The following is a 230,686-nucleotide window of genomic DNA, read 5'->3' as shown; positions in this document are numbered from 1 at the left end:
CTTCAGCAAGACATTCGTTCAATAGGACTTTATCGGAACAAAGCAAAAAATATTCGAAAGCTGTGTGAGCTTTTAATTCATGAGTACAACGGTGAAGTACCACAAGACAGAGATGAGCTTACTAAGCTTCCTGGAGTGGGCCGAAAGACAGCTAATGTCGTCGTTTCCGTTGCTTTTGGTATTCCTGCTATTGCCGTTGATACGCACGTGGAGCGAGTTAGTAAAAGACTTGGTATTTGTCGCTGGAAGGATTCAGTATTAGAAGTAGAAAAAACGTTGATGCGAAAGGTGCCAAAAGAAGAGTGGGGAGTTACTCATCACCGCTTAATTTTCTTTGGACGCTATCACTGTAAAGCGCAGGCTCCTCAATGTCCCACTTGTCCATTGCTGGAGCTGTGTCGAGAAGGAAAAAAACGAATGAAGGCGAGAGGTGAGCATGCTAGCAAAGGTTAAAGTGCCGCCTGAATTTAAGCGTGATCCATTTTTTTTCGCACAAGATGTTATTGTGTTTCAGTCGCCGTTGCTGAGGGGGGAGACACATCAGCAACCAGCCTTTATCTATGACATAGTAGCGAAAGAAGAAGAGCTTCCAGAAGCTCCATGGAATTCATTAGAAGATTGTATCCCATCGTTATTTATAGAATGGAAGAACCAAGAGAAAATACTACACGAACAATTTTCTATACGTAAAGTGACAAATGCAAAAGAGGTAATTACGGAATGGAGTGGGAGATTTTTAAGTGCGCTGTTTTGGATTAATGGGAGGTCTATTCAAGGTCTTACAGCACTGGAAGCTGATATTCAAAAGCTTACATACAAGCCAGTGAACACGTCTGAGCGTCTACTATTTCTGTTGAAAAAGCCTGGAATGTATCACTCATTCGTTCAGCTTAGTGAACTATATAAGGAATTACAAAAGCAGTATGCCATTAAGCGTATACGCTTAAAAAAATAAACCGCTCACGATGAGCGGTTTATTTTTATTCATTTTCAGTTTGTTGATCTGGAGTAGCAGGAGGCTGTTGGTTGTTTCCTTGGCCGTTACCGTTGCCGTTATTTCCATTATTGTCATTATTGCCGTTCCCATTACCATTCCCGTTGTTTCCATTATTACCGTTTCCAGGTTGGCTAGGTGGTTGACTTGGATTTTCAGTTTCTGGCTGCTCACCTTGATCAGGGTTTTGTGAATTGTCATTGTCTGGCTGATCGGTGTCTTCACCATCATTTTCATCTTCAGGACGCGTTCCCTCATCAGGGTTTTGCCCTTCATCACCAGGCTGAGATTCGTCATTCTCTTCAGGCTCTTCTTCAGCAGATTGTGGTACCTTTACGGAAGCACTTGCACTGCCTGCATTATTTGTACTTAAACTGAAGCTATAGGTCGCACCTGGAGTAGGTGATGGGATAGATGTACTGCCAGCACTTCCTTTATCAGCTAATGTTTGGCTTGCACCATCAGAAGAAGTCATATTGACGGTAAACTCTGTTTCATCATCTCCACCTGACCAGTTAACGTTAATTGCATTAGAACCTTCGCTGAAGGAAGCCGAAAGTTTTGCTTTTTCTTCCTTCGCTTCTTTTTCTTTCTTTTCTTTCTCTTTTTCTACAAAGATTTGAGAAACTTTCGTTGGCTCTGTGCCTCGTACAAAGTATTCATACGTAATTGAATCTTTTGGAGTTGCACCACTTGGTTTCTTCACATCTTTACTTGAGACTTTTTCGACAGCACGTTTTACAACACTATCAGGCTGTTTAAAGCTACCTTTTTCTTCACCTTGAGATACGTGTGTAATAACCTGCTTGAAAATATTCTTTGCCATAGCTTTTTCATTTTCACTATAAATATAGCCGTCGGAATTCTTTTCGTATCCTGTCCAAACTGAAACCGTGTACTTTGGAGTAAAGCCTGAGAACCAAACGTCTTTTACGCCGCCTTCAGGAATATTAAAGCTTGCTTTTTCCTTTGCATCAAAGTTAGATGTTCCAGTTTTACCTGCGATTTCTAAGCCAGGTACACGAGCTGCGCGTGCCGTTCCGTACGGTGCTTCGACAACAGATTTCATCATGTCTGTTACCATAAACGCCGTGTAGTCTTGCATTGCACGTTTAGGCTTTGGTGATAGATCTAATTCTGTACCATCAGAGAACTTCACTTTTGTTACCGTATAAGGTTTTGTGAACATTCCTTCGTTAGCAAATGCACTGTAAGCACCTGCTAGTTCCATTGGCGTAACACCTTCAGTAAATCCACCGATAGAAAACGCTTCGGCAAACTTCTCACCGCTAGATTCGCCAAGCTCAAGTCCTAGGCCTTCTCCAAATTCTTGTGCTTTATCAGCTCCCACGGCTTGGAAGGCTTTTAAAGCAGGGATATTTAAAGAACGTCCTAGCGCTTCACGAGCAGATACCCAACCTTTATAGTTGCGGCTGAAGTTTCGAATTTGTGTACCGTTTGAGTATTGATGCGGTTCATCTTTAATTGGCTCTGCAGTAGACCATTTTAAATACTCAACGGCGGGTCCGTAGTCAAGAACCGGTTTAATTGTTGAACCTGGTTGACGCTCGATGTCAGTAGCAAAGTTTAAACCTCCAGCTACACGATTACGACCTCCACCGATTGCTTCAACTGCACCTGTCTCATTGTCTAACACGACAAGACCGGCTTGGAACTTATCGTTAGGGAAGGTGACAATTTGGTTATTCATTAATTGATCAACATAATCTTGTGCATCCACGTCAAGCGTTGTGTAGATTTCTAATCCGGAAGAAGAGACGTTAGCATCTGTTTTTTCTTGTACTTCTTCAATGACCTGGTCGATAAACACATCATATTTTGACGTTTTTTCATTTTGTTCAACTAAATTTGCCTGCACATCAACTTGCTTTGCTTGATCTGCTTCAGCTTGCGTAATAAATCCGTTTTTAGCCATTAAATTTAATACTGTGTTACGGCGTTTTGTAGCATTCTCTGGGTTTTTATACGGATTATACGTTGACGGTGCTTTTGGCAATCCAGCGAGCATAGCGGCTTGATCAACTGTTAAATCGTTTAAATCAGTCACGCCGTAGAACGTTTCTGCTGCTTTTGCGATACCGTATACTTCTCCAGTCGAGAAGTAAATTTTGTTTAAATACATTTCAAGAATTTGCTGTTTTGAATATTTGCGCTCTAGCTGATAAGAAAGCCACATTTCTTGCACTTTACGCTTTACAGTTTTTTCAGGTGATAAGAATGAATTTTTAACAACCTGCTGCGTAATGGTACTTGCGCCTTCTGAACCAAAGCCTTCTTTAAAGTTGGCTACTACAGCGCCACCAATTCGATAAAAGTCAATTCCATGGTGTTTATAAAAGCGAACATCTTCGGTTGCAATGAACGCATTTTTAACAGTCTGAGGAATTTCATCATATTGTACGTATGTACGCTTTTCGCCTCCGACTTCTTTAATGACTGTTTTTCCATCGTTTGCGTAAATCTTAGATGAAAACGAGTCTTTTAAAACAGAGTCGTCAACTTTAGGTGCATCGCTTATTAAAGCGAAAAATGTTCCAACACCAGCTATCAGTCCAATAATACCTAAAATGAAGACTGCAGCAACAATCTTGCGGAAAATGCCGCCTTTTTTCTTTTCCTTTTTCTTGTTTCCTTGTGGTTTGTTCGTTTGTTTGTTGTCATTCATTGCTCGTCTTCGTTCTTCACGCGAGCGATAATTATCTGACATAAAAGCTCCTACCTTTCAAACAATTGTAAGAGAATGATTTCCGTAAACATATATATCATACTCTTAAAAATACAATTTATCTATAGTTTTTATGTAATCGATTCTGGGATGGTAACCAAGTTCGATTAAATGTCCTTTTTTTTCAATATCGGCTTTTGGAATGGATTTTCGTCCATCTTTTTTCATATCTTGCCAATAGGGAAAAAGGGACGGTGCTTCAAAAAGGTATATTTCTTCCAAAGAAGTAAACATTAATATAACGAATGAGATTCCATCTTGTTTCACGATTTGATGCATATGCTGAATTTGGTGTTCGTGAAAATTTCGTAAGGGAAAAGACGTTTTATTTTTTGTTTCCTTTGCTTCGAAATCAATATATTTACCTTTGTATACCCCGTTATAATCTGTTGTAGAAGCTTGTTTAAAATAAGCCTCTTTAATAACTGCAGCACTTCGCTTAGGATAGTCAACGTTCACAATCTGAATTGGCGTGGGTTTCTTGTGAATCACTGCTATTCCTTGTGCCAAATAATAATCATTTGTTTCATTTAAATCCTCTTCCAAAGTCATACCTCGATTACTGTATACGGGCTCACCTTTGCCCCGGGAAGGACTGTTGGGATGTTTAGCAGGGGTATATGCTTTTCCGTTAGGGTAACGAATCACACACCATCACTCCTTTGCTTAATTTCACACACGCACACTCTATTATACCAAATTTCACTTGAGATAGAATGAAAACATACTTAGTGTTCATACCAAATGTAAAGGAAGAAAGCAGCATGTTGACAAGCTTTGAACAGCAAGTAGTTGATATAATTAAGCGTAAAACAAAACAGCTGAACATTGATAATATATCAAGAACAGAAGCTTACGCAACTTTTTACAATAATCACCCTGAAATAAAGTGGTCGTTTCTAGCTAGCATGGTCTCACGAAACGCAGGCTGGAATATGTGTGATTTGCAGGGAAAGTGGTTTCCGGAGCTTCTATCTACGGAAACGCGAGATTTATTATTCTTAACGTACGAGCGAGCAAATTGGCTGATCTTTCAAGACGCTTTTCCGCAGCTTTTGTTATACGAAGTGTCAAAACAACACGAGAAGTCTTATTTTCATCTTCTCCAATATTTTTATGTATCTCCATTTATGTACGAAAAATGGACTGCCTTTTGGGGAGAGAAAAGAGAAATTGAGCTCATGCATGCTCTCATTATTAATGAACAGCATATTATTGAGCCGGCAGTAGTAGAACATCCTTTCTATCAAAAGAAAGTGTTTCACCGCTTACTATTTCATTTTCAGGATTCTCTACATTTCAGCTCTGTTTTATTTCCTACAATAGAAGGTGAAATCTATGGGTGTTCTGTACATAGTTTCACCAAAGTAGATGAGCGAATTAAGCTTGGTAAAAAGCTTGGTGAACTGCTGTTTTCACAAGCTTTGTATCCAAAATTTCTTCAGTTTTCAATGTCCACTGTTCATACGGGATCACGTGTTGACTATGAACAGTACATATTTCATTCAAAAAAAAGAGATACACCTTATTTACGAACAACGTTTCCAATTGTTTCACATCATGAGAAAAAAAGAGCACAGTGGGAAATTTCAAAGCGTAAAGAGAAGAAACTGATGAAGGAGCTTAATTTATCTTTACCTACACCAATTACGGAGTGGTACCAAAATAAACAGAAGCAGCTGCATGTCTTGGTAGGAATAAAGAAGTTTTTTAGGTAGAAAAAGCTGTTTTGTATAAACAGCTTTTTCTATCTAGGTGGACATATTACGTAGACGGACGGTTTGGTCCGTTTAATTTTTTAGGGTCACCAAATGTTTTTGTTTCAGGTTTGTTTTTTGGTTGTTTTTGTTCATGCTTATTTGCCACTTCTTACACCTCCAACTGAATGTTGTAACAAAGTTGACTGCACATACAATACGTATTTCTTGCACAATCTAGTCATAGTGTTTTCACTCCTCTGTGTTTCAATTCGTGCAAATTAAAACATTTTCTGCGTAAAACATCTTTCTTTGCCGAATGGAAACTAGTTTTGTCATGTATGAAGGTAGATTAAAAATAAAAAGAGAATAGGTAGTTAAACAAAAAGTTGGAGGGATGGCTATGAAGCTGAAAATGGTAAATACGAACGAAGTGTTAAGTTTATTCGATAATGTATTAGAGCAAATAGATGTTGTAGAAGATACATTATCTTCACAAGTTAATGAAGCGTTTACTGCTTGTGAAGAAGCGTATAGCAATCACGTTCAGCGTATTGACCAGTCGTTACGAGAAATTGAAGCTGCAGCCTATGAAATCCCACCTCAATCAGAATGGCGGAGAAGAGAAGTACTACTACGTACAGTGTAACGATAATTTATGGTACAATGTCATCGTTGAGGTGACAAATATGAATTCAATGATTGAAGCAACAAAAGTACTACATCACTATAATGAGTTAGCTCTTACTCGTTTATCTAATATTAAAAGTAAGTCAGAGTATGAGGTGAATTTCTTTGGAGAAGTCAAACCATATGTTGATCAGTTTTTTAATGAGTTAGACATGTGGACGGATCTTGTTACCAAGTGGCTTAAAGAAACAAAGCCTAAATATATTCACATTAATCAAGTGGATACTCTTCGTGAAAACTTGCAAAACGTAGTGCTCCAGTCTTTTTATCAAGAGACGCGAGACAAGCGCTTTAAGCAAATGTATCAGTCAAATAAGTACGTATTAGAGTCCATTCTAATGAATGATTAAACAGTAAAAGCCTAAAAGTGTATTTACACTTTTAGGCTTTTACTGTTTTGTAATTAAATTAATCGTTGTCTTTTTGCACGTGGATGCTAACGGCAGGATCGTCTTCCGTACCGACTGTATTAATTACATAATCCACTTTTTGAGTATGTTTTGGTGCAACGTGCTGTCCTGATTGCGAAACGGTTGGTTCATGGCCTTGCTTTTTATGATTAAAGTGTTTTCCTCGACTCATGTAAATTCCTCCTTGAAATGAAATGGACGATCTTTTTTAATATGCGTCACAGTAGCGAGGAGTATAAGTAGCTAAATATAGAAAAGCCCTCAGTCAATCGGCTGAGGGCAATGTAGTACAGTTAATTCTCGTGTGCAAATTCGGGTTTTGAAGCTCCGATTTGTTCCAGCTCACGAACGGCGATTTTATAATCGGATAGTGTTAAACAACCTTTTAAATACTGCTGCTGCGCGAAGTCTAGCAGCTCATTACTTGAAGTTGGCTCATATTGTTTTTTAGCCATAAAAGCTTGTTGAAGCTCGTTCACATACATGTAAATTCACTCCTTATCCCCATTTTGTGTGCTCGTCTTGTTAGCATCACTTATAGTTATCGTAACATAGATTGAAATTATCTCGTTTTTTTGAAAAATTTAAACTTTCGACAGAAACTAACATTTTTCACAACTTTCTTCTAAATATAAAGTGAAAAATAAAAGGCGTAGTGCGTCACCACAGATTGAGTACCCACATACCATATAATAAAATTTTTAAAAGGGGGCAGCGAGCCAGTATGTATAATCAACAGAATCCTTATCCATATTACATGCAGAATCAATGGGAAGAAGAACGGTTTGATTTAAGTCAGGTGTACCCATTTCCAGAATACCATCAGCAACCATGGCATCATACACAGTTGCCGCAACAGCCTTATGCTCAAGTTCCACCTCAAATGCAATATGTAAACAATCAACAGCAATATCCTTTTTATCAAAATGGAATGCCTTTTCCAAATCCTTATCCAAAAGGTAATCAGCAAATGAAGCAGCAGCCTAACCAATTTCAGTCGTTAATGTCTCAATTTAAATCTTCAGACGGGAATTACGACGTCAATAAAATGATGAATACCGCGGGGCAAATGATGGGAGCAATGAATCAATTAACAACTTTAGTAAAAGGGTTTACTGGTATCTTTAAAATATAAAAAGTTGTACAGCATGTAAAAGGAATAAAAGAGCTCTACAAGAAGCGATAATGCCTTGTAGAGCATGTAATAGTTTATCTAAAGAAGCGGTTAAATGGGTGATTACAGAAGCAAGGAGAATGGTGACATTTTTTAACTGGTTTTTTGCCTGTGATTGGATGTTTCGTTAAGTTAGGTAAGTGTAAATGACCAGTTTTTTTCTTATGACCTGATTTTTTTGAAGAATGGTTATCTTTTTTATGAGAACGTTTAAATGTTTGAGTAGAACGGTGCTTTTTATGAGAGTACTTTGTGGAGTGAGAATGTTTTTTATAAGAACGGTGCTTTTTATGAGAGTGCTTTGTGGAGTGAGAATGTTTTTTACAAGAACGGTGCTTTTTATGAGAGTGCTTTGTGGAGTGAGAATGTTTTTTACAAGAACGGTGCTTTTTATGAGAGTGCTTTGTGGAGTGAGAATGTTTTTTACAAGAACGGTACTTTTTATGAGAGTGCTTTGTGGAGTGAGAGTGTTTTTTACAAGAACGGTGCTTTTTATGAGAGTGCTTTGTGGAGTGAGAATGTTTTTTGCAAGAACGCTTAGATGTGTGGGAGTGCTTTTCTTTACAGAAGCACGTTACTTTTCTGTAAGCACGTGATCTTTTTGTACAGTACTTGTTTTCCGTTCTTTTATTTGTTTTCTTTTCTGTTTTTTTCTCCGTCTTTTTATGAGAATGAGCTGTTTTTTTAGATGAACGTTTAGAGCAGTGACCTTTTGGTTCTTGATACATAAATTTGCCTAGATCTGATTTTTGTAAAGATTCAGCAGCTTTACGAATACGCTTAGATTGAATATACAATCTAAAAACCTCCTTATAGAAACTATTTTTTGCTTTCACCATAAGATACGCTTAAAGCACAGTACTTGCTATGAGGTAAACGTGGAATTTTAAGAAATAAGCAAGGAGTTTCTAGCATCTCATTAGGAGAGGAGCTCATATAATTTAAAATGTATCTAAAAGGAGGGAACGAGATGGGAATTGTCACCTATTCTGTTTTTGCTAATGTTCGGGATTTTAAAGAGTTAAAAGCTGATATTTGGTCTGAAGATGCGATACCTGCAGTGATGAAAGTCCATAAAAAAAGGTATGAAATCGGTTTAACCTTAAGGGGATCACACATTCGAGAAATGAGAAAGAAATCGTACTATGTGGAGTTTTATTCACCAAAGAAATTTGGGCAAACCAACGAAATTCATCTCAATGCAGAATACAAAGATCCCTCGTTAGTTCGAAATAAGCTATCGCTGGATTTCTTTTCAGATCTTGGCGTACTATCACCTAAATCACAGTTTGTTCATCTTACCATTAACGGGAAAAATGAAGGCGTGTATTTACAGTTAGAATCGGTAAATGAGTATTTCTTAACAAAGCGTAATTTGCCAAAAGGCTCTATTTTTTATGCTGTAGACGGAGATGCAAACTTCTCGTTAATGAGTGATTTGGATGAGAAGCCAAAAGAATCACTTCAATCAGGGTACGAAACAAAAGTAGCATATGGAGCAGATGAAGAAGCATTAGAATATTTTATTTACAATTTAAACACATGGACAAATCAAGAATTTGAAGATAACATTGAAAAGCACTTAGAAGTAGATCGCTATTTGGCTTGGTTAGTGGGAGTAATTTGCCTTCAAAATTTTGATGGTTTTGTTCATAACTATGCTTTGTACCGAAACAGTGATACAAAGTGCTTTGAACTTCTTCCTTGGGATTATGATGCTACATGGGGACGCGATGTTAATGGAGATGAAATGGAAAGTAACTATGTAAGAATGGAAGGGTTTAATACGTTAACAGCACGTTTATTGGCTATATCAAAATTTAAGAATCAGTATATTAAAAAAATGAATTCTGTGTTAGATCATCAGTTCACCGTTAATTATATGAAACCAAGAGTTGAAGACCTTCATCAATTAATTTTACCTTATGTAGAAAAAGATCCGTATCTACAGCACAAGTTAGCAACCTTTTATCAAGAGCCTGCGTTTATTTGTAATTTTATTAAAGAAAGAGAAGCCTATTTAAGAAAATCCATGAAGTCTTTTTGAATAAATAAGATAATTGAAATTGTTTTGAAAATTCTATTGACATTCTTTGTTATTTTTATTAAAGTATACACAATGAATAATTAACTTAATAAAACTCTTATCCAGAGTGGCGGAGGGACTGGCCCTGCGAAGCCCAGCAACCATCAAATCATACGTTATTCAGTAAGTTTGAACGGTGCTAATTCCTGTGGAATACGATTGTATTTTAACAGATGAGAGAAGTCGTGATTAAGCGAACGCTCTTCCATCTGTGAAGAGTTTTTTTTATTTACTGCAAAGAGGAGAGGACATTATGCATATTGAAACACTACTTGTTCGTTCAGGTGTCAATCGAGACCCTGCTACAGGCTCTATTACTACACCTATTTATCAAGCATCCACGTTTGCACATCCCCGTTTAGGAGAAAGCACAGGATATGACTATGCTCGAACGGCTAATCCAACAAGGACAGCGTTAGAAGAAGCGATTACAGCGTTAGAAGCAGGAGAAGTTGGAGCGGCATTTGCTTCAGGAATGGCAGGAGTTATGGCTGTACTTGCTTTGTTTAAAAACGGTGATCATTTAATCGTCTCTGAAGATTTATATGGTGGTACATACAGAGTTTTAAATGATATTTTTGCTGAGCAAGGTATAGAAGTAACGTATGTGAATACTGCTCACTTAGACCAAGTTAAGGCAGCAGTAAAGCAGAATACGAAAGCATTGTTCATTGAAACACCAACAAACCCAATGATGCACGTAACGGATTTAAAAGGAATAATTCAACTTGCTAAAGAAAGTAATTTGTTAACAATTGTTGATAATACGTTTATGTCACCTTACTATCAAAGACCACTTACTCTCGGAGCTGATATTGTAATTCATAGTGCTAGTAAATACATTGGTGGTCACAATGACGTAGTAGCTGGCTTAGTCGTTACGCGATGTTGCGAGCTAGGTGAAAAAATTCGCTTTTATCAAAATGCAGCTGGTGCAATCTTAGGTCCGCAAGATAGCTGGTTATTGTTACGAGGTATTAAAACACTTGCTTTACGCATGGAGAAACATAACGAAAATGCACTGAAAATTGCGAATTGGCTGACTAAAAATGAGTTAGTTGAGAAAGTTTATTACCCAGGTCTTGAATCACACCCAGGCTATCATGTAATGAAGCAACAAGCAGGAGGCTTTGGGGGGATGATTTCCTTTGCTGTAACGGACCCGAAAATTGTGCCAGTTTTACTTGAGAACATAAAAGTTATTACCTTTGCTGAAAGTCTAGGTGGTGTAGAGAGCTTAATGACGTTTCCGGCACGTCAAACTCATGCAGACATCCCAGAAGAAATACGAAATCGAGTTGGCGTAACGAATTGTTTATTGCGCTTATCTGTTGGAATCGAACACGCAGATGATTTAATTCAGGACTTAAAGGAGGCATTTGATGCATACAAACAATAAACATTCATTCGGCACAAAGTTAATTCACGCAAAAACGGGTATTGATGGACATTTTGGAGCGGTAAATGTTCCGATTTATCAAGTGTCTACTTTTAATCTAGAAGACGAAACCAACGGTGGGCGTTATGATTATTCACGTTCAGGTAATCCAACACGAGAAGCTTTAGAAAATACGATTGCGCAGCTTGAAAACGGAGCTGCAGGATTTGCATTTTCATCAGGCATGGCCGCTGTATCATCTGTTCTTTGTTTATTTGAAGCAGGAGATGAAATTATCGTTTCAAATGATATTTATGGTGGCACGTATCGCGTGTTAACAAGATTGTTTTCCAAGTTTGGCATTAAAACGACTTTTGTTAACATGGCAAATGTAGATGAAGTAGAGAAAGTCATTTCAGGCCAAACAAAAGCAATTTACATTGAAAGTCCATCAAATCCTTTCCTACAAGTAACGGATATTAAAAGTGTTGCAGCGCTAGCTAAACGTTATGGCCTGCTAACAATTGTTGACAATACGTTTATGACACCTTACTTGCAGCAACCAATTAATTTAGGAGCAAATATTGTGATTCATAGTGCAACAAAGTATATTAGTGGTCATAGTGATGTGATTGGTGGATTAGTTGTTGTAAGTGATGAAAGACTTGCTGACGAAGTGAAGTTTGTTCAAAATGCATTTGGAGCTATTTTGGGGCCACAGGATTGCTTTTTATTTCTACGAGGTATTAAAACATTAAAAGTGAGATTAGATCAACAGCAACAAACAGCTTTAGAATTAGCTAAATGGCTTGAAAAAAAAGATGACATTGAAGCGGTTTATTATCCAGGGCTGAAGACACATCCTGATTATGAATTGATTACTGAACAAGCAAACGGATACGGAGCAATTATTTCATTTAAATTGAAAAGTAATGAACTCGCTCAGCATATATTAAAAAACGTGCGTTTATCTTCAATTGGTGTAAGCCTGGGCGCAGTTGAATCGATCTTAACACACCCAGCGACAATGTCTCACGCTAGCATTCCACAGGAAGTGAGAGAGCAAAAAGGCATCACAGAATCACTTTTACGCTTATCAGTTGGACTTGAAGAGTATGAAGATTTAAGGGAAGACTTTAACAATGCGCTAATTTCTTTTCAAGAAAAAGTCGTAACTAAATAATAATAGAAGAAAAGAGGTTGTTTCTATTTCTGAATAGAAACAACCTCTTTTTTAGCAATTCTTGAGTAGTTTTGTATAGAGATCAATTAAAGCCAGCTGTTCACTATGAATAAGGTTACTATTTTGAATACGCTGAACGGCAAGTTCATATTTTACTTCAGGTGATTTTCGAACTCGAGGGTGCGTCATTTCATCTTGTAAATCTTTTTGAATGGCCTGGGTTAGCTTTTCTTTAATAGAAAGATGATCTTGATTGGAAAAAGAACGATTTATCCAAAGCTTTTGATAGGCGCTAAACAATTGTTCATCTGATAGCATGATGTATAAACTCCTTTGGTTAATATACGTATTAGTTTAGCACACATCTTCTAATATCTGTATGTCACTTCCACAGCTGATACAACTGTCAAAGACTGCGTTTGAATCGGAGGAGCAGACCCAAGTGTCTTAGCTGCCACTATGTAGCCACCAGGAGGCTGTTGCGTCCGCTCAGTGACTTCCAGCGGAATAGGGTTTAGGGGAACACCTAGTGTATCTGCAATAGCTGTTGCTTTTTCTCCAGCGTGCTGAACGGCTTGAGAGAGAGCTTGCTTTTCATAGGGTGTTGGATCTTTCACAAAAAAGCGAATATCTTCTGCTACGTTTCCACCGCTTGCAACAGAGATAGCATACACTTCACCAGCTTGTTTAATATCTTCAACATGGACTTCAAATAAATGCTGTACCTCGTATCCAACTAATGTCGTTTTGCCATCAGTGTAGTCATATTTCGGATTAATAGTAAACGATGCTGTTTCAATATCACTTTGTTCAATTCCAGCATTTTGAAAGCCATCAATCATTGTATTTGAAACGGTAGTATTTTCTTTTAACGCTTGCTGTACGCTTAAGTTTTCTGTACGAACACCAATAATAATTGAAATTCCATCAGGGACAGCAGTAATTCGGCCTTCTCCTATTACTTTTAACTCACGCTCGTTTTCTTCACGTGATGGTGGGGGCTGGTGATTATATGGAAACATGGATGGATGCATATTATTAACCTCCTTATAGGCTCTTATCTATATACGTATGAAGAGAAAGCTTGGGCTACGTATAGAAAATAAAAAGCTCGCAAAAAGATATTTGCGAGCTTTCGTTTGAGATTATTTCGTTTCTTCTTCTAACGTTTCTTCCATTTCAACAAAAGTCCCTTGAACTCTCTTCGAAGGATCTTTCGTTAATAAGCTAACAACAATAACAGCTAAAAAGCTTAGTACGAAACCAGGAATCATTTCATAAAGCGCCTCGCTTAATCCAGGTACGTTTACCCAAATTAAGACCGTAGCAGCACCAACAATCATACCGGCAAGAGCACCCCAACGAGTCATCTTCTTCCAGTATAGGCTTAGTAAAACTGCAGGCCCAAATGCTGAACCGAACCCAGCCCATGCATAACCTACAAGACCTAAAATCGTATCATTTGGATTTAACGATAAGAGAATACCGATAATCGCAACACCGAGTACAGCCAGACGTCCTACTAATACAAGTTCTTTATCTGTCGCTTCACGACGGAAAAATGCTTTATAAAAGTCTTCCGTAATAGCACTTGATGTTACAAGTAGCTGAGATGAAATTGTACTCATAATTGCAGCAAGAATCGCTGCAAGTAAAAATCCGGTAATAAACGGGTGGAACAATACTTGGGCAAATTTAATAAAAATTGTTTCTGGATCTGCTAATGTTGTGGCAGTTTGGTTAACATAAGCGATACCAACTAAACCAGTAAACATTGCACCGATAATAGAAATAATCATCCAACCCATACCAATTCGACGAGCTGGTTTTAGCTCTTTAATAGACGAAATAGCCATGAATCGAACAATAATATGAGGTTGCCCAAAATAACCAAGACCCCAAGCTAAGAATGAGATAATTCCAACAACGGTTGTGCCTCTAAAAAAGTCTAAATAGGCTGGGTTAATGTCACGAACCACGTCAAATGTTGTACCAACGCCACCTAGTTCAGTAAACGCTACAATTGGCACAAGAACAAGAGCCACAAACATAATAATACCCTGTACAAAGTCGGTTAAGCTTACCGCTAAGAATCCGCCGAATAGTGTATAAGCAATAACAACACCTGCTGTTACAAATAGACCAATTCGATAGTCTAATCCAAATGCAGACTCGAATAATGTACCACCGGATACCATACCAGCTGAAGTATAAAGAGTGAAGAAGACAAAAATAACGATGGCTGATACTGTTCTAAGAATTTTAGATGTATCATTGAAGCGGTTTTCAAAATAATCTGGGATTGTAATGGAGTCGTTTGCTACTTCTGTATACGTGCGAAGACGTGGAGCAACAATTAAGTAATTTAGATATGCTCCGATTGTTAAACCAACAGCAATCCATAAACTAGATACTCCTGTAGCATACATAGCACCTGGTAAACCCATTAACATCCAACCACTCATGTCAGATGCACCAGCTGATAGGGCTGTTACAGCAGGACCAAGTCCACGACCGCCTAGCATGTAGCCTGAAATGTCATCAGTAGATTTTTTATAAGCATACCAACCGATAGCTAGCATCCCTATAAAATAAATGGCTAGTGAAATAAATAAACTAATATCCACAATATCTCTCCTTTTTCTGTTTCTCTATATGACGTGTGGAAAATCGTGTCATATAAACAGCTTACGGTTTTTTAAGCTAACAAACTTTTCCCAGAGTATCAAGTTGTTAAACATGAAATTTTTTCAATGAAACCTGCTTCATTGCATAAACAAAGCTGAAGAAAGCGCTTACCTAATAAAAATAAAGTAAAACTATTCGGAATATTTAAACATGTAAATGATCTTTGTTTATTGGAATAAATCACCTTATAAATTAATGCTTTCTACTATTTAATATGGGATCTTTTAATTGAAAATATGTACGTGTTCTAAAACAAAAAAGGCCGTATGAGAACGACCTTTTTTAATTTAACGATTGTTTGGAAATACTCGGCGTACTACTTCATTAAATTCATCAATAATGCCTGTAATTGGGCGTCCATCTTCTAACTTATTTACATAACCATTCATGCGATCAACAAAATCTGGGTTTGTTGAAACATATACTTCTTGCACATTGTTGTTTGCTTTCTTAACTTCATCAGCAATTTTTGCTTCCATTTCTTTTGTTAGCTTGCCTTCTTTTTTATCTTCTAAAACCGCTGCAACATATGCATTACGATTCATCACAATAACGTTTGCATTTTTCACTTCGCTTAACGCATTTACGCGATCAGCTGCACCGTTTGCTACTTCCATGCGTGATTCAGCATATTGATCACGCTTCTTCTCTTGCGTTACGTCATTCGTGTTATTATCCATGTCATTTTCATATGAAACGTTGCGAACCGTATCATCATTAATAAGCCCATCTTTTCCTTGATCTGTAGTGTTACATCCAAATAATGATAGGGTTGTGGCAAAGCTAGCTGCTACAAAAAGTGATTTTTTTATCATGTCCCATTCCTCCTTGCGAAAATAACTTTCGTTGGTTAGCTTTCGTTAAGCGAGGTAAAAACATACATAGAAATTTGGAATAGGCTTATACTAAGACAAAAAGGAGTGGTATGAATGAATCATGGAATTGAAGAAAGCTTATTAATCATACGGAGCGAAACAGGGGATGAACATAAGAAAACAACATTTGCTTTAACAGAAACAGAAGCACGATTGTTATTCGAAACGCTACAAAATCAACGTAAAGAAATTATCGATGAAAATTTAGATAATATGCTTACATAATAGATAACAGCCGAACCTGTTGCTTCGGCTTTTCATTCTTTGCTGAATCAATCAGAGAAAGAATGTAAAAAACTACCGTTAGCGCTTGCATTTTAAAGGAAGCTATTGTAGAATGAAAACGTAAACATTTTTAATTTTTAAATAAAAGATTAAGTGCTCTCACTCATTTTAGAATGAGAGGATTTATTACGAACTAGATGGTTGATACACAATTCACGTGTTATAAAGGAAGTCTACTTCGTAGTAGAAAGTCTTTATAATATGTGAATTTTTTATTTACGGTGTAAATATAGAGTAACATATTAAATTTTTTACATTTTTTTGGAGGTTTTTATGGCTACTAAAGGTACAGTAAAATGGTTTAATAGTGAAAAAGGATTTGGATTCATCGAAGTTCCAGGAGAAAATGACGTATTCGTTCATTTCTCAGCTATCCAAACAGACGGATTTAAAACATTAGAAGAAGGCCAAAGCGTAGAGTTTGAAATCGTTGAAGGTCAACGTGGTCCTCAAGCTGAAAACGTTGTAAAACTTTAATTTTAATTGTTAAAAGCTACCTTATTTCAGGTAGCTTTTTCTATTTTACAAAAATGTATTGACAGCTTCCCAATAAACAAGTACCTTATTTAAGCATGTGTATTTTAGGAGGTAAAAAATGAGTCAAGTTAAAGCACAAGAAGTAAAGATTACAACTGCTGATCCATCAGCTATTGGATTATTCGGTTTAGCAATGGTGACGCTAGTAGCATCATCGCAAAAGTTAGGCTTAACAGATGGACTAGCTTTTATTTTGCCGTGGGCTATTTTTTTAGGTGGTCTTGCGCAACTTTTCGCAGCTATTCAAGATGGCAAGCATAACAATACATTTGGTATGACTGCATTTGGGGCTTTTGGATTGTTTTGGTTCGGTGTAGCTGCTTCATGGTTAATGCAGCTAGGTGTTTTTGGGGAAGAACTCGCAGTAGTTGATGGGCGACAATTAGGTATGGCTTTTATCGGTTATTTAATTTTTAGCTTGTTTATGACAGTAGGGGCAATGGAAACGAATAAAGTTCTTTTCATTATTTTTGTTCTTATCGATTTCTTATTTGTTGGATTATCATTGAGCTCATTTAATGTTATGTACCATTTCACACACTTATTAGCTGCTTTTTCAGAGCTTTTAATTGCAATTATGTCATTCTATGGATCAGCGGCAGCAGTATTAAATACGCATTTTGGAAGAGAAGTGCTTCCAATTGGAAAGCCGTTCGGGATTTTTAAAAAATGAACAAAAAGAGGAACTGTTATAACAGTTCCTCTTTTTGTTTAGACTACAACGCTCAATACAATCGGAAGAGTAATAAGACTCAAACAGGTGCTAATAAGCGTAGATGATGAGACAAACTCAGTGTCAGTGTTATACTCGAGCGCATACATTGTGGTATTAGCTGCCGTTGGCATTGCAGCCATAATAATGAGTATTTGCTTTGTCATTTGATCGATGGGTAAAAATTGAACAATGATAAAAGCAAGGATTGGTGAGACTAATAGTTTCAATGATAATGAAAAAGACAGTTTGCGAAACGCAATGTTTTTTAATTTGATATTAGCAAGCTGCATTCCTAGAACAATCATAACTGTTGGAATTGTCGCGCTTGCTACTAAGCTAACTGCTTCTTCAACAGGTGGACTTAACGTAATATGTAGAAGTTGAAAAGTCAGCCCTAAGATGGATCCGTATACAATCGGCATCGTTGCAACAGCACGCAAAGCAGATTTGATTCCATTAGCTTCAGGACTTCCTTTTGCAGCATAGTACACACCAACGGTACACATAATGAGCTGTTGAAGAACCATTAGTACAATTGCTATATCTAATCCCATTGCTCCGAATACTAATAAGACTACAGGAGTACCGTAGTTACCATTATTCATAAATGCAGAAGCGAGAATCATGCCACATGTCTCCGTTGTTGAATAGCTTCGAATAAATCCAATTAGTCTGACAACTGCAATGATTGACAAACAAAGGATGAGTAAAAAGGCGCCTAGATACAAATATGTAACGGATAGTTGATTCGTATAAAATGTTTGAAAGACAAGAATCGGAGACATTAAATACAAAGACATTTTGGAGATGTTTTTTGTATCAAAACCAATGGTCTTTTGGCCGATAAATCCAAGAGTGAAAATCCCAAAAATAGGAAGTAGCACTTGTAAAAATTCCATGAAATTCTCCTTTCTATAAGAGGTAATCTAAGTATAAGGTGAGAAATTTTTGCAATCATGCTCTTAGAATCATATGTTAAAGAAAAGTAAAGTGATAGTATAATATACTTATTATACAAGAAAATATAAAAAGAAGGGGGAAGAACCGTGCGGAATTTCCACTGTTGTGCAACCTGTCAGCACTTTAAAAGTATCAAACTTGAAAGTGGGATGAGTTACTTTTGTTCCAGACTGGGGTACGAAACGAAGCCTGCGTATCAGTTTAACTGCTGGAAGCCTACAGAGATAGTAAAAAAGCTAATGGAACATGAAGGAAAAAAGAAATAAAAAGAGGCTGGAACATACCAAAACCTTTTCTTACTTTTTATATTGTCAGAATACGTTAGGGCTATTCCGCTACGCTCCACTTCACCATGTTTTCAAAATTATTTTCATAATCAAAATAACCTGAACGATTAAAAGTGAGAAACTCTCAATCGTTCAGGTTTATCATTGGCTGAATTACTTATGTCCCAGCTTCTTTTACCTTACTCTTCTGTACTTTCAGCTTCTAGGTGCTTGCTACAAAATGTTTGAACTTCATCGGCTTCATCATCTTCTAGCTCAAAATCTAACACCTTATTAGTAGAAATTTCATAAAAATAAGGTTGAGAAATAGAAGATTCGCCATCTTTAATAATATAAAGTGTTCGAAGGCCTAAGTCACTGCCTGTATATAACTCATCCTCTTCATCTACATCGATATAAAGATGAAATTCATAGCGTTCACCTGATAACATTCCAAATGGATCTTGCAATTTTTCTACTGTGTATTCACGAATTGAAAACATATGTTTTATCCTTTCTGTTTGAAACAAAAATTGCCCCTGGCTTAATAATATGTAAGAGAAAAGCAACTAAAGAGCTTCTTTATTATAGCCTAAATAATAAAAGAGAACAAAGGATGATTGTTTGCTTAAGGATTTACAAGTTTTAATAAATGAACTGTCCGATTTAAAACGAGAGCTTCTGTTTGCTTTCGGTAATCCTTGTAGTGGGAACTTGATAAATGTTCATCTAAAGCATGTTTATCCCGCCATTGTTCGTAGAAAACAAAAGTGGAAGGGACTTCGATGGAGCGATGCAAATCATATTGAATACATCCGCTTTCACTCTTTGACGGTGCCAATACGCTTAGCAAGGCATCGTATAGTTTTTCCTCGGAACCTGGCTTTGCCTCGAGGATGGCGGTTACTATTATAACGGACATAAAAAATCTCCTTTGACTAATGAAATTTTATTATTATTCTTTCGAAATAAAGGGAGGAATATACATTTTGGTATATTGTACATGGACATATGGATGAAGGTGCGATAAACTGAAACAAAAGGAGTGCACGGAAGTATGAACAAAGAAAGCTATAAATTAGATGATTCGCTAGGATATCGATTGTTTCACGCCTCACGCTTAATGATGAACCGTTTAAATCATCATTTTAAAAATAATGATTATCCTCTTACATACGAACAGTGGCAGATTATGAGTAGGTTATATGAAAAAGATGGCCAAACTCAAAATCAGCTAGCCATTCAAAATGAACGCGATCAAGCAAGCGTATCACGTTTAATTGATAATATGATTAAGCGTGAGTTAGTAAAGAGAGTTCCACATATAACGGATCGTCGAATTAACTTGATTTATTTGACAGAATACGGAAAAAGCATTCAGGTAGAATTAGAAAAGCTGGCACAGCAAACAATTAGCGATGCATCAGAAGGTTTAACAGAAGAAGAGTTAGCAATCTGTTTGTCAACACTAAATAAAATCCGCTATAATTTAAGATAACAGGTAATCTCCGTTTGTCAGGTAAGTACAAATGGAGGCTATTTTTGAACAAAAACTTGTTTAAACAAGTTTTTATGTGGAAATGAAGAAAAAATAGGGAAATCCTATTGACATATGATAATGATTTTCATTATCATATAGTAAGTGGTAAGATAACAAGACAAGTGATGGAGACATCATTTTATTTTTTTATCAATCATTGATAATGATTATCGTTATTGTTGTTTTAAATTATACATAGTAAGGAAGAATAGCAGCGTGAAAATTAGGTATCTTATTATTCTACTATTTTTATTATCGCTTATTTCGTTATTTATCGGCGTATCACCAGTAAACATTCACGGAATTTTATCCTTTGATCAAGAGCAAATTCAAGTGCTATTAATCAGTCGTTTTCCACGATTAATTAGCATCATTATTGCTGGAGTAAGCTTAAGTATATGCGGGTTGATTATGCAGCAGCTTACAAGAAATAAATTTGTTTCTCCGACGACTGCTGGAACCATGGATTCTGCACGCTTAGGTGTTTTAGTAGCACTGATGTTATTCACATCGGCTAGTCCAATTCAAAAAATGTTGGTTGCATTTGTTTTCGCTTTAATCGGAACTTTCATTTTTATGAAGATTTTAGATTCTATCAAAGTAAAAGACCGAATCTTTATTCCTCTTGTTGGTTTAATGTTTGGGAATGTTATCGGTTCAATTACCACCTTTTTTGCGTATAAAAATGATTTAATTCAAAGCATTGGTTCTTGGCTACAAGGTGATTTCTCTACCATTATTTCAGGGCAATATGAGTTGATCTACTTAAGTGTCCCACTGATGGTTATTGCCTACTTGTATGCTAATAAATTTACGATTGCAGGAATGGGAGAAGACTTTGCTACAAATTTGGGCTTACCATTTAAGCAAATTGTGAACATTGGGTTAGTCATTGTAGCACTTGTGTCATCCATTGTACTGTTAACCGTTGGGATGATTCCTTTTTTAGGACTAATCATTCCGAATATTGTGTCAATTTATGCTGGAGATCATTTAAAAAACAGTCTCCCGCAAACAGCTTTGCTTGGAGCAGTTTTTGTACTAGTTTGTGATATTTTAGGACGAGTTATCATTTATCCATACGAAATCTCAATTGGTATGATGGTAGGCGTCATTGGTAGTGGTATATTCTTGTACATGTTGATTAGGAGAAAGGTTTATGAATAATCGATTAAAATTAATAGTTTTAGCAACCTTGACAGTAGGCGTAACTTTATTGTTTGTATTTTATCAATCAAATGGTAATTGGGACTATATTCTGCCAAGGCGTTTAGAGAAATTAGCAGCAGTTTTTCTAACTGGATTTTCAATTGCGGTTTCGACCGTCGTGTTTCAAACCATCACGAACAATCGGATTTTAACACCGAGTATTATCGGCTTAGATTCTTTATATATGCTTATTCAGACCCTTCTCATTTTCTTATTTGGCTCAATGAATATTTTGACGATGAATAAAAATATAAACTTTATGCTTTCAATTGTAGGAATGGTTCTGTTTGCTATGCTTCTCTATAAAATGTTGTTTAAGAAAGAAGGAAAAAGTAATATCTATTTTTTACTGTTAGTTGGATTAATTTTCGGAACGTTTTTCCAAAGTATTTCTTCCTTCATGCAAGTATTAATTGATCCGAATGAATTTTTAATTGTACAAGATCGAATGTTTGCAAGCTTTAATAATGTCCAAACGGAACTACTTTTTCTATCTTTCTTGCTAGTTATCATACTGAGCGTATACGGATTTCGGTATGTTAAGTATTTAGACGTTTTATCACTGGGAAGAGAAGAAGCGATTAACCTTGGAATTGACTATGATGCAGTGACAAAGAAGCTTCTTGTGCTAATTGCCATCTTTATTTCTATCGCAACAGCATTGGTTGGACCCATTACGTTTTTAGGCTTGCTGGTTGTTAACGTAGCGCATGAAGTGTTTAAAACATATCGTCACACGTATCTTCTAGGTGGTTCTATTATCATTAGTGTTTTCTCTTTAGTAGGCGGTTTATTGGTAGTTGAACGTGTCTTCACATTTTCAACAACGCTCAGCGTCATTATTAACTTTATTGGCGGCGCGTATTTTCTTTATCTTTTATTGAAGGGGAGTAGAACATGATTGCTGTTAATGGCGTAACAAAAAGGTATGGAAACAAAAAAGTAATAGATGATGTATCTGTCCAAATTCACAAGGGGAAAATTACATCATTCATCGGACCGAATGGAGCAGGGAAAAGTACGCTCCTATCTATGATTAGTCGCATCTTAAAAAGAGATGAAGGCGAAATTTTACTAGAAGGTCACGATGTAATGAATTCCAAAAGTAATGAGTTAGCAAAGAAAATTTCAATCTTGAAACAAACAAATCACTTAACAATGCGGCTTACAATTCGAGAGCTGGTATCATTTGGTAGATTCCCATATTCACAGGGAAAGCTGAAAAAAGAAGATATAGCATATATAGACGAAGCGATTGCATATATGGAGCTTGAAGAAATGCAGCATAAGTACATTGATGAACTAAGTGGTGGACAGCGTCAACGAGCATACATTGCAATGGTTTTAGCTCAAAATACGGATTATATCTTGCTTGATGAACCTTTAAATAACTTAGATATGAAGCACTCTGTTCAAATCATGAAGGTTTTAAGAAGACTTGTGGATGAGTTAGGCAAAACGATTATTATCGTTATTCACGACATTAACTTTGCCTCATGCTATTCAGATTACATTGTTGCTTTAAAGAATGGACAACTTATTAAGCATGGAGTAACTGCTGAAATTATTAAAGAAGATGTGCTCTTAGACGTCTATGATATGCATATTCCTATTCAAACCATTAATGGAAACAAGATAGGCGTTTATTTTTCAGCTTAAAGGTAAGGTGATTATTGCTTTAATTAAGAGGTTATTTAGCACTGGGCCCTTTACATGAAGTGCGAAAATAGCACCCGGTGATTAGAGTAATTCACATATATTTTAAATACAATAAAAAAGGTGGAAGTTAGATGAAGAAGCTATATATGGTATTTCTAGCAGCATTGCTTGCAGTTGTAGTTGCAGCTTGCGGATCAAATGAAGCGAGTACGACTGCTGATAGTGAAAAGAAAGAAGCAAAAAAGGAAGAAACAATTACAGTTCAGCATGAATTAGGAGAAACAAAAGTAGAAAAAAATCCAGAAAAGGTAGTAGTCTTTGATTTTGGTACGTTAGATTCCATGGATAAATTGGGAATTAACGTAACGGGTGTGCCCCAAGACAGCATGCCTTCTTATCTATCAAAATATGAAGATAAGAAGTATGAAAATGTAGGGGGATTAAAAGAACCTGATTTTGAGAAAATCAGCGAAATTAACCCGGATTTAATCGTTATCTCAGGGCGTCAAGCTGAGCAATACGAAGAGTTTACTAAAATTGCACCAACAATTTATATGGGCTTAGATACAGAAAACTATATGGATTCATTTAAGAAAAATGCACAAACGCTAGGCGAAATCTTTGATAAAGAAGCAGAGGTAGAAAAAGAGGTAGCAGCTGTTGAAAAAACAATGGCAAATGTGAAAGAAGAAGCTGAAGCTTCAAAGAAAAATGGTTTAATTGTTCTTGTTAACGAAGGAAAAGTAAGCGCATATGGACCAGGTTCACGTTTTGGTATTATTCATGATGAGCTAGGAGTTACGCCAGTTGATGCTGGTATTGAAGCTTCTACGCATGGTCAAGGAGTGTCGTTTGAATACATTGTAGAAAAGAATCCTGATTACTTGTTTGTAGTGGACCGTAGCGCAGTTGTAGGTGGGGAATCTTCTGCTAAGCAAGCACTGGAAAACGAATTAATTAAAAAAACAAAAGCATATAAAGAAGGAAACATTGTTTATTTAAATCCGAACTACTGGTACTTATCAGGTGGGGGACTACTTTCAGTAGCTGAGATGGCGAACGAAATTGAAAAAGCAGTACAATGACGAAAAAGCGATGCGGTTTAAGCCGCATCGCTTTTTTATTCTTGATCTCTTATTTCAGCCATTTTATGAAGAGCTTCATGCATTTTAAATACAACAATCAAGGTTTCGCAGTAAATGCGCGTAAATAGTGGCCCTACCACAATTAATGCTAGGCCTAAAAAGACAAGGGAACCACCACCATACATGCTATTAATTCCACTTACAATAAATCCAAACCCTAATAAAATTGTTAAGACAGAGACAATAATGAAGACAATTTTAATGATAGAAGGTGTTAACATCTTGTCGAAGTTGAAAAAGCTACTATTCATTTAATTTCTCCCCTTTGGTGTGTAGACTAGTTGTGTTGTCCTTTTATACATATAAGCAAGCTTCACTATTTAGAACACAATCAACATATTTTTAATGTTACCAATCAAGTATATAATGATAGAAAAGTAGAAAATGCGAATAGAGGGAGAAACTAATGATTAAAGAAAATGATGTTCTAAATAATCAACAAGCAAAAATTATTTTAGCTTTACAAAAACGGTCATACGAAGTCGAAGCATCAATTATTCATAATCGCGAAATTCCACCTTTACAAGAAACGCTCCTGCAACTACAACAATCCAAAGAAATATTTTTAGGTTACTACATAGAAGAAACGTTAGCTGGCGTTATTTCGTTTAAAGTGTTAGGAAAAGAGTTGGATATTTACCGACTGTTTATTGATCCTGTACACTTTAAAAAAGGAATTGCTCAAAAATTACTAGCCTTTGTAGAAATGAATTATTCAGTTACTAAGCTAGTTGTGTCTACAGCATCAAAGAATATACCAGCTATTCGCCTTTATCAAAAGGAAGGTTTTGTTGAGGTAAGAACCACAAAAATAAATGATGAGCTAACTCTAGTTCATTTGGAGAAAGTAATAGAAGACGGTACACTACCATTATAGAAAGAAGGGATAAAGATGAAAAAACATACTAACGCACTGATTCATGAGAAATCTCCTTACCTGCTCCAGCACGCACATAACCCAGTCAATTGGTATCCATGGGGAGATGAAGCCTTTGAAAAAGCTAAGCGTGAAAATAAACCTGTATTTGTATCAATTGGATATAGTACTTGTCATTGGTGTCACGTGATGGAAAAAGAAAGCTTTGAAGATGAAGAAGTCGCAGATTTATTAAATAGACACTTTATTGCCATTAAGGTAGACCGAGAAGAGCGTCCAGATATTGATTCTATTTACATGCGCGTGTGCCAAATGATGACCAATCATGGAGGTTGGCCTTTAAACGTCTTTTTAACACCTGACCAAAAACCGTTTTATGCGGGTACCTATTTTCCAAAGAATAGCGCTTACAATAGACCAGGTATGATGGATGCGCTGCCGCAGCTCGCTGAAAAGTTTCTGCATGAGCGGTCTTTTGTTGAAAAGGTAGGAGAGCAGGTTGTAAAAGGTTTAAAAGCTTCTGTACATATTCCTTCAGACAGCACAATTGATGAAGGTACTCTTCATCAAGCATTTCAGCAGCTCGTTGGTCAATTTGATCCAGTGTACGGAGGATTTGGGCAATCACCGAAATTTCCGATGCCGCATACGCTGACATTTTTGCTTCGCTATCATCGATTAACAAATAATGATACAGCGTTATTAATGGTTGAAAAAACGCTCGATTCGTTAGCTTCAAGCGGTCTCTATGATCAAATTGGTGGTGGGTTTGCGAGGTACTCAACAGATCAGCAATGGATGATCCCACACTTTGAAAAAATGCTCTATGATCAAGGGCTTTTGCTACATGCTTATATTGAAGCTTACCAAATGACAAAAAAGAAGCGCTATCGTGAAATAATTGAAGAGAGTATTGCATTTTTAATTCGTGAAATGAGAGATAGTCAAACAGGTGCATTCTATTCCGCAATTGATGCGGACTCAGAAGGAGCAGAAGGGACCTATTATGTATGGTCAAAAGAAGAAATAACAAACCTTTTTACTGAAGAGGAAGCGGAGTTTGTTTGTAGTGCATATAGCATTACGGAAGAAGGGAATTTTGAAGGCAAGAACCACCTTCATTTAATACCAACGGAAATAGAGGAGCTAGCTAAGCTCAGTAAACAATCCATTAAAGAAACGGAAGCTAAGCTGAAAAAATGCAATGAAAAGCTGTTAAAAGAGCGTCAGAAACGCATATACCCTCATGTTGATGATAAAATCTTAACATCTTGGAACGGCTTGATTATAAGCGCATTAGCAAAGGCTGGGCGGGCATTGCAAAATGAAACATTTACAGAGCTAGCTGAGCAGGCTGCGCTTTTTATTCACGAAAATATGTACAAAAAGGAGCGCTTAATGGTTCGCTATCGTGAAGGAGAAGTAAAAGAAAAAGGTTTAATTGATGATTATGCGTTTTTATTGTGGGCTTATAACGATCTTTATGATGCAACGCTCAAAGTAGATTATCTGACAAAAGCAAAAGCAATTGCTGAGAATATGACTTCATTATTTTGGGATAAAGACAAAGGTGGTTTTTTCTTTACTGGGAGTGATGCAGAGCAACTGCTTGTGCGTGAAAAAGAAGTGTACGATGGTGCTCTTCCTTCCGGTAATAGCGTCGCTGTTTGTCAGCTTTTGCGTTTAGGTCATCGAACAGGAAACGAGAAGTTATTACAAATGGTTGAAAAGATGGAGGGAACGTTTTATTCACTTATTCGAATGCAAGCCAGTAGCCACACGCAGTTTTTGCAAGCGAGGCTTGAACAGGCAATCGGGATAAAAGAAGTCATTGTGTTAGCTAAAGAGACATTAGAAGAAATACAGCTTTTGAAGACTTCATTTATACCAGAAGTTGTATGGTTAGTTGGAAATAAAAAGGAACTGATGCCACATGCTCATTTCATAGAGAGCTATGACCAAAGAAATGAGTCAATCATTTATGTGTGTAAAGATTTTGCGTGCGAGCGCCCGTCTATGGAAATAAAAAAGGCTATCGAAGCAGTTTTATAAAAGCAATAAAATACCGCCATTCCTCTATGGCGGTATTTTTTAAGATAGTTGCTTGCTTTCAGCGTGTTTTACAAATGTATATTCATCTTCAATTAAACCACATGCTGCGCACTGAATGCGACGTTCTGGGCCACGGTATGGGGCATGGAAAGCATCTAGTGAATCATTGGTATATTCTGTTACAACATCACCAGAGCGAGGATCTAATTTGACCGCCGTCGCTTTTTGCTCAATGATATTAAAGCGCGTTCGATTTGTTTTACAGCTTGGACATAAATACGGATTTCCCATGTTGTCCACCTCCTAGTTGTTACGATGTCCCTTTTTTGAAAAAACATACAAAAACTAATGATTTGAAACAGGCCTTAGATTCGTTAAAATAAAGCTAGGTGATGAAGATGAAAATACGTAAAAATTTACAAGAAGTAATGAACGTGTTGCAAACGAATAAACAGTTTAAATCCAACATCGTTCATTGGCATACAATTGAAGAAAAAGAAGCCCAAACAAACCCATTTCCTTCACAAATTCATGAGAAAATACGTGAGGGATTAGAAAAGCGAGGAATTCTATCTCTTTATACGCATCAAGCTACTGCTTTTACATATGCGTATGAGAAGAAAAATGTAGTTGCCGTTACGCCTACTGCTTCAGGAAAGACGCTTTGTTACAACCTTCCTGTCCTTCAAAGTATTATGGAAAATGAGCAGTCACGTGCGCTATATTTGTTCCCAACAAAAGCTCTTTCACAAGATCAAAAGACGGAGCTAAATGAGTTGATTGAAGAAATGGACACTTCAATTAATAGCTACACATATGATGGAGACACGCCTGCTAATATTCGTCAAAAAGTGCGAAAAGCAGGTCATGTTGTCATTACAAACCCTGATATGCTTCACTCTGCTGTTTTACCTCATCATACAAAATGGGTATCATTGTTCGAGAATTTAAAGTATATCGTTATTGATGAGCTTCATACGTATCGAGGCGTATTTGGAAGTCATGTAGCAAACGTTATTCGGCGCTTGAAACGAATTTGTCGCTACTATGGAAGTAAGCCGGTATTTATATGTACTTCAGCTACCATTGCCAATCCGAAAGAGCTAGCTGAGCATCTTTTAGGAGAGCAGGTGGAGCTTGTCGATAATAACGGAGCACCGAGTGGAAAGAAACACTTTATCTTTTACAATCCACCTGTTGTAAACAAACCGTTAAATATTAGAAGAAGCGCTACTCTTGAGGTGCGTAACATTGCAGGAGAGTTTCTGAAGAATAAAATTCAAACAATTGTTTTTGCTCGAAGTCGTGTTCGGGTTGAGATTATCCTTACGTACTTACAAGAGCTTGTGAAAAATCAGCTGAAAGGTAAAGCGATTCAAGGATACAGAGGAGGCTATTTACCTAAGCAGAGACGTGAAATTGAAAAGGGGCTGCGCAGTGGGGAGATTTATGGGGTAGTTAGCACAAATGCACTGGAGCTAGGGGTAGACATTGGACAGCTGCAAGTATGTGTGATGACAGGTTATCCTGGAACGGTTGCAAGTGCTTGGCAACAAGCTGGACGCGCAGGACGCAGGCACGGAGAAGCTGTTATTGTAATGGTTGCTAGTTCGAGTCCGCTGGATCAGTATATGATTCAAAATCCGGAATATTTCTTTAGTCGCAACCCTGAAACAGCACGCATTAATCCTGATAATTTAGTTATCTTAGTAGATCATTTAAAGTGTGCTTCGTATGAGCTTCCTTTTAAGCAAGGAGAAACATTTGACGGTGTAGATATTGAAGACGTATTGGAGTTTTTAGGAGAAGAGCGCGTAATTCACCTAAGCGGTGATAAGTGGTATTGGATGAATGATTCGTTTCCAGCTCACAATATCAGTTTACGATCTGCTTCTCAAGAAAATGTCGTTATTATTGATCAGTCAGATATCGCTAACGTAAAGGTCATCGGAGAGATGGATCGTTTCAGTGCAATGACGCTTTTACATGATGAAGCCATTTATTTGCATCAGGGTATTCAATATCAAGTTGAGTATTTAGATTGGGATGAGAAAAAAGCGTATGTACGTGAGGTCACCGCTGATTATTTCACAGATGCTAATTTGGCTGTTAACTTAAAAGTGTTGGAAGCCGATAAAGAAACGAAAGCATCTTCTTATACGATGGGGTACGGCGATGTAATGGTAAGCGCGATGGCTACCATATTTAAAAAGATTAAATTTGAGACGCATGAAAATATTGGATCAGGTCCAATTCATTTACCTGAGGAAGAACTGCATACAAATGCTGTTTGGCTTAGTTTTTCAAAAGAAGTATTTCAAGAGTCAGAAGAAAGGTTAGAGCAAGCTCTATTATCGGTTGCTACCACCATTCAGTCAATTGCACCGTTAATGGTTATGTGTGATCCTTCTGATTTACATGTTGTTCCGCAAGTGAAAGCCGTTCATAATGAAGAACCAACCATCTTTTTATATGATCGCTACCCCGGAGGCATTGGACTTAGTGATAAAGTGTATGAACAAATGAAAGAAGTGTTGGAAGAAGCGCAGCAACTTATTGCTACTTGTCACTGTGAAAGTGGCTGCCCATCCTGTATCGGATTAGAAGGACAAGGTGAACATGCTAAACAGGACGCGCTCTCATTGCTTCAGCTATTACTAGCAAGGTAGGTGCAAGAAATGTCGTTAAAAAATAAGCTTAATCGAATGAAAAAGCATTTACATGTGGAAGAAAAAGTGCCCGTTTTAAAAAGTGAGCCGCGTGATCATCAGCAAATAGCCTATGAACAGCAGTGGAATGAAAGGTTTGCTAAACCTTATTTTAGCGAGAATAACTACTGTATGATTCGGGAAGTACGCTATCCGATTGACCACAAGCACGGACATTATGCATTTTCAGAACTAAAAAAAGTGGTAGAAGCATGGAATAAGTCTCCGCTGTCACATCCACTTTCTGCAAAAGGGCATACAATGTCGGATTTATTTTTCTTTGATACAGAAACGACCGGGCTGAGTACGGGAACAGGCACAACCATCTTTTTACTGGGCTATGCACAGGTGTTAGAAAATGAAGTGGTATTTAGGCAGCATGTGTTAACGGAGCCAAGCGGTGAAGTTGCGTTTTACGAAAGTTTTTTAAGAGCCGTGGATTATACAACTCTTGTCACCTACAACGGGAAGTCTTTTGATTGGCCTCATGTAAAAACAAGGCACACCTTGTTGAGAGACCATTTACCGAACCTTCCTAAGTTTGGGCATTTTGATTTACTACACGCTTCAAGAAGGCTATGGAAACATAAAATGGATTCCGTTAAGCTTGCAAATGTTGAAAAAGAAGTACTAGGCGTTGACCGCGTTAACGATGTTCCAGGTTTTTTAGCACCAATGATCTATTTTGATTTCATAGAAAGCAAAAATCCTCAAGGGTTATTTGAAGTAATGGATCATAATGAGTCAGATATTCTTTCTTTAATTACGCTCTATATTCACCTTTCAAAGCAGCTTCTCTCTGAACATCAAGCTACTTTGAAAGAAAAGTTCGAAGTCGCTCGTTGGTACGAGCAGCTCGGTGAGAAGAAAGAAGCTCTCTCTTTGTATGAAGACGTAGCTAGTGCAAAAAGTGATGAAGAATACAAAGCGATTCGAGCTATTGCTTTTGAGCATAAGCGTAACAAGCAATTTGAAAAGGCAGAAGAGCTGTTTTTATATGTTGCGTCAAATGCGCCAGTGCTTCTTCAAATAGAAGCAGCTGTTGAGCTTGCTAAATTATATGAACATAAGTTTAAAAACTATGAGCGTGGGGTATTTTATGCAGAAAAGGCCTTAAAGCTGACAGAAGAAAAAGCGTTCATTGAAAATGATAAAATACAAGCCCTGTATAAGCGAGTTAATCGGGTTAAAGATAAGTATACTAAATATATTTCTAACTTATAATGATTGTCAATTTATTACTGAAAATTCCAAATTATTAAATTTTCGTTTTCTCTATTTTAAATATTGTTCTATTTTTCAGACGTTGATAAAATAAGACGTTGTATTGTTTTTTTAGCAATTTATATCAGAAATATAGACCTTTGGTGAGATGGAGAGAAGTAATATGAAAAATGTCATTTTAGTATCATTTTTCGCAGTTGTTTGTTTGACGGTAATTATTTTTAGTAGCATGAAAAACACGTACTTTTCTTTGATGTAGTTTTCGAAAAATAGGTGTTTACATTAGTACATGTACACCCCTTATCACATACTGTAGTAATGTAATAACTAAACAGTGAAAGGGGAAAACAGCATGTATCCAAGACCAGTAAAGTGCATGCCACCAATCGTGCATCCAACAAAATGTTGTACACAGTTTAACAATCAGGAGGTAGTTGTACCTCATATTCATCCAAGCCATAATACGCTAGTGAATCAAACGAACTTTAAACATGTACACTATTTTCCACAAACACAATCTGTTGTAAATCAACAAACAAGCCAACAGTTCTTTGGTGGTGCGCAACAATTTCCTACACAAGTAGGTGGGGCAATGTCTCCGGGAATGCCGAATCAAGTAGCTGGTGCTCAAATGCCAGGCATGATGCCAGGTATGATGCCAGGTCAAGGCAATCAAGTAGCTGGAGCAATGGAAAACGGCATGATGCCAGGATATCCAGGTGCAAAAAGAAGATTTTAATAAGAAATAAATGAATTGATAGGAACTGAACATTTCAGTTCCTATTCTTATGTTTAAAGGAGTGCTTACACGATGAAAGTGCTAACGATTTCAGGTTATAAACCATTTGAATTAGGGATTTTTAATGATCAGCACCCTGGTATTTCATACATAAAAAAAGCAATCATGAAGCGCTTGGTACCTCTTATTGAAGAAGGACTTGAATGGGTGTTAATCAGCGGTCAGCTCGGTGTAGAATTGTGGGCTGCGGAAGTAGTATTTGATTTACAGCTCGAATACCCTCAGTTACAGCTTGGTGTATTAACCCCTTTTTTAGATCAGGAAGAAAAGTGGAACGAAGCGAATAAAGAACTTTATGAATTTATTCTGAGTCAGGCTGATTTTGTGGATAGTATCACAAAAAAGAAGTATGAAAGTCCTAATCAGTTCCGCTTGAAAAATCAATTTTTAATTGAAAAAAGTGATGGCATTTGCATTGTATATGATGAAGAGCATGAGGGTAGTCCGAAATTCATGTTAAAGGTAGCACAAGATAAGGCTGAAAAGAGCGATTATCCAATCATCACAATTACATCCTATGATTTACAAGATATAGTTGAAGAGGAGAAGTTTTCATCTTTTTAAACAATATTGAAAAACATTTTACAAGATAAATTGACAAGTTGAGCTATTTCTGAAAAAATGGTTTATAATAAACAAGAGGTTTATTGTATTCGAGGTGATTGAAATGTTAGCTGATAAGATTCGTTTAACAGCAAAAGAAATTTTGGAAAAAGAGTTTAAAACAGGAATGAGAGGCTATAATCAAGAGGAAGTCGATAAATATTTAGACTCCATTATTAAAGATTATGAAGCGTTTCATGAAGAAATTGAGTTATTACAAGCAGAAAATTTACGCTTGAAAAAGCAAGTGGAAGAGTTATCAAAACGTCCACAATCCACAACGGCATCTTCGTACACGCCGCCACCAGCACAGCAGCAAGCTGGTACGACAAACTTTGATATTTTAAAACGTTTGTCTAATCTTGAGAAGCACGTATTTGGTAGCAAGTTATACGAATGATGAATAATAAAAATAGGAGTTGCAATTAACTCCTATTTTTATTATAATTAGAAAGGTCGTAATCAATAGCGTTTGGGTAATTGCTGCATCTCTTTGAAGATGTAGAGGAAAGTCCATGCTCGCACAGGCTGAGATGCTTGTAGTGTTCGTGCCTAGTGAAGTCATAAGCTAGGGTAGCGTAACTGCTAACGGCGAGGAAAAAGCCTAAGTCTTTATAAGATATGGCTTGAATACTCTGAAAGTGCCACAGTGACGAAGTCTCATTAGAAATAATGAGAGTGGAACGAGGTAAACCCCACGAGCGAGAAACCCAAATAATGGTAGGGGAACTTTCCTGAAGGAATTGAACAGAGGGAAGGACAAAATGCATGCATTTTGTAGATAGATAATTACCACCGGAGTACGAGGTAGCTAGCCGCTTGTAGTACAAAGGAACAAAACATGGCTTACAGAACGCTATTGAACAGCAGTCGACACTAGTTGTTAACCAAATATATTCGCACCAGCTCTTCATATCATGAAGAGCTTTTTTGTGTTCTTTTTTCTGTTCTAAGCCTCAGGTCTTAGATGAAAATCCAGCTTAAGCTCGTTTTGGAAAGAAAGAATTGTAGGTAAGATGAGAATAGAAAAAGAAAGGAGGCAACACGGTGAAAAAATTTGGATTATTTATTTTGGGCCTAACAGCAGCGGTTGTATTTATTGCTAACTTAGGACCGATGATGCTAATGCTGCTAGGGCTTGTTATTTTATATGGTGTATGGAAGCAGGTAGTAAAGGCAACATCTTCATTTAAGAAAGCAGCTTTTGCAGTGCTTGGTGTGATTGTTATCTTGAGCATGATTGCTAACGTGCCAGCATTTTTTGGTATATTAGCAGCGATTGCGCTTTACTTTGTATACACCAAGTGGAACGACAGTGAAGTAACAATAACTAAAACAGAGGATCCATTTCAAAACTTTGAAAACCAATGGACAGAGTTAAATAAACAATCTTATTAAGGAGTGAACACTATGAAAAATATTTTTACACGCATGAAAGAATCAATCTCATCAGACTTACACAATATGCTTGATCAAAAACAGCAAAAAAACCCGATTGCAGCTTTGAATTATTATTTGCGTCAGTCCGAAGAAGAAACAGAGCGAGTTAGAAAGCTAGTAGAGCGTCAGCATCTATTAAAAGAGCAGCTTGTGCGTGAATATAAACTAGCAGAGTCAATGAAAGAAAAGCGCCAACAGCAAGCGGAAGTAGCTCTGCAAGCTCAAGAAAATGACCTGTATGAATTTGTTCAAAAAGAGCATGCTCAATATGAAGAGCGTACAGAACGTTTAAACGTATCCATTCAGCATGTGACTAAGCAGCTTGATGAACTAGAGCGTAAATACGAAGAGATGAAGCATAAACTGAAGGATATGCATATTCGTAGAATGGAACTGATGGGGCGCGAAAACGTTGCGCGAGCAAATCATCGAATGAACACAATTTTAAACAACGATGAACTAGCATCGGATGAATATTCTAAGTTTTCGGATATCGAACGCTATATTGATCAATTAGAAAATCAAATTAATACTGATTATTATCGTCAAACAATTGATAGCAAAATTGCAGCTTTACAAAAAGAAGCAAAATAAGTGTAATTAGGATAAAAAAATGTAATCTCATAGACAAAACGTGATATTCTAAAAAGGGCGTAGTAGTAGCTGCGCCTTTTTCATCAAAAGGAAACGCACTGCGAAGCGAAAGGAGGAGAACGGCATGAAAAGAATTGTAGACAATGGATACTTCAATCTCATAATCATTACAGCGATCTTTATTTTATTTGTTGAAGTTGTCTTTTTTCATAGCGGGTTTATTTTTGCACTCCTTGTTGCTGGTGCTTTTATCTATATAGGCCGAAAGCGTCTGCCAAGGCGGTCAGGTAAAATCTTATTTTGGATAGGAATTATTGGTGCTATTTTAAACTTAATTAATACAGTCGCATTTCAGTTCTTGGTTATTGCAATCTTTTTCTATTATTTATTTCATTTTGTTAAATCTAAAAAAGAACCAGTATATATTACGCCTTTAACGGAAAGTCGAGAATCGCTGCGAACACAAAGGCAGCTGTTGAAGAATTCATTTGTATCACGACAGCGCACAGACGAAAACGTTTATGAATGGAGCGACATTAATATTCAAAACGTATGGAGCGATGTGATAATTGACCTTAGCTTTACTGTACTTCCAAAAGGAGAATCGGTTATTTTTATCCGACAGTTAGCTGGGAATGTAACCATCTTCGTTCCATATGAAACAGAAATTTCAGTTAATCACTCTTCTATGGCTGGAGCAGTTGCCATTTTTGATCATGTCCAACCCTTCGCTCCACTTCAAAACGTATATATGAAAACCCCAGAATTTGATAAGGCATCACAAAAAATCAAAGTGATGGTTTCAATGGGGGTTGGAAGTTTAGAGGTGAAGCGGATATGAGCGTTATTCAGCGCCAGTTACTATGGGGAATCACAGTCGCTTTCACAACGTTTATTACAATAATGATTAGCGTATTTATGGCATTTCCAATCCAACAGTTTACAGAGCTATGGGAACGAGAAGTATTTGACGTTCCGTTTATTCTTTTTTCCATAACGAGTAGCCTAACAGTGGGAGCAGTTTTCGGTGGCGTTTCTGGCTTGTTTTGGAGACAGCAGCTTGAAGTGGTTGAGAATCGATTACGTGAGATGAAAAATCGGCAATATCAAGACCGGAATGATAAAACAACGGTTCAAGAGGTAGAAAGTATTTTATCTAATGCAAAAGAAATTCAGCGCTTAATGAGTGAACAGGTGGAACAGTCGCAAAAAATGGCTAATGAAAAAGTTGAAGATCAGCAAAAGCGAGTTCAAGAAGTCATTATGCAAGAACGAAATCGATTAGCTCGTGAGCTTCATGATTCTGTGAGTCAACAGCTTTTTGCCGCATCTATGCTCATGTCAGCTTTAACAGAATCAACGAATGAAGATTCTCCCCAGAGCAAGCAGTTGAAAATGGTAGAAGAAATGATCAATCAGTCTCAGCTAGAAATGAGGGCACTACTATTACATTTGCGGCCGGCTGCATTGAAAGGCAAGTCGTTACAAGAAGGAATTGCAGAGCTTTTATTAGAATTAGCCCAAAAAGTTCCGATGGAGCTGAAGTGGAATGTGGAAGAATTTTTGTTAGATAAAGGAGTAGAAGACCATCTATTTCGAATTGCTCAAGAATCTGTCTCCAATGCGTTGAGGCATTCTAAAGCATCAATGTTGAAGGTATTGCTCGTTCAGCGTGATAGCTTGGTTATTCTACGCATTGAAGACGATGGGATTGGCTTTGATGTGGAAATGGAAAAGGTAGGCTCTTATGGATTGCAAAATATGCATGAACGAGCCGTTGAAGTAGGGGCTACCTTGAAAATTGTTAGTTTACCAAATCAAGGAACGAAATTAGAAGTAAAGGTTCCGCTTATCCAAAACGAATAGACAAAAGAAAGGAGAGCTGTTTTTGATTAACGTATTGTTAGTTGATGATCATGAAATGGTACGAATAGGCGTCTCAGCGTATTTGTCTGCTCAGACAGATATTCACGTTGTCGACGAAGCTGCTAACGGTGAGCAAGCGGTAGAGAAAGCACTAAAGCATCGTCCAGATATCATTTTAATGGATTTGGTGATGGATGGTATGGATGGCATTGAAGCAACAAAGCTCATTGTTGATCAGTGGAGTGAAGCTAAAATCATCATTGTAACGAGCTTTTTAGATGATGAGAAAGTGTATCCAGCACTTGAAGCAGGGGCATCTAGTTACTTGTTAAAAACGTCTAAAGCGAGCAAAATTGCGGAAGCTATTCGCGCTACATATGCAGGAGAGACTGTGCTTGAGCCAGAGGTAACCGGAAAAATGATGACGAGAATGCGTCGTCCTTCTTCTCCGCACGAGTTGTTAACTGGACGTGAAATGGAAATCTTGTTGCTTATGGCACAGGGGAAAACAAATCAAGAAATTGCCGATGAGCTATTTATTGCGTTAAAAACGGTCAAAACTCATGTGAGCAATTTACTAAGTAAGCTCGATGTACAAGATCGCACGCAAGCGGTTATCTATGCTTTTCAACATAAGTTAATTAAATAAAAGCGAAGGTCTCCTTGAAACCTTCGCTTCTTTTTTTTATAAAATAGCTGTTTTTTTATTGCATTTCAGTATAAAATGATGGTAGCGCTTTATATGCTAGCGCTTACTTGTAGGGAATGTTGTGAGGAGTTGAACAAATGGAAAAGAAATGGTGGAAGGAAGCCGTAGCGTATCAAATCTATCCACGTAGCTTTAAAGATTCAAACGGAGATGGAATTGGTGATATTCAGGGCGTCATTTCAAAGCTTGATTATTTAAAAGATCTCGGGATTGATGTTATTTGGATTTGTCCGATTTATCAATCACCAAATGACGATAATGGTTATGATATTAGTGACTATCAAGATATTATGAGTGATTTTGGTACCATGGCAGATTTTGATGAACTGTTAGAGGAAGTTCATAAACGAGATATGAAATTAATTATGGACTTAGTTATTAATCATACATCTGATGAGCATCCTTGGTTTGTTGAAGCGCGTTCTTCAAAAGATAATCCTTATCGTGACTATTACATTTGGCATGAAGGTAATGATGGCAATGAACCAAACAATTGGGAGTCCATTTTCAATGGTTCTGCTTGGGAGTTTGATGACGAGACGAAAGAATATTATCTGCACGTATTTTCAAAGAAACAGCCCGACCTAAATTGGGAAAACAAAGCGGTTCGACAAGAGCTATATAATATGGTGAATTGGTGGTTGGATAAAGGAATTGATGGGTTCCGAGTAGATGCTATTTCCCACATTAAAAAAGTACCTGGTTTTCCAGACTTACCAAATCCAGAAGGTTTAGATTATGTACCTTCGTTTGAAGGCCACATGAATCGTCCTGGTATTCAAGAACATTTATCAGAATTAAAAGAAGAGACATTTGCTAAGTATGATATTATGACAGTTGGTGAAGCAAATGGCGTTACGTGGGACGATGCTGACGAATGGGTAGGCGCTGAGAGCGGTAAGTTTGATATGATTTTTCAATTTGAACACATGGGACTTTGGGATAAAGGAGAAAGTGAACCTTTAGATTTAGTTCAGTTCAAAACAATCTTAACAAATTGGCAAAAAGGTTTAGCACAAATTGGTGGTTGGAATGCACTTTATCTTGAGAATCACGATCACATTCGTTCAATCAATAAGTTCGGTAGCATGAAATACCGTGAAGAAAGTGCAAAATGCTTAGCTGCACTCTATTTCTTAATGCAGGGTACACCTTTTATCTATCAAGGCCAAGAGTTAGGAATGACAAACGTAAAGTTTGATCGCATCGAAGATTATAATGATGTAGGCATGATAAATTACTATCGTATTCAACGTGCAAAAGGTCAGGATCATGAAGAAATCATGAAAGTGATTTGGGAAACAGGTCGTGATAATTCACGTACACCAATGCAGTGGGATCGTACGAAAAATGCTGGTTTTTCAACAGGAACACCTTGGATGAAAGTAAATCCAAACTATGTTGATATTAATGTAGAGAAGCAGATTTCAGACGAAGAATCGATTTTAAATTTCTATAAAAAGCTTGTGGCGTTACGTAAACAGCATGAAGTATTTGTCTACGGAACGTATGATTTATTGCTAGAAAATCATCCTGCAATTTATGCATATACGCGTACGCTAGATGAAAAAAAAGCAATTGTTATATGTAACGTATCTTCTAAGCAGCAAGAATTTAAGTTGCCAAAAGAAGTGAAGGTTAAAGAAGAAGAACTGCTTATTCACAATTATCAAGTAGCAACCGATGAGATGGTTCAAGAGTTTACATTACAACCATACGAAACGCGTGTTTATTTTGTATAATAATAAAGGTTAGTGCAAACGATTGCGCTTATTTTGAGGCTCACATATGTGGGCCTTTTCTAATTAGTTTAAGCATTTTCTTTTTGAAAGCTTTTGACTACCGCAAGTGGATATGGTACTTTTACACGTAGTATTCATTATTAGAGAGTAAAATGAGGTTGAAAAATGACAAAGTATAAAATTATTGCAACCGCTGCAATGGGAATTGAATCACTTGTAGCAAAAGAAGTTCGTGCATTAGGCTACGAATGTGAAGTAGATAATGGAAAAGTCATCTTTGAAGGTGATGAATTAGCCATTGCGAGAGCAAATTTATGGCTGCGCACGGCAGATCGTGTGAAAATTGAAGTTGGTCAATTTAAAGCACGTACGTTTGATGAATTATTTGAAAAAACAAAAGCCCTTGATTGGGGCCGTTACTTACCGGTGGATGCGGAGTTTCCGGTGTCGGGTAAATCGGTAAAGTCAAAGCTTTTTAGCGTGTCTGATTGCCAAAGTATCGTAAAAAAAGCAATCGTTGATAAAATGAAAAAGCATTATAACATCACAACAGGTTGGCTTGAAGAAAAAGGGGCTACGTTTAAAATTGAAGTAGCACTGCTAAAAGACATTGCAACAATCACAATTGATACAAGTGGAGCAGGTTTGCACAAGCGTGGCTATCGCGTTGGACAAGGTGATGCACCGTTAAAAGAGACGCTAGCTGCAGCATTGGTTATGCTGACGCCTTGGAATCCCGATCGTCCATTTGTTGACGCATTCTGTGGTTCGGGAACGATTGCGATAGAGGCAGCGTTAATTGGTCAAAACATTGCACCTGGCTTTAATCGTGACTTTATTTCAGAAGAGTGGCCTTGGATGTCTCAAGAAATTTGGGATAAAGCACGCGATGAGGCAGAAGAATTAGCAAACTATGATCAAGAGCTAGATATTGCTGGGCATGATATTGATCATCGTATGATAAAAGTAGCGCAGCAAAACGCATTTGAAGCTGGCCTAGGAGACTTAATTCAATTTAAGCAAATGCAGGTGCGTGACTTCACGACTCCAAAAGAATATGGAATTATTGTTGGAAACCCACCTTACGGGGAGCGTCTAAGCGATCGCCCTTCTGTCGAAACGATGTACGCAGAGATGGGTGATGCGTTTGCAAAACTTGATACATGGTCTGTTTTCATGCTGACGTCTCATGAGCAGTTTGAACAGTATTACGGCAAGCCCGCGACTAAAAAACGTAAACTTTTTAACGGATTTATTAAAACTGACTATTACCAGTATTGGGGACCTCGTCCACCTCGTAAAACAAATTAATCTAACTGGAATACACATGCTTACTTCTTAGCATGTGTATTTTTTATGGGAAATCTTCAATAATCCAAATTATTCTGTACATACTACTAAAAGAGGTGGGAGCAGTTGAAGATATTTAAAGAAGCAAAAATATTCTTTGGTAGTATGATTGTTTTATCTTGGTTAACAGTTCCTTTTTTAGGTGCAAAATACATTAAAAAATATAAATACGCAGTTGGATTCATTTCTGTATTTATTTTTATAGAAAGCTTCGTGGCTAAAAAATTTAAATGGTGGTCGTTTCCAAGGCCTCCTTTACGCTATCTTACGGGAGAAATGGCGCTGGTTTTGGGACCTTTCATTCCAGGATCTTTGTGGATTATGAGACTTACATATGGAAGATTTGGCCTATATATGCTGTTGAACTTAATCGCTGATTGGCTTTTTATTTATCCATTTCAGGCCATGACGAAGAAACTTAAGATGTTTCAATTTGGAACGGTTGAAAAGCCGCAACTTCTTGGCATTTTTCTTTTTAAAGCTGTATTGATGTATGGATTTCAGTATTTTATCGTTGAAAAGTCTAATAAAGAGGGTCCATCATGATGATGGACCCTCTTTACTTTACTGCACCAGCCGTCATGCCAGCGATGAACAAGCGCTGCAAGAATAAGTACGCAATAATTAAAGGAATAGATGATAGCACTACCGCTGTAAAGAGCATGGGATAGTTTGTCAAGAATTCCCCTTGGAAGTCTAGCAGTGCTATTGGTAAGGTTTTTACTTCTTTTGATTTCAATAATAGAAGAGGGAAGAGTAAATCGTTCCAAACAATAACAAAAGAAAAAATTCCTACCGTTGCGAGAGACGGAATAGAAAGCGGTATGGCAACCTTGCTATAAATTTTCCATTCCGAAGCTCCGTCTATACGAGCGGCTTCAAACAGTTCTTTCGGAAGAGTCTTCATAAAGCCCGTTATGATAAAAACACCAATTGGTAATAAAAAGCTAATCGACACTAGAATGACCCCTGTTAACGTATTTAACAAATTTAGCATGTTCATTAGCAAAAAGACAGGGATCATAATTACTTGTGTTGGAACAATCATGCCAACAATAAAGAAACTATAAACAATCCATCCAGATTTTTTAGGAAGTTGCACAATAGCGTAAGCAATTAGACTCGCCAGTAGCAAGATAAAAAATGTACTAATTACAGTAACAATTGTACTGTTTTTCATATAGCCAAATAGAGGTTCTGAAATAAGCAGATGTTTATAGTTCTCAAGCTTCCAACTAGTTGGAAGACCGATGGGACTATTGTATAACTCTGGCGTCGTTTTAAAGGTTGTAAAAAGAACAAGCGTTAATGGAATAATAATGATAACGCTATAAGCTAAGAGCGTGAGTTGTTTAAATACTTTAGAAAACATAAAAATCTCCTTTTATATTTTTGTCAGCTTCAAAATTTTAAACTGTAAAAACGTTAATAGCCCGATAATCAGCATGAAAATAACTGATACCGCTGAAGCATAGCCAAATCTGAAATTAATAAAGGCTTCGTGATATAAAAAGGTAGATAGAATTTCAGTTGCGTTTGAAGGTCCACCGTTGGTCATAGCCAAGATTAAATCAAACGCTTTAAAACTTTGAATAGTTGTATAAGCCACAACCATAATGGTCGCTGGTGCTAGAAGTGGCCACGTAATACGTTTAAAAACCTGCCATTTTGAAGCACCATCAATACTCGCTGCTTCAAATAACTCTTTAGGAATAGCTTGAATCCCTGCCACAAAGATGATGAGCATTTGCCCGGTATGTGCCCAAAACTGTACAAATGCCAAGCTGAAAATGGCTATTTTTCCGTTACCTAACCATGACTGTGTTAAATTTGCTAAGCCAATTTTAGTCAAGAATAAATTAAGGCCACCTATGTTGGGGTCGTACATAAAATTCCATGTGAATGCGATTGAAACAGACGAAATAATAGTAGGTACAAAAAATAGAGCACGATAGAATGTGTTTAAGCGTGACTTTTTATAAAGAAGTAAAGCTAGACATAAGCTTAAAGCTGTTTGGAAAATAAGCACAGTAAGCGTGAATTTCAGGTTTGTTGAAATAGATTGTTTAAAAATAGCATCCCGCGAAAATAGTTCAATGAAATGATCAATTCCTATAAATGAAAAAGAAGTAGACAAGCCGTTCCAGTCCGTTGTACTTAAGAACAAAGCGGCTATTGTTGGAAAAACAAAAAATATGCTATAAAGAGCGGCACCTGGAAGAATGAATAACCAAATACCTAGTTTTGAAATACGAAGATAAGAAAGAACAGAAGCAGAGAAAGAGGGTGCTTTCTCTGTTTCTGTCGCCAATGATATGTTATTGTGCAATGACACGATCAACCTCTCCTTGTGCTTTTTTAGCTGCTTCTGTAGGGCTAACTCCCGATAAAACATCCTGTACAGACGTTTCTACAGCCTTAGTAACTCGTTCATTTAAAATGGTAAAGCGAGGCTGGAATACAGTTTTCTTTTCAGTCCACTTTGCGCTTTCTTCTAGCTCAGGAGACTCATAGCTTACATCCTTTGTAGTTAAAAGCTGTCCAGTTGCGTTAGCATATTCCGATGCAATCTCAGGTTCAGCTAGAAAAGCTAGAAATGTTTCTGCAGCTTCTTTGTGTTTTGATTTTTCAGCAATTCCAAGCAAAAATGTAGTGGTATGAACACCTTCATAAACTGCATCTTTTTCATCAACAGTAATTGGAGCGAGTAATCCTTGATTAATTTTAGGGTTTTGCTGTTTGACAGTGGCCATCATGTAAGATCCTTGTGCAAGCATCGCACCTTTTTCTTGAGCAAAAAGCGCCGCAGCACTTTCTTTTTTTGTACCTAGAGCATCTTTTTGGAAATACCCTTTATCATTTAGTTCTTTAATCTGAGAAAGTGTTTTTACGTACCAATCATCCGTTAGCTTGCGCTTACCTAGTTCAACTTCATGAAGCGCATTTTCAGTCGGTTGGTTGTTCATAATCATTGGATTAATAAATTGAGATGGACTCACATCACCAGAGAATAAAATCGGCGTGTAGCCATTTTTCTTTAGCGTTTCTGAAACCGTTAAAAATTCATCCCAGTTTTTAGGGACCTCTAAGTTTAATTTGTTGAAAATATCTTTATTGTACACAGGAATATTGTAAACAAGTTGATAAGGAAGGGCATATTGGTCGTTTTCTACTTTTCCAACTTGAATTAACTTTTCATCAAAAGATGACAATAGCTTTTCATCTGTTAGCTTTGCAAACCCTGAAGCTTTTTGGATGGTATTAAACTGGCTACCTGGAAAGCTTGCGAAAACATCAATTCCTTCTCCAGATAATAAAGAGCCCTGAATTTGTGACTGATAAGAGTCAGAAGGAAATATAGTCATATCTACTTTTATAGTTGGATTTTCCTTTTCAAACTTTGCAATAATTTCATTAAACGCTTTTGTATCTTCTCCACGCCAGTGAGTAAAGTTAATAGTAACTTGATCGGCTTTTCCTGATGATTCACTGCTTTTACTGCACCCTGCAATTAAGATAGAGAGTGTTAAAAATAGCATTAATAGTTTTTTCATAAAATAAGTCTCCTTTTTGTAAGGTTAATTTTCAGTTATCTCAATTCGGACACTTGAGTCTGAATCAAAAAAGTGCGCGTGAGTAAGTAATAAGGTAATGTGAATATCTTGGCCTGTCTGCAGCGTATAATCTGCAGGAACTTTCACAGTTAATTGCTGCTCATTTACCTCGGTATATACAATGTAATCAGCTCCTAAAAGCTCAGCTACTGCAATCTGTGTACGGATAGAATGAGCTTCTGCTTTCATGCTGATTGTTACATGTTCAGGACGGATACCGAGGATTACTGTTTGATTGTTGTAGCCTTGCTTATGTAGCTGAGCAGCTTGATAAGGTAAAAGTGGGAGAACATATTCACCAAACACAAACTGTTCATTTTTTATAATTCCTTTAATAAAGTTCATGCCAGGAGCTCCAATGAAGCTTGCTACAAATAGGTTAGCTGGTTGTGTATAGACTTGCTTAGGCGTACCCACTTGCTGGATTTTTCCATCTTTCATTACGACTAGACGAGTTCCCATTGTCATGGCTTCTGTTTGGTCGTGAGTGACGTAAATAACGGTTGCCTTTAGGGCCTTGTGAAGCTTGGTTATTTCCGCTCTCATTTGTACACGAAGCTTAGCATCCAAGTTTGATAATGGTTCGTCCATCAAAAATAACTGAGGCTGACGAACAATCGCTCTGCCTAGAGCGACACGTTGGCGTTGACCACCAGACAGCGCTCGAGGTTTTCGATCTAAATAATCTTCTAAGCCTAATATTTTAGCTGCGTGCACCACCCGCTCATGAATGTCACCTTTTGGAAACTTTCTAATTTGCAGGCTGAACGCGATGTTATCATATACTGTCATATGCGGATATAAAGCATAGTTTTGAAACACCATTGCAATATCCCGTTCTTTTGAAGGCAGGTCATTTGCTTGCTTGCCACCAATGAAAAGAGCGCCTTCAGATATGGATTCAAGGCCAGCAATCATACGAAGGGTTGTCGATTTTCCACAGCCTGAGGGTCCGACAAACACGATAAACTCTTCATCTTCCACTTTAAGATTAAAATCTTCAACAGCATTTAATGATGGAGAATAGCGTTTGTAAATATGTTCGAGTTGTAAAGTAGTCATCTGCATCTCCTTTTCAGAAGCTTTTATTTTGAAAAAAATAAAAGCTTCTAACAGTCCATTAAGAAAAAGGTTTCCTAAGGACTATTAGAAGCTTTCGGTTGACCGGTAAGCATTCTTAATAAGTTTTAATTTTCAAATTTATATGTATTTTAAAGTCTATTATTCTTATCTGTCAAGTGTGTTTTTTAAAATAACCTTTTTCTATGAATAAACGAACAGAGTTCTGTATACAATAATCTTATAACTGTTTTTATAGAGAGAAGGAGAGTGTTTGAGATGGTCCGACCAAACGAGCATTTTTTAATAATTCGTCAAGCATTAGAAAATAGCTATCAGCATATGCAGCAAGGAGGAGAACTTTCTCCAGACCTTATGAATCAATTTGAACAGGCTAAAGCTGAATATGAAGCTGCTTTAAACTTTATTTCATCCACGGACTCGTGTTTTCGCCCACTTTCTTAATGCAAGTAGCTCTTATATATGATATTAATACCTTAAGCTCTGCTTTTGCAGAGCTTTTTATTGTTTACGTTCCTATAATAATAGATATTGACAATCCTTTCTCAATACTAGATAATTAAGTTTTGCTTGAGTTAGTTATTTACGGTTGAAAAATGAATAAATTTACCTTTTGAAAGGTTTATATTTACATAGTTAAAGGAGTCATTAATCAATGATGAGAGAGCGATTGCCTTTTACAATTGGACGAGATGAGAATTTTTTTGATAAGTTGAATGAATGGATTGGAGACGTGTTTTACGATCACCTTCCAGATGCAGGTCTAGAGCTTCGAGATGAGCAAATCTTTATGGCCTTTCAAATTGAACGGGCGCTTAAAGAAAAAAATGTTATCTTTGCAGAAGCTGGGGTAGGTACGGGGAAGACGATTGTTTATCTTTTATATGCAATTTGCTATGCGCGCTATGTTGGCAAGCCTGCTATCATTGCCTGTGCAGATGAAACATTAATTGAACAGCTTGTAAAGGCAGAGGGAGATATTGCAAAGCTATCAAAGATCCTGGATATTAACATGGATGTTCGCCTTGCAAAATCGCAAGATCAGTACCTGTGCTTAAAGAAGCTAGATGCAGTTACAAGCCGAACAGATAATGAAAACATTGAAGAAATCTATGACACATTACCTGATTTTGTACATGACCATAGCGGCATGCAGTCGTTTTATCATTATGGAGATCGTAAAGAGTATCCGCACCTAACGGATGAAGAATGGCAGCAGATTAACTGGGATTCTTTCCAAGATTGTTCATCCTGTGATCAGCGCCACCGATGTGGTTTAACTTTATCACGTGAACACTATCGCAAAGCGACGGATTTAATTATTTGCTCTCATGACTTTTATATGGAGCATATTTGGACAGTTGAAGCTCGTAAACGTGAAGGCCAGCTACCACTCTTACCAGAAAGTAGCTGCGTTGTGTTTGATGAAGGACACTTGCTTGAATTTGCAGCGCAAAAAGCTTTAACGTACCGAATTAAAGAAGATACGCTTGAGAACTTGTTAACGCGTTTATTAGAAAATGATGTGCGTGAAGAATTAGCACTGAAAATTGAGCATACGATTGATGTGTATTCACTATTTTTCGATGCGCTTAGTGAGGCAAGTCAAGATATTGTTGGATCTAATCGTAAGCAAATTGAGCGTACAAGCCGTGTGCAAAAGGTTGGAAAAGAACTACTTGGCCTTTTAGAACATATTGGAAACGAACTTGTTTTTGAAAGTGAAACTTATACGGTTGATGAATATACGCTCCGCATTGTCGATGAGTATTTAGATCAAATTGACTATTCAATGCGTCTATTTATGGAGAATGAAAATGCAATTTACTGGCTTGAAGAAAAAGATTGGCAGCTAACGCTTGTTATTATGCCACAGGCTGTTAAAGACGTATTAAAAGAGCGCGTGTTCTCTAAGAAGATTCCATATATCTTTACGTCAGCCACGCTTTCAGATAACTCATCATTTGACTATTTGGCATATAGTTTAGGAATCGGAAAACCTTTATCATTTTCAGTAGAGTCTCCGTTTGATTATGAAGAAAAGATGGAGATTACCTGTAAAACGGTAGCAGCCGGAAGCGAAGCGTTTGCTGAAAAATATGCTTATGCATTGAAACAGCTTAAAAGAACAAATGGACGAGCGCTGCTACTATTTAATACACGTGAAGAGTTAGCACTATTTAAAGAAGCATCTAAAGAGCTAAGCGAATATACGTTTTTATTTGAAGGAGATCAAGAAATTAGTAAGTTAGTTTCTCAATTTCAGCGTGAAGAAGAAACAATCTTATGTGCGGTTCATCTTTGGGAAGGTCTTGATATTCCAGGTCCGTCACTTTCAAATGTTATTTTATGGTCACTTCCATATCCGCCAAATGATCCGGTATTTGAAGCTAAGCGAAAACAGGTTGCTGATGCGTTTTGGGATGCGGATATGCCTTATATGCTGCTTCGTTTAAAGCAAGGTGTGGGACGATTAATTCGTTCGCATGAAGATGAAGGCTTGATTACTATTTTCATGCCGGAGAATACGGATGATAAAGTGCAAGCGATTATTGAAAAGAATTTACCTACAGCGATAAAAGTTCGCGCTTAATGATATGAGGATAGTTTGTCTTATACAGACGGCTATCCTTTTTTGTTTAAAACCTTTAAACTAAAAGCAGAGAATCAAATGATTCTCGACTATATGAAACAAGTGTATAGTAGGTTAGTAAGTAAAAAGGGGAGGGTTTTTGATGAACGAAAATATTCAGCTTGTAGAGCAAGATTTTCATGAATTCATGAAAAAAATTAAAAGTTATCATGAAGCGATGGGTGTGATGTATTGGGATCTACGTACAGGTGCACCGAAAAAAGGAGTGGAGCAGCGTTCTGAAGTAATTGGCATGCTGTCTTCAGAAGCGTTTAAGCTATCTGTTTCTAATGAAATGGCTTCATTCATTCAACAGTTGACTGCTGATACCGCTCAACATTACATATCTGATACGACAAAGAAAGCGGTAAAAGAGTGTCAAAAAGAATACGAGCTTAATAAAAAAATTCCCGCTGACGAGTATAAAGAATACGTTGTTTTAACTTCTAAAGCTGAATCTGTGTGGGAAGAAGCAAAAAATAAAGCAGATTTTCAAATGTTTCAACCGTATTTAGAGAAAATCGTAGCGTTTAACCAAAAATTTGTAGAATATTGGGGATACGAAGGTAATAAATATAACCGCTTATTGGACCTTTTTGAACCAGGGATGACGGTGGAAATCTTAGATGATGTGTTTGGTCAGCTCCGCAATCGAATTGTTCCACTTGTCCAAAAGATTGCAGATTCATCTAATAAGCCAGAAACAGCCTTTTTATATAAGTCTTTTCCAAAAGATAAGCAGCGTGAATTCAGCTTAGCGATTTTAAAAGAGCTTGGCTATGATTTTGAAGCTGGTCGTTTAGACGAAACGGTTCATCCATTTGCAACGGGCTTAAATCCAGGAGATGTAAGAATTACAACTAAATATGACGAAAAGGACTTTCGAACAGCAATCTTTGGTACCATTCATGAATGCGGCCATGCTTTATACGAACAAAACATTTCAGAAGATCTAATTGGCACAGTGCTTTGTGAAGGTACATCAATGGGCATTCATGAGTCCCAATCGCTCTTTTATGAGAAGTTTGTGGGCAAAAACTTTTCATTTTGGAAGCGCAACTACGATGTAATTAAAAAGTATTCAAGCGGTCAGTTTGAGAACGTATCATTAGAAGATTTCTATCGAGCAATTAATCAGTCACAGCCTTCATTGATTCGTATTGAAGCGGACGAATTAACGTACCCACTTCACATTATGATTCGCTATGAAATTGAAAAAGGCTTAATAAACGGTGACATTGAAGTAAAGGACCTTCCTGAGATTTGGAATGATAAATATGAAGAATACTTAGGTGTTCGCCCAAATCACGATGGAGAAGGTGTGCTTCAAGATGTACACTGGGCAGGTGGAAGCTTTGGGTATTTCCCTTCTTATGCGCTTGGTTATATGTATGCCGCTCAGTTTAAAAACGCTATGCTAAAAGACTTACCAGATTATGATGAGCTGTTAGAGACCGGTGATGTTAAAGCAATTACAAACTGGTTAACGTATCACATTCATCAGTATGGAAAAGCGAAAAAGCCGTTAGAAATCTTGCATGATGTAACGGGAGAAGGTTTAAACGTCAATTATTTAATTGATTATTTAGAAAAAAAATACACAAAAGTATACTCTCTTTAATAGAAAAGACGAAGAAGATAAGAGTGATCTTATCTTCTTTTGTGATTTTTACGAACGTTTTTAGAAATTTTAATATAAAATGTTCGATAAAAGGTTTTCAAACATGCAGAATATTGGTATACTAAACACAACTCAATAACGCACTCATATAATGACGAGAATATGGCTCGTAAGTTTCTACCAAACCACCGTAAATGGTTTGACTATGAGTGAGCGGTGAAACTTTTGGCTTTCGTCTGATAGGTTAGCTCAAAAACATTGCTCTACTCATACGTGGGTGTAGCTTTGTTTTTGAGCTTTTTATTGTGAAAAAGAAGTTGGAGGAATTATAAGATGAAAGCATTACAAGAAAAGATTTTAACAGACGGTATCGTATTATCAGATACGGTTTTAAAAGTTGATACGTTTTTAAATCACCAGATGGATCCAATTCTTATGAAAGAAATTGGAGAAGAGTTTGGACAGCGATTTGAACAAGAAGGTATTACAAAGATTTTAACCATTGAATCATCTGGTATTGCTCCAGCAATTATGGCAGCACTGAAGCTTAATGTAGAAATGGTATTTGCTCGCAAGCGTAAATCACTGACGCTACAAGAAGGGTTAATTACATCAAAAGTATATTCCTTTACTAAAAAAGAAGAAAACGAAATTTCCGTTGCTGAAAAGTTTATTTTACCAACTGATCGCGTATTAATTATTGACGATTTTTTGGCAAATGGACAGGCTGCACTTGGCTTAATGGATATTGTTAAAAAAGCTGGTGCTGATGTAGGAGGCGTAGGGATCGTTATTGAAAAAGCTTTTCAAGATGGCGGTCGCTTAGTTCGTGAAACAGGTGTGAAGGTTGAGTCACTGGCACGCATCGAATCACTAAAAGGCGGACAGGTTACGTTTGTTCCTACGAAGCAAGGAGTGACATCTTAAAATGAAAAATGGAAAAGTTTTGTCATTAGGGTTACAGCATGTTCTAGCGATGTATGGTGGAGCAATTGTCGTGCCTTTAATCGTGGGCGGTGCAATTGGATTAACGCAGCAGCAGCTGACTTATTTGGTCGCAATTGACTTGTTCATGTGTGGGATTGCTACGCTTCTACAGGTTTGGAAAAATCGCTTCTTCGGTATTGGTTTGCCCGTTGTACTGGGATGTACATTTACTGCTGTGGGTCCAATGATTCAAATAGGAAGTTCATATGGCGTTTCGAGCATATATGGTTCAATAATTGTTGCAGGACTTATGGTTGTTATTTTATCAAAATACCTTGGCAAGCTTGTCCGTTTTTTCCCGCCGCTTGTCACTGGTTCCGTTGTTACGATTATTGGAATTACGCTTATTCCTGTAGCCATGAAGGACTTGGCTGGCGGAGAAGGAAGCGCGGATTTTGGAAGCTTAAGTAACTTAACACTTGGGTTTGGGGTACTCTTACTTATTATTTTATTATATCGCTTTACAAAAGGGTTTATGAGATCAGTGTCTGTATTGGCAGGTTTGATTGCTGGAACCATTGCGGCATCGTTTATGGGGAAAGTAGACTTTTCAGGCGTTCGTGATGAAGCATGGGTTCACGTTCCGCACTTTTTTTATTTTGGAATGCCTACGTTTGACGTGACGGCTATTTTAACAATGTTTTTAGTGCTGTTAGTGGGGATTGTTGAATCGACAGGTGTATACTTCGCCGTTAGTGATATTTGTAAAGAAGAAGTAACAGAAAAAGATTTAGCTGGCGGATATCGTGCAGAAGGATTAGCTATCACCCTTGGCGGCTTATTTAATGCATTTCCTTATACGGCTTATTCTCAAAATGTAGGGTTACTTCAGCTTTCCGGTGTTCGCACTAAAAACGTAGTGTTTGCAGCAAGCGGAATCCTAATTGTTCTTGGGCTTATTCCAAAAATTGCTGCGATTACAACCGTAATCCCAAGCCCTGTATTAGGGGGGGCAATGGTGGCGATGTTCGGAATGGTTATCTCATCGGGTATTAAAATTTTAAGCGAAGTGGATTTACAAAAGCAAGAAAATCTGCTGATTATTGCATGCTCTATTGGAATGGGCCTCGGTGTAACAGTCGTACCAGACTTATTTGCACAGCTTCCAGAAGGGATTCAAATCTTAACTGGAAATGGAATTGTAGCAGGTAGCTTTACGGCTATTATTTTAAATATTGTCTTCAACGTACTGGCGGTTTCAAAAGTAAGAAATCGAGAAGTATCCGTACAAAAAGAAATGCTAACAAAATAAAAGTAGAAAGCTCTTAATGCTTGTATTAGACAAGCATTAAGAGCTTTTTTATTTAATAATTTGAATATTTCTATTTATTTTACTTTATGTAAACCATTTGCAAAGTACAAAAGGATATGCAAAAATAAATTTTCCTAAAAGGGTTTACAGGTATAAACGCTCTGGGTATAACAGAAATGCAGTGGTCTGCTTATTAGACAACATGCAAAAATAAACATTTCCAATGGTAAAGTAGAAAATTAAACAAACAATAAGAAAAAGTGATTATTGAATGGTTAGAGGAGCTGATATAGATGATTACAGCAGAAAAAGATACGGTAAAATTTGTAGCAAAGGATGGGCGTGAAGTCACAATACGTCCAGCAGAACCCCGTGATGCAAGAGAGATTACAACAGCTGTAGAAGAAATTATTAAAGCAGGAGAGTTTATTCAAAAAGACGCGCCAAATACAGTAGAAGAAGAACAGAAGTTTATTGAGAGCGTACCAAAGCAAGGGCATATGTACGTTGTCGCGGAAGTAGAAGGTGAAGTTGTTGGGATTGCGCGCGTTCTTCGCGGTGAAATTCGAATGAAGCGTCATAGTGGACTTTTCCGTACGTGGTTAGTTTCAAAAGTACAAGGTATGGGAATTGGTAAACAGTTAATGGACTATACGTTAAAATGGTGCAAAGAAAATGACATGCACAAGCTATCGTTAACGGTATTTGCCTCTAATGAAGTGGCCTATAAATTGTACGAAAAAGTTGGCTTTAAGACAGAAGGAGTTATGAAAGAGCAAGCTTATATTAATGAGGAGTACGTGGACGAAATATATATGTCTGTATTCTTTTAAATAAATAAAAAAACCAAAAATTTCATGTTCAATACTAAGGAAAATACGTTATACTAAACGTGTGCGCAACAAATAAAACTTCTTCAAAACGAGGCTTTTCCATATCTTATGGAAAAGCTTTTTTATTTTTTATCGAGAATAAATTTCTAAAAAATTACAGATGGTATACATAACGAATTAAAGAGGTGAGAACGATGCCTAAAATTATGTCAACTGGATTTTGTATACCTCCATATGAGCTGAAGCAATCCGATACTGCACAGTTTGCAAAGGATCTATTTGCCGAAGCGTTTCGAGACATTAATCGCTTGTTAACGGTATTTGAAAATGGTCAAATTGAAACAAGGCACTTTGCTAAAGGGATGAAGTGGTTTCAAGAAGACCACACGTTTGAAGAGAAAAATAATGCATTTATTGAGTGTGCAATTGAACTTGGCGTAAAAGCTGTTGAAAATTGCTTGACGAATTCAGCTTACCTTTCTGGGAATGTCCCCTATGAAGAAATTGATGCAATCTTTTACATTTCTACTAGCGGGCTTGCAACACCGAGTATTGAAGCCAGGATTATGAACGAGCTTCCCTTTTCACCTCACACGAAGCGTATTCCAATTTGGGGCCTTGGCTGTGCAGGAGGAGCTTCAGGTGTATCAAGAGCACATGAGTATTGCTTAGCGTTTCCAAAAGCAAAGGTAATTGTGCTTTCAATTGAGCTTTGTAGCCTGACGTTTCAGCGTAATGATCGTTCAAAAAGCAATCTGATTGGTACATCTCTATTTGCTGACGGAGTAGCAGCTGCTTTAATTGCAGGAGATGAATCGGATATGACCGCTTCAAAATTAGACACGCTGCCAGCAACATTACATACTCAGTCTACTCTAATGCCAGATTCTAAGGATGTTATGGGCTGGGATATTCGAAACGACGGTTTATATGTTATTTTTTCAAAAGACATTCCAACGATTATTGATTCTTGGCTGGGGGATCAAGTCCAAACATTTCTAGCGAGTCATAATTTAACGACGCAAGACTTGCGACATTTCGTAGCACATCCTGGTGGGAAGAAGGTATTAGAAGCTTATCTATCTACGCTTTCACTTGAAGACTCAATGATTGACCACTCTCTTCATGTGTTAAAACATCATGGGAACATGTCATCAGCAACCGTTTTGTACGTATTGGATCGATTCATGAAAGAAAAAATTCCAAGCGGAGAATACGGCGTCTTAACAGCGCTTGGACCAGGTTTTAGCTCGGAGCTCGTTTTACTTCAGTGGAGGGAATAACATGTTTATTTATACCATTTTTGCATTGATTATTTTACAACGTTTAGGAGAACTTATAATTGCAAAGCGTAACGAGGCCTGGATGAAGCAAAATGGTGGATATGAAGCAGGAAGCAACCATTATAAATGGATGGTATCCATGCATGCTGCTTTTTTTGTAGCGTTGCTTGTAGAAATGCAGCTTGTAGACTATTCTTTTTCATCTTCTTTTTGGGTATTTGCGACTTTATTTCTAATGGTGCAACTGGGAAGAGTATGGGCTATCGCCTCATTAGGGAAGTATTGGAATACTAAAATTATTGTAATGCCCAAAGCTCCCGTTGTATTAAAGGGACCTTACAGATACATCAAGCATCCAAACTATACGATTGTCACGCTGGAATTTCTTTTAATTCCGCTTTTATTTCAAGCGTATCTAACGCTTATTGTATTTAGTTTATTAAACATGTGGATGCTTTCGGTTCGTATTCCAAAAGAAGAAGAAGCGCTGAAGCTCTATACAGACTACGAGGTAGCCATGGATGGAAAGCTACGTTTTATGCCACAGTTAAAAAAATCAGAAAACTAATTGAAAATGATTATCTTTCGTGATAGACTGTAAGTAGCTGATAAAGATTATCAATTTCATCAATAAGAAACGGTGGTGGACATAATGGTTAGTCTTTTTGTAATTGGAACGTTCGTAACGTGTACGGGTATGGCAACGTATGTCATGAAAAATATTGAAAAAGCACAGCGTGTATAAAATTGCTGTTGTGCAAGCATAGATAAAAACTGCCAAGTATTTGGCAGTTTTTTTGGTTTGAAAAAACGAAAAATAAATTCCTACTTGACATATAGGGTAACTGCAAATAATATATAATATAAATTGTTTCAAAATTCAAACTAGTATCTATCAGTCTACTGAAGAAACTTGTCTGCTGCACGAGTACATTCAATTGTGGTGATATAAATAGCTTAGAGTGCGTGTGCGATCTATCTTTTACATGCGAATAGGTCTACAAAATTTGTGTGCCGATCAGACACCTGAAGGCTGCTTTCCTTTTTAGTTTAAAAAGGGAGCAGTCTTTTTGTATTTTTTAAAAAAGGGGAGTAAAACATGAGAAAAAAATTTTTGAAATCTTTAATGGCGGTAACAGCACTTTCGGTGATGCTAGCAGGGTGTGGAAATCAGACTTCTAGTAATTCGGAAGAAAGAGATAAGAAAACTGGAAGCAATGAGTCAAAGCAACCTGTGGAACTGTTAAACGTTTCGTATGACCCAACACGTGAGTTATATCAAGAGTTCAATGAAAAATTCGCTTCTCACTGGAAGAATAAAACAGGTCAAGACGTAACGATTCAGCAATCACATGGTGGATCAGGTAAGCAAGGTAGAGCAGTTATTGATGGCTTAGAAGCTGATGTTGTGACGCTTGCACTTGCATACGATATTGACGAAATTGCTGCTGCTCGTCAGCTGTTAAACGATGATTGGGAAAAGGAATTAGATGACAATTCTACACCATACACTTCAACTATTGTTTTCTTAGTTCGTAAAGGAAATCCAAAAGGAATTAAGGACTGGAGTGACTTAACGAAAAAAGGTACCTCTGTTATTACACCAAATCCCAAAACATCTGGGGGGGCAAGATGGAACTACCTCGCAGCTTGGGCGTATGCTAAGGAAAAATACAATGGCGATGAAAAGAAAATTGAATCATTTATGAGCGATTTGTACAAAAACGTTGAAGTATTAGATTCAGGTGCTCGAGGAGCTACTACAACCTTTGTTGAACGAGGTATAGGAGATGTTCTAATCGCGTGGGAAAATGAGGCTTATCTATCATTAAATGAACTTGGAGAAGATGAGTTTGAAATTGTTACGCCGTCTTTAAGTATTTTAGCAGAACCACCAGTAGCAGTTGTAGACAAAATTGCTGAGAAAAAAGGAACAACAGAAGTCGCAACGGAGTATTTAAATTATTTATATAGTGATGAAGGTCAAGAGATTGCAGCGAAGAATTATTATCGTCCAAGAAATGAAAAAGTACTAAAAAAACATAAAGATCAATTTCCGTCCTTAAACCTTGTGACAATTCAAGACTTTGGCGGGTGGAAGAAAGCACAAGAAACACATTTTAATGATGGAGGAACGTTTGATAAAATTTATCAACCAAAATAATAAATCGTAGCTGAGAAGATACATGTTTATTTGTATCTTCTCTCTATTTCTAAGAGCAGTTTCAGCAGAGAAAGCAGAGGTGTAGAGGGTGTTACAGGTTCAAAAAAAGAAAAATGTTATACCAGGATTCGGAATATCGCTAGGGTTCACAATGTTGTATGCCAGTATTTTGGTGTTATTTCCACTAGCGATGGTTTTTTTTAATACAGCTTCAATGGGGTGGGACGATTTTGTTCAAACAGTGACGGAAGCAAGAGTAGTAGCTTCGTATAAGCTTAGTTTCGGTGCTGCTCTGATAGCAGGGATTATCAATGTTATTTTTGGAACTATCATTGCATGGGTATTAGTGCGCTATCAGTTCCCAGGAAAACGAATAGTTGATGGATTAGTAGATTTGCCATTCGCATTACCAACGGCAGTAGCCGGCATAGCATTAACGACTCTTTATGTGCCAAGTGGTTTCATAGGACAGCTGTTTGACTTCAAAATTGCATTTACACCACTTGGGATTATCATTGCATTAACATTTATCGGTTTACCGTTTGTTGTTCGAATGGTCCAGCCTGTTTTAGAAAACTTTAATGGAGAAGTGGAAGAGGCTTCAGCTAGCTTAGGAGCAAGTCGTTTACACACATTTTCTAAAGTTATTTTCCCTGAACTCGTTCCAGCTATTTTAACAGGCTTTTCACTATCATTTGCAAGAGCGCTAGGAGAATATGGGTCGGTTGTTTTTATTGCTGGTAACATGCCAATGAAAACAGAAATTACACCTTTAATCATTATGACAAAGCTTGAGCAGTATGATTATGCAGGTGCGACGGCTATTGCAAGCGTAATGCTTGTTAGTTCATTTTTAATTTTATTCAGCATAAACGTTATTCAATGGATTACTCATCGGAAATTTTTGCATAACTAGGAGGTAGTAAAGGTGGGAGGACAGGTTTCAATTCAAATATCTAAAGGGATAGCTAATCAATCACAAACAAGCTTGCAAGAGCCTAAAGCGGTTCGGTGGATACTAATATGTCTTGCTTTAACGTTTCTAGCATTGTTTTTAATACTACCGCTTATTACAATTTTTATCACAGCATTTCAAAAAGGGTGGCAGGTCTATGTAGCCGCTATTACACATCCAGATGCATTAGCTGCAATTAAATTGACGCTCATTGTTGTACTTATTACGGTCCCAATTAACGCAGTCTTTGGGGTGATAGCAGCATGGGCTATTACAAAGTTTAATTTTCGAGGAAAAAATATCTTAATTACAATCATTGATTTACCTTTTGCCGTATCTCCAGTTATTGCTGGACTCATCTTTATTTTATTATTTGGTGCGCAGGGGTTATTTGGTGAATGGTTATTTTATCATGACATAAAGGTTGTATTTGCGCTTCCAGGTATCATTTTAGCTACTCTATTTGTTACGTTCCCGTTTATCGCTAAAGAGCTAATTCCGCTTATGCAAGCACAAGGAACAGCGGAAGAAGAAGCATCTTTAACTTTGGGAGCGGGTGGGTTTAAGACATTTTATCTTGTTACGTTACCCAACATTAAATGGGGATTACTGTATGGCATTATTTTATGTAATGCTCGAGCGATTGGAGAGTTTGGAGCGGTGTCGGTTGTATCTGGTCATATCAGGGGGATGACAAACACAATGCCTCTTCATATTGAAATTCTATACAATGAATATCAATTTTCAGCTGCATTTGCAGTAGCATCGCTCATGTCTATACTCGCAATTATTACACTAGTTGTGAAAAATATTATTGAATGGAAAGCAAGTCATGCCTAATAACAAAAGGAGTTTAGATAATGGGAATTGAGATTAAAAATGTATCTAAATCATTTGGGACATTTAAAGCCCTTGAAGATATCAGTATCAACATCAAAACAGGAGAACTAATTGCACTGCTCGGACCATCAGGTTCTGGAAAGACCTCGTTACTTCGTATCATAGCGGGCCTTGAAAACTTAGATGAAGGAGCAATTTTATTTGATGGAAATCATATTACGCATATTAATCCTAAAGAGCGAAATGTTGGATTTGTATTTCAACACTATGCGTTATTTCGACACATGACAGTTGCTGAAAATGTGGCATACGGCTTAAAGGTACGCCCTAAAAAAGTAAGACCTTCAAAGCAAATAATTAACGAAAAGGTAAGAGAACTTTTGCAACTTGTCAAATTAGAAGGTTTTGGAGACAGGTATCCATCTCAACTATCAGGCGGGCAGAGGCAGCGTGTAGCATTAGCTCGTGCTTTGGCAGTAGAACCAAAAGTTCTGCTTCTTGACGAACCTTTTGGAGCATTGGATGCTAAAGTACGAAAAGACTTAAGGCGATGGCTCCGCAAGCTGCACGATAACTTCCATGTAACGAGTATTTTTGTTACTCACGACCAAGAGGAGGCTCTAGATGTAGCGGATCGCGTGGTGGTGATGAATAACGGGAAAATCGAGCAAATTGGCAGCCCCGAAGAAGTTTATGATTATCCAAACAGTCCGTTTGTTTATAACTTTTTAGGCAGCGTTAACTTGTTTAGAGGACGTATTAATAGAGGTAAATTAATACAAGGTGATTTCGAATTGGAAGTCCCAGAATATATGAACTGTGATGCAAAGCAAGCGGTAGGATATGTACGTCCTCATGATCTTGAAATTGAAAACGAAAAGGTCAGTGAAGATACGGTTTTAGCAACTATTAGTCATATTCACATGGTAGGGCCGATTGTTCAAGTTGAATTAAAGCGTGAAGGGTTTGACGAATTTTTAGAAGCTGAAATTTCGAAAGAACGCTTTAGGTTCTTACAACTTAGTATAGGTAAACAGGTTTATATTCGTCCCAAACAGCTCAAAGTCTTTATACCAGAAGATTATTCAATTTGAGTTATAGTTTATTTGTCACTAGCCATCTTTCAAGTTTAATTTGAGAGGTGGCTAGTGTTCTTTTAGTCGCATAGTACGTAGCTTACTAATGAGCAAGCGGAAAATTCAGTTTTTTATAGGAAAACGCTTTAAAATCAAGTAAAATGAAAAGAGGAATAAGTAGCAGAAATGGAGTATGTGCACGATTGTAAGTGCCTAACAAAAGGAGTCGAAAGGGATGTCTCAAGTAAGCGTTCAGCATCAAAAGTATAAAACTCTACAATCCTCTCTTTATTATTTACATGAGGCTTTTATAAATGCTGGAGATGAAAAGCAAGCAGAAAAAATTATTCAGTTGTTAAGAAAACAAGAAAAAGAAGAATTTGTTATTGCATTTTGCGGTCATTTTTCAGCAGGGAAGTCGAGTATGATTAATGAGCTCATGGGGCAAACAATTTTGCCTGCAAGCCCAATTCCGACAAGTGCTAACTTGGTGTCTGTTAAGGCTGGTGAAGAGCATGCAACCGTTTATTACCGAAAAGAAAAGCCAGTACGTTATGAAGCACCATACGAGTATGAACAAATTAAATCATTTTGTGTTGATGGTGACGAAGTAGAGTCTATCCATCTCTCGATTGAAACGAAAGCAATTCCAAAAGGAATCGTTGTTATGGATACACCTGGAATTGATTCGACCGATGATGCTCATCGTGTATCAACCGAGTCTGCTCTTCATCTTGCGGACGTTATTTTTTACGTAATGGATTATAACCACGTACAGGCAGAGCTCAATTTCCACTTTACAAAAGAGTTACAGGATGCCAATAAAGATTTGTTCTTAATTATTAACCAAGTTGATAAGCACCGAGACGATCAGCTTACTTTCCAAGAATTTAAAGAGTCTGTAGAAGAGGCGTTTTTAAAATGGAATGTACGACCAAAAGGGATTTTCTATACGTCTTTAAAAGATAAGCAATCCTCTTATAATGAATTAGCTGTTTTAAAGAAGCATCTGCACACAATGATGGAGAAAAAAGAAAATCGAGATCAACATATTATGGATTCCATGAAAATGGTAGTAGAAGATCACATGCAGTTTGCAGAAAGCAGTGAAGAAGAAAGTCTTCTTGAATATGATGATATTCGTTCACAGCTTCGTCCAAATGAATATCAAATTGCAAAGGAAGAAGCAACCGAGCTTATAGCGAAGAAAGAACTGATCTTACATAAACGCACAGCTTTTTATACGACGTATCAAAATGAAACAGCTAAAATTATGAACAATGCGAATTTAGCTCCTTATGAGATGCGAGAGAAAGCAAAGGCATTTTTAGAAACAACCAAGCCAGACTTTAAAGTAGGGGTATGGTTTACAAAAAAGAAAACAGAAGAAGAAAAAAAAGAACGGCTAACAGCTTTTTATGAAGATGTGAAAGAGCGTGTTCAAACAGAGCTGCAGTGGCACTTGCAGCAGTATATGCAGCAGCTCATTCAAGATGAAGAGCTCGTAGATTCTTCTCTATTGGCTAGCATTCAACAGTTTGAAGTACCGTTTGAGCCACATGACTTAGTGGATGCTGTGAAGACAGGGGCAACTATTAACGGTGAGTACGTCCTTACTTATACAAAAGATGTAGTAGATGCGATTAAGAAAAATACCAATCGTATTCTGTCTGAACTGTATACAGAAATTGAACAAGTAAAGAAAGAAGAAGAAGAACGACTTCTGCAAAATATTGAACAGTCGTTAGTGAAAGAACAACGAATTATTGAGGGCTATGAGCAAGTTCAAAGATCTGCGCAGCATCTTCAAGCCTTGCGACAAGATTTAACACACAAGCTAAATATCTTAAGACCTCTTGAACCATTGGAAATGGTAAAACTGTTAGACTTATTACAAGAAGAAATCGAAGTAGGAACAATGGTTGAGGTAAAAGCACCTCCAGCTACAGGTAAATCAGAACAAGTTGTTGCTGTAGAGGAAGACATTCAGTCAAAAACCAAAGTCGATGCAGTTATTCGAGATATTGATGAGTCGACAAAGGTGCTTTCTACATTCAAACAGCTTGAAAAGTTTATTGGCCGCTTAAAGGAAAAACGTCATAAGCTTGCAAACCAAACGTTCACAGTAGCACTATTTGGAGCTTTTAGCGCTGGAAAGTCGTCTTTTGCTAATGCGTTAATTGGTGAAAAAGTATTGCCTGTGTCACCGAACCCTACAACGGCAACAATTAACAAAATTATGCCTCCTACAAAGGACTATCCTCATCGGACAGTGGTAGTTCTTATGAAAACGATGGATCAACTGTTAGCTGATATTAACAGTTCTCTAGAGTTGTTTAAACATACTATTTCAGACGTAGAAGAGCTAAGTGAATTATTGCCAAAATTAACTGTGAAAGAAGAAAACCAGCTGCATTTCTCATTTCTACAAGCGGTGATAAAAGGCTATGAGGATGTTAAGAACGTAATGGGTTCTGAAGTGACGGTTACGATTAAAGAATTTGAGGCATACGTAGCTAAAGAAGAGAAAGCTTGTTTCGTACAGCATATTAACCTGTACTATGATTGTGAGCTGACGCAGCTGGGAATTACGCTTGTTGATACACCAGGTGCTGATTCCATTAATGCTCGCCATACGGGCGTTGCGTTTGAATATATTAAAAATGCTGATGCTATCTTGTTCGTTACGTACTATAACCATGCGTTTTCAAAAGCAGACCGCGAATTTTTAATTCAGCTTGGTCGTGTAAAAGATGTATTTACACTAGATAAGATGTTCTTTTTACTCAATGCAGCAGATCTAGCTCAGTCTGATGAAGAGCTAACCCTTGTACAAAATTATGTAAAAACACAGCTTGAAGAGTATGGTATTCGCTTTCCACGTCTCTATCCAATTTCAAGCTTACAGGCGTTAACAAATCGTAATGATACGATGTTTAAAGCTTTTCAAAAGCCATTTTATCATTTCATTACAGATGAGCTAACTCAGCTAGCAGTTGCATCCGTTTATGAAGAATTCAATCAAGCACTTGCCGTGATGAATGAAATTAAAGGTGTTCAAACAAAATCTGCGGTTGAAAAACAGCGCTATTTGCAATCTCTTCACATTAAAGATCAACAAATTTCTGCCAAGGTTTCAGAAATGACATTTACGTATGAAGAACAGCAGCTAGAAAGGGAAAGGGATGAGCTTCTCTTCTATGTCAAGAAGCGTGTTTTACAGCGCTATGATGATTTCTTTAAGGAGTCGTTTAACCCAGCAACGCTTAGAGACGATAAAGGAAATAAGAAAGAACAGTTGGCGGCATGTCTTAATCAGCTTTTACAAGCAGTTGCATTTGATGTTACCCAAGAAATTCAAGCGACAACGCTACGTTTAGAAACGTATATCCAACGCTTAACAAAAGAGTGGAATCAAACGAATATGAGGCAGCTACAACGCTATGAACCAACGTTTCACCCTGCCCTTCCAGATATTCATGTAGAAAGTGGCAGTACGATGGTTAGTCGCTGTTTGTTTGAAAATCTCGAACTATTTCAGAAGGACTTAGCTCTTTATAAAAACAGCAAAAGCTTTTTTGAAAAAAATGAAAAAGCTAAAATGCATGAAGCTTTAAAAGCTAAAATTGAGCCGCTGCTTGATGATTATGTGCGCAGCGAACAAGTAAAGCTCCAAAATCATTACAGTGAACAAATTCATGCATTTGTTTTAATGTATAAGCCGGCGCTTTTAGAAGAATGGTATGATTATTATAAACAGCTTCAAACAGCGGTTAATGCAGATTTTCCAATTGAAGCGCTAAATCATACAATTGGTACACTCAATGATATCGTGGTAGCTCATCAAACTGAAAGGACATAAGATGAACGATCATATAGAAGAGATACTGAATTCAATTGAAAAACAACATAATGTCACGATTTTGTTTGCGTGTGAAGCAGGGAGCAGGGCGTATGAGCTACATACGCCTTCTAGTGATTATGATGTACGATTTATTTATAAATATGAATACCCACGCTACCTTGAGCTATATCGACCTAAAGACGTCATTACAAGCATAGATAAACATTATGATATTCAAGGGTGGGACGTGTATAAAGCACTGCATCTTTTTACAAAATCAAATCCTTCTCTTTATGAATGGATACATTCATCAATTTACTATCGCAATGTGAAAGAGTTTCGCGAAAAGGTATGTCTTATGATGGAGAAACAGTATTCGCTAAAAGCGCTTGGATTTCATTATTTTAAACTTTTGCATCAAAATAGTAAAAGAAATCTGAAATCTTCTGTTACAATAGAGGATATAAAAGTTGTTCTTCATATGGCTAGAGCATATATGGCACTAACGCTTTTAATTCAAGATAAGAAATTACCGCCTACGTCGTTTTTTGAGCTTGTTAACGGCTTCAAAGATGATTCTTTAGTGTCGATAATGACAAAGCTTAGCGATGCTAAAAAACAGCTTGTACACTTAACAAGTAGTGAGGTAAAAGGAATAAAAGCCTTGCTTGAAACAAAGCTCCCTCATTTTAAAAGGGAGCTAAGTAACTTGCCCGATAAAGACCCTAGCCTCGAAGATATTAACTTATTCTTAGCACAACAGCTTACTACATAATGGAGGAACAAAAATGAGCGTACACAAAGCAATATCAGAGCATTCAAAGAAACAGCATGAACTTGTTAAAGCATTTGTCAGACTAGATACAATGCGTGAGCAAGCAATCGAAGCAGCGGTGCTTCTCTGTAAAGAAGGCAAAGAATTTTCAACGGATACAATTAATGCGGTGACGGCTCAAATTAATGAGCTTGCAAAAAATAATGGAATCGTACCAACACGTCAGTCTGTAACAAAAGAAATGGTTGCAGAATACGTTCAGCGTTTAAATAATTAAAAAAATGAGAGCTGCTTTCTAATGGCAGCTCTCATTTTTTATTGAATTGAAACAAGAGGGAAATTGCCCATTAGCTCCCGGTGTTACCTTATTTTTCGAAGTATTTGATTTCAAAACAGATCCATACTAATGAATGTACCAACAAGGTACAAACAAAGGAGGAGATTGTAATGGGACGTACAAAATCAGGTAATGCAAATGCGCAGCGTAATAACAATGCAAAACAAAAGCATAACACAGAATTTGCTTCTGAGTTTAAATCAAACCAAGCTCAAAAAGCGAAAGCTGCAAAGAAAGCAAACAGTGCACATGCTGAAGAATTTGCATCTGAATTCAATGTACAACAAAATCAAAACAATTCTTCTAACCAAAAGCTTAAAGCTTCTAAAAGTGCTAAAAACAACCAATATAACCAAGAATTTGGTTCTTATGCTGAGGTAGAATCAGCAAAGATGAATAATAAAGCACAAAAGAAAGCTTCTAAAAAAGCTTCTAAGAAAAACAATCACTAAGTCATAGTGAGCGTCGAAAATGCCAGAAACATTCATGATGCGAGTGAATGTTTCCGGCATTTTCTTTTTTACACAATAGTAAAAGAGGTGAGAATGTTGAACAAAGGTATTGGCTTGTCACTTTCTTCAATATTGTTAGCACAGGCATTAAAAATTCCTATTAAGAAATATCAAACAGGTGTATGGGACATATCCATGATAGGGGCATCGGGTGGAATGCCAAGTTCTCACTCTGCAGGGGTTTCTTCTCTGGCTACCTACGTCGGGTTAACCAAAGGTATTTCTAGCATTGAATTCGGAATTGCGACTGTGTTTGGAATTATTGTTATGTATGATGCACAAGGGATTCGAAGGCAAACTGGTGAAATTACCATTAAGGTAAATACGTTAGATGAAGAAATTGAAAAATTAGCCGGTCTTCCCGATAAAGGCTTTCATGACTTAACTGAACAGAAGCTTAAAGAGATGCTTGGACATCAGCCGGCAGAAGTGCTTGCAGGTGCCCTCCTAGGTGTCACTATAGGATTAGTTGGCTATTTGCTTGGTGAAAAGTAATGGTCAAATTTTTATAAATACGCTAAGATAAAGAGGGAACCTTTATAAAGGATGGGATCGGATCGTGACAAAATTGGTAAACTCCTTAGAAGAATACCTTCTTTATCTTGAGGAAAAAGGCTTTTCTTTAAAAGAAGATGCAAAGGGTTTTATTGCGTTTGGTCAGCAATATACAAAAATGCCGGACGAAATGGTTATTTTCTCGATTGAATGGACCTTAAAAATGCAAAAAGAATTCGATGGTAGTTTTTTTGTTGCGCTGCTAGAGCAACTTGCAGCACAAAAGGTAAAGACGAGAAAACAGGCGATGCAAGTGCTAAAACAGACCGGAATGATTTGAAGCAGGAGCTTATAGTCCTGCTTCTTTTTGATGAATAGCTTCTCTAGCAAGCTGGTCAGCTCCGCTATTTTCGCTGCTTGGAACCCACTTAATAAAAAATAAATCAATTTGTTTGGAGAGAGTTAACGCTTTTTCGAGGAGAGGAAGAAAAGCTTTATTTTTTACATATTCTCTGTTCATAGCTGTATCTACAATCTGCGAATCGGTTCGGAAAGAAACCATCGTATACTGCTTTTCTAAACAAAGCTCTAATGCTTTTATTAAAGCATGAAATTCAGCTTCATGATTATTCATCGCTTGCAAGGGAATAGAGTAACGGTGGTGTTCCCCGTTACCTTTTATAATAATTCCCGCGCCAGATGGACCGGGATTTCCCGCAGAGGCACCGTCAATGTATACTTCTATCATAGTGATCACTCCAATATAGCTTAGTTAATCAGATAAGTTGCAATTAAATCAACTCTATTGTACCATAAAAAAATTTAGTGCTAACTACAGTAAAATCGCGATAATAATTGTCATGAAAAGACAAGATGAGTGATAAAATACAAAAAAGTAGAAAAGTTTACGTGCGGTATTCAAAAATTGCCCATGAAAGGAACTGGAAAGATGAAATTTCAAATTGAATGGCACTACAAATCATCCAAACAAAAGCAACTGACGTTTTACTCTGATTTCACAGATGCAAACGAAGCGTTTATTATCATAGGCGACTTGGAAAGAACTGGGCGTACAAAGGAAATTTATTTGATTAGTGAAGATGGACAACGTTGGACTGTAAAAGAAGCCAAGAAGCTGTTTGAAGAAGTTCAAACGGAGCCTCATGATATCACAGTGTATTTTGATGGGGGCTTTCATCATGACCTGCAAGTCGCAGGTCTCGGTGCTGTTATTTACTTTACGCAAAACGGTTTCTCACAGCGCATTCGAGTTAATACGCAGCTTGAGCAAATTGAATCAAATAATGAATCGGAATATGCGGCTTTTTATTTTGCAGTACAGCAGCTAGAAGAAATGGGAGTTCATCATATTCAAGTGACCTTTAAAGGAGATTCACAAGTTGTGTTAAACCAGTTAGCAGGTGAATGGCCTTGCTTTGAAGAAACCTTTAATAAATATTTAGACCGCATTGAAGATAAGCTACAAGAATTAGGGATTAAACCAATTTATGAACCGATTTCACGTAAGGATAATGAAGAAGCCGACCAGCTTGCAACACAAGCCTTACAAGGAATTGCCATATCTAGTCGAAAACGAATATAGGTATTAATTGAAATGGAGAGATGTAGCATGGAAAGAAAGCAAGTGTTAGAAGAAGTAACAGAGCTTCTAGATTACTATTGCAATGACTGCTTTGTAAAAAAAACGTTTAATAAAGAGCGGGGCAAAACCTATGCGCAATCGTTTTGTATTAATGAGTGTACGGTAGGAGAGAAAATTAAAAAGTACGGAGAACTATTAACGAAAAAGTAGTTCTGTATAATTTTTTTCGTCTTGTTTTATCCTATCCATAGGAGGTGTTTTCTGAATGGATAACTTTTTAAATCAAGACGTAACGACAGGTTATAATGATTTACAACAAGCTCAAGTTTCTATTCAATCAGCGCAAAAAATGATTGGAACTGCAACAATGAGCATGAGTCCGCAACAGCTTAGTGAAGCAACAGAAGCTCTAGCGAACGCACGCACAGAGTTAGAAGCAGCACAAGCAAATGCAACAGGTGTAGATGAGGAGTTTCTTCAAAAGTGCATGGCGGATTTAAAAGCTTGTGAACAGCAGTTAACTGAGGCAAAGCAATAAGGTTGTAACAGGAGAAGAGCACTCTTTTCATCGCAAAGTAAACGCGATACAAAGAGTGCTTTTTTACTAATATACATAAGGGTTTTAGGTTTCTGTAATATTATGGATGTATTTACTAATCTTTGTTTTAGAGGTATAATGAAAATAGATATCGAAAAATTCTGTTTATTATTAAGTAGATTGTCGATAAGGAGTGAGAGCTGTGTACCGTACACAAGTGAGAGGAAATGAAATTATCGTCTTGTTTTCAACGACAGAAGCATCCAAAAAGAGGACTGATATTGAAAGAGAAAAAATCTATAAGCGCGTTCTTCATCTCGATGAAAAACTGCTTACATTTCATAATGGTACGAGCTTTACAATTGGAGATCCGTTAGGTTTGATTGTTGCTCATGTTAAGAAAAGTGACTTAACGACAATTTACATTGAACATATTATTGATAAACAATTTATGTATCATGATGATGTAATTTAAGGTTGGAAAATAAAAAAGTAGTTTTTTCTCTAAAGAAGAATTACGACGTTACTACGCTCTAACTGTTTTAGTAAGTTCGTTCCATTCCGTTATTTTTTTGAAAATTATTTTCCAAATCAACAAAAAATATCCGAATTATCGAAGTATCTCACTTGCGATAGCTCGGATATTTTATTGACTAAAATAGTATGTCTTAGCTTCTTTTTTATTAAATAAACATACCTGCAATTGCTGCGCTTAATAGGTTAGCTAACGTTCCGGCAAGAATAGCACGGAAACCTAAACGTGCTATTTCTGGACGACGGCTTGGCGCCATATTGCCTAATCCACCTAATAAAATAGCAAGTGAAGATAAGTTAGCAAATCCACATAGTGCGAAGCTGATAACAGCAACTGTTTTATCAGAAAGCTGATCAATTTGTGGAGCGAAAGAAGAGTAAGCTACAAACTCGTTTAATACAAACTTTTGTCCAATGAAACCAGCTGCTTGTACTGCTTCGCTCCAAGGAACACCAATGACAAACGCAATCGGTGCAAAAACAAATCCTAAAATCGTGTCAAGTGTAAAGTTTTCAAGGTTGAAAAGGCTTCCAATTCCAGACAAAATTCCATTTAACAATGCAATTAGTGCGATGAATGCAAGTAGCATTGCTCCTACGTTTAGTGCAAGCTTTAACCCGTCAGATGCTCCGCGAGCTGCTGCATCAATTACGTTAACTGTATCTTTATCTTTCTCCATCGCAACGCCTTCAGCTGTTGACGTCTTTTCCGTCTCTGGAATAATCATTTTAGCCATAATTAATCCGGCTGGAGCGGCCATAAAGCTTGCTGCTAATAAATATTCGATTGGTACACCTAAAGCTGCATACCCAAATAGTACTGAACCAGCTACAGATGCTAATCCACCTGTCATAACAGCAAAAAGCTCTGATCTTGTCATTTTCGGTAAGTATGGTCGAATAACTAACGGTGCTTCGGTTTGACCAACAAAAATATTTGCTGCAGCAGATAATGATTCTGTTTGGCTTGTTCCAAGTAATTTTGATAATCCGCCACCAAGGAACTTAATGATAATCTGCATAATTCCTAAATGGTATAGAACCGCAATTAAAGAAGAGAAGAAAATAATTAATGTTAGTACATTAAATGCAAAGATAAACCCAGTAGGCTGAGTTGCATCCGATAGTGCACCAAATAAGAAAGAAATCCCTTCATTTGCGTAATTTACAACATTTTGTACAGCAGTTGTTACTTTTTCTAAAGCTGCTCGACCAACGTTCCATTTTAAGACGATAAATCCAAATAGAACTTGAATGGCTAAGCCGACTAATATAGTACGAGGTTTGATTGCTTTTTTATTACTAGATAATAAAAACGCTACCAAAAAGATAAACGCAATACCTAATAGACCCCAAAGGAAATTCATAGTCTCCACCTTTTCTTTATGTTTTTAGCGAAACGTCGTCAGACTTCTAACGTCTTACGACAACTTAAATATAATAGTTTTTGTCGAAAATTGAAAGAGGTTTTTGAGTTTTTCCTCTTTTATCTTGTCCCAACTTTAATAATTTATGAATAAAAAATGAGTGACTAATCTTTTAGAAAGGTTTGATACACAAGGGATGGTTAAATCATAGGATTGTGATTTATGCATGAATAGGAAATGATAAAATAGCAAAAAAATATAGATATGCATTGCTTGTAAAATGCTTAAATTGTTTAGCATTACGCTATCTGGAGGCTGCTATGGAAAGTAGAAAAAAAATGGACTTGCTTGCGCTTGCATCCGTTCCGCTTATTATGACATTGGGGAACTCCATGCTAATACCTGTTTTACCAGTCATTGAAAAGCAATTGAAAATTAGCTCTATGCAGGTCTCGATGATTATTACTGTGTACTCGATATTTGCTATTTTTTTAATTCCCATTGCTGGCTATTTATCAGATCGCTTTGGACGAAAAAAAGTCATCATTCCCAGTCTGATTTTAGCTGGAATAGGTGGAGCAATTACGGGATGGGCTTCATGGCAAATGAGTAGCCCGTTTTGGATTATTTTAATTGGAAGGGCCATTCAGGGAATTGGTTCTGCCGGTGCTATGCCAGTGGTTATTCCATGTGTAGGAGACATGTTTGAAGATGAACAGGAAGTAACGAAAGGGTTAGGGTTAATTGAAACTGCTAATACGTTTGGTAAAGTATTAAGCCCAATTTTAGGTGCATTTTTAGCCTCTTTTATTTGGTTTTTGCCGTTTTGGTTTATTCCGATTCTTTGTCTGTTGTCCATTTTACTTGTTCTCTTTTTGGTGAAAACCCCTAAATCAGGGTCATCTGATACAAAGAAACAAGACATTAAAGATTTCATTAAAAATGTGAAGAGCACTCTTCATAAAAATATTCGCTGGTTGTTAGCCATTTTCATTTTAGGTGCTATTATTATGCTTGTTTTATTTGGAATGCTCTTTTATTTATCAACAATTCTAGAAGAGAGATATGACATTATCAATACAAAAAAAGGCTTTGTAATGGCCATTCCATTGCTTGCACTATCCATTGCCTCGTATGTTGCTGGGAAGAAAATTGGTAAGAATAAAGTGGTGATGAAATGGTGTTCATTCTTTGGTTTTCTTCTATTAGCCTGTTCTTTTCCTATCTTATTTTTTAATACTTCAATTGTCATGATTATCATCACGCTTGTAATTGGCGGTATCGGAATAGGTGTTGCACTTCCAAGTCTTGATGCTTTAATTACCGAAGGCATTGAGAAAGAAGAGCGAGGGACAATTACGTCAATTTACAGTTCCATGCGCTTCGTCGGAGTCGCTGCCGGTCCCCCATTGTATACTTTGCTAATGAAATGGTCTGATATGGCTGTTTTCCAAACGTCTTTATTTGTTAGTGCAATCGGGGCTATTATCGTTCTTAAAGCAATCAAACCAACAGATGAAGCCATGAAGGTTAAAAAAGCTGAGGTTTAATTTTATTTCTTAGAGATAGATGTTTGTCCCTCACAACTTGTACCACTGTGCCATACACTATGAGTGAAAAGATGAATGAGTGAAATGAGGGACAAAGAAGATGGCATTGCAAATTATGAAAATTTTAGCTTCCGCTACAACGGTTACAACCATAAGCCCTGTTAATACAAAATTATTTTATGTTACGACTGCACAAACGAATGGAGGAGCTACGCTAACCATCGATGCAGCTGACTTTTTTTTAGATGATGGCTCAGCAGCAACGACACTTCCTGTACTAGAAAGTAGCAATAGCTATTACCAAGTGTATATCAATGGTTTATTGCAGATGGAAGGGTTATCGACTTACACACCTGGTGCTACGGGCGTAGGCTCAGTGGCAGTTGATGTACCAGTAGGCGGCTCTATCTTAGCAGGAACTCCTATTATTGTAGAGGTTGTTAACTTTACACCAGCTTCGGCAACAACTGTTACAACATAATGAAGTGATAAGAAAGAAGCAAAGCTACATGTTTGCTTCTTTTTATTATTGAATTTAAACTAAATAAATTGTAATAAACTGCAGTAAAATTAATGTATTCTCGGAAGGAACATCTGTGGATAAAAGCTCAAGTTTACCTTCATCCACTTTATAAATTGCAGGAGGCTGAAGCATGCCATTTACAAATAAATTAGTGTAGGAAACTGAATCAGGATTTAATATGCCGCTGTTTCCGTATCCTGTTAGCTGGTCTTTGTTTGTGAAAATGCGCTGTTGCCCATCTGCTCTAGCATAGTAGTAAGCAATATTTGTTTTGGCAATTTTTAAGGGTGGCAAAGAAAGTTTGGTTGAAATCTGTATTGAACGCTTGGTCCAGTCCGTAACTTGTTTAGCTCGTATTGAATGAGAGTTTTTATTGCACTTTTTCACATTGATACACCTCGATTTTTCCTCTTTCTTCTTACTAATCTAAATCTTCTTTTTATACAATATTAATTTTTCAATAAAAAGTCCCTAATGTTGGGTATAGTATGGAATTAATTACCTTATTAATAAATAATTGTCTAACATTAAAAACGTTGATATGATAAGAGTTAAGTGACCATTAGAGCGGTTAAAAGATTTGGTTACGGAATAGATGAGGTGGCTAGAATGATGGAGATTACGGTAAAAGAGTTGAAAAATTATATAGAAGAGCATCGGATTATTGATGGACTTCAATCTGTGCGCTTAGAATTAGAACAGCTTGAAAAGGCACCCTCACATCATACCTTAAAGCAAAAACTTGCTAAGTTTCAATCGAGTGATGATTTATATGAGCTTATTCGCCTATTGGACGATAGCTTAATGTATCGATATAGTACCGTAGTTACTCGATACGGTTATCGCCGTTTTGGCACATTTCAAATGGCTATCTTTTTATATGATGAACTTGTTCGTGAAGGAAAGACGTTACAAGCAAAGCGAGAACTGGATTTATTGTTAAAAACTACAGATTTAAATACAGTCACATCAAAACAAATTGAAACGGCTTACTTCCTAATGGTACGTATTTTGTTAGAAATTAAGCGGGTTGATGAAGCGAAAGAATGGATGCAGAAAGTTGAGCAATACAATAAAACTGGAATGTTTGATAAATGGGGCTATTTTTACATTCAAACTGGCGAATGGGAAAAAGCAGAATACTATTTAAGTGAAGGCATTAGTAAAAATGAAAAAACGGACATGTGTTTTTTATTTTTAGCTGATTTATATGCTGCGAAAGGTGAACATGAAAAAGCTTTACATACCATTGATGAAGCTTTAGGCATGTATCCCCAGCTCCCTGCGTTATATATGGAGAAAGTTAGAAAGCTAAAAGACTTACATTACTATGAGGAGCTTCTTGAGGCTGTTAGTGAATTAGAACAAATACTTATTACAAAAGAGTATCATTCTTATTTTACACAGCTTAAAGCAGAAGCCTTTTTTTATTTAAAAAATGCAAGCCAACTACAAGCATTAGTGGAACAAGAAGAGAGCTTAAAAAATACACCGTACGCAAAATTAATGAGTGATGGACAAGCTGTGAAGTTACCAATTAAGCCTATTATTCAAAAAGATAACTACTGTGTTCCAGCAAGTCTAAGCATGATTCTTAGCTTATTTAACCAACCTAAGACACAAGATGAAATTGCGGAACATATTTATAGCCAGCTGGGGTCAAAACTCTCAAGCGCGGTGGAATATACGGAAAGTCTTGGCTATAGCTGTCGTTTTTTTACAGGGACTATAGATATTTATAAACAACTGCTTCAAAGCGGTATACCGATACTTGTTAGTGTAGAATTTGAGCATGCTTCTCATGTTCAAGTGGTCTATGGTTATAATGATCAGCTACAGGCTTTCTATGTGCAGGATCCTAATTTTCTAAATCCCCAGTTGGTTGAGTATAGTGAGTTCGACCGACTTTACGTAAACTCAGGTTATTTATCCATTGCTATTTGTAAAGAAGAAGCAAGACTTACGTTTCTTTCAGAGCGTGAGCACTACTTTTTCAAGGAATTATATCGCATAACAGATCTAGTCGAGCAAGATGAAGAGCGCTATATTCAGCAGTTAATAGCGCTTCTAGAGTCGAATGGAGATATTCCATTTTCTCCGTTGTTTGGTATTAAACACATCTTTCGAGAGGATAGTCGTCAAGTTACGTTGGAGTGGTTACATAAACTACTTACTACGTATCCAAATAATGATTACATTAGGTTGCATGCAGCTTATGCGTTTTTTCGAACAGATGAAAAGCAAAAAGCAGCCGAGCTCTTACAACAGGTTAAAGAAAAACGAACGAGCTCACTTTATTATTATTTAAAAGGCAGGCTTTATTTTGAAGATGATCAGTATACACAGGCGATTACGTATTTTCATCGATCATTGCAGCTAGATATTGAGCAGCATCTTGTACTTAGCTATTTAGCACTTGCTTATTTCTATAAAGATGATGTTGATTACGCTTATGAATTGTCTCATACTTCACTAAGCTTTTATGATGAAGAACCATTTTCAAAAGTCAATCATGCACTAATTTTAAATGATCTTGGAAAGACTCAAGAAGCTCGAACTATTTTCGATGATTTATTGCGCCATGATCGCACAGACGCATTTCTATGGTATGAACGTGCTAAGTGTGATCAACGCTTAGAGAAAGGACAAAAAGCGTATCGAGGTTTTATGGTAGCAAAGCACCTGCAGTCTGATATGCCATATCCTTACATTTCCTTAGCAGACTGGTATCAGCATGAAAAAGAAGATTCATTAAAAGCTGAAGCTATTTTATGTGAAGGAATTAAGCAAGTTGAAAGTAACGAAACGCTTTCCCGCTTGCTTGGAGACCTTTATATTGAAAACAAAGAATATGAAAAAGCAATTCAACTCTTTGCAAATGCGCGTGTACCAATGCTTCAAAATGGCCTTGCTTATGCTTATTTGCAAGCTGATCGCTTATCAGAAGCATTGAATCTGTACGAAAAAGCTTTAATAGCTGAAGAGTATAATCAAGATGCTTGGTTAGACGCAGGGAATGCGCTGTTGTATTTTTGCAAAGAACGTGACCTTCAAGAAGGAATAGAAGTTGGAATCTCTCTCATCGAAAAAGGCCTTTCTGGTCTAGAGTCAGACTTAGATCAAGCTTTAGAATCTTATGTAGGGTTTATAAATGACTTTGGTCGCCAGGAACAAGGGGTTTCTTTCTTGAAACAAGAATGGAAAAGCCGTCCAAAAGAAATTCTTTATGGATGCTATGCCGGTGTACTGTTAGAGGAAGAGAAGCGGTATGATGAAGCGATGGCTCTTTATGAAGAGGCACTGAGAGTTGAACCAAATGCTTTTTCATATTATCGCTTAGGCGAAGTTTACAAAGAGATGGATTTAGTTGAAAAAGCTAAAGAAGCCTATGAGCTATGCGTGTATTATGATCACCGAAACAGCGGGGCATATGAGAACTTAGCGCTAATTGCTCGAATGGAAGAAGATGAAGAATCAGAAAAAAAATACTTATATACCATGCTACAATTCGATCCATTGGATGTAAATATAGAGCGTTTATCACAATTGTGTAAGACAGAATCTGATTATACAGAACTCATTCATTATTTAGAGACCATGGAAACATCGTCTCTTCAAGGGTGGATCATGGATAGCTTAGCTTATGTGTACGGTGCCAAAGGTGATGAGAATCAAGAAGAAAAGTACTTGTTAAAAGCCTTAGAGATGAATCCTGATCAACAAGCCGTACAGCATCACTATGCAAATTGGTTCATACAAAAAGGAAATCTTAAAGAAGCAAAGTCAATTATGCTAAAGCTTATTAAAGAAAATGTAGAAGAAGAGCTCTTTTATGCAACATGGTTGGAGTGTTTCCCATCTCGAAAAGACCTTTTGACCCTTTCTACGCATTTAAAGAAACTAAATGTAACAAATGAAGAAAAAGCATTTATCTATACGAATACGGCAGTTGCACTTCAAGCAGTAGTCGAAGAGTTCAGTGAAGTAGAAGAAGAAAGGACTTTTCTAAAGCGTACGTTTAAAAAGTTTAAAGAAAAAGCAACAATGATTGCGCTTTTTGGTATGATTATTGAGCTACATGAAACAGCTATGAAATTAGATCGCACAAATGTACAAGCCGTGCATGCGTTAGCGAGTTTTTATGAGGAAAGGCAGATGGAAGATGAAGCTATTTCTTTGCTGGAGAGGAAGCTAAAAGAAACGGAAGATGTTAGTATTGGCCATCATTTAATGCATATTATCATTAATGTTGATCATGATGATGAGAGTATTAAAAAGGGCTTATCTTTTGTAGAGTTTTTATTAAGTATAGACCCTCACAACTTTGAGTTCTTATTATACGAAGCGATTTTACTTGGTGAGCAAGGAAGTGTAGTAGAGGCAGAACAAAAGTTTAAAATGCTCTTAAAGCAGCAAAAATATGACCCAAACGTTTATGCTGGATTAGGAAAGCTGTATAATCGAATGGAACGATATGATGAAGCTATTGGCATCTTCAATGCAGGAATTGAAAGTGGTCAATCGAACACCTTGCTGTATATAGAGCTTGGTATTGCCTATCATTTAACTGGGCAAACACAGGTTGCAGCGGAGCTTATGGCAAAGCGGTTAGAAGAAGAGGATGACTTGTTTATTCGTTATAATTTAGCTTGTTACCTAGCGAGTATAGGAGATATAAAACAAGCAGAACAAGAGCTTCACCTTGTATTGGAACAGGATGAAAGCGGCCAGTTTTATGAGATGGCAAAAGAAGACGAAGATCTTCGTTTACTACGCATTCAGTAAATAAAAAAGTGCTTTGCAGTTATAACTGCAAAGCACTTTTTTATTTGCTACTTTCCTTGGCAAAGCGGCGTTCTTGGAAAGATGAGTATACTTCGATAATAAGAATAATGAGCGTACCTAACACCAAACCGTTGCTTAAGAATGTTGTTACCAACGGGGGAAGTGTAGAAAAAGCATCCGTTGGTAAGAACATAACTCCAATTCCTGCGAATAAAGGAATTCCAGCTTTTTTCATAGCCTGATAAGGGGCAGGTGTATTGGAAAACTCATGTATACCTAATGCAATCATGCTCGCAAAGACAGGGAAAATAGCAGCATAGCCTACGGCTGTGGGTAAGCTAGACATAATGGAAGTGAGCGGAGTAAAAATGCTCACAAACAATAATAAACAAGACGCTACAATAAACGGTAAGCGACTGTATATGCCAGTTGCTGAAATAAAGCCTCCAGATCCTGAGATCGGAACTGCACCGACACCAGAGAAGACACCTCCAAGCAGTTGACTAATTCCGGAAGCAATGCCTGATTGTTTAATATAGCTCCTTTTTGCTTTCGTACCGTTGCGTTCATAAACGGATTCCACAACGCGTATGGAAGCGAGCATGTTTGTAATTAAGATAAGCGTGACAAAAAAAGCAGTTGTTACCATGCTCCATTCCAATCTAGGAGCTCCGAAAGCAAATAGTTCAGGGATATAAAAAAGATTCGATTGAAACGTAATTTGATCTGTTAAGTTTAAAATAGCGAACAGTCCCCAACCAATACCAATGCTTACAATAATACTGAACTTATTAAATACAGGATGTGAGAGCATATAAAAAGCTAATAGTAAAATAGCAGCTGAAGCTAACGCGACTGGAAGTTTGATAGCAGGGTTATCGCTTGTTACCCCAAGCATACCTTTTAAGAATGAACCGCTTAGCTGTGCTACTAGTAAAATTAAATAAGTACCGGTTACAGTTGGGGTGAAATATTTTGCTAGCTTATCGATAAGGCCAAAGGCACTCATCAATAAAGCAATAATTCCACTTGTAATCATTGTGAATTGTAAAACCTGAAGCGTTTCCGTTCCTGAACCAAATAAAACCGTTCCTAAGCCGGCATAGAGGGAAAATACGCCCCACCAAACACCAGCTGGGCCTTCCATAATCGGTAATCGATGTCCAATGAAGATTTGAAGTAAGCCGGATGCTCCAAGAATGAAAAGGGTACGCTGTAAAAATTCAATGGATTCTGTTGGTGAAAGGCTGAATTGAGAAGCGATAACAATTGGAACGATAATGCTATTAGAAATCATAAATAAAAACCATTGTAACGAAGCAATGGACGTACGAATCATAGTATGCACCTCATGTTTAATCTGTCTAATCTAGTTTGTTTTATCTAGTAACTTTTTACATTTTACCATGAAATCGAGGTTTTGAAAGCGATATCTCTTATATTAATCTAGAAAAGAAATATTGCAGGTATATCCATTCAGAAGAAGAGCTGTCGCAAAAATTGACGAAATATGTAGGAATGATGGTGAGGTAGACAAGAATAAACATTTTATGCCAAAAATAATTAATATTATATTGAAAAAATGGAGTAAATATTTTATAATTTTCTTAATATTTAATACAATTAACCTCTTAAACTTAAAGAAGGGAGTGGAAAAATGAAGCTATACGTATCTATCGATATGGAAGGAATTACTGGCCTTGTAGATCAAAGTAACGTCTTTTTACAAGAAGCAAACTATGAGCGCAGCAGGCGAATTATGACACAAGAAGCCAATGCTGTAATTGAAGCTGCGTTAAAGAACCGCTGTACAGAAGTAGTTGTAAATGATAGCCATTCAAGTATGAATAACCTGTTAGTTGAAGATTTGCACTCTGAAGCCGTTTTAATTTCAGGTAGCGTTAAGCCATATTCAATGGTTCAAGGCCTGGATAGTTCATTTGCTGGGGCAATGTTTATTGGATACCATTCACGTGCTGGAATGCCTGGCGTTATGTCACACGCTATGACTTTCGGAGTGCGAAATATGTATATAAACGACGTAGCCGTTGGTGAGCTAGGGTTTAATGCTTATGTCGCAGGGCATTATGAAGTGCCTGTTTTACTTGTCGCAGGGGATGATTATACAGCCATCGAAGCGACATCACTCATTCCAAACGTCACGACAGCAATTGTTAAAAAATCCATTTCTCGTTCTGCAGCACAAACACTAACTCCTAAGAAAGCAGAACAATTACTTCAAGAAAAAGTTGAAATTGCCATTCAAAACAAACACTTAATAAATCCCTTATTACCACCAAACCAACCAACTTTAAGAATCGAATTTAATAATTACGGTCAAGCAGAATGGGCTAATTTAATGCCAGGTACAAAAATTGAACCTAATTCAACAATCGTTAGCTTTCAAGCGAAAGATATTTTAGAAGCATATCAAGCAATGCTTGTTATGACAGAACTTGCGATGCGAACTACATTTTGTTAGAAAGTGTGATTAAAAATGAAGACATACATATTGAAGCGCTTTATTTCAATGATTATCACATTGTGGGTCATTGTAACATTAACATTCTTTTTAATGAATGCTATACCAGGTTCACCTTTTAATGAAGAGCGAGCTACGAGTGAAGCTGTACAAGAAAATTTAGAGTCGTACTATCACTTAAATGAGCCATTAATTGTTCAGTACTTTATGTACATAAAATCAATTGTTACGTTTGATTTTGGACCATCAATTAAGCAGCCTTCTCAAACAGTAAATGATTTGCTGGGACGAGGCTTTCCAGTTTCTTTTGAGCTTGGGATGGTTACTTTACTTGTCGCTGTGTTTTCAGGTATCGCACTTGGAATTGTAGCCGCACTACGCCGCAACGGAATTGTAGATTATTTAGCGATGACAATTGCTGTTATCGGAATTTCTATTCCTAACTTTGTTATGGCAACGCTGCTTATTCAAAAGCTAGCCGTTGATTGGGCGATTTTACCAGCAGCTACATGGACAAGTCCAAAGCATATGATTTTACCAACGCTTGCTCTTGCGACGGGGCCGATGGCTATCATTGCGCGCTTAACCCGTGCAAGTATGATTGAAGTGTTAACTCAAGACTATATTCGAACGGCAAGAGCTAAAGGGCTTTCTCCTTATAAGATTGTATTTAAGCATGCCTTGCGAAACGCGCTGCTTCCAGTGGTAACGGTGTTGGGAACAATTGCTGCTAGCGTACTGACTGGGACGTTTGTTATTGAACAGATTTTTGCTATACCTGGTATGGGAAAATACTTTGTTGACAGTATAAACACGCGTGATTATCCGGTTATTATGGGAACCACAGTATTTTATAGTGCCATTTTAATCTTTATGCTGTTTTTAGTAGACATTGCTTATGGTATTTTGGATCCAAGAATTAAACTACATCGAAAGGAAGGATGAGCATGAGTGATCTGAAATCAGAAAAGTCAGTAAGCATTCCTGATGAATGGTTTGTACCAAAGCAAAAAGATCGCACCGAGGCGGAAGCTGTTGTGCGTCCCAGCTTGTCTTATTGGCATGATGCATGGCTACGGTTATTGAAAAACAAGCTGGCAATGCTAGGATTAATCTTTTTGGTTTTGCTAGTCATCATGGCTATCGTGGGACCGATGATTTCTCCCCACAGCGTTACGCAAACGTCATTTGCGAATCAAAATCAGCCACCTTCAAAAGAACACTGGTTTGGAACGGATGATTTAGGAAGGGATGTATTTACTCGAACGTGGTATGGAGCAAGAATTTCACTATTCGTTGGGGTCATGGCTGCTTTAATTGATTTTATAATCGGAGTTATTTATGGAGGCGTTGCCGGCTATAAAGGCGGTCGCACAGATAACGTGATGATGCGTATTGTTGAAGTTCTATATGGCCTTCCTTATCTATTGGTTGTCATCCTGTTAATGGTGGTAATGGGACCTGGTTTATCAACGATTATCCTCGCACTTTCCGTGACAGGCTGGATTGGAATGGCCCGAATTGTCCGAGGACAAGTTCTACAAATAAAAAACTATGAATTTGTGCTTGCATCCAAAACATTTGGGACCAAAACAGCAAGGATTATTAAGAAAAATTTATTGCCTAACACAATGGGGCCGATTATTGTTCAAATGACGTTAACGGTTCCGACAGCTATATTTGCCGAAGCGTTTTTAAGCTTTTTAGGATTAGGTGTTCAAGCACCATTTGCCAGCTGGGGTGTAATGGCAAATGACGGTTTATCTTCGATTCTATCTGGCTATTGGTGGCGCTTATTTTTCCCGGCTTTCTTTATTTCTATCACCATGTTTGCATTTAACGTGCTAGGGGACGGTTTACAAGATGCCCTTGATCCAAAGTTAAGGAGGTAGAAGCGCAGTGGAAAAAGTTTTAGAAGTTCAAGATTTAACGGTGAAATTTGCTACATATGGCGGTGAGGTGCAAGCGGTTAGAGGCGTATCGTTTGATTTATATAAAGGTGAAACACTTGCGATTGTAGGGGAGTCGGGATGTGGGAAAAGCGTAACTTCTCAAAGCATTATGAGATTAATTCCAAATCCTCCAGGAAAGATTACAAAAGGGTCAATTTTATTTAAGGGAAAGGATTTAGCAAAGCTCTCTGAAAAAGCCATGAGAAAGATACGCGGCGCAGATATCTCAATGATTTTCCAAGATCCAATGACTGCATTGAATCCAACAATTACGGTAGGACAGCAAATTGCAGAGAGCATGATGCAACATGAAAACATTACGAAAGATGTAGCGAACAAAAAAGCACTAGACATGCTCAATTTGGTTGGAATTCCAAATCCGAAAGAGCGCTTGAAACAGTACCCTCATGAATTTAGCGGGGGGATGAGGCAGCGGATTGTCATTGCTATGGCTCTTGTATGTGAACCGGAAGTGCTCATTGCCGACGAGCCGACGACGGCTTTAGACGTAACGATCCAAGCTCAGATTTTAGAGCTTTTTAAAGAAATTCAAGCAAAAACAGGCGTATCCATTATTTTGATTACGCATGATTTAGGAGTCGTCGCCCAAGTGGCAGACCGAATAGCCGTCATGTATGCAGGTAAAATCGTTGAAGCAGGAAAGCGAAGAGATATTTTTTATCAACCACAGCATCCATATACAAAGGGGCTCTTACAGTCTGTTCCGCGTCTTGATTTGGATGGTGGAGACCTTGTGCCAATTGCAGGTTCGCCTCCAGACTTATTTGCACCTCCTATCGGGTGTTCCTTTGCTGCTCGGTGTCCTTATGCGATGGAAGTGTGTGATCGCGTGTATCCTGGTGAAATTTTGTTTCGAAATGAGCATTCAGTCAGCTGTTGGCTCCAAGATGAAAGAGCTAAAAAACTAGTATCTACTATAAGCTAGCCTTATAGATACATAAATAGGTAAAGGAAAAGGGGGAACAGAATGAAGCGAATTATGTCTGTAGTAATGATGTCTATTTTAGTATTTACCCTTGCTGCCTGTACGGCGACAAGTGACTCAGGTGCAGAACCTGAAGGTGGTAGCAAGAAGGAAGATGGTAAAGTATTGTATATGAATAACGGTGCAGAGCCAACTTCTTTTGATCCACCAATTGGTTTTGATTCGTACTCTTGGCAAATGTTAAACAACTTAATGGAAGGCTTAACAAGATTAGGACAAGAACATGAACCAGAAGCAGCAATTGCTGAGAAATGGGACGTATCACAAGATGGCAAAGTTTATACATTTCATATTCGTGAAGATGCAAAATGGTCGAATGGGGATGACGTAACCGCAGGAGACTTTGAATTTGCTTGGAAACGGTTGTTAAACCCTGAAACAGGATCTCCAGCTGCTTTCTTAGGTTATTTTATTGAAGGTGGAGAGGAATTTAATACAGGAAAAGGAAAAGCGGAGGACGTAAAAGTAAAAGCGGTAGACGATAAGACGTTTGAAGTAACGTTGAATAGTCCACAAGCTTACTTCCTAAGCGTCATTGCAAATCCTGCATTTTTCCCAATTAATGAAAAAGTAGCAACTGAAAACCCTAAGTGGTTTGCTGAAGCGAAAAGTTTTGTTGGAAATGGTCCATTTAAGCTAACGAAGTGGAAGCATAACAGCAATATTGTTATGGAGCGCAACGATCAGTATTGGGATGCAAAAAATGTAAAGCTAGATAAAGTTAACTGGGCAATGGTGGAAAATACAAATACAGAATATCAAATGTACCAAAACGGCGAGCTTGATGTATCTGAGATCCCAGCTGATTTAAGCGACCAGTTATTAAAAGACGATAGCCTAGATATTAAAGATCAAGCAGGAGTTTATTTCTATCGTCTTAATTTAGATCAAGAACCGTTCCAAAATGTCAATATTCGTAAAGCGTTTGCTTTATCTGTAGACCAAGATCAAATTGTTAACTATGTAACGAAGAACAAAGAAGAGCCGGCATATGGCTTTGTATCAAAAGGGTTTAAGGATGCCAACGGTTCTGATTTCCGAGAAAAGAGTGGAGATCTTGTCAAAACAGATGTGAAACAAGCAAAAGAGCTTTTAGAAAAGGGAATGAAAGAAGAGGGCTATGAGAAGCTACCCCAAGTTACGTTAACGTATAGCACAGATGATACGCATAAGAAGATTGCAGAAGCACTGCAACAGATGTTTAAAGAAAACCTAGGCGTTGATGTGAAGCTGGCGAACATGGAGTGGAACGTATTCCAAGAAGAGCAAAAAGCGCTGAAATTCCAGTTATCTCGTAGTTCGTTCTTAGCTGATTACGCCGATCCAATCAATTTCTTAGAAAACTTCCAAACGGGGCATTCAATGAACCGTACGGCTTGGAGTAATGAAAAATATGATCAATTAATTCAGGAAGCAAAGAATGAAGCGGATGAAAAGAAACGATTTGAGTTAATGTATGAAGCTGAAAAACTATTATTTGATGAAATGCCAATTATCCCAATTCACTTCTATAACTACGTATTTTTGACAAATGAAAACGTATCTGGAATTGTTCGTCACCCGGTTGGTTACTTAGAGTTAAAATGGGCGGATAAAAAATAAACATCGTTCATAAAGTAGTGAATAAGCAGGCTGTGCAAAATGGGAGCAACTTTTCTATTTCGCACAGCCTCTTCATTACATAAAGGGAAAGGGTGTTTCTAAATGATAAAACCTTCTGCTTTGAAAAAAGGAGATATCGTGGGCGTTGTATCACCAGCTAGCCCGCCAAAAGAACAGCAGCTAAAAAAGGGAATTGCATATCTAGAAAGCTTAGGCCTTCAGGTCCAAGTTGGAAAATCAGTTTATGAAAAAAACGGCTACCTTGCAGGAACAGATGAACAGCGCGCAGAGGATATTAATGCTTTTTTTGCTAATCCAAGCGTCAAGGGAATTATTTGTGCTTGCGGTGGTTACGGAACGGCTAGAATGGCGAATTTACTAGATTATGAGCTCATTAAAGATAATCCAAAGATATTCTGGGGCTATAGCGATATTACATTTTTACATACGGCTATTTCTCAAAAAACAGGACTTATTACGTTTCACGGGCCAATGCTGTCATCGGATATTGGAAAAGATGATGTCAAAGAACAAACAAAGCAGTCTTTTCAACAACTTTTTACTCCTCAGTCAACATATTATACTGATCAAATTACTCCCCTTCAAATTATCGAACAGGGAGAGGTCAGCGGACAGCTAATTGGTGGTAACCTCACATTATTAGCAAGTTCGCTTGGTACAGATTTTGAAGTGGAGACAAAGGGGAAGATTTTATTTATTGAAGATATTGAAGAAGAACCCTACAGCATTGATAGAATGATGACACAGTTAAAGCTGGCTGGGAAATTTGAAGATGCAGCAGGCATTATGCTTTGTGATTTTCATAAGTGTGAACCGTTAAAAAGAGAGAATTCTTTATCATTAGAAGAAGCTTTATTACAGCCGTTAAAAGGGTTAAAAAAGCCAATTATGAAAGGGTTTTTAATTGGACACTGCTCGCCACAAGTCGCAGTGCCTGTTGGGGCGTATGCAACCATGTCAACCTATGAACGAATGGTAGAGTTAGAAGCCGGAGTGAAAGTAGATTAATAGAGGGAGAAGATAAAATGAATGCTAAGAGATACGTTGTCACAGTGTCAGTTGCAACGGTGTGGACATCTGCAGAATCACCTCGTAGCCTCGATCAGGTGGCACTAGAATCACCTGTTGATATAAAAGAGTGGCTCCGTCGTTTAACGTATGAAAACCGACTCGCTTTATGCAACGAAAACCTCGTTCAAACCCAACTTTTATTTGGTGAAGAAGTCGAGATGATTAAGCAGGAAGGAAATTGGTGCTACGTTCTTATTCCAAGTCAGCCTTCTAAAAAAAATAATGTCGGATATCCCGGTTGGGTTCCAGCAAGTCAGTTAAAGGCAGTAGAGCTGCAAAAACAAGATGCATCTGCCCAAGTAATCGCCCGAAAAACGCTTTTAGTAATTGATAACCAAACGGAGCTGATGCTTAGCTATCGAACGACTTTACCTGTAGTTCAATACCTAAACGAACATGTTGAAGTGGAAACACCGCTTGGAAGAGGCCTAATGTTGGCTAAAGATGTGAATGTAGTTCAATCTGATGCAGAACTACATCCAAAAACAGGAGCTCATCTCGTGTCGGAAGGAAAGCGATTTCTAGATCTTCCTTACTTATGGGGAGGAATGAGCTCATATGGCTTTGACTGTTCAGGTTTTACCTACTCACTTCATAAAGCAAATGGATATACGATTCCTCGCGATGCAAGCGACCAAGCTACAAGCGGTAAAGTGGTTTCATATGAAGAAATGGAGCCAGGAGATTTATTATTCTTTGCTTACGAACAAGGTAAGGGTTTTGTACACCACGTCGCTATGTACTATGGAAATGGTCAAATCATTCATTCGCCGAAAACGGGTAAGGCAGTTGAGGTTATTCCCATCAAAGGAATGGAGTACGAAGATGAAATTTGCGCAATACGTCGCTACTGGACATAAGGAGGAAATGACATGACAAAGAAACAGCCTATTCTCGAAGTGAAAAATATGACGAAATACTTCCCTGTTGCTAAAAATAAAGAATTAAAGGCTGTAGATAATGTTTCATTTTCCATTTACAAAGGTGAAACGTTTGGATTAGTAGGAGAGTCTGGGTGTGGAAAGTCAACGACGGGACGAACCATTATTGGTCTGTACCAGAGAACGAGCGGTAAAGTACTTTATAAAGGGAAAGATGTCCACAAACTATCTGAAAAAGAGAAATTTACGTTTCAGCGTAATATGCAAATGATTTTTCAAGATCCGTATGCGTCCTTAAACCCAAGGTCTACAGTAAGGGAAATCATTTCGGAGCCAATGGAAGTTCACGGGTTATATCCCAACAAAAAAGAACGCTTAGAACGCGTTTATGAGCTGTTAGAAGATGTTGGTTTGAATCGTGAACATGCCAATCGTTACCCTCATGAATTTAGCGGGGGGCAACGTCAAAGGATTGGGATTGCGCGCGCCTTAGCGTTAAATCCCGAATGTATTATTGCGGACGAGCCTATTTCTGCTTTGGACGTATCGGTTCAGGCTCAGGTTGTTAATTTGCTAAAAAAATTGCAGGAAGAAAAAGGCCTTACGTATTTGTTTATTGCTCATGACTTGTCAATGGTCAAGCATATTAGCAGCCGTATTGGAGTTATGTATCTAGGACACCTTGTTGAGCTGACAACAAGCGATTCATTATATACCAAGCCACTGCACCCTTATACAAAAGCCCTTTTATCAGCAATTCCAATACCAGACCCTGATATTGAAGATGCACGCGAACGTATTGTCTTACAAGGAGAGCTACCAAGCCCGATTGACCCACCGTCGGGATGCGTATTTAGAACACGATGTCAGTTTGCGATGGACGCATGTGCAAGCGTGAAACCCGAGTGGCAGGAAGTTGAAGAAAATCATTTTGTTGCGTGTCACCTTTATAACGAAGGGATTGTAAATTCAACCTCTGAAATTGCGGCAAGTAAACTATGAGTATAGTAGAAGAAAAAGTTCGCTTGATTGTTCAGCAATGGTCGTCCATGTACAGAGGGAGAGTAAGCTATCTCTTTGAAACTCCTGAAGAAACAATTGAACAAGGAGCTACAAATGTGTATCCATCTGCTAGTACTATCAAGCTGCTTGTTGCAATTGAAGCGTGTCGTCAGATTGATTCCGGCGTTATTTTAGCGCACCAGACCATTGCTGTTAAACAATCAGATATTGTGGGGGGAGATGGACTATTAAGCGTTTATCCGTATTCTCCTACTGCTACGGTTAAAGAACTACTTATTTTAATGCTCATTCTTTCTGATAATACGGCTACAAACCTGTTAATTAAACTTCTAGGACAAGAGTGCATACAGGGGTGTATCAAGGATTTAGGGTTAAAAAATACCCAGCTCAATCGTCAGATGATGGATATTCAAGCTTCCGCGGAAGGAAGAGATAACGTCACAACAGCAGCAGACTTACTTACATGCCTGAAAGTGCTTTATAGAAAAGATGTTCTCTCGGAACCTTCACGTAAGCTTTTAAAAGAAAGCTTATTTAATCAGCGACTGCGGGATAAACTACCTTCTATGCTGAATGAAAAGTGTTTTATTTTAAATAAACCTGGACATTTGCACGGAATAACGCACGATTGCGGTGTGCTGTTTACACATCATAAAAGGTGCTATGCTGTGGTATTAATTGATGGGCTTAAACATAATGAGTATGGACGGAGGCTAATTGCAGACCTCGGTCAGGTTATTAGCGAAGCGCTTACTCAACAAATTGTATAATCAATCATTCATCCTATACAAACTTTCACATATTTTTTATATAATAGATTTGTATAATTAATTTTTGGTTGAATTTACTAACAAAAGTATTTAACCATAATGGTGGTGTAGGTATGACAAACGAGTCGGCAATGGTTGACATTATAAAAGCGTTTAAGCGCAATTCAACAGAGTCAATTGCAATGGATTTAATAAAAGAAGTAAGGGGAACGTTTTGTCCGCTTCCAAAGTATGTGGCGGACTTAATTGATGAATTAAGAAAGCTAAAATTAAAAGATGAAGTGATTAGCGTCATCTTATATCAATCTGTATATGTGAACAATCATCAGTTTAATATTAAAGATACGCCTACTAATCGGCAATTTGTTCAGGACACTGTTTTTATGGGGCGCAAGTGGGTGCAGCAGTATGGGAAAATTGAAAATGTCGAACAAGCTATTCAAATTGCTGAACATGCGTCCTTAGATGCAGAAGAGCCAGAAGTGCCAAATCATTTTGATTCAAAGAAGGTTACGCTTGAAGTGAACTTAGATCCACAAACGTATGAAATGTTAAAAAATATTGCTGTCTATTATGATCATGTGGGATATGATGACTCCATTTCAACTGCAGTACAGCACTTATACACGCAGCTGCTCGAAGCTCAGCAAAAAAGTCGATAAGAAAAAATCACGTAACATAGAAAACGTTACGTGATTTTTTTATCATTGATTGTTTCGATAAACGTAAGGATCATCAGGTTCCTGTTCTTTCTTAACGTTCGTGACTTTAATCATTGGTAATGTTTTTTTAAACGGCTGATAATACATCGTATCAATTTTACCTGTTACTGTTACCCAATCATCATTTTGAAACGATACGTCATCTGGAAATTCAATAAGCATTCCGAAGGCTCCAGAGTCAGCAATGCAATGAATAATTCCAAAGCGAAAAAGAAAATATTGATTTTTTGGCAGCTCATCATTATGGTATAAAAATCCTTTTAAGCGAATGGTTTTACCCGTAAATTCACCAGGGTAATTATAAATGGTTTCCATTGCGTTTAAAAACTCAGTATCTTCTAAATTAAGCTTTTCACTCTTTCCAAACTGCTTCAAATCTTTGCGTATCATTTTGTCATAAGCTTCCTCTCCGTAAAAGCTACTTGTATCGGGCTCTAGGAATTGGTGCTGATCATAGGGGCTATTTTTTTCGTAGATTGGAAAATTGAACCCCTTCGCTTCAACAATTTTAGAATCTAATTTGGAAATTGGTAAAAATAAAGCAGTGATAATAGGTACGATATAGATGAGATAAAGGAATTTATCTCGCTTGCGCGGAGCGTGTGAATGACTGTGGCAATCACAGCCATCTTCATGATTATGGTCATGCTCATCGCCTTTCATATAAAAAATAAAAGCAGCGATGGTAATAAACCATAGGAGAAAAATTGTACTGTATGAAATCCATGCATATTTCATATTAATGTACTTTGAAATATCTCCTGTAGCATGCAGATGCATGAAGACAAACGTAAAGCCAATCAAAATTAAAATTCGAATCATCGCGCTTCCTCCTTATCTGACCAGTAGCATTGAAAAAACAAAGACAGCTATAAAGGTATAAATAAATAAAATGCCCACAAATTTGGCTTTAAATTGACTCAACATCATTAACGTATTTTTAATATCAAACATTGGTCCAAAAACTAAAAAGGCAACGATGGCGCTATCTTGAAATGTGCTTTGAAAGGATGCTCCAATAAACGCATCGGCTGACGAACAAAGGGATAAAAGGTAGGCTAGTCCCATCATTACGAAATGAGCTGACCAATCCTGCTGCCCAAGATCTAACAGGATGGATGTTTTCATAAACGTTTGCATACTTGCTGCAATAAGCGCTCCAATGATTAAATATTTACCGACTGAAAAAAACTCATCGATAGAATGCTGGATAGTGCCTACTAGCTTTTGGCCAAATGTCTTTTTCTGAACGTTAACGCACACGCTATGTTTTGTTTGATCTGTTTTAAACTGAAACGTCAACAGCATGCCAACTGAAATTGCTACGACGAGCGCTACAGAGCTACGTTCCCATACAACGGCCCAGTCATTTCCAAACGCTACATATGTAGAAAACAAAACAACTGGGTTAATGATAGGACCTGTAAACATAAAGGGAATAGCAGCGTATAGCGGTACGCCTTTTGCCATTAATCGCCTTGTAATAGGTACAATTCCACATTCACAAGCTGGAAATAAAGCGCCTATAAAAGTTGCTAAAAAAACAGCGCCTACTTTATTTTTTGGTATGGCTTTTGCCATCATTTCTTCTGTAATAAACATTTGAATAATTCCAGAAATAAATACACCCAATAACACAAAAGGAAGGGCTTCAATTAGGATACTGATAAAAATTGTGTTTAGCTGCAACAAGGATGAACTCATACTACCACTCCAATTTTGTCTTAAGAAAATAAATTTGCGTGCATTCAACTTTTACAGAAAATAGTTTAATATAAAAATAGTTAAATGTAAAAGAATTTATAAATTTCCATTTCATTGTCTAGTTTGAATAGTTAAGGTAGCTATATAACGGGTAGTATTGTAAGAAGTAGAAAGCTTTGCTAAGATACGATTTCAGGAGAAGAATGGGAGGAACGAAACATGTACATTGTGGACTATCATCATCATACGAATCATTCATTCGATTCAAAAGCGGTTATGAACGAGGTATGCACAGAAGCTATCCATCGTAATATTAACGAAATTTGCTTTACAGAACATTACTCACTTAATCCACTTGCTCCTACATATGGACATATTAATTTAAAACATTATATAGAAGATATTGAAGAGTGTCGTGCGCAGTTTGACGGAAAGTTAGTTATCAAAGCAGGGATTGAAATTTGTGAGCCGCATTTATTAAAAAGTGAGTATCAAAAGGTATTAGAGCCGCTTCAATTAGATTTTATCCTAGGATCTGTTCATAACATCAATGACAAAAAGCTCCGCTTATATTTACAACATAAAACAGTAGAAGAAGTATACGGTGGTTATTTTGAAGAACTCTACAATCTAGTGAAGCATGCTGATATCGATGTGCTTGCTCATATTGATTTAATGAAGCGCTATGCAATAAAAGTGCACGGAAATTATGATTTTGACCAGTTTAAGCCGCAGCTAACAGAAATTTTAACAAAAGCAATTGAGCGCAATATCGGCATTGAAATTAACACCTCAGGAATGCGAAGCAGCTTAGGTGAACCGCTACCTTCTCAAGCGGTATTAAAATTATATAAAGAGCTTGGAGGAGAACTGCTAACGGTAGGTTCTGACTCTCATAAAGTTGAAACGGTTGGCGACCATATTTCCGAAGCAATAGCGCTTGCGAAAGAATGCGGATTCCGCTATGTCTTTACGTATGACAAACGCCAGCCAAGTGCCATTTCGATTTAAAAGGTTAGTTGAATGTAGAAGAGAATATTTGTCAATGAGTGTCCGCAGAAGTCTTTATGTAGAAGGCTTGCGGGCTTTTTTTTTTGACCACTACTTTGTGAATGTTGTTTTGATTTTATTCAAGAAACAAGCAAGAGTAAGTGGATTAAGCAGTTAGTAATAATATGCAAGGAATTCGGGGTGGGGGTAATTAGCAATAACCGCACAGAAATGTTGTTAAATAAACAATGTATATAAACACTTATAAGTGATAGTTTCGCAAACGTTGCTATTGTGTGGGGGAGTTGTTGTTTAACTTCCTGTAGGGATTAAAATGAGGGAATGAGGGTAGATGAACACACGACGATTGAATGCAAAGGGGGGCAGAAAAAACAATTACCGATGTACATGGTGATATTTACTTAAACTGAGATTTGTACGAAAGCATCATGTAGCAATACTCTGAAGAGGGGATAAAGGCAGACTCAGCCGAATCCAAGGTTATCAAGTCTTTTAAACAGCAAGGTTTTCGAATGGAGTTAGCTAAGAAGTTTCAAGGATCTAGGTTGCAATGCACAAAGAAGGTCAAGCGTTTCAAGAAAATCATTTGTTCAGATGCTTGTGTGAATGTAATCGATGAACTACAAGACCTAACATACAAAGTGAACAAGCAAGGAGAAATCATTGAAGATGACTTTACAATAGACCCTCATACATTTTCAGCAATCTGGTATGCGTTAGATGCTTATGAGGTATCAGACCTTAAAGGAGGAGCAAGAGTGAGTGGTTCAAATGCTTGGTAAGAGCATGGGGAAAACTAAAAGGATAATCAACGTGAGTTATATAAAAGACCCTTGGTATATTCCAACCAACGGTCTTTTAATTTCTAACAGGAACGTTATGCTAACTAAGTTTATTAGAATAGATAAAACTTACTAGTCATCTATTTTAATAACCTTTAGATTAGGTTCAAGTAATTGTACGGAACCTTCAACCGATGAAACAGCAATTGAAAGTTGATCACCAGCAGCTAGATTGAGTAATACGGATCGACTCATAACCATTTCAATGAGAGAGGGGCTTTCTGGGGAGAAAAATGTGTAATTTGCAGCTCGAGTTCTAGATTGGTTAACTATAAATCCTCCATTTACTGCTATTTCTAATATGATTGCTGATCCTCTTTCGTATAGTTGGACATTGGTTGTATATTCTACTTCGTAAATACCTGATGTAGGAATAACTATTCGGTTTGCTACCAAGGTAGTATTTGAAGAAACAAACATGGTGGTTAATGGTAAATCTTGATTAGAAACAGGAATAGCACCACCTATTGTTCCAGCATCACCATAAGTGGTTAAAGAATTTTCACCCGGAGGTCCTTGAGGTCCTGGGAACCCCCGTGGACCTTTAATTACACAGCAGCAAAGATAAGAACAACAATAAGAACAACAATAAGAACAAGAACAACGACTTTTTTTATAATAAGCAGACAATATTTCACCTCCTTTCTAAGAAATCTACTATATTTATATTCCTGCTAAACTATTATGCTTGTACTACTGGGATATATCGATTTGAAAAACTTTGTATAGCTTTAATGATGAAAGGTTTTATTTTTGAAAATAGTTGTTGGGGGGGGTTAATGCAACTGATTCAATAGTATGTTCTGGTAGAAAAACATTAACAACTGCATATGAGGGTATCTCAGAAGCATTTACATTTACAGGTTCAGATTATAATGTGCCAAAAGGTGATGGTTTCCTGATTTACACTGTTTTCGTAAGAAATATCACAGGTAGCAGTGAATCAGATGTAGTGCGTGTAGAACTTGAAGGTTTTAATGTTATTGGGGCAGGGAACTAAATAGTAGTGCAAATCTAAATAATATTCACTTTCCATACAAACCAAGACTATCAATTTTGATTTTGCTCTATCTAATTAAGCTCTGTAAATTCATGTTGAAGAATTGTTTCACCTTCTAAACTCTCAGAAGATCCTGTTCTTCCATATGCATTGAAAATAACTTTCTTGCTTCCAGAATAATAGATACGAACTTCATAGAAGGTTACATATTCTGGTGCGAGAAATGTGAAAAATACAGCTAGATTGTTTGGAGCAAGAGTATAAGGGAATGTAGCGGAGGAAATTTGACCGATTTTTACAGACAATTTTTTGGGGGTATGATAAGAACTCCAATCCCAAACTTCAATTATAAACTTCTCTGGTATTTCGCTTAAATTTACAACATTAACTACAGATGAATGAGTGGACCGGTTTCTTACTAACACTCCTGTTGATAAAACCTTAGTTGCATTCTCTTGTTTACAGCACAAATTACCATATTGAGTGGCAGAGAATTTTTTTGCTTTATGGTAACTCATATTGATTACCTCCTTTCTTTATATATATATTCATTGTTTCAAAAAACTTTTGTATGCTTGTCCTTGCTTCGAACCTATTTTAAAGTCTCTTAAAATAGAGTTGAGCATTGCTAAAAAGAATTCATAGTCCTGTTCTTAATAATTATAGAAAACTCCTTGAACTAATAAAATTTAGTTGCACAATGCGTTCGTCATATAATTTGCAGTGTGGATAATGATGTTTTAAACATTCTATCTTACACAAAAGATTAATAGAAGTAGGCGGAAGTGTACTAAACACGAGTAACTTGAAGGTATGACGGTGGATGAAAATGCTCATACGGGTTTAATCAAACAATCACAAAATGCTCACATGATTAAAAGATGTTAAGAATAAAACACAGGAAACATCAAGCTTCAAGAGGGATTGGTGGATTTATAGACAAGCAATAAAAGAATATACCAACACAACGGATGATAATGATATGAAAGGGTTTTTGAGCGTCGATATGACATTTGTCATATTTGTCATGTGACATGTACTACTACACATGGTTTCTTTTTATATTTATAATTTTAAATAAATTATGAATGTGAAAGGGAAATCCAAATGATTAAACAAAAACAAAAACAAAAAATGTTGAGACAATCAATGGCACCTTATGAAAAGCCAAATGAGAAAAGCAGTATCGTTCAACTGATTAATACTATTGTTCCGTTTTTTGCTTTATGGTTTCTTGCTTATCAAAGCTTAGCGATTTCATATGTATTAACCTTAGCAATCGGAGTGGTTGCCGCTGGCTTTTTAGTTCGAATTTTTATCATTTTCCATGATTGCTGCCACAACTCTTTCTTTAAAAATCGACGCTACAACAAAATTCTCGGTACCATTACAGGAGTATTAACTTTGTTCCCATACAACCAATGGGCACACAGCCATTCCATCCACCATGCTACGAGCGGAAATTTAGATAAGCGTGGAATCGGTGACCTGTGGATTTTAACAGTAGACGAATACTTGGAAGCACCTCGCTCACGTCGCATTGCTTATCGTTTATACCGCAATCCATTTGTGATGTTTGTGATAGGTCCTATCTATGTGTTCTTGATTACAAATCGTTTTAATCGTAAAGGAGCTAAGCGAGCTGAGCGTATCAATACGTATGTTACAAACATTGCGATTGCGCTTATTGTGACAGTTGGATGTTTCACACTAGGATGGCAGTCATTCTTAATGGTTCAAGGTCCGATTTTCTTAATTTCAGGTTCACTGGGCGTTTGGTTATTTTACGTACAGCATCAGTTTGAAGACTCTTATTTTGAAGCAGATGAAGAGTGGGAGTACGTACAGGCAGCAGTTGAAGGAAGCTCTTTTTACAAACTTCCAAAAGTACTACAGTGGTTAACAGGTAACATTGGCTATCATCATGTTCATCACTTGAGCCCTCGTGTTCCCAATTATAACTTAGAAGCTGCTCATAATAATACCGAGCCTCTTCAAAACGTACCGACAATTACACTTCGCACTAGCTTAGAGTCTCTACGCTTTCACTTATGGGACGAAGACCAAAAGAAATTTGTTGGCTTTAACCATTTAAAAACATTTAGCCGTGAAGAACGACAAAAAAGAGTAGCTGTATATTCTAGAGCAAATGTAAAATAATACCCAATGCCATATGTGATTATGATACGATAATCACGTATGGCATTAATTATGAAAGTAAAAGAGGGTTTTACGTCATGAAGAAAAAGGATACGATCTTTCAAAAAATAACGGGAATGTCTCCTTACATATGGACAGTTTTTAGCTTACTGCCTTTTTATTTTGTTTTTCAGTCTTCTTCAATGAATGACATTTTGTTAGGTATTTTGTTAACGATTCTCTTCTTTATTTTTTACCGGTTTGCTTTTATATCAAAAGGCTGGCCTATTTATGTATGGACGGTCCTCCTCATTAGTATATCCATCGCGATGACGACGCTTTTTAGCTACGTTTATTTTTCTTTTTACTTTGCTTTTTTTCTCGCTTATTTCATAGGAAATGTTCAAAAATGGCTTACGTTCATTACGCTTTATATTATTCATTTAGTGAGTACAGCAATTTCACTAAACTATAATATGGTGGCTCAAGAAGAACTGTTTGTTCGCCAACTTCCGGTTATGATTATCATTTATATGAGCGTCATCATCTTCCCTTTTACAATCTATAACCGTAAAAAAAGAGAGCGCTTAGAGGAGCAGTTAGAAGATGCGAATAAGCGAATCTCAGAGCTGGTCAAACAGGAGGAAAGGCAGAGGATTGCTCGTGACCTTCACGATACGCTTGGACAAAAGCTATCTCTAATTGGATTAAAAAGCGACTTGGCACGTAAGCTGATTAATAAAGATCCAGAGCAGGCAAGAGTAGAATTGAAAGACGTTCAGCAAACCGCAAGAACAGCACTAAATGAAGTTCGTAAACTAGTGTCTCAGATGAGGGGCATTCGATTAAAAGAAGAACTAGTACGCGTAGAACAAATACTTAGCGTAGCTGAAATAGAATTTATTCATAATGAATTGGCTCTATCAAACGTTTCGCCGCTGACGGAAAATATTTTAAGCATGTGCTTAAAAGAAGCAGTAACAAACGTTGTAAAGCATAGCAGAGCCTCTTACTGTGAAGTCAATATTGTACAATCTAAAGATGAAATTATGATTACCATTCAAGATAATGGACAAGGCATTGCAAGTAAAGATGCTTTGCAACATGGTAACGGACTTATTGGTATGAGAGAAAGGTTAGAGTTTGTCAATGGAACGCTAGATATTCAATCAGATGAAGGAACAAAAGTAATTGTGAAAGTTCCGAGCGTGCGTAAGCAAGTGGAAAAGGAGGAAGAGAGATGATTCGAATCGTTATAGCTGAGGATCAGCGGATGTTGTTAGGTGCTTTAGGGTCTTTGTTAAGCTTAGAAGATGATATGGAAGTCGTTGGGAAAGCATCGAATGGAGAAGAAGCAGTAGCTCTTGCGCGTCAGCATCATCCCGATATTTGCATCATGGATATTGAAATGCCTCTTAAAACAGGGTTAGAAGCAGCAGAAGAGCTGGAAGACCTCGATTGCAAAGTGATTATTTTAACGACTTTTGCACGCTCTGGTTATTTTCAACGAGCGTTAAAAGCAAAAGTTAGCGGATACTTGTTGAAGGATAGCCCAAGCGAAGAGCTAGCAAGCTCCATTCGCAGTATTATGCAAGGGAGACGCATTTATGCTCCTGAGCTTGTGGATGACGTATACGGGGAAGAAAACCCGCTAACGGAACGCGAAAAAGAAGTACTTCAGCTTGTAGCTGATGGCAAAAATACAAAAGAAATTGCAGAAGAGCTGTCTTTAAAAACAGGTACCGTACGAAACTATATCTCCACAATTTTGGATAAGCTTGAAGTGAAAAATCGTATTGAAGCTATTACGCGCTTTAAAGAAAAAGGTTGGTTTAAATAAATGGAAAAAAGGGGACATGTTACTATGTTCTCTTTTTTGTGTTTATTCTAAATTTTCTGATATCATTATTTTACATTGTAAGCGATTTCGTTTATAATGAAAGCAGAAGAGATGATTACTCTCATTACATTATTTAATTGAAAAAGAATGGCTAATAAAATAAACATAATGATTGGGAAATTTAATGGTTAATTGAACTAGTAGAGGAGATGAAACAGAAATGGTAAAACAGGAAAAGTTAATGTTTGGTGACTTCATTCAAGGTGATCGCTTCGAATTACATTCTTACCTTGTTTATTTGTTTCAGCAGTCTCAAAGAAAGATTAGACAGATTAAACAGTAAGCAAATTGACATGATTTCAACATTCCATTATACATAAGCGGTAGCGCTTCGTTTTTTAACGACGCTACCGCTTATTATATGAAAAAAAAGAATAGATTATCTAATTGACAACAGCATGTCTAGCAGTATAAGTTATACTACGTGTAGAAAAAAATGAACATGAAGTATACTGATGTAGCATGCTATTTTTGTGTTCCAATAGGAGGAGAGACAGCTCGAATGTCTGGAGAACAAAGAAAAAAGATCATTATTTTAATGATTAATATGTTTATTGCAGTTGGAAGCTTTGGAATTATTATTCCAATCCTGCCTGCATATTTACAGTCAATTAATCAAGGAGGAACTGCAGCAGGGTTAATGATTGCTATTTTTGCAGGTGCACAGCTTATTTTTTCACCAATTGCAGGAAAGTGGTCCGATCAATATGGTCGACGAAAAATGATTATATATGGACTCGCTGGGTTAACGCTATCCATGTTTATCTTTTACGCAGTCAATTCAATTTGGTTGCTTTATGCATCGCGCGTCATTGGTGGAGTGGGTGCCGCTTTACTTATTCCTGCAATCTTTGCATATGTTGCAGATATTACAACGATGGAGCAGCGTGCAAAAGGAAACAGTCTCGTCTCAGCAGCTATGTCACTAGGGATTGTAATTGGACCTGGAATTGGTGGCTTTTTAGCTGATTTTGGCTTGAAGGTTCCGTTTTTAGTCTCAGCACTTGTATCTCTTGTAGCTGTTTTATTTTCAATGATGTTATTAGAAAATAGTGAAACAGAAGAAGCTACAGCAGCACGAGCGGCTATTCAAGATAATGAGTCTATGGTTTTGAAACTAGCACGCTCTGTTAAGATGCCTTATTTTATACCGCTTGTTATTACTCTTGTGATGAGCTTTGGGCTCATGGCGTATGAGTCAGTGCTGGGTCTATTTTTGGATAATCAGTTTGGAGCTACCCCGCAGCAAATTGCTTTAATGGTTACAGCAACAGGAATTGTTAGCGTTATTGTGCAGTTGTTTCTAGTAGATCGTATTGTTCGCACATTTGGTGAAGTTGCGGTATTGAACATTTTTATCGGCGTGGCAGCACTTGGGTTTTTATTATCATTGTTCACAAGGAGCTATAGCTTATTCTTTGTCATTTCGCTGATTATTTTCCTTGCAACGTCTATTCTTCGTCCAGTCTTAAACACGCTTATTTCGAAGATGGCCGGTAATGAACAAGGATTTGCTATGGGAATGAACAACGCTTATATGAGTATCGGAAATGTATTAGGTCCAACTCTTGCTGGCGTTTTATTTGATGTACAAATTATGTATCCGTTTGTACTAGGTCTGGTTTTATTACTTGTAACGCTCGGTATTACGATAGTGTGGCAAAAGCGTACGCTAAAACAAAGCGCACTTGTGAATAAATAAAAAGAAAGAGAGAAGTCTCGCTCTTTCTTTTTATTTACATATTTTAATAGTTTGTGGTAATATATAGAAAAAATAAACACGGTGAAGAGAAGAGTAAATAAATAAGCTTTGCACAGAGAGCCCGGTAGCTGAAAACGGGTCAAAGTGAATTTGTTGAACCAAGTCTCAGAGAGGCATATCGGAACATTTAAGGGATGATATGACGGGTGCTCCTGTTACAGAGCTAAGGTATGATTGTACCTGATGAGATTGATGTGGTGACATGTCAATAAACTGGGGTGGCAGCGCGATAAAAACTCGCCCCCAAGACAGTATTTTTGTCTTGGGGGCGAGTTTTTTTATGCCCTAAAGGGGGAGAGAGTAATGAAGAAGACAGGATTATATGGGAGAGGGTTACTTTTAGCAAGTATTGGCATATCGGGGATTGGTAGCTGGATTTATTTCATTGCGCTGAATTTACTTGTTCTGGATGTGACGAACTCACCCCTAGCTGTTTCTGGTCTTTATATGGTAAGAGCAGCAGCATCTATGTTAACCAATATATGGGCGGGGAGTCTAATTGATCGTTTAAACAAAAAGTATTTGATGATTGGATTAAACCTTATGCAAGCTGTTTTTATTTTGTGGTTAGCCTCGTCAACGTCCATTTTAGCTATGTATGTACTTGTTGGAATTATAACAGCCGTAGGTGCAGCATATGAGCCAACATCAATGGCATATATGACGAAACTTTTACCTGAAGAAAAGCGGAAGAGGTTTAACTCTATGCGTAGCCTTTTGGATGCAGGAGCGTTTTTTACCGGTCCGGCAGTTGCGGGTGTATTAGTGATGATTGGTACACCAGCATTAGCTATTTACATTAACAGCGTCGCGCTGTTGATTTCGGTATTCCTGCTTTGGTATGTGCCAAACTTAGAAAGAAACGATTTTACCACACAAAAGGTTCAAACGTTCTCTTTCCATATGGTTAAAGCGGATTGGCATTTGGTATTTTCTTTTAGTCGACATGCAGTAGGAATTATGTGTATTTATCTATTCTTTAGTTTCATGAACGTTTTAATGACGGGAACAGATTCATTAGAAGCAGCTTTTTCACTAAAAGAGCTAGGGCTAACAGAGGGAGAGTATGGACTATTGGTTAGTATAGCTGGTGGAGGTGTACTTATCGGTGCCCTTCTTAACACCATAATAGTTGAAAAAATTCCTACACCTTGGCTCCTTGGCATGGGGAGCATGCTAACAGCTGGAGGATATATGTTATTTACAAATTCGACTACATTTTTTATAGCAGCCTGCGGATGCGCCTTGATATCGTTTTCTATGGCATTTGCGAACACGGCATTCTATACATTTTATCAAACGTATATTCCAGTTGAAATGATGGGGCGGGTTGGAAGCTTATATGGAGTGGTAGAAAGTCTATTTATTATAATCGTAACGGCTTTGTTTGGAGTTGCAACAGAGGTACTATCCATTCGATTGGTCGTTATAGTGGGAGCAACTTTAATGGTTATTGTAGCTTTAGCATTATGGACTTGTAGCTTACGGGTGCTTGCTCAAAGAGAAAACGCTAGTACATAAATTGGCAACAATATGAGCCTTCAAACGTTTTATTAATAGTTAAATCGTAGGAGGGCTTATATGTTAAAAAAAATAATAAAAAGAGTAAACATATCTTTAGCTATAGTATGTGTAACATGGATAACCTTGCATCAAATATTAACTGTTGTGGAAGAAAATCGCTACCCACCCTTAGGAGATCTTGTAGAAGTAAAAGGAAAGCAGATGCATATCTATCAAAAAGGTAAAGGGAAACAAACAATTGTATTATTAGCGGGCCTTGGAACACCTGCTCCAGTTGTTGATTTTTCTCCTCTTATGAACGAGTTATCACATACCTATAAAGTCGTAGTTGTGGAGCCTTTTGGTTATGGTTGGAGTGATTTTACAGAGGGTGAACGATCGGTTGAAAATATTATTGGAGAAGTAAGAAGTGCATTGAAAAAAGCAGACATACAAGGTCCATATATTCTTATGCCTCATTCGGTGTCAGGCATTTATGCAATGTATTATGCCAATCACTACCCTGATGAAGTGGAAGCCATTGTTGGCATTGATCCAACGTTCCCAAAGATGCTAAGGTATTTTGGTGAAGCGGCCCCAACGATGCCAATTATTTTTCGATTTGCTGCTCCAACAGGAGTTGCTCGTCTAGTAGTTGAACTTGATGATGAGTCTTATTTACCTATAACTCAACCAGGAACTTATTCTAGCAAAGAGTTAAAAATGATAAAGGTAAAGACTAGCATAAAAGGATACAACAAAAACATCATTATGGAAATGAATGAGATAGAAAGAAATATAAATAAAACAGAATCCTTGAATATTCCAAATAAAGTACCAGTCTTAATTTTTGCTAAGAACTTTCAGAAAGAAAAAAACGGCAAATCAATACAATCATTTTATGAGCAGGAAATTGCAAATCAGCATCATCATAAAGTGGTGATGTTAAACGGACATCATTACCTTCATTGGACACATTCTCATGAAATAGTTGACGAGCTAAACCTCTTTTTAAAGCAAACCAATTAATGAAAATGAGTTGTATCTTGCTAGTAGTTATTTAATAAAACGCTTGCAATTTTCTGAATTATCATTCTAAAATAAACTCAGCGTGAACATTCATGCGTACAGAGGGTGTATTTACACTTTTATTAGTGAAAGGGGAATTTGTTTTATGGGAGAACCAATTTTTTTTAAACCAGTTTTTCATGATCGCATTTGGGGAGGAACGGCATTAAAGGATGTATTTAATTATGAAATTTCTTCAGAATTAGTTGGTGAGTGTTGGGGAATATCAGCTCATCCTCATGGACCTTCGGCGATAGAAAAAGGTTCCTTTTCAACAAAAACGTTAGATGAACTATGGAAACAATATCCTGAGATTTTCAATTATTTAGAAAGAGATCGATTTCCTTTACTAGTGAAAATTTTAGATGCGAATGAAGATTTGTCCGTTCAAGTTCATCCAGGAAACGAATATGCATCAACTTTTGAACAAGGAGAAATGGGCAAGACAGAATGTTGGTACATCCTTGACTGCAAAGAAGGCGCAGAAATCATTTATGGTCATCATGCAGCTACAAAAGAAGAATTTGCAAAAATGATTACCAAAGGTCAATGGGATCAGCTCTTAAAAAAAGTTAAAGTTAAGCCAGGAGACTTTTTTTATGTACCAAGCGGCACCATTCATGCTTTAGGCAAAGGAATTCTCGTATTAGAAATTCAGCAAAACTCTGACACTACTTATCGAATTTATGATTATGATCGCATTGATAAAAATGGAAACAAAAGAGAATTACATTTGGAGAAAGCACTTGACGTTACAAACGTTCCTCATACCGATTTTAACCATTCGATATCCGTAACTAGAGATAAGAACATTACAATCACAACGTTTATTCAAAGCCAATATTTTTCCGTACATAAATGGGCAGTTAATGGAGAAGTCTCGCGTTTGATAACCGATCCATTTTTGCTATGTAGTATCATTAGCGGAGAAGGAAAGTTAGTCTATCGTGATAGAGAATATCTATTCCAAAAAGGGAGTCATTTTATGTTACCGGCGTTAATCCATGAAGTTGACATTATAGGAAAATGTGAAATCATGGTTTGTCACCCGTAAAATTAGGTAGAAGTACCTGTTTTTTCTAAAAAATATTTTTTTTGGTTTAAAAAGAAAATAAATTTCATTAAAATAAAAACTATCAAAATAATTTTATAAATGTTTTGATAGTTTTGTAATTTGTAAGCGTTATCAAATCAAGGAGGGATAAGCCATGAGTTCAAAGTCTAAGCTATTAGTAAATTCTGCTTTTGTTTCAACCATTGTTCTATCTTCGTTAGGGATGTCTTCGTCTGTATCAGCTGAAAACCAAGTCACGCCTGTTAATGTTTTAACCATTCAAGATGAATCTGGGGAGCGCATAGCTATTAATCAAGTAAATCAGCTAGGCAATGAAAATAAGCTAGTTTTGTTTAACGATGCGTTTAGCTACTATACCGAAACAAGTATGGGAAGCAAAGAAGTAGTCTTAAAAAAAGTAGGGCTAAACACGTATGAAGTAATTAAAAAAACAAATGGAGATAGTGAAATACCTGAAGGTGGTCTAGTTTTATCAACTGGAGCAAAAACATTAGCCGAGATTGAGGGCTTTTTGAACCAACTTCAAAATGGTGAAACAGTTACGCTTCTTGAACCGGTTGCAAAAATTGAGCATAAAAAGTCTAACTCTGTTGATCCGACAAAAGCGTCTAATCCAGATGGTGCAATATATGATGGGTTTAGAGGACCGGATCAATTAATTGTATATACTTCTAAGTTTGGTGATACAACAAAAACGAATCAATATGGCTATGAAATCACAGTAGAAAATGGTTTTGTCACAAAGTTAGGGGGAGGAAACTCTAAAATTCCTCAAAACGGCTTTGTGGTGAGCGGACACGGCATAGGGGCTAATTGGCTTTCATCCCATTCAATCATAGGAGCTAAAGTAGAGGTTAATGAAGCGGGTGAAGTGATCATCACTCAAAATGTTGAAAGCTTTGCATATCAAAGTCAAAAAGCAATTGAACAAGCTCATGCTTCAATTAAAAAAGCAGGTGAAGAATTTCTAGACGTTGAAATGAAAGAAGCGAAAGAAGCTGCTGACAAAGCGGAATCTTTGCTGAAAGAAGCCAAAGCGATACAGGAAGAAAACCCGCTGAAAGCATTGGATTTAACTAGACAAGCTACCCAATTAGCATATGACGCTTATTACTATTCACTTCCTTCTCATGTAGCAGAACAACGTGCTATTTGGTATCGTCCAGAAGAAACTACTTTGGCTGGTGTAAAGCAAGTGCTCGATCGCATGGAGAAAGCGGGGTTTAACTCCGTTTATCTTGAAACAACATTTCATGGCTATACTATTTACCCTAGTGACACAATGAAGGAATATGGACTTCCTGCACAGCATCCTCGCTTTCAAAACGGAGACTATGAAAAGTATGGAAAGGACTTGTTAGCGGCTTATATAGAAGAAGGGAAAAAGCGTGGTCTCACTATTCAAGCTTGGACAGATGGATTTATGGTTGGTGAGTCTAGTTTGGGAGTTCCTTCCCAGTTTAGCAAATATCCTGAATGGGCAGCTATTCAGCGTGACAATAAATCAGGAAAGCCAGCACCAGATACGGCAAGTAAGTATTATTGGTTAGATATTGCACAGCCTGATGTTCAAACGTTCATGCTAGATGTTTATAAAGAAATGCAAACGAAATATGATATTAAAGGGTTAAACATTGATTACATGCGTTATCCACACCACGCTCCTAATAAAAGCTACGGGTTTAGCACAGCAGTACGTGAATTATATAAAGAAGAGTTTGGGGTTGATCCTTATGAGATTGACTCAGTAACGGATAAGGAAGAATGGAATAAGTGGCAGGAATGGCTGAGAGAAAAAGAAAATTTGTTTGTAGACAAGCTACACACTCAATCGAAAAAGATAGACAAGAAATTTATGATGACAGCTACGCCTGAACCTGGACCAGAAGCTGTGCTGATTAGCGATTGGAAAGACGATATTGACGGAGTCATACCACAGGCTTATGGGCATGATTTCAACAGTATTCAAAAAACAGTAACAGATAGTAAAAAGCTGATGCCTGAAGGAACAATGTACTATACTGGAATTTATTCTTTCTATCACCATTTAAGCGAAATGGCTGCCGTAGATGATGTATTATCCGCTAAGCATGGTACATCAGGTGTCAATATGTTTGCATTTGGACAAGCAAGTGCTCCGTCTGTAGATGCTCTTGGCAAAGGGCCTTGGCGAGAAAAGGCAGTAAATCCTGGAGAAGAGCCTCTGGTGGCATCTCAAGTTCTGTTAGAAGAAATGACGAGTTCTCTTCACGAGATTTATATAAAAGAAGGAGCAGTAAATCGTAAGGACGGAAAGAATTTAGAGAAGCAGGTTAAACAGATTATAAAATTGTTGAAGAAAAACCCGAAAGCAGTAGACTCTGCTGTTCGAGATGGCTTAGACAAAATAGATGAACTTGTCAGCCAAGGAAAAATAAATGAAACAGTCGGAAAGCGTATGAAAGAAGATCTAGAGCAAGTGAACATGTGGGTAAGCTATTCACTGAATCATCAGCAGTAAGCAAAGGGAGCGGGCCTTGATTTAAAAGGTCCACTCTTTTTATTCTATGACATATATACCGAAAAGAAATTAATTTTCAAAAAAATATAAAAAAGTAAAATAATTTTGAAAACGTATTGATATTCTACAATTCACCTTGTATTATAAAGAAAGAAAACGCTTTCTATCAGATTCATAGGGGGAATGGATAATGAGAAAGAAAAAAAACAAATTATTAGTTGGGACGATTGTGGCAGCGCTGTCTACAGGCATGGTTGCCTGTGGAAAAGAAGATGCTAGCAGTAAAGCACCTTCAGGAGGTGAACTATCTGGAGAAGTCACGCTTTGGACAGCGTCTTTATCTGGGGATCCATTTGATACATACTTTGATAACATCGAGAAAAATTTTGAAAAACTTCATCCAGAAGTCGATGTCATTATTGAAGATGTTCCACAAAATGAAATGGAACAAAAGGTATTAACATCTTTAACCGGAAATGATGTTCCAGACGTTGTAAATTTAAACCCACATTATATGTCTAACATAGCGGCACAAGGCGGGTTGTTAGAGTTAGATGATATGGTAAGTGATCAAGCCAAAGATTCATTTGTCGAAGGGCCACTCCAATCTGGGATTTATGATAAAAAACTTTATGCTTTGCCTTGGTATTTAACAACGACAGTATCTTGGTATAACGCCGATCATTTTGAAAAAGCTGGAGTAAAGGAGCTGCCAACTACAGTTAAAGGTATTTATGATACAGCCAAGTCTATTACTGAAGCTACTGGAAAACCTTCTTACTATCCAGTTATCAATGATGGTAATACTATCATGGAAAAGATGGTATCGATAGCAAACGGAACACCTATTGTAGAAAACGGCAAAGCGACGTTTGAAGATAATAAAGATTTAGTAGAATTCTTCACGGTAACACAGAAGATGTACAAAGAAGGAATTATTCCACAAGAAACGGCTGAAGGTTCATTGAAAACAGGTCAAGAACTATACATGGCAGGTAACATTTCCTTTTTGGAGGGTGGGGTAACCTTTTTAGGCCCTGTTGAATCAGGAGCTCCTGAAGTATATAGTGCATCAAAAGCAGGTCAACCATTAGAAAACGAAAAAGCACCGATTAATGTAGCTGTTATGAACTTTGCCGTACCGGCGAAAACGCAAAATAAAGAGGCTGCAGTAGCATTAGCTGAGTTTGTAACAAACGCAGAAAATCAGTTAGAATTTGCAAAAACAGCTGGAACCGTTCTTCCATCAACAAAAGAATCTTTAGAAGATGACTATTTTAAAAAACCTGGTGATTCGCCAAAAGGATTTGGAATGCTTCAAGCTTCTGAAGCATTAAATCGTTCTAAAGTATTAATACCACCTACGGAAAACAGTGCAGACTTACGTGAAGCTACTAAAAATATCTTTGTAAAGAATTTGCAAGGAAAAGTGACGCCAAAAGAAGCTTTAAAAGAGTTAGCTGAGGAGTGGAACAAGTCGTTTGAAGAAACAGGTGAAGAAGTAACGTTTTAGGTAATAGAAAAAAGAATAGCTTGCTAGTAAGCTATTCTTTTTTGTTTATAAAGGAGAGTAGGGTATGGAGAGAGAACACGTTGTATTACATAACAAAGTAAACGTTATTTCGAAGAAAAAGCGCAAGGTAGGCATGAAACAATTATCCCCGTGGCTCTTTTTGCTTCCTTCTATCATCATTTTAGGAACGTTCTTAGTGTTTCCAATATTAGAAGCATTTAAATGGAGTTTATTAGATTATAAAATTATCGCAGGTACGGGTGAGTATGTTGGGCTAGCGAATTTTAAAGAGTTATTTGGTGATAAAAACTTCTGGACAGCTCTTGTTAACACATTAGTGTTTTTAGTTATCGTTCTTCCGCTCAATGTTTTTTTGCCAATGATCTTAGCGGTTCTTGTAAATCAGAAAATTAAAGGTGTTTCGACCTTTCGAATTCTATATTACCTTCCTGTCATTACGCCTATGGTTGTAGCTGCGCTAATGTGGAAAATGCTTTATTCACAAAACGGACTTGTATCTGCAGTTCTTGTTAAACTTGGATTGTTTGATGCTCCAACGAATTTACTTGTACAATCAACAACGGCTCTAGTTGCAGTTGCTGTAATCACTGTGTGGAAAGGTCTAGGATATTACATGATTATTTACTTAGCAGGCTTGCAAAGTATCCCAAAAGATGTTTATGAGTCTGCTAGCATTGATGGAGCGTCGATTTTTCAACAGTTTCGCCATATAACAGTTCCAATGTTGACGCCTTCTCTCACGCTTGTTTCTGTGATGACAATCATTGCTGGAATGAAGGTTTTTGAAGAAATTGCGCTTACAACTGGTGGTGGACCATCTGGTGCTACAACCACGTTAGTTATGTACATCTATGAGAAATTTATGAGGTTAGATGTAAGCATTGCCTCAGCAGCAGGAATTGTGTTGCTAATCCTAGCAATTGGTGCATCACTTCTTCAAATGAAGATAACAAGTAAACGTGAAGATGATTTAAGAGCTTAATGAGAGGAGAAGACATACATGCAACCGAAATTGTCTCAAAAATTCATCCTATACTTATTAATGATATTAATTACTTTCTTAACAATTGGCCCCTTTATGCTTACGCTATTGATGGGATTGAAATCTCCAGGAGAAGGGATTTATACAAGCATTATCCCAGCAAACCCAACCATAGATAACTTTGTAACTGCATTTGATAAAGCAAACTTCGGTACGTATTTTATCAATACGGCAATTGTAACCATAATAGCAATTCCATTAAATCTTTTATTTTGCAGCTTGGCAGCATATCCTCTAGCTCGAATGAACTTTAGAGGACGAAGTATAGTATTAGCTTTAATTATTTCTACAATGATGGTTCCATTTCAGCTCTACATGGCTCCTTTATTTCAGCTAGCTGGTGAGCTCGGGTTACGCAACACGTACCTAGGTCTTGTAGTCATGCAAGTTTCTACGGCATTTGGAATCTTTTTAATGCGACAAGCTTATTTGCGAATCCCAAAGGAATTAGAGGAATCCGCTTATTTAGATGGTGCAAATCAATTGAAGGTATGGTATCTTGTCGCCTTGCCGTTGGTAAAGCCAACGCTTGTTACCTTAGCAATTTTTACATTTATGGGAACATGGGGAGATTATTTGTGGCCTCTTTTGAATTCTACCGAAAGTAGTATGTACACCCTCTCTATTGGATTAGCGCAGTTATCTCAGAATTTTGATGGATCTAATTTAAAATTAATTAGCGCTGCTTCAATCTTAACTACGCTTCCAACATTGCTGATTTTTATTTGGCTTCAAAAGTATTTTATCTCTGGAGCAACGGATGGAGCTGTAAAAGGGTAAGGAGGTAAACTACACTATACACTTTTGGTTGTCATAGTTAAATCAGGGGAAGGGTTGAACGTATTGAAACAAATTATGTTTTTTAATCGGGCTATTCCTGTTATTTATGAAGTTGATTGTGTTGTTGTTGGAGGAGGCACAGGTGGTGCTGCGACAGCTATCGCTGCATTGGAAGAAGGGCTTACAGCCCTTGTTGTCGAGAAAATGATATCCCTCGGTGGAACCCAAACTAATGCCTTAGTATCACCTATGATGCCGACTTATGTAAAAAGTCAACGAGTGAACCAGCTTATTATTGAAAGGCTGCACAAAGAAAATATCAGCACGAGTGATGGTACCACAGCATGTAGTTGGTTTAATGTAGAGACCCTGAGTTATGTCTTGGAGCAGTTGATTATAGAACGAAAAGGGCATATATTGTATGACGCCAATTATATTGACTGCCTGAAAGAAAATAACAACATTTCATACATTATTGTCAATACATGTGATGGTCTCGTCGCAATAAAAGGAAAAACTTTCGTGGATGCGACTGCTGATGCTATGCTATCTCGAAGTGCCGGAGTAAGAGTGCAAGCTGGAAATGTGGATGGACAAAATCAACAGATATCTTTTCGTTTTGAAATGGGTGGAATAGACATTCCAACATTGCGGCACTATGTGTTATCAAAAAACGAACAATTTTGTCAAATTGAAAACGCCAGTTTTTTTGAAATTGCGATGGTACCAGGTAAGGGCCACGTCTTAGAACCCCTCTTTCAAAGCGCATACGAAGCAGGGGATTTAGTAGAAGAGGACCTCCGATATTTTCAAGCATTTACGCAGCCTGGAAAACCAACGGTAATGTCATTTAACTGCCCTCATATCCCAGGTGTTTTTCAGACTACTAGCCCCATGTTGCGATCTCAAGCGGTAACTAAAGGCCGTGAAATGATCCATCGTTTGGCCGCTTTCTTGAAAAAATATATCCCTGGATTTTCTAATGCGTATTTACTAAAGGAAGCGACGCAGCTGGGAATTAGAGAGTCTTATCGTATCATTGGAAAATACGTATTAACAGAGCAAGACTATGTAAATCGTGCACGCTTTAATGATGGAATTGCACAAGGTGATTGGTATATTGACGTACACAGTGTAGGGAATCAGTATGTAAATGAATCGAAGTATACAAAAGGTGAGTATTACGAAATTCCGTACCGATCGCTTATCACATATGAGGTTAGTAACTTAATAGTAGTAGGACGTCATATCTCTAGTACATTCCTTATGCAGGCTTCTTTGCGTATTCAGCCGACTGTTCGCAGTATGGCCCAAGCTGCTGGAATGGCCTGCGCTTATTCTCTAAAAGCGAATATTCCATTAAACGAAATTGATGGTTCGTATATAAAAGTGTTACTTGAACATATGGAGGCATAAAGCATGAATCGAATTAAAGAAGTACACATTTTAAACCATACGCATTGGGATCGTGAATGGTATGAAACGTTTGAAGAATTTCGCTATAAGCTTCGAAACGGTTTGAGATATGTTCAAAGACTTCTTGACGAGGGACAGATTGAATCCTTTTTTTTAGATGGGCAAACAATTGTTTTAGATGACTTTAAAGAGATTGTAAATGAAGCGGAGTATGAGAAGCTGCTTCAGTATATCAAAAATGGCAAAATAGAAGTAGGCCCGTGGTATTTATTGGCAGATGAATTTTTAGTATCTGGAGAATCAATAATAAAAAACTTGGAACTTGGCATTAAAAAAGCAAAAGAATCTGGGTCAACTTATAAAATTGGCTATCTTCCAGATACCTTTGGTCATAATAGTCAGATGCCGCAAATTTTCCAAGGTTACAATATTCCTTTTGCCCTTATATGGAGAGGTGCTGTGTCAAACACATTAGAAAATGAATGGGTTGGAGCAGATGGAAGTTCTGTTCGTACAGTGGTTTTGCCATTAAAAGAAGGATATTATCAAACATTTTTAAAACATAAAGGTTTCATTGAAGAGACCGATGATTATATAAGAAGAAGTGAGCCATATGTGACACAAGGAAAGCTCTTATTGATGAACGGAGCAGATCATACTTACACATGTGAGAACCTAGACAAGCGAGTTGCTCAATTAAATGAACAATTCCAAGATATTACGTTTAAGCAGTCGTCCATGTCAGCTTATATCAAAACGTATGAGGGCCAAAAGTTTTCTGAGAGGATCTACGAAGAGCAGCGTAATCCATCTAAAGTGTTTATCCTGCCAGGCGTCTATTCGACTCGTTCTTATTTAAAAAGAGATAATCAACGTTGTGAAGACGAGGCTGTCAGTGTTATGGAAGCTTTAAACGTTTGGACTAATGGAAATACAAACTCAGAACAGTTTATGGAATATGTTTGGAAGTTAATTCTACAAAACCAACCTCATGATAGCATCTGTGGTTGTAGCATTGATGCAGTTCATACAGAAATGGAGGTTAGGTCTCAAAAAGCACTTCACGCAATTGAACAGTTTAAAAAAGACATATTAAATAATGAATATCCATTTGAATTTTTAGATGAAACGGTTGAAAATTCGTACCTATATTGCATAAATAATCTACCGTTTGCAGCGGTGTATCCTGTATATGCTCAAATAAAAATTCCAGCAACACAAGATTTGGGAGCCATTAAACTGTTTTATAATGAAAAAGAACTATCGTTTGATTTATTAAAAAGAGAGCAAAAAGAAGGTTTTTTTCGGCATATTTTAGCAGAGCCACACTACGGTGAATATGTATACTACGATGTCTTATTCATGCTTGAGTTTAACGGTGTTGAGACAAAAAGAGTGGAAATTAAACGAGCGGTTGCTCACCAAGAGACCATTACGGACTCCAAAGAGACATTTATTGAGAATGAATTTTATCGCATTACTTGGGATAATAGGGGGCTAAAAGTTGAAGATCGTAAAACGGGAACGGTATACGATAACCAACATCAATTAATATCATCACTTGATGCAGGAGACACATACAACTATTCACCTCCTATTAATGATCAAACGAGTAAAGCTAACCTAGTAAAAGTAACAGATGTTGTAAAAGGAAAAAACTATCAGTCTCTCACGCTTCATTATGAAATGAATCTACCCGCTTCATTAAATAAAGAGAGAACAGGTCCAAGTAAACACAATGTGATGAACACAATAGTTACAACAGTAAAGCTCTATAAGCACAACAAGCAGATTTGTTTTAAAACAGCTGTTCATAATCAAGCGAAGGACCAAAAATTACGTGTGGGCTTCCAAGTTAGAGCAGCAGATTATAGCTATTCAGATACAGCGTTCGATGCAAGAAGAAGAGAAACAATTCGAGATAAACAGGTAGATGTGCCAAAAGATAAAGAGGCTATCATGAACCAATATCCAACGTATTCTAGTGTTATCGCAAATGATCATCAAGTTGTTCATCGAGGTATGCAAGAGTATGAAGTAGATAGGTTAGAAGATGAGGACTATGTATTCTTAACAATGATTCGAAGCGTTGGATGGTTATCTAGACGGGATTTGCGAACGAGAGGGAATGGTGCTGGGCCAAGCTTTGAAGTAAAAGGTGCACAGTGTTTAGGTCAATATGAGTTTGAGTACGCCTTAATAGTGGGAGAGCATAATCATTCGTGGAATAATGGAAGAGCGTTAAGACAATCAGTTGTTACTCAACAGTCCATGGCTTATGAACGTGAACAGCAGCTGTTTATCCAGTCTTCACAAAAGATTGTGCATTCATCATTTATGCAAGCAGGAAAAGGTGCGTTTTATATACGAATGTTTAATCCATCTGAGCTAAATGAAACCACAATGCTATCGTTCGGAATTAATGTCGCAGAACTGAGTGAAGTAAACTTTGATAATGAAATTATGTACACGTACGAGGCAAAATCAGACGTAGAAATATCGTTTAAGCCAAAGGAAATAAAAACACTTTTAGTCAAAAGAGGAGAGTAGCAGAACGATAGTGTTCTGATTTTAGAAATGAAGGTGATCGGTAATGAGAAAATTTATAGCATTTGATATTGGCGGTACGCTAATTAAATATGGTGTGCTTACGGAAGATGGAGTATTTGTAGAAAAATATGAATGTGAAACAGAAGCACACTTAGGCGGTCCTCGTATTATTGAAAAGGTAAAAAAATATGGAAGTCAGCTTCTTGAGACAAACAGCGTTAGCGGGATATGTATTAGTACAGCTGGACAAGTGGACTCAAAAAAAGGGGAAATTCTGTACGCTTCTTCACTCATTCCAGAGTATACGGGGATGCCTTTAAAAAAAGAATTAGAAGCATATTTTAACCTGCCCGTAGAAGTTGAAAATGATGTCAATTGTGCTGGATTAGCAGAGTCGTGGATTGGAACAGGGAAAGATGCTAAAAGTATTTTTTGCCTAACAGTTGGTACGGGAATTGGAGGTAGCTTTATTCTAGATAATAAGCTGCACACGGGTCATAGCTTTAGTGCAGGTGAAATTGGATATATTCCCATTGAAGGAAGTCAATTTCAGGAGTTAGCATCAACTAGAATATTGGTTCACAATGTTGCCAAACGAAAAGGGATTCCAGAACAGCAATTAAACGGTAAAGGTATTTTTAACTTTGCCCGTCAAGGCGATGAAATTTGCATTCAAGAGATTGAAAGGTTGGTATATTATCTGTCAAAAGGGATTACCACAATAGCATATATGATGAACCCTGAGATGATTATAATCGGGGGCGGTATAACTGCACAAAAAGATTATTTATATCCTCTTATTATGAAACAATTACAAAAAGACGTAATGCCAGCTGTATTAGATAAAGTGCAAATTAAAATTGCAAGAAATTTAAATGATGCCGGAATGATTGGAGCACTTCGACACTACTTATTACAAGAAGCGTTACAGCCGTTAAAGAGTATTACAACTATTATCGAGTCGAATAGTCATAAGCTAACGAAAAGAGAGCAAATGATTGCGAAGTATATCATCCTAAACTTAGAAACGGTTCCAAACAAAACAATCTCTGAGATGTCACGTCAAATTAACGTTTCTGAAGCAACCATTACGCGATTTTGTCAGAAGCTAGAATTTGGATCTTACAACAAGCTGAGATTAATGGCGAAAGAGGCAACGGTTAGTACAAGAATTTATGAGCATTCAGAATTAACAAGCTTAACAGCAGTTAAGCAAACATATATGAATATGCTAGCTAAATTTGATAGCCTTTATAAAATTGAAAATGTTGAAGTCTTTAAAAAGCAGCTGAAAAAGGTGAAGCAAATCTATTTATACGGAGCAGATGACATGGCATTTGTTGCCACACAATTAAAGTATAAGTTCATGAAACTAGGAATAGCAGCTGATGCTTTTTCAAACTTATACGAAATGGAGATGTCTACTTATGCAATGAGAGAACATACAGTCGTGATAGGGTTGAGCTCCTCAGGCTATTCAACAGATGTAGTAAAGATGATGGAGCGTGCTAAAGAACTAGGGGCACTTACAATCAGTATTACAAGCCAACAAGATTCTCCTCTTTCCCATGTATCAGATATGCGATTACTAATTCCAGCGTCAGAGGATATTAACGGAGCTAGCTGCTCTATTAATGAGGTTTCTTCTTTTTATCTATTAGACGTTCTATTACAAGAATTAAAGAGTAATGAAATGGAAGTAAATCAAAAAAGCATTATGTAAATGGAGGGAGTTACGTGTTAATAGGGGCTGTTGAAGCGGGAGGAACAAAGTTTGTCTGCGGTGTTGGGAATGAAAAAGGGGATATTATTGACTATACGTCATTTCCAACAACAGGGCCTGAACAAACGTTATACGCTGTATACGATTATTTTTCTGCATACAATTTGCAGGCGCTAGGAGTAGGTTCATTTGGACCAATTGATTTAGATAGCCAAAGTAAAACCTATGGCTATATCACCGCAACTCCAAAAAGAGCTTGGACGAATTATCCGTTTCTTCAAATGTTAAAAGAACATTTTTCTATTCCGATTGCGTTCAGTACGGATGTAAACATAGCAGCTTTTGGTGAATATACCTTTGGAGCTGCTAGAGGTCTTAATAGCTGCATATATATGACAGTTGGAACAGGGATTGGTGTTGGTGCAGTAGTGGGAGGAGATATTTTACACGGAATGAGCCACCCTGAAATGGGGCATATTTTTGTAAAAAGACATCCAAGTGATTCCTTTTCAGGTGTGTGCTCTTACCACGGAGATTGTTTGGAAGGTTTGGCTTCAGGTCCAGCTATTGAGCAGCGGTGGAATGAAAAAGCATATCACCTTCCTGTTCAACATCAAGGTTGGGAGATGGAAGCAGACTACCTTGCTCAAGCGTTAATGAATTATATCCTCATTCTTAGTCCTAAAAGGATAATCTTAGGGGGAGGAGTAATGAAACAGACACACTTATTTCCGATGATTCGCAGAAAGCTTGACTTTTACATGAATAATTACATACAACACCCATTACTTCAAGAGCTTGACACTTATATTGTTCCTGCATCATTGGGAGATTTAGCTGGTTTAAAAGGAGGGATTGCTTTTGCTAAGCAATTCATCACTCGTAATCCCAAGACTACCTCTGAGTAAGGAGGCATCTGATGGACAATTCTACATTCTTTCAATCGAATAATGTTAACGAAAAACCAAACTTAACAAGGCAGCCCGATTTTGAAGAGTTTTGGTGTACGCGCATAGAAGAAAGTACAAAGCAATTGTTAAATATTGAAGTAAATAAAAGGGCGTACTGGATTGAAGGGCTTGAAGTATCGGATGTATCTTTTAATGGGTTTCGAAATTCACGTATTCATGCTGTATATATCCGTCCAAAGAGAACAACTCAAAAAGTACCTGCAGCAGTGGTGTTTCATGGCTACAATTGGAATACTCTGCAACCACATCAAATGTTTAAATATGCTATTCAAGGCATTCCAATATTGCTAGTAGAAGTACGCGGTCAGAACATTAAGTCTTCAGATAATAATGGTTATCCATATGGAGGTTCTGCAGGCTGGATGACTTTGGGGATACATAGTCCAGATGATTATTACTATAGCTATGTATATATGGATGCATATCGGAGTGTTGATGTGTTGAGAGCGCTATCAAAAAAATCTGTCGTTCTTGTTGATGGAAGTAGCCAAGGGGGAGCTTTGGCAGCAGTGACAGCGGCCTTACAAACTCAAATATGTGCAGCCTTTGTAGATATTCCTTTTCTAGCTGCTATTCATGAATCTATCAATCTTGCAACAGAGGGACCTTATCAAGAAATTAATCATTACTTTCAAGTGCACGATCCGCTTCATAAAACGAGAAATGACGTATTGAAAACGTTAAGTTACGTAGACTGTTTAAATTTTGCAAGTTACATTACATGCCCGACTCTAGTAGGTGTAGGACTAAAAGATGTTACTTGCCCTTCACCTGGTACTCTGGCTTTCTATCAACATCTATCAGCGAGAAAAGATATAAGAATATATCCAGAGTATGGTCATGAATTGCCGCCAATACATGATGAAGAGAAGTTAGCATTTTTAGCAGGTTGTTTGTTATAAGAAAGGAGAAGTTACGTGAACATTGCATATCTACCAATTGATGAGCGTCCTTGTAATACAGATTATGTAAGACGCATTGCTGATTCTTCAGCAGAGGTTAAGCTTTTCTTACCGCCTCAAGAAGCATTAGGTTATAAGAAGCTTCCTGCTGATAAAGAAATGATTTGGAAATGGATAACGGACGTAGCCTCAGAAGTGGAAGCCATTATCTTAAGCATTGATATGTTAATATACGGAGGGCTATTGCCATCTCGAATTCATTATTTAAGAAATACAGAAGCAACTTTATGGATCGAGCGTTTGCGTTCTTTACGCAAGGAGCATCCAGGTTTACTCATCTATGCTTCAAATTTAATTATGCGAACTCCCAAATATAGTTCGAGTGATGAAGAGCCTGACTATTACGAAGAATGGGGAGAGCATATTTTCTTAAGGGCGTATTTACAGAATAAAAAGCAGCGTGAACATCTAAAAAAAGACGAAGAGTTACAGCTTCAAAATCTTATTGACACCATTCCGAAAAAGTATATAGACGACTATGAAGAGCGAAGAGCTTTTAACTCTACTATTAATACGAGCATGTTAAAGCTTGTAAAAGAAGGAACTCTTACATTTTTAGCGATTCCACAAGATGACAGTTCAGAATATGGTTATACCTCTATAGATCAAGCGAAAGTTATGAAAGGAATTGAAGCGCTTCGCTTACATCAACATGTACAGATGTATCCAGGAGCGGATGAGGTAGGGGCAACATTATTAGCTCGTGTTTATACTCAATTAAAAGGAAAGCGCCCACGAATTTATCCTATATGGAGCAGCACCTTAGGGCCTCAGCTTATCCCAATGTACGAAGATCGACCTTATCAAGAAAGCTTAAAAGCACACCTTTTTGCAGCCGGATGCCAGCTAGCTGAGACGGCAACGGAAGCGGATATCATTTTAGCTTACAATACCCCCGGGCGCGTAATGCAAGAATCATGGGACCAGAGCGACAAAGATATTACATATACAAGTTTCAGGCATCTACTAACCTTTGTAGATCAGATAAAGCAGTTTTTAAATCAAGGAAAACAAGTAATTGTGGCAGATTGTGCGTATGCCAATGGTGGAGATAAAGAACTGATTACGCTGCTTGATGAAGAGAGGTTATTAGACAGACTTTTATCGTATAAAGGATGGAATACAAACTGTAATTCGCTTGGTACAACACTTTGTCAAGGCGTACTTGGACTACAAGGGAACAAGCAAAAGATTATTGAAAATATTATCTATCACATTATTGATGATTATATTTATCAAGCAGAAGTGCGTATGAAGATGGTAGAGGATTTTTTACCATTACATAACCTTACATATTTTAATTTGAAAGATAAAGTTGCGTTAGTAAATAAAGAGCGTAATAAGAGAGTAAGGGATGCTTATCAATTATTAATTCGTCACAGTTTTGAAACAATCACCCGTGTAGATGTTCAAACGTTTGCCCCTTGGAATCGAATGTTTGAGTGTGGTTTGATCTTAAAATGTGAACAAAGCGAGGTTTCTAAAAAATGTTAGAACAGATAAAATCAGGATTAGTCGTGTCTTGTCAGGCATTAGAAGACGAAGCGTTATATGGTGCGGATATCATGAAGAAAATGGCTGATGCCGTTACTAGAGGTGGCGCAATGGCAATACGTGCCAACGGAATAAATGATATTCTTGCTATTAAAATGGCCATTAAAGTACCTATGATAGGAATTATAAAAAGAGAGTATCCGGATTCAGAGGTCTATATTACACCTACTATAAAAGAAGTAGAGCAGCTAGTTGAAGCAGGGGTAGAGTTAATTGCAATTGATGCTACTAATCGTTTGAGACCTAACGGTGTAGCGTTACAAGATTTTATTAAGGAATTAAAAAACAGATTCCCAAAGCAAAAATGGATGGCAGATTGTGCGACATTAGAGGATTGTGTAGGAGCTGAAGCTCTAGGTTTTGATTGCGTAGGTACGACGTTATACGGATATACTAAGGAAACGTTAAATAAAAAACTATACGAACATGATTTTGAATTCCTTAAGGAAGTTGTTGCTCATGTAAATGTACCCGTTATTGCAGAAGGAAATGTTCTTACACCTGAGCAAGCGGCAAAGGCTTTAGAGTACGGAGCACATGCGGTAGTGGTAGGAGGAGCGATTACGCGTCCCCAACAAATTACAGAACGTTTCGTAGCAGCAATTAAAGAGGTTACTAAATAATAAAGAAAAAGAGATGCCAACTCTATGATTGGTATCTCTTTTTCTTTGGTACTTATTTTAACAAGGTGAATAGAAACAAATTTTGTGAAGGGGTATCTGCACACTTTCTTCATATCTATCCTTTATAATAGATGTACATTAACAGGGGAAGTGAAAGAAGTGAATAAAGTATCCATTAAACTGGGACTATTGTTTTTAGTTTTCATCTTGGTTATTGAAGCAGGTTTATTTTTCTATTTATATACAGGATTAGCGAACACACGTATTTCAGAAGAGTTAGAGAGCTTGAGAGTAAGAGGAAATAGTCACCGAGAAGTATTAGAGCAACATCGTGATCCCGTAACGCTTAGTCACGTTGCGTTGATGGAGTCAGAGACGGATACGGATGTTGTCATTACCAACATAAATGGGAAAGTTTTGAGTTCTTCAACTCCTCTTATTACAGGAGCAAAAGAGGCTGTGAATGAGTGGAGAGATAAACAGTTGCCTTATGAAGGGGAGATTTTGCAAAGAGATTGGAAACAAAATCCTTATATTGCAACAGCTTCTCCAATTGAAGTAAATGAACGCCAAGTTGGTACAGTGTATATGTTTAAAGATACTAAAGATATCAAAGGAATGATTGATCGCCTCCAGCATCACTTTTACATAGCTGGTGTTATTTCAATTTTATTCGCGATTGTTACAACATTTGCTTTATCAAAGCTAATCACAGCACCTTTAGTTAAAATGAAGCATGCGACAGAAAAGATTAGTCAAGGTCATTTGACGGTAAAACTGGGGGCGCATTCTCGGGATGAGGTTGGGCAGTTAGGAACATCCATTCAAGCACTTGCCAATGAACTGCAGCGTTTAAAAAAAGAGAGGAACGAGTTTTTGAGCAGTATTTCGCACGAACTTCAAACGCCGCTGATGTATGTAAAAGGTTATGCAGATATGGCAAAGCGTCATGAAACAAGTGAAGAAAACCGAACAAAATATTTAAGGATTATTGAAGAAGAGGCTGCGAGAATTTCAAAACTTGTAAAAGATTTATTTCAGCTTGCTCGTTTAGATAAGAATACGTTTCTCATTGAAAAGCAAAAAGTTGAACTTCACTTTTATTTAGTAAAAATCTGTGAAGCATTTCAATTAGCTTTAAGTGAAAAGAATGTCCATATTGAACTAAATTGTCCTAAGCATGTAAACGTACTAATTGATGAGGAGCGTTTTATGCAAGTCATTACAAACGTTTTAGATAATGCCTTAAAGTATTCTGAAACAAAAAAGATTTTAATGAGCGTTGAAGAAGGTAATTCACACGTCAAGCTGTCTATTCAAGACTACGGAGTGGGAATTCCAAGTGAAGACGTCCCATACGTATTTGATAAATTGTATCGCGTAGATAAATCAAGGTCTCGAAAAAATGGAGGCTATGGTTTAGGGTTATCGATTGTAAAAGATATTGTAGAGGCACATGGTGGAAAAGTAGAGATGACAAGCATAGTAGAAAAAGGAACAACCGTGAGGATTTCATTGCCAAAGGAGCGTTAATATGACTGCGATTTTATTAGTAGATGATGAAGTGAGAATGCTGGACTTATTAGAACTGTACTTAGCTCCACATGGTTTTTCATGCATGAAGTGTGAAGATTCTACAAAGGTAGAAAAGCACCTAAACAACAACCCAATGATTCAGCTAGTACTACTCGATTTGATGATGCCTAAAAAAGACGGTTGGACAGTTTGTAATGAAATTAGAGCTAAGTTTAGAGTCCCCATTATTATGCTGACTGCTAGGGATCAAACGGAGGATGTTGTAAAAGGTTTAAATAGCGGAGCGGATGATTATATTACAAAACCCTTTAGTGAAGAAGAGTTACTGGCTCGAATACAGGCTGTATTGAGAAGAACCGGTGTAGAAAAGAAAGAGGTTTCCTATAAGGAGCTTCACGTAAACGAAGAAAGCAGAGAAGTTATTTATGAAGGTGAGAGTATTTCAATGACCAAAACAGAATTTGAGTTACTTTGTTTATTTTTAAAGCATCCCAATCGTGTCTTTCCTCGTGAAGATTTGGTTACGTTGATTTGGGGCTATGACACAGAAATTGAAGGGCGAACGGTTGATTCCCATATGCGTAATCTCAGGGAAAAGCTTAGAAGCGCTGGCTTTCCAATTGAGCAACACCTTCAAACTGTGTGGGGAGTGGGATATAAATGGGACGTTCCATAAATAATCGCATCTTAAATTGCGTTTCTTCATAAAATCTGCACATTTCTTTTTTACACTAAACGTATATCGTTAAACCATTCGTAAAAAACTAGTGAGCGAATGAGAAAATTGTAAAAGAGGGATGAAGATGAAAAGATTACTATTTCTGATTGGGCTAGCGGCAATGCTTGGTTTAGCAGGATGTGCAGGAAACAAAGATGAGAGCAAAGAGATGAATTCAGAAGATAATCAAAAACAAGAACAAAAAGAAGAAGATCATGCACATATGAATCACTCTAGCTCAGGTGAAGTACCAGAAGGTTTACAAGAAGCTAAAAGCCCAACGTATAAAGTCGGAAGTAAAGCAACGCTGATAACTGATCATATGCCAGGGATGAAAGGTGCAGAAGCAACCATTGTCGGTGCATATGATACAACAGCATATGTGGTATCTTACACGCCTACAAACGGCGGAGAGAAGGTAACGAATCATAAGTGGGTCATTCAAGAAGAAATAAAAGATGCGGGTGAAAAAGAGATACCAGCAGGAACAAAAGTAGTTCTTGAAGCAAATCATATGGAAGGCATGGAAGATGCAGAAGCAACGATTGATTCTGCTGAAAAAACAACGGTATACATGGTCGATTATATGTCTACAACTGACGGTGAAGAAGTGAAAAACCATAAGTGGGTGACAGAAAGCGAGCTTACAAAAGAATAAAAATAACAAAGCATAGGTTGAACCCTATGCTTTTTTTCTACGCCTTAGGTCTGAGTATAATTTCAAACCTATGACTTTGGAAAAAGTGTTGAAAACTGCTTATACTAATTAAGGAGTAAGCAAGGAGGAAGACAATATGAAGCACAAAAAGAAAATCATCACGGGCCTAGTACTAATAGGAGGAATCACTTCACTTCTACTGTTCTTTTCAGTGGGCAAAGCAAAAACCATCTATAAAGAAGCGCCTGTTACGATAGATATACCACAAATGTATGAAACCAATATCGTTTGGCCTGTGGCAGCAAAAGATAAAAAAACAGCTGGTGAAGCAAGTGGTGTAGCAGTTGATTCAAAAGACAATATTTATTATCTTCACCGAGCAACGGCTACATATGGAAATGATGAAGTAATTAATAAAGACACGGTTGTCGTGCTGGATGCTCAAACCAAGGAAGTCAGAGATACGTGGGGAAAAGGTTTATTTAAGTCTCCACATGGCTTAGAAATTGATAGCGAAGACAACGTTTGGATAACGGATATTTCTCAAAATAAGATTTATAAGTTTTCGCCTGAAGGAAAACTGTTAGGTACATTTGGGTCGGACTATCCGTTTTATATGGAAGCGGCTCTTCGAATCCGAAACGTCCTTCCGAAGTTTCCAACAGGAATGGATGAATATACCTTTGCGAGACCAACGGATGTAACTGTATTAAAAGATGGATCTTTCGTTGTGAGCGATGGCTATCGTAATCGCCGAATTGTAAAATTTGATCAAAACGGAAAATTCATTTGGGAAAAGAATTTGCTTGGTAACAAAGACGGTGAATTTAATTTACCTCATGGTATTAGCCATGACGAAAACGGGAATCTCTACGTTGCAGATCGAAATAATGCACGTATTCAAGTGTTCGACAAGGACGGTAACTTTCTTGATAGCTGGAATTCTAAAGAGTTAGGAAGACCGTTTGGCGTCGAGGTTGGTGATGACGGGAACGTTTATGTAGCGGATGGAGGTAACAGCTTATATCCAGAAGGAGGAAAAGGGTCTCATCAAGTCGTGGTGTTAAATACAAACGGTGAAGTTATTCAACGCTTTGGTTCGTGGGGAGAGAATAAAGGTCAGTTAAAAATCCCTCATGATATTGCTGTTAACAGCAAGGGAGATATTTACGTAGCAGAGCTAGAAAACAAGCGTTTACAGGAATTTAAGAAGAAAGATTAGCTATGGAGTAGGTCTCCATAGCTTTTTATAAATTTTACTTAGTATAGATTGTAAATCAATTGTTTCCCCCTCTAAAATTTGTGATACGCACTAGAATGACAAGTTCATTCAGCGTACAAACTAACAAAAGAAGGAGGCTATTATGACTGAGTAAGTAGTAAAAACTGGACACACGAGATGTTCATTATTGTTGAGCAACATGGTTATTTAAAATTACTTTGGTCGCGTTGCCATACCAGTCGCAGTGCCTGCAATTTAAGAATCGTTTCACTTGAAGGCAACGGAATTAGGAATTGTTTTTTCCATTTATACATATTCATATACAATTATGCAAATCCGTGTAGATAGTTTACTAGACAGGTGCGGTATGAAGATTATGTCAGCGGGTTTACTCACCGCAATATCTTGGTTAATTGCTACTCTTTCAGGAATTGTAGTTAGGTGACATTAATCGAATTACGATTGCTGAGCAAAGTCATTATAACAACAAGAGGTGAAAGACAATAATGCGTATTGTGAAGCCTTCTAAAATACTGATTACTTCTGTGTCTAAAAAGCAGATTACAAATGTCTTATTGTATGATTGTTGTATTGGGACACTTGGTTATTTCATTGGAAAATATGATCAACAACTGATATATGAATTAACAGGAATTTTAGGAAGTATCTTGTTACCAAAAGCAATGAAGAGTTTACTTTTACGAAGTGAGTATTTTTTCTTTTGGAAAGAAAGAGTGATAGTGGTTCAATAAAATAAGTAGCAAACATAAATGTTTGCTACTTATTTTATTCTGTCTTTTAGAAATGTCCTCTAAATTATTGTTGACAGAAGAGAAGCATTCGTTTTATAATTATCTCGAATTCAAGATAAAAATAACTTCTTTTTACGGCTTGCAAAAGTAAAATGCATATTTTTTTCGACAAATATCTCGAATTCGAGAATTATGATATAGAGATTAGAGTTTATGCATTTTATGACCGTGGAATTAAATAGTAAAACGAAGTAGGAGTGAGTTCATTGCTATCAATTGATCCATCTGCACAAACGGAAAGAGAAAACTATAAGCTTCTAACGGGAAGCATTATTCCAAGACCGATTGCTTTTGTGACAACGCAGTCAACAAACGGAATAATTAACGCAGCACCTTTTAGCTATTTCAATATTGTCTCTGCAAACCCGCCGATGATTTCGATTTCAGTCCAGCGTAAAAGCGGCGAAATGAAAGATACGGCAAGAAACATTATGGAGAAAAAAGAGTTTGTGATTCACATCGTCGATGAAGACAATGTTGAGCAGGTGAATATGACGGCAGCTAATCTTCCAGCTGAAGAAAGTGAAGTCGAAGTAGCTAAGTTGATTTTGACCGAAAGTAAAAAGGTTTCGGTACCGGGAGTAAAAGAAGCAAAGGTTCGCTTTGAATGTGTACTTGAACAGGCAATTCCCTTAGGAGAAGGTGAAGAAACAAGTACCGACTTGCTTATTGGAAAAGTTGTTCAGTATCACATTGAAGATCAGCTATATGATAAAGGGCGAATTGATCCACACGGCCTTAAAGCTGTTAGCCGCTTGGCCGGCAATGACTACGCTAAACTTGGTGAGACTTTTACAATTGCAAGACCAGAATAATAGCAGTTTCATGTAACAATACATCTTAGAAATAAAACAGAATACCGACTTAAGGGGGTGATTTTACTCATCCAGATGAAACAGCGGTATGAATACGCATATAGAGGTGAAGAGAAATGGGATTTTTAGATAAATTATTTGGAACATCAACTAAGGAGGAAGAAAAAATGGAAAATGTAAAATTAGCGGTTATCTACTATAGTTCAACAGGTACAAACTACCAAATGGCGCAGTGGGCAGCAGACGGTGCAAAAGAAGCAGGTGCAGATGTAAAAGTATTAAAAGTACCTGAAACAGCTCCACAAGCAGCAATTGATTCAAATCCAGCTTGGAAAGCACACGTAGAAGAAACAGCTGCTGTACCAGAAGTAACGCTTGCTGATTTAGAGTGGGCTGATGCAATTATCTTTAGCATTCCAACTCGTTTCGGAAACGTACCAGGACAAGTTAAGCAGTTCTTAGATACAACGGGTGGACTGTGGTTTAACGGTAAATTAGCAAACAAAGTTGTTAGTGCGATGACATCTGCACAAAACGCACACGGTGGTCAAGAACAAACTCTTTTATCTCTATACACAACAATGCATCACTGGGGCGCGCTTGTTGCGTCACCAGGATACACAGATCCAGTCATTTTCAGTTCAGGTGGGAACCCTTACGGAACAAGCGTAACGGTTGACCAAAATGGGAAAATGGTTGAAGATGTGGAAGCAACAGTGAAGCATCAAGCAAAGCGTACAGTAACAGTAGCTGGATGGGTAAAACAAGGCAATCAATAATAGCGTAAAAGCTCAACGTTAATTAGACGTTGAGCTTTTTTATTTACATAAGCATTTAATAAGAGTTAAAAAGTTCTTCTTCAACAGCTTTCATGATAGGAAAGGCCCCATGTGATTTGTTTGAGCAAATAACTGCAGTGACAGAGCACTTTGGATAAAAAGCAGAGTGAAAGCTAACCCCTGGGTCATAACCCATAATATGATATTTGAAAATAGCTCTTTCTCTTTTCTCTATCCACACCCCATAGCCATAAAAACTATTTTCATTATTGGTTTCAGTATGAGGGGTAAGCAAACGCGTAGTATATTTCTTACTGAGTAGCTGATGATTTAAAAGAGAATTCCACAAGCGGTTCATGTCATAAACCGTTACAAACGCTCCGCCATCTGCACCTCCTTTAGCAGGAAGGGAGTAAATATTTGTTTTCCACTTGTTGTCTGGAAAGTCAATGTAGCCAAGTGCTGTATGATTTGGCAAAGCATCGAGTTCAAAATAGCCAGAGCTTGTCATATGTGCTTTATGTAGGATCTCTTTTTCTACGTATGTATGAAATGAAAGCTGAGTTGTTTGCTCTATAATTAAGCCGAGTAGGATATAACCGGCATTATTATAATGAAACTGCTCTTCAACTTTATACTTCATCGGTTCATATTGGAAAAAAGGAAGAAATTCTTCTAAGTTTCTTATTTTGTACATTGGGGTTTTTGTCCACAACTCTTCAAAATCATCCATCACTTCTTCATCAAAATAGTCAGGTATTCCAGCTGTATGCGTTAAAAGGTGATGAACAGTAATGGTTTCATCAAAACGAGGAAAATCAATATCAAGGCAATCTTTTAATCTTGTTTCAAACGAAAGGACGCCTGCTTCTACAAGCTGACAAATCGCAATAGCTGTAAAGAGCTTACAGCCAGATGCAATACCATATCGCGTAGCAAGGCTATTTTTTATTTGGTCAGCTCGATTGGCGTAGCCGTAGCTACTTTCAGCCAGTATATGGTGTTCATCTTTAATAAGAATACTTCCAGAAAAGTTAACTTTCTTTTGGATATCGCTAATAACGCTTAAAATATTCGTATTCAATGTAGTTCCCTCCGCCATCGTTCAGATCTTTTGAAATTATCTAATCCTTTCTCTATGTAGTTACATATTGCAATTGAGATTTCCTTCTAAATGATGTGAGAAGGACATTAGATAAAAGTATAAATGAGCCAGGTTCTTCTGAAGAACCTGGCTCATTAATCTATTAAAAGGAGTAAGCTTCACCGTCTTCTGGAACGAGAAGATGACTACTGAGTTGTTTTTCAGTAGCAAAAAGCTTTAATTCAGCTCTTGATAGCGTCCAATGATTTACGGCTTCCATATGAACGGAAATAATAGTTGCTTCAGGAGCAAACTGATGAACATGCAGGATGTCTTCTTTCCCCATCAAAAGTGAACCGCCTTCAAGGAATTGATTATCTCCACCATTTACAACAATAACGTCTGGCTGGTGGGCTGAGAGATTCTCTTTTACTCCTTCATACCAAACTGTATCACCTGCAACGTACAGCGTTTTTTCATCTTCATGCTTAAAGACAATTCCACACACTTCCCCAGTTAGCTTAAGAATCTCACCGCGGCCATGTTCACCGTTTGTTTTAATTAGCTGTATGCCTGCAAATTTTGTCTGTTCAGTTAACACTTCAATGTTTGTAAAACCAGCTTTTTTTACTTCAGCTTTATCCGCTTCATTTTGTACGAATAACTTTATATCTTTGTCTAATAGTTCTTTAGCAGTCTCATCAAAATGATCTAAGTGCAGGTGAGTGAGAATCACTGCATCTACATTTAATAATTGTGTTACAGGTACTGGTAGCGGCACAAGTGGATTACGTTGATCTTGTCGTACAGAGTTTGGAAATGGAGGGTACGTACCTTGATCCGCTAACATAGGATCAATTAAAAAGGTTTTATTCGCATAGGTAAGAACAAGAGTTGCATTTCGAATTTGTTGGATCTTCATGTTTTTAGCTCCTTTTCTTTAATTTACGTATAGTTTATAGTAAAAGTAACCCAATATTACATAGTGAAAATCAAGTGTTTTCACCGTTTTACTTGATTAATGAAAGGATTTGAAATTATGTTAGACCAAACCGACTTGTCCATACTGAAAGAGCTATCCAAAAACAGTCGGATTACGATGAAAGAGCTGGGTGAAAAGGTACATTTAACTGGACAAGCAGCTGCATCGAGAGTCTTAAAGTTAGAGGACGCTGGTATTATTGAGCAGTATACGATTAAAGTAAATCAGCAAAAGCTTGGCTATCATGTTCATGCAATGATCACTATTTATACAACGAGTCCTTATCATGAGCCTTATTTATCGTTTATTAACACGCAGCGTGACTACGTCGTTCACAACTATAAAATTAGCGGAGACGGCTGTTATCTATTAGAATGTAATTTTCCTTCCAATCAAGAACTGGACCAATTTTTAGAATCTTTAAACGGTCATGCTAACTATAAGCTGTCTATAATTATTAACAAAAGCTGACTAAAAAAAATTGCGCTGAATAGTTTAATACAGAATGTAAAACTCAAATAATGCAGCAGGGGGATACGATGAGAAAAGTTTCTTGGTTAGGCATAGGAGTATTTTTAATCTTTATCGTCACTGCGTGTATAGCTGAAGATTATGATGTGGGTCCACCTACGGCGCATCTGTACGCAGAAAATGCTTCGTCTGTAAGGTTAACAGAAGCGAATATTAGCTGGGCTTCATCAAGCGGAGATGTAAGTAAAACGGTAGATGATATTTGGGAGTTCGCCTTATCACAAAAGGACATTAACGCTTCTAGAAATGAAAAAGTATTTCTAGATTTTGAAGAAAATAAAGAAAACGGTGGAGATATTTGGACGAACCCAACTATAACAGCTAATCTTTGGAAGAAAGAGCAAAAGGTTGAACTTAAAATGAATGAAAATCGAGAATTTGAAATGCCAAAAAGTACAGGTAGATATGTGTTGGAAGTTACCTTTACAACCTCAAGTGGTACTGCTCAATACGTAGGAAGTATACTTGTTAAATAATATGTTGAATGCAAAAACCTCACTTCCAAGTGAGGTTTTTTATTAATGTAGACTGTTAGGTTTTATTCTGTTAGGAATTCTTAGCCTCTTTATCATTCGAATTGTGCAAGTGACGGGTAAAATAAACAATTCATATAGTAAACTGCTATTAGTTGGAGCTGTAAGTGTATATGCAACGCAGCTGATTGCAAACGTTTGAATGCTAGTTGGCTTTTTCCCATTAACAAGCATGCTAATGCCGTTTATTAGCTATGGTTTGATGCTCGTTCCTCTTAATTCCTTTTTTATTGGAATGGTGTTGAGCGTATATAGATGAAAAGACACAGCAATGAACTAAAGACAAAGAGCTTCTCTTTTCGCTTTTCTACTTTACATAATAAGACTATACGCAACTATAAAGGTTATCCAATATATGGACATAATAGAGGCTCTAAATTAAAATTAACACTAGCAAATCTAGTTACAAGGGGAATAGATATGGCACATACATATAAAATTGAAAAAGCAGTGCTCAGTGATGTAAAGGGGATCATTTCACTGAGAGTTGAACTGTTAAAAGAAGTGAACGAGATTAAAACACAGGAAGAAGAAAAGACAGTGATGGAAGCAACAGAAAGTTACCTAAAAGAAGCAATGGAAAAAGGGGAGTTTGTCTCGTTTGTTGCCAAAAATGGAGAAGAGATCGTTAGCGTGAGTGGCTTATCTTTTTTTACGAGACCACCTTATTTAGAAAATTTGAAAGGCGAGGAAGCTTATCTCTTAAATATGTATACACTTCCTTCTCATCGGAAGCAAGGATTGGCGCGAAGAATCCTTCAAGAATGCATGAAAGAGTGTCAAAAACGCGAAGTGAAAAGAGTGTGGCTACATGCTTCACAAGCGGGAGAGGCGCTGTATAAAAGTGTAGGATTTCAGTTTAAAGGTAGTGAAATGGAGTTGTTTTTGGATGAGAGTGAGGGGATGATAAATAAGTAAGCAGCAAGGAGTATGTAGCTCCTTGCTGCTTGGCTGTTTAAGAGCTACAAGCGCAGCCAGTAGTATCTGCAGCAGGAAAAGTAGCTTGATTATCTTTTGTATAGAAAAACTCCCATTCGTTGCCATCAGGGTCTGTTACCCAAAACTTATCCTGTAGGGCATAGCAGCAGTTTGTATCCATTTCCTCACGAGCAAAAAAACCTTCTTTTTCTAAGCGGACTTTATGTTCACGGATTTCGTTAGCAGCTTCTACTTGAAATCCAAAGTGATTTATTTGGTTTCCTTTTACTTCATCCCGTACGTTTAGCGTGAAATTTAGCCCAGGTTGATTTAATAAAAACTTCGCATAATCTACTTTTACTTTCACAGGCTTAACTCCAAAAAGCTTTTCATAAAAAACGACTGATTTGTCTAGATTTGTGACGTTTACCCCTACGTGAACATATTTCATAAAATATTCCCCCTAAGAATTTTTTTGAGTTTTTAGCAGAACTAATAGGTTAAGATGAGCAAGAGCTTTCTTTACGGAGTAAACAGCAGAGCTCATCCGATAAAAGGTGATTTACTTCTTCATCGTTTAATGCGTAATAGCTCCATGTGCCTTTTGTTTCTTTCGTAATTAGATTAGCGTCTAGAAGAATCTTTAAATGATAAGACAGCTTAGACTGAGGTATACCAAAAAAATCCGTTAAATCACATACGCAGGTTTGACCGCGCTGACACAGCTCATGCATAATTTCTAATCGTCGTTCATCAGCAAGTGCCTTAAATTTTTGTTCATATTGTTTGAATGAATGTGTCATAGTAATGCTCCTTAATCAATTTTTTTTGATTTATTGTGTAAATGCAAGGTAGGCTTTTTCAAAGTTAGAATAAGTTGTTTTGCCTCTAAGAAGTGGATCATAGTTGAAGAATCGTTTAAATATAAGCTCTTTAGCTTCATGTGCTTTCATCGTTTGAGTGTTCATAACTAGTTGAAAATAAGAAATAAAGTACTCTACTGAAAGGTTTCCAGAATTGTTTACTCTCACTTGTTCATCACCTTCACTTTCTTCATCAAATTTTCTTGATGAATTAAGCATAAATGGAAATTTCAGATAAATCAAGTTGTTTAATCAAATTTTTTTGATTTATTAAGATTAGCTTATGCCTCAAGACGTTCATACTTTTTTCTTTACCGCTTATACTAAAAAAGTCTTGAAAATTATTTCAAACAATATTATAGTTTATATAAACATATAAGCAAATTATTATATATTAATTCATTTTTGTATGGGAGGTGTCACGATGGAAACTAAAACGGTCGTTGAAATGGAAAAAGCGGCTCAAATTCTAAAGCTGCTCGGTGATAAAACGAGATTATCTATGATGAAGCTGATGGAACATAGTGAGTGCTGTGTATGTGAATTCGTTGATATTTATGGTGCAAGTCAGCCTGCAATCAGTCAGCATCTCCGCAAGCTAAGAGATGTAGGGCTAGTAAGAGAAAGACGAAAAGGACAATGGATCTTTTATTCGCTTAATAAAGAAAGCGAGAATTATCATTTTATAATTAGTATACTTGCGTCGATACCAAGCCAAGATCAACGCTTAAAAGAGTTAGAAGAAAAAGGGCTTCGTATTAATTGTTGTGAGTAATTGGAGGGTTAAAATTTGACATCAGTTGTTTTAGCATCACTGATCTTTTTGGTGACTTTAGTGTTTGTTATCTGGCAGCCAAAGAATTTATCGATTGGCTGGTCGGCGATGGGGGGAGCAGTTATTGCCCTTCTAGTTGGCGTTGTTAACTTTGGTGACGTTTGGGACGTAACGCAAATTGTTTGGAACGCTACGTTAACGTTTATTGCTATTATTATTATCTCATTAATTTTAGATGAAATTGGCTTTTTTGAATGGGCAGCCCTTCACATGGCGCGTGCTGCTGGTGGAAATGGTATTCGTATGTTTGTGTACGTTTCCTTACTTGGCGCGTTAGTTGCTGCATTTTTTGCAAATGACGGTGCGGCGCTTATTTTAACGCCGATTGTACTTGCAATGGTTCGAGCATTAAAACTCGATGAAAAGATGGTATTTCCGTTTATTATTGCAAGTGGATTTATAGCTGATACAACATCGTTACCGCTTGTGGTAAGTAACTTAGTAAACATCGTGTCTGCTGACTTTTTCGGTATTACGTTCTCGGAATATGCGTCTCGCATGATTATTCCAAATTTCTTTGCACTGTTTGCGAGTATTTTAGTACTGTATTTATATTTCCGAAAAAGCATTCCAAAACGCTATGATGTAACGCATTTGCAGGAGCCAGTAGCAGCGATTAAAGACCAAAAAATGTTCCGTTTATCTTGGTTTGTCTTAGGGCTACTTCTAGTCGGTTACTTTGTAGGAGAGTTTATAGGCGTGCCTGTTTCTATTATTGCAGGTATCATTGCCGTATTCTTCTTGCTTATGGCAAGAACAAGTCCTGCAGTTCAAACAAAAACTGTATTAAAAGGTGCACCTTGGGCAATTGTCTTCTTTTCAATTGGTATGTACGTAGTTGTGTACGGTCTTCGTAATGCGGGGCTTACTGAAGTGTTAGCAAACGTCATTCAAGCAGTTGCCGACCAAGGGTTGTTCGCGGCAACAATCGGTATGGGCTTTATTGCAGCGATTCTATCATCCATTATGAATAATATGCCGACTGTCATGATTGACGCATTAGCTATTGATGCCACTGCGACATCTGGAACCATTCGAGAAGCACTTATTTATGCTAATGTTATTGGATCTGATTTAGGTCCAAAGATTACCCCAATTGGTTCTTTAGCTACTTTATTATGGCTTCACGTTCTTTCAACAAAAGGTGTGAAAATTTCTTGGGGCACGTATTTTAAAACAGGTATTATCTTAACCATCCCAACATTGTTTATTACGCTTGTTGGTTTATATATTTGGTTACTCATACTTTCATAACAGACAAAAAAGGAGATGCTACACATGACAAAAAAAACAATTTACTTCCTATGCACAGGTAACTCTTGCCGTAGCCAAATGGCAGAAGGTTGGGCAAAAAAGTATTTAAGTGATGAATGGAATGTATACAGTGCAGGTCTTGAAGCACATGGGTTAAATCCAAATGCTGTAAAAGCAATGAAAGAAGCAGGTATTGATATTACAAATCAAACATCTGATGTAATTGACCCTGAGATTTTAAATTCTGCAGATTTAGTAGTGACGTTATGTGGTCACGCAGCTGATCACTGTCCAGTGACGCCACCACACGTAAAGCGCGTGCACTGGGGCTTTGATGATCCAGCAAAAGCAGAAGGAACAGAAGACGAAAAATGGGCGTTTTTCCAACGAGTACGTGATGAAATTGGAGCTCGCATTCAACGTTTTGCTGAAACTGGTGAGTGAAAAATAGATAAGTCGAGAGCTAGCCTCTCGACTTTTACTATATATCTAATATAAGTATATTATTATACACTTTTATTAGAGAGGGAGGTTGAGCATGAAGAAAATAGAGATTTTTGACCCTGCAATGTGCTGTTCAACAGGAGTTTGTGGACCCAGTGTGGATCCGGAATTAACTCGAATTGCTACTGTTATATCTCATCTTAAAAAAGGCGTAGTAGAGGTTGAACGCTACAATCTAACAAGCGATCCAGGACATTTTGTAGAAAATCAACAAATTAACGCTCTGCTTATGAGTAAGGGAACAGACTGCTTACCGATTACTCTTATAGATGGAGAAGTCAAAAAGATCAGTAGCTATCCTACAAATGAAGAAATATCAAAATGGCTGGAAGTAAATCTAGAAGATTTAAAAGTGAAAAGTAAAACCGCAAGCATGCCGATTACTTTAAACATCACAAATAACAAGTAGGAGGTAAAGTTTATGTTTCAACCTTTACAGCCTAGTAAAGTTAATAAAACACCGTTTTTATTTTTTACAGGAAAAGGTGGTGTGGGGAAGACTTCCACCGCATGCGCAATGGCTGTAGCATTAGCGGATGAAGGGAACCAAGTCCTGTTAATCAGTACAGATCCTGCTTCTAACTTACAAGATGTGTTTGAAGTGGAGCTGAACAACAAGCCTGCGAAAATTCCAGCCATATCTAATTTATACGCTTGCAATTTAGATCCTGAAGAGGCAGCGCGAAGCTATAGAGAAAAAGTTATTGATCCCTATCGTGGAAAGCTTCCTGATTCAGTAATCGCGACTATGGAAGAGCAATTATCTGGAGCTTGTACAGTTGAGATTGCGGCATTTGATGAATTTACAAACGTACTGGGAGATAAAGAGCTAACGCAGCAGTTTGATTTTATCTTGTTCGATACGGCGCCAACAGGCCATACGTTACGCTTATTACAATTACCAACGGCATGGACGGGATTTCTTGAAGAAAGCACACATGGAGCTTCTTGTCTTGGCCCGTTAGCTGGTTTAGGTAAAAAGAAGGAACAGTATGCGAAAGCTGTAGAAGTACTTTCAAATCCAGAGCAAACAACGCTACTGTTGGTAGCAAGACCAGATGCCGCTTCGTTAAAAGAAGCAAATCGAGCTTCACAAGAGTTAAAGGAAATCGGTATAAAAAACCAACTCTTAATTATTAATGGTTTAATGAAAAGTTACATGAGTGGAGATTCAGTATCTACAGCTTTTTATAAAAAGCAGCGAAATGCATTAAAGAATCTACCTGTTGAATTAAAACAGCTGCCAACGTATTCACTTCCTTATGTATCCTATTCTTTAACGGGTGTCAAAAGCCTACGCTATTTATTCAAATCATATGTAATGCCAGCGGTTGAAGTCAAAGGTGTTAACCTAGTGAATGAGCACCTTTCATCATTTAAAGATGTGGTGGATGATTTCTCAACCACCGGTATTAAAGTTATTTTTACAATGGGAAAAGGCGGAGTTGGTAAGACTACTGTAGCATCAGCTATCGCTGTTGGTTTAGTAGAAAAAGGTCATAGAGTTCATTTGACAACAACAGATCCAGCAAATCATATTGATTCTCTATTAAGTTCGACTGAAAACAACGATAGGTTAACAATTAGTAGTATTAATCCTGAAATAGTAGTTGAAGAATATAAGAATCAGGTAATTAAAAAAGCCTGTCAAGAGCTTGATGAAGATGGAATTCAATACTTAAAAGAAGATTTAAATTCTCCATGTACAGAAGAAATTGCGATTTTTCAAGCCTTTGCAGATGTAGTAGCAAAAGCAAAAGATGAAATTGTAGTAATTGACACAGCGCCAACTGGTCATACATTATTGCTACTGGATGCTACACAATCCTATCATAAAGAGCTTGAACGCTCGACTGGAGAATTATCACAAAACGCCTTAGATTTACTTCCACGGTTGCGAAATCAGCAAGAAACGAGCGTTGTTATTGTATCGCTAGCAGAAGCGACGCCCGTTCTTGAATCGAGTCGTCTTCAAGAAGATTTAAAGCGAGCGGGAATTATGCCGAAATGGTGGGTTGTAAATCAAAGCTTATATGCAACAAACACAGCTGATAGTCTATTAAAAGGACGAGCTTCTACTGAGAAGCTCTGGCTAAAAAAAATCAGTGAAGAACTAACTTCACATGTTTCAGTTATACCATGGCAAGAGGAAGAAAAAATTGGGTATGAAAAAGTGAAAGAATACGCTAAATAAATAGAATGTTTTTCAATACTACTAATCAGTTAGAGGTGAAAGTAATGAGTGCTAAAAAGTATCAGGAATTAATTGAAAATCGTATTTTTATTGGTGGAGCAGCAGATGCAAAAGAAATGATGGAAGATGAGAAAGCAGATGTTATTTTTGATTTGCGAGCTGAAGCCTTGGAGCATGATGTACCAGAGATTCGTGTACATGTACCTATTGTAGATGACGCTAAACAACAAGACGAGTCCGTTCAAAGAGCAATTAACGAAGTTGTCAAAGCGTACAAAGAAGGCAAGAAAGTATATTTTCATTGTGCTGGAGGAAGTAATCGTACGGGTACTGTTGCGATTGGAACATTGCTTGCACTAGGTGAAGCTAAAAGCCTGGAAGAAGCAGAAGAGAAGGCAAAAGCAGTTAGAACAAAAATTAATGTAAAGTCTGAAATGAAAGAGTCTCTTCAACGATTGTTTCCTGAGGCTTAAATGAAAAGAAGGGGGAGAGCTACATGAATATCTCAAACGAAGCGAAAAAAATGTTACTAGAGGTCTTTGCAAGTCAAGGAGGAAGTGGCATTCGTTTTTATTCTGAAGGACAGGGTTGCTGCGGGCCGCAAATAGGACTTTCATTAGAGGCTCCTGGCACAAATGATCAAGTTCAAGAAATCAATGGAATCTCCGTTGCAATAGAACAAGAAGTGTTATTTGCAACACAAGATTTAACACTTGATGTACAAGAAAATCCGCAAGGGAAAGGTTTTGTGTTAGTAGGAGTCAACAATAGCTGTTCTTAAGTTAAGCGGAACAAAAAGACTGCAGATTAGTGCAGTCTTTTTCGTTTCGTAGCTCTTGTGTAAAGCTACATCCTTTGAGTTTAAGAGGGAAAAACGATATACTTGACGAAGTGAAGATTTTTAAGTCAGGGGGAATCATTGTTATGAGTTTTATGCCTAAAGCTATTTTCTTAGATATGGACGGTACGATTTTAAACCGCTCAAATCGAGTAACAATTGAGACAAAAGAAATTATTGATGACCTACGTGCACAAGGAATCTTCGTCTTTATTGCAACAGGAAGAGCTTTTGATGAAATAGCAGAGCTAGTGCCTGAAGGCTTTGAAGTAGATGGATTCATTACATCCAATGGTATGGCAGGACATGTGGGAGGCGAAATGGTCTTTAAGCATTCACTGTCACGCGAATTGGTTGAAAAAGTCATTGGAAAAGCAAGGGAAAACCAAGTTTATTACGAATTATTCCCATATGGAGCACCGCGAATGACGCTTCAACAAGACAGAGAATATGTTGAACATGAAGTTCGTGAGCCAAAACCAGAAAGCGTTGAAATTAATGAATGGCTTTCAAGAAAAAAAGCTATCGGAGAAGAAATTCAGTGGCAAGAGAAAATAGAAGGCAGTGAATTCTCCAAGTTTTATTTCTTTGCTAGAACCTATGAACATATTAATAAATGGAAAGCGGAGCTTGAAAAGTTAAAGCAAGAAATGGATTTTACAATGTCCATTTCATCTCCTCATAACGTAGAAGTGATGGTTGCGAATGTGAATAAGGCAACTGGAATTCAACAGATGCTAAAGCACTATAACTTACCTCATGAAGATATCTTAGGTATCGGTGACAGTAATAACGACCTGCCAATGTTTAAGTACGTTGGATATGCAGTAGCCATGAAAAATGCCGGTGACCATATTAAAGATATTGTAGATGACGTAACAGAGTATAGCTGTGATGAAAACGGCGTTTATCATTATCTTTCTAAATTTAAAGTGAAAAAAAACAATCCCATTATGCCTAACGCATAATCTAAAAAGCTAACGAGCTACTTTGCTCGTTAGCTTTTTTATGTATGAAAAAGTTATAAAAACAAAACCTAATGTTAATAGTTAGCGCGGTTGCGTTAAAAACAACGTCTAAGGAGAACATCTATGAGCAATTCATCGTTTAAAAAAACCATTTCGTTATTAGACTTAATCCTTATTGGTCTTGGGGCTATTTTCGGTTCTGCGTGGCTATTTGGAGTCAGTAATGTCGCTTCAATGGCAGGTCCAATTGGAAGCTTTTCATGGCTAATTGGTGGGGTTATTATTTTATTGATTGGTCTTGTATATGCTGAACTAGGGGCAGCTCTCCCAAGAACAGGGGGAATTTTGCGATACCCCGTGTATTCACATGGACCACTCGTTGGGTATTTAATTTCTTTCATTACAATTGTTGCTTATACAAGTTTAATTTCGATTGAAGTAACGGCTGTGAGACAATACGTATCGTTTTGGTTTCCAGGCTTAACCAAAGCAGGATCTGAATCCGCAACGGTATCTGGTTGGCTTTTACAATTCGCCTTGTTAACGTTGTTTTTCTTACTAAACTACTGGAGTGTAAAAACATTTGCTAAGTCGAATATCATTATCTCAATTTTTAAATACTTTGTACCGCTGACGGTTATTGTTGTGCTGGCATTTTATTTTACGCCAGCGAACTTTACGGTACAAGGATTTGCACCTTTCGGGGTGCAGGGAATTCAAACAGCCATTTCAACAGGTGGAGTTATGTTTGCATATCTAGGCCTTCATCCCATTGTGTCGGTAGCGGGAGAGGTTAAAAATCCTCAGCGAAATATTCCGATTGCTTTAATTGTTTGTATTTTGCTATCAGCTATTATCTATACGACGCTGCAAGTTCTGTTTCTAGGAAGTATTCCAACCGATATGCTTTCAAATGGGTGGGAGAAAATTCAAAGTGAGTTTTCACTACCGTTTAAAGATATTGCTGTCATTCTAGGCTTGGGCTGGCTGGCTACTCTTGTTGTATTAGATGCCATCGTTTCACCAGGAGGGAATGGAAATATTTTTATGAACACAACAGCTCGATTAGTATATGCATGGTCGAGAACAGGTACGTTATTTAAAGTATTCAAAAAAGTAGATAAAGGTACGGGGATTCCAAGGCCATCACTGTGGTTATCGTATTTGCTATCTATTTTTTGGACACTGCCATTTCCATCGTGGAACGCTTTGGTTAACGTGTGTTCGGTAGCGCTCATTCTTTCATACGCCATTGCACCAGTTTCTATCGCTGCGTTTGAACGTAATGCAAAAGATTTACAAAAACCATTTAAACTAAAAGGTATGGGCATTATTGCACCAATTTCATTCATTTTTGCCTCATACATTGTTTATTGGTCAGGATGGACAACCATTTCGTGGCTATTAAGTTCACAGCTTGTTATGTTTATTCTCTATCTTGTTTTTAACAAATATGTTCCGACAGAACAAGTGTCTCTAGCTCAGCAGCTAAAGTCAACGTGGTGGCTAGTCGCTTACTATGTAGTTATGATTATTATTTCTTATTTAGGTTCATTTGGCGGAGGGCTTGGAGTGTTAGGGAACCCTTTAGATCTATTTTTAATTGCTGTTATTTCCTTAATGATTTACTACTGGGCAAAACATTCTGGCTTGCCAAAAGCCATTATTGATGAAGATGATTAACAAACAATAAGCCCCCTGATACGTTACGTATCAGGGGGCTTGTTTAAATAACTGGTTTATTCATTTTATAATTTGGATAGCAGTAATAAGGCGGTCTAGGACCAATTTTTGGCATGGACCACGAATTATGAATGTACACCATTTTTACTTTATCATCTGATTGAGTTACTAACAGCAGCTGTACCTCTTTATTAAATTCATATTTCATTCCGTTCAGCTCCTCATACTAAGAATTTGTTGACTCTCCGCCGTCTACGTGTAAAACTTGCCCAGTAACGAACCTAGAATCATCAGATGCTAAGTATACATATGTTGGAGCAAGTTCAAACGGTTGGGCTGCACGCTCGAGTGGATTAAAGGAGCCAAATACGGCCACTTGGTCTGAAGAAAAGCTAGCTGGAATAAGAGGTGTCCACGTTCTACCAGGAGCTACGGCGTTCACGCGAATTCCTTTTTTTGCTACGCTTTTAGCTAAAGCACGCGTAAATCCAACGTTTGCAGCTTTCGTTGCAGTGTAGTCAATAAGCTGTTTTTCACCCACATAAGCAACAACCGAAGCTGTATTAATAATTGAGCTTCCTTCTTTTAGATGTGGAAGAGCTGCTCGCGTCGTATAGAAATGAGAATAGATGTTGACTTTAAACGTTTCATCAAACTGTTCATCCGTAATATCTACAAGGTCTAGCTGCTGAAATTGAATGCCCACATGATTGCAAAGAATATCAAGCTCACCAAACGTTTCAATTGTTTGGTCAACAATTGAAACGCACTGCTTTTTTTCTCTCAAATCACCAGGCAACAGCAAACAGCGCTGACCGAGTTCTTCAATTCGAGCTTTCGTTCGATTTGCATCTTCGTGTTCGTTTAGATAGGCAATGGCGACATTAGCGCCTTCCTTTGCAAATGTAATGGCAGCGGCTGCACCAATTCCGCTATCGCCTCCCGTAATTAGCGCGACTTTTCCTTTAAGCTTCCCACTTCCTTGATAGTTTGGATTTTCAATAATAGGAAGGGGAACCATTAATTTTTCTACCCCTGGTTGACTAAGCTGACGCTGTTCGGGAACATTGATGGGGATTTCTTTAAACTGGGTAATGTTCCCATAGTTTGGGTAAAGGGGGTAAGGATTCTTTTGCATTTCGTTCGTAAACTTATCCTGCAATTCTTTAATTTGGCGCAGCTGTTCTTTATCGCTCTCGTTCATATAAACCTCCTATAGAACAAATTTACTTCTATAGCATCTCTATGTTCACTGTGATAAACAAATGAAGAGAATATTTCTTTTGAAGGGGAGTATTCATAAAAAAAGTAGGAACATAACGCGTGTTAAGTTCCTACGTAATAAGGTTATTCTTTCATTTTTAATAACCGTAAACTATTTAAGATAACGAGTAAAGCTGCGCCTGTATCACTTAATACTGCAATCCAAAGCGTCAGCCAACCGGGAAAGATAAAGATTAACGCAATAGCTTTAATGATAATAGAAAACCAAATATTTTGCTTGATAACCTGTAAAGCTTTGCGACTAAGCTTTATGGTGTGCGGAAGCTTCTCTAGATTATCAGCCATGAGAACGATATCCGCTGTTTCCATTGCTGTATCTGTCCCAGCTCCGCCCATTGCGATGCCAAGGTCAGCGGTAGCAAGAGCAGGAGCATCATTAATTCCATCACCGACCATTGCGGTTTTATGACCTTCAGTCTGCAGTTTCTGAATGGCTTTTACTTTGTCTTCTGGCAAGAGGTTAGCAAAATATCGCTCTACGCCAGCTTCTTTAGCAATAGTTTTGGCAGTTCCTTCATGATCACCCGTTAGCATGACAGTTTGTTTAATACTTGTGTTTTTTAAGTTTCGTAAAGCAGATACAGTTGTGCTGCGAATGGTATCTGCTACGCTAATCACACCTAAAAGCTCTTTTTCTGTTCCTACAATAATAATCGTTTTCCCGCTTTCTTCAAAATGCTCAAGGTGAGTCTGCAAATCTTCAAAAGTAGTTCCTAGTTCAATGAACAGCTTTTTATTTCCAGCGTAATAATTAGTTCCGTTGATGGTTGCCTGAACACCTTTTCCGGTAATGCTTCTAAAGTTAGCTCCGTCTAACGTATCAACGTTTCTTTCATCCGCGTATGCCACAATCGCTTTTGCAATTGGATGATTAGAATAAGCTTCGAGGGTTTTTATAACGGCAAGTAAATCTTGTTCAGATTTCAATGCAATTACATCTGAAACAGCTGGTTTTCCTTCTGTTAGTGTTCCGGTTTTATCAAACGCAATGGCGCTTATAGAGCCGGCTTTTTCTAAAAAGGTTCCGCCTTTAATTAACACACCATTTTTTGCGGCATTGCCAATGGCTGATACAATCGCGACCGGTGTGGAAATAACTAAAGCACAAGGACACGCTACGACTAAAAGTTCAAGTCCTTTATAAAACCATTCTCCCCAAAGCCCATCAACTAAAGGTGGGAGTACCATAACAAATAAAGCTAAAATAAAGACAATAGGTGTATAAATAGCAGCGAACTTATCAATAAACGCCTGAGTAGGTGCCTTCTTTTCCTGGGCTTCTTCAACTAGATGAATAATTTTTGAAATCGTTGTATCTTTCACAAGCTTTGTTACTTTAATTTCAAGAGAGCCGTTTTCATTAATTGTGCCAGCATATACAGTATCACCAACCGTTTTATCAACGGGAATGGATTCTCCTGTAATAGGGGCTTGATTAATGCTCGAATTACCTTGGATAATTTCTCCATCTAAAGGAATACGGTCTCCTGGCTTTACGACTAGAACATCACCAATCGCGACGTCTTCAACCGCTTTTTTGATTAAAGTATGTTCATTTTTTATCCAAGCATCAGGAGGGGCTAAATTCATCAAGTTACGAATAGAGTTTCTTGTTTGTTCAATGGATCTTGTTTGAAGCATGACGCCTAAAGCAAAGAGCCAAACAACAGTAGCACCTTCTAACCATTCACCAATAATAGCTGCTCCGAGTGCAGCAACGGTCATTAAAACATTCATATCGAGTGAACGGCTTTTTATCCCGTAGTACGCACTTTTTGCGGGCTTGTAGCCGCTAATAATCATCGCGATGGCATATAAAACGTTACTTATTAATAATGGAATTCCAAAGAAAGAGCCGGTGAATCCCAATGCAATAAGTACACCAGAAGTAATTACCGGAAGCGTATTTGTTTTTTGAGAAGAAGAAACTGTTCTGCTACTCGTAATTAAGGTAGCTGTATAGCCGGCTTTTGATATTTCACGAATAATCTCTTCTGTAGGGGTGTCGTGGTCAACCTGCGCTTTTCCAGTTGAAAAGTTGACGCGAACATCTTGAACGCCAGGTATATTTTTTAAGTGATTCACAATGGTATTTGCGCATGATGCACAGTCCATTCCTTCAATTAGGTATGTCTTTGAGTTTTGGTGATGAAGAGGCTCAATGTCAAAACCAAGCTTTTCTACCTGACGTATAATTGGAGAGAATGCAGATGAATGAGCAGCGGAAACCTGTAATTTTCCCGTGCTGTAATTTAGGTTTACATCTTGAATGTCCTGTAAATTTCGTAAGCTCTTTTCGATGGTAGCAGCACACGATGGACAGTCCATTCCATAGATGCGATATGTTTCAATTTGTCCAGAGCTTGCTAGATTAATAGATTTAGAGAGTTCACTAGTACAACAAGACGAATGTGTATGATGCTTTTGTAAACTGGCACTGCTTGAACCGCAGCAGGATGCTGCTTGTGTTTCATGTTGTTCTTGGCAACAGCTTTTTTCTCCTTCATGGTTTTCTCGATCTGAATGTGCCATTTCTTTCAACTCCTCATAGTATACAAAAAGCTTAGCTCGTTACGGATGAATCGTTTGTAAACATCGTTATCACTAATTGCTTAACGTGCTCATCAGTTAACGAATAAAAGGCAAGTTTTCCTTCTTTTCGATAGCTCGCAATATCTAAATTGCGTAATAGTCTTAGGTGATGAGAAGCAGTAGCAACCGTGCATTCCACAATATTTGCTACATCACATACGCATAGTTCATCACTTTGACAAAGAGCAAGCACAATTTTTAACCGTGTTTCATCTGCTAATGCCTTGAGTGTTTTTGTGACTGCTTGAATGCTTTCAGTATGAATCGATGGCTTAATTCGATTAACTTTTTCTTCGTTGAAACAATAAATATCACAGCGATCCTTTGCCATAGAGGTCTCCCTTCATTCAAATAATCGTTTGAATATAGTATATTACAGAGATAATAAAACGTTCAAACAAATATTTGAATATAAACAAGATATGTACACAAAAAAGCACATCATGCAGCGATGATGTGCTTTTTCCGTCTCTTATTTTAGGTTCTTTTTAATATACTTGATAATCTTTCGAAGCTCTGTTACAGCAGGGCGGCCAAATGGGCCCGTTTGCTGTTGTTGGTATAGAAGCTTGCCACTTTCATCAACAAGGAAATAAGCAGGTTCACCGTGCGTTCCGTGATCTTCATATGGAGAATCTTCACTATGATAGTATACATCGAATGCTTTTAATGCCGTTAAATCTTTGTCTTGTAATATTGGGAACGTCAAATCATTTTTTTCTGCTAGTTCTTGCAAGCTTTCTTGTTGGTCCGTTGAAATCGTTAATAGATGTACGTTTTGTTCATCAAAGAAACTTTTATGTTCCTGAAAATCTTTTAATTCGCTTTCACAAACTGGACACCATGCTCCGCGGAAAAATACGATTAAATGCCAGCTTTTATGTTCCAGTTGATGCTGATCAAACGAAAATGTTTCACCTGTAATTGTTGGTAGAGTAAAGGTAGGAATTGTATCTCCTAATTGAAACTTTGCCATTATGAATCTCTCCTTTAATAAAAGTTTGAGTAACTACTTTGTAAGCTATATGTATAATACCCCGAATCCGAAGTTTGTAATCTTAAAAAATAATATTCCTTTTTATAGAAAGAGATGAAACTTTAGTAAGGTTGAGTTAGGATATAAACGGAGGAATACATAGAATCCAAAATAATAGTGAAAGGAGAACCCACGATGTACATAACGTATCATACACCAAAAGAACAAGATTTAAGCGAGTTAATGGTCATTGAAAGACTGGGCTTCACTCCTGAAGAAGCGGCAACTGAAAGCGCAATGAAAGAAAGAATCCAATTTATAGCTGATTCGTTTATCATTGCAAAAAATAAACAAGGGAAAATTACTGGATACGTCGTAGGCCCAGTCATTTCTACACGTTATTTAACGGATGATTTGTTTGAAAAAACGAACCTAAATCCAAAAGAGGGAGGCTTCCAAAGCGTACTTAGCTTAGTTGTTCATCCAGATTACCGAGGGCAAGGGATTGCTCGTAAACTATTAAAAGAGTTGGAAGCTGTGTGCGTGAACCGTAAAAGAGAAGGAATTACGCTTACTTGTTTAGAAGAACTTGTTCCTTTTTATGAAGAAAACGGTTATTATAATGAAGGAAAATCAAACTCTACCCACGCAGGTGAAGTTTGGTTTAATCTCGTAAAAGAAATGTTGTGAAAATAGAGTAGGTTCGAAGTGTGGGTTGTTTTCTATACTAGTAGTACAAATGATTTATGAATATGCAGAAATATTCACAAATATGCTCAGGAAGTATTGACAATACAGTTTCTTCTTCATACAATTGAAAATGATTATCAGAGTCATTCGAGAGGGGACAACACGGTGTTTAAGAAGAAATTTTATTACAGTATTTTTATAAGTATGCTTTTATTATCAGTTTTTTTAACAGCTTGTACTAATAGTGCCAGCGAGGTAAAAAAAGACGATAATATGTTAACGATGGCTTGGCCGAGAGATGTGGGAGAAATGAATCCACACGTATACAATCCGTCCCAATTATTTGCACAATCGATGGTATATGAACCATTAGTAAGCTATCAAGAAGGCGGGAAATTACAGCCTGAGCTTGCTGAATCTTGGGAAATATCTGAAGATGGCAAGAATTATACGTTTCACTTACGTAAAGGCGTGAAATTCTCTGATGGCACTGATTTTAATGCACAGATTGTAAAAAAGAATTTTGACGCAATTCTTGAAAATAAAGATTTACATAGCTGGTTAGGCTTTATGAACAAAATTGACCAGGTTAATGTAATTGATGACAACACGTTTCAACTATCTTTAACCGAACCTTACTATCCAACAATTCAAGAGCTAGCAGTTGTTCGACCAGTTCGCTTCTTAGGAGAAGCAGGTTTCCCTAAAGACGGAGATACGTCAAAAGGTGTTGAAAAAGAAGTGGGAACAGGGCCTTGGATTTTAGATGAATACAAAAAAGATGAATATGCAATTTATAAGCGAAATGAGAACTATTGGGGAGAGCTTCCAAAATTTGAGAAAATTAAAGTGAAAGTAATTCCTGATGCAGAAACAAGAGTGCTTGCTTTTGAAAAAGGTGAAGTAGACTTGCTCTACGGTGAAGGCTCAATTAGCTTGGATACGTTTAAACAATTAGAAGCGAATGATACCTATAAAACAAGCATTTCAGAACCTGTTGCAACAAGACAGCTTGTCATGAACACGAAAAAGGAACAGCTTGCAGATGAGCGCGTTCGTCAAGCACTACAGTATGGTTTTAATAAAGCAGCAATGGTTGAAGGCGTGACGTCAGGCGTAGAGGAGAAAGCGGATAATATTTTACCGACGAATTTTCCATATACAAAAAATCTTGACGCCAAACCAGTAGATTATGATGTGAAAAAGGCTGAAGCGTTGTTAGATGAAGCTGGATGGAAGTTACCAAAAGGAAAAGAAGTGCGAGAAAAAGACGGACAGCCACTAGAAGTGGAATTAATGTATGACTCAGCAGAGAACATTCAAAAAACAATGGCTGAAACGCTACAGGCTGAATGGGCAGCTCTTGGTGTAAAGCTAAACATTGTTGGCGTGGAGTTAGCTGAGCAAGTTCAGCGATTTAAAGGTAATGAGTTTGATATTAACTTCTTTAGTAACTATGGGGCTCCTTATGATCCTCACACATTTGTAAACGTTGTGGCTTCAGACGGTTACGGCTTTAAGGAAGCTATTTCAGCTTACCCTAACAAAGATGAGCTGATTAAACAAATGGTAGAAGTTCCAAAAACAACGGATGAAAAAGAACGACAAGAGTTATATACATCAATTCTAACATCTTTACAAGAGCAAGGGGCGATTGTACCTATCTCTTATATTAAGAAAACAGCAGTCTATCAAAAACAAGTAAAAGACTTTACTTTCCCTGCTAATCGAGATGAACATCCATTTGCAGGTATTAACATTAAACAGTAAGTAGTTAAGAGGTGTGCGTTATGGGCTATTTTATACTAAAACGAATGATGTCAATTGTTCCTGTATTTCTTTTTGTAATGCTTATTACAACTGGAATGATTCATCTTTCGTCTGTTGATCCAGCTGAAGCATATTTGGCAGCAGCCCATATCCAGCCAACAGATGAGATTTTAGAGCAAAAAAGACAAGAATTTGGATTAGATCAACCATTTTTTCTTCAATATGTACATGCAATTATCAGGATATGCCAGCTTGACTTCGGCATATCCTATCTTTCAAATCAGCCGGTTTTAGATGAAGTAATGGTCCGCTTGCCAGCTACGCTGCAGCTAGCTTTTGGAAGCTTTGTAATTGCGATCATTGTCAGCGTCCCTTTAGGGTTTATCGCTGGAATAAAGAAGAATAGTGCTGTTGACCATATCAGCCGAGTCATCTCTTTTTTCGGAGCATCTATTCCTACATTTTGGTTAGGATATATTTTAATCTTTTTCTTTTCTGTTAAGCTTGATCTGTTTCCGGTGGAAGGGATTGGAACTTGGAAGCATCTTGTGTTGCCAGCGATTACCCTTGCTATTCCGCTAATTGCTATGTATACAAGGCTACTGCGTACGAGTGTTCTAGAGAACTTAGAAGAACCCTATGTGTTATTTGCTAGAACACGAGGAATTAGTGAGAGGGTAATTATGACAAAGCACGTCTTACGGATTGCTATTTCTCCAATGATTACGGGACTTGGAATGAACCTTGGTAAGTTGCTTACAGGAACAATCATCGTTGAATCGGTCTTTTCGTGGCCTGGGTTTGGCCGCTATTTTATTGAAGCAATTTTTAATCGAGATATTCCTGTCATTCAATGCTATGTGTTAATTGCGGCTGTTTTATTTATTGTTAGTAGTTTGATTGTGGATTTAATTCAAATGTACATTGATCCTCGGATTTCAAGGAAAGAAGGATAGTAGTGATGAAGTTAGGCATTTATAAACTATTTAAATCTCAAAAGGTAATTGCAATTTGTTCGATTATATTAGGGATTCTTTTTATCACTGCTATATTCGCTCCTTTCATTGCTCCTAATGATCCAATTGCTGTTAATCTAGCTCATAAGCTTCAGTCACCGTCTTTGGAATATCCGCTTGGAACGGACCATCTAGGTCGCTGTACGTTTTCACGTCTTTTATATGGAGCGCGCATTTCATTGGGGTTTGCGACGCTTATTTTCGTTTCATCACTGGTAATAGGGTTATTGGTGGGAGCCTTTTCAGGATATAAAGGTGGTTGGATTGATCAGTTTTTAATGAGGCTATGCGACGGTATTATGGCGTTTCCAAGTCTAATTCTTGTTCTTGGACTTGTTGGTATACTTGGACCAGGACTTTCACAGGTTGTTTTTGCCTTAATCCTTGTGCAGTGGGCTTATTACGCGCGGATGTTTAGAGGAATGGTACTGAGCTTAAAAGAACAAAATTTTATTGCTGCTGCGAAAGTTAGCGGTTCATCACAATGGAAGATTATTCGAAAGCATATCATCCCAAACGTACTGCCTCCACTTGCTGTCATGGGAACACTCGAAATGGGATGGGCCATCATGGATATATCTGCAATGTCTTTTCTTGGGCTAGGAGTCCAGCCTCCAACACCAGAGTGGGGCGCAATGATTCATGAAGGAAAATCCTATATTCGAACAAACCCTGAACTAATGCTGTATCCAGGCTTAGCCATCATGCTTGTCGTGGTTACGTTTAATTTATTAGGTGAAGCTTTATCAGAGCGATATGGAAGCAAACGTCAGTTCTAAAAGGAATGAAGAAGTTGGAACATATTTTACAAGTGAAGAATTTACACGTATACAAAAAAACAGCGAGTGGCCACACTTCTTTGGTTCAAAATATTAATTTAAATCTAAAGCGTGGCGAAGTACTAGGGTTAATAGGAGAAAGTGGCTCAGGAAAAACTGTCACCAGCACAGCAATCCTACAGCTGTTTCAGCAAAAAAGCGTACATGTCGATGGGAGTATTCTTCTAAACGGTAAAGAGCTTAACGGACTGGATGAAAAAGAAATGCGTACTGTTCGTGGTAAAGAAATTGCCTTTATCATGCAAAACCCAATGAATGCTTTCACGCCGGTTTTTACAATTGGGCATCAATTTGTTGAAACGATTCGCTCTCATACAAAATGGAATAAGAAACAAGCTAGGGAGATGGCTGTAGAAGCGATGAAAGCCGTCAATTTACCTAATCCAGCCAACATTTTAAAGCAGTATCCTTTTCAGCTAAGTGGGGGCATGCTTCAGCGCGTGATGATTGCTTTTGCGGCTTGCTTAAATCCAGCTGTTATTATTGCAGATGAACCGACAACTGCTCTTGATGTTTATAATCAAAAGAAAGTATTACTTCATTTAAATAATATTCGCGCTGATTATGGGTCAGCTATTTTATTAATTTCGCATGATTTAGGCGTGATTGCTGAAATGGCTGATCAAGTAGCAGTTATGAGAAAAGGTGAAATCGTAGAACAAACAGATGTATTTAAATTATTTGATTATCCAAAGCATGAGTATACGAAGAAGCTTTTACAATCTAGACCCATGTTAAATCTAGATTAATCATTAATTCGTAAAGAGGTGAAGAAATGACTTTATTACAAGTAAATAACGTTAGCCATCGCTATAAAAGCAGGAGTTTTTTTAAAAAAGAAAGCCATTCAAGAGAAGTGCTTTCTGATATCTCATTTTCTATAGAAAAAGGAACATGTCTAGGACTGCTTGGGACAAGTGGAGCCGGTAAAAGTACGTTAGGGAAAGTAATCCTTGGCTTAGAACAGCCTGAGCATGGTGAAGTCTTATTTCAAGGTCATAATCTTTACAAAGCAGGTAAGAAAACTCATCAGCAAATTCGCCGTGATCTTCAAGTGGTGTTTCAAGATTCATATTCTTCGGTTAACCCCCGTTTAACAGCAGAACGCATTATTGCTGAACCGCTAGAAAACTACGAAAGCTTAACGATAGCACAGCAAAAGAAAGCTGTTATCGAACTGTTGGAAAGAGTAGGACTTAGTGAAAATGATTTGAAGAAATATCCTCATCAGTTTAGCGGTGGACAGCTGCAGCGAATTAATATTGCAAGGGCAATTGCATTGAAGCCAAAATTAATTGTATTAGATGAAGCGGTTAGTAGCCTGGATATGGTGACCCAAACATTAATACTAGAGCTATTGCAAGGATTAAAAGAAGACTTCCAGCTATCTTATCTTTTCATTACGCATGATATTAAAGCTGCGTATACAATCAGCGATAGAATTGGAGTATTAGAAAAAGGAAAACTAGTACAACAGTATGATTCAAAACATGAGTTTTTCACTTCGGAACATTCAGCAGTGAAAGAAATGAGAAGCTCGATTCTTGCAGAGCATCCGCGCTTTCGTTCGATTGGAACAAAAGAAAAAGCGTATGCCCATGCGTAAAAAAGCCTTGGTTTTTATAATCAAGGCTATTATCTTTGAAAAAAGGAGCGTGGCTTATTGAATTATCGTACATATCTTGCTTTAGCTATTCCACTCACCATTTCAACGATGACGACACCCTTATTAGGAGCTGTCGACACGGCCGTGGTTGGACGACTTTCAGATCCAGCGTATATTGGCGGTGTAGCAGTTGGAGCCCTTATTTTTAATACATTATACTGGCTGTTTGGTTTTTTGCGCGTTAGCACATCTGCTTTTGCAGCACAAGCTAATGGAGCCAACAGCTCTGAGCAAGGAATACTTGCATTGTCGCGTCCATTTTTAATCGCTCTAGCCGTTGGCCTTATTTTTATTATGCTACAGGTACCGATTCAGCGTGCAGCTTTGGCAATTGTGTCTCCAGATGCGGCAGTAAGCCAATTCGCAGTTGAATATTTTACAATTCGTATATGGGGAGCACCCTTTACATTAATGAACTATGTGATTTTAGGTTGGCTAATGGGAATGGCTAAAATCAAGCATTCGCTCTCGTTGCAAATTATCACGAACGTGTTAAATATGACGCTTGCCATTTTATTCGTAGAGGTTTTTTCTTTTGGCGTTAAAGGCGTTGCAGCTTCTACATTAATAGCCGAAGTCACAGCGTTTATTTTAGGACTATTAATTGTTTCTAAAGCATCTCCGTTTAAGTGGAAAACACCTTCAGTAGGTATTCTATTTGATACAGCATCTGTAAAAAAAATGTTTAATGTGAATAAAGATTTATTTATACGTACGATTTGTTTGTTAGTTGTTATTAACTTATTTACAGCTAAAGGTGCTTCGTTGGGCACGGAATTTTTAGCAGCTAACGCAGTACTATTTCAAATTCACTATATTATGGCTTATTTCTTTGATGGCTTTGCAAATGCTTCAAGTATTCTTGTTGGAAAAGCAGTAGGGTCCCAAGATCGAAGTTTGTATATCCAAACTTTATCTCTATCGAGGAAGTGGGCCGTCATTGTAGCTTTTGTAATAGCAGGAGTATACGCAGCTTTCTTAGAACCAATCGTTAAGCTCTTTACGACTTTACCCAGCGTGATTACGCTTGCGACTGAATATGGAGTATGGCTCATTTTATATCCTTTTGTGGCTTGTTTTGGGCTTGTTATGTACGGGGCATTTACTGGAGCAACATATATTGCACCAATTCGAAACTCAATGATTTATGCGATGCTTTTATACATAGGTGCACAGGTCGTTACGACGCCTATATGGCATAATCACGGGCTTTGGCTGGCGTTTATTTTATATACGGTTGGAAGGTCGGTATTTTTAGTTATGTATCTTCCTAGCTTAAATAAACGATTTTCAAGTCAGTCGAACGCAGCTTAATAAATGTTTCAAAGGGTAGAAAATTGGAAAGAAACACGCGCATCAGTTATTCTGTAAATAGAATAACTGATAGGAGGCAATATAGATGATTACAGAACAGGATATAAAGCACCTTAAGCGCTGTGTGGAATTGGCTGGAAGCGCGCTTGAAGAAGGAAACCAGCCGTTTGGTTCTATTCTAGTTTCAGAAGATGGCAACGTGCTTTTTGAAGACTATAACCGTATTTCAAGCGGTGACGATACGCAGCACCCTGAATTCTCAATCGCGCGCTATGCAGCCGAGCACTTATCAAAAGAAGAGCGAGCGCGTGCAATTGTTTATACATCAGGTGAACACTGTCCCATGTGCTCAGCTGCGCACGGTTGGGTTGGGTTAGGGAAAATTATCTATGCAAGTTCATCGAACCAGCTAGCCCAGTGGCTGCACGAGCTAAACGTTGCTCCGTCACCTGTGCGTAACCTATCGATTCAAGAAGTGGTGAAGGATATTGAAGTAGAAGGACCTGTCCCTGAATTAGCTGAGGAAGTTCGGAAGCTGCATGTGAGGCTTCATCAGAAATAATGAGAGTAAACCTGCTGAAGATGATCAGCAGGTTTTTTATTGTATATGCTGTTTCAATTAATCTTAAATTTTCGTACAATAAAAAATAGTAAGATAAAAAAGGAGAAGGTTATGTTAAAACCTATTGGTAAACACATTTATTATTTAGATCATCAGCCTGAAACGGACCGACCTTTGCTAGCAGCTGTTGTTGGGGAGAAGCACTGTCTAATGATTGATAGCGGTAATTCACCTGCTCATGCTGAACTGTTCCAAGTGGAGCTTCAAAACGTTACGGAAAAAAAGATTGATATTGTCGCGCTTACTCATTGGCACTGGGACCATACGTTTGGACTACAAGCTATTGATGCTGTAAGCGTTGCACATGATTTAACAAAAGCTAGATTAAAAGAATATCAGTCGTTTGCATGGGATAACGAGGCGCTAGATCAACGAGTGAGAGATGGAATTGAAATTGAATTTTGTCAGGAGATGATAAAAAAAGAGCTGCCTGACCGCTCTAATTTACATATTCAAACACCTGTTATTACATTTGATAAAAGCCTAGAAGTTGATTTAGGGGGCATAAGCTGCCGAATCGAGCATATTGGAGGCGACCATGCAGAAGACTCCTCAGTCATCTACATTCCAGAAGAAAAAATGGTGTTTTTAGGCGATTGTTTAAGCCCTGACTTTTATAGCGGAAGCTGGAGCTATGATTCTAGTAAGTTAGAAAAGGTTATCGAACAAGTACGCTCTTACAATGCAAACTGGTATGCAACATCTCATGATCATGTAGAAACAAAAGCTGAGCTCTTTAAATATCTCGACCAGCTACAGCAGCTATCCAAAATTGCTGAAGATTATCTGTCTGAACAAGAAATGCTTACTAAGTTTAAGGAAGAGGTACATAGAAGTCCTAATGAAGAAGAAAAAGAGCTACTGGACTATTTTCTACAAGGTAACCGAAAGAAGGAAAAGCAATGAAAGTATTAGAACTTAATCAACATGATTTGGAATTAATTGAAGCGGCTAAGCAAAAGATTACGGCACTGTATGAAGATGATAAGCATCATGTAGGAGCAGCTATTCGCTTAGCAACAGGTGAGATTATCTCTACTGTTCATATTGAAGCGTACATTGGCAGAGTGACCGTTTGTGCAGAGGCCATCGCTATTGGAAGTGCCGTTTCAAATGGGTATAAAAGCTTTGATACGATTGTAGCTGTAAGGCACCCTTATAGTGATGAAGAAGATCGAACCATTCGAGTGGTGAGCCCATGTGGAATGTGTCGCGAGCTTATTTCAGACTATGCACCAAACTGCTACGTGATATTGGAAGTAGACGGTAAATTAGTGAAAACGACAGTTGGAGAGTTACTTCCTCTTAAATATACAAGAAGATAAAAGAAGTAATGATTAATGCTCGGAAAGTCTGCTAAGTAAAAGTAGGGTTTTTTTAATGAAGAGGTTACTTTTTAGTGACTATATTACTTGGAAGTACGTACTTTTTTTATCTCTTTATACGCGTCATAATGAATACATATCTAATGAATGTGATTGTTTATAAAAGCTTATAAATGGTTAATTTACAGAATATAATCGTAAAAGGAGATGCAAACAATGAAAGAAATACTAAAAGGTAAGCTTGGATTCGGTACAGCTCCACTTGGGAACATGTACAGAAACATTCCAGAAGAAGGAGCCATAGCTACAGTAGATGCTGCATGGGAAAATGGAATTCGCTATTTTGATTCAGCACCTTTTTACGGAGCAGGATTAGCAGAAATTCGACTGGGAAAAGCACTATCACATCGAAATCGAGATGAGTATGTCTTAAGTACAAAAGTTGGACGAGTCATCTTAGACGAGTTAGAAGATCCTTCAGCTCGTGATTTTGGTGAAAAGGGTGGCTTGTTTGAATTTGGAAGGAAAAATAAAATTATTAACGACTATAGTGCAGATGCAACGCTCCGTTCCATTGAACAAAGTCTAGAACGTTTAAAGACTGATCGTATCGACTTTGTTTATATTCACGACGTAGCGCAAGATTTTTACGGAGACGAATGGCTAGCTCAATTTGAATCAGCAAGAACAGGGGCTTTTCGAGTGCTGACTCAGCTTCGTGAAGAAGGGGTTATTAAAGGTTGGGGGCTTGGTGTCAACCGTGTCGAGCCGATTGAAATAATGCTTGAATTAGAAGAAGCAAAACCAGACGTATCGCTTTTAGCTGGGCGCTACACGCTTTTAGACCACGAACGTGCACTACAACGGGTAATGCCATCAGCAGTAAAACACAACATGGCTATTGTAGTAGGGGGGCCATATAGTTCCGGAGTTCTTGCAGGTGGCACACACTTTGAATATCAACCAGCATCACCGGAGATTATAGCCAAAGTTGAAAAGATGAAAGCAATTGCTGAGCGTCATCATATTACCATTAAGTCTGCTGCTTTACAGTTTGCACTTGCAAACCCTGCAGTGTCGGCTGTTATCCCAGGAGCTAGCCGACCTGAGCGTATTTTAGAAGATAAAGAAGCATTAAATACAGCGATTCCAGCCGCTTTCTGGGAAGAAATGCGTAAAGAAAATCTTGTGGCACCACATGTACCACTACCGGCTAACTAAGTGAAAAAAACCTCATCTTTCTACTTGTGTAGAGATGAGGTTTTTTTATTTGATAGGGTGCTAATCACTCCAACATACTCTTAAAAGCATTTATATGATAAAATAATACAATTGAGCAACGCTATTTTAATGAATTAAAGATATAAGGTGATTAACTAAATGAAGGTAATTATTGCAGAAAAACCAGATCAAGGGCTAAAGCTAGCGTCGCCTTTTTCGTTTAAAAAGCGAGACGGCTATGTGGAGATTGCTCCGAATCATTTGTTTCCAGAAGGAGCATATTTAACGTGGGCAATTGGGCATTTATGTGAGCTTGTACCACCCGAAGAGTACGATCAAAAGTGGAAAAAATGGTCGCTTGATACGCTCCCGATTGTACCCACGCAGTTTCAACATCGCGTAACGAAGTCAAAGTGGAAGCAGTTTTCAATTATTAAAGATTTACTACATAGACAAGAAGTGAATGAAGTTATTATCGCAGGTGATGCTGAGCGTGAAGGGGAGGCAATCATTCGAATCATCCTAACCCTTTGTAAAAACAGGAAGCCGATGAAGCGCCTGTGGATTTCTTCGCTAACGCCAAAAGCAGTGGTAAACGGTTTTGAAAACCTGTTAGAAGAACAAGAAACAAGAGATATTTATTACGAAGCGTTAAGCCGAGCGTGTGCGGATTGGTTAATCGGAATGAACGCTTCTAGAGCATACACGCTCTTGCTTCAGAAAAAAGGAATTTCAGACGTTTTTTCGACAGGACGAGTGCAGACGCCCACGCTTGCTTTGATCGTTAAGCGCGAGCACGAAATTGAAAATTTTAAGTCTGAACCGTTTTGGGAAGTGCTGGCTACTTTTAATATGGACAACAAAATATATCACGGTAAGTGGCATAAAGACGGTGAGTCTCGCTTGACCGATGAGCAGATGGCCCATAAAATTATGCAGTTTTGTAAAGGGAAAAATGCGGTTATTGATTCCATTGAAAAAGAGCGCAAAGAGTTTCAAGCACCGTTTTTATTCAACCTTTCCTCATTACAAGCAACAGCTAATAAAATGTTCAAATACTCACCGCAAAAAACGCTTGAAATTGCGCAAAAGCTGTATGTGAAAGGGATTATCTCTTATCCAAGATCTGATTCGAGCTACGTGACAAAAGAAGAAGCGGGAATGTTCCCAGAGACGCTTGCAAAGATTAGTGAGCTTGGTGCATTTAAGGAATTTTTCCCTCTTCCTATTGAGTCCATTATGAATAATAAACGGTATGTAAACGAAAAGAAAGTCACGGATCACTATGCCATTATTCCGACAGAGCAGGTGACAGATCCAGCTAAAATGTCAGGGGAAGAATCCAACATTTATACGCTCATTGTTAAAAGATTAATTGCGGCACATTATGAGCAAGCCATTTTCGACTATACGACCATTCATACGCTCGTCGAAGGACGGGCAACGTTTATTTCAAAAGGAAAAGAGCAAATCCAAGAAGGCTGGCGCAAAGTGATTTATGGGAAGCAAAAAGAAAAAGACGCGGATGAGGATGAACAAGACCTGCCTTCACTAGAAGAAAAAGAAGAAGGAATTGTTCAGGATGTAAAGGTGAAAAACGGAAAAACACAGCCTCCAAAGCGCTATACGGAAGGTCAGCTTATTACGCTAATGAAAACAGCCGGAAAGCATTTAGATGACAATGAGCTTGTAAAAGTGTTAACAAAAACGCAGGGGCTAGGAACAGAAGCCACGCGTGCAGGAATCATTAGCGTCCTACGTGATCGCAAGTATATTGAAGTGAAGAAGAATCAGGTGTTTGCCACGAATAAAGGAAAAGTACTAATTCAATCAATCGGACCAAGTATCCTTGCATCACCTGAAATGACGGCTAAGTGGGAGCAGCGTCTTCATGAAATTGGTCAAGGAAAAGCATCTTCTCAAGAATTCATGGAACAAGTAAAGAAGCTTTCTCTTAAATTAATTGAGGATGCAAAGGAACAAAGCAACCAATGGTCGTTTGACGGCTTTGATCTCAGTGAGTTCAAGCAAACAAGAGGAAAAAAAGGTGGTAAAGGCAAAACGACTGGAACCAAAGTGGGAAGCTGTAAAAAATGCGATGGTGACATCGTTGACAAAGGAACGTTTTATGGCTGTTCTAATTATCAAAGTAATCAGTGCAGTTTTACATTTTCAAAAAAGATTCTTGGCAAAACAATTTCGCAGGCAAATGCGAAAAAGCTGTTAAAAGACGGACAAACGAACCTTATAAAAGGCTTTAAAAAAGGAGACAAAACCTTTGACGCGAAGCTTGAGCTCAAAGGAGATAAAACGCAGTTTTTGTTTGAAAAATAAATGATGAAAATTTGTTGTTTCTAAAGCTGAAGATTAAACAAAGAACGGAGCTGTCACCTAACAGCTCCGTTCTTTGTTTAATTTCTTTATAGCTTACGCGCAACAAATCGATCAATAATACGGACCGCTTCTTTAGCACCGCCGCACTCTTGAAAGCTTTGGTTAATAGACTGAATTCCTTTTGTATACTGTTCATTAGCAAGCACTTCGTTGACCGCTTTTTTGAGCGTATCTGAATTGACGTGCTCTTTTTGCAATCTGTATCCAGCATCAAGTTCGGTTAAGCGCTGGGCAACCATCGGCTGGTCTTTATCATGGGGGATAACCACCATTGGAACGTTAAAATGAATGGATTCGTTTACGCTGTTCATGCCTCCGTGCGTAATAAATACATCTGTGTGCTCAAGGACCTTTAGCTGAGGCACGTAAGCAGAAATGATAAAGTTTTCAGGTGCTTCTTTAATTTGATTCATGTCAACGCGTTCACCTGCAGCAATGACTACTTTACCATCGAAGTCTGCAAAGGCATCAATGCACATGTTGAAAAAAGCTTCAGTGTGATCAAGTACCGTGCCCATTGAGATAAACAGCACTTGTTCATTCTTTAGCAGATTGATAGGAAAGTTATCTTTATCAGCACGGTTAGGAAAAGTCGGACCAATGAAGACTTTTGATTCATCAAATTGCTCATTGTTAGGCTGGAAATATGAGCTGGTAAATACAAATGTTAAATCAGCAGTGTTGTTCATAAACTGCTGGATGTTTTCTGGCTCCACACCGTACTGCGTCTTCATTTTTTCAAGAAGATTTAGCGCTTCTTCATTTGGTTGTAAGTGAGATAGAGGCATGTTTTTGTGAAATTCCTCTGGAAATAAAAAGGAAGCTGATGAGCACACGCCAGGAATTTGTAAGTAGTCTCTTACAAGCTGGCCAGCACCAAATTTTTCGTAAAATACAAAATCAAATGTAAATTCTTCACATAATTTCTTTGTCACTTCTAACGTATCCAGGGAATTTTGAATATTCATGTTTAAAAACGTATGTAACCCTTGTGTGGAATGCGTATCAATTTCCAGTTTGCTTAACAAATCAGGCTGAAGGTGGACGGTTGCTCCTGCGCCTTCTAAGCGTTTCTTGAATTTTTTAGCTGTAATATAGTGGACGCTGTCACCTCTTTCTGTAAAGGCTTTCACAATACCGATAGTAGGATTAACATGTCCTTCTGCAGGAAAATTAACCATTAAAATGTTTGCCACTTAAACCACGGCTCCTTATCTATATACTTAAAATCTATTAGGTGCTGATTTTAAGCAAATGTAGTAAGCTCCCCATTCATAAATAAATGGTAGGCAATGGAAACATTTTTATCATACTTTTTGAAAGGGCGCAATAAATATGGCTTCTATAATAGTAATATAGTGGAAAATAGTGAAATGGATATATGAAAGCCTGTTCCAATAGTCCCTAAAAATAAAAAGGAAGACAGCAGAAATAGAAGTTGAAAGAGTAAAGTTGATTTTAATTGCGGAGGGTTCAAGGAAGTAGATAGCTAAAATTATAACCAAAACAGTAAGGGACCTACAGGCGATGATTTGTAGGTTCCTTACTGTTACCTGCTGAAAAATTAATTGGAGTTTTTTCTTCCGTAAGGCGTTCTATGCCAGTTCACTATGATAAATAGGAGAGCTATAATACATAAAGTGAAACTTAGGTATAAAGAGGATAGATCTAAATCGTTTGTATATAAACTATAGATTAGTTGAAGAAACCAATAAAATGGGTTAAACATAGCGATTATACGTACAATATCTGATTCTAAAAATAGACCTAATCCAGGAATCGATATAAGAAAAACAAATGTAATTGGCTTCAAGATGGCGAGAGCTTGTGTCTCGGTTGACGCGTAAAAGGCCATTGATAAACCAAGTACTGTGCCAAGCAAAATGCCGATAATTATGATGAACAATATCGGTACTATGTTAAAAGGAACGTTTAATATAAAGCTACATACAACAAAGTCAACTAAAGTAATGATAGAAGCGACCGTTAGTTTAGCTAAAACAGGTATAGCAGGATGAGCAGGTTGAACATGCTGTAAGTCTATTGTTTTATTTTTTCTCTCTTCAACTAGGCTAAATAACAAAATCATTCCAAAGAACAAAAATGATCCGTAAAGGTTAAAAGCATACACTTTATTAAACAATGTAGGACTAAGCTTTCCAGCTTCAATTGGTTTACCATCTAGTATTGCTGCTGCTTTTTTTACAGACTCAGGAGATTCTCTGCCATCAGTGATTAGTTTACCATTCATAAAGCCTATTTTAGTGTCTAAGTCCCTTACCTTAGTTTTCATGTCTTCATAAGAACTTACTTCATAGACCATAATTTCAGCTGGTATAGTTACAGGTTGTTTTGTATCTTTCAGTACTACAATCTTTGGCATATCTGAATATGTCTCTGTTATGCCAGAAGCACCAAAGGCAGTAAATATAGGAAAAGCGATGATAAGCCAGATTAATATATTGCGACGTGCGAGTAGTAAATCTTTTAGCATAAAAGTAAAAAAAGTATTCTTCATAACCTGAACCCTCTCTCAAACATTAACTTTTTAAAGATAAAAATACTGGCTACATAAAATATAATTGAAAATAAAAACAATCCAGTATATGAACTAGGCGCAGGACCTTCAGTTAGATATAGATAGTAATAGGTCTTAATAAAGGGTTCAAATGGATTGAATGGAATAGAATCAATATTCCATAGCGGCAAAATAGCTCTAATCATAACTGCAAAGATAAAACCTGTAACAATACTACCTACTAGCATGACAATACTTTGTTTTTTTACAATCATAGCTAACAGAACACCACTGCTAATCATTACTAGAGAAAGAATGAGGGTCAAAAATAAAAACTGTATAACAAACTCTATTTCGTTTATTCTTGGGATCACAGCCAGAAATGAAGCTATTAAAATAATAAGCAAAAGTAGTACATGTTTACTAAAGAAGTACTGGGTAATACTTCTGCTAGTTCTCATAACTTGTATCATATTTGTATCAATATCCTCGGATATTTGCATTGCAGCCATCCAGAACAAAAGATCAATTAAAATAACAACATTAAAAATGGTTAGCCATGGCATCCACTGTTCGACCCATTGAATATGTTGAAAACCAAAAGACAGAACGTTAATTCCTAAAGCCATACAAAAGATATATCCGAAAATTAAAGCTACTATATTATTTCTAATTAGCTTAATAAATTCAATTTTAATCATCATGCTTCTCCTTTTAGTCCTCGACCTACTACTTTAATGAAAATCTCTTCAAGGCTAGCTTCTTGAGAATGAATGCTGTCAAAACTCTTACTATTTATAATGTCAGTTAGCATAGTTAAATCATCTTGTTTGGAGAAAGTTTTCTTTTGTCCGTTGTGTTCAACTGTAACTACTTGTTTACCAAATCGCTTTTTATAATTTTCTGGTGTATCTAATTCAATAATCTTGCCTTTATTGAAAAAAGCAATTCGATCACATAGTTTTTCAGCTTCATTCATATCATGCGTTGTTAGAAACATGGTAGTGCCGTTTTTATTCAAGTTTAAAATAATTTCTCGTACATAAGCTGCTATTTCTGGGTCCATACCTGATGTAGGTTCATCCATGAATAGAACTTCTGGCTTTGTAACTAAAGCTCTTGCTAAAACCAGCCTTGTTTTCATACCTTTAGAATAGTCCCCAGCTTTTTTATCTTTGGATTTAAACAAGTCCATTTTCTTTAACATATCAAGAACTTCTTCTTTAGGTGTTCCATAGATTTTAGCGTGCAACATTAAGTTTTCGTATCCAGTTAATGTAGGGTACAGTACATCATTTTCAAAAGCAATTCCTATCTTCTTATAAAAAGAATATTTTACTTTAGACATATCTTGACCCAAGATAAATACTTTACCGGGTGGAGGAGAAATAAGCCTTGTTAATAGCTTAATGGTAGTGGATTTACCTGCACCACTTGGGCCTAAAAATCCAAATATTTCACCTTTTTTCACTTCAAAAGATAAATTGTTTACAGCATGACTTTTTTTGTCATAAGAATATGTTAGTTCATTTACTTCGATTGCTTTTTGCATAAAATATTTCTCCCGTTTCTTATTTTTGAAACAAATTTAACTTTTTGTTTCATTTTTTATAAATCTTATAATAATTTTGAAACAAAATCAATGATTTGTTATAATATTTTTGAGGTGAAATAAAATAATGGATGGTTTTAAAATTAGAACGGATAAAAAGAGAGAGTTAATTATTGAATCAGCTCTTGAATTGTTTAAAGTGCTATCTCCTAGAAAAGTTTCTATTCGCGATATTGCATCAAAAGCAAAGGTTTCAGTAGTTACAATCTACAATTACTTTGGAAGCAAAGAAGGATTAATGACTGAAATTGTGAGGTTTGTGCTGTTTCAACAGCTGCAACTTGCTCAAGAGATTACTAAATCTAAAGTAAAAATGGATGAAAAAATAGCTAAGCTAATCTTTACAAAAACAGAACTTCTTACTCAATTTCATCCAGAGTTTATCGAATTAATGATGAATGATCCAGCAATGAAAAAGATGATAGAAGAAGAATTTATTTCAAAGACTTATGAATTAATAATAGAGTTTATTAATGACGGTAAGCGTGAAGGTATATTTTCAAAAGAGATTCCAAATGAAATGATTATGAAAGTAATCGAACTTTACAGACAAGATATGGCTTCTAAAAGTAGCATTTTATTTAGCGGAAAAAATGTCAACGATCATGAAACCATTTTGAGGATTCTCTTATATGGTATATCAGGGTATAAAGAATAAGGTCGAAAGTCTAAATTACATTTTAATTAATATAATTAGTAAAATTAGATTTATCTTTATAATAGTTTGAGTATCTAAAAAGATTTTAAGAATGTCTTAAAGTCTTTTTTTATTTTTAACAAATCATTAAACTTGTATGATAATCCTATAAATGGTATATTTCTTTAGGCTGAGGACATTACTTATATACTGTTATGTACTTATAAAAAGATAGTAAGAGGGAGGAATTTACTATGAGTAACCATCAGGCTGCACAGGCTTCGAATGTAAAAGCTTTGCCGATTATAGCTTCGTTTCTGATCGCTGGGTTCATCGGATTATTCAGTGAAACGGCTTTAAATATGGCTCTGCGTGACTTAATTATTGGCTTTGGTATTCATGAGACAACGGCACAGTGGCTTACAACAGGATACTTATTAACGCTTGGTATTTTAGTACCAATTTCAGGTTTCATTCTTCAATGGTTTACAACGAGACAGCTATTTATTGCGTCACTCATTTTTTCCATTATTGGCACGTTTATTGCAGCAATCGCACCAACATTTAGCGTGTTAATGATTGCTCGCGTGGTGCAGGCCATTGGAACAGCACTTCTTTTACCCCTAATGTTTAATACGATTTTGGTCATTATTCCGCCTCATAAGCGTGGAAGAGCGATGGGGATTATCGGTCTTGTAATTATGTTTGCACCAGCGGTTGGTCCAACAGTATCAGGGTTGATTTTAAAAACACTTACTTGGCACTGGATCTTCTGGATTTCACTGCCATTACTGCTTGTGGCATTAGTGTTTGGAGCATTTTTTATGCAAAACGTTACAACACCAACAAAGCCAAAAATTGATATTCTGTCCATTATTCTTTCAACCATTGGCTTTGGTGGGATTGTGTACGGCTTTAGCAGCGCTGGAGAAGGCGGGGGCTGGGGAAGTACCGAAGTAATTATCGCGCTTGTTGTTGGAATTTTAGGATTGGTAGTCTTTTCAATTCGTCAAGTAAAGATGAAAGAGCCAATGCTTGATTTAACAGCATTTAAGTACCCAATGTTTGTTGTTGGTCTTCTCTTAATTTTAGTTTCGATGATGGTTATTTTGTCATCCATGATGATTTTACCATTATACTTGCAAACATCACTAGCTCTATCAACATTTGCAGCCGGATTGATGCTTCTTCCAGGAGGAATTGTGAACGGACTTCTTTCACCTGTAATGGGTGGGCTATTCGACCGTTTTGGCCCTAAGTGGTTAGTTATTCCTGGTCTTATCATTGTAGTAGCGACAATGTTTGGCTTTTCAACGATTTCACTTGAAACGTCAACATCGCTTATTGTTGCTTTGCATATTGCTCTTATGATTGGCGTTTCCATGATTATGATGCCGGCTCAAACAAATGGTTTAAACGAGCTGCCACCAGAGCTTTACCCACACGGTACAGCAATTATGAATACGCTGCAGCAAGTAGCCGGTGCAGTAGGAACAGCGGTTGCAATTTCAATTTTATCGTCAGGTTCTAGAAGCTTTATGGAATCTGTATCAGACCCAACAGATCCATTAAATGCAGTGCTTGCGTTTACCAAGGGTGTTCAAAACGCCTTTATCTTTGGTGCAATCGTGGCTGTTGTTGGTTTGATTATTTCGTTCTTTATTAAGCGAATTATTGTAGATAACCAAGAGCAAGCACATTAAGATAACGAAAAGAGTGGTTCTAGATTGAACTGCTCTTTTTTTATTTTTATAAAAGTAAAAAAATGATTAAAATTCAAGTATATGTAAAGAGGAAGTTGCGTGTACAAAAAGACAATGAGTATGGGGTTGGAAAGTTTGAGCAAGTGTACAATCAAGCAGGCTTAGAAGAAGTGTTGAAAAAGGTTTACGGTAAAAACCTTGAAGAGTTAGAAAAAGAGTGGTTTCATTATATTTATACAGATGTAAAGGAAATAAATATGGAAGAAAAAATGAAGTCAAGGTTTTTCTATTACTTACAAGCAGGCTTAAAAGATTTAAAACCAGGAGAATTTAAGGAGTAAAGCGGACAGGAAGCTAGGTTTAATGACCTAGCTTCCTTTATTTATGAAAAGAAAATGAAATTTTATACACTGTTGACACTATTTAGAAAGCGAGTTATAATCCTTGTTATTGAAAATAGTAATCATTCCTATTTTCTTGTGAGTATAAAAATGATATAGAGGTATATGTGATGAAGCAAGAGGTAGAGTTTATTAAATTAAGTCCTACACAAAACATGACAATCTTAGTTAAGAGTCATCATTTCAACGGAGACTATCAACAAATAGCTTTAAAGATGATGGCGTACGATCATGTGTATGCAGAGCAAGTAGGTTTTATTAAAGAACCCAAAGATGGAAATGCAGATGGGCACCTTCAAATGGCTGGAAATGAATTTTGCGGAAACGCTTGTATGTCTTTAGCTGCATTTATTGCCCATCAAAGAGGCATTGAGGAAAATGGGATATCACATTTATCGATTGAAGCTTCAGGAGCTGAGGAGCTGATTGCCTGTCAGGTGCGAAAAGTAGAAGATGACTATAAATGTCGCATTGCGATGCCGCTACCTAAACGAATTGAACCTAGAGTTATAGAGTACGAGAATACATATGTTCATGCTTACTCAGTTGAGTACGAGGATTTTCTACACATTGTGCTTGAAGTAGACGAAGTTGATGAAGAGGTGAAAACAGCAGCAGAAGTACTTGCACGCTCCCTAGAAGAAAGTTTCCCTGAAACAACGCTAATTGGGGTGTTACTATACGAAAAAGTCAGATCTTACTTAGCCCCACTCATCTATATTCCTAAGCTAAACAGCATGGTATGGGAAAGGGGATGCGGATCTGGAACAGCTTCAATAGGTGCGTATCTTGCATTTTTATCAAAACAAAAGATTAGTGTAGAGATTAAGCAGCCTGGCGGTGGTATTCGTGTATTTGGAAAGTATGAAAATGGATTTGTGAGACATGTGCAAATTGAAGGCACAGTTCGCATTGTTGCTCAAGGAAAGGCATTTGTTACTGTATAAAACGTAAGATTGGAGATGATTGTGTGGAAGAACTATTAAAGTTTAAACATCAGCTACTGGACTTTTCAGGTAAGTTTAATTATTGGGCTTCACAATACGACAGTACCGCTCAGCATTGTGAAGAGCTAGAGAAATTAATTAACGAATATACAGCATTTATTATTGATGAATCTAACAGAGAGAAGTGGTTCTTACTTCAGGTAGAAGACATCAATGAGGAACTACTTACAGAACTACAGCAGATTTCGGCTCGTTGCGTAGCGATTATGGAAAAGTATCGCGCTCTTCAATTGCTTGGTGGACAATCAAACATTACTGATTATTTCAAAAATATCGAGTCTTGTATTGAAGAAGAGTTTGGTAATTTCCAAGTGAAACCCACTTCTAAAGTTCTATTAGTTGGCTCTGGAGCTTTTCCGATGACGCCACTATTGATTGCAAAAAAAACAGGAGCAGAGGTTATTGGTATTGATATTGACGACGAAGCCATCGAGCTAGGTGGAGAAGTATTACGCATACTAGGTGACGGACTGAATGTGCGAGTTCAAAATAGTCAACTGGACCAGTTAGACTGCTTAAAAGATATTACCCACGTTATTTTCAGCTCTACTGTGAAGGAAAAATACGACTTATTAGATCAGCTATATAATCTAACGAGAGATGAAATAACGATTGCTATGAGATATGGTAACGACTTAAAATCACTGTTTAACTATCCGCTTAAAGAAGTCAATAGCGAAAAGTGGATGCTCGTTGAACAGGTGTTGCGTCCGAATCAAGTTTTTGATATCGCGCTTTATCAAAAACAAAGAAAGGGTGAAGCAGTTGAAGTCGTTTAAGAATGTTTTGGTGTTGGGAACTGGACCAACCGCTTTACAGCTAGGATTAAACTTTAAGAAAGCTTTAAGCAGTAGAGTTGGTATTGCAGGAAGGACTTCTGTGCGTTCAGAAAAATTTTTTGCTTCCTTAGCTGAACACGGTCATCTTGTTCAGGTAGCTGTTCAAAATCGAAAGCATGAAAAGATGCAGGGGCAATTTATAGTTGATGATATATTTTTTCAGTATGAAGAAGTGGTTGGAGAATGGGATACGCTTATTTTAGCCGTCACAACTGATGCATATCTAGACGTATTAACCTCGCTTCATAAAAATACGTTAAAAGATGTGAAGACCGTTATATTAATATCACCGACTCTTGGCTCAAATTACTTAGTACATCACTATATGAAACAGTTTAACCCTCAGGTTGAGGTCATTAGTTTTTCTACATACTTTGGAGATACGCGTTGGTTAAGCTCTTATCCATCAAATCAAGTGTTAACAACGGCTGTAAAAAAGAAGATTTACTTAGGCTCTACGAACTCTTCGTCTGAAGCGGTTGAAAAGCTTGTTAATCTGTACAAACAGTTAAATTTAACAATTGAAGTAATGAAAACACCGATTGAAGCAGAGACGAGAAACATTTCTCTATACGTGCATCCTCCTTTGTTTATGAATGAATTTTCACTCAGCTATATTCTTAAAGAGGAAAAGCATCTGAAATACGTATATAAAATGTATCCAGAAGGGCCGATTACGCCTTCATTAATTAAGAATATGCTCAATCAATGGAAAGAAATTATGAGCATTATTTCAAGGCTTAACGTTAAACAATTGAATTTACTGAAATTTATGACGGAAGATAATTATCCTGTACGAAGAGAAAGTTTGTCTTTACACGATATCGAAAAGTTCAGTGAGTTAGAGAGTATTCACCAAGAATATTTGCTGTACGTACGATATGCATCTTTACTTGTGGATCCATTCTCAGAGCCTGACGAACATGGGCGCTACTTCGACTTTTCAGCAGTTCCGCTTCAAACCGTATTTGTGAATAAAGAACAAAAGTTTGATATTCCACGAATGCCTAAAGAGGATTATTACCGGCTGAAAATGATTCAAGCAATCGCTAGATACGTAGAGTGTGATTGTCCAACTATTGATCAGTTTTTAACAGCGTATAAAGAGAAAGTAAGGGCATTCTCAGAAGCTTATGAAGATGTAAAGCTTTCAGCCGCATTTTCAAATTTAGCATTTGAAGATGATATAAGCATGATTTATCAAGCTCTTGATAAACAAATAGTAAAACAATAGAAATAATACAATAATGGAGGAACAAACGTGAAAAAAAGAAAATCATTTACACTAGCAGTGCTTACATGTGCAGCTTTACTTGCTACAAGTGCATGCAGTGACAACGAAAAAGCTAGTACAAGTGCAACAAATAAAAATGAAATTACCTATGCAACATCCAAGGACATTAACGATATGAATCCACACCTTTATCCAGGTGCAATGTCAGCACAAGGAATGGTGTATGAATCACTTGTAGAAAATACGGAAGAAGGAATTAAACCGCTTCTTGCAGAATCTTGGGAGGTTTCAAAAGACGGTAAAACCTACACATTCAAGCTTAGAGAGGGTGTAAAGTTCCATGATGGAGCACCGTTTAATGCAGAAGCAGTTAAGAAAAATATTGATGCGGTGCAGCAAAATGCAGAAACACACTCATGGATTAAGCTATCTACTAAAATCGTAAGCTGTAACGTGGTAGATGACTATACGATTGAACTTGTTTTATCAGAGCCATATTATCCGACATTAGTTGAATTATCTATGACGCGACCTTATGTTTTTATCTCACCGAATGATTTTAAAAATGATGGAACAAAAGATGGTGTAGATGGTTATCATGGAACGGGTCCATATGTTCTAAAAAATCATAAGGTGGACAACTACGCAACATTTGAAAGAAACGAAAGTTACTGGAATGGAAAGCCAGAAGTTAAGACAATTACTGCTAAAGTCCTTCCCCAAGGAGACACGACGTTTTTAGCATTGCAAAAAGGTGAAGTGAACTTTGTCTTTACGGATGACCGGGGTGCAGACAGCATTGATGTAAAAGCAATGCAACAGCTTGTTGATTCAGGTGATTATCAGCTCGTTAGAAGTCAACAAATGAATACAAAAATGATTGTAGCCAACAGCAGTAAATCAACTAGTCCAGTAAGTGAAACAGCAGTTCGTGAAGCAATTTGGTATGCGATTGACCGTAAAACAATTAGCGAAACCATTTTTGAGGGTACAGAAACTCCAGCCAATACTTTGTTTTCTAAAAATGTTAATTATGCAGATGTAGATCTTAAGAAGCGTGGCTACGATGTGAAAAAAGCTAAAGCACTTTTAAGTGAAGCAGGCTGGAAAGAAGATAAACAAACCGGTATTCGCACAAAAGACAACCAGCTGCTTTCAATGACGCTTTATTATGACAGCAACTCTGCGTCTCAAAAAACGCAGGCTGAGTTTATTCAAAATGCACTTAAAGAAATTGGAGTAGAAATTAAGTTGACGGGAGAAGAGTCAACGTCAATAGCAAACCGAAGAGCAGCAGGAGACTATGACTTACTATTTAACCAAACGTGGGGATTAGCTTATGACCCTCAAAGTACTATTGCTGCGTTTACTTCAGATGCCTCTTATTTGCATACAACAAAGGGAATTGCTCACGCCGATGAGCTATACAAAAAAATTGAACAAGTAATGACGTCAACTACTGAAGATGAGCGGAAGAAGCTATATGCTGATATTTTAACTATTGTGCATGATGAAGCGGTGTTTATTCCAATTACAAACGGAAACGTAACCGTAGTAGCTCCAGAAAATTTAAAAGGAATTTCGTTTAAACAAACTCAGTATGAACTACCGTTTGAACAGATGAAGTTTGAAAAGTAAAAAGGGGAGATTTTCCCCTTTTTTAGTGGTTGAAAATAAAGAAAGGAAGATAAAGCATGGGTGTATATGTTGTAAAAAGGCTGCTGTTAATGATTCCGCTGCTGTTTATTATTTCGTTTCTAACATTTGTACTAATCAATTTATCTCCCGAAGATCCTGCTAAATTAGTTTTGCAAGCGCAAGATGTTCCAGTGATTACTGATGAGCTTATCGCTCAAACAAGGCAAGAGCTAGGGCTTAATAATCCTTTTATCGTTCAATACTTAAACTGGCTCGCTTCGTGTCTTCAATTGGATTTCGGAAATTCTTATGTTAAGGATGAAACTGTTTGGGTGCTCTTAGGGCCGGCTTTTTTTAATACGTTAAAATTAACGCTCGTTTCATCAGTAGTCATTATTAGTTCTTCCATCATTTTGGGCATTGTCTGTGCATTAACAGAAGGCAGATTACTGGATCGTTTTATTAGAGGGACATTCTTTTTCTTATCAGCACTTCCAGCATATCTAATCGGCATAGTAATGGTTTGGTATTTTTCCGTTACGCTTGATTTGCTTCCAACAAGCGGACTTGAATCGTACAAAAGTTATATTTTGCCTGTTTCGGTAATTGCCTTTACTCATATCGGACTATACTTTCGCACTGTGCGTAGCGCTATGCTCGCAAACCTAAACGAAGATTATGTTTTGTACGCTAGAGCTTCGGGGTTATCTGAGAAAAAAATCATAGCCGCTGTCTTAAAAAATTCTCTTCAAGTATCCATCTCGATTTTTTGTATGTCCATTCCGCTTATCTTAGGTGGGACGGTTGTTATTGAAAATGTTTTTGCATGGCCAGGGCTAGGTAGTTTAAGCATCAAGTCCATTTTAAGCAGGGACTTTCCTGTTATTCAAGCATACGTACTTATTATCGCGGTGGCTTTTGTTGTGTTTAATACAATCTCAGACATTGTTAACACAGCGTTAAACCCGAAGCTAAGGATTGGTGAATAGGATGCAACTATTAAAAGGCTTGGCAAAAGATAAGCTCGGACTCGCTTCACTTGTGATTATCGTCCTAACGTTGATTGTGGGGGTTTTTGCACCGGTCGTTGCGCCAAATGATCCCGTTAAAGTGAATATGGCTTTACGATATGCTGCACCTTCACTTGAATATTGGCTAGGTAATGATCACTTAGGGAGGTGCGTATTGTCCAGGCTTATTTACGGTATTCGTCCTAGTATTATCTATGTGTTAATCGCGCTATCATTATCGGTTGTACTGGGGGGACTACTAGGATTCATTGCGGGATACTTTAAAGGTGTTATCGACTCTATTATTATGCGAGTCTGTGATGCTATGCTTTCTTTTCCTGTGTACGTCATTACGCTTGCTGTTGTAGGTATTCTCGGGGTTGGCTTAGAAAATATTTTAATTGCGTTTATTTTAATGAAGTGGGCTTGGTTTGCACGCGTAATCCGAGTTTCCGTGATGCAGTATAGTGATTTGGAATATGTAAAATTTGCGCGAGCGTCCGGATTCAATCATTTCACCATTATTTATCGTCATATGCTTCCAGTCACTTTTGCCGATATTGCGGTCATATCAAGTAGTTCAATTAGCTCTACCATTTTGCAAATTTCAGGTCTTTCGTTTCTTGGATTAGGCATTCAAGCACCAAATCCAGAATGGGGTATGATGCTGAATGAAGCTAGAGATGTCATTTTCACAAAACCAGAACTATTACTGCCTCCGAGTCTAGCAATTATTACAGTGGTTCTAGCTTTTAACTTCTTAGCAGATGCGCTTCAAGTTGCGTTAAACCCGAAGCTTGCGAGCTCAAAAGCTAGAATGCAAAAGGAAGCGCACATCGTAAAATCACTGTTACATGAAAAGGAGGTTGCGAAATAACACCATGAGTTTATTAATAGTAGAAACGCTGCAAGTAATTGATAATCAGACAAATACGTCCATCATTCATAATAGTTCATTTCAAGTCGATAAAGGCGAATGCTTAGCTCTAGTCGGAGAGAGCGGTAGTGGCAAGTCAATGACATGTAAGTCGATCATGCGTTTACATAAGAAAGGAATTAGCCAATCTGGTCGCGTGTTATTAAAGGGAGAAGATTTATTTCAGCTTTCTGAAAAACAAATGAGAAGTAAAAGAGGGAAAGAGCTTTGCATGATCATGCAAAACGGCATGAGTGCTTTCAATCCTTCTAATCCTGTTGGAATGCATTTAATGGCTACCCTCAAGCAGCATATGGATTGGAGCTACCAGCACCTGGAAAGTAAGCTTATCGATGGGATGAAGCGTGTGCGTCTACAAAGTCCAATGGATGTCATGAACAAATATCCACATGAACTTTCAGGAGGAATGCTTCAGCGATTGATGATTGTCCTAGCGTTACTGCTAGAACCAGCTGTCTTAATTGCTGACGAGCCAACGACCGCATTAGATACCATTTCTCAGTTTGATGTAATCGAGCAGTTAATCAATTTACGAGAAAATATTGGGTCAGCCATGATTTTTATTTCACATGATCTAGGAATTGTAAAGAAATTGGCAGATCAGGTACTTGTAATGAAGGATGGGGAAATCGTAGAAAGAGGGGCAACACAAAATGTTTTTTTACAGCCTCAACATCCATATACGGAATATCTTATTTCAACAAAGCGTACGCTTAGTGAACATTTTCAGAAAATGGTAGGGGGGGCTGTCGATGCTTAACGTATGCGAAGTTGAAAAATCATATACATCTGGAGGGCTCTTGTCCAAAGAGAAAAAGCAAATCATTAAAAAAGTTAGTTTTAAATGCGTGGCAGGAGAGTGCCTAGGTATTATTGGTGAGAGCGGTAGCGGTAAGTCAACGCTAGGACGTTTAATTCTTGGCATTGAACGCCCGGATAAAGGAGAGGTTTTACTCGATGGTATAAGTACCAGGAACGTACAAGCACGCGTGGGGAAAATGAGCGCTGTGTTTCAAAATTATACGTCTTCCTTGAATCCTTTTTTTACGGTTAAAAAAGCCATTCAGGAGGCTCTTCAAATCGTAAAAGTACCCAAAAAAAATCAAGAAAAAGAAATAGAAAAATTACTACATCAAGTAGGGCTTCCTGCGTTTTATAAACATAAGTATCCACACGAATTGTCAGGTGGAGAAGCACAAAGAGTTTGTATTGCAAGAGCCATTGCAACAAAACCAAAATACCTCTTACTCGATGAAGCCGTCAGCTCATTAGACATATCTGTTCAGCTTCAAATTTTAATCTTATTAAGGGAATTAAGAAGCGCTTATGACATGAGCTATATCTTTATTACGCATGATTTGCAGGCTGCAACGTACCTTTGCGACCGGATTATGATTTTTAAAGAAGGACAAGTCGAAGAGGTAGTGTCAGTGAGCAATTTAAAAAACGTGAAGTCATCATATGCTAAGGCGTTGTTGAACAAAACCATTAGCTTATAGGAGGGGAAAACAGTGAAAGGAGCACTATCTTGGCCCTTTTTACGTTTATACGCATTAGTGCTTCTCTATTTTAGTGCTAATGCCATACTAAACGTGGTTATTCCGTTAAAAGGAGACAGCTTAGGGGCAACAAATACAACAATTGGTATCATCATGGGTGCTTACTTGTTTACGACAATGTTTTTTAGACCATGGGCAGGTTATATTATTCACAAATTTGGTCCTGTTAAAGTGCTACGCGTTATTTTGCTGATTAATGCCGCAGCGCTAATTTTATATACCTTTACAGGTTTAGGCGGTTATTTTACCGCTCGTATCCTTCAAGGCGTTTGTACGGCTTTCTTCTCCATGTCACTGCAAATCGCCATTATCGATGCACTTCCTGAAGAAAATCGTTCACAAGGGATTTCTCTTTACTCTTTATGCTCGTATATTCCCGGGATTATTGGGCCTCTGTTAGCTATTGGTATTTGGCAGGCAGATAATGCGAGCTATTTTACGATTTTGATGGTTGCTCTTGCGATTTTGACAGGAATAGTAGGGTATGGTTCCACAATGAATACGCATAACGAAGTGAAAAAATCACCTCCTCCTCTTGGAATGAAAGAGTCGTTCAGTCAGCTTTTTAAAAATCCTTACTTATTTAAATGTAGCGTAATCATGCTCGTATCCTCTATGGTGTTTGGAGCAGTTACAACCTTCATTCCTCTTTATGCAGAGCAGTTGGAAAATAGTCACGCCGGCATGTATTTAATGATTCAAGCAGCTACTGTTGTTGCAGCGCGCTTCACGCTAATGAAAAAAATCCCTTCAGACGGCAAGTGGCACTCTCTCTATATGGCAGGTACACTATTAATGCTGGCACTAGCAGCTCAGTCAATTAGCTTTGCTGTTGTTGGAGGAGCTTTTTTCTTTTATGCTGCAGCCATTTTAATGGGAATAGCTCAAGCAATTATTTATCCTACATTAACGACATATTTAAGTTTTGTATTGCCAGCTACTAATCGTAACGTTCTTCTTGGATTATTCATCGCTACAGCAGATTTAGGCGTTTCATTGGGCAGTGTAGTTATGGGACCGGTTGCAGATGCTTTATCCTATTCGGTCATGTACACGGTTTGTGCAGGTTTAGGTGCTTTGATGATTCTATTTTCTTATGACAAGCGTAAACAATTTGTTAATTGAATATGCTTATTCCGTAGAGTGTGATATGTTATACATACTGATTTGGTAGGTTTTTACCATCTTTCTCAGCAAAGGTGTATAAAATGACGAATCTTTTCAATACTGTTACAGATATGTAAAATTGATCGAATTACTTTCTTTTTAGAAGTAGTTTCGATACAATGCCCTCAAGATGTTTTCTAAACGAAAGCAATTTTTTGAAAAGACGAAAGGAGCTCTATTAACCATGAAGAAATTGAAATACCCTTTCATCGTTGGACTACTTTCCGTAGCGCTTGCAGCATGTGGATCAAATGATGCTAGCGACAGTGCGGATAAAAAAGAAGATTCGAAAACAGCTCAAACGGAAGAACAGCAGCAACAAACAAAAGAACAAGAAAAGCAAATGAAAGAAATGCAGGAGAAATTAGAAAAGCAGCAGGTAGATGAAAAGAAAACTGTAGCGCTTGTAAATGACGAAAAGATTTTAGGATCTGAATACAATCAAGTGCTTCAAACATCTCAAATGCAAATGCAGCAAATGGGACAAGACCCAACAACAAAAGATGCTGCTAAGCAGGTTAAAGATCAAACAATCGATAGCTTAGTGGGACAAACGCTGCTCATTCAAGATGCAACGGAAAAAGGTTATAAAGCATCAGAAGAAGAAATTAATAAGCAAATTGAAGATGCTAAAAAGCAGTATGATTCAGAAAAAGAATTTAACAATGTATTAAAGCAAGCAGGTCTCAATATGGATCAATTAAAAGAGCAGCTTGGTGAAAGTATTCAGTATAATAAGTATGTAGAAAAAGAAATTAAAGCTGATGAAGTAACGGATGAAGAAGTGAAAGAGTACTACGACCAATATGCGAAGCAAGCAGAAAGTGCAGGATCAGATCAACAGCAGCAGCTGCCAAAATATGAAGAAGTAAAAGATCAAATTAAAGGTCAACTTGAACAACAGAAGAAACAAGAAAAAGTAGGCGAGCAAGTTGAAAAGCTGAAAAAAGAAGCGAAAGTTGATGTGAAAATCTAACTTTTACTTAATCAAAAACGACCCGTATACATACGGGTCGTTTTTGATTAATTGGAAAAAGAGGTAAAAAACACGTTATAATAAAAAGAACCTTAAAATAGGAGTAGATAAAAGCGATGAGAAAACAGGTTCTTGCATTCATAGGATTAATAAGCTTTATTATGGTTTTAATAGGATGCTCAAGTCAACAAAGCGAAGATAACAAAGGGTACATAATCCAAGGTCGCATCATGGAAGTGAAAGAGAATGAAATTTTAGTTGCGAACGTCATTCCTAGGGACGTAGCGCTTAATTATACGACAAGCGAAGTATTAGGTGATGATACCATTCAACCGATTTACTTAAAGGTGCCGGATTCATCCGTTACCTACAAAAAAGGTCAACTGGTCAAAGCGTGGTTAAAGAAAGGTGAAAGTGTCAAGTACACAGTTCCAGCAAAAGGGAATGCCGAAGAAATCCAAGTGATTAAAGAAGGTAATTAACAACCAGGCAAAGTGGAAAGTATGTAATCCACTTTGCCTGGTTGTTTTCTGAGAGCAGAAAACGGGAGTGAAGGTGCCAAAAAGTGGATTGACATGAAAAGAAATCATCACTATAATAGTTTTAGTTCATATAATTTGTATACAAATTATTTTTGTGGAAAACAATATGATATTTGTTTAAAGGAAAGGAAGGAATGAAATGAGTAAGTCAAAGCTATGGACGAAGGATTTTGTAGCCGTCTCGATGACGAGCTTTTTTATTTTTGTTGTTTTTTATATGATGACGGTTACGCTTCCTTTATATGCTACAGACATTTTACAAGCAGATAAAGGCAGTTTAGGACTTATTGTTACAGTGTTTTTAATTTCAGCCATTATTTTTCGCCCGCTCTCCGGTAAATGGATGATTACCTTTGGTCAGAAAAGAATTTTAGTCATTGGAGCGGTGCTTTTTTTAATTGGTTCAGTTTTATATAGTCAAGTCAATTCACTTTCAAGTTTGCTGCTGCTTCGCGTACTGCACGGAGTTGGATTTGGAATGGCAACAACAGCTACTGGGGGGATTGTAGCAAACGTTATTCCTGATGATCGTCGTGGAGAAGGAATGGGGTACTTTGCTACATTTATGAACCTCGCGATGGTAATCGGACCGTTTATGGGATTAACACTAGTCGAAGCAGCTGGACATTCAGCTGTTTTTACAGTAGCAATTGTAGCCTCAGTGTTGGGGTTACTGTGTAGCTTGGTGCTAAAAGTTCCAACGCTAAAAGTGGTGAAAAGCTCTACAGAGGTGAAGGTTTCTCTCCTAGCAAGCCTATTTGAATTCAAAGCACTTCCCATTGCATTAGCTGGATTTGTACTTTCATTTGCGTACGCAAGCATTATTTCGTTTGTGTCTGTCTTTGCTAAAGAGATGAACTTTACAAGCGTAGCAAGCTATTTCTTTGTGGTGTACGCAGTTTGTTTATTATTATCTCGTCCTTTTACAGGAAAATGGTTTGACCGCTACGGTGAGAACTTCGTTGTGTACCCAGCAATTCTACTGTTTACAATCGGCGTGTTCCTTATCAGCCAAGCGTCTTCAGGAACGACTTTCTTACTTGCTGGTGGTTTAATTGGAATTGGGTTTGGAACGTTAACATCAAGCTTACAGTCTATTGCCATAAAGGTATCTCCACCGCATCGTCGTGGAGTTGCCACAGCGACGTTCTTTGTTTTGTTTGATTCAGGACTGGGAGTTGGCTCCTCTGTCTTAGCAATTGTCTCTGGTTCAATTGGTTATCAAGGAATGTATATTGTATGTGCTGTGATTGGTATAGTGGCACTTGTAGCTTATTACGCACTACATGGCCGCTATTCAAAAGTTGCCTCTAGGGTAGCGTTGGAAAAACAAGTAGTAAATAAATAAAAAATAGTGAAAAAGCTTAGAAAAGCACGGTGAAGAAATTGTTCGCTGTGCTTTTCTTTCGTTTGTTTACCTTTATAAAATTATATATAGCACATTGACGCGTAATAAATAGTGTTCAAACTATTTACTTTGAGATAAAATGATTTACAAATATAAAGATAACTTTTATAATGAAATTAACTTACAAAAAGTAACTAAATGAAATGTAAAGCATCCAAATTGGAAGGATGACATTAATTAGTTTAAAATAAGAATGTAATGTGATTGTCAGGAGGAACGAATATGTTAAATGAAAAAGTGATAGATGCACTAAAAGATAAAGTAAACGTGATTAATAATCAAGATCATTATATATACGTTGTAGGTCCAATTCGTTTACCAGTTAATTTAGAAGGAGAAACAAAAATCTTTCAATGGTATTCTTGGTTACGTTCCGATGATGTGGAACAAGGAGAACTTAGCTTAGAAGAACTGGTTGAACAGATGAATTCTGCTAACTTGGCCGATTTACAGCAGTCTAGCGTACTTGTATATGGAGACTTTAAAGAAGCGGACCAGGCATTAATTCGCATGCACAGTATTTGTCATACAGGTGATATTTTCGGCAGCAAGCGCTGTGACTGTGGATTCCAGCTGAAACAATCCATGAAGATGATTACGGAAAACGGAGCTGGTGCCTTATTTTATTTAGCAAATCATGAAGGAAGAGGGATTGGCTTATTTAGTAAAGCAATGGCTTACGTGCTTCAAGAAAACGGATTTGATACGGTTGAAGCGAACGAAGAGTTAGGTTTTGCTGATGATACTCGTCAGTATAAAGAAGCAATCAGCGTGCTAAAGCAGATTCGTAGAAAGCCGGTTATTTTAATTACAAATAACCCGAAAAAGCTTATAGCATTAGAAGAAAACGGTGCTTCGTTATCAGGACGCATTCCACTTTGGGGAGACGTATCAGAGTTTAATGAAAAATACCTTCAAACAAAAGTGCAGCGCTCGGGTCATTTAGGTGAGGAGGTACTGGTTTGAGTAGTCATGAATTTTACATGAACATTGCAATACAAAATGCAAAAGCTACAAAAGGGCAAACAGACCCAAATCCACTTGTTGGATGTGTGATTGTAAACGATAATCGTATTGTGGGAATTGGTACGCATTTAAAAGCAGGGGGTCCTCACGCTGAAATTCATGCGCTAAATATGGCTGGTGAGTTAGCCAAGGGAAGCACGGCATACGTTACGTTAGAACCGTGTTCGCATCATGGTCGCACCGGTCCTTGTGCAGAAGCGCTTGTTCGAGCAGAAGTTTCAAAAGTCGTCATTGCTACGCTTGACCCAAATCCACTTGTGGCAGGACGAGGAGTAAGTATCTTAAAGAATGCCGGCATTGAAGTTGAAGTAGGAATATGTGAAGAAGCATCCCGTCAAATGAACGAGGTGTTTAATCACTTCATTACGATAAAAAAACCATTTGTTATTTTAAAATCTGCCATTACCCTAGATGGAAAGATCGCAACGGCGTCTTCTCACAGTAAATGGATTACGTCAGAAGACGCTAGAAGAGATGTTCATCAGCTTCGTCACGAAACAGGTTCAATTCTTGTGGGTGTTCAAACAGTGATTGAAGATAACCCTTCCCTCACAACACGCCTTGAAGGCGGCCGCAACCCAGTTCGTATTGTGTTGGATTCAAAGCTAAGAACACCAATCGAAGCAAAAGTCGTAACGGATAAAGAAGCACCAACTTGGATTTTTACAACGAGTAACCATGATGGTGAAAAAAGAAAACAGCTTGAAGAACAGGGAGTAAAAGTTTTTGTTACAAGCGGTGAAAAACATGTGAACTTATCTGAAATGCTTGAAATAGTGGGTGAACATTCGGTTTCTTCCCTTTTAATCGAAGGAGGAGGACAGGTGAATGCATCGTTTATTGAACAAAAGCTAATCAATAAACTTGAACTTTACATTGCGCCTAAAATTGTAGGTGGTAAAGAAGCCCCAACTTTTGTAGAAGGCAAAGGCATTGAGAAAATGTCAGATGCACTAGAGTTTACAAACGTTACGGTAATCCAATTAGGGAAAGATTATAAATTTAGTGCGTATCCAATTTATGAATAAAAAGTAACTTCTAAAAAACTGCATTCGATCTGTTAGGTGTATTCTAACAGATCGAGATGCAGTTTTTTTCTATACTCTATTTAATAAAAATTAGGATTAAATTTTTCAGAATTTTAGAAACTAATTTTGTTTTTTACCGTTTTTTTAACATAAGGACCTAGAACCGGTTTAAAAAGCGGATTTTGAGTCTTTACATAAAGGAATTTGTTTAAGGGAAAGAGAAACAAATACTATTGGTTGAAAATCTATATAAGGGTGAGGAATGAGATGAGAGAGTATAGAATTGGGCGTGTCATGAGAGAGCTTCGAAAAATGGCGGAGCTAACGCAACAAGAGTTAGCAAGAGATATTTGTACCCAAGCACAGATTAGCAAAATTGAAAATGGTGAAGAATATCCTTCTAGCATTACGCTGTATAAGCTATCAAAGCGACTAGGCGTAGATGTAAACTATTTTTTTGATACAGTTGAGTCTCCCCGACTAGACTATGTGGATGCAGTTAAATCACTTATTCGTCAATATATTCGTCAAAGGGACTATGAGGCGATTGATCATATTATAAAGAAGGAAAAAGAAAGTCCACTGTTTCAAACAACGCTAAATAAGCAGTTTTTAACATGGCATGAAGGGATTTGTACGTATTACTTGCATAAGCAAAAAGAGAAAGCATTTAGCCTTTTATATGAAGCAATTGACTATACCAAGCAGTCGAAGACGTTTTACAAAGAAAAAGAAATAGAGATCTTAAACAGCGTAGCTATCATTTATCATGAAGAAAAAGAATATGAAAATGCAGAAGAATTATATAGACAAGCGTTAAAACATATAACGGCACTACCACAAATTCGTCAAGAAATGCTAAAGGTTCGTATTTTATACGGACTATCAAAAACATTAGCTGATATGAAACAATACGAAGAGTCGATTACCTACAGCAGCAGAGGGATTGATCTTTGTATAAGCAATGAGTCTATGTATTTATTTGGTGAACTTCACTACCAAACTGGTGAAAATTTAATTAAGCTTGGGAGAGTTAAGCAGGGAAAAGAATACTTAGAGAAATCCGTTCATATCTTCCAGTTACAAAGGAATGAAAAGTTCACAGAGTTAGTGAAAAGTGAAATCAATGAACTTTTTGTATAAAAATAAAAATATTCCTATTATTATAATTATCGAGAAAATAAAGCGAATTAGAAGAATAAGGCCGCTTAAACAGGTATATTCGCCCATATCAGCGAATTCACGAAAAAAAATCTTATGCTACACTAACATTAATCACAATAAGGGGAGGAAATATCTATGAAAAAATTATTAGTAGGATTAACATTAGCACTTACACTGGTGGCAGGCGTAGCATCAGTTGGTGCAGTCACTCAAGAAAACCAAGTAGCAACTTTAGGTTTACCGAACCAACATTGATCATAGCGATTTTCTTAATATCACAATAATAAGTCCGCTGTAGAGCTTTTTTCAGTAGACCCCCTCTATGAAATAAAAATATAAGTTAAGCCCAACCTATTCTTGGTTGGGCTTTTTTTGTAATTAAGGAGAGGTTTATCACAAGTTAAATAGTTAAAAATAGCCAAAAAGCCATGACGATAATCATGGCTAGTTTGGTTATTTCATTTTACGCACAATCACAAATTCACTCTCGTTTAACATCAAATCATTTGATACGTGCTCATTTGTCCATAAATCAAGGCCGTCAGCAAATGAAGTTGGAAGACTAACATTTAATGAACGATTTGTTGGATTAATAATAATGAGTAACTCTTCATCATCAAGCGTTTTGCGATAGCTTACAAGAGATTCATTCATAGCTTGGAACGCGAACTCTCCCTTGGAGAAAGCTGGGCTTTGTTTACGAAGCGAAATAAGTTTTTGAACAAAATGAAATACATCAAGATCCTGTTTATTTGTATCCCATTCCATACACTTACGACATAAAGGATCATCTCCACCTGTCATGCCAATTTCGTCACCGTAATAAATACAAGGTGTTCCGATAAAGGAAAGTTGGAACAAATAAAGCAACTTTAAGCGATTTGTATCCTCTTCACATATAGTTAAAATTCGTGCTGTGTCATGGCTACCTAACAGGTTAAAAGCAACCTCGTTTACGTGCTGGGGATAAGATTGCAACACGTGAACGAGCTCGTTTTGGAACTGCTCTACGGTAGTTTCTTTTTTTGCGAAAAAATCAATTGCTGCGTTTGTAAAGCGGTAGTTCATTACAGCATCAAATTGATCTCCCTGCAGCCAAGGCATTGCATCATGCCAAATTTCACCTAGGATATATGCGTCCGGTTTAATTGCTTTTACTCGGTTGCGGAACAATCGCCAAAAATGATGATCTACTTCATTCGCTACATCTAATCTCCATCCGTCAATATCAAATTCTCGGATCCAATATTCCGCTACTTCTAGTAAATAATTTTGCACATCTTTATTTTCTGTATTTAACTTTGGCATGGCAGGCTCAAAGGCAAACGTACGATAAGATAGCTGGTTTCCTGGATTAAGGGGGAATTCGGCAATATGAAACCAATCCTTGTATTTCGAGCTTTCACCGTATTTTATAACATCTTGAAACGGTTCAAAATAGTAGCCGCTATGATTGAAGACGGCGTCAAGCATGATTTTAATACCGCGTTTGTGACATTCGTCTACAAGTCGCTTAAATGTCTCTTTATCTCCAAACTGTGGGTCAATTTCAAAATAATCAATTGTATCGTATTTATGGTTGGTCATTGCTTTAAAAATAGGTGTAAAATAAATGCCGTTAATTCCTAGTTCAGTAAGGTGATCGAGGTGGTTAATGATCCCTTCAAAATCGCCACCAAAGAAGCTGCTTTGAGTAGGTGTTTCTCCCCATGATAAGACGTTCTTTGGGTTTAATTCTGGATTTCCATTCCCAAAACGCTCAGGGAAAATTTGATACCAAACTGTGTCTTTTACCCATGAAGGAGAGGAAAAGACATCTATTTGATTTAAGAATGGAAAGGCAAAATAGTAGTGACAGTGGGTAGGAACATCTTCAAAAAATCCTCTTTCCGTATACGTTAAGGATTCTTTTCCATCGTTGCAAATAAACCCATATCGTAAGCGAGCATGTGGGGGGCGAATGGTAGCCTGCCAATAATCGAACAAGTCATCCGAACCTACAAGTTTCATAGAGCTTGTTGAATAAATCCATTGACCATTTTCCCATATGTAAGGGTCCCCATGAATAAGAGTCACATCTTGTAAATCTCCTTTTTGCGCTTGCAATCGGATATGTAGAGTTTCTTCATCGTATGCGTACGCAAAATTATTTTTCGGGCGATGATAAATAGAAGAACGAAGCATTAAAAACATCCTTTCAAATTTAATTTATTAATTTGTTTAATTAATATTAATAACAACTTTATATTATGAGTAATTTTAGGATGTGTCAATAGAAATGAAAGGGTATTCAATTTAAAATATCATAAAAAAAGATGGTGTAAGTGCTTGCAAGAATGAAAAAACCGAATTATAATGATGAACCATAAACTTATTAATTAAAACAATTAATTAATTGTTGAGTAGGGGGTTTTATAATGAAGATAAAGAAAATAATTGCAGCTCTCTCTATTTTGACGCTTGTCAGTGCCTGTGGCATTGAAGAAAAGAGAGACGCTGAATGGAAAAAGCAAGATGAGGAAAAACCTGAAAAGCTAGTGATATGGGAAGAAAAAGGAAAAGGAATAGCGTTGCAGCCAGCTATTAAGAGTTTCGAGGAAAAGTATGGTATTAAAGTGGAGTACAAAGAATTGGAGATGTCCAACGAAATTAAAGAGAAAATTCGATTGGACGGCCCGGCTGGAACGGGCCCTGATGTGTTAACTTTACCTCATGACCAAATTGGTCAGCTAGCACTAGAAGGTGTCATTGCACCGGTGAACGTAGAGTCATCAATCGTATCGACATTTACAGACCAGTCCATCCAGGCAGAATCCTATGACGGGAAACTTTACGGACTACCAAAAGCTATTGAAACACCTATTTTTCTATACAACAAAGATCTAATGAAGCAAGCGCCTAAAACGATGAATGAGCTTTACGAAATTTCAAAATCTGATCAAAAAGCAGGGGAATATAGCTTCTTAGCTCCATGGGATAATTTTTACTTTGCCAATGCTGTATTGAGTGGTATGGGAAGCTATGTGTTTAAAGAGGAGAAGACATCGCTAGATTCAACTGATATTGGACTACATAGTGACGGGGCGATAGAAGGAGTCAGCTACATCTCAAAATGGTACAACGAAAACTTGTTTCCAAAAGGTATTATTGGTGAAAATGGTGGCTCTACATTAGAAGCGCTTTTTTCAGAAGGGAAAGTGGCTTCAGTCATGAGCGGCCCATGGTCTTTTGAAAGCTTTAAAAGTGCGGGAATTGATGTTGGCGCTACAACCTTACCACTCTTGCCTAACAACAAGCCAATGAAAACATTTATCGGAGTAAAAGGGTGGCATGTAAATAGCTTTTCGCCTTATCAAAAATGGGCTACAAAGCTAATTGAACATTTAACAAATGCTGAAAATGCGAAGGTTCGATACGAAACAGTAGAGGAAATTCCACCTGTTAAGAGCTTAGTTAATGATCCTTCTATTCGAAAAAACGAAAAAGCAAAAGCTATTATTGATCAAGCTGCAGTAGGAGAGCCAATGCCAAACATTCCAGAAATGAGTGAAGTTTGGGGGCCAATGGTGACAGCGCTTCAGCTTGTTGCAAACGGAAAGGAAGAGCCGAAAACAGCTTTAGACGACGCAGTTAAAACAATCAAAGATCAGATAGAAGCGAACCACGGAAGCTAACTTGAAGGGAGTAAAAAAGAAATGAAAATTGCATCTAATGAGCAAACTATGATGACGTCGCATCGGAAAGTAGCGCTGGGATTGTCAATTATTCCAGGACTAGGTCAGCTTTACAATCGTCAATTCTTTAAAGGCATGTTTTTTCTACTATTAAGTAGTGCATTCATCATTACGTTTAAAGACCTGGTGAATGAAGGGCTTTGGGGGATTGTTACGTTAGGTACGAAGCCGTTTCGAGATCATTCTATTTTTCTATTAGTTCAAGGGATTATTGCCCTTTTGTTGCTGATAGGGGGAGCATGTATTTATGCGTTTAATTTATACGATGCATATCAAAATGGTAAGAAAAAAGATGAGGGCAGAACCGTTCATTCTTTAAAGGAGCAGTATCATAACTTAGTAGACAATGGCTTTCCATATCTCATGATTTCTCCAGGGTTTTTCTTGCTAATTTTAGTTGTTATATTTCCAATTATTTTTATGGTGCTATTAGCGTTTACAAACTATAACCTTTACAATTCTCCACCTGCTAGGTTAGTAGAGTGGAATGGATTTAATAATTTTATTGATTTATTTAAGATGGATATTTGGCGCAATACATTTATTTCTGTATTCTCATGGACGGTTGTTTGGACATTTTTTGCAACTATTGGGCAGATAGCTGTGGGGATGGTTCTTGCCATAGCAGTAAATCAAAAAGACATTAAATTTAAACGGGTGTTTCGAACCATTTTTATCTTGCCTTGGGCCGTTCCAGCATTTATTTCAATCCTTATTTTTAGCGGGATGTTTAATGAAACATTTGGTGCAATTAACAATGACATTTTAGCGTTTTTGGGTATTGATCCAATTCCGTGGCTTACAGAGCCGCTTTGGACGAAAGTAGCGTTAATCTTTATTCAATGGTGGGTTGGCTTTCCATTTGTATTTGCTATGATTACGGGTGTTCTTCAATCTATTCCTGAAGAGTTGTATGAAGCAGCAACAATTGACGGGGCATCCTTATGGCAAAAGTTTCGTCATATTACCCTTCCAATTATTTTGTTTACAACTGCTCCAATTATGATTACGCAGTTTACAAGTAACTTTAATAACTTTAATGTTATTTATTTATTTAACGGGGGTGGACCTGCAGTTGCAGGACAAACAGCCGGTAGCAGTGATATTTTAATTTCATGGATTTATGAGCTAACTTTATCATCTGCTCAGTATGGAAAAGCAGCCGCTATTACAATGGTTTTATCTTTAATTGTTATTAGTGTCGCACTATGGCAGTTTAGACGTACAAAATCGTTCCAAGAGGAGGACATGATGTAACATGAACAAAAGAAACTTCGTTCGTAAATTGATTACTTATAGTGGATTAGTGATGGCGAGTGCAATTGTTATTTATCCAATTTTATGGATTATCGGATCTTCTTTAAACCCAGGAAGTAGCTTGTCAAGTTCATCCATGTTCCCAAAAAACCCTACGTTAACCCATTATAAAGATTTATTTACCGGTGAAGGTACCTATTACTTACAGTGGTACTGGAATACGCTCAAAATCAGCGTCATCACTATGCTCTTAGCAGTTACGCTCGTTGGAGTGATGGCGTATTCATTTTCGCGTTATCAATTTGTGGGACGCAAAAATAGCCTAATGTTATTTTTAATTTTGCAGATGGTTCCACAGTTTTCTGCCCTGATTGCAATTTATGTATTAGCATATTTAAGCGGCGTATTAGATACGCATTTAGCCTTAATTTTAATTTATGTTGGCGGACTGTTACCGATGAACACGTGGTTAGCTAAGGGATATTTCGATACGATTCCAAAAGAGTTAGACGAATCTGCTCGTATTGATGGAGCAGGACATTTTCGGATTTTTTACCAAATTATTTTACCGCTAGCAAAACCAATTTTGGCTGTTGTTGCATTGTTTAGCTTTATTACACCCTTTACAGATTTTATTTTGGCGACAGTTATTCTCCGATCAGAAGAGAAGTATACCCTGGCTGTTGGATTGTATCGAATGATTAGTGGACAGTTTGGAAACTCTTTTACACAATTTGCTGCTGGTGCTGTTTTAATTGCTTTGCCAATAGCCATTCTCTTTTTAGCTCTACAAAAATACTTTGTATCTGGCTTAACGGCTGGAGGTACAAAGGGATAACCTATTATTTTAATGCGTGCATGGTATAATAAAAGATACAAGTAAATACGAAGATGTAATAGGAGATAGAGAAATATGGTATTAAAAGGTCAAAATACAGCGCGTACAAAACAGCTAAATCAGTCATTAGTACTAAGAGTTTTGCTGCAAAACGGACCGATGTCGAGACAAAAAATTGCTGAGATTACACAGCTAACACCAGCAACAATTACTTATATTACAGCTGAATTGATTCAGGAAGGGTTTATCGTTGAGCGCGGAGATGTTCAAGAAGGAACAAAGCGAGTAGGCCGAAAATCAATCGCATTAGATTTACAAGGCAATGCTTATTGGACAGTTGGAGTCCACATTAGCATGGAGACAATTCGAGTAGGGTTAGTAAACTTAAAAGGTGAGACACGTAATGTTCAAAGGGTTCCTGTTCCAGCAGATTTTAACCAGGAGCAGTATTTAGAGTTTGTGGCAGGCACAATTAGTCAGTATATTAATACGCAGGAAGTAGACGTATCGAGCATTGGAATCGGTTCATTGGGAGCAGTTGATTTGAAAGAAGGAAAGCTTTTAGGAAACGATATAATTGGCTGGCCTGATGTGCCCATTGTGCAATATTTAAAGCAGAAGTTAAGGCTACCTATTTATTTTGATAATAATGTAAGTGCACTAGCTTTAGCAGAAAAGATGTTTGGACATGGAAAGCAAGTTGCTGATTTTATGTGTCTATACCTTGGGTACCGTATCGGTGCAAGTTTAGTGTTGAAAAGTGAGTTATACCGTAGTGGGTTAACAGGAGCAGGTGAGTTCGGCCATATGACATACTTGCCAGATGGAAAACCATGCTGGTGCGGAAGCAATGGCTGCCTTAATCAATATGCATCAGAACAGGCCATCGTAGAAGAGCTTCAAGCTCGAGATATTCAAGAAGTGCTACAGAGAGTAGCAAACCAAGAGGGAAAAGCTAGACGAGTTGTTGAAAAAGCAGCGGAACGAATTGCGGTGGTTCTTGCCTCATTTGTAAATATGGTTCATGTTAAAAAGATTGTTGTGTCTGGACCGTTAACTCTTGCGGGGATTGAGCTTACCTCCATTATCAAACAGGAAGTGAATGAACGATCTTTTTTAGCCAGAAAAGAAGAAGTAGAAGTTATTTCATCAAACTTGGGAGAACATGTTGAGATTATTGGCGCAGGAAGTTTAGCTTTATGGTATAGCGTATATCAAAAGCAATTGTAAAGGGTGTGAAAAGCGCTCTTTTCTTTTGAATATATTATTTAATTTAATGAATTAATTTAAAAGGGTGAATTAGTTTGAGCAAACATTCAATTGTTGAAATTTTAAATTTTAAATCTAGTTATTTGCAGAACGAACGTAATTTGTATGTTTATTTACCACCTAGTTATGAACAAGCACAAGACACCAAGTATCCCGTTCTCTATATGCACGATGGTCAAAATATTTTTCATCCAGCTTTTAACGGTCAATCCTGGAACATTCATCATGTTGTAAATAAACTTATTGAGCAAGGGGAAATGCAAGAGATTATTATTGTTGGAATTGAAAATATGAAAGAAGAGCGTGCGAATGAATATAGCTTTCATACACTTGATGAAGATAGCTTGCAAGTCCCTCCAGCTCTTGCTTGCATTCAACCGAAAGGAGAGCTTTACGAAAAATTTATTGTTAATGAAGTGAAGCCTTTTATTGATGAGCAGTTCCGCACCAAAAAGGAAGCGAAGTATACGGCGCTAATGGGTTCTTCTAGAGGTGGAGCTATCACATATCATATTGGATTAAAGAGACCTGACGTGTTTAGCATGCTTGCCATTTTGTCTCCATACTTTTATTATGTTGATCCTCATACACTTCAAGAATTCAGTCAAGTGAATATTCCTGTTCAAAAGGTAAATCACAAAAAGATATGGGTTGATGTTGGTGAATACGAAGGAGTTCTAATTCGCGTTGAGCACGTAAAAGATATAGCAAATAAGCTATTAACGTGCGGATATCAGTATGGTGAAGAAGTAGCTTACTATCAAGACGATACAGCAGCTCATACAGAAGCAGATTGGGAAGCCAGAGTTCATATGCCACTTCTATACTTCTTTGGGAAAGAAACGAAACTAGCTGATGTGGAATTAAAAGGGCGATCTATCTTTGGTTTAAACGAAAAAGCAGGTTCTCTAAATGCGGTGAAAACATATAGCAATGGTGTTAAAGTAACTGAGCTTCAAGGTGAATATCAGGTTGCAGATAAAGGGGTTGTTTCAATTGCCAAAGACGGAACGGTTATTCCTAAGTCTGTGGGCAAGACTGTTGTTCAGTTTCAGAGCGAAGGAAGAAAAACTTCAAAAGAAATTGAAATTGTAGATTACGTATCTGATAGAGTGCCAGTTTCCATGCAGGTTAAAAGCATAGATGCACTACCAGATGTATTAAGAATTTACGCTGATTTACCTCTTAAGAGGGTCGATTCTTACCATTTTTATAATCAGTTTATTCTCCCTATTGATACTGGATTAGGCTTTCGCTTTTACCTTGACAATGGAAAAGGAGAAGTTAAAGAATCCGGTGCTCCAGTTTATCATCGTATAATGATTACAGATCCAATTCATAAGAAATTCACAGTGGAAAAATGGTTATAAAAAGCAAGGGTCCTCTGCGACTCTTGCTTTTTATATGCATTATTTAATTTGTTTTGCTATTTTGATCTTTATTACGTTTGTTTCCTTTTGAGTTATCTCCACTTGCAATCTCTTCGCCCATTTCAACCATTTGATGCTGAGTTTTCGGATTGCTTTGATTTGCACTACCCTTATTGTTTTTCTTTGTCATAATCATCATTCTCCTTTTAAAAAGTTGGTAATGAATCTAAGTTGTTTGTTTCATCCCGGTCTGGAACGCTGCGAATATATGTATCGCCATCTTTTCCAATAAACGTTGTAACGTGTTCGATTTCACCTGCTGTTACGCGTTTCATTGCTTCATCGTAGCTTAATACTTGACCAGTCTGTGTTTTAAATTCGGTTAAGTTTCCCTTATCATTTTTACGAACCGCAATAAATCGATCCATGCTTTTCACCCTCTTAGTTATGATTATGAAGAAACCTACACAGTTTTAGCATGGCTAACATAAAGACTTTTATTCGTTTTAAAAGGTAAAGAAGCTTTCATCACGAATAACATAACAATGAAATATTTATAGTAGGAGGTACATAGATGACAACATTTAACTGGCATAAAGAAGCGCATTCACAGTGGAATGAAAAGGTTTCGTTTTGGAATCAAAAGAGTGAAAATATGTGGAAAAGCGGCAGTAGAAAAGGAGTTATCCCTTTAGTTCAACAGCACATTAAGAAAGATGGTATCGTCATAGATATTGGGTGTGGTGACGGATACGGAACGAGGCTGTTAGCAGAAGCAGGGTACAAAGCATTTGGAGTTGATTTATCAACAGAGATGATTGAAAAGGCAAAAGAATTACATCAGGATGTTGCTACGTTTGAAGCAGCAGATGTGATGGATTTACCTTTTGATGATGATTTAGCAGATGGTGTAGTCGTCATTAATGTACTTGAATGGACAGAACAGCCATTAGAAGCATTAAATGAAATTAAACGAATAGTGAAACCACAAGGACACGCATGTGTAGGTATCTTAGGGCCGACAGCACAACCAAGAACAAATAGCTACCGACGCTTATACGGAGAGAACGTCATCTGTAACACCATGATGCCGTGGGAGTTTGAACAGCTTGCCTCTGAAAATGGTTGGGAGGTTATAGGTGGTGAAGGTGTATATAAAAAAGGAGTTAATCAAGAAACAATTGTATCATTGTCCCCTAAACTGAAGCAGTCTTTAACCTTTTTGTGGTTATTTATATTGAAGAAAATGTAAAAAAGATAACATAAGACAAATGTAATTCAACATACCAATGAAGTAAGATTGTCAGATTAAAGAGGGATGAACGTGGAGCGAAAAAAACATGACATAACAAAGGAAAGTCGACCTCGTTTAATGCTTCCTGAAATAGGGCGAGTTGAAAAATGGTTTAAATTATCTCAAAAAGTGAACGTGACTCAATTTTGTACACAATCTGATGGGAAAAAGCGCGTATATAACAACAAGGATGCGGTAATCGATCACTCAACCTCTATGATTTTGGACCCTTGTTATGTGTCATACATTAATCTATTCGTTAATGGAGTTTTACAGCCTGCTACCTTATATGAAGTAAAAAGAGGCGTACTTATTTTAAAATCTGCAGACGTTCCAGCAAAGCATGTTCCCCTCATTCTACAATTTATTAAAATTGAACCTTAGGAAAGGTGTGAGGAACATATGCCAGCTGAATTAATTAAGCTTTTTATTACAGCTTCTAGCAACGTTACGGGGACAGTTGATACGACGACTACCACAGAGGTAAGTCCGGATTCTTTAAAATTTGTGGCAATTGTTACCGCAGGAATGGTAGTGGGGGATACAACGACCATTCCCGCTACTTCCTTTTTAGACGATAATGGAGACCCCGTTGCAGCACTGCCTACACCGGCAGCAGATAATGTGTATAACGTTTATATAAACGGAGTACTCCAACAAGCCGGGCTAAGCGTTATTACTCCTGCGCAGGTAACAATCAGTGCAGATGTACCGGTTGGTGTTCCTGTAGTATTAGAGCTTGATGATTTTGCAGATGTAACTTCAACGTCTACTTCTACTACGAACTTGGACGTTGATACAATCATTAATACGTAAGCATACTTCGTATATGCAAAAAAAAGGGAGTAACCGATGTTACTCCCTTTTCTACGTGTGTGAACCTATATAAAAGGAAAGGAATCTCTGTATCTAATGTAAGGTGGTTTCTTTAAACTCATGAATGACACTTGTTATTAAGAGAATATCTTTGTAAATCTCGTCTCTGATGCTTGAACATGAACAATTGCGATAATCTGCCAGCAACCTATTTAACTCGTGGTGAAACAGAAATGCTTCTTTTTTTGTAATCATTTTAAAAACTCCCTAACGTTTCAGTAAAGACTCCTGAGGTATGATGAGGAGCTGATAAACAGCTATACTGTTTATCATTAACGGATTCATTTAACATCATTCTGTTAAAAGTCTCTTTATATAGTATTTACTCTGTATTTACATAAATTAAACCTCAATTTGCAGTGTTTTTCTCTAGAAAATAGTGGGAATGGGTTTCTGTACGTGTCGCTATAAGCGAGCATGGCATAATTTAAATATAAGGAGGAGACAAGCGATATGAAAAAAATTTATCTTGATGCAGGACACGGTGGACAGGATTCAGGGGCTGTGTCAAATGGGCTTCTTGAAAAAAATTTAGTACTAAAACTTCAGCAATACATGATTCAATTTTTAAATGATCAATATGCAGGATTTACTATTCGCACTACGCGTACAACAGATGTTTTCTTGTCACTAAGCGAAAGAGCAAGTCGAGCAAACGCATGGGGAGCAGACGCATTTATGTCTATTCACGTGAACGCTGGAGGTGGAACAGGGTATGAAGATTATATTTATACAGGTCGAAGAGTTAGCTCTGTTTCATTACGAAATGCAGTACATGACGAAGTAAAGAAAATAATAAGTGGTTACAATCATCCAAATCGAGGGAGAAAAACAGCCTCTTATGCCGTGCTTCGCCGTACGAATATGCCAGCTGTTCTAACTGAAATTGCTTTTATTGATCGAGCTGCAGACGCGACTTTGCTTAAAAATGAATCGTTTTTACAGAATATAGCCTACGCCTATGCAAAAGGAATGGCAACTTTTTTAAATTTACCTACAAAATCAGGAGCTACACCTAAGCCAACTCCAAAACCAGTTCCAACTCCGCCAAAAGCACCAGCACCACAACAGCCAGAACCATCACAGCCTTCAGCTCCCCCGGCTTCAACTTCAGGAGATGCTGTTATTCGTACTATCCAACAAACGTTAAACTCTCGCTATAAAACAGGTATTGCTGTAGACGGCGTTTATGGCCCTAATACAAAAGCAGCGCTTATTAAAGGTCTACAGTCTGAGCTGAACACGCAGTTTAATGCGGGCTTAGCCGTAGATGGGATTTATGGGAGTAATACAAGGAATGCCGTTGTAAATGTCGTAGAAGGTGCTCGTGGAAACCTAACATGGATTGCACAAGCAGCGCTTTACCTTTCTGGCCACAATCCTGGAAATGTAGACGGGATTTTTGGTTCCAACACGTTAAATGCAGTCAAAGCATTTCAGCGCAGCAAAGGTCTTTCCGCAGATGGAATTATAGGTGCGAATACATGGCGTGCATTATTTTAAAGAAATAAGCGGACTCTATATAGAGTCCGCTTTGTTTGTGACCAGATTCTTTCATTTCCATTCATAAGGCGTTTCTTGGTAAACATAATAGTTTAGCCAATTCATAAACAAAAGATTTGCATGTGAGCGCCACGTTTTGAGCGGAGCACGGGTTGGATCGTCATTCGGAAAATAGTGCTCAGGAAGCTTTGCATCCATTCCTTTTGTTTTGTCGCGCATAAACTCATCTTGTAGTGTTTGGACATCATATTCAGGATGACCCGTCACAAATATGAACTTTTCATCCTTTGACATGACTAAATAGACACCAGCTTCTTCTGAGTGTGATAGCAACATTAAATCAGGGTGAGCTCTCACTTCGTTTAAGTCCACATCTGTATGGCGTGAATGAGGAGAGAAAAAGAGATCATCAAAGCCTCTAAGAAGCTTAATAGGTTCTTGAAGACAAGTATGTGTAAACACACCTGTACACTTTTCGTCAAGCGGTCTTTTATCAATGTTAAAATGATGATATAACCCAGCTTGAGCTCCCCAACAAATATGCATCGTTGACGTAACGTTTGTCTTACACCAATCCATAATTTCAGTTAGCTCTGACCAGTAATTTACATCTTCAAATGGAATATGCTCAATTGGTGCACCAGTAATGATCATGCCATCAAACTTTTGGTGTTTAATTTGCTTAAAGGTTTTATAAAACTGTTCCAAATGATTTTTACTCGTTGTCTTTGCTTCATGAGTTGCTGGGTGCAAAAGCGTAATATGTACTTGCAACGGTGAGTTCCCCAGCAGGCGAAGCAGCTGTGTTTCCGTTTTTTCTTTTTCAGGCATTAAATTTAAAATCGCAATATTTAAAGGGCGAATTTCTTGATTAAATGCCCGTACATCATCCATGATAAAAATACGTTCTTTTTCTAAAATTTCTTTTGCTGGTAGATCACGCGGGATGTTAATAGGCAATAAAACTTCCTCCTGTTTTTTCGTAATATAACGTGCAATCAACCCCTATATAGGATGAACGCACAGATTTTTATCTCTTGAATGGTTTTTCAAAGACAGTTTTCATTTCTATATACAATACACTATTATATGAATATACAGAATATTAATCAACTGAATTTTCGAAAAAGTGTAGTTTCTTATTCGTAATTTAAGTCAAAGGTGATACAATATACAACAGTAAGTGCTAGATGATACTTAGATAGGACTAATATATATAAATAAGGTTCTTTTAATGGTAAAAAGAGCGTGCATTCATTTGTATGAAAAAGGAGAAGGATAATATGACAACCAAGAAACAAGTGAAAAGTGATTTACAAATCGCTCAAGAAGCAAGAATGAAACCGATTAAGGATATTGCAGCTCAGCTAAGTATTTTAGAAGAGGAGCTTGAGCCATACGGTCATTATAAAGGAAAGCTTTCACTAGATATTATGGAACGCCTAAAAGACCAAAAAGACGGTAAGGTTATTTTAGTGACGGCCATTAACCCGACTCCCGCAGGTGAAGGGAAGTCTACGGTAACTGTAGGGTTGGCACAAGCGCTTCAACAGCTGGATGAAAAAGCAATTATCGCGATGCGTGAACCTTCTTTAGGTCCAGTCATGGGGATTAAAGGAGGCGCAGCCGGTGGTGGCTATGCCCAAGTTGTACCGATGGAGGACATCAATCTTCATTTTACGGGAGACCTTCACGCCATTACAACAGCGAACAATGCACTATCAGCTATTATTGACAATCACATTCACCAAGGTAACGAATTAGGAATTGATACGCGTAAAATAACGTGGAAGCGCGTTGTTGACTTAAATGATCGTGCACTTCGTCAAGTAGTAGTTGGACTTGGCGGCCCAGTTCAAGGTGTACCAAGAGAAGATGGTTTTGATATTACAGTAGCATCAGAAATTATGGCTATTTTTTGTTTGGCAACAAGCGTTCAAGATTTAAAAAAACGATTAGCTCGCATTGTAGTGGGTTATACATATCAAAATGAGCCAGTAACAGTCGCTGATTTAAATGCAGAAGGAGCACTAACTCTTCTTTTAAAAGAGGCGATTAAGCCTAATCTCGTCCAGACGTTAGAGCATACGCCAGCTCTTATACACGGCGGTCCATTTGCTAATATTGCCCATGGATGCAACAGCGTTATTGCAACGAAGATGGCGGCTAAACTAGGTGATTATGTTGTCACAGAAGCAGGATTTGGTGCTGATTTAGGAGCAGAAAAGTTCTTAAATATTAAAGCTCGAATGGCAGATATTCAACCTGAAGCTGTTGTGCTGGTTGCAACCGTACGCGCATTGAAAATGCACGGAGGTGTTCCAAAGACTGAGTTAAGTAAGGAAAATATTGAAGCGCTACAAGAAGGCATGAAGAATTTAGAAAAGCATATTGAAACAATCCGAGCATTTGGAGTTCCATGCGTCGTAGCAGTAAATCGCTTCATTACGGACAGCAAGGGAGAAATTGAAACGATTATGAGCTGGTGTGAGGAAAATAACATCAGAGTTGCCCTCACAGAAGTGTGGGAAAAAGGTGGCGCTGGTGGTGTGGACTTAGCGAGAGAACTTCTTGATATGATGAAAGCAGAAGAGTCGAACTTCGCACCGATTTATGATGTATCCGCGACAATTGAAGAAAAAGTAGAAACGATTGCAAAAGTAGTATACGGAGCAAGCGGCGTAGACTTTTCGTCTAAAGCTCAAAAGCAAATCGCTCAGTTTGAACAATATGGCTGGTCCTACTTGCCGATTTGTATGGCCAAAACACAGTATTCGTTAAGTGATGACCAAGATTTATTAGGAAGACCTGAAAACTTCCGCATCACAATTCGTGAGTTTAAGCCATCGATCGGTGCAGGTTTTCTAGTTGCTTTAACAGGATCCATTATGACGATGCCTGGCCTCCCGAAAAAACCAGCAGCGCTAAATATGGACGTTGATGAGAACGGACAAGCAGTAGGAATCTTTTAATAAGAAGAGGCGATGGGTGCATCGTCTTTTCTTATTTTTTCCAAAATGCGTATGTTATTATAGGAAATGGTTAGAACAAGTAAAAGGTTAAATTATTTTATTGTAAAGAAAGTAGTGGAACAATGTTCGATCCAATTGTATTTGATAACTTAAAAGTGGTTGTGGAAGGAGAAATATACGATTTAGATTTATCGGGACAAGTATCGGTTGTAAATCGTGAAGACTTAATGGACTTAGCTCGTTTTACAAGAACGTATCGTATTTCATTTCAACAGCATTCGTGCTGTACGGCAACCTTAGCGCTTTCAACAGATTTAGATAATATTCACGCTGAATTAACGCCGTCTCGGCAGGAAAAGCCCGGCTGTACGGTATTTATCTCTTTTTATATGAAGCAAGCTGTTGCTTATACAAATGAAGACTGCAATGAAATCCGAACGCTATGTGAGAAGGTATGGGGAGCAAATCGCGTAATTGAACAACGAGTCATTCATAAAGTTGATACTAACGAATATGAAAATGAAGTAAAAGTGGTATTTAATCGTTTTGTTTATGAAGACCAAGTGGCCGATTTAATCGAAATGATTGACTATATGCTCCAAACAACAGACCAGTTGAAAAGTTACTATGATCAGCAAACACAAGATGAGAACTTATAAATTGTTGAAACGACACCTCATGCATTACAATAAAGGTATGAACGATACTTTACTAAATGGAGGTCGAATGTATGTCAGTTTATGAGTATTCTGCAAAAACGATTAAAGGTGAAGAAGTGTCGCTTTCCCAGTATGAAGATAAAGTTTTGGTCATTGTTAATACAGCAAGTAAGTGCGGCTTTACTCCTCAGTATAAGGAGCTTCAGGCACTTTATGAAGAAATGAAGGATCAAGGCGTAGAAGTTCTTGGCTTCCCTTGTAATCAATTTGGTGGTCAAGAGCCGGGCAGTGCAAACGATATTGAACAGTTTTGTGAATTGAATTACGGAGTATCTTTTCCAATGTTTGATAAAGTGGATGTAAAAGGTGAACATGCACATCCTTTATTTACATACTTAGCCGAAGAGGCGCCTGGTGTGTTTGGATCTAAAACGATTAAATGGAACTTCACCAAATTTCTTGTCAACCGTCAAGGGGAAGTAATTAAGCGCTATGCGCCACAAACTGCACCAAAAGATATAAAGAAAGACATTGAAGAATTAATTTAACAAACAGCAGGTGAGCATAGTGTTCATCTGCTTTTTTGTTACTCAAACACCCTGAGCTTCTTTGTGGTAAAATAAATTGAATAAATGCGTTTCATAAGGAGGCTAAAATGAGGCGGACGATAAAAGAAGCAGAAGCATTTGTGAAAGAAAAGCTCGCACATGACACTACGGGCCACGACTGGCAGCATATTAATCGCGTGCGTAATTTAGCTATGCTTCTATGTGAAAAAGAAGGCGGCAATAAACAGGTAGTCGAACTGGCTGCTTTATTTCATGATGTTGTAGATGATAAACTAGTGGTTGATGTTGATAAAGCATATAAAGAAGTAGAAGAGTGGCTGATGGTTCACGAAATTGACCCAAAGGATTGTCATCATATTATACATATTTTAAAGACAGTGTCTTTTAAAGGTGGAAACCGACCGAAAATGACGACGTTAGAAGGAGAAGTTGTGCAAGATGCGGATCGCTTGGATGCAATTGGAGCAGTAGGTATCGCGCGAACATTTATGTATGCAGGAGCTAAAGGTACACCCTTATACAACCCTTCAATTGAGATTCGAGACGTGATGTCAGAGCAAGAATATCGAAACGGAAAGTCAACGGCCGTTGCGCATTTTTATGAAAAGCTACTGAAGTTGTACGAAGGAATGAATACATACACAGCTAAAGTAATTGCAAAGGAACGCCATGACTATATGCTTGGTTTTTTAGCACAATTTAAGAAAGAGTGGAATTATAAAAATGAAAATGATTACGATTGAAGAATTAACAAAAACGTACGGAGAAAAGAACTTATTTAATCACTTAACCTTTACCATTACTGAAAGTGAGCGAATTGGATTAATCGGTGTCAACGGTACAGGAAAGTCAACGCTGTTAAAAATTATTGCGGGGCTGGAAATAGCAGATAGTGGGGAAGTAGTGCACGCGAAGGATTACCGTATTACGTATATGCCTCAACACCCTGATTTTAATCCTGAACTTACAGTACTAGAGCAGGTTTTCAGCGGTGACACGCCTCTTCTTCAGCTTTTAAAGCAATATGAGCTTGCACTGTACGAGCTTCAGCGCGATGCTTCAAGTGAAAAAGCACAGCAGAATTTATATAACCTTCAGCAAAAGATGGATGCAATGAATGCATGGGAAGCAAACTCTAGTGCTCAAGCCGTTCTAACAAAGCTTGGAATTACAAATATGCAAGAGAAGATTGGGGCATTATCTGGTGGTCAGAAAAAACGTGTCTCTATTGCTCAGAGCTTAATTCAAACGCCGGATCTTTTAATTCTAGATGAGCCGACAAACCACTTGGACTATGAAACTGTAAAATGGCTAGAAGAATATTTAGCAAAGTATCAAGGTGCCGTTTTGCTCGTGACGCATGACCGTTACTTTTTAGACGCTGTGACGAATCGCATCTTTGAATTAGATGGTGGGAATTTATACAGCTACAAAGGAAATTACGGAGCGTTTTTGGAAGGGAAAGCACTTCGTGAAGAGCAAGAAAAAGCAACTCAATCCAAGTTAAGTAATTTATATCGTAATGAATTAGCGTGGATTCGACGTGGTGCCAAGGCACGAACAACGAAGCAAAAAGCGCGAATTCAGCGATTTGAAGAGCTTGAAGGAAAAGTAGGAAGTACTGAAAAAGAGGGGATGGATATAAGCTTAGCAGGCAGTCGTTTAGGGAAGAAAGTTGTTGAATTAAAAGAGGTGTCAAAAGCATTTGAAGGTAAGACGCTCTTGAGCGATTTCACTCATATTGTGAAAAAAGGAGATCGTATTGGGATTGTCGGTAAAAATGGAAGTGGGAAGTCAACGCTTTTAAACATGCTTGCTGGTCGTATTGAACCCGATAGTGGAGAGGTTGATCGTGGGCAAACCGTTAAAATTGCGTACTATACGCAAGAAAGTGATGATATGGACTTAAATAAACGAATGCTAGATTATATCAAAGAATCAGCTGAAATCGTCCAAACGACGGATGGAAAAGTTATTTCAGCTTCGCAAATGCTTGAACGTTTTTTATTTCCTTCTCATGCACACGGAACGCCAATTCGAAAGCTTTCAGGTGGAGAACGTCGTCGCCTTTATTTATTGAAACTTCTAATGACATCACCGAACGTGCTGCTGTTAGACGAGCCAACAAATGATTTAGATACACAAACGCTAACGGTATTAGAAGATTATTTAGAGGAATTTCCCGGCGTTGTTATTACCGTTTCACATGATCGCTATTTCTTAGATAAAGTCGCTGACTACTTGTTAGTATTTGAAGGAGAAGGGGTCATTTCAACTTATTACGGAGCTTATACAGATCAGCTGGAAGAAGCAAGACGTCAAAAGCAAAAACAAGTGCAAGAGACCAAAGTAAAAGAAGAAAAGCCTAGAGTCCAAGAAAAGCAGAAAAAGCGTCGTTTATCATATAAAGAGCAAAAAGAATGGGATGAAATTGAAGACAAAATTGCAGCCAAAGAAGGGGAAATTGAACGCTTAACAGCTGAGATTGAACGAGCTGGAAGTGATTACTCTAAAGCTCACACCTTATCAATGGAACAAGAGCAGGCAAACGATGATTTAAATGAGCTGCTAGAACGCTGGACGGAGCTTTCGGAACTGATTGAAGAAATTGAAAATGCATAAAAGCAGGTGATTAGACCCTCTGTTTTTGAGCATGTTACAATGTAAAAAAATGAATTTGAGGAGTATGAGTGTATGAAGATTAAATCAATTGAACCCACACCAAGTCCGAATACAATGAAGATCAACTTAAATGAAGTGTTGCCTGGAGGAAAAAGCAACAACTACAATAAAGATAATAGTCATGAAGCCCCAGCAGTTATTCAAGAAATCATGAAAGTTGAAGGTGTAAAAGGTGTATATCACGTCGCTGATTTCTTAGCAGTTGAGCGTAATGCAAAGTATGATTGGAAGCAAATTTTACCTCAGGTTCGCGCAGCTTTTGGAGAAGACGTACAGAGCGAGGCTGAAAATCAGCAGATTAATGAACATTACGGAGAAGTAAGCGTAGCTGTTCAGCTATTTAAAAACGTTCCTATGCAAGTAAAGTTAACGGACGGAACAGAAGAGAAGCGATTCGGTCTTCCAGAACGGTTTGCAAAAGCGGTTGCTGAGGTTCAGCAATTTGCATCAAACGTTGTATTAGAGCGTAAATGGAAAGAGCAAGGCGTTCGCTACGGTGAACTACAAGCAATTGGAGAAGATGTTGTAGAAGAGTTATCAGCGGCCTATCCTGAGGAGCGTTTGAATCGACTTGTCCAGCTTGCAAAGCAAGAAGAAAGTGGAGAGCAAGTTGTAAAGCCACGCGAAGCCTATAAAGTAACACAAGAAATGTTAGATGAGGAAGAATGGACAGTTCGTTATGCTCATTTAGAGCAAATGAATCCTACAGAGGAGGATTTACCCGTACTGAATAAAGCACTTGATGATGAAAAAGCATCCATCCGCCGCTTAGCAACTGTCTATCTTGGAATGATTGAATCGAAAGAAGTCCTTCCATTTTTGTATAAAGCTTTAAAAGATAAGTCTGTAACGGTTCGTCGTACTGCAGGAGACTGTATGTCAGATTTAGGATTTGAAGAAGGAATTGCTGCGATGTGTGAAGCGCTGCAAGATAAAAGTAAGCTTGTACGCTGGAGAGCAGCGATGTTTTTATACGAGGTAGGAAACGATACGGCATTACCAGCTTTAAAAGCAGCTGAAAATGACCCAGAGTTTGAGGTCGATTTACAAATTAAACTAGCAATTGAACGAATTGAAGGCGGAGAAGAAGCAAAAGGCTCCGTTTGGAAACAAATGACGGAAAGTCGTAAAGGGTAAGAAAAAAAGAGCATTCAGCTGAATGCTCTTTTTTATGTGTGAGAAGGAAATTGCAATGGTTTCATTGTATTATTAATAGTCATAGACTGATAATGATTAGAATGTAAGTACGTTAATATAGTAGGCAAAGACTGTGCGGTAAAAGGTTTATCGTGAAATAAGATAACAGGTGTTTGACCGCTTGCATTAACGTGTTCAATATGTGGCTCAATGGACTGGATAATTTTTGGTGCAGAGCGTAACGCCCAATCCTCACTATCAATATTCCAATCCCATAGCTGATAACGAGAAGTCAGCTGTGTTCTATGTGGTTCTTTTAAGTACGGAACGCTACCAAACGGTACACGGATGAGCTTGCTGTCAACGCCAGTTACGTCTTTAAGAGTGTTTAGGCACGTTGTCATTTCGTTTAAAGCGGCTCCATCTTTCCCATACATCTGATGAATATCATGTGAAACTCCGTGACACCCGACACTATGCCCTTCAGCAACAATGCGTTTAGCAATGTCAGGATAGCGATCAATTTGATTCTTTAATAAAAAGAACGTTGCTTTAACGTTATAGTCTCTTAGAGTATCTAAGATTTTTGGAGTATCATTGTTGGGTCCGTCATCAAACGTAATAAAAACTGGTTTAGTAAGCGGTTCGTTGCGGTCGTTTAGCGTATTTGCTAAATATGCGCTGTGATGCAATGTGTTTAACGTCTTATTCGCATAGTTTGCACTATTTTCTTTTTGTGGCATTGGTGTGTAAGCCAAAGGTTCTTTTACGGCTGGGCTCATTGTTTGTGCATTCGTGTATTTACCGATTACTGCCAATAAAAGAAAAATGAGTAGTGCTAAGCTAATTCCAATGTACAAGTGTTTTGGTTTCTGTAAAGCCGGTTTCAATGAAAAAAATCCTTTCTGTGTATAAACTTCTAACTATAACTATAGTATAAAAAATGGAAGAATAATAGTAAAATACGGCAAAAATTGAACGAATTTTAGTAATTGCGGCTTCTTCTCAACTTATGTAGTACTGAAGGGAGCTCCAGCTAGATTTTTCCTGGCATTTGTAGTATGATGTGTGGATGAATCATTGTAAGGAGGAAGATTACGATGTCAATGGCATATGAAGAATATATGCGTCAGCTTGTGAAGCCGATGCGTGAAGAGCTAACTCGTGCTGGGTATAAAGAGCTTACAACAGAGGAAGCGGTAACAGAGTTTATGGAAAATGCAGAAGGTACAACGTTTGTTGTTGTCAACTCAGTATGCGGATGTGCTGCTGGATTAGCTCGTCCTGCGGCAACACAAGCATTTTTACATGCTGAAAATAAACCGAATCAAGCGGTTACCGTATTTGCTGGCCAAGACAAAGAAGCAACGGCAAAGATGAGAGAATATTTTGGTGATATTGAGCCATCTTCTCCATCAATGGCGCTATTAAAAGGTAAAGAAGTTGTTCACTTCATTCCACGTCATGAAATTGAAGGTCAATCATTAGAAGCTATTTTTGAAAATGTTTTAGATGGTTTTAACAAGCACTGCTAATTTATAGTGTGCTACGAAGTAGATGAATAACGTAAGGCGTAAAAAGGATGTCTTCAGGCATCCTTTTTCTTCTGTGTAAAAAAATGTAGCTTAGGAGGAAAGGAGTAAAAATAATGATTGTAACGACAGCTGGCAGAACGGATGAGGAAATGATCAGCTTTGCTAAAAGCGTAGCAAATGATTTGCACATTCCATACGTTGCTCGAGCGAAAGCATCTGTAAAAACGTTGCAGAATAAAGAAAAATCAAATCTTCTAGTTGTTGGAAAAGAGCGAATGGAACTACATATTCAAGAAGTAGAAGAACCATTTTTCTTTCACCCAAACTCAGCAATGTTTCGTGCAAAGCGGCTGTTAAAGGGTGAACAAGACCCGTTCGTTCAAGCCACAAAATTAACAGCTGGTATGAGTGTATTAGACTGCACCCTTGGCCTGGCTTCTGACAGTATTATAGCCAGCCTTATCACCGGAGAAAGCGGGCTGGTAAAGGGGCTGGAAGGGAATCGCTTTATGGCCTATTTATTAAAGCATGGCTTAAAAACGTGGAAAAGTGGCATTTGTGAAATAGATGAAGCGATGAATAGAATTTCTGTTGTTCACCAAACTTTTGAAACATATCTTCATTGCTGTGAAGATAATTCATTTGATATCGTCTATTTTGATCCCATGTTTGAAGCAAATCTCTCTGAGTCTAACGGAATTCAAGGGTTAAAGCAGCTTGCTTTATACACACCGCTAACGGAGGAAGTAATAACGCAGGCAAAGCGAGTTGCAAGGAAGCGTGTTGTGTTGAAAGATCACTATAAAAGTACGCGTTTTCTTGATCATCAATTTCATGTATATAAGCGCAAAACAGCAGCTTTTCATTACGGTGTTATTGAGATAAATGAAAGTAGATAAACTGAAAATATGGTTTATATTCACCATAAAAGAGGTAGAGGGAAACTAAAACCAGCATCAAAATTTTTTTGACTATATCTTTTAATTGAGAAAAAAGTTTTAAAAAAAAGGTGAAAAAAATTGAAATGTGATACAATACACACTATATTAAAAATAGTTGAATGAAAGAAGAATTGAAAGGACCGATAATGATGCCTAGATGGTTGAAAAGAATGCTCGTTGTATTAATTACGGTATTTACATTTGGGCTTGTCACGCCACCTGAGTATTTATACGTTGATGACGCGAAAGCCGACAAGCAGCATAAATCAGGATATATACGTGATGTTGTGCCTTCCACAACCACGTTTGAAGATGCTGAGCTTCCCTCTATTCACTTTAAGTTTGAAGACGTTGATTCATTTGTTGCATATGCAATGGACCAAGCAGAGAAACAGTCCGTTGAAAAATTTGGAACGAAAATTGGACCTGTTATTGAAGATGAATTTCGTGGTGCTGTCCTACCTGAGATTGAAAAAGTCCTTACTGATATTGGTACAGAAAGAGAACAAGATATTACAAACCTAGAGATAAGTGAACATCCAGCTTCGGGTTACGGAGAGAAAATTTTTCATGTATATGATCTGCAGTCTGGGCAAGATTTGATTCGCTTTCATGTGCGGCGGGAGAATCCTCCAAAAGATGGATATTGGTTTAACTTCCATTATCATAAAGCAGAAGATAATTTTCAAAAGCACTATACGTTAGGGAAAATTTATTGGAACCGTAATATGCCTCCAAAATGGATGTCGTAATTAGGTTCAGTGACTAAAACTAGATTTTGATAAATCTAGTTTTTTTGTATTTCTCCTCAATAATAGGCTATGTAAGAAGAGTAGATGCCAAGATTTGCTTGGAAGTCTTTTCTGTTTTGTGTGATAGCATAAAGCTAGGGGAGGAACAGCAGGTGAAAAAGAGAATCTTATTTGTTTGCATGTTGTTGCTCGGAATCGGTCCGACAATAACATATTCTTCGTTTGAACGAAATTACACGCTATTAAAAAATGTGGATGTTGGAATGGAAACAAGCAACCAATCCTACATTTCTAGCTATCTAAATGAAATAGTTTACGTACCAAAAGACAGCTATAACGAACAAGAAGTAATGACCAGCTTGCACTATATTAGTCGCATACCGTCACCGCTCTTAAAAGAAATGGTTGAAAAAGAAATTAATATAAAGTTATTTAATGGGCAACTAACTGATGAGCCAGGTTTTCTGTTTTTAAGAGGGAAAGTACCAAGAGGCTATGAGCTTTCGAGTAAGGTATGGGATGATGTCCCTGGAGCAGGAGGTTCAAAAACGGTTTATGTGAAAATTGGTCACAGCGAAAAAGGGCAAGGGCACGGTTCGGTAAACTTAGAACTGCACGAGATTGCTCATACGGTGGATCGTCATATCTTGCACAATCTCCGTCATAAAGATCAATTCTTAAAGGTTTGGAACGAAGAAAAACAGGTTCTATTTCCGAATCAGCACTACTTTTTACACTATCCAGAAGAATACTTTGCTGAGGTGTTTGCAATGTATTATGCAAATTCCTTCACCCGTAGTTATTTAAAAGAAAATGCTCCACAAACAACTCGTTACTTACAAAAGGTCATTGATGCACGGAACTTCTAGGATACCAAGCAAGTAATATGATAAACCAAAACAAATTCGTTATAATAGAGATAAGTGATTTGACAAAGATTGTTAAACATGAACATAATTGTATGAAGTTTGTTATTGGAGGATTTATTAATGAAAAAAATTACGGAAGAAAAACAGTTTCATGAACAAATCAAAGGAGAAGAGCTAAGCGTTGGTATCTTCACTACAACATGGTGTCCAGATTGTAAACGCCTTGACATGTTCATTGATGAAATTATTGAAGAAAATCAAGATAAAGCTTGGTTTGAAGTCGATAAAGATGAATTTGAAGAACTTTCTGCAGCAAATAATGTAATGGGAATTCCATCGCTTCTTGTCTATAAAAATGGTGAAAAAATTGCACATCTTCACAGTGCAAACGCAAAAACACCTGAAGCAGTGCGTGAGTTTTTAAGCTCAATCTAATTTGAAAGCTACTTGTTTATATGAGCAAGTAGCTTTTATTGTATAGAGTTTTGAACCCGATTATTAGATGAAAAACAAGCTTGTAGAATACGAACGTATGTTTTGTAATTCTTGTATGGAAATAAAAGGTGATACGGAGGGGTTTTGAATGTACATAACAGTAGAAGACTTTATTAAAGAATGGAACCGGGAAGCCCTGCTTACTCAAAAAGTTTTAGAAGGTCTAACTGATCAAGCGTTAACTCAAAAGGTGTATGCAGAAGGCCGCACTCTAGGAAGAATTGTATGGCACTTTACAACAAATATTCCAGACTATTTGGTTCATTTTGGGGTGGAAATAGCTAAGCTAGAAAATGCTGAACATATGCCCTCCTGTGCTAAAGAGTTTGTGGAAACTTTCAATAAAATCAGCTTACAGGTAGCAAAAGCGATTAGCCAGCAGTGGACAGATGAAACATTAAAAGAAGTACAAACAGCCTTTGGGCGACAAGAGACGAATGCTCAAATCTTAATGGGATTGATTAAGCATATTATCCATCATCGTGGACAAGTTACGGTTCTTATACGTCAAGCTGGGCTTGAACCTTTTGGTGTATACGGTCCCACAAAAGAAGGATGGGAAGGTAGAGGCGTTGAAAATCCTCCTCTTTAAAGATAATTGGGCTATAAAAAAAGAGTCTTTTTAAAGACTCCAATGACTTACCCCTAAATTTTCAGCCTATCATAACCATACAATAGCAAAAGCATCTATGCCTTACTATTACTTTGATAGAACTTCTGACCTGAAATGTATGAACGTTATGTTGATTTTCTATTTCCATTTTGAATGGAGTGCGTTATACTAAGACAGGTGAATAATCGTGAAGCAATAAGGTCTCAATTTTAACATTGAGTGAAAAGGGAAGTTTGGTGCAAGTCCAACGCGGTCCCGCCACTGTAAACGTTAGATGTCTAAAGATGCCACTGTTTGAAAAATGGGAAGGCTTAGTACATCATATACGTAAGTCAGGAGACCTGCCTTATTGTCAACTGTGAAACCTTCGAGGAGAGGGGAAGCAGGGTATTTGACGTACATAAACAGTGCGAAAGTCATTCGCATCATTTAACGTTACCTGCTTTACTTTCGATTGAAAGTAAAGTTTTTTTATGTGTGCTGAGCGACTTCATAACCGATACATAAATAGGAGGGGTTATCTAAATGAAAAAGTGGTTATCATCTGTTATTGTTGCGATGTTCCTTGTTGTTCTTGCAGCCTGTGGCGCAACTGATGAAGGAAGCAAACAAACAGAACAAACAAAGCAAACAGAAGAGCAAGCTGTTACGGTTAAAGATGCAAGAGGAGAAGAAGTAACGGTTGAACAAGCACCTAAGAAAATTGTTTCTCTTATGCCAAGTAACACGGAAATCGTTTATGAGTTAGGTCTTGAAAAGGAATTAGTTGGCGTAACGAGCAACGATGATTATCCTGCAAGCGTGAAAGAAAAAGAACAGGTAGGGGATATGAATATCAACGCGGAAAAAGTTATTTCATTGAATCCAGACCTAGTGTTAGCTCACGGTTCGAGCATGGGAATGTCGGATGAAGTTTTCAAGCAGATTGAAAGTGCAGGTATTCCGCTATTCGTTGTAAACGATGCAACGGATTTTAATACCGTGTATGAAACAATTGAAAACATCGGGAAGCTAACGAATAAAGTAGAAGAAGCAGATAACACGGTGAACGAAATGAAAGCTGCTGTTTCAGAAATTGAAGAAAAAGCGAAAGAAATTAAAGATGAAGATCGTAAGAAAGTATGGGTAGAAGTTTCACCTGCACCTGAGATTTATACAACTGGTAAAGGTACTTTTATGGATGAAATGATTAAAACAATCGGAGCAGAAAACGTAGCTGGAAATGAAGAAGGTTGGGTAAAACTTTCGGAAGAGAAAGTGGTTGAGCTAAACCCAGATACAATTGTTACAACCTATGATGGGGACGCAAAAGAAATTAAAAGCCGTCCAGCATGGAGTGATATTACAGCTGTAAAAGAAAATCAAATTGTAAACGTTGATTCTAATAAAACAAATCGACCTGGACCACGAATTGTAGAAGGGTTAGAAGAGTTCGCAAAAGCCGTATATCCTGAGGTGTATAATTAATCGAGAAAAGGACCATATTCCAATTCAAAAAGGAATTGGTCCTTTTTTATCGTTACGTCTTCAGCAGGATGATGAATTATTAATGATGAAAACAAGTACACCGTTTAAAGCTTACAATTCAGGTGTGCTAGGAGACGGCATGATTGAGACCAATGTTTTTTATAATCGCTTTGTAAATAAATACTACCGTGCTGATTCACCAGCCGAAGAATATAGAGCATTTTTAAAAGAAAAAAGCTTCGTTTATGATAAAGTAGTAGGGTTAATGACGGCTGTTTATTTGCGCAATAAATCGGTTTATACATATTGTAAAGACGGTCTGACAATCTCATCCATTATTACTGCCGGGGTTGGTAATGCTGTGGATTTGACGAGTGATGATATTACTCCATTTTCTTCACAGCCTGGGACAATTAATATGTTCATATTTATTGACGGAAAGTTAACGGATGCTGCGTTTTTACAGTTATTTATTGCAGCAACAGAAGTGAAAACCCGAATGCTGTATGAGTTAGGAGTGCAAGATCCAAACACACAGACACTTGCGACAGGGACATCTACGGATAGCGTTTGTATTGCTGCGAGCCAAAAAGGTAGCTTGTATGAGTACGGCGGATCTATGACGGTTCTGGGACAAGCGGTAGGAAAGCTCGTTAAACTAAGTTTACTTGAAACAATTCAAAAAAGGTGATGTGTATGGAATTTCAACAATTAATTGTAGCGCATTTGTTAGCAATCTCACTAGCGCTTGTATTAGATGCTATTATCGGAGATCCTGTAAATTGGCCACATCCCGTCAGGTGGTTTGGAAGCTGGATTTCTTTTGTTGATAAGCGTTTAAATCAAGGTAAGTTTCAACGAATGAATGGTTTGTTTCTTGTATTAAGCATGGTAGTGTGGTGTTTTATACTACCTTTAATTCTTTTAACTGCCCTATACGAAACCTCATACTGGATTGGAATTATAGTTGAAGGAGTGGTAATTGCTACAACAATTTCAACAAGGTCTTTGGGAGAAGCTGCCTATAAAGTAGCACACCCTTTACAAAAAGGTGACTTACAGGAAGCACGCTTTCAAGTGGGGATGATTGTGGGAAGAGATACTGATCAGCTTGATGAAAGCGAAATTGCTAGAGCAACAGTTGAAACAGTGGCGGAGAATACCAGTGATGGCATTACAGCTCCTTTGTTTTTTGCTTTTTTCTTAGGTGGAGCGGGTGCTTTTTTTTATCGAAGTATTAATACGTGTGATTCAATGGTTGGCTATAAAAATCCTATGTATGAAAAGTTTGGATACTTTAGTGCGAAGTTAGATGACTGGCTGAATTTTATCCCTAGTCGGCTGACAGCGTTTATTATGGTTATTAGTAACGTAATGCACAGTGAATTTACAGCAAAGCATGTGTTTAGCATAATTAAAAGGGATGCACCTAAACACCTGAGCCCAAACAGCGGCTATGGTGAAAGTGCTGTTGCAGGTTTGCTTGGCATTCAGCTCGGAGGTCGAAACACGTATAAAGGAATTGTTTCAAATCGTGCGAAAATGGGAGATCCCCTTTATTCTTTAAATGTTAGTCATATTTTTAAAACAGTCCAAGTGATGAAGCGGACCGTTTGGTGTACTTGGTTTTTTTATTTGATAGGAGGGATATTGATTGGCATTACCTACACATGGAGCTAATCCGGCTGTTTTTCTAGAGGCGATAGGCCAAAATACAGAACGTTCATTCATTGATTTTAGCGTAAATACAAACCCTTTAGGGGCACCAGATATCATCAGTGAAAATTGGGATGTGCTTAGAGAAATCGCTTTTTCTTACCCTGATCCTGACGTGCAAAAGTTAACGGGTCTCATTGCCCATCACCATAAGCTTACTTCTGGTGAAATATTAGTAACAAACGGTGCAGCAGAAGCCTTCTTTTTGCTTGCTTCCATATTTTCAAACGAAAAGGTAGGGATTTTACAGCCTACTTTTATTGAATATGAACAGGCGAGTTTAGCTCATGGCTGTGAAATCATTCATATTTCTCTGGAAGAAACAGATAATTGGAATTGGAATATGTCGGAAATAAAACAAAAGCTTCCAATCTTAAAAGCGATATGGATTTGTCATCCCAACAACCCTACCGGACGAATGTATGACATAAATGAGTGGGAAGAGCTAATTGACTTAGCTCATCGTGAGAAGACTTATCTGGTTGTTGATGAAGCGTTTATTGATTTTGTAAAGGACGCCTCTTCGTTTGATCGGTGGATTCAAAGGTGTCCATATTTAATTGTTGTTCGGTCTATGACAAAAATGTTCAATATTGCTGGAGCAAGGTTAGGGTATGTTTTAGCTCATCAAGACGTTATTACTAAGTTGAAGCAAAAGCAGCCCCCTTGGAGTGTGAATGGTGTGGCGCAGCAAATTGGGCAATGGTGCTTATCTGAAATCGAGTTCGTGAATAAGACGGTCGAGTACATTGATAAAGAAAGAAATCGAGTGATAAACGAGTTGCAAAACCTAGGATTTAACGTATCTCAGTCAGTAACTAACTATTATTTATGCAGCATCCCAACGAGCTATACTGCCGATGGGTGGCTGGCATTTTTAGCGCAAGAAGGAATTGTAGCAAGACATACTGAAAATTTTCTAGGTTTAAATGGTCGATATGTTAGATTAGCCGTCAAAACAAAAGTAGAGAATGACCAGCTCCTAAGCGTGTTAAGAAAAGGAGTGGAAGCTTAATGTTAGTGTTTGTCACTGGTGGTGTTCGCAGCGGAAAGTCAGCAGCGGCAGAGTCCTTTGTCGAAAAACTAATGATCAATCGCGCTATCTATCTAGCGACTAGCCGCGTCACTGATCATGAGATGCAAGAGCGAATTGAGTTGCACCAACAGCAACGAAGTAACTCAGGGTTGTCGTGGTTGACTATTGAAGTTCCCAATAACATATCTAGTATTTATTCATTGATTCAAGAAACGGATCTTATTTTGCTAGACTGTGCGACAAATTGGCTGGCAAACGAGCTTTTTACCAAAGAGGAAAAGTGGCAATCTACCTTGAAAGCGAACGAGCTGGTTAATGAAATGATAGAGGTGATTCATCAATTGAATAAGCGATGTCAGCACCTTGTCATCGTATCAAATGAACTGTTTGAATCGGGTGTTCTAAAAGGACCGACGTTTATCTACATGAAGTTACTGGGAAGGATTCATCAAGAGATTGTGGATCAAGCAGACGTAGCGATTTCTGTAGAAGCGGGTATTCCCTATTACTATAAGGGAGATGAAACAGCATGGCAGTAAAAGAGTGGATAGTCATCGCACGCCTAGCCCTTCAGTTTTTTACAATTCTACCAACGGCAAAAACGATTCAATGGACGGAAAAGCGCACGGCGAAAGCACTTTATTTTCTACCGTGGATTGGTGCTTGTATAGGGGCAGTTAGCTATAGTTTGTTTGTAGGTCTGGAGTCGTTAGGAGTGAGCTCTGTGACTATTGCAGTTTTGCTTATGGTAGCCAGCGCAATACTCACAGGAGGCTTACACTTAGATGGGTGGATGGATGTGAGTGATGCTTATTTCTCACACCAACCAAGAGAAAAAAAACTTGTGATTTTAAGTGATCCTAATATAGGTGCGTTTGCGGTGTTATCAATTTTAGCCCTATTAGCTCTTCGTTTTAGCGGAATAAATGAGCTGATGAACACTCATCAATCAATTGATTTAGCTGCGTTTATGAGTGCGTTTATATTGCCGCGTATTGTAGCAGGATGGATTTTACTTTGGGGTCAGCCAGCCAAAGAAACAGGATTAGCTTCATACTTTCAAAAGGGTTCAACTGAAAGACAAAAGTGGATTTATGCGACAATGAGCATACTAATGATTGCAGGTCTTGTCTATTTCATGGAAAATAAAGCTGTGATTTTAATTGGTGCAATGGCTGTTTTTATCTGGATTAAATTTTATCGTGCTCAGTTTGGAGGCATTACGGGAGATGTTGTTGGAGCAACGATTGAAGGAGGCGAGACGCTTGTATGGGTGAGTATGTGGATATGCTATTTATTCGGCACGGTTTAACAGAACCCAACAAGCTGCGCCAGTACATTGGATGGAGTAATCCGTCGCTAAGTAGCGAAGGGATTGCACTGTTGAAAGCGTCTAATATGGTGCCAGACCTAGTCGTTGGAAGTGATTTGTATCGTACGCAAGAAACGGGCGCAATTTTATTTCCGCAGCAGCCCTATGTAGCTTTAAGAAACTGGAGAGAGCTCTCATTTGGCGATTGGGAAGAGTGTACGTATGAACAGTTGAAAAATGATTCAGCGTATCGAAAGTGGATTGATGCTCCTTTTGAAGAACAACCGCCGAACGGAGAGGATTTCGAAGCCTTCTCTAGTCGAATTTGGAAAGCTTGGGATCAAACAGTCGACTTGATGTTGCAACAAAAAGCTAGTTTAACAGCCGTTGTCACTCACGGTGGACCTCTTCGTTTCATTGCCTCTTATTTTCTAGAACAATCCTCATTTTGGGATCATTCTTTTTCGTATGGAGAAGGAATCCGACTGCGTTTCAATAAGGATGATATAAGGGAGAGAAAGCCATGCATTTCGTATTCGGTGGTGCGTTCAATGGAAAGCGAAAATGGATAAAGAAACAGTATGATAACCAAATTACAGCGTGGTATAGTGCCTATGAAAATCCGATAAAAGTGCCTACACTCGTAAAAGGAGATCAATACATAGTTATAGAAGGAATAGAACGATACATTAAAGAATTAATTGATAGTGGTAAAACTGTTGAGGAAGTGTGTTGCTACTTCAATGAACAATTACAAGCATGGCGAGCTGAGAATTTGCTAGCAAATATAATTGTTATTGGAACAGAAATTGGAAAAGGGATTGTTCCATTAAACCAAAATGACCGCAGTTGGCGTGATGCATGTGGCTATGTCTATCAAATGCTTGTAGCAGAAGCGGAAACAGTTGATCGCATCTGGTATGGAATTTCGAATCGAATAAAGGAGGATATAAAGGAATGAATATCTATACAAAAACAGGAGACAAAGGGCAAACGAGTTTAATAGGAGGGCGTGTAAATAAAGACGACATTCGAGTGGAAGCTTACGGAACAATCGATGAGTTAAATAGCTATGTAGGTCAAGCGATTGCTCAGTTAAATGACAGTGTATTTAATGAATTAAAAGAAGAGCTTGTGACTATTCAACACGAGCTATTTGACTGTGGAAGTGATTTAGCTTTTGCTAGAGATGACCACCCTTATAAAGTTGAAGCAAGTATGATTGAAGTGTTAGAGCGAAAAATTGATGAGTATATGAAAGAAGCCCCTGAGATTGAACGTTTTATTTTGCCAGGCGGAACACAAGCGGCAGCCACACTTCATGTGTGCCGCACGGTGACAAGAAGAGCAGAAAGGTTAGTTGTTGGGGTTCAGCGAGAGTTTAAAATTAACGAGGCGGTCCTTCAATATTTAAATCGTTTATCCGATTACTTCTTTGCAGCTGCTCGCATTGCCAACTCACGAGAAAATGTGAAAGATGTTGAGTATATTCGCAGTGCGAAAGTATTTAAAAAAGGAAAGACAAAATAAATAAAAGCGTGTGGATAGTTTTATCCACACGCTTTTATTTGTGAAATATTCGAAACCTGAAATAAATGTCTGTAAAAAAATATTGGTTACCTCTATAATAAGAACAGTGTAAAGAAAGAGAAAAGAGGTTAGGAGAATGAATAAGGGTACAGTAAGACAGCCGTATCAAGCTGGCTTGATATATACGGCTAGTGCATATGTTATGTGGGGAGTGTTTCCACTATATTGGAAGCTAGTAGATAACGTTCCTGCAGACGAGATTTTAGCACACCGTGTGATTTGGTCGTTTTTATTTATGATACTATTGCTGTGCATAACGCGGCAGCTTGGTAATTTGAAAGAAACGGTTGGTTATTTATTTCGTCATCCGAAAAAAACGCTCATTTTATTTTCGGCGTCTTTATTAATTAGTCTTAATTGGTTTATTTATATTTGGGCTGTCAATAATGAAAGGATTATTGAAACCAGTCTAGGTTATTATATTAATCCTCTTGTGAGCGTTCTGTTAGGTATTGTTGTTTTAAAAGAAAAGCTGAATTTTTGGCAAATTATCTCAGTTGGTCTAGCTGCAATCGGTGTGCTGTTTTTAACACTTCATTATGGAGAGTTTCCTTGGGTATCGTTAGGGCTTGCGTTTAGCTTCGGTATATATGGACTTGTGAAAAAGACCATTCAGCTAGAAGCTAAAGTTGGTTTGACTCTAGAAACGTTTATGGTTATGCCAATTGCACTTGTGTATTTTGTTATACTATATGTAAAAGGGCATTCTAGCTTTGTATTGAGTAACCCGACAACTAGCTTATTGCTAATTGGAGGAGGGGTTGCAACAGCAATGCCGCTTTTATATTTTGCAAAAGGCGCCCCTTTAATCCCGTTATCTATGGTTGGATTCTTACAGTATATTGCACCGACGATGACCTTACTTTTAGGTGTTTTTGTTTATCATGAACCATTCTCTAGCGTTCATATGATTGCCTTTTTATTTATTTGGGGCGGATCGGTTATCTTTGCGCTAGCAAAAACAAAGTTTATGATAACTCATCAGCCAAAGATTCGAAAGAGCCGTTCAGTAGGCTTGTAATAGAGAGTTCAACATCTATATGTTAGATGTTGAACTCTTTTTATGAGGAAAATGAAAGGAGACGGTGGTATTAGGAATGCACACCACCGTATGTATATTATAGCTTGCGTTGGAAGTGAGCGTTTAACTGCCCGCGCAGCATTTGATTTTTTACTTCTTTCATTTTTCTTTCTTCATCTTTTTTTGCTAGCTCAGTTCGAATTTCGCTTGTTTGTACCCCTTCTTCAATACGATCTGCAATTTCCATTAACCGTTCTACGTCTGAAAAGGAATACTTTCGAATTCCTGTATTCGTACGCTCTGGAAACAATAAGCTGCGTTTTTCGTAATAGCGAATCTGTCTTTCAGATAGTCCTGTCAATTCTTTCACGATGCCAATTGACATAACCTTTTTGTCACGATAAGATGCTTCATTTGTGGACAATCTCCCTCACCCCTGAGTGTATGATAATTATGTTATATCCTTTATTATAAAGGAAAAAAATACAAAAAAGTTATAACATGTTATATATTCTAACACAATTATGTAATGTTTTTTAGATAAATGTAAGGAAAAATAACAAAGATAATGAAATTAGGAAATAATTCTTATAAAATAGAGCTGAGAAAGCTAATAAGAAAGGAATAAAAAGATGAGCGATAATGAAATGATAAAGAAACAAGTTCTAAAGCTTGCTACGGAAATTATTGAATTGGATGTAAAAAGAGATGAAAAGTTTGAAGAGTTAACCGTTTTAGCAGGTAACCATGCTTACGAAATTCTAAGAAGAGTCCAAAATGGATAGTAAGGGATGAACAATCCCTATACAATAAAAAAACTCCCGCTGCAGCGGGAGTTTTATATTTATCCTTGATCTAAAACTATAAGCTCTTTTTTTAACTGTTCATGACGAAGATTTTCTCCAATAATAACAAGGTTAGTTGGCATTTTCATCAGCTCTTTCATATATAAAGGCATTCCGTATGAGTATTGAAATGAATACGTATCAGGAGAATGTGTGAAACGTAGATACCCTTTCATTCGATAAATCGTATCTGGTGTATGGCGCAGCCAATCTTCAAATTTTTCAAGGTCAATCGGGTTTTTGAATTCGTAAACAAATGTTTTTAAGTGTAAATGTTTTTCAACATGAGCTTGCTGATGTGCTTGTTTCTTTGAAAGCTGAGCGTTTGTTAAAAGGTTCAATTGAATAGACGAATAACTTGTAAATAAGCAAGTTGCTTGTGGATTAATCGATTGAATTTCATACAATAGTGTTGCTTTAGCTGATTCAGATAATGTATCAGATTTGTTTAATAAAATGACATCCGCATGTCGAATTTGTTCTTGGAGTAGCTTTTGTAATTGAATACTTAAGCTACCTCTGTCTTGCCACCTGTGAACATCTACTGTTGTTACGATACACTTTACAGTAACATCGTTAGCGAAGAGTGGGGACATACATGCATCTAATACTTCGATTGGATGTGCTACACCTGTTGTTTCAATATAAATAGCATCTAGCTTGTTTTCTTGTAAAAGCGAATGGAGCTGTGTTTCAAACTGCCCTTGAATGGTGCAGCAAACGCATCCGTTTAGTAATTCTTTAAGAGGCGTATCTTTTTCTACTTCATCGGAGTCGATAGAGATTTTGCCAAGTTCATTCATAATAACGGCGATTTGACGGCCGTTTTCTTTTTCTTGCTTTAATGCATTTTTTAACAATGATGTTTTCCCGCTTCCTAAAAAGCCGGATAAGATATAAATTTCAGTTTTGTTTGTCATTTTTCTAACTCCTGTATAAAATCGAAATGATTATGATTTATGATTATATACCATACACTATGTCTGCATTTTTGTATATATCTATCTAGGTAATAGATTAAAAGCATACTTACTCTACTACATAAATGGTATCACAAATGAAAATAAATTGGAAAAAGCGAAAAGATAAAATGAATATTCTCAATTTTAAAACGTTATTATGCTAAAATGGAATAATAGATAGCAATTGTATAGAGGGAAAGGGAGATGCTTTATGCGCATTTTAGTATTAGGAGCTGGCGGAGTAGGTGGCTATTTCGGTGGGCGTCTTGCTGAAAAAGGAGAAGATGTTACATTTTTAGTTCGAAGTCAAAGAAAAAAACAGCTTAAAAAAAATGGATTAGTCATTAAAAGCATTCATGGTGATTATTCATTTTCTCCCAAGTTAATTACAACCACTAGTGAGGGAGTGGAGCCCTTTGACTGCGTTTTATTTTCGACAAAAGCATATCATCTGGATCAAGCGATAGCTGATGTAAAGCCCTTTATAGGAAGTGGTACGACGGTTGTCCCACTTCTAAATGGGATTAATCATCTGTCGGCGTTGCGAAGTGCTTTTGGCGAGAATAATGTAATAGGCGGTCTTTGTTTTATTGAAACGACATTGAACGCAGACGGAGAGATTGTTCAAACAAGTCCTGCACATCGAGTCGTTTATGGAGAGTTTAATGGTGAAAAAACAAATCGAATTGAACGCTTAGAAGCTGCGTTTCGTCATACAAAAACGTCATTTGTACTCAGTGATCGAATTGAACAAGAGATGTGGCATAAGTATCTATTCATTACAACACTTTCTGGAGTTACTACCTTAATGCGTTCCCCAATTGGACCTATTCGTGATGTAGAAGGAGGTAGAGTGTTTATTCAGTCCCTTCTTCAAGAAGTATATGAAATCATGGTCAGAGAAGGTGCTCCGGTTACAGAGGGAATTGTACAGCAGCATATGAAAACAATGGAGTCGATGACGTATGGTATGCAATCATCTATGCAGCGAGATATTGAAAAGGGATATATGACTGAAGCGGATCATCTTCAAGGATACCTCCTGCGGTTAGCGCAAAAATATGATGTGAAATCAGACATTTTACATATTGTCTATCAACATTTAAAGATATATGAGAAAGTTCAAAAAGGGACTGATAGTCAGTGAGTTTAACAATTGATTTTGCAAAATTAGATGTCATAAAGTCTCTTGTGCCAGTACAACAGGTACAAAGTTTATCCTCAAAAAAAGGTCTATACTTTCTCTTTGATGAAGAAAAGGAACTTGTCTATATTGGTAGTACAATGAATTCATTAAAACAAAGGGTATTTGCACATCTGAAAAACGGTGATTTTCAAGAAAACCACCCTATTGCGTTTATCGGCTGGTTGGAAATAGAAGGTTCAAGAGAAACGATTGAAGCTCTTAAAACGATGCTAATTAATGCATATTTCCCCATCTATAATCAATATGGAATTAAGTATAAGCATGAGCGTCCTCTAAGAGCTGAGCATACTAATTGTCAGGTAGAGGTAAAGAAAGCTACAAAGCCTCCTACATCTAAAGTTAAAAAAGTTGGTGGAAACAAGCGTTTTACTTCGGCTAGTGTGAGAGAAATGGCAAATGGAGATGAAGCGAAGAGGTTATGGTCTCGCAGTGAAGCACGAGCGATACTCCATTTATCCGATGCTGAGATTATTACTTTGAGTGAAAGGTTGTTGGCAGAACAATATTTCTTTCAACGTGATATGAAAAAGAATCTTATATTTACGCTAAAAGATTTGGTTGTCATGCAGGTTTTATTAAATATTACTCAGCACCATGTGGTGAAGAAAAGAGAAATGAAAGAGGCTATTCGCTTAGTGCAAAAATTTGGATTAGTTGAAGCGCTTAGAATTTCTGAGCGGTTAATTACGAAAGTAAATATGTAGACGACAAAACCAAGCTGTATGTTAATACGGCTTGGTTTTAATGCCTAAGCAATTTCATCGATAACCCGTGGAAGGGCAATGATAGAAAGTATACATAAAGAGCTAACTACGTGATGCATTTCAAAGATAGCGATAATGAAAAACATAATGGACATGTATAGCTGCAATCCTTTTAATATCCAGGATCTTTGTGCAAGAAAGAAGTCACTTAACACGAATAAGAAAAAGATAAGCGAACTGCATACTATGATGACCGTGCTTGACATCGTATGGTTATAAGCACTAATAAGTAATAGTGTAATAAGTAATACAACGGCCGTTGTTTTTAACAATTTTATCATCATTTTCACCTTCAATACAAAGTGATCTGTGTTTTTATTTTATAGCATAGTCAATAAATCGGAAAGTCAAACACCATAAGTATAACAACAATTTAACATCTTTATAATGTATTTACAAAAGTTGTCTCCTAAAACTAGCTCTAAGGCTGTTAAATTGACGATTAACGGTCATAATGCTATAGTATGTTTTCAAAAAATCAAGCTAATACAGCAATGTGGAACGTTGTTAAACCAGTAAAAAGGACGTGTTTGTTTGAGCGAAAAACTATTATTAATTGACGGCTTTAATTTGCTGAGCCGCTGTTACTTTGCTACATCATATGGGCGGGAAGAAGCTGATTTGCCTCGCAATAGCAAAGGGTTATTTACAAATGCGGTGCGTGTAGTTGTTCAAAAAATGAATAACTTAATTAAGCAATATGAGCCGACGCATGTCGTTGTTGCATGGGATGTAAAGCGTAACGAGACAAAACGCAAACAAGCATATAGTTTCTATAAAGAAACGAGAAATGAGTTACCAGCATCATTAATTCAACAGTATGAGACACTGCGTGCTTTCTTTGAAGCTGTAGGAATTCCTCAGCTCTCAGTTGAACTCTATGAAGCAGATGATGTTATTGGTGCGTTTTCTTTAAAATGGACAAAAGAAAAACAATCCCCAGCGTACATTTACAGCAATGATCGCGATTTGTTTCAGCTGTTAAATGAACATGTATCGCAAATTGTGGCCAAGCCGAAAATAGGTGATGTTGTGTATACAGCTATGGACTTTACAACTGACTATGGCATATCGCCTTCTCAGTGGGTGGATGTAAAAGCTTTGTTAGGCGATAAATCAGATAATATTCCAGGTGTTCCTGGGGTAGGTGAGAAAGCTGCATTACCTCTTATACAACAATATGGTTCAATTGAAGGAATTTATGCACAGGTTGAAGATTTAGACGCAACTTTTAATCGATATAAGAAAAAACTAAAGAGTGGTCAAGAGTTAGCTGAATTGAGCTTAGAGCTTGTAAAGATTGATATGGATATTGAAGTGGTTAATCAAATTGAGTGGATTACAGTAAAATTTGAGCGAAACTTAGCACTTTGGGAAGAAGAATTAACTCCGCTAGAACTAAACATTATGCTTCAAACGTAATTTTTAGTAAAATACAAAAGAGGAAAGCTTGAAAGGAGTAAAAACGTTGCAACCAATTGATAAAGAGAGCGTACAAACAAAATTAGAAACTTTTTTTCATAATGATATATATGTTCACCTTGAAACAACAAATGGAGCATATGCATCTCATGTAAATGCAAAAGCAATGAACGTAGGAGCATTTATCCGCAATGGGAAAGTGAACGTATCAGGCGGCAAAATTACAGGCGAAGGACCATATCGCGTAGGGCTTCAAATTGATTTAGGTTGGATTTATGCTGAAGGCTTAACAGACTGGGAAGTTGACGAGCATAACAGATTACTGTTAGCAGGCCACGATTCCGATGGTCGTCTAGCCGTTGCGTTTCAATTAAGTGAAAAACCGTTTGAGTAAGAAAGGAGAATTATTGTGCAAGAGCGATTATTAATTGTATTTCCACACCCCGACGATGAAGCATTTGGAGCAGCTGGAGTGATTACTTTAGCAAGGCAAAAAGAAACACCGGTTACATATGCTTGCATTACGCTAGGTGAAATGGGAAGAAACATGGGGAGACCATTGTTTGCTAACCGAGAAACGCTTCCTAAGATTCGGAAAAAAGAACTTCAAGATTTAGCTGAAGTTTTGGATATTCAAGACTTACGTATGATGGGTTTGCGTGATAAAACATTAGAGTTTTTAGATATTGAAGAGTTTGCTGATCGTATTGAATCCATTATTCAAGAAGTAAAACCAACTCATATCATTACTCACTATCCAGGATTTGCGGTTCACCCTGACCATAATGCAACTGGAGCAGCTACCCTTCATGCAGTAAAAAGAATGCCAAAAGAAGAGCGACCAATCGTCTGGTGCCATGCATTCTCACATGATCGCATCGAGCATATTGGTCACCCTGACGTTGTGATCGATGTATCGAGTGTAAAAGACAAGAAGATTGAAGCATTAAAGGCACACCGTTCACAAACGGAAGCGATGTTTGACGGCGTGGAGGTTGATGCTTTATTATCTAACCCGCAGCTTGAAAGAATGCTTCTTCGAGAAGAATTCTGGACGTATAAATGGGACGACTAAGATGAAAAATCAAAAAGTATTATTTATTGGAGCAGGTCGAATGGCAGAAGCTATTGCAGCTGGTTTAATCCATACGAATGCTTTTATAAATGAACGCATCGTCATGACAAACCAACGCGATAGAAAACGATTAGAAGAGCTACAAGAAAAATATGTTGTCAGTGTGACCCAAGACTGGGAAGCAGAAGTCGAAAGTGCTACAACTATTGTTTTAGCAATGCCACCTGAAGTGCATGATGAAGTTCTTAAAAAACTCTCTAGGCTTGTAACCAATCAGTTTGTCATTACAGTTGCAGCGGGAATTGGCCCTAGCTATTTGGAAGAAAGGCTGCCAGCTCATACAGCGGTGGCATGGATCATGCCAAATACAGCAGCTACAATTGGTGAGTCAATATCGTTGTATGCAGTTGGCAACTCGCTGGACGAAAGTCATAAAAAAGCGCTAGCAGTTATTTTAAATAGTATAGGCTCCTCTCAGCTTTGTACGGAAGATGAAGTGAAGTACCTTACGGCTATCACTGGGAGTGCGCCTGCGTTTGTCGCTTATTTCTCAGAAGCATTAATTGACTCAGCTATGAGCTACGGAGTTTCTGAAGAAATTGCGCAAAAGCTTGTTTTGCAGATGATGTCAGGTTCTGCTAATTTAATTAAACATGTAGCAAACCCATCAGCTGTAAGGCAGCAGGTAACTACGCCTGGAGGTGCGACAGCAGAAGGATTAAAAGTGATGGAGCAACACCGCTTTAAAGAAATGATTCAACAAGCTGTGAAGGCTACTAATGCAAAGGCGAATGGAAGCATCTAATGGTATTAAAAGAGAACGTCTAATACGACGTTCTTTTTTTGCGAAGAATTAATCAATAAATCGCTTCTTCATATCTGGTGTTGGAATCATGCACTCGTTCTGTTTTCCAAACCATTTATAGCGGTTTTTAGCAATGATTTTATAAAAAAAGTTGCGAAGTGGTGTTGGAACGATAATAAAAACATAAGCAAATTTCCAAGGTGATTTTAGGTGCTTAGCAATTTTTAAAGCTGCGGTGGATTCAGTGTAAAGCTTCTTTCCCTCTAAATAAATGACGCTATCAAGTTGATTGCTTGATAAGTTAAACTCGCTTAATAAATGAGCAGCCCCTTCTGATTGCAGAGATGCAAACGAAAATAAAGCATGGTGATCGTTCTTTATAATGAATTGAACACTGTGGTTGCAAAGGTTGCACACACCATCAAATAAAATAATCTTCCTCACGTCTAAAAAACCTCCTGCTTAGGTAACATTTAACCTACTTATACTTGTGTTTTAGCAAAAAGAAAGGTACGTTTAAAAGATGTAGGTAAAGTGATCCAAAAAGGTACGTTATTACGATTATATAATAGGACTCAGATGAGTTAAAGGAGAAAGGTATGAAAGAACAAAATGATGTTATTTTATACAACCGAATAAAGCAAAAAGATCAAGCTGCTCTTGAATTGTTATACGACAAGTATGAACGGATTTTATACTCTTTTGTGTATCGATTAACAAGCCAGGCTGATTTAGCTGAAGAAGTTGTACAGGAAGTATTTATTAAGATATGGAGAGGAAATGGTGTTTATCATGAAGAAAAAGGGAAATTTTCTTCGTGGCTCTTTACAATTGCTCGAAACACAGCGATTGATTTAATTCGAAAGCGAAAATCAGATCCTATTTTTTCAGATGAAGTGTTTGATTATGTAGAGGATAAACAGGCAAAACCAGATGAGGAAGTAGAGTGGCAAGAGGAAAAGCTTCGCGTGCAAGAAGCAGTTTCTCAGCTTTCTGAAGAACAAAAGCAAATCATTAACGCCGTTTATTTCAGAGGGTTAACACAACAAAAAATAGCAGAAGAACACGAAATCCCTTTGGGGACAGTTAAAGGTAGGGTGCGGCTAGCATTGAAGAAATTAAAGACTTATTTGAGTAATGACTTGGAAAGGAGAGCTGATTCATGAGCATGTGTGACAAGTTAATTGATTTCTATAACGACAATTTAACACTTGGTGAAAAGAAAAGCTTCCAGTCACACCTTCAAACATGTTCAAGCTGTCAAGAAGAGCTCCAAGAACTTGAAGAAGTACTTGGTGACTTAACGTTTTTAGCAGCAGAGCAAGCGCCTCCTCCAGGTATGAAAGAACGCGTATTAGCAAATGTATTTCATGAAGAAGGACAATCGAGTGAGTTATCACATCATAAAGAAGGGATTAAGCAGGAGAAGAAGCTAAGAGCGACTAGCAGATGGATGCCGTTATTAGCAGCGGCCTTACTTTTCTCATTAGTCGGAAATGGTTATCTACTGTTAAAGTTAGGCAGTGAGCATGAGGTAAGTGAGGGTCCAAAACTATCCCAGCCTGCGACTTCTATTCAAACAGTTACTTTACAGCCCGCAAATCCTAAAGAAGGAAACGCAAACGCTTCTATTGTAGAAGACAATGGAAAAGTGAACGTGGTCATTCAAGCAAGCGGTCTTCAACAGCTTCAAAAAGATGAAGTCTATCAAGTGTGGCTTATTAAAGGTGACAAGCCTGTTCCTGCAGGTGCGTTTGTAGCTGATGAAAATGGGAACGGAACAGTGATTTATCAAATGACAGAAGAGCAGCGGAAACAACAGTGGGATACGATGGCAATTACTCTGGAGCCTAATGCTAACAATGAATTGCCACAAGGTGATATTGTGCTTAGCTCTGTATTATAATTATAAAAAAAGGTTTCATCGAATTTTGATGAAACCTTTTTTTATTAAAATAGTATGTTTGCTACGATAACAGCAATTGGAAGCGTAATAAGCGTGCGAAGAATGAAGATGATTACAAGATCCAAGAATTTGATTGGAATTTTTGAACCTAAGAGTAATCCACCAACTTCTGACATATAAATGAGCTGTGTGACAGAAACACAAGCAATAACAAAACGAGTCAATTCACTCTCAATACTCGATCCAATGACGGCGGGCAGGAACATGTCAGCAAATCCAACAACCATTGTTTGAGCAGCCTCTGCTGCTTCTGGTACTTGTAAGAGTGCAAGCAATGGTTCAAATGGTAAGCCAATCCATTTAAATACTGGCGTGTATTCTGCGATGATTAGTGCAGTTGTACCAATTGCCATTACGACAGGTACAACGCCCATCCACATATCAAGGATGTTTTGGATTCCGTCTTTAAAGAACGCTTTAACTCCTGTATTATTTTCTGCTCGATTCAACGCTTTTTTCATTCCCCACGAAAAGGACGTATGCTCTTTTGGAATAGTTTCGTCTGCCACGGTATGGTCTTTTGCATTTTCATGATACGTATCAGGTTTTCTTGATAACGGCGGGATACGCGGCATAATAATAGCTGAAACCAATCCAATAAGCAACACGGTTAAGTAATATGGGATAATATATGCTTCTAACTTTAAATAAGAAAGAATAACAATTGTAAACGTAATGGATACAACTGAAAATGTTGTACCAATTACCGCAGCTTCACGCTTTGTATAATAACCTTCTTCATACTGTTTACTTGTCAATAGTACACCAATTGTTCCATCACCTAACCATGATGCAAGACAGTCAATAGATGAACGTCCTGGTAACGTAAAAATTGGACGCATAAACTTTGTAAACAGAGCACCACATAGCTCTAGTAAACCGAAATTTAGCAGAAGAGGTAGTAAAAGGCCAGCAAATAAAAATACAGAGAATAATACGGGAATTAAATCATATAAAAGCGTCCCACCTGTGTTTTCTGACCAAACAGCCTCAGGTCCAATCTTAAAATAAGTTAAGATAACATATACAGCACCAACAAAGCGTGTAATAGTCCACACCCAACTAACAAGGAAAAGAGAGGATAGGAAAGAGCTGTTCTTTATAAAAGCCGGCTTGGTTAATTTAAATAAGATTGTAAAAGCTGCTGTTGCAACAACGATGATTGTCATGATTAATGGAAGCTGACTCTCAAGCATCGTTTGTACAGCATTTGCCAAAATAGCAATAGGAATAGTTAGTTCTCCCTTATAAGAAAACGGAACAATAAATAAGAAAATCCCTAGCAGAGAAGGGAGTAAGAATATCAATAAAGTTGATAAAGCAAACTTTTTTTCAGTAAGGGGTTGTTTCAATACTTTCACCTCATTATGCACATACATAGTTATTCAAAAGAAGTATGCTCAAATTTTGTATAAATTAGAGCAAGGTCTGGCTGTGTTTAAATGCATAAATCTATAAAATGATTGTATGTTTAAAACAGCAACGTTATAAAAATAACACACTTTATAGGAGAGTAAAAGTTATTAATTTAATTTAAATTTTCGGAATAAAAAGCATTTTTTAAAGCTAACTGTATGGGAGTGAAATACAAATAAGCAGCTTTGTTACGGCTGCTTATTCTTCATTAAATTCAATTGCAATCTGTTGGTTTACTTCTTGCTTTAAGAGTTTGATTTCTAACAATCCATTGCGGTACTTAGCTTTAATTTCATTTTCTACAAATTGAAAAGGAAGCTTAATCGTGCGCATGAATACTCCTGTATGCCGTTCATTAATCTTTAAATGCGGTTTTGCAACTTCATAGGAATAGGGAAGCTGTCCCTGAATGGTAAGGGTGTTGAGTTCTACTTTAATTTCTACATCTTTAGCTGATTGAAGACCAGGAAGCTCAGCCACAATAATTCCTTCTTTTTCAGTCTCATAAAGATCAATTGCTGGGAATTTTTTAGGTAGAAGTGTGGTAAAGTCGTTCCAAAAGTGGGTTCCTAACATCTCTTCAACTTTGTCATGCAGAGAACTCCAATCTAAATCATCAAAGTGTTTTGACATAATAGCTCCCTCCTCATTAACCATAATTGATTATTTATAAAACGCTGTGGGTTTGTTTTATATATATGAAGGAGACGCTCTTTTTTTGACACGATTTTTTAATAGGTGTTCGTTCGTGGTAGTTATTAAGTAATAAAGTAAGATAGTTGAAGAAATCACCTTCTATGGTATATATTATAAAATAAAGAACATAGGTTCTTGTTTTGACGAAATAACAAAGTTTTAACTGGGATTAAATATTTAGACTTATGTTATTAAAAGCAGGATTATGAGAGTGTAAGAAAGTATAATTATTATATAGTGATTCTCAAGCAAACTTGAAGTGGAGGTATACGTATGAGAGAAAAACGAACGTCTAGTGGATTTCTATTAAAGCAGCGTGCTTTTTTAAAGTTATATATGATTACAATGACCGAGCAAGAGCGCTTATATGGACTCAGGCTTTTAGACGTCCTGCGTGACGAATTTCGACCGTTTGGTTTTAAACCCAATCATTCGGAAGTATATAAAGCTTTACATGATTTAATTGAAGATGGTGTATTAAAACAAGTCAAAAAGAAAAAAGAAGGAATGAAGCTGCAGGAAGTAGTATATTACAAGTTTGCAGCCGGTGGAGAGGAAAAAGCAAAACTATATAAAAAGCAGCTAAAAGTGGAACTAGAAAGATGTGAGGCAATGATTCAAAAAGCCATTCGGGATAACTTTAGCGTTGTTTCAAGAGGTATTCAATCGTGAATACCTCTTTTTAACTGAAAAAAAGTTATTTGTAAAGAGGGAATTTCGTCCAATTTCTACTAGTAAAAGTTATATTATGGGTCAATAGTAGTGAAAAAGATGGGTTTATAGGTATAAATTGGTTTAAATACACACTTTTAACATATATGGATAGATTATTTTTTAAAGACTATGTACTATTCATAAATAAAGATTGAATTGATATGATACAAGTTGTACATAAATTTAAAAACGAAAATGCCACGTTTTGAGAATCAAAATCCACGTATGAGGACCAAATAAGAGCATTTTAGAACTAAGGATGTACAAGATTTTATTGCATGAAGTGCATGATTTACATCGTACGAAAGGAATGGAGATTATGAAGTCTACAGGTATTGTAAGAAAAGTAGATGAATTGGGTCGCGTTGTAATTCCAATCGAATTGCGACGAATTCTAAACATTAATACAGGTGATCCAGTCGAAATATACGTAGATGAAGACATTATTATTCTACAGAAATACAGTCCATACGGTGCTTGTGCCGTAACTGGTGAAATTGCGAGTGATAACCTTACGTTTGCTAATGGGAATGTCGTGCTAAGTAAAAAGGGAGCGGAACGACTTCTAAACGAGCTTCAACGTACTTTAAACAAATAAAAAAGAACGTCATTTGACGTTCTTTTTTATTATGCAGTTTTTGAAGCTTGGCCTGATAAGATAAATCGTTTTTGAATCGTTTTAAGGCGATAACTTAATCCAATTGCACCTACTGCCAAACCGCTAATCAGTCCAATCCAATATCCAAAAGCTGCAAGCCCCGTATAGTTTGCCAATATATATCCTAGCGGTAAACCAATTACCCAATATGAAACCAGTGCCATAAAGAAGGTAATATTCACGTCTTTATATCCTCTAAGAGCCCCCTGAATCGGTGCTTGAATTGCATCGGACAATTGAAAAAAGACCGCATAAACTAAGAAATGAGTTGTTAAGGCTAATACTTTAGGATCTGTTGTATATAAAGCAGCTACACTTTCTTTGAAGAAAAATAAAAAGACTGCCCCTAAAAGAGCTAAGCAAACGGCAAGTAAAATACCGATACGACTGTACATCTTTGCATCTTCAAACCGCTTAGCACCTGCTTCAAACCCTACAACAATTGTTAAAGCCATTGAAATGCTGAGCGGAATCATATACAGAAACGATGCAAAGTTTATTGCTGCTTGGTGAGAAGCAATTGTCACCGTGTCATATGTGCTCATAAATAATGTAACGGCTGAGAAGATACTTGTTTCAAAAAAGATAGCAAAGCCAATTGGAATGCCAATCCCAAGTATTTCTTTAAACGAAGAAAAAGCTGGTTTATAAACTGTGCGAAACACCTGAAATGACTGAAAAGGATCTTTTCTTGTGATGATCCAAATTGCCACAGCCAAAATGCACCAATAAGTAATAGCCGTAGCATATCCAGCTCCAACGCCCCCAAGCTTAGGAAAACCGAGTTTCCCAAAAATCAACAGGTAATTTAACGTAACGTTAATAGGCAAGCCAAGAAGGGTAATAAACATCGATGTTCTTGTTTGGCCGAGTGCATCAATAAAGTTACGTAACACGGTATAAATAAATAGTGGGAAAATACCAATTGATAATGCAACTAAGTAATCTAGTGCAATCTGAGCCACGTCTGGGTCTAGGTTCATAGCGTTTAGAATGGGAGTTACGATAAAGAATCCAATGACAATAACAATAAAGGCCATGATGATTGAAACGTATAACCCTTGAATAACTGTAAACGCAACATTTTTCTTCTTATCAGCCCCAATTAGCTGAGCTACAATAGGAGTCACGGACATCAAAATACCGCTTAGTCCAGTGAATACAGGCATCCAGAGGCTTGATCCAATAGCAACTCCGGCTAAATCATCTGCCCCAACACGACCTGACATCATCGTATCAAAGAAGCTCATTGAAAACATTCCAAACTGCGTCATTAAAATAGGTAATAAAATAAATAAAAATTGCTTGGTCTTTTCCGTTTTAGAAAATGTTTGATTCATGTTTGTACTCCTATCCGTCAAGTTCACACGAGAAAAATTATACCACGATGAGGCTTGTTTTTGCGAAAGAATAGTTAATATATTACTATTAAATAAAAACAGGGAGGCGTTAACATGGATTTAAAGCTACAAGGTAAAAAGGTGCTTATAACAGGTGGGACGAAAGGGATTGGCCAAGCAATAGCCTTACTTTTTGCAGAAGAAGGAGCTGATGTTGCAGTTGCAGCTCGAAGTGAAAAGGACTTAGAACGATTAAGTGCGAGGTTTCCTAACATTCATACATATAAAATAGATGTAACGAACGAAGACGAGCGTATTCAATTGATGGAAAATGTCGTAAAGGACTTTCAAGGCATCGATATTCTAATTAACAATGCAGGAGGAAGCAATGGAGGAAAAACGCTAGAAACAGATTTATCATTATTTTATGAGGCGATGGAGCTTAATTATTTTTCTGCTGTTCATTTAAGCAAGCTTGCAGCAGAATACATGAAAAAGCAAAAAGCAGGCTCTATTGTAAACATTACTTCTATTTTTGGCCGAGAAAGTGGAGGGAAGGTAACATATAACAACGCAAAATCTGCTTTAATTAGCTTTACTAAGTCATTTGCAGATGAAGTGATTTCTTATGGTATTCGTGTTAACAGTATTGCGCCTGGGAGCATTCTGCACGAAACAGGTAATTGGAAAAAGCGATTAGAAGAAAACCCTGAAAAGATTAACCAGTTTGTACAAGATCAAATTCCAGCAGGTCGTTTTGGAACTGTAGAAGAAGTAGCTAACGCTGTCGTTTTTCTAGCATCTGAAAAAGCTTCGTGGGTTGTTGGCGCAAGCTTAAATGTGGATGGTGGGCAATCAAAAATGAATTTTTAATAGTAAAAGCTCGCATTCCAGCTTTGTAATCTGAGCGGGATGCGAGCTGTCTATTATTAACCGATATGCTTTTTATTAATAGAAGGTAGCTGAAAATCTTCATTAATTGCATCAGCAGTTAGTTGGCCCGATAGAGTAACCATCGGAACGCCACCGCCAGGGTGAGTAGAGCCACCAACAAAGTATAAGTTTGAAAGGATTTGACTACGCGCAGGGATTTTAAAGCCACCATTCTTTTTACGATCAGTTGCTACTCCGTAAATAGAGCCTCCGTTTGCACCGTATAGCTGCTGGAGAGTGTTTGGCGTAAATCTTTCTTCAAATTCAATGCTATTGCGCAAGCCGTTAAGACCCATTGCTTCAAGTTTCGTAAGAACAACATCTCTGTATTGCTCTTCAATGGCGTTCCAGTCTTCACCTTCTTTTAGTGGAGGAACGTGTGTTAGAATGAATAAGTTTTCCTTTCCGTCAGGTGCTTGTGTTGGATCAGATTTAGATGAAACACCAATGTAAATAGTTGGATCGGAAGCAATTTCACCTTCATTAAAAATAGTATCAAATTCTTGCTTTTGATCTTTTGAGAAAAAGAAGTTATGGTGAGCAAGCTGCTCGTATTTTTTGTTAACCCCTAATAACAAAACTAATCCTGAGACAGTTGGTTCATACTTAGCAAGCTGTTCTGTATGTTGCTTTGCTTGTGGGTGATTTTTCAGTAATGTTTTATAAGTTGGTATTACTTCTAAGTTAGAAACAACTAAATCTGCAGCTAAGCTTTCTCCGTTTTTCAAAACGACACCTGATGCTTTTGAACCTTCAGTTGTAATTCTCTCAACTGGCGTATTTAGCTTGATTTCTACGCCTAATTCATCTAATAGTTTACCAATTCCTTCAGCAATCTTATACATCCCGCCTTGAACATAATAAATGCCAAGGCCTAGCTGTACATGAGCCAACTGCGTTAAGACAGCAGGTGCATGATAAGGAGAAGAGCCGATGTACATAATTAAAAAATTAAAGAGCTGGCGTAAGTGTTTGCTTGAGAAATATTTACGCGTAGTTGCATCCATCGATTTCATCGGATCCATCTGCAGCAACTCTTTGACAGTATGCATAGAACGTAAGTCGTTTAGGCCCGTTAAGCTTTTTTTATAAAAACTTTTCAAGTTTGATTCATACATTTTATGTGCATAGGATAGGTAGTCAAAAAAGCCGTTTACATCTTCTGGTGCACACTTTTGAATTTCTGTAATCATTTTTGGTAAATCGCTTGTTAAGTCGATTTGAGTTCCATCCGTAAAAAATGTGCGCCATTGAGGTTCTACACGCTTGATACTCATGTAGTCATGCACGTTTTTCCCTGCACTTTCAAAAAGTTGTTCTAACACCCAAGGCATTGTAAGGATAGAGGGACCCGTATCAAATGAGAAGCCTTTCCCACTACGCATGTTTAACTTCCCGCCGATACGCTCTCCTTGTTCTAAAACGGTTACCTTATAGCCGTCAGAAGCAAGACGAACTGCTGCTGATAGACCACCTAAGCCTGATCCAACGATAATTACTTTTTTATTCACTATAATTCCTCCTTATAAACTAACGAGTAGTTGGTAAGCATAATAATAAAAATTACCATGCATATTTTTAGAAAAAGAGTTTTTCATAACTGTTTGTTTTGCCTAATTTTTGTAAAAATATACATTCATAAGGAGAAAAATAATGTCATTTATAGTGGTCATGCTACTTCTTACTTCACTCTTAATTACTCGCATTCCAACGTTTCACCATGTGCGCTTTCAAAAGCCGTCTTCTATAGAAACAAGGAAAGTTTCCGTTATTATTCCAGCTCGTAATGAAGAGCATAATATCAAAAAGCTTTTAAGCACGCTTAATGATAACCGTTCCAACTTGTATGAGATTATTGTTGTTGATGATGGATCTACAGACCAGACTGCTCATATAGCTGCAGAGATGGGAGCAACTGTTTTGAAGCCAAAAAAGCTACCAAAAGGATGGTTAGGAAAATCTTGGGCATGCTGGAATGGTGCAAAAAAGGCAAATGGCTCTATCTTATTGTTTTTAGACGCGGATACGTGGGTAGAAAAAGGTGGAATTAAACGAATTCATGATGTGTTTGAATTGAAGAAAGGTTTTTTATCTATCCATCCGTATCATGGCGTTAAGAAGCCTTATGAATCATTATCTGCCTTTTTTCATTATATTGTTTTTGCTTCGGTAGGGGGCTTTCACCTATTTAATCAAAATGGAACAGCATCAGGTGGATTTGGTCAGTGTTTGGTTTGTGAAAAAAGCGAGTATTTTCGCTATGGGGGTCACCAAGCAATTTGCGGAGAGGTAGTTGAAAATATGGCTTTTGCTAACTACGTTCGTGAACAGCAAGGGGAAGTTTACTGCATGGGTGGTAGAGGTGCAGTCAGCATGAGAATGTACCCTAACGGAATTAGTGAACTCATAAAAGGATGGAGCAAAAGTTTTGTATCGGGAGCTGGAAAAACAGAACCGATTTATTTGTTTCTTGTAAGTTTATGGCTTACCGGTATGATTCACTATGTGTTTTCTCTGCCGCTTCTTATACAACAATACCCGATATTGGCTGGAACTAGCTATGTATTAATGGGAATTATGTTATTCAGTAAACTGCGGCATATCGGAGCGTTTTCTTATGTAACGAGTTTTCTTTTTCCTATTCACCTCTTCTTTTTTTTAATCGTGTTTGCATGTTCACTGTTACAAACAACAGTGCTGAGAAAAGTTACGTGGAAAGGGAGAAAGATTCAAGTTGATCATGCAAAAAAGAGGTTTTTTAAATGATGAACGTTAGCCCTGTCTTTATTACATGTATAAACATTAGCGCATGGCTTTTTTTTCATATGGCTGCCTCCTACGTTTGTGGAATCATTCCCATAACATTTTTTGAGAAAGATTACCTCATCTTTAAACGAATGAAGTGGGAGACAGATGATAAATACAAAAAGGTTTGGATTCATAAGTGGAAAATTCTTTTACCGGATGCAGGTAAGGTAATGAAGCAGGGTTTCTATAAAAAAACTTGGGAGTCTCGTTCTGCTGAGTATACGGTTCGGTTTTTAATGGAAACAAAAAGGGCAGAGCTTACTCACTGGATGAGCATCTGTCCAGCATTTCTCTTCTTTCTTTGGAATTCACCTTCTGTAGGTTGGGTGATGGTATGTTATGCTTGCGTTGTTAATATACCATTCATTATTATTCAACGTTATAACCGTATTCGTATTGCACGCATTTCGCAGCGTCTTCTTACTTCAGAATAAAAGTAGTACGTGTCGACTTTTTATTATTGATATTCATATGTATAAAGGAATAGCTAAGAAAAAATTTTTATTGTTTTATTTGCATTTTATGTGGGTAAAGAAGACGGAAACAATATCACTTGGTCTCTCTTCTTTATCAACTTTTCTTTGAGATCAATTACGAGGCAGTATAGTGAATTAGCGTTAGAATAATTAGTAATGTAATTGCGATAGAGAGTTTTTTCTTTAAAGAAAAAAAAGGAAGGGCCTAAGAAATACAATTCATTGTGTTCAACGTATCGTCGCCGTGTTAAATCGGCAAACTTAACATAATAGTAGTAAAATGCTTAATCAAAAAATAAATTAAGCAAAGGAATAAATTTATTTTTAAGTAGATGTTTGTACAGGCTGGGCATATAAATAGAAAAAGCAATGAACTAGTTATTTTTTCTTGTTTTCAATAAAATATACAACAAGAGTGTTGACAATTTTTTATAAAGAGTTAAAATGTGAAAGAACAGTTTAGCTCTCTTACAGTTTTTGTAAGGGAGATTTCTTTTTACGAATTTAGACTAACATTCATCCAGGTTTACGTCTAAAATAAATGAGCTCAAATTTCGAATAGATATAGAGGTGGGAATATGAAACAGCTCATGACAAACGGAAAAAACATTTTTGTTAAGCAATTGCCGCTGTTTTTAGTTGCGGTGTTGTTATTTTGGATTAAAACTTATGCCGTTTACCAAATTGAATTTAATTTAAGTCTTGAGAATTTTATCCAAAAGTTTTTACTATTTATGAACCCACTCGGTTCAGCAATTATCTTTTTTGCTTTTGCCTTACTATTTAAAGGGAGAGGAAAGGTACGAGCATTATTAGGTATTAACTTCTTATTATCATTTATTTTGTATGCAAACGTTGTGTATTATCGATTCTTTAATGATTTCATTACAGTACCTGTTTTGACTCAATCGAATAACTTTGGTCAATTAGGTGGAAGTGCAATGGCTTTAATTCAGCCAACAGATATTCTGTATTTCATTGACTTCTTTGTTTTAATTGCACTTGTAATGTGGAAGAAGTTTGATTTACCTACAACAATTAGTAAACGTACTGTAACAAGCGTATTTTTAGTCGGAGTTCTAGTTGTAAGTGCAAATATTGCTATTGCAGAAACAGATCGTCCACAGCTTTTAACACGTACGTTTGACCGTAACTATTTAGTTAAATATTTAGGTGCATATAACTATACAGTTTATGACATTATTCAAAGCTCGAAATCGTCAGCGCAAAGAGCTCTAGCTGACAGCAGTGACGTAACAGAGGTTGAAAACTATGCAAAGGCAACTTATGCTGAGCCAAATGAAAAATACTTTGGTAAAGCTAAAGATATGAACGTAATTTATATCTCACTTGAATCATTACAAACATTTATGATGGGATATGAATTAAACGGTGAAGAAGTTACGCCGTTTATGAACTCACTTAGAAATGATAAAAACACGCTTTATTTTGATAACGTGTTCCATCAAACAGGTCAAGGTAAAACATCGGATGCGGAGTTTATGGTAGAAAACTCAATATTCCCATTACCTCAAGGTTCTGTTTTTACAACAAAAGCAAATAACACGTACCAAGCTGGATCAGCCATTTTAGGCCAAAACGGCTATACAAATGCAGTATTCCATGGTAATGGTAAGACATTCTGGAACCGTGATGAAATGTACAAGTCATTTGGTGTCGATAAATTCTTCGACTCAGCATATTACGATATGAATGAGGAAGATACGCTAAACTATGGTTTAGAAGATAAGCCATTCTTTAAAGGTTCTATGCCTTATCTAAAAGAATTAAAACAGCCATTTAGCGCAAAGTTTATTACGCTATCTAACCATTTCCCTTATCCATTAGATGAGGAAGATCAAACAATTGAGCCGCATACTACAGGCGATAAATCAGTTGACCAATACTTCCAAACGTCTCGCTATTTGGATGAGGCATTAAAGCAGTTCTTTGATGATTTAAAAGCTTCTGGTCTATACGATAACACGATGGTTGTTATGTATGGTGACCACTATGGTATTTCTGAAAATCATAAGCGAGCAATGTCTGAAGTACTTGGAAAAGATGTAGGTGACTTTGAACAAGCGCAATTACAGCGTGTACCACTGTTTATTCATGCTCCTGGTTTAGAAGGTGGCGTGAAGCATACGTATGGTGGTCAAGTTGATATTCGCCCAACAGTTATGCATCTACTAGGTATTGATACGAAAGACTATATTGACTTTGGTACAGACTTGCTTTCAAAAGATCATCAGGAAATTGTTCCGTTCAGAAACGGTGACTTTGTAACACCTGAGATTACAAAAGTAGACCAAAAAGTATTCAATAATGAAACTGGTGAGCAATTGCCAGAAGAAGAAGCAAAAAAATATGATAAATACGATGAACTGGTAAAACAAAAGCTTGAGTTGTCCGATAAGCTTGTGTACGGTGACTTATTACGTTTCCATACTCCAGAAGGCTTTAAACCAGTAGATCGTTCTCAGTACGATTACAATAAGCGTGACTAAGAAGAAAGCGAAGGCAAAACATGCCTTCGCTTTTTTATATGAATTGAAACTTATTTACGTTTCGTTCGTATATAACGTATAAAGGTAATTTATTTTAGAACTGGAAGTTAAATGGTATAATATTCTTACCTTACTAAATGAAATAAAACG

235 protein-coding genes, 1 other RNA gene, 2 pseudogenes, 3 riboswitches and 1 other annotated feature (1 of these 242 cut by a window edge) are annotated in these 230,686 nt (G+C 37.5%); of the genes and pseudogenes, 185 read left to right on the top strand and 53 right to left on the bottom strand.

Features of this window, described 5'->3' with window-relative positions; translation table 11 throughout:
• Together nth and EPL02_RS03035 are read left to right on the top strand one after the other, a co-directional pair.
• Positions 1-453, top strand: the 3' portion of a protein-coding gene (gene nth / locus EPL02_RS03040; protein WP_094911497.1) for an endonuclease III. It extends 216 nt beyond the left edge of the window; the window shows 453 of its 669 coding nt (coding positions 217-669); its start codon lies off the left edge, out of view; it ends in the stop codon at positions 451-453.
• Complete coding sequence (locus EPL02_RS03035; protein WP_094911496.1) at positions 437-955, top strand: YpoC family protein; 519 nt, start codon at positions 437-439, stop codon at positions 953-955. The genes nth and EPL02_RS03035 overlap by 17 nt, the downstream gene beginning before the upstream one ends.
• A gap of 25 nt (positions 956-980) precedes the next feature.
• Here EPL02_RS03035 and EPL02_RS03030 read toward each other — a convergent pair whose 3' ends face one another.
• Together EPL02_RS03030 and recU are read right to left on the bottom strand one after the other, a co-directional pair.
• A complete protein-coding gene (locus tag EPL02_RS03030; RefSeq protein WP_094911495.1) occupies positions 981-3,722 on the bottom strand; it encodes a transglycosylase domain-containing protein in 2,742 nt (913 codons plus the stop codon).
• Between the two features lie 63 nt (positions 3,723-3,785).
• A complete protein-coding gene (gene recU / locus EPL02_RS03025) occupies positions 3,786-4,388 on the bottom strand; it encodes a Holliday junction resolvase RecU (RefSeq protein ID WP_094911494.1) in 603 nt (200 codons plus the stop codon).
• A 116-nt stretch (positions 4,389-4,504) separates the two neighbouring features.
• Between recU and EPL02_RS03020 the strand changes: the two genes are divergently transcribed.
• The 3 genes from EPL02_RS03020 to EPL02_RS03010 all read left to right on the top strand — a co-directional run bounded on the left by EPL02_RS03020 (position 4,505) and on the right by EPL02_RS03010 (position 6,477).
• The gene (locus tag EPL02_RS03020) at positions 4,505-5,458 is read left to right on the top strand and encodes a DUF2515 family protein (RefSeq protein WP_256993343.1); all 954 of its coding nucleotides are present in this window, start codon (positions 4,505-4,507) and stop codon (positions 5,456-5,458) included.
• Between the two features lie 382 nt (positions 5,459-5,840).
• Complete coding sequence (locus EPL02_RS03015; protein ID WP_094911492.1) at positions 5,841-6,086, top strand: hypothetical protein; 246 nt, start codon at positions 5,841-5,843, stop codon at positions 6,084-6,086.
• Positions 6,087-6,126: 40 nt separating this feature from the next.
• Positions 6,127-6,477, top strand: coding sequence for a YppE family protein (locus EPL02_RS03010; protein WP_094911491.1), 351 nt, complete (start codon positions 6,127-6,129; stop codon positions 6,475-6,477).
• Positions 6,478-6,535: 58 nt separating this feature from the next.
• On the opposite strand, the gene EPL02_RS20760 is transcribed toward EPL02_RS03010, so the two are convergent.
• Together EPL02_RS20760 and EPL02_RS03005 are read right to left on the bottom strand one after the other, a co-directional pair.
• Positions 6,536-6,709 carry a hypothetical protein gene (locus EPL02_RS20760; protein ID WP_165932503.1) on the bottom strand — a complete coding sequence of 58 codons (174 nt, stop codon included), beginning with the start codon at positions 6,707-6,709 and terminating at the stop codon, positions 6,536-6,538.
• A gap of 121 nt (positions 6,710-6,830) precedes the next feature.
• Positions 6,831-7,022 carry a YppF family protein gene (locus tag EPL02_RS03005; RefSeq protein WP_025907386.1) on the bottom strand — a complete coding sequence of 64 codons (192 nt, stop codon included), beginning with the start codon at positions 7,020-7,022 and terminating at the stop codon, positions 6,831-6,833.
• Positions 7,023-7,261: 239 nt separating this feature from the next.
• Here EPL02_RS03005 and EPL02_RS03000 point away from each other — a divergent pair, with 239 nt between their 5' ends.
• The gene (locus tag EPL02_RS03000) at positions 7,262-7,672 is read left to right on the top strand and encodes a YppG family protein (protein ID WP_094911490.1); all 411 of its coding nucleotides are present in this window, start codon (positions 7,262-7,264) and stop codon (positions 7,670-7,672) included.
• Positions 7,673-7,746: 74 nt separating this feature from the next.
• Here the strand turns inward: EPL02_RS03000 and EPL02_RS21310 are convergent, their stop codons facing one another.
• The gene (locus EPL02_RS21310; RefSeq protein ID WP_483295829.1) at positions 7,747-8,550 is read right to left on the bottom strand and encodes a CotG/ExsB N-terminal domain-containing protein; all 804 of its coding nucleotides are present in this window, start codon (positions 8,548-8,550) and stop codon (positions 7,747-7,749) included.
• A 131-nt stretch (positions 8,551-8,681) separates the two neighbouring features.
• Here EPL02_RS21310 and EPL02_RS02995 point away from each other — a divergent pair, with 131 nt between their 5' ends.
• The 3 genes from EPL02_RS02995 to EPL02_RS02985 all read left to right on the top strand — a co-directional run bounded on the left by EPL02_RS02995 (position 8,682) and on the right by EPL02_RS02985 (position 12,358).
• Entirely contained in the window at positions 8,682-9,758 is a 1,077-nt protein-coding gene (locus tag EPL02_RS02995; RefSeq protein ID WP_094909584.1) for a CotH kinase family protein, read from the top strand.
• Between the two features lie 94 nt (positions 9,759-9,852).
• A riboswitch (SAM riboswitch) is annotated at positions 9,853-9,977 on the top strand.
• A gap of 73 nt (positions 9,978-10,050) precedes the next feature.
• Positions 10,051-11,196, top strand: a complete 1,146-nt coding sequence (locus EPL02_RS02990) for a trans-sulfuration enzyme family protein (RefSeq protein ID WP_094909585.1) — start codon at positions 10,051-10,053, stop codon at positions 11,194-11,196.
• The gene (locus EPL02_RS02985) at positions 11,180-12,358 is read left to right on the top strand and encodes a trans-sulfuration enzyme family protein (protein ID WP_131886952.1); all 1,179 of its coding nucleotides are present in this window, start codon (positions 11,180-11,182) and stop codon (positions 12,356-12,358) included. The genes EPL02_RS02990 and EPL02_RS02985 overlap by 17 nt, the downstream gene beginning before the upstream one ends.
• A 51-nt stretch (positions 12,359-12,409) precedes the next feature.
• Here the strand turns inward: EPL02_RS02985 and EPL02_RS02980 are convergent, their stop codons facing one another.
• The 4 genes from EPL02_RS02980 to EPL02_RS02965 all read right to left on the bottom strand — a co-directional run bounded on the left by EPL02_RS02980 (position 12,410) and on the right by EPL02_RS02965 (position 15,861).
• Positions 12,410-12,676 (bottom strand): hypothetical protein, encoded by a 267-nt coding sequence (locus tag EPL02_RS02980; protein ID WP_094909587.1) that lies wholly within the window; start codon positions 12,674-12,676, stop codon positions 12,410-12,412.
• A 50-nt stretch (positions 12,677-12,726) separates the two neighbouring features.
• Positions 12,727-13,392, bottom strand: coding sequence for an SIMPL domain-containing protein (locus EPL02_RS02975; protein WP_094909588.1), 666 nt, complete (start codon positions 13,390-13,392; stop codon positions 12,727-12,729).
• Positions 13,393-13,503: 111 nt separating this feature from the next.
• Positions 13,504-14,985 (bottom strand): sodium/proline symporter PutP, encoded by a 1,482-nt coding sequence (putP, locus tag EPL02_RS02970; protein WP_094909589.1) that lies wholly within the window; start codon positions 14,983-14,985, stop codon positions 13,504-13,506.
• A gap of 348 nt (positions 14,986-15,333) precedes the next feature.
• On the bottom strand, positions 15,334-15,861 hold the full coding sequence (locus EPL02_RS02965; RefSeq protein WP_094909590.1) for a YhcN/YlaJ family sporulation lipoprotein: 528 nt from the start codon (positions 15,859-15,861) through the stop codon (positions 15,334-15,336).
• A 114-nt stretch (positions 15,862-15,975) separates the two neighbouring features.
• On the opposite strand from EPL02_RS02965, the gene EPL02_RS20755 reads away from it, so the two are divergent.
• The 3 genes from EPL02_RS20755 (at position 15,976) to EPL02_RS02955 (ending at position 17,416) form a co-directional block, all read left to right on the top strand.
• Positions 15,976-16,146, top strand: coding sequence for a hypothetical protein (locus tag EPL02_RS20755; RefSeq protein ID WP_165932502.1), 171 nt, complete (start codon positions 15,976-15,978; stop codon positions 16,144-16,146).
• Between the two features lie 333 nt (positions 16,147-16,479).
• A complete protein-coding gene (locus tag EPL02_RS02960; protein ID WP_025907130.1) occupies positions 16,480-16,683 on the top strand; it encodes a cold-shock protein in 204 nt (67 codons plus the stop codon).
• Positions 16,684-16,801: 118 nt separating this feature from the next.
• A complete protein-coding gene (locus tag EPL02_RS02955) occupies positions 16,802-17,416 on the top strand; it encodes an acetate uptake transporter (RefSeq protein ID WP_094909591.1) in 615 nt (204 codons plus the stop codon).
• A gap of 38 nt (positions 17,417-17,454) precedes the next feature.
• Here EPL02_RS02955 and EPL02_RS02950 read toward each other — a convergent pair whose 3' ends face one another.
• The 3 genes from EPL02_RS02950 to EPL02_RS02935 form a co-directional block, all read right to left on the bottom strand.
• Positions 17,455-18,357 (bottom strand): AEC family transporter, encoded by a 903-nt coding sequence (locus EPL02_RS02950; protein ID WP_094909592.1) that lies wholly within the window; start codon positions 18,355-18,357, stop codon positions 17,455-17,457.
• 527 nt (positions 18,358-18,884) lie between these two features.
• Complete coding sequence (locus tag EPL02_RS02940; protein WP_094909594.1) at positions 18,885-19,187, bottom strand: DUF6509 family protein; 303 nt, start codon at positions 19,185-19,187, stop codon at positions 18,885-18,887.
• Between the two features lie 125 nt (positions 19,188-19,312).
• On the bottom strand, positions 19,313-19,606 hold the full coding sequence (locus EPL02_RS02935) for a putative quinol monooxygenase (protein WP_094909595.1): 294 nt from the start codon (positions 19,604-19,606) through the stop codon (positions 19,313-19,315).
• A 135-nt stretch (positions 19,607-19,741) separates the two neighbouring features.
• On the opposite strand from EPL02_RS02935, the gene EPL02_RS02930 reads away from it, so the two are divergent.
• The 5 genes from EPL02_RS02930 (at position 19,742) to EPL02_RS02910 (ending at position 24,177) form a co-directional block, all read left to right on the top strand.
• On the top strand, positions 19,742-20,182 hold the full coding sequence (locus EPL02_RS02930; RefSeq protein WP_094909596.1) for a MarR family winged helix-turn-helix transcriptional regulator: 441 nt from the start codon (positions 19,742-19,744) through the stop codon (positions 20,180-20,182).
• A 258-nt stretch (positions 20,183-20,440) separates the two neighbouring features.
• Positions 20,441-21,391 (top strand): ABC transporter permease, encoded by a 951-nt coding sequence (locus EPL02_RS02925; protein WP_094909597.1) that lies wholly within the window; start codon positions 20,441-20,443, stop codon positions 21,389-21,391.
• The gene (locus EPL02_RS02920) at positions 21,384-22,334 is read left to right on the top strand and encodes an iron chelate uptake ABC transporter family permease subunit (RefSeq protein WP_094909598.1); all 951 of its coding nucleotides are present in this window, start codon (positions 21,384-21,386) and stop codon (positions 22,332-22,334) included. Before EPL02_RS02925 ends, EPL02_RS02920 begins: the two co-directional genes overlap by 8 nt.
• Positions 22,331-23,092, top strand: a complete 762-nt coding sequence (locus tag EPL02_RS02915; RefSeq protein ID WP_131886951.1) for an iron ABC transporter ATP-binding protein — start codon at positions 22,331-22,333, stop codon at positions 23,090-23,092. Before EPL02_RS02920 ends, EPL02_RS02915 begins: the two co-directional genes overlap by 4 nt.
• A 131-nt stretch (positions 23,093-23,223) precedes the next feature.
• Positions 23,224-24,177: a siderophore ABC transporter substrate-binding protein gene (locus EPL02_RS02910; protein WP_131886950.1), complete on the top strand. Its 954-nt coding sequence runs from the start codon at positions 23,224-23,226 to the stop codon at positions 24,175-24,177.
• Between the two features lie 35 nt (positions 24,178-24,212).
• Here EPL02_RS02910 and EPL02_RS02905 read toward each other — a convergent pair whose 3' ends face one another.
• On the bottom strand, positions 24,213-24,488 hold the full coding sequence (locus EPL02_RS02905; protein ID WP_094909601.1) for a DUF4282 domain-containing protein: 276 nt from the start codon (positions 24,486-24,488) through the stop codon (positions 24,213-24,215).
• 155 nt (positions 24,489-24,643) lie between these two features.
• On the opposite strand from EPL02_RS02905, the gene EPL02_RS02900 reads away from it, so the two are divergent.
• Positions 24,644-25,114 carry a GNAT family N-acetyltransferase gene (locus tag EPL02_RS02900; protein ID WP_094909602.1) on the top strand — a complete coding sequence of 157 codons (471 nt, stop codon included), beginning with the start codon at positions 24,644-24,646 and terminating at the stop codon, positions 25,112-25,114.
• Positions 25,115-25,129: 15 nt separating this feature from the next.
• On the top strand, positions 25,130-27,166 hold the full coding sequence (locus tag EPL02_RS02895; RefSeq protein ID WP_131886949.1) for a thioredoxin domain-containing protein: 2,037 nt from the start codon (positions 25,130-25,132) through the stop codon (positions 27,164-27,166).
• Between the two features lie 39 nt (positions 27,167-27,205).
• Here the strand turns inward: EPL02_RS02895 and EPL02_RS02890 are convergent, their stop codons facing one another.
• The gene (locus tag EPL02_RS02890) at positions 27,206-27,457 is read right to left on the bottom strand and encodes a hypothetical protein (RefSeq protein ID WP_025909359.1); all 252 of its coding nucleotides are present in this window, start codon (positions 27,455-27,457) and stop codon (positions 27,206-27,208) included.
• A 107-nt stretch (positions 27,458-27,564) separates the two neighbouring features.
• Here EPL02_RS02890 and EPL02_RS02885 point away from each other — a divergent pair, with 107 nt between their 5' ends.
• The 14 genes from EPL02_RS02885 (at position 27,565) to EPL02_RS02820 (ending at position 40,747) form a co-directional block, all read left to right on the top strand.
• On the top strand, positions 27,565-29,835 hold the full coding sequence (locus EPL02_RS02885) for a DEAD/DEAH box helicase (RefSeq protein ID WP_131886948.1): 2,271 nt from the start codon (positions 27,565-27,567) through the stop codon (positions 29,833-29,835).
• Positions 29,836-29,844: 9 nt separating this feature from the next.
• Positions 29,845-31,098 carry a ribonuclease H-like domain-containing protein gene (locus EPL02_RS02880; protein ID WP_131886947.1) on the top strand — a complete coding sequence of 418 codons (1,254 nt, stop codon included), beginning with the start codon at positions 29,845-29,847 and terminating at the stop codon, positions 31,096-31,098.
• Positions 31,099-31,450: 352 nt separating this feature from the next.
• A complete protein-coding gene (locus EPL02_RS02875; protein ID WP_061785359.1) occupies positions 31,451-31,837 on the top strand; it encodes a spore coat protein in 387 nt (128 codons plus the stop codon).
• A 72-nt stretch (positions 31,838-31,909) separates the two neighbouring features.
• A complete protein-coding gene (locus EPL02_RS02870; protein ID WP_094909605.1) occupies positions 31,910-32,461 on the top strand; it encodes an SLOG family protein in 552 nt (183 codons plus the stop codon).
• 103 nt (positions 32,462-32,564) lie between these two features.
• Complete coding sequence (gene gpsB / locus EPL02_RS02865; protein ID WP_094909606.1) at positions 32,565-32,900, top strand: cell division regulator GpsB; 336 nt, start codon at positions 32,565-32,567, stop codon at positions 32,898-32,900.
• Positions 32,901-32,968: 68 nt separating this feature from the next.
• Positions 32,969-33,354: RNase P RNA component class B (rnpB, locus tag EPL02_RS02860), an RNA gene on the top strand.
• 193 nt (positions 33,355-33,547) lie between these two features.
• Positions 33,548-33,898, top strand: coding sequence for a lmo0954 family membrane protein (locus EPL02_RS02855; protein ID WP_094909607.1), 351 nt, complete (start codon positions 33,548-33,550; stop codon positions 33,896-33,898).
• A 12-nt stretch (positions 33,899-33,910) separates the two neighbouring features.
• Positions 33,911-34,534 (top strand): PspA/IM30 family protein, encoded by a 624-nt coding sequence (locus EPL02_RS02850; protein ID WP_094909608.1) that lies wholly within the window; start codon positions 33,911-33,913, stop codon positions 34,532-34,534.
• A gap of 124 nt (positions 34,535-34,658) precedes the next feature.
• Positions 34,659-35,375 (top strand): cell wall-active antibiotics response protein LiaF, encoded by a 717-nt coding sequence (gene liaF, locus EPL02_RS02845; RefSeq protein ID WP_094909609.1) that lies wholly within the window; start codon positions 34,659-34,661, stop codon positions 35,373-35,375.
• A complete protein-coding gene (locus tag EPL02_RS02840; protein WP_094909610.1) occupies positions 35,372-36,400 on the top strand; it encodes a sensor histidine kinase in 1,029 nt (342 codons plus the stop codon). Before liaF ends, EPL02_RS02840 begins: the two co-directional genes overlap by 4 nt.
• Positions 36,401-36,422: 22 nt before the next feature.
• Positions 36,423-37,049, top strand: coding sequence for a response regulator (locus tag EPL02_RS02835; RefSeq protein ID WP_094909611.1), 627 nt, complete (start codon positions 36,423-36,425; stop codon positions 37,047-37,049).
• Between the two features lie 137 nt (positions 37,050-37,186).
• Positions 37,187-38,851, top strand: coding sequence for a glycoside hydrolase family 13 protein (locus EPL02_RS02830; protein WP_094909612.1), 1,665 nt, complete (start codon positions 37,187-37,189; stop codon positions 38,849-38,851).
• Positions 38,852-39,016: 165 nt separating this feature from the next.
• Positions 39,017-40,162, top strand: coding sequence for a THUMP domain-containing class I SAM-dependent RNA methyltransferase (locus EPL02_RS02825; RefSeq protein WP_094909613.1), 1,146 nt, complete (start codon positions 39,017-39,019; stop codon positions 40,160-40,162).
• A gap of 105 nt (positions 40,163-40,267) precedes the next feature.
• Complete coding sequence (locus EPL02_RS02820) at positions 40,268-40,747, top strand: hypothetical protein (protein ID WP_094909614.1); 480 nt, start codon at positions 40,268-40,270, stop codon at positions 40,745-40,747.
• A 13-nt stretch (positions 40,748-40,760) separates the two neighbouring features.
• Here EPL02_RS02820 and EPL02_RS02815 read toward each other — a convergent pair whose 3' ends face one another.
• The 4 genes from EPL02_RS02815 to EPL02_RS02800 are packed head-to-tail and all read right to left on the bottom strand — an operon-like array spanning position 40,761 to position 44,877.
• On the bottom strand, positions 40,761-41,573 hold the full coding sequence (locus EPL02_RS02815) for a carbohydrate ABC transporter permease (RefSeq protein ID WP_094909615.1): 813 nt from the start codon (positions 41,571-41,573) through the stop codon (positions 40,761-40,763).
• Positions 41,574-41,585: 12 nt separating this feature from the next.
• Positions 41,586-42,536 (bottom strand): carbohydrate ABC transporter permease, encoded by a 951-nt coding sequence (locus tag EPL02_RS02810; RefSeq protein ID WP_131886946.1) that lies wholly within the window; start codon positions 42,534-42,536, stop codon positions 41,586-41,588.
• Positions 42,520-43,755 carry an ABC transporter substrate-binding protein gene (locus EPL02_RS02805; RefSeq protein ID WP_094909617.1) on the bottom strand — a complete coding sequence of 412 codons (1,236 nt, stop codon included), beginning with the start codon at positions 43,753-43,755 and terminating at the stop codon, positions 42,520-42,522. The genes EPL02_RS02810 and EPL02_RS02805 overlap by 17 nt, the downstream gene beginning before the upstream one ends.
• A gap of 24 nt (positions 43,756-43,779) precedes the next feature.
• Complete coding sequence (locus EPL02_RS02800) at positions 43,780-44,877, bottom strand: ABC transporter ATP-binding protein (protein WP_094909618.1); 1,098 nt, start codon at positions 44,875-44,877, stop codon at positions 43,780-43,782.
• 276 nt (positions 44,878-45,153) lie between these two features.
• Here EPL02_RS02800 and EPL02_RS02795 point away from each other — a divergent pair, with 276 nt between their 5' ends.
• The 18 genes from EPL02_RS02795 (at position 45,154) to EPL02_RS02710 (ending at position 64,841) form a co-directional block, all read left to right on the top strand.
• Entirely contained in the window at positions 45,154-45,339 is a 186-nt protein-coding gene (locus EPL02_RS02795) for a hypothetical protein (protein WP_094909619.1), read from the top strand.
• Positions 45,340-45,550: 211 nt separating this feature from the next.
• A complete protein-coding gene (locus tag EPL02_RS02790) occupies positions 45,551-47,488 on the top strand; it encodes an ATP-dependent DNA helicase (RefSeq protein WP_131886945.1) in 1,938 nt (645 codons plus the stop codon).
• A gap of 142 nt (positions 47,489-47,630) precedes the next feature.
• Positions 47,631-49,148 (top strand): carboxypeptidase M32, encoded by a 1,518-nt coding sequence (locus tag EPL02_RS02785; protein WP_131886944.1) that lies wholly within the window; start codon positions 47,631-47,633, stop codon positions 49,146-49,148.
• A 124-nt stretch (positions 49,149-49,272) separates the two neighbouring features.
• Positions 49,273-49,374, top strand: a riboswitch (purine riboswitch).
• 107 nt (positions 49,375-49,481) lie between these two features.
• A complete protein-coding gene (locus tag EPL02_RS02780) occupies positions 49,482-50,075 on the top strand; it encodes a xanthine phosphoribosyltransferase (protein ID WP_094909622.1) in 594 nt (197 codons plus the stop codon).
• A gap of 1 nt (position 50,076) precedes the next feature.
• A complete protein-coding gene (locus EPL02_RS02775; RefSeq protein ID WP_094909623.1) occupies positions 50,077-51,387 on the top strand; it encodes a nucleobase:cation symporter-2 family protein in 1,311 nt (436 codons plus the stop codon).
• A gap of 293 nt (positions 51,388-51,680) precedes the next feature.
• On the top strand, positions 51,681-52,220 hold the full coding sequence (locus EPL02_RS02770) for a GNAT family N-acetyltransferase (RefSeq protein ID WP_131886943.1): 540 nt from the start codon (positions 51,681-51,683) through the stop codon (positions 52,218-52,220).
• Between the two features lie 194 nt (positions 52,221-52,414).
• Positions 52,415-53,503: a type III polyketide synthase gene (locus EPL02_RS02765; RefSeq protein ID WP_131886942.1), complete on the top strand. Its 1,089-nt coding sequence runs from the start codon at positions 52,415-52,417 to the stop codon at positions 53,501-53,503.
• 1 nt (position 53,504) lies between these two features.
• Entirely contained in the window at positions 53,505-54,071 is a 567-nt protein-coding gene (locus EPL02_RS02760; protein ID WP_094909626.1) for an isoprenylcysteine carboxyl methyltransferase family protein, read from the top strand.
• A 531-nt stretch (positions 54,072-54,602) separates the two neighbouring features.
• A complete protein-coding gene (locus tag EPL02_RS02755) occupies positions 54,603-55,667 on the top strand; it encodes a sulfate ABC transporter substrate-binding protein (protein ID WP_131886941.1) in 1,065 nt (354 codons plus the stop codon).
• A gap of 88 nt (positions 55,668-55,755) precedes the next feature.
• A complete protein-coding gene (gene cysT / locus EPL02_RS02750) occupies positions 55,756-56,583 on the top strand; it encodes a sulfate ABC transporter permease subunit CysT (protein WP_131886940.1) in 828 nt (275 codons plus the stop codon).
• Positions 56,584-56,595: 12 nt separating this feature from the next.
• The gene (gene cysW / locus EPL02_RS02745) at positions 56,596-57,462 is read left to right on the top strand and encodes a sulfate ABC transporter permease subunit CysW (protein WP_131886939.1); all 867 of its coding nucleotides are present in this window, start codon (positions 56,596-56,598) and stop codon (positions 57,460-57,462) included.
• A 20-nt stretch (positions 57,463-57,482) separates the two neighbouring features.
• Complete coding sequence (locus tag EPL02_RS02740) at positions 57,483-58,556, top strand: sulfate/molybdate ABC transporter ATP-binding protein (protein ID WP_131886938.1); 1,074 nt, start codon at positions 57,483-57,485, stop codon at positions 58,554-58,556.
• Between the two features lie 217 nt (positions 58,557-58,773).
• Positions 58,774-62,400 carry a dynamin family protein gene (locus EPL02_RS02735; RefSeq protein WP_131886937.1) on the top strand — a complete coding sequence of 1,209 codons (3,627 nt, stop codon included), beginning with the start codon at positions 58,774-58,776 and terminating at the stop codon, positions 62,398-62,400.
• Between the two features lies 1 nt (position 62,401).
• The gene (locus EPL02_RS02730; RefSeq protein WP_094909628.1) at positions 62,402-63,157 is read left to right on the top strand and encodes a DNA polymerase beta superfamily protein; all 756 of its coding nucleotides are present in this window, start codon (positions 62,402-62,404) and stop codon (positions 63,155-63,157) included.
• A 13-nt stretch (positions 63,158-63,170) separates the two neighbouring features.
• Positions 63,171-63,434, top strand: coding sequence for a YpbS family protein (locus tag EPL02_RS02725; protein ID WP_094909629.1), 264 nt, complete (start codon positions 63,171-63,173; stop codon positions 63,432-63,434).
• A gap of 170 nt (positions 63,435-63,604) precedes the next feature.
• Positions 63,605-63,946 carry a hypothetical protein gene (locus tag EPL02_RS02720; RefSeq protein WP_094909630.1) on the top strand — a complete coding sequence of 114 codons (342 nt, stop codon included), beginning with the start codon at positions 63,605-63,607 and terminating at the stop codon, positions 63,944-63,946.
• Between the two features lie 96 nt (positions 63,947-64,042).
• On the top strand, positions 64,043-64,501 hold the full coding sequence (locus EPL02_RS02715) for a divergent PAP2 family protein (protein WP_094910143.1): 459 nt from the start codon (positions 64,043-64,045) through the stop codon (positions 64,499-64,501).
• 64 nt (positions 64,502-64,565) lie between these two features.
• On the top strand, positions 64,566-64,841 hold the full coding sequence (locus EPL02_RS02710) for a DUF6123 family protein (protein WP_094909631.1): 276 nt from the start codon (positions 64,566-64,568) through the stop codon (positions 64,839-64,841).
• A 9-nt stretch (positions 64,842-64,850) separates the two neighbouring features.
• Here EPL02_RS02710 and EPL02_RS02705 read toward each other — a convergent pair whose 3' ends face one another.
• Positions 64,851-65,249, bottom strand: coding sequence for an RNase H family protein (locus EPL02_RS02705; RefSeq protein ID WP_094909632.1), 399 nt, complete (start codon positions 65,247-65,249; stop codon positions 64,851-64,853).
• Between the two features lie 201 nt (positions 65,250-65,450).
• On the opposite strand from EPL02_RS02705, the gene EPL02_RS02700 reads away from it, so the two are divergent.
• From EPL02_RS02700 to EPL02_RS02685, 4 genes are all read left to right on the top strand, one after another.
• On the top strand, positions 65,451-66,104 hold the full coding sequence (locus EPL02_RS02700) for a ribonuclease H family protein (RefSeq protein WP_094909633.1): 654 nt from the start codon (positions 65,451-65,453) through the stop codon (positions 66,102-66,104).
• 27 nt (positions 66,105-66,131) lie between these two features.
• Positions 66,132-66,314 carry a zinc-finger domain-containing protein gene (locus tag EPL02_RS02695; RefSeq protein ID WP_094909634.1) on the top strand — a complete coding sequence of 61 codons (183 nt, stop codon included), beginning with the start codon at positions 66,132-66,134 and terminating at the stop codon, positions 66,312-66,314.
• Positions 66,315-66,369: 55 nt separating this feature from the next.
• Positions 66,370-66,642, top strand: a complete 273-nt coding sequence (locus EPL02_RS02690; RefSeq protein WP_094909635.1) for a DUF2564 family protein — start codon at positions 66,370-66,372, stop codon at positions 66,640-66,642.
• 202 nt (positions 66,643-66,844) lie between these two features.
• Positions 66,845-67,117 carry a hypothetical protein gene (locus EPL02_RS02685; RefSeq protein ID WP_094909636.1) on the top strand — a complete coding sequence of 91 codons (273 nt, stop codon included), beginning with the start codon at positions 66,845-66,847 and terminating at the stop codon, positions 67,115-67,117.
• A gap of 208 nt (positions 67,118-67,325) precedes the next feature.
• Here the strand turns inward: EPL02_RS02685 and EPL02_RS02680 are convergent, their stop codons facing one another.
• Positions 67,326-68,543, bottom strand: coding sequence for a NupC/NupG family nucleoside CNT transporter (locus EPL02_RS02680; RefSeq protein ID WP_131886936.1), 1,218 nt, complete (start codon positions 68,541-68,543; stop codon positions 67,326-67,328).
• Positions 68,544-68,863: 320 nt separating this feature from the next.
• Here EPL02_RS02680 and bcbE point away from each other — a divergent pair, with 320 nt between their 5' ends.
• Together bcbE and EPL02_RS02670 are read left to right on the top strand one after the other, a co-directional pair.
• The gene (gene bcbE / locus EPL02_RS02675) at positions 68,864-70,093 is read left to right on the top strand and encodes a bacillibactin exporter BcbE (RefSeq protein ID WP_094909638.1); all 1,230 of its coding nucleotides are present in this window, start codon (positions 68,864-68,866) and stop codon (positions 70,091-70,093) included.
• A 100-nt stretch (positions 70,094-70,193) separates the two neighbouring features.
• Positions 70,194-70,574: a DUF4183 domain-containing protein gene (locus EPL02_RS02670; protein ID WP_094909639.1), complete on the top strand. Its 381-nt coding sequence runs from the start codon at positions 70,194-70,196 to the stop codon at positions 70,572-70,574.
• 54 nt (positions 70,575-70,628) lie between these two features.
• On the opposite strand, the gene EPL02_RS02665 is transcribed toward EPL02_RS02670, so the two are convergent.
• The gene (locus tag EPL02_RS02665; protein WP_165932501.1) at positions 70,629-71,003 is read right to left on the bottom strand and encodes a DUF4183 domain-containing protein; all 375 of its coding nucleotides are present in this window, start codon (positions 71,001-71,003) and stop codon (positions 70,629-70,631) included.
• Positions 71,004-71,225: 222 nt separating this feature from the next.
• On the opposite strand from EPL02_RS02665, the gene EPL02_RS02660 reads away from it, so the two are divergent.
• The gene (locus tag EPL02_RS02660; protein ID WP_094909641.1) at positions 71,226-75,401 is read left to right on the top strand and encodes a C39 family peptidase; all 4,176 of its coding nucleotides are present in this window, start codon (positions 71,226-71,228) and stop codon (positions 75,399-75,401) included.
• A gap of 40 nt (positions 75,402-75,441) precedes the next feature.
• On the opposite strand, the gene EPL02_RS02655 is transcribed toward EPL02_RS02660, so the two are convergent.
• Positions 75,442-76,740 (bottom strand): purine/pyrimidine permease, encoded by a 1,299-nt coding sequence (locus EPL02_RS02655; RefSeq protein ID WP_131886935.1) that lies wholly within the window; start codon positions 76,738-76,740, stop codon positions 75,442-75,444.
• Positions 76,741-77,058: 318 nt separating this feature from the next.
• Here EPL02_RS02655 and EPL02_RS02650 point away from each other — a divergent pair, with 318 nt between their 5' ends.
• The 10 genes from EPL02_RS02650 (at position 77,059) to EPL02_RS02605 (ending at position 86,871) form a co-directional block, all read left to right on the top strand.
• On the top strand, positions 77,059-77,883 hold the full coding sequence (locus EPL02_RS02650; protein ID WP_094909644.1) for a M55 family metallopeptidase: 825 nt from the start codon (positions 77,059-77,061) through the stop codon (positions 77,881-77,883).
• Positions 77,884-77,898: 15 nt separating this feature from the next.
• Entirely contained in the window at positions 77,899-78,828 is a 930-nt protein-coding gene (locus EPL02_RS02645) for an ABC transporter permease (protein ID WP_094909645.1), read from the top strand.
• 2 nt (positions 78,829-78,830) lie between these two features.
• Positions 78,831-79,775, top strand: coding sequence for an ABC transporter permease (locus tag EPL02_RS02640; protein WP_094909646.1), 945 nt, complete (start codon positions 78,831-78,833; stop codon positions 79,773-79,775).
• Between the two features lie 7 nt (positions 79,776-79,782).
• Positions 79,783-80,781: an ABC transporter ATP-binding protein gene (locus tag EPL02_RS02635; protein ID WP_094909647.1), complete on the top strand. Its 999-nt coding sequence runs from the start codon at positions 79,783-79,785 to the stop codon at positions 80,779-80,781.
• A 42-nt stretch (positions 80,782-80,823) separates the two neighbouring features.
• On the top strand, positions 80,824-82,443 hold the full coding sequence (locus EPL02_RS02630; RefSeq protein ID WP_131886934.1) for a peptide ABC transporter substrate-binding protein: 1,620 nt from the start codon (positions 80,824-80,826) through the stop codon (positions 82,441-82,443).
• 102 nt (positions 82,444-82,545) lie between these two features.
• The gene (locus EPL02_RS02625) at positions 82,546-83,472 is read left to right on the top strand and encodes a S66 peptidase family protein (RefSeq protein WP_094909649.1); all 927 of its coding nucleotides are present in this window, start codon (positions 82,546-82,548) and stop codon (positions 83,470-83,472) included.
• Between the two features lie 17 nt (positions 83,473-83,489).
• Positions 83,490-84,395 carry a C40 family peptidase gene (locus EPL02_RS02620; protein ID WP_094909650.1) on the top strand — a complete coding sequence of 302 codons (906 nt, stop codon included), beginning with the start codon at positions 83,490-83,492 and terminating at the stop codon, positions 84,393-84,395.
• Between the two features lie 12 nt (positions 84,396-84,407).
• A complete protein-coding gene (locus EPL02_RS02615; protein WP_094909651.1) occupies positions 84,408-85,418 on the top strand; it encodes an ABC transporter ATP-binding protein in 1,011 nt (336 codons plus the stop codon).
• On the top strand, positions 85,415-86,209 hold the full coding sequence (locus tag EPL02_RS02610) for a serine hydrolase (RefSeq protein WP_094909652.1): 795 nt from the start codon (positions 85,415-85,417) through the stop codon (positions 86,207-86,209). Before EPL02_RS02615 ends, EPL02_RS02610 begins: the two co-directional genes overlap by 4 nt.
• 113 nt (positions 86,210-86,322) lie before the next feature.
• On the top strand, positions 86,323-86,871 hold the full coding sequence (locus EPL02_RS02605; protein ID WP_094909653.1) for a hypothetical protein: 549 nt from the start codon (positions 86,323-86,325) through the stop codon (positions 86,869-86,871).
• A 42-nt stretch (positions 86,872-86,913) separates the two neighbouring features.
• Here EPL02_RS02605 and EPL02_RS02600 read toward each other — a convergent pair whose 3' ends face one another.
• Together EPL02_RS02600 and EPL02_RS02595 are read right to left on the bottom strand one after the other, a co-directional pair.
• Positions 86,914-87,753 (bottom strand): TIGR03943 family putative permease subunit, encoded by an 840-nt coding sequence (locus tag EPL02_RS02600; protein WP_025910308.1) that lies wholly within the window; start codon positions 87,751-87,753, stop codon positions 86,914-86,916.
• A 12-nt stretch (positions 87,754-87,765) separates the two neighbouring features.
• Positions 87,766-88,635 carry a permease gene (locus EPL02_RS02595; protein WP_025910310.1) on the bottom strand — a complete coding sequence of 290 codons (870 nt, stop codon included), beginning with the start codon at positions 88,633-88,635 and terminating at the stop codon, positions 87,766-87,768.
• Between the two features lie 219 nt (positions 88,636-88,854).
• Between EPL02_RS02595 and EPL02_RS02590 the strand changes: the two genes are divergently transcribed.
• Complete coding sequence (locus EPL02_RS02590) at positions 88,855-89,646, top strand: histidinol-phosphatase HisJ family protein (protein WP_094909654.1); 792 nt, start codon at positions 88,855-88,857, stop codon at positions 89,644-89,646.
• Positions 89,647-90,086: 440 nt separating this feature from the next.
• Positions 90,087-90,428 (top strand): annotated as a pseudogene (locus EPL02_RS02585) (terminase large subunit); the annotation flags it as partial.
• Between the two features lie 132 nt (positions 90,429-90,560).
• Here the strand turns inward: EPL02_RS02585 and EPL02_RS02580 are convergent.
• Together EPL02_RS02580 and EPL02_RS02575 are read right to left on the bottom strand one after the other, a co-directional pair.
• The gene (locus EPL02_RS02580) at positions 90,561-91,118 is read right to left on the bottom strand and encodes a hypothetical protein (protein ID WP_094909656.1); all 558 of its coding nucleotides are present in this window, start codon (positions 91,116-91,118) and stop codon (positions 90,561-90,563) included.
• 441 nt (positions 91,119-91,559) lie between these two features.
• Positions 91,560-92,006, bottom strand: coding sequence for a hypothetical protein (locus EPL02_RS02575; protein ID WP_094909658.1), 447 nt, complete (start codon positions 92,004-92,006; stop codon positions 91,560-91,562).
• A 589-nt stretch (positions 92,007-92,595) separates the two neighbouring features.
• On the opposite strand from EPL02_RS02575, the gene desA reads away from it, so the two are divergent.
• The 27 genes and pseudogenes from desA to wrbA all read left to right on the top strand — a co-directional run bounded on the left by desA (position 92,596) and on the right by wrbA (position 123,130).
• Entirely contained in the window at positions 92,596-93,648 is a 1,053-nt protein-coding gene (gene desA / locus EPL02_RS02570) for a Delta(5) desaturase DesA (protein WP_094909659.1), read from the top strand.
• A gap of 77 nt (positions 93,649-93,725) precedes the next feature.
• On the top strand, positions 93,726-94,871 hold the full coding sequence (locus EPL02_RS02565; protein ID WP_094909660.1) for a sensor histidine kinase: 1,146 nt from the start codon (positions 93,726-93,728) through the stop codon (positions 94,869-94,871).
• Positions 94,868-95,467, top strand: coding sequence for a response regulator transcription factor (locus EPL02_RS02560; protein ID WP_094909661.1), 600 nt, complete (start codon positions 94,868-94,870; stop codon positions 95,465-95,467). Before EPL02_RS02565 ends, EPL02_RS02560 begins: the two co-directional genes overlap by 4 nt.
• Positions 95,468-95,687: 220 nt before the next feature.
• Entirely contained in the window at positions 95,688-95,810 is a 123-nt protein-coding gene (locus tag EPL02_RS21075) for a hypothetical protein (protein WP_256993222.1), read from the top strand.
• Positions 95,811-96,029: 219 nt separating this feature from the next.
• Complete coding sequence (locus EPL02_RS02555) at positions 96,030-97,229, top strand: MFS transporter (RefSeq protein ID WP_094909662.1); 1,200 nt, start codon at positions 96,030-96,032, stop codon at positions 97,227-97,229.
• Between the two features lie 72 nt (positions 97,230-97,301).
• Positions 97,302-97,537: a binding site (T-box leader), on the top strand.
• 55 nt (positions 97,538-97,592) lie between these two features.
• Positions 97,593-98,810 (top strand): MFS transporter, encoded by a 1,218-nt coding sequence (locus tag EPL02_RS02550; RefSeq protein WP_094909663.1) that lies wholly within the window; start codon positions 97,593-97,595, stop codon positions 98,808-98,810.
• A 60-nt stretch (positions 98,811-98,870) separates the two neighbouring features.
• On the top strand, positions 98,871-99,821 hold the full coding sequence (locus EPL02_RS02545) for an alpha/beta fold hydrolase (protein WP_256993223.1): 951 nt from the start codon (positions 98,871-98,873) through the stop codon (positions 99,819-99,821).
• 145 nt (positions 99,822-99,966) lie between these two features.
• Positions 99,967-100,914 carry a mannose-6-phosphate isomerase, class I gene (gene manA, locus EPL02_RS02540; protein ID WP_094909664.1) on the top strand — a complete coding sequence of 316 codons (948 nt, stop codon included), beginning with the start codon at positions 99,967-99,969 and terminating at the stop codon, positions 100,912-100,914.
• Between the two features lie 154 nt (positions 100,915-101,068).
• Entirely contained in the window at positions 101,069-103,435 is a 2,367-nt protein-coding gene (locus EPL02_RS02535) for a glycoside hydrolase family 10-like protein (protein WP_131886933.1), read from the top strand.
• A 190-nt stretch (positions 103,436-103,625) separates the two neighbouring features.
• Positions 103,626-104,948: an ABC transporter substrate-binding protein gene (locus EPL02_RS02530; RefSeq protein ID WP_094909666.1), complete on the top strand. Its 1,323-nt coding sequence runs from the start codon at positions 103,626-103,628 to the stop codon at positions 104,946-104,948.
• 64 nt (positions 104,949-105,012) lie between these two features.
• Positions 105,013-105,951, top strand: coding sequence for a carbohydrate ABC transporter permease (locus EPL02_RS02525; protein ID WP_094909667.1), 939 nt, complete (start codon positions 105,013-105,015; stop codon positions 105,949-105,951).
• Between the two features lie 18 nt (positions 105,952-105,969).
• Entirely contained in the window at positions 105,970-106,791 is an 822-nt protein-coding gene (locus tag EPL02_RS02520; RefSeq protein ID WP_094909668.1) for a carbohydrate ABC transporter permease, read from the top strand.
• Between the two features lie 54 nt (positions 106,792-106,845).
• Complete coding sequence (locus EPL02_RS02515) at positions 106,846-108,207, top strand: FAD-dependent oxidoreductase (protein ID WP_256993224.1); 1,362 nt, start codon at positions 106,846-106,848, stop codon at positions 108,205-108,207.
• A 3-nt stretch (positions 108,208-108,210) separates the two neighbouring features.
• The gene (locus EPL02_RS02510) at positions 108,211-110,757 is read left to right on the top strand and encodes a glycoside hydrolase family 38 N-terminal domain-containing protein (RefSeq protein WP_131886932.1); all 2,547 of its coding nucleotides are present in this window, start codon (positions 108,211-108,213) and stop codon (positions 110,755-110,757) included.
• Positions 110,758-110,800: 43 nt separating this feature from the next.
• Positions 110,801-112,480, top strand: a complete 1,680-nt coding sequence (locus tag EPL02_RS02505; protein ID WP_094909670.1) for an ROK family protein — start codon at positions 110,801-110,803, stop codon at positions 112,478-112,480.
• Between the two features lie 14 nt (positions 112,481-112,494).
• On the top strand, positions 112,495-113,388 hold the full coding sequence (locus EPL02_RS02500) for an ROK family protein (RefSeq protein ID WP_094909671.1): 894 nt from the start codon (positions 112,495-112,497) through the stop codon (positions 113,386-113,388).
• Between the two features lie 11 nt (positions 113,389-113,399).
• A complete protein-coding gene (locus EPL02_RS02495; RefSeq protein WP_131886931.1) occupies positions 113,400-114,353 on the top strand; it encodes an acetylxylan esterase in 954 nt (317 codons plus the stop codon).
• 15 nt (positions 114,354-114,368) lie between these two features.
• Positions 114,369-115,907 (top strand): DUF4127 family protein, encoded by a 1,539-nt coding sequence (locus tag EPL02_RS02490; RefSeq protein WP_131886930.1) that lies wholly within the window; start codon positions 114,369-114,371, stop codon positions 115,905-115,907.
• On the top strand, positions 115,901-116,590 hold the full coding sequence (locus EPL02_RS02485; RefSeq protein ID WP_131886929.1) for an N-acetylmannosamine-6-phosphate 2-epimerase: 690 nt from the start codon (positions 115,901-115,903) through the stop codon (positions 116,588-116,590). Before EPL02_RS02490 ends, EPL02_RS02485 begins: the two co-directional genes overlap by 7 nt.
• A 159-nt stretch (positions 116,591-116,749) precedes the next feature.
• On the top strand, positions 116,750-118,123 hold the full coding sequence (locus EPL02_RS02480) for a HAMP domain-containing sensor histidine kinase (protein ID WP_094909677.1): 1,374 nt from the start codon (positions 116,750-116,752) through the stop codon (positions 118,121-118,123).
• A gap of 1 nt (position 118,124) precedes the next feature.
• Positions 118,125-118,802, top strand: a complete 678-nt coding sequence (locus EPL02_RS02475) for a response regulator transcription factor (protein WP_131886928.1) — start codon at positions 118,125-118,127, stop codon at positions 118,800-118,802.
• A 127-nt stretch (positions 118,803-118,929) separates the two neighbouring features.
• Positions 118,930-119,502, top strand: coding sequence for a YdhK family protein (locus tag EPL02_RS02470; RefSeq protein WP_131886927.1), 573 nt, complete (start codon positions 118,930-118,932; stop codon positions 119,500-119,502).
• Positions 119,503-119,638: 136 nt separating this feature from the next.
• Complete coding sequence (locus EPL02_RS02465) at positions 119,639-120,724, top strand: peptidyl-alpha-hydroxyglycine alpha-amidating lyase family protein (RefSeq protein ID WP_131886926.1); 1,086 nt, start codon at positions 119,639-119,641, stop codon at positions 120,722-120,724.
• Between the two features lie 199 nt (positions 120,725-120,923).
• Positions 120,924-121,151 (top strand): annotated as a pseudogene (locus tag EPL02_RS21070) (MFS transporter); the annotation flags it as partial.
• A gap of 79 nt (positions 121,152-121,230) precedes the next feature.
• Complete coding sequence (locus EPL02_RS02455; protein ID WP_131886925.1) at positions 121,231-121,476, top strand: hypothetical protein; 246 nt, start codon at positions 121,231-121,233, stop codon at positions 121,474-121,476.
• A gap of 266 nt (positions 121,477-121,742) precedes the next feature.
• Complete coding sequence (locus EPL02_RS02450; RefSeq protein WP_094909682.1) at positions 121,743-122,351, top strand: flavin reductase family protein; 609 nt, start codon at positions 121,743-121,745, stop codon at positions 122,349-122,351.
• Positions 122,352-122,518: 167 nt separating this feature from the next.
• Positions 122,519-123,130: an NAD(P)H:quinone oxidoreductase gene (gene wrbA / locus EPL02_RS02445; RefSeq protein WP_025910328.1), complete on the top strand. Its 612-nt coding sequence runs from the start codon at positions 122,519-122,521 to the stop codon at positions 123,128-123,130.
• Between the two features lie 55 nt (positions 123,131-123,185).
• On the opposite strand, the gene EPL02_RS02440 is transcribed toward wrbA, so the two are convergent.
• Complete coding sequence (locus tag EPL02_RS02440; RefSeq protein WP_131886924.1) at positions 123,186-124,214, bottom strand: serine hydrolase domain-containing protein; 1,029 nt, start codon at positions 124,212-124,214, stop codon at positions 123,186-123,188.
• A 163-nt stretch (positions 124,215-124,377) separates the two neighbouring features.
• Positions 124,378-125,136: an MBL fold metallo-hydrolase gene (locus tag EPL02_RS02435; protein ID WP_131886923.1), complete on the bottom strand. Its 759-nt coding sequence runs from the start codon at positions 125,134-125,136 to the stop codon at positions 124,378-124,380.
• 117 nt (positions 125,137-125,253) lie between these two features.
• On the opposite strand from EPL02_RS02435, the gene EPL02_RS02430 reads away from it, so the two are divergent.
• The 3 genes from EPL02_RS02430 (at position 125,254) to EPL02_RS02420 (ending at position 127,178) form a co-directional block, all read left to right on the top strand.
• The gene (locus EPL02_RS02430) at positions 125,254-125,667 is read left to right on the top strand and encodes an Lrp/AsnC family transcriptional regulator (RefSeq protein ID WP_061784837.1); all 414 of its coding nucleotides are present in this window, start codon (positions 125,254-125,256) and stop codon (positions 125,665-125,667) included.
• Positions 125,668-125,735: 68 nt separating this feature from the next.
• Positions 125,736-126,203, top strand: a complete 468-nt coding sequence (locus EPL02_RS02425; RefSeq protein ID WP_131886922.1) for a hypothetical protein — start codon at positions 125,736-125,738, stop codon at positions 126,201-126,203.
• 477 nt (positions 126,204-126,680) lie between these two features.
• Positions 126,681-127,178, top strand: a complete 498-nt coding sequence (locus tag EPL02_RS02420) for a GNAT family N-acetyltransferase (protein WP_131886921.1) — start codon at positions 126,681-126,683, stop codon at positions 127,176-127,178.
• Positions 127,179-127,215: 37 nt separating this feature from the next.
• On the opposite strand, the gene EPL02_RS02415 is transcribed toward EPL02_RS02420, so the two are convergent.
• The 3 genes from EPL02_RS02415 to EPL02_RS02405 are packed head-to-tail and all read right to left on the bottom strand — an operon-like array spanning position 127,216 to position 128,209.
• A complete protein-coding gene (locus tag EPL02_RS02415) occupies positions 127,216-127,629 on the bottom strand; it encodes an ArsI/CadI family heavy metal resistance metalloenzyme (protein WP_131886920.1) in 414 nt (137 codons plus the stop codon).
• Positions 127,630-127,678: 49 nt separating this feature from the next.
• Positions 127,679-127,981, bottom strand: a complete 303-nt coding sequence (locus EPL02_RS02410; RefSeq protein ID WP_094909687.1) for an ArsR/SmtB family transcription factor — start codon at positions 127,979-127,981, stop codon at positions 127,679-127,681.
• Positions 127,982-128,011: 30 nt separating this feature from the next.
• Positions 128,012-128,209: a hypothetical protein gene (locus tag EPL02_RS02405; RefSeq protein WP_025907646.1), complete on the bottom strand. Its 198-nt coding sequence runs from the start codon at positions 128,207-128,209 to the stop codon at positions 128,012-128,014.
• Positions 128,210-128,465: 256 nt separating this feature from the next.
• Here EPL02_RS02405 and EPL02_RS02400 point away from each other — a divergent pair, with 256 nt between their 5' ends.
• The 9 genes from EPL02_RS02400 to EPL02_RS02360 all read left to right on the top strand — a co-directional run bounded on the left by EPL02_RS02400 (position 128,466) and on the right by EPL02_RS02360 (position 136,317).
• The gene (locus EPL02_RS02400; protein WP_094909688.1) at positions 128,466-128,816 is read left to right on the top strand and encodes an ArsR/SmtB family transcription factor; all 351 of its coding nucleotides are present in this window, start codon (positions 128,466-128,468) and stop codon (positions 128,814-128,816) included.
• Positions 128,817-128,831: 15 nt separating this feature from the next.
• The gene (locus tag EPL02_RS02395) at positions 128,832-130,130 is read left to right on the top strand and encodes an arsenic transporter (protein WP_094909689.1); all 1,299 of its coding nucleotides are present in this window, start codon (positions 128,832-128,834) and stop codon (positions 130,128-130,130) included.
• 24 nt (positions 130,131-130,154) lie between these two features.
• Entirely contained in the window at positions 130,155-130,574 is a 420-nt protein-coding gene (gene arsC, locus EPL02_RS02390) for an arsenate reductase (thioredoxin) (RefSeq protein WP_025907651.1), read from the top strand.
• A gap of 94 nt (positions 130,575-130,668) precedes the next feature.
• Positions 130,669-131,043 (top strand): arsenite efflux transporter metallochaperone ArsD, encoded by a 375-nt coding sequence (gene arsD / locus EPL02_RS02385; RefSeq protein WP_094909691.1) that lies wholly within the window; start codon positions 130,669-130,671, stop codon positions 131,041-131,043.
• Positions 131,044-131,055: 12 nt separating this feature from the next.
• Entirely contained in the window at positions 131,056-132,828 is a 1,773-nt protein-coding gene (arsA, locus tag EPL02_RS02380; protein ID WP_094909692.1) for an arsenical pump-driving ATPase, read from the top strand.
• Between the two features lie 44 nt (positions 132,829-132,872).
• The gene (locus EPL02_RS02375) at positions 132,873-133,301 is read left to right on the top strand and encodes a protein-tyrosine phosphatase family protein (RefSeq protein ID WP_131886919.1); all 429 of its coding nucleotides are present in this window, start codon (positions 132,873-132,875) and stop codon (positions 133,299-133,301) included.
• 23 nt (positions 133,302-133,324) lie between these two features.
• Positions 133,325-133,609, top strand: a complete 285-nt coding sequence (locus EPL02_RS02370; RefSeq protein ID WP_076513916.1) for an adhesin — start codon at positions 133,325-133,327, stop codon at positions 133,607-133,609.
• A 143-nt stretch (positions 133,610-133,752) separates the two neighbouring features.
• Positions 133,753-134,634 carry an HAD family hydrolase gene (locus EPL02_RS02365; protein ID WP_131886918.1) on the top strand — a complete coding sequence of 294 codons (882 nt, stop codon included), beginning with the start codon at positions 133,753-133,755 and terminating at the stop codon, positions 134,632-134,634.
• 123 nt (positions 134,635-134,757) lie between these two features.
• Positions 134,758-136,317, top strand: a complete 1,560-nt coding sequence (locus tag EPL02_RS02360) for an APC family permease (protein ID WP_094909695.1) — start codon at positions 134,758-134,760, stop codon at positions 136,315-136,317.
• Positions 136,318-136,360: 43 nt separating this feature from the next.
• On the opposite strand, the gene EPL02_RS20750 is transcribed toward EPL02_RS02360, so the two are convergent.
• From EPL02_RS20750 to EPL02_RS02340, 5 genes are all read right to left on the bottom strand, one after another.
• Positions 136,361-136,525 carry a hypothetical protein gene (locus tag EPL02_RS20750; RefSeq protein ID WP_165932499.1) on the bottom strand — a complete coding sequence of 55 codons (165 nt, stop codon included), beginning with the start codon at positions 136,523-136,525 and terminating at the stop codon, positions 136,361-136,363.
• Between the two features lie 18 nt (positions 136,526-136,543).
• Positions 136,544-137,521: an SDR family oxidoreductase gene (locus tag EPL02_RS02355; protein ID WP_131886917.1), complete on the bottom strand. Its 978-nt coding sequence runs from the start codon at positions 137,519-137,521 to the stop codon at positions 136,544-136,546.
• 143 nt (positions 137,522-137,664) lie between these two features.
• Complete coding sequence (locus EPL02_RS02350; RefSeq protein ID WP_131886916.1) at positions 137,665-140,133, bottom strand: heavy metal translocating P-type ATPase; 2,469 nt, start codon at positions 140,131-140,133, stop codon at positions 137,665-137,667.
• Positions 140,134-140,164: 31 nt separating this feature from the next.
• Entirely contained in the window at positions 140,165-140,524 is a 360-nt protein-coding gene (locus tag EPL02_RS02345) for an ArsR/SmtB family transcription factor (protein ID WP_094909698.1), read from the bottom strand.
• Positions 140,525-140,665: 141 nt separating this feature from the next.
• Positions 140,666-141,169 carry a peroxiredoxin family protein gene (locus EPL02_RS02340; RefSeq protein ID WP_131886915.1) on the bottom strand — a complete coding sequence of 168 codons (504 nt, stop codon included), beginning with the start codon at positions 141,167-141,169 and terminating at the stop codon, positions 140,666-140,668.
• A gap of 195 nt (positions 141,170-141,364) precedes the next feature.
• On the opposite strand from EPL02_RS02340, the gene EPL02_RS02335 reads away from it, so the two are divergent.
• From EPL02_RS02335 to EPL02_RS02280, 12 genes are all read left to right on the top strand, one after another.
• Complete coding sequence (locus tag EPL02_RS02335) at positions 141,365-141,859, top strand: GNAT family N-acetyltransferase (RefSeq protein WP_131886914.1); 495 nt, start codon at positions 141,365-141,367, stop codon at positions 141,857-141,859.
• A gap of 204 nt (positions 141,860-142,063) precedes the next feature.
• On the top strand, positions 142,064-143,629 hold the full coding sequence (nikA, locus tag EPL02_RS02330; RefSeq protein WP_131887137.1) for a nickel ABC transporter substrate-binding protein: 1,566 nt from the start codon (positions 142,064-142,066) through the stop codon (positions 143,627-143,629).
• Between the two features lie 20 nt (positions 143,630-143,649).
• Complete coding sequence (gene nikB / locus EPL02_RS02325) at positions 143,650-144,585, top strand: nickel ABC transporter permease subunit NikB (RefSeq protein ID WP_078989927.1); 936 nt, start codon at positions 143,650-143,652, stop codon at positions 144,583-144,585.
• Between the two features lie 5 nt (positions 144,586-144,590).
• Positions 144,591-145,424: a nickel ABC transporter permease subunit NikC gene (gene nikC, locus EPL02_RS02320; protein ID WP_094910148.1), complete on the top strand. Its 834-nt coding sequence runs from the start codon at positions 144,591-144,593 to the stop codon at positions 145,422-145,424.
• Between the two features lie 5 nt (positions 145,425-145,429).
• On the top strand, positions 145,430-146,233 hold the full coding sequence (gene nikD / locus EPL02_RS02315) for a nickel import ATP-binding protein NikD (protein WP_094909701.1): 804 nt from the start codon (positions 145,430-145,432) through the stop codon (positions 146,231-146,233).
• 26 nt (positions 146,234-146,259) lie between these two features.
• A complete protein-coding gene (nikE, locus tag EPL02_RS02310) occupies positions 146,260-147,090 on the top strand; it encodes a nickel import ATP-binding protein NikE (RefSeq protein ID WP_094909702.1) in 831 nt (276 codons plus the stop codon).
• A 57-nt stretch (positions 147,091-147,147) separates the two neighbouring features.
• On the top strand, positions 147,148-148,464 hold the full coding sequence (locus tag EPL02_RS02305; RefSeq protein ID WP_131886913.1) for an MATE family efflux transporter: 1,317 nt from the start codon (positions 147,148-147,150) through the stop codon (positions 148,462-148,464).
• Positions 148,465-148,549: 85 nt separating this feature from the next.
• On the top strand, positions 148,550-149,026 hold the full coding sequence (locus tag EPL02_RS02300; protein ID WP_131886912.1) for a nucleoside deaminase: 477 nt from the start codon (positions 148,550-148,552) through the stop codon (positions 149,024-149,026).
• Positions 149,027-149,137: 111 nt separating this feature from the next.
• The gene (locus EPL02_RS02295; RefSeq protein ID WP_025907664.1) at positions 149,138-149,992 is read left to right on the top strand and encodes an MBL fold metallo-hydrolase; all 855 of its coding nucleotides are present in this window, start codon (positions 149,138-149,140) and stop codon (positions 149,990-149,992) included.
• On the top strand, positions 149,989-150,411 hold the full coding sequence (locus EPL02_RS02290; protein ID WP_094909705.1) for a cytidine deaminase: 423 nt from the start codon (positions 149,989-149,991) through the stop codon (positions 150,409-150,411). Before EPL02_RS02295 ends, EPL02_RS02290 begins: the two co-directional genes overlap by 4 nt.
• A 216-nt stretch (positions 150,412-150,627) precedes the next feature.
• Positions 150,628-151,632, top strand: a complete 1,005-nt coding sequence (locus EPL02_RS02285; RefSeq protein ID WP_094909706.1) for an aldo/keto reductase — start codon at positions 150,628-150,630, stop codon at positions 151,630-151,632.
• Positions 151,633-151,791: 159 nt separating this feature from the next.
• Positions 151,792-153,966: a DNA topoisomerase III gene (locus tag EPL02_RS02280; protein ID WP_131886911.1), complete on the top strand. Its 2,175-nt coding sequence runs from the start codon at positions 151,792-151,794 to the stop codon at positions 153,964-153,966.
• An 86-nt stretch (positions 153,967-154,052) separates the two neighbouring features.
• Here EPL02_RS02280 and EPL02_RS02275 read toward each other — a convergent pair whose 3' ends face one another.
• The 4 genes from EPL02_RS02275 to EPL02_RS02260 form a co-directional block, all read right to left on the bottom strand.
• The gene (locus EPL02_RS02275; RefSeq protein ID WP_131886910.1) at positions 154,053-155,222 is read right to left on the bottom strand and encodes a macrolide family glycosyltransferase; all 1,170 of its coding nucleotides are present in this window, start codon (positions 155,220-155,222) and stop codon (positions 154,053-154,055) included.
• A 368-nt stretch (positions 155,223-155,590) separates the two neighbouring features.
• The gene (locus EPL02_RS02270) at positions 155,591-156,544 is read right to left on the bottom strand and encodes an ABC transporter permease (protein ID WP_131886909.1); all 954 of its coding nucleotides are present in this window, start codon (positions 156,542-156,544) and stop codon (positions 155,591-155,593) included.
• Entirely contained in the window at positions 156,541-157,245 is a 705-nt protein-coding gene (locus EPL02_RS02265; protein WP_131886908.1) for a hypothetical protein, read from the bottom strand. Before EPL02_RS02265 ends, EPL02_RS02270 begins: the two co-directional genes overlap by 4 nt.
• The gene (locus EPL02_RS02260) at positions 157,245-158,096 is read right to left on the bottom strand and encodes an ABC transporter ATP-binding protein (RefSeq protein ID WP_131886907.1); all 852 of its coding nucleotides are present in this window, start codon (positions 158,094-158,096) and stop codon (positions 157,245-157,247) included. The genes EPL02_RS02265 and EPL02_RS02260 overlap by 1 nt, the downstream gene beginning before the upstream one ends.
• A 127-nt stretch (positions 158,097-158,223) precedes the next feature.
• Between EPL02_RS02260 and EPL02_RS02255 the strand changes: the two genes are divergently transcribed.
• The 18 genes from EPL02_RS02255 to EPL02_RS02170 all read left to right on the top strand — a co-directional run bounded on the left by EPL02_RS02255 (position 158,224) and on the right by EPL02_RS02170 (position 176,411).
• On the top strand, positions 158,224-158,814 hold the full coding sequence (locus EPL02_RS02255; RefSeq protein WP_131886906.1) for a TetR/AcrR family transcriptional regulator: 591 nt from the start codon (positions 158,224-158,226) through the stop codon (positions 158,812-158,814).
• A gap of 233 nt (positions 158,815-159,047) precedes the next feature.
• Positions 159,048-160,496: a DHA2 family efflux MFS transporter permease subunit gene (locus EPL02_RS02250; RefSeq protein ID WP_131886905.1), complete on the top strand. Its 1,449-nt coding sequence runs from the start codon at positions 159,048-159,050 to the stop codon at positions 160,494-160,496.
• A 62-nt stretch (positions 160,497-160,558) separates the two neighbouring features.
• Positions 160,559-160,837: a hypothetical protein gene (locus EPL02_RS02245; protein ID WP_131886904.1), complete on the top strand. Its 279-nt coding sequence runs from the start codon at positions 160,559-160,561 to the stop codon at positions 160,835-160,837.
• A 170-nt stretch (positions 160,838-161,007) separates the two neighbouring features.
• A complete protein-coding gene (locus tag EPL02_RS02240; RefSeq protein ID WP_131886903.1) occupies positions 161,008-161,844 on the top strand; it encodes a histidine racemase CntK family protein in 837 nt (278 codons plus the stop codon).
• A 23-nt stretch (positions 161,845-161,867) separates the two neighbouring features.
• Entirely contained in the window at positions 161,868-162,683 is an 816-nt protein-coding gene (locus tag EPL02_RS02235; RefSeq protein ID WP_131886902.1) for an SAM-dependent methyltransferase, read from the top strand.
• Positions 162,670-163,977 (top strand): opine metallophore biosynthesis dehydrogenase, encoded by a 1,308-nt coding sequence (locus tag EPL02_RS02230; RefSeq protein ID WP_131886901.1) that lies wholly within the window; start codon positions 162,670-162,672, stop codon positions 163,975-163,977. Before EPL02_RS02235 ends, EPL02_RS02230 begins: the two co-directional genes overlap by 14 nt.
• Before the next feature lie 27 nt (positions 163,978-164,004).
• Positions 164,005-165,615, top strand: coding sequence for a staphylopine-dependent metal ABC transporter substrate-binding lipoprotein (gene cntA / locus EPL02_RS02225; RefSeq protein WP_131886900.1), 1,611 nt, complete (start codon positions 164,005-164,007; stop codon positions 165,613-165,615).
• A gap of 56 nt (positions 165,616-165,671) precedes the next feature.
• Positions 165,672-166,604 (top strand): nickel/cobalt ABC transporter permease, encoded by a 933-nt coding sequence (gene opp1B, locus EPL02_RS02220; RefSeq protein ID WP_094909712.1) that lies wholly within the window; start codon positions 165,672-165,674, stop codon positions 166,602-166,604.
• Position 166,605: 1 nt separating this feature from the next.
• Positions 166,606-167,502, top strand: a complete 897-nt coding sequence (gene cntC / locus EPL02_RS02215) for a staphylopine uptake ABC transporter permease subunit CntC (protein ID WP_094909713.1) — start codon at positions 166,606-166,608, stop codon at positions 167,500-167,502.
• Between the two features lie 4 nt (positions 167,503-167,506).
• Positions 167,507-168,322 carry a staphylopine uptake ABC transporter ATP-binding protein CntD gene (cntD, locus tag EPL02_RS02210; RefSeq protein WP_094909714.1) on the top strand — a complete coding sequence of 272 codons (816 nt, stop codon included), beginning with the start codon at positions 167,507-167,509 and terminating at the stop codon, positions 168,320-168,322.
• Positions 168,315-169,061: an ABC transporter ATP-binding protein gene (locus EPL02_RS02205; RefSeq protein WP_094909715.1), complete on the top strand. Its 747-nt coding sequence runs from the start codon at positions 168,315-168,317 to the stop codon at positions 169,059-169,061. The genes cntD and EPL02_RS02205 overlap by 8 nt, the downstream gene beginning before the upstream one ends.
• 12 nt (positions 169,062-169,073) lie before the next feature.
• Positions 169,074-170,246, top strand: a complete 1,173-nt coding sequence (gene cntE / locus EPL02_RS02200) for a staphylopine family metallophore export MFS transporter CntE (protein ID WP_131886899.1) — start codon at positions 169,074-169,076, stop codon at positions 170,244-170,246.
• 226 nt (positions 170,247-170,472) lie between these two features.
• A complete protein-coding gene (locus tag EPL02_RS02195; RefSeq protein WP_094909717.1) occupies positions 170,473-171,264 on the top strand; it encodes a SurA N-terminal domain-containing protein in 792 nt (263 codons plus the stop codon).
• Between the two features lie 116 nt (positions 171,265-171,380).
• Complete coding sequence (locus EPL02_RS02190) at positions 171,381-171,746, top strand: DUF3221 domain-containing protein (protein ID WP_131886898.1); 366 nt, start codon at positions 171,381-171,383, stop codon at positions 171,744-171,746.
• A gap of 199 nt (positions 171,747-171,945) precedes the next feature.
• Positions 171,946-173,154, top strand: a complete 1,209-nt coding sequence (locus tag EPL02_RS02185) for an MFS transporter (RefSeq protein ID WP_094909719.1) — start codon at positions 171,946-171,948, stop codon at positions 173,152-173,154.
• 282 nt (positions 173,155-173,436) lie between these two features.
• Positions 173,437-174,180 (top strand): GTP cyclohydrolase II, encoded by a 744-nt coding sequence (locus tag EPL02_RS02180; RefSeq protein WP_094909720.1) that lies wholly within the window; start codon positions 173,437-173,439, stop codon positions 174,178-174,180.
• The gene (ribD, locus tag EPL02_RS02175; RefSeq protein WP_094909721.1) at positions 174,177-175,268 is read left to right on the top strand and encodes a bifunctional diaminohydroxyphosphoribosylaminopyrimidine deaminase/5-amino-6-(5-phosphoribosylamino)uracil reductase RibD; all 1,092 of its coding nucleotides are present in this window, start codon (positions 174,177-174,179) and stop codon (positions 175,266-175,268) included. Before EPL02_RS02180 ends, ribD begins: the two co-directional genes overlap by 4 nt.
• 267 nt (positions 175,269-175,535) lie before the next feature.
• Positions 175,536-176,411 (top strand): helix-turn-helix domain-containing protein, encoded by an 876-nt coding sequence (locus EPL02_RS02170; protein ID WP_094909722.1) that lies wholly within the window; start codon positions 175,536-175,538, stop codon positions 176,409-176,411.
• A 474-nt stretch (positions 176,412-176,885) separates the two neighbouring features.
• On the opposite strand, the gene EPL02_RS02165 is transcribed toward EPL02_RS02170, so the two are convergent.
• Positions 176,886-178,616: a glycoside hydrolase family 13 protein gene (locus EPL02_RS02165; RefSeq protein WP_131886897.1), complete on the bottom strand. Its 1,731-nt coding sequence runs from the start codon at positions 178,614-178,616 to the stop codon at positions 176,886-176,888.
• 239 nt (positions 178,617-178,855) lie between these two features.
• Between EPL02_RS02165 and EPL02_RS02160 the strand changes: the two genes are divergently transcribed.
• From EPL02_RS02160 to EPL02_RS02140, 5 genes are all read left to right on the top strand, one after another.
• Positions 178,856-180,106: an extracellular solute-binding protein gene (locus EPL02_RS02160; RefSeq protein WP_131887136.1), complete on the top strand. Its 1,251-nt coding sequence runs from the start codon at positions 178,856-178,858 to the stop codon at positions 180,104-180,106.
• Between the two features lie 21 nt (positions 180,107-180,127).
• Positions 180,128-181,423, top strand: coding sequence for a carbohydrate ABC transporter permease (locus EPL02_RS02155; protein ID WP_094909724.1), 1,296 nt, complete (start codon positions 180,128-180,130; stop codon positions 181,421-181,423).
• A 1-nt stretch (position 181,424) separates the two neighbouring features.
• A complete protein-coding gene (locus EPL02_RS02150; RefSeq protein WP_094909725.1) occupies positions 181,425-182,261 on the top strand; it encodes a sugar ABC transporter permease in 837 nt (278 codons plus the stop codon).
• A gap of 75 nt (positions 182,262-182,336) precedes the next feature.
• On the top strand, positions 182,337-183,491 hold the full coding sequence (locus tag EPL02_RS02145; protein ID WP_094909726.1) for an ROK family transcriptional regulator: 1,155 nt from the start codon (positions 182,337-182,339) through the stop codon (positions 183,489-183,491).
• A 74-nt stretch (positions 183,492-183,565) separates the two neighbouring features.
• Positions 183,566-184,900 (top strand): alpha/beta hydrolase, encoded by a 1,335-nt coding sequence (locus EPL02_RS02140; RefSeq protein ID WP_165932498.1) that lies wholly within the window; start codon positions 183,566-183,568, stop codon positions 184,898-184,900.
• A gap of 43 nt (positions 184,901-184,943) precedes the next feature.
• On the opposite strand, the gene EPL02_RS20745 is transcribed toward EPL02_RS02140, so the two are convergent.
• Entirely contained in the window at positions 184,944-185,090 is a 147-nt protein-coding gene (locus EPL02_RS20745; protein WP_165932497.1) for a hypothetical protein, read from the bottom strand.
• 16 nt (positions 185,091-185,106) lie between these two features.
• Positions 185,107-185,328, bottom strand: a complete 222-nt coding sequence (locus EPL02_RS02135) for a DUF3892 domain-containing protein (protein WP_035319860.1) — start codon at positions 185,326-185,328, stop codon at positions 185,107-185,109.
• A gap of 146 nt (positions 185,329-185,474) precedes the next feature.
• Here EPL02_RS02135 and EPL02_RS02130 point away from each other — a divergent pair, with 146 nt between their 5' ends.
• From EPL02_RS02130 to EPL02_RS02115, 4 genes are all read left to right on the top strand, one after another.
• Entirely contained in the window at positions 185,475-186,152 is a 678-nt protein-coding gene (locus EPL02_RS02130) for a class I SAM-dependent methyltransferase (protein ID WP_025907682.1), read from the top strand.
• A 72-nt stretch (positions 186,153-186,224) separates the two neighbouring features.
• On the top strand, positions 186,225-186,578 hold the full coding sequence (locus tag EPL02_RS02125) for a DUF4183 domain-containing protein (RefSeq protein WP_062686836.1): 354 nt from the start codon (positions 186,225-186,227) through the stop codon (positions 186,576-186,578).
• A gap of 18 nt (positions 186,579-186,596) precedes the next feature.
• Complete coding sequence (locus EPL02_RS02120) at positions 186,597-187,010, top strand: DUF4183 domain-containing protein (RefSeq protein WP_131886895.1); 414 nt, start codon at positions 186,597-186,599, stop codon at positions 187,008-187,010.
• Positions 187,011-187,523: 513 nt separating this feature from the next.
• The gene (locus EPL02_RS02115; RefSeq protein WP_131886894.1) at positions 187,524-188,573 is read left to right on the top strand and encodes an N-acetylmuramoyl-L-alanine amidase; all 1,050 of its coding nucleotides are present in this window, start codon (positions 187,524-187,526) and stop codon (positions 188,571-188,573) included.
• A gap of 51 nt (positions 188,574-188,624) precedes the next feature.
• Here EPL02_RS02115 and metA read toward each other — a convergent pair whose 3' ends face one another.
• Positions 188,625-189,533, bottom strand: a complete 909-nt coding sequence (gene metA / locus EPL02_RS02110) for a homoserine O-acetyltransferase MetA (RefSeq protein WP_094909734.1) — start codon at positions 189,531-189,533, stop codon at positions 188,625-188,627.
• A 323-nt stretch (positions 189,534-189,856) separates the two neighbouring features.
• On the opposite strand from metA, the gene EPL02_RS02105 reads away from it, so the two are divergent.
• From EPL02_RS02105 to EPL02_RS02080, 6 genes are all read left to right on the top strand, one after another.
• Positions 189,857-191,545 (top strand): formate--tetrahydrofolate ligase, encoded by a 1,689-nt coding sequence (locus EPL02_RS02105; protein ID WP_131886893.1) that lies wholly within the window; start codon positions 189,857-189,859, stop codon positions 191,543-191,545.
• A 122-nt stretch (positions 191,546-191,667) separates the two neighbouring features.
• Positions 191,668-192,204 (top strand): hypothetical protein, encoded by a 537-nt coding sequence (locus EPL02_RS02100; RefSeq protein WP_094909736.1) that lies wholly within the window; start codon positions 191,668-191,670, stop codon positions 192,202-192,204.
• A gap of 71 nt (positions 192,205-192,275) precedes the next feature.
• The gene (locus EPL02_RS02095) at positions 192,276-192,752 is read left to right on the top strand and encodes a glutathione peroxidase (RefSeq protein WP_094909737.1); all 477 of its coding nucleotides are present in this window, start codon (positions 192,276-192,278) and stop codon (positions 192,750-192,752) included.
• Between the two features lie 107 nt (positions 192,753-192,859).
• Positions 192,860-193,516: an HD domain-containing protein gene (locus EPL02_RS02090; protein WP_094909738.1), complete on the top strand. Its 657-nt coding sequence runs from the start codon at positions 192,860-192,862 to the stop codon at positions 193,514-193,516.
• A complete protein-coding gene (locus EPL02_RS02085) occupies positions 193,497-195,395 on the top strand; it encodes an ABC-F family ATP-binding cassette domain-containing protein (protein WP_131886892.1) in 1,899 nt (632 codons plus the stop codon). Before EPL02_RS02090 ends, EPL02_RS02085 begins: the two co-directional genes overlap by 20 nt.
• Before the next feature lie 72 nt (positions 195,396-195,467).
• Positions 195,468-196,592, top strand: coding sequence for a conserved virulence factor C family protein (locus EPL02_RS02080; RefSeq protein WP_131886891.1), 1,125 nt, complete (start codon positions 195,468-195,470; stop codon positions 196,590-196,592).
• A 32-nt stretch (positions 196,593-196,624) separates the two neighbouring features.
• Here the strand turns inward: EPL02_RS02080 and EPL02_RS02075 are convergent, their stop codons facing one another.
• Positions 196,625-197,482 (bottom strand): polysaccharide deacetylase family protein, encoded by an 858-nt coding sequence (locus tag EPL02_RS02075; RefSeq protein WP_286175167.1) that lies wholly within the window; start codon positions 197,480-197,482, stop codon positions 196,625-196,627.
• A gap of 210 nt (positions 197,483-197,692) precedes the next feature.
• Between EPL02_RS02075 and EPL02_RS02070 the strand changes: the two genes are divergently transcribed.
• The 16 genes from EPL02_RS02070 (at position 197,693) to rarD (ending at position 209,939) form a co-directional block, all read left to right on the top strand.
• The gene (locus EPL02_RS02070; RefSeq protein ID WP_061785039.1) at positions 197,693-198,127 is read left to right on the top strand and encodes a BrxA/BrxB family bacilliredoxin; all 435 of its coding nucleotides are present in this window, start codon (positions 197,693-197,695) and stop codon (positions 198,125-198,127) included.
• Positions 198,128-198,240: 113 nt separating this feature from the next.
• Positions 198,241-199,026: a class I SAM-dependent methyltransferase gene (locus tag EPL02_RS02065; RefSeq protein ID WP_131886890.1), complete on the top strand. Its 786-nt coding sequence runs from the start codon at positions 198,241-198,243 to the stop codon at positions 199,024-199,026.
• A 191-nt stretch (positions 199,027-199,217) separates the two neighbouring features.
• On the top strand, positions 199,218-199,820 hold the full coding sequence (locus tag EPL02_RS02060; protein ID WP_165932496.1) for a YpjP family protein: 603 nt from the start codon (positions 199,218-199,220) through the stop codon (positions 199,818-199,820).
• Positions 199,821-199,972: 152 nt separating this feature from the next.
• The gene (locus tag EPL02_RS02055) at positions 199,973-200,689 is read left to right on the top strand and encodes an anthrax toxin lethal factor-related metalloendopeptidase (RefSeq protein ID WP_131886889.1); all 717 of its coding nucleotides are present in this window, start codon (positions 199,973-199,975) and stop codon (positions 200,687-200,689) included.
• Between the two features lie 120 nt (positions 200,690-200,809).
• The gene (locus EPL02_RS02050; RefSeq protein WP_131886888.1) at positions 200,810-201,124 is read left to right on the top strand and encodes a thioredoxin family protein; all 315 of its coding nucleotides are present in this window, start codon (positions 200,810-200,812) and stop codon (positions 201,122-201,124) included.
• 148 nt (positions 201,125-201,272) lie between these two features.
• Positions 201,273-201,776: a DinB family protein gene (locus EPL02_RS02045; protein WP_131886887.1), complete on the top strand. Its 504-nt coding sequence runs from the start codon at positions 201,273-201,275 to the stop codon at positions 201,774-201,776.
• A 202-nt stretch (positions 201,777-201,978) separates the two neighbouring features.
• A riboswitch (cobalamin riboswitch) is annotated at positions 201,979-202,160 on the top strand.
• Positions 202,161-202,322: 162 nt separating this feature from the next.
• The gene (locus EPL02_RS02040; protein WP_131886886.1) at positions 202,323-203,264 is read left to right on the top strand and encodes an ABC transporter substrate-binding protein; all 942 of its coding nucleotides are present in this window, start codon (positions 202,323-202,325) and stop codon (positions 203,262-203,264) included.
• 82 nt (positions 203,265-203,346) lie between these two features.
• A complete protein-coding gene (locus EPL02_RS02035) occupies positions 203,347-203,955 on the top strand; it encodes an adenosylcobinamide amidohydrolase (RefSeq protein ID WP_286175164.1) in 609 nt (202 codons plus the stop codon).
• A 5-nt stretch (positions 203,956-203,960) separates the two neighbouring features.
• Positions 203,961-204,944, top strand: a complete 984-nt coding sequence (gene cbiB, locus EPL02_RS02030) for an adenosylcobinamide-phosphate synthase CbiB (protein WP_131886885.1) — start codon at positions 203,961-203,963, stop codon at positions 204,942-204,944.
• A complete protein-coding gene (gene cobD / locus EPL02_RS02025) occupies positions 204,919-205,995 on the top strand; it encodes a threonine-phosphate decarboxylase CobD (protein WP_094909749.1) in 1,077 nt (358 codons plus the stop codon). Before cbiB ends, cobD begins: the two co-directional genes overlap by 26 nt.
• A complete protein-coding gene (locus EPL02_RS02020; RefSeq protein WP_094909750.1) occupies positions 205,995-206,555 on the top strand; it encodes a bifunctional adenosylcobinamide kinase/adenosylcobinamide-phosphate guanylyltransferase in 561 nt (186 codons plus the stop codon). The genes cobD and EPL02_RS02020 overlap by 1 nt, the downstream gene beginning before the upstream one ends.
• The gene (locus tag EPL02_RS02015) at positions 206,546-207,328 is read left to right on the top strand and encodes an adenosylcobinamide-GDP ribazoletransferase (protein WP_094909751.1); all 783 of its coding nucleotides are present in this window, start codon (positions 206,546-206,548) and stop codon (positions 207,326-207,328) included. Before EPL02_RS02020 ends, EPL02_RS02015 begins: the two co-directional genes overlap by 10 nt.
• The gene (locus EPL02_RS02010; RefSeq protein ID WP_094910151.1) at positions 207,286-207,900 is read left to right on the top strand and encodes a histidine phosphatase family protein; all 615 of its coding nucleotides are present in this window, start codon (positions 207,286-207,288) and stop codon (positions 207,898-207,900) included. Before EPL02_RS02015 ends, EPL02_RS02010 begins: the two co-directional genes overlap by 43 nt.
• The gene (locus tag EPL02_RS02005) at positions 207,852-208,289 is read left to right on the top strand and encodes a bifunctional adenosylcobinamide kinase/adenosylcobinamide-phosphate guanylyltransferase (protein ID WP_094909752.1); all 438 of its coding nucleotides are present in this window, start codon (positions 207,852-207,854) and stop codon (positions 208,287-208,289) included. Before EPL02_RS02010 ends, EPL02_RS02005 begins: the two co-directional genes overlap by 49 nt.
• On the top strand, positions 208,286-208,858 hold the full coding sequence (locus EPL02_RS02000; protein ID WP_094909753.1) for a cob(I)yrinic acid a,c-diamide adenosyltransferase: 573 nt from the start codon (positions 208,286-208,288) through the stop codon (positions 208,856-208,858). Before EPL02_RS02005 ends, EPL02_RS02000 begins: the two co-directional genes overlap by 4 nt.
• Positions 208,859-208,994: 136 nt before the next feature.
• Entirely contained in the window at positions 208,995-209,939 is a 945-nt protein-coding gene (gene rarD / locus EPL02_RS01995) for an EamA family transporter RarD (protein ID WP_094909754.1), read from the top strand.
• Between the two features lie 97 nt (positions 209,940-210,036).
• Here rarD and EPL02_RS01990 read toward each other — a convergent pair whose 3' ends face one another.
• Complete coding sequence (locus EPL02_RS01990) at positions 210,037-210,363, bottom strand: MerR family transcriptional regulator (RefSeq protein WP_025907707.1); 327 nt, start codon at positions 210,361-210,363, stop codon at positions 210,037-210,039.
• A gap of 223 nt (positions 210,364-210,586) precedes the next feature.
• Between EPL02_RS01990 and EPL02_RS20740 the strand changes: the two genes are divergently transcribed.
• The gene (locus tag EPL02_RS20740; protein ID WP_247600375.1) at positions 210,587-210,724 is read left to right on the top strand and encodes a hypothetical protein; all 138 of its coding nucleotides are present in this window, start codon (positions 210,587-210,589) and stop codon (positions 210,722-210,724) included.
• Between the two features lie 59 nt (positions 210,725-210,783).
• Here EPL02_RS20740 and EPL02_RS01985 read toward each other — a convergent pair whose 3' ends face one another.
• Positions 210,784-211,704 carry a CobW family GTP-binding protein gene (locus tag EPL02_RS01985; RefSeq protein ID WP_131886884.1) on the bottom strand — a complete coding sequence of 307 codons (921 nt, stop codon included), beginning with the start codon at positions 211,702-211,704 and terminating at the stop codon, positions 210,784-210,786.
• A 253-nt stretch (positions 211,705-211,957) separates the two neighbouring features.
• Between EPL02_RS01985 and panE the strand changes: the two genes are divergently transcribed.
• Positions 211,958-212,893, top strand: coding sequence for a 2-dehydropantoate 2-reductase (panE, locus tag EPL02_RS01980; RefSeq protein WP_131886883.1), 936 nt, complete (start codon positions 211,958-211,960; stop codon positions 212,891-212,893).
• Positions 212,890-213,657, top strand: a complete 768-nt coding sequence (locus EPL02_RS01975; RefSeq protein ID WP_094909757.1) for a GIY-YIG nuclease family protein — start codon at positions 212,890-212,892, stop codon at positions 213,655-213,657. The genes panE and EPL02_RS01975 overlap by 4 nt, the downstream gene beginning before the upstream one ends.
• Positions 213,658-213,701: 44 nt before the next feature.
• Here the strand turns inward: EPL02_RS01975 and EPL02_RS01970 are convergent, their stop codons facing one another.
• Positions 213,702-213,998 carry a hypothetical protein gene (locus EPL02_RS01970; protein WP_247600307.1) on the bottom strand — a complete coding sequence of 99 codons (297 nt, stop codon included), beginning with the start codon at positions 213,996-213,998 and terminating at the stop codon, positions 213,702-213,704.
• A 253-nt stretch (positions 213,999-214,251) separates the two neighbouring features.
• Between EPL02_RS01970 and EPL02_RS01965 the strand changes: the two genes are divergently transcribed.
• The 4 genes from EPL02_RS01965 to proC are packed head-to-tail and all read left to right on the top strand — an operon-like array spanning position 214,252 to position 217,019.
• The gene (locus EPL02_RS01965) at positions 214,252-215,139 is read left to right on the top strand and encodes a 5'-3' exonuclease (RefSeq protein ID WP_131886882.1); all 888 of its coding nucleotides are present in this window, start codon (positions 214,252-214,254) and stop codon (positions 215,137-215,139) included.
• A 46-nt stretch (positions 215,140-215,185) separates the two neighbouring features.
• Positions 215,186-215,533 carry a YojF family protein gene (locus EPL02_RS01960; RefSeq protein ID WP_094910152.1) on the top strand — a complete coding sequence of 116 codons (348 nt, stop codon included), beginning with the start codon at positions 215,186-215,188 and terminating at the stop codon, positions 215,531-215,533.
• A 15-nt stretch (positions 215,534-215,548) separates the two neighbouring features.
• Entirely contained in the window at positions 215,549-216,214 is a 666-nt protein-coding gene (gene bshB2 / locus EPL02_RS01955) for a bacillithiol biosynthesis deacetylase BshB2 (protein ID WP_094909760.1), read from the top strand.
• 1 nt (position 216,215) lies between these two features.
• Positions 216,216-217,019 (top strand): pyrroline-5-carboxylate reductase, encoded by an 804-nt coding sequence (proC, locus tag EPL02_RS01950; protein ID WP_094909761.1) that lies wholly within the window; start codon positions 216,216-216,218, stop codon positions 217,017-217,019.
• 48 nt (positions 217,020-217,067) lie between these two features.
• Here proC and EPL02_RS01945 read toward each other — a convergent pair whose 3' ends face one another.
• Positions 217,068-217,463, bottom strand: coding sequence for a thiol-disulfide oxidoreductase DCC family protein (locus EPL02_RS01945; protein ID WP_131886881.1), 396 nt, complete (start codon positions 217,461-217,463; stop codon positions 217,068-217,070).
• A 155-nt stretch (positions 217,464-217,618) separates the two neighbouring features.
• On the opposite strand from EPL02_RS01945, the gene EPL02_RS01940 reads away from it, so the two are divergent.
• Both EPL02_RS01940 and EPL02_RS01935 read left to right on the top strand, forming a co-directional pair.
• Positions 217,619-218,185: an RNA polymerase sigma factor gene (locus EPL02_RS01940; protein ID WP_094909763.1), complete on the top strand. Its 567-nt coding sequence runs from the start codon at positions 217,619-217,621 to the stop codon at positions 218,183-218,185.
• Positions 218,182-218,925, top strand: coding sequence for an anti-sigma factor (locus tag EPL02_RS01935; RefSeq protein ID WP_094909764.1), 744 nt, complete (start codon positions 218,182-218,184; stop codon positions 218,923-218,925). Before EPL02_RS01940 ends, EPL02_RS01935 begins: the two co-directional genes overlap by 4 nt.
• A 44-nt stretch (positions 218,926-218,969) precedes the next feature.
• Here the strand turns inward: EPL02_RS01935 and EPL02_RS01930 are convergent, their stop codons facing one another.
• Together EPL02_RS01930 and EPL02_RS01925 are read right to left on the bottom strand one after the other, a co-directional pair.
• Entirely contained in the window at positions 218,970-220,346 is a 1,377-nt protein-coding gene (locus EPL02_RS01930) for a YjiH family protein (protein ID WP_397428355.1), read from the bottom strand.
• 253 nt (positions 220,347-220,599) lie between these two features.
• Complete coding sequence (locus EPL02_RS01925) at positions 220,600-221,034, bottom strand: Hsp20/alpha crystallin family protein (RefSeq protein WP_094909766.1); 435 nt, start codon at positions 221,032-221,034, stop codon at positions 220,600-220,602.
• A 336-nt stretch (positions 221,035-221,370) separates the two neighbouring features.
• Here EPL02_RS01925 and EPL02_RS01920 point away from each other — a divergent pair, with 336 nt between their 5' ends.
• Together EPL02_RS01920 and EPL02_RS01915 are read left to right on the top strand one after the other, a co-directional pair.
• Positions 221,371-221,769, top strand: a complete 399-nt coding sequence (locus EPL02_RS01920; protein WP_094909767.1) for a replication termination protein — start codon at positions 221,371-221,373, stop codon at positions 221,767-221,769.
• Between the two features lie 361 nt (positions 221,770-222,130).
• On the top strand, positions 222,131-222,409 hold the full coding sequence (locus EPL02_RS01915; protein ID WP_165932513.1) for an AbrB/MazE/SpoVT family DNA-binding domain-containing protein: 279 nt from the start codon (positions 222,131-222,133) through the stop codon (positions 222,407-222,409).
• Positions 222,410-222,438: 29 nt separating this feature from the next.
• Here the strand turns inward: EPL02_RS01915 and EPL02_RS01910 are convergent, their stop codons facing one another.
• Complete coding sequence (locus EPL02_RS01910; protein ID WP_094909769.1) at positions 222,439-223,809, bottom strand: MATE family efflux transporter; 1,371 nt, start codon at positions 223,807-223,809, stop codon at positions 222,439-222,441.
• A gap of 114 nt (positions 223,810-223,923) precedes the next feature.
• Between EPL02_RS01910 and EPL02_RS01905 the strand changes: the two genes are divergently transcribed.
• The gene (locus EPL02_RS01905; RefSeq protein ID WP_094909770.1) at positions 223,924-224,682 is read left to right on the top strand and encodes an SDR family NAD(P)-dependent oxidoreductase; all 759 of its coding nucleotides are present in this window, start codon (positions 223,924-223,926) and stop codon (positions 224,680-224,682) included.
• 56 nt (positions 224,683-224,738) lie between these two features.
• Here the strand turns inward: EPL02_RS01905 and EPL02_RS01900 are convergent, their stop codons facing one another.
• The gene (locus tag EPL02_RS01900) at positions 224,739-226,253 is read right to left on the bottom strand and encodes a phytoene desaturase family protein (protein ID WP_094909771.1); all 1,515 of its coding nucleotides are present in this window, start codon (positions 226,251-226,253) and stop codon (positions 224,739-224,741) included.
• A gap of 142 nt (positions 226,254-226,395) precedes the next feature.
• On the opposite strand from EPL02_RS01900, the gene EPL02_RS01895 reads away from it, so the two are divergent.
• From EPL02_RS01895 to ltaS, 3 genes are all read left to right on the top strand, one after another.
• Complete coding sequence (locus tag EPL02_RS01895) at positions 226,396-227,508, top strand: glycosyltransferase family 2 protein (protein ID WP_131886879.1); 1,113 nt, start codon at positions 226,396-226,398, stop codon at positions 227,506-227,508.
• On the top strand, positions 227,505-227,984 hold the full coding sequence (locus EPL02_RS01890; protein ID WP_094909772.1) for a glycosyl-4,4'-diaponeurosporenoate acyltransferase CrtO family protein: 480 nt from the start codon (positions 227,505-227,507) through the stop codon (positions 227,982-227,984). Before EPL02_RS01895 ends, EPL02_RS01890 begins: the two co-directional genes overlap by 4 nt.
• 620 nt (positions 227,985-228,604) lie before the next feature.
• Entirely contained in the window at positions 228,605-230,536 is a 1,932-nt protein-coding gene (gene ltaS / locus EPL02_RS01885; RefSeq protein ID WP_094909773.1) for a lipoteichoic acid synthase, read from the top strand.
• Positions 230,537-230,686 lie beyond the last annotated feature (150 nt).

Source organism: Bacillus sp. CBEL-1 (assembly GCF_004348885.1).
GTDB lineage: Bacteria > Bacillota > Bacilli > Bacillales > Bacillaceae_H > Priestia > Priestia aryabhattai_A.
The sequence above is the reverse complement of the archived record's forward strand: the minus strand, read 5'-3'. Positions and strand labels throughout refer to the sequence as shown.

Bases quoted from the DNA above. Each gene is read 5' to 3' on its own strand.
- EPL02_RS03035 (WP_094911496.1), top strand. From the start codon at position 437: ATGCTAGCAAAGGTTAAAGTGCCGCCTGAATTTAAGCGTGATCCATTT.
- EPL02_RS03030 (WP_094911495.1), bottom strand. From the start codon at position 3,722: ATGTCAGATAATTATCGCTCGCGTGAAGAACGAAGACGAGCAATGAAT.
- EPL02_RS03020 (WP_256993343.1), top strand. From the start codon at position 4,505: ATGTTGACAAGCTTTGAACAGCAAGTAGTTGATATAATTAAGCGTAAA.
- EPL02_RS03015 (WP_094911492.1), top strand. From the start codon at position 5,841: ATGAAGCTGAAAATGGTAAATACGAACGAAGTGTTAAGTTTATTCGAT.
- EPL02_RS03010 (WP_094911491.1), top strand. From the start codon at position 6,127: ATGAATTCAATGATTGAAGCAACAAAAGTACTACATCACTATAATGAG.
- EPL02_RS20760 (WP_165932503.1), bottom strand. From the start codon at position 6,709: ATGAGTCGAGGAAAACACTTTAATCATAAAAAGCAAGGCCATGAACCA.
- EPL02_RS03005 (WP_025907386.1), bottom strand. From the start codon at position 7,022: ATGTATGTGAACGAGCTTCAACAAGCTTTTATGGCTAAAAAACAATAT.
- EPL02_RS03000 (WP_094911490.1), top strand. From the start codon at position 7,262: ATGTATAATCAACAGAATCCTTATCCATATTACATGCAGAATCAATGG.
- EPL02_RS21310 (WP_483295829.1), bottom strand. From the start codon at position 8,550: ATGGTGAAAGCAAAAAATAGTTTCTATAAGGAGGTTTTTAGATTGTAT.
- EPL02_RS02995 (WP_094909584.1), top strand. From the start codon at position 8,682: ATGGGAATTGTCACCTATTCTGTTTTTGCTAATGTTCGGGATTTTAAA.
- EPL02_RS02990 (WP_094909585.1), top strand. From the start codon at position 10,051: ATGCATATTGAAACACTACTTGTTCGTTCAGGTGTCAATCGAGACCCT.
- EPL02_RS02985 (WP_131886952.1), top strand. From the start codon at position 11,180: ATGCATACAAACAATAAACATTCATTCGGCACAAAGTTAATTCACGCA.
- EPL02_RS02980 (WP_094909587.1), bottom strand. From the start codon at position 12,676: ATGCTATCAGATGAACAATTGTTTAGCGCCTATCAAAAGCTTTGGATA.
- EPL02_RS02975 (WP_094909588.1), bottom strand. From the start codon at position 13,392: ATGCATCCATCCATGTTTCCATATAATCACCAGCCCCCACCATCACGT.
- EPL02_RS02965 (WP_094909590.1), bottom strand. From the start codon at position 15,861: ATGATAAAAAAATCACTTTTTGTAGCAGCTAGCTTTGCCACAACCCTA.
- EPL02_RS20755 (WP_165932502.1), top strand. From the start codon at position 15,976: ATGAATCATGGAATTGAAGAAAGCTTATTAATCATACGGAGCGAAACA.
- EPL02_RS02960 (WP_025907130.1), top strand. From the start codon at position 16,480: ATGGCTACTAAAGGTACAGTAAAATGGTTTAATAGTGAAAAAGGATTT.
- EPL02_RS02955 (WP_094909591.1), top strand. From the start codon at position 16,802: ATGAGTCAAGTTAAAGCACAAGAAGTAAAGATTACAACTGCTGATCCA.
- EPL02_RS02950 (WP_094909592.1), bottom strand. From the start codon at position 18,357: ATGGAATTTTTACAAGTGCTACTTCCTATTTTTGGGATTTTCACTCTT.
- EPL02_RS02940 (WP_094909594.1), bottom strand. From the start codon at position 19,187: ATGTTTTCAATTCGTGAATACACAGTAGAAAAATTGCAAGATCCATTT.
- EPL02_RS02935 (WP_094909595.1), bottom strand. From the start codon at position 19,606: ATGTCCGTTATAATAGTAACCGCCATCCTCGAGGCAAAGCCAGGTTCC.
- EPL02_RS02930 (WP_094909596.1), top strand. From the start codon at position 19,742: ATGAACAAAGAAAGCTATAAATTAGATGATTCGCTAGGATATCGATTG.
- EPL02_RS02920 (WP_094909598.1), top strand. From the start codon at position 21,384: ATGAATAATCGATTAAAATTAATAGTTTTAGCAACCTTGACAGTAGGC.
- EPL02_RS02915 (WP_131886951.1), top strand. From the start codon at position 22,331: ATGATTGCTGTTAATGGCGTAACAAAAAGGTATGGAAACAAAAAAGTA.
- EPL02_RS02910 (WP_131886950.1), top strand. From the start codon at position 23,224: ATGAAGAAGCTATATATGGTATTTCTAGCAGCATTGCTTGCAGTTGTA.
- EPL02_RS02905 (WP_094909601.1), bottom strand. From the start codon at position 24,488: ATGAATAGTAGCTTTTTCAACTTCGACAAGATGTTAACACCTTCTATC.
- EPL02_RS02900 (WP_094909602.1), top strand. From the start codon at position 24,644: ATGATTAAAGAAAATGATGTTCTAAATAATCAACAAGCAAAAATTATT.
- EPL02_RS02895 (WP_131886949.1), top strand. From the start codon at position 25,130: ATGAAAAAACATACTAACGCACTGATTCATGAGAAATCTCCTTACCTG.
- EPL02_RS02890 (WP_025909359.1), bottom strand. From the start codon at position 27,457: ATGGGAAATCCGTATTTATGTCCAAGCTGTAAAACAAATCGAACGCGC.
- EPL02_RS02885 (WP_131886948.1), top strand. From the start codon at position 27,565: ATGAAAATACGTAAAAATTTACAAGAAGTAATGAACGTGTTGCAAACG.
- EPL02_RS02880 (WP_131886947.1), top strand. From the start codon at position 29,845: ATGTCGTTAAAAAATAAGCTTAATCGAATGAAAAAGCATTTACATGTG.
- EPL02_RS02875 (WP_061785359.1), top strand. From the start codon at position 31,451: ATGTATCCAAGACCAGTAAAGTGCATGCCACCAATCGTGCATCCAACA.
- EPL02_RS02870 (WP_094909605.1), top strand. From the start codon at position 31,910: ATGAAAGTGCTAACGATTTCAGGTTATAAACCATTTGAATTAGGGATT.
- gpsB (WP_094909606.1), top strand. From the start codon at position 32,565: ATGTTAGCTGATAAGATTCGTTTAACAGCAAAAGAAATTTTGGAAAAA.
- EPL02_RS02850 (WP_094909608.1), top strand. From the start codon at position 33,911: ATGAAAAATATTTTTACACGCATGAAAGAATCAATCTCATCAGACTTA.
- liaF (WP_094909609.1), top strand. From the start codon at position 34,659: ATGAAAAGAATTGTAGACAATGGATACTTCAATCTCATAATCATTACA.
- EPL02_RS02840 (WP_094909610.1), top strand. From the start codon at position 35,372: ATGAGCGTTATTCAGCGCCAGTTACTATGGGGAATCACAGTCGCTTTC.
- EPL02_RS02830 (WP_094909612.1), top strand. From the start codon at position 37,187: ATGGAAAAGAAATGGTGGAAGGAAGCCGTAGCGTATCAAATCTATCCA.
- EPL02_RS02825 (WP_094909613.1), top strand. From the start codon at position 39,017: ATGACAAAGTATAAAATTATTGCAACCGCTGCAATGGGAATTGAATCA.
- EPL02_RS02815 (WP_094909615.1), bottom strand. From the start codon at position 41,573: ATGTTTTCTAAAGTATTTAAACAACTCACGCTCTTAGCTTATAGCGTT.
- EPL02_RS02805 (WP_094909617.1), bottom strand. From the start codon at position 43,755: ATGAAAAAACTATTAATGCTATTTTTAACACTCTCTATCTTAATTGCA.
- EPL02_RS02800 (WP_094909618.1), bottom strand. From the start codon at position 44,877: ATGACTACTTTACAACTCGAACATATTTACAAACGCTATTCTCCATCA.
- EPL02_RS02795 (WP_094909619.1), top strand. From the start codon at position 45,154: ATGGTCCGACCAAACGAGCATTTTTTAATAATTCGTCAAGCATTAGAA.
- EPL02_RS02790 (WP_131886945.1), top strand. From the start codon at position 45,551: ATGATGAGAGAGCGATTGCCTTTTACAATTGGACGAGATGAGAATTTT.
- EPL02_RS02785 (WP_131886944.1), top strand. From the start codon at position 47,631: ATGAACGAAAATATTCAGCTTGTAGAGCAAGATTTTCATGAATTCATG.
- EPL02_RS02780 (WP_094909622.1), top strand. From the start codon at position 49,482: ATGAAAGCATTACAAGAAAAGATTTTAACAGACGGTATCGTATTATCA.
- EPL02_RS02775 (WP_094909623.1), top strand. From the start codon at position 50,077: ATGAAAAATGGAAAAGTTTTGTCATTAGGGTTACAGCATGTTCTAGCG.
- EPL02_RS02770 (WP_131886943.1), top strand. From the start codon at position 51,681: ATGATTACAGCAGAAAAAGATACGGTAAAATTTGTAGCAAAGGATGGG.
- EPL02_RS02765 (WP_131886942.1), top strand. From the start codon at position 52,415: ATGCCTAAAATTATGTCAACTGGATTTTGTATACCTCCATATGAGCTG.
- EPL02_RS02760 (WP_094909626.1), top strand. From the start codon at position 53,505: ATGTTTATTTATACCATTTTTGCATTGATTATTTTACAACGTTTAGGA.
- EPL02_RS02755 (WP_131886941.1), top strand. From the start codon at position 54,603: ATGAGAAAAAAATTTTTGAAATCTTTAATGGCGGTAACAGCACTTTCG.
- EPL02_RS02740 (WP_131886938.1), top strand. From the start codon at position 57,483: ATGGGAATTGAGATTAAAAATGTATCTAAATCATTTGGGACATTTAAA.
- EPL02_RS02735 (WP_131886937.1), top strand. From the start codon at position 58,774: ATGTCTCAAGTAAGCGTTCAGCATCAAAAGTATAAAACTCTACAATCC.
- EPL02_RS02730 (WP_094909628.1), top strand. From the start codon at position 62,402: ATGAACGATCATATAGAAGAGATACTGAATTCAATTGAAAAACAACAT.
- EPL02_RS02725 (WP_094909629.1), top strand. From the start codon at position 63,171: ATGAGCGTACACAAAGCAATATCAGAGCATTCAAAGAAACAGCATGAA.
- EPL02_RS02720 (WP_094909630.1), top strand. From the start codon at position 63,605: ATGGGACGTACAAAATCAGGTAATGCAAATGCGCAGCGTAATAACAAT.
- EPL02_RS02705 (WP_094909632.1), bottom strand. From the start codon at position 65,249: ATGATAGAAGTATACATTGACGGTGCCTCTGCGGGAAATCCCGGTCCA.
- EPL02_RS02700 (WP_094909633.1), top strand. From the start codon at position 65,451: ATGAAATTTCAAATTGAATGGCACTACAAATCATCCAAACAAAAGCAA.
- EPL02_RS02695 (WP_094909634.1), top strand. From the start codon at position 66,132: ATGGAAAGAAAGCAAGTGTTAGAAGAAGTAACAGAGCTTCTAGATTAC.
- EPL02_RS02690 (WP_094909635.1), top strand. From the start codon at position 66,370: ATGGATAACTTTTTAAATCAAGACGTAACGACAGGTTATAATGATTTA.
- EPL02_RS02680 (WP_131886936.1), bottom strand. From the start codon at position 68,543: ATGAATTTCCTTTGGGGTCTATTAGGTATTGCGTTTATCTTTTTGGTA.
- bcbE (WP_094909638.1), top strand. From the start codon at position 68,864: ATGGAAAGTAGAAAAAAAATGGACTTGCTTGCGCTTGCATCCGTTCCG.
- EPL02_RS02670 (WP_094909639.1), top strand. From the start codon at position 70,194: ATGGCATTGCAAATTATGAAAATTTTAGCTTCCGCTACAACGGTTACA.
- EPL02_RS02660 (WP_094909641.1), top strand. From the start codon at position 71,226: ATGATGGAGATTACGGTAAAAGAGTTGAAAAATTATATAGAAGAGCAT.
- EPL02_RS02655 (WP_131886935.1), bottom strand. From the start codon at position 76,740: ATGATTCGTACGTCCATTGCTTCGTTACAATGGTTTTTATTTATGATT.
- EPL02_RS02650 (WP_094909644.1), top strand. From the start codon at position 77,059: ATGAAGCTATACGTATCTATCGATATGGAAGGAATTACTGGCCTTGTA.
- EPL02_RS02645 (WP_094909645.1), top strand. From the start codon at position 77,899: ATGAAGACATACATATTGAAGCGCTTTATTTCAATGATTATCACATTG.
- EPL02_RS02640 (WP_094909646.1), top strand. From the start codon at position 78,831: ATGAGTGATCTGAAATCAGAAAAGTCAGTAAGCATTCCTGATGAATGG.
- EPL02_RS02630 (WP_131886934.1), top strand. From the start codon at position 80,824: ATGAAGCGAATTATGTCTGTAGTAATGATGTCTATTTTAGTATTTACC.
- EPL02_RS02625 (WP_094909649.1), top strand. From the start codon at position 82,546: ATGATAAAACCTTCTGCTTTGAAAAAAGGAGATATCGTGGGCGTTGTA.
- EPL02_RS02620 (WP_094909650.1), top strand. From the start codon at position 83,490: ATGAATGCTAAGAGATACGTTGTCACAGTGTCAGTTGCAACGGTGTGG.
- EPL02_RS02615 (WP_094909651.1), top strand. From the start codon at position 84,408: ATGACAAAGAAACAGCCTATTCTCGAAGTGAAAAATATGACGAAATAC.
- EPL02_RS02610 (WP_094909652.1), top strand. From the start codon at position 85,415: ATGAGTATAGTAGAAGAAAAAGTTCGCTTGATTGTTCAGCAATGGTCG.
- EPL02_RS02605 (WP_094909653.1), top strand. From the start codon at position 86,323: ATGACAAACGAGTCGGCAATGGTTGACATTATAAAAGCGTTTAAGCGC.
- EPL02_RS02600 (WP_025910308.1), bottom strand. From the start codon at position 87,753: ATGATTCGAATTTTAATTTTGATTGGCTTTACGTTTGTCTTCATGCAT.
- EPL02_RS02595 (WP_025910310.1), bottom strand. From the start codon at position 88,635: ATGAGTTCATCCTTGTTGCAGCTAAACACAATTTTTATCAGTATCCTA.
- EPL02_RS02590 (WP_094909654.1), top strand. From the start codon at position 88,855: ATGTACATTGTGGACTATCATCATCATACGAATCATTCATTCGATTCA.
- EPL02_RS02575 (WP_094909658.1), bottom strand. From the start codon at position 92,006: ATGAGTTACCATAAAGCAAAAAAATTCTCTGCCACTCAATATGGTAAT.
- desA (WP_094909659.1), top strand. From the start codon at position 92,596: ATGATTAAACAAAAACAAAAACAAAAAATGTTGAGACAATCAATGGCA.
- EPL02_RS02565 (WP_094909660.1), top strand. From the start codon at position 93,726: ATGAAGAAAAAGGATACGATCTTTCAAAAAATAACGGGAATGTCTCCT.
- EPL02_RS02560 (WP_094909661.1), top strand. From the start codon at position 94,868: ATGATTCGAATCGTTATAGCTGAGGATCAGCGGATGTTGTTAGGTGCT.
- EPL02_RS21075 (WP_256993222.1), top strand. From the start codon at position 95,688: ATGGTAAAACAGGAAAAGTTAATGTTTGGTGACTTCATTCAAGGTGAT.
- EPL02_RS02555 (WP_094909662.1), top strand. From the start codon at position 96,030: ATGTCTGGAGAACAAAGAAAAAAGATCATTATTTTAATGATTAATATG.
- EPL02_RS02550 (WP_094909663.1), top strand. From the start codon at position 97,593: ATGAAGAAGACAGGATTATATGGGAGAGGGTTACTTTTAGCAAGTATT.
- EPL02_RS02545 (WP_256993223.1), top strand. From the start codon at position 98,871: ATGTTAAAAAAAATAATAAAAAGAGTAAACATATCTTTAGCTATAGTA.
- manA (WP_094909664.1), top strand. From the start codon at position 99,967: ATGGGAGAACCAATTTTTTTTAAACCAGTTTTTCATGATCGCATTTGG.
- EPL02_RS02535 (WP_131886933.1), top strand. From the start codon at position 101,069: ATGAGTTCAAAGTCTAAGCTATTAGTAAATTCTGCTTTTGTTTCAACC.
- EPL02_RS02530 (WP_094909666.1), top strand. From the start codon at position 103,626: ATGAGAAAGAAAAAAAACAAATTATTAGTTGGGACGATTGTGGCAGCG.
- EPL02_RS02525 (WP_094909667.1), top strand. From the start codon at position 105,013: ATGGAGAGAGAACACGTTGTATTACATAACAAAGTAAACGTTATTTCG.
- EPL02_RS02520 (WP_094909668.1), top strand. From the start codon at position 105,970: ATGCAACCGAAATTGTCTCAAAAATTCATCCTATACTTATTAATGATA.
- EPL02_RS02510 (WP_131886932.1), top strand. From the start codon at position 108,211: ATGAATCGAATTAAAGAAGTACACATTTTAAACCATACGCATTGGGAT.
- EPL02_RS02505 (WP_094909670.1), top strand. From the start codon at position 110,801: ATGAGAAAATTTATAGCATTTGATATTGGCGGTACGCTAATTAAATAT.
- EPL02_RS02495 (WP_131886931.1), top strand. From the start codon at position 113,400: ATGGACAATTCTACATTCTTTCAATCGAATAATGTTAACGAAAAACCA.
- EPL02_RS02485 (WP_131886929.1), top strand. From the start codon at position 115,901: ATGTTAGAACAGATAAAATCAGGATTAGTCGTGTCTTGTCAGGCATTA.
- EPL02_RS02475 (WP_131886928.1), top strand. From the start codon at position 118,125: ATGACTGCGATTTTATTAGTAGATGATGAAGTGAGAATGCTGGACTTA.
- EPL02_RS02470 (WP_131886927.1), top strand. From the start codon at position 118,930: ATGAAAAGATTACTATTTCTGATTGGGCTAGCGGCAATGCTTGGTTTA.
- EPL02_RS02465 (WP_131886926.1), top strand. From the start codon at position 119,639: ATGAAGCACAAAAAGAAAATCATCACGGGCCTAGTACTAATAGGAGGA.
- EPL02_RS02455 (WP_131886925.1), top strand. From the start codon at position 121,231: ATGCGTATTGTGAAGCCTTCTAAAATACTGATTACTTCTGTGTCTAAA.
- wrbA (WP_025910328.1), top strand. From the start codon at position 122,519: ATGGAAAATGTAAAATTAGCGGTTATCTACTATAGTTCAACAGGTACA.
- EPL02_RS02435 (WP_131886923.1), bottom strand. From the start codon at position 125,136: ATGAAGATCCAACAAATTCGAAATGCAACTCTTGTTCTTACCTATGCG.
- EPL02_RS02430 (WP_061784837.1), top strand. From the start codon at position 125,254: ATGTTAGACCAAACCGACTTGTCCATACTGAAAGAGCTATCCAAAAAC.
- EPL02_RS02425 (WP_131886922.1), top strand. From the start codon at position 125,736: ATGAGAAAAGTTTCTTGGTTAGGCATAGGAGTATTTTTAATCTTTATC.
- EPL02_RS02420 (WP_131886921.1), top strand. From the start codon at position 126,681: ATGGCACATACATATAAAATTGAAAAAGCAGTGCTCAGTGATGTAAAG.
- EPL02_RS02415 (WP_131886920.1), bottom strand. From the start codon at position 127,629: ATGAAATATGTTCACGTAGGGGTAAACGTCACAAATCTAGACAAATCA.
- EPL02_RS02410 (WP_094909687.1), bottom strand. From the start codon at position 127,981: ATGACACATTCATTCAAACAATATGAACAAAAATTTAAGGCACTTGCT.
- EPL02_RS02400 (WP_094909688.1), top strand. From the start codon at position 128,466: ATGGAAACTAAAACGGTCGTTGAAATGGAAAAAGCGGCTCAAATTCTA.
- arsC (WP_025907651.1), top strand. From the start codon at position 130,155: ATGACAAAAAAAACAATTTACTTCCTATGCACAGGTAACTCTTGCCGT.
- arsD (WP_094909691.1), top strand. From the start codon at position 130,669: ATGAAGAAAATAGAGATTTTTGACCCTGCAATGTGCTGTTCAACAGGA.
- arsA (WP_094909692.1), top strand. From the start codon at position 131,056: ATGTTTCAACCTTTACAGCCTAGTAAAGTTAATAAAACACCGTTTTTA.
- EPL02_RS02375 (WP_131886919.1), top strand. From the start codon at position 132,873: ATGAGTGCTAAAAAGTATCAGGAATTAATTGAAAATCGTATTTTTATT.
- EPL02_RS02370 (WP_076513916.1), top strand. From the start codon at position 133,325: ATGAATATCTCAAACGAAGCGAAAAAAATGTTACTAGAGGTCTTTGCA.
- EPL02_RS02365 (WP_131886918.1), top strand. From the start codon at position 133,753: ATGAGTTTTATGCCTAAAGCTATTTTCTTAGATATGGACGGTACGATT.
- EPL02_RS02360 (WP_094909695.1), top strand. From the start codon at position 134,758: ATGAGCAATTCATCGTTTAAAAAAACCATTTCGTTATTAGACTTAATC.
- EPL02_RS20750 (WP_165932499.1), bottom strand. From the start codon at position 136,525: ATGAAATATGAATTTAATAAAGAGGTACAGCTGCTGTTAGTAACTCAA.
- EPL02_RS02355 (WP_131886917.1), bottom strand. From the start codon at position 137,521: ATGAACGAGAGCGATAAAGAACAGCTGCGCCAAATTAAAGAATTGCAG.
- EPL02_RS02350 (WP_131886916.1), bottom strand. From the start codon at position 140,133: ATGGCACATTCAGATCGAGAAAACCATGAAGGAGAAAAAAGCTGTTGC.
- EPL02_RS02345 (WP_094909698.1), bottom strand. From the start codon at position 140,524: ATGGCAAAGGATCGCTGTGATATTTATTGTTTCAACGAAGAAAAAGTT.
- EPL02_RS02340 (WP_131886915.1), bottom strand. From the start codon at position 141,169: ATGGCAAAGTTTCAATTAGGAGATACAATTCCTACCTTTACTCTACCA.
- EPL02_RS02335 (WP_131886914.1), top strand. From the start codon at position 141,365: ATGTACATAACGTATCATACACCAAAAGAACAAGATTTAAGCGAGTTA.
- nikA (WP_131887137.1), top strand. From the start codon at position 142,064: ATGCTTTTATTATCAGTTTTTTTAACAGCTTGTACTAATAGTGCCAGC.
- nikB (WP_078989927.1), top strand. From the start codon at position 143,650: ATGGGCTATTTTATACTAAAACGAATGATGTCAATTGTTCCTGTATTT.
- nikC (WP_094910148.1), top strand. From the start codon at position 144,591: ATGAAGTTAGGCATTTATAAACTATTTAAATCTCAAAAGGTAATTGCA.
- nikD (WP_094909701.1), top strand. From the start codon at position 145,430: ATGAAGAAGTTGGAACATATTTTACAAGTGAAGAATTTACACGTATAC.
- nikE (WP_094909702.1), top strand. From the start codon at position 146,260: ATGACTTTATTACAAGTAAATAACGTTAGCCATCGCTATAAAAGCAGG.
- EPL02_RS02300 (WP_131886912.1), top strand. From the start codon at position 148,550: ATGATTACAGAACAGGATATAAAGCACCTTAAGCGCTGTGTGGAATTG.
- EPL02_RS02295 (WP_025907664.1), top strand. From the start codon at position 149,138: ATGTTAAAACCTATTGGTAAACACATTTATTATTTAGATCATCAGCCT.
- EPL02_RS02290 (WP_094909705.1), top strand. From the start codon at position 149,989: ATGAAAGTATTAGAACTTAATCAACATGATTTGGAATTAATTGAAGCG.
- EPL02_RS02285 (WP_094909706.1), top strand. From the start codon at position 150,628: ATGAAAGAAATACTAAAAGGTAAGCTTGGATTCGGTACAGCTCCACTT.
- EPL02_RS02280 (WP_131886911.1), top strand. From the start codon at position 151,792: ATGAAGGTAATTATTGCAGAAAAACCAGATCAAGGGCTAAAGCTAGCG.
- EPL02_RS02270 (WP_131886909.1), bottom strand. From the start codon at position 156,544: ATGAAGAATACTTTTTTTACTTTTATGCTAAAAGATTTACTACTCGCA.
- EPL02_RS02265 (WP_131886908.1), bottom strand. From the start codon at position 157,245: ATGATTAAAATTGAATTTATTAAGCTAATTAGAAATAATATAGTAGCT.
- EPL02_RS02260 (WP_131886907.1), bottom strand. From the start codon at position 158,096: ATGCAAAAAGCAATCGAAGTAAATGAACTAACATATTCTTATGACAAA.
- EPL02_RS02255 (WP_131886906.1), top strand. From the start codon at position 158,224: ATGGATGGTTTTAAAATTAGAACGGATAAAAAGAGAGAGTTAATTATT.
- EPL02_RS02250 (WP_131886905.1), top strand. From the start codon at position 159,048: ATGAGTAACCATCAGGCTGCACAGGCTTCGAATGTAAAAGCTTTGCCG.
- EPL02_RS02245 (WP_131886904.1), top strand. From the start codon at position 160,559: ATGATTAAAATTCAAGTATATGTAAAGAGGAAGTTGCGTGTACAAAAA.
- EPL02_RS02240 (WP_131886903.1), top strand. From the start codon at position 161,008: ATGAAGCAAGAGGTAGAGTTTATTAAATTAAGTCCTACACAAAACATG.
- opp1B (WP_094909712.1), top strand. From the start codon at position 165,672: ATGGGTGTATATGTTGTAAAAAGGCTGCTGTTAATGATTCCGCTGCTG.
- cntC (WP_094909713.1), top strand. From the start codon at position 166,606: ATGCAACTATTAAAAGGCTTGGCAAAAGATAAGCTCGGACTCGCTTCA.
- cntD (WP_094909714.1), top strand. From the start codon at position 167,507: ATGAGTTTATTAATAGTAGAAACGCTGCAAGTAATTGATAATCAGACA.
- EPL02_RS02205 (WP_094909715.1), top strand. From the start codon at position 168,315: ATGCTTAACGTATGCGAAGTTGAAAAATCATATACATCTGGAGGGCTC.
- EPL02_RS02195 (WP_094909717.1), top strand. From the start codon at position 170,473: ATGAAGAAATTGAAATACCCTTTCATCGTTGGACTACTTTCCGTAGCG.
- EPL02_RS02190 (WP_131886898.1), top strand. From the start codon at position 171,381: ATGAGAAAACAGGTTCTTGCATTCATAGGATTAATAAGCTTTATTATG.
- EPL02_RS02185 (WP_094909719.1), top strand. From the start codon at position 171,946: ATGAGTAAGTCAAAGCTATGGACGAAGGATTTTGTAGCCGTCTCGATG.
- EPL02_RS02180 (WP_094909720.1), top strand. From the start codon at position 173,437: ATGTTAAATGAAAAAGTGATAGATGCACTAAAAGATAAAGTAAACGTG.
- EPL02_RS02170 (WP_094909722.1), top strand. From the start codon at position 175,536: ATGAGAGAGTATAGAATTGGGCGTGTCATGAGAGAGCTTCGAAAAATG.
- EPL02_RS02165 (WP_131886897.1), bottom strand. From the start codon at position 178,616: ATGCTTCGTTCTTCTATTTATCATCGCCCGAAAAATAATTTTGCGTAC.
- EPL02_RS02155 (WP_094909724.1), top strand. From the start codon at position 180,128: ATGAAAATTGCATCTAATGAGCAAACTATGATGACGTCGCATCGGAAA.
- EPL02_RS02150 (WP_094909725.1), top strand. From the start codon at position 181,425: ATGAACAAAAGAAACTTCGTTCGTAAATTGATTACTTATAGTGGATTA.
- EPL02_RS02145 (WP_094909726.1), top strand. From the start codon at position 182,337: ATGGTATTAAAAGGTCAAAATACAGCGCGTACAAAACAGCTAAATCAG.
- EPL02_RS20745 (WP_165932497.1), bottom strand. From the start codon at position 185,090: ATGACAAAGAAAAACAATAAGGGTAGTGCAAATCAAAGCAATCCGAAA.
- EPL02_RS02135 (WP_035319860.1), bottom strand. From the start codon at position 185,328: ATGGATCGATTTATTGCGGTTCGTAAAAATGATAAGGGAAACTTAACC.
- EPL02_RS02130 (WP_025907682.1), top strand. From the start codon at position 185,475: ATGACAACATTTAACTGGCATAAAGAAGCGCATTCACAGTGGAATGAA.
- EPL02_RS02120 (WP_131886895.1), top strand. From the start codon at position 186,597: ATGCCAGCTGAATTAATTAAGCTTTTTATTACAGCTTCTAGCAACGTT.
- EPL02_RS02115 (WP_131886894.1), top strand. From the start codon at position 187,524: ATGAAAAAAATTTATCTTGATGCAGGACACGGTGGACAGGATTCAGGG.
- EPL02_RS02105 (WP_131886893.1), top strand. From the start codon at position 189,857: ATGACAACCAAGAAACAAGTGAAAAGTGATTTACAAATCGCTCAAGAA.
- EPL02_RS02100 (WP_094909736.1), top strand. From the start codon at position 191,668: ATGTTCGATCCAATTGTATTTGATAACTTAAAAGTGGTTGTGGAAGGA.
- EPL02_RS02095 (WP_094909737.1), top strand. From the start codon at position 192,276: ATGTCAGTTTATGAGTATTCTGCAAAAACGATTAAAGGTGAAGAAGTG.
- EPL02_RS02090 (WP_094909738.1), top strand. From the start codon at position 192,860: ATGAGGCGGACGATAAAAGAAGCAGAAGCATTTGTGAAAGAAAAGCTC.
- EPL02_RS02085 (WP_131886892.1), top strand. From the start codon at position 193,497: ATGAAAATGATTACGATTGAAGAATTAACAAAAACGTACGGAGAAAAG.
- EPL02_RS02080 (WP_131886891.1), top strand. From the start codon at position 195,468: ATGAAGATTAAATCAATTGAACCCACACCAAGTCCGAATACAATGAAG.
- EPL02_RS02070 (WP_061785039.1), top strand. From the start codon at position 197,693: ATGTCAATGGCATATGAAGAATATATGCGTCAGCTTGTGAAGCCGATG.
- EPL02_RS02065 (WP_131886890.1), top strand. From the start codon at position 198,241: ATGATTGTAACGACAGCTGGCAGAACGGATGAGGAAATGATCAGCTTT.
- EPL02_RS02060 (WP_165932496.1), top strand. From the start codon at position 199,218: ATGCCTAGATGGTTGAAAAGAATGCTCGTTGTATTAATTACGGTATTT.
- EPL02_RS02050 (WP_131886888.1), top strand. From the start codon at position 200,810: ATGAAAAAAATTACGGAAGAAAAACAGTTTCATGAACAAATCAAAGGA.
- EPL02_RS02045 (WP_131886887.1), top strand. From the start codon at position 201,273: ATGTACATAACAGTAGAAGACTTTATTAAAGAATGGAACCGGGAAGCC.
- EPL02_RS02040 (WP_131886886.1), top strand. From the start codon at position 202,323: ATGAAAAAGTGGTTATCATCTGTTATTGTTGCGATGTTCCTTGTTGTT.
- EPL02_RS02035 (WP_286175164.1), top strand. From the start codon at position 203,347: ATGATGAAAACAAGTACACCGTTTAAAGCTTACAATTCAGGTGTGCTA.
- cbiB (WP_131886885.1), top strand. From the start codon at position 203,961: ATGGAATTTCAACAATTAATTGTAGCGCATTTGTTAGCAATCTCACTA.
- EPL02_RS02020 (WP_094909750.1), top strand. From the start codon at position 205,995: ATGTTAGTGTTTGTCACTGGTGGTGTTCGCAGCGGAAAGTCAGCAGCG.
- EPL02_RS02015 (WP_094909751.1), top strand. From the start codon at position 206,546: ATGGCAGTAAAAGAGTGGATAGTCATCGCACGCCTAGCCCTTCAGTTT.
- EPL02_RS02010 (WP_094910151.1), top strand. From the start codon at position 207,286: ATGGGTGAGTATGTGGATATGCTATTTATTCGGCACGGTTTAACAGAA.
- EPL02_RS02005 (WP_094909752.1), top strand. From the start codon at position 207,852: ATGCATTTCGTATTCGGTGGTGCGTTCAATGGAAAGCGAAAATGGATA.
- EPL02_RS02000 (WP_094909753.1), top strand. From the start codon at position 208,286: ATGAATATCTATACAAAAACAGGAGACAAAGGGCAAACGAGTTTAATA.
- rarD (WP_094909754.1), top strand. From the start codon at position 208,995: ATGAATAAGGGTACAGTAAGACAGCCGTATCAAGCTGGCTTGATATAT.
- EPL02_RS20740 (WP_247600375.1), top strand. From the start codon at position 210,587: ATGATAAAGAAACAAGTTCTAAAGCTTGCTACGGAAATTATTGAATTG.
- EPL02_RS01985 (WP_131886884.1), bottom strand. From the start codon at position 211,704: ATGACAAACAAAACTGAAATTTATATCTTATCCGGCTTTTTAGGAAGC.
- panE (WP_131886883.1), top strand. From the start codon at position 211,958: ATGCGCATTTTAGTATTAGGAGCTGGCGGAGTAGGTGGCTATTTCGGT.
- EPL02_RS01970 (WP_247600307.1), bottom strand. From the start codon at position 213,998: ATGATAAAATTGTTAAAAACAACGGCCGTTGTATTACTTATTACACTA.
- proC (WP_094909761.1), top strand. From the start codon at position 216,216: ATGAAAAATCAAAAAGTATTATTTATTGGAGCAGGTCGAATGGCAGAA.
- EPL02_RS01940 (WP_094909763.1), top strand. From the start codon at position 217,619: ATGAAAGAACAAAATGATGTTATTTTATACAACCGAATAAAGCAAAAA.
- EPL02_RS01935 (WP_094909764.1), top strand. From the start codon at position 218,182: ATGAGCATGTGTGACAAGTTAATTGATTTCTATAACGACAATTTAACA.
- EPL02_RS01925 (WP_094909766.1), bottom strand. From the start codon at position 221,034: ATGTCAAAACACTTTGATGATTTAGATTGGAGTTCTCTGCATGACAAA.
- EPL02_RS01920 (WP_094909767.1), top strand. From the start codon at position 221,371: ATGAGAGAAAAACGAACGTCTAGTGGATTTCTATTAAAGCAGCGTGCT.
- EPL02_RS01915 (WP_165932513.1), top strand. From the start codon at position 222,131: ATGAAGTCTACAGGTATTGTAAGAAAAGTAGATGAATTGGGTCGCGTT.
- EPL02_RS01910 (WP_094909769.1), bottom strand. From the start codon at position 223,809: ATGAATCAAACATTTTCTAAAACGGAAAAGACCAAGCAATTTTTATTT.
- EPL02_RS01905 (WP_094909770.1), top strand. From the start codon at position 223,924: ATGGATTTAAAGCTACAAGGTAAAAAGGTGCTTATAACAGGTGGGACG.
- EPL02_RS01895 (WP_131886879.1), top strand. From the start codon at position 226,396: ATGTCATTTATAGTGGTCATGCTACTTCTTACTTCACTCTTAATTACT.
- EPL02_RS01890 (WP_094909772.1), top strand. From the start codon at position 227,505: ATGATGAACGTTAGCCCTGTCTTTATTACATGTATAAACATTAGCGCA.
- ltaS (WP_094909773.1), top strand. From the start codon at position 228,605: ATGAAACAGCTCATGACAAACGGAAAAAACATTTTTGTTAAGCAATTG.